Annotated in this window: 205 protein-coding genes, 2 tRNA genes, 18 pseudogenes and 2 CRISPR repeat arrays (2 of these 227 only partly in view); of the genes and pseudogenes, 124 read left to right on the plus strand and 101 right to left on the minus strand. The window is 59.4% G+C overall.

What is annotated here, in order from left to right:
- Positions 1–1,058 carry the end of a photosystem I core protein PsaB gene (gene psaB / locus CYA_RS11850; protein WP_011431315.1) on the plus strand. 1,180 nt of this gene lie to the left of the window's left edge, so 1,058 of the gene's 2,238 nt are visible here — the last part of the coding sequence; its start codon lies off the left edge, out of view; it ends in the stop codon at positions 1,056–1,058.
- A 440-nt stretch (positions 1,059–1,498) separates the two neighbouring features.
- Here psaB and CYA_RS11855 read toward each other — a convergent pair whose 3' ends face one another.
- A complete protein-coding gene (locus CYA_RS11855) occupies positions 1,499–2,890 on the minus strand; it encodes a hypothetical protein (RefSeq protein ID WP_228375338.1) in 1,392 nt (463 codons plus the stop codon).
- Positions 2,891–4,145: 1,255 nt separating this feature from the next.
- Between CYA_RS11855 and CYA_RS15115 the strand changes: the two genes are divergently transcribed.
- Together CYA_RS15115 and CYA_RS14865 are read left to right on the plus strand one after the other, a co-directional pair.
- Complete coding sequence (locus CYA_RS15115; RefSeq protein WP_187147180.1) at positions 4,146–4,547, plus strand: hypothetical protein; 402 nt, start codon at positions 4,146–4,148, stop codon at positions 4,545–4,547.
- A 60-nt stretch (positions 4,548–4,607) separates the two neighbouring features.
- Complete coding sequence (locus CYA_RS14865; RefSeq protein ID WP_011431318.1) at positions 4,608–5,993, plus strand: hypothetical protein; 1,386 nt, start codon at positions 4,608–4,610, stop codon at positions 5,991–5,993.
- Between the two features lie 424 nt (positions 5,994–6,417).
- Here CYA_RS14865 and CYA_RS11860 read toward each other — a convergent pair whose 3' ends face one another.
- Entirely contained in the window at positions 6,418–7,950 is a 1,533-nt protein-coding gene (locus CYA_RS11860) for a leucyl aminopeptidase (protein WP_011431320.1), read from the minus strand.
- A 141-nt stretch (positions 7,951–8,091) separates the two neighbouring features.
- On the opposite strand from CYA_RS11860, the gene CYA_RS11865 reads away from it, so the two are divergent.
- On the plus strand, positions 8,092–8,865 hold the full coding sequence (locus CYA_RS11865) for a hypothetical protein (protein ID WP_011431322.1): 774 nt from the start codon (positions 8,092–8,094) through the stop codon (positions 8,863–8,865).
- Here the strand turns inward: CYA_RS11865 and CYA_RS11870 are convergent.
- The 5 genes from CYA_RS11870 to cfa all read right to left on the minus strand — a co-directional run bounded on the left by CYA_RS11870 (position 8,862) and on the right by cfa (position 13,309).
- Positions 8,862–9,698 (minus strand): metal ABC transporter permease, encoded by an 837-nt coding sequence (locus CYA_RS11870; protein WP_011431323.1) that lies wholly within the window; start codon positions 9,696–9,698, stop codon positions 8,862–8,864. The genes CYA_RS11865 and CYA_RS11870 overlap by 4 nt on opposite strands.
- 9 nt (positions 9,699–9,707) lie before the next feature.
- Positions 9,708–10,478 carry a metal ABC transporter ATP-binding protein gene (locus tag CYA_RS11875; protein WP_011431324.1) on the minus strand — a complete coding sequence of 257 codons (771 nt, stop codon included), beginning with the start codon at positions 10,476–10,478 and terminating at the stop codon, positions 9,708–9,710.
- A complete protein-coding gene (locus CYA_RS11880; RefSeq protein WP_011431325.1) occupies positions 10,475–11,566 on the minus strand; it encodes a metal ABC transporter solute-binding protein, Zn/Mn family in 1,092 nt (363 codons plus the stop codon). Before CYA_RS11880 ends, CYA_RS11875 begins: the two co-directional genes overlap by 4 nt.
- Before the next feature lie 13 nt (positions 11,567–11,579).
- A complete protein-coding gene (locus tag CYA_RS11885; protein WP_228375339.1) occupies positions 11,580–12,056 on the minus strand; it encodes a SufE family protein in 477 nt (158 codons plus the stop codon).
- Positions 12,057–12,133: 77 nt separating this feature from the next.
- Complete coding sequence (gene cfa, locus CYA_RS11890) at positions 12,134–13,309, minus strand: cyclopropane fatty acyl phospholipid synthase (RefSeq protein ID WP_049749789.1); 1,176 nt, start codon at positions 13,307–13,309, stop codon at positions 12,134–12,136.
- A gap of 189 nt (positions 13,310–13,498) precedes the next feature.
- Here cfa and CYA_RS15435 point away from each other — a divergent pair.
- The 4 genes and pseudogenes from CYA_RS15435 to CYA_RS11915 all read left to right on the plus strand — a co-directional run bounded on the left by CYA_RS15435 (position 13,499) and on the right by CYA_RS11915 (position 17,056).
- Positions 13,499–13,995: pseudogene (locus tag CYA_RS15435) on the plus strand (ARPP-1 family domain-containing protein).
- Positions 13,996–14,417: 422 nt separating this feature from the next.
- Positions 14,418–14,549, plus strand: a pseudogene (locus CYA_RS14870) (IS200/IS605 family transposase); the annotation flags it as partial.
- Positions 14,550–15,190: 641 nt separating this feature from the next.
- Positions 15,191–15,613, plus strand: a complete 423-nt coding sequence (locus CYA_RS11910) for an archease (RefSeq protein ID WP_011431329.1) — start codon at positions 15,191–15,193, stop codon at positions 15,611–15,613.
- 75 nt (positions 15,614–15,688) lie between these two features.
- Positions 15,689–17,056, plus strand: a complete 1,368-nt coding sequence (locus CYA_RS11915; protein WP_276307419.1) for an RtcB family protein — start codon at positions 15,689–15,691, stop codon at positions 17,054–17,056.
- A gap of 81 nt (positions 17,057–17,137) precedes the next feature.
- Positions 17,138–17,711: a CRISPR direct-repeat array (repeat unit 36 nt; unit sequence GTTTCCAATTTCTAGGGATCCCCCCGAAGGGGGAAC).
- 199 nt (positions 17,712–17,910) lie between these two features.
- Here CYA_RS11915 and CYA_RS11920 read toward each other — a convergent pair.
- The 11 genes and pseudogenes from CYA_RS11920 to csx2 all read right to left on the minus strand — a co-directional run bounded on the left by CYA_RS11920 (position 17,911) and on the right by csx2 (position 30,422).
- Positions 17,911–18,777 (minus strand): 2OG-Fe(II) oxygenase, encoded by an 867-nt coding sequence (locus CYA_RS11920; RefSeq protein WP_083759175.1) that lies wholly within the window; start codon positions 18,775–18,777, stop codon positions 17,911–17,913.
- Positions 18,778–18,854: 77 nt separating this feature from the next.
- Positions 18,855–19,043: direct repeats of the CRISPR family, unit length 36 nt; unit sequence GTTTCCAATTTCTAGGGATCCCCCCGAAGGGGGAAC.
- 248 nt (positions 19,044–19,291) lie between these two features.
- On the minus strand, positions 19,292–19,570 hold the full coding sequence (gene cas2 / locus CYA_RS11925) for a CRISPR-associated endonuclease Cas2 (RefSeq protein WP_011431332.1): 279 nt from the start codon (positions 19,568–19,570) through the stop codon (positions 19,292–19,294).
- Positions 19,570–20,559: pseudogene (gene cas1 / locus CYA_RS11930) on the minus strand (CRISPR-associated endonuclease Cas1). Before cas1 ends, cas2 begins: the two are co-directional and overlap by 1 nt.
- The gene (gene csx18 / locus CYA_RS11935) at positions 20,559–20,858 is read right to left on the minus strand and encodes a CRISPR-associated protein Csx18 (protein WP_011431333.1); all 300 of its coding nucleotides are present in this window, start codon (positions 20,856–20,858) and stop codon (positions 20,559–20,561) included. The pseudogene cas1 and the gene csx18 overlap by 1 nt, the downstream one beginning before the upstream one ends.
- 32 nt (positions 20,859–20,890) lie before the next feature.
- Positions 20,891–22,651, minus strand: a complete 1,761-nt coding sequence (locus CYA_RS11940) for an RAMP superfamily CRISPR-associated protein (RefSeq protein WP_228375343.1) — start codon at positions 22,649–22,651, stop codon at positions 20,891–20,893.
- Between the two features lie 227 nt (positions 22,652–22,878).
- The gene (locus tag CYA_RS11945) at positions 22,879–23,520 is read right to left on the minus strand and encodes a Uma2 family endonuclease (protein ID WP_011431335.1); all 642 of its coding nucleotides are present in this window, start codon (positions 23,518–23,520) and stop codon (positions 22,879–22,881) included.
- A complete protein-coding gene (locus tag CYA_RS11950) occupies positions 23,520–23,912 on the minus strand; it encodes a hypothetical protein (RefSeq protein WP_011431336.1) in 393 nt (130 codons plus the stop codon). The genes CYA_RS11945 and CYA_RS11950 overlap by 1 nt, the downstream gene beginning before the upstream one ends.
- Before the next feature lie 13 nt (positions 23,913–23,925).
- Entirely contained in the window at positions 23,926–24,696 is a 771-nt protein-coding gene (gene cmr4, locus CYA_RS11955; protein ID WP_011431337.1) for a type III-B CRISPR module RAMP protein Cmr4, read from the minus strand.
- A 45-nt stretch (positions 24,697–24,741) separates the two neighbouring features.
- Complete coding sequence (locus CYA_RS11960) at positions 24,742–25,866, minus strand: type III-B CRISPR module-associated protein Cmr3 (protein ID WP_011431338.1); 1,125 nt, start codon at positions 25,864–25,866, stop codon at positions 24,742–24,744.
- The gene (gene cas10 / locus CYA_RS11965) at positions 25,863–28,856 is read right to left on the minus strand and encodes a type III-B CRISPR-associated protein Cas10/Cmr2 (RefSeq protein WP_041438604.1); all 2,994 of its coding nucleotides are present in this window, start codon (positions 28,854–28,856) and stop codon (positions 25,863–25,865) included. Before cas10 ends, CYA_RS11960 begins: the two co-directional genes overlap by 4 nt.
- A gap of 246 nt (positions 28,857–29,102) precedes the next feature.
- Positions 29,103–30,422: a TIGR02221 family CRISPR-associated protein gene (gene csx2, locus CYA_RS11970; RefSeq protein ID WP_011431340.1), complete on the minus strand. Its 1,320-nt coding sequence runs from the start codon at positions 30,420–30,422 to the stop codon at positions 29,103–29,105.
- 178 nt (positions 30,423–30,600) lie between these two features.
- Between csx2 and CYA_RS11975 the strand changes: the two genes are divergently transcribed.
- From CYA_RS11975 to CYA_RS11995, 5 genes are all read left to right on the plus strand, one after another.
- On the plus strand, positions 30,601–31,185 hold the full coding sequence (locus CYA_RS11975; RefSeq protein WP_011431342.1) for a Uma2 family endonuclease: 585 nt from the start codon (positions 30,601–30,603) through the stop codon (positions 31,183–31,185).
- Positions 31,186–31,212: 27 nt separating this feature from the next.
- A complete protein-coding gene (locus tag CYA_RS11980) occupies positions 31,213–31,821 on the plus strand; it encodes a Uma2 family endonuclease (RefSeq protein WP_011431343.1) in 609 nt (202 codons plus the stop codon).
- Positions 31,822–31,897: 76 nt separating this feature from the next.
- A complete protein-coding gene (locus CYA_RS11985; RefSeq protein WP_099812771.1) occupies positions 31,898–32,464 on the plus strand; it encodes a hypothetical protein in 567 nt (188 codons plus the stop codon).
- Between the two features lie 153 nt (positions 32,465–32,617).
- A complete protein-coding gene (locus CYA_RS13850) occupies positions 32,618–36,334 on the plus strand; it encodes a PAS domain S-box protein (RefSeq protein WP_083759176.1) in 3,717 nt (1,238 codons plus the stop codon).
- Between the two features lie 320 nt (positions 36,335–36,654).
- Positions 36,655–38,706 carry a prolyl oligopeptidase family serine peptidase gene (locus CYA_RS11995; RefSeq protein WP_011431346.1) on the plus strand — a complete coding sequence of 684 codons (2,052 nt, stop codon included), beginning with the start codon at positions 36,655–36,657 and terminating at the stop codon, positions 38,704–38,706.
- On the opposite strand, the gene eno is transcribed toward CYA_RS11995, so the two are convergent.
- Positions 38,703–40,001 (minus strand): phosphopyruvate hydratase, encoded by a 1,299-nt coding sequence (gene eno / locus CYA_RS12000; protein ID WP_011431347.1) that lies wholly within the window; start codon positions 39,999–40,001, stop codon positions 38,703–38,705. The two genes, CYA_RS11995 and eno, sit on opposite strands and share 4 nt — an antisense overlap.
- A 182-nt stretch (positions 40,002–40,183) precedes the next feature.
- Between eno and CYA_RS12005 the strand changes: the two genes are divergently transcribed.
- The 5 genes from CYA_RS12005 to pxcA all read left to right on the plus strand — a co-directional run bounded on the left by CYA_RS12005 (position 40,184) and on the right by pxcA (position 44,352).
- Entirely contained in the window at positions 40,184–40,588 is a 405-nt protein-coding gene (locus tag CYA_RS12005; RefSeq protein WP_011431348.1) for a universal stress protein, read from the plus strand.
- A gap of 156 nt (positions 40,589–40,744) precedes the next feature.
- Positions 40,745–41,104: a ferredoxin-thioredoxin reductase catalytic domain-containing protein gene (locus CYA_RS12010; protein ID WP_011431349.1), complete on the plus strand. Its 360-nt coding sequence runs from the start codon at positions 40,745–40,747 to the stop codon at positions 41,102–41,104.
- Positions 41,105–41,221: 117 nt separating this feature from the next.
- Entirely contained in the window at positions 41,222–41,338 is a 117-nt protein-coding gene (locus CYA_RS14235) for a photosystem II reaction center X protein (protein ID WP_011431350.1), read from the plus strand.
- Positions 41,339–41,420: 82 nt separating this feature from the next.
- Positions 41,421–42,824 (plus strand): glycosyltransferase, encoded by a 1,404-nt coding sequence (locus tag CYA_RS12015; RefSeq protein WP_011431351.1) that lies wholly within the window; start codon positions 41,421–41,423, stop codon positions 42,822–42,824.
- A gap of 157 nt (positions 42,825–42,981) precedes the next feature.
- Positions 42,982–44,352 carry a proton extrusion protein PcxA gene (gene pxcA / locus CYA_RS12020; protein WP_228375344.1) on the plus strand — a complete coding sequence of 457 codons (1,371 nt, stop codon included), beginning with the start codon at positions 42,982–42,984 and terminating at the stop codon, positions 44,350–44,352.
- 172 nt (positions 44,353–44,524) lie between these two features.
- Here pxcA and CYA_RS12025 read toward each other — a convergent pair whose 3' ends face one another.
- The 5 genes from CYA_RS12025 to CYA_RS12045 form a co-directional block, all read right to left on the minus strand.
- Positions 44,525–45,043: a DciA family protein gene (locus CYA_RS12025; RefSeq protein ID WP_240527320.1), complete on the minus strand. Its 519-nt coding sequence runs from the start codon at positions 45,041–45,043 to the stop codon at positions 44,525–44,527.
- Positions 45,044–45,120: 77 nt separating this feature from the next.
- Complete coding sequence (locus tag CYA_RS13855; protein ID WP_011431355.1) at positions 45,121–46,977, minus strand: mechanosensitive ion channel family protein; 1,857 nt, start codon at positions 46,975–46,977, stop codon at positions 45,121–45,123.
- An 82-nt stretch (positions 46,978–47,059) separates the two neighbouring features.
- Positions 47,060–49,147, minus strand: a complete 2,088-nt coding sequence (gene uvrB / locus CYA_RS12035) for an excinuclease ABC subunit UvrB (protein WP_011431356.1) — start codon at positions 49,145–49,147, stop codon at positions 47,060–47,062.
- 201 nt (positions 49,148–49,348) lie between these two features.
- On the minus strand, positions 49,349–50,209 hold the full coding sequence (locus CYA_RS12040; protein ID WP_011431357.1) for a hypothetical protein: 861 nt from the start codon (positions 50,207–50,209) through the stop codon (positions 49,349–49,351).
- Positions 50,210–50,237: 28 nt separating this feature from the next.
- The gene (locus CYA_RS12045; RefSeq protein WP_011431358.1) at positions 50,238–51,215 is read right to left on the minus strand and encodes a CobW family GTP-binding protein; all 978 of its coding nucleotides are present in this window, start codon (positions 51,213–51,215) and stop codon (positions 50,238–50,240) included.
- 122 nt (positions 51,216–51,337) lie between these two features.
- On the opposite strand from CYA_RS12045, the gene CYA_RS15120 reads away from it, so the two are divergent.
- Together CYA_RS15120 and CYA_RS14880 are read left to right on the plus strand one after the other, a co-directional pair.
- Positions 51,338–51,508 carry a hypothetical protein gene (locus CYA_RS15120; protein WP_011431359.1) on the plus strand — a complete coding sequence of 57 codons (171 nt, stop codon included), beginning with the start codon at positions 51,338–51,340 and terminating at the stop codon, positions 51,506–51,508.
- A 364-nt stretch (positions 51,509–51,872) separates the two neighbouring features.
- A pseudogene (locus CYA_RS14880) lies at positions 51,873–52,004 on the plus strand (IS200/IS605 family transposase); the annotation flags it as partial.
- A gap of 215 nt (positions 52,005–52,219) precedes the next feature.
- Here the strand turns inward: CYA_RS14880 and CYA_RS12050 are convergent.
- Positions 52,220–52,816, minus strand: a complete 597-nt coding sequence (locus CYA_RS12050) for a chromophore lyase CpcT/CpeT (RefSeq protein ID WP_011431360.1) — start codon at positions 52,814–52,816, stop codon at positions 52,220–52,222.
- Positions 52,817–53,283: 467 nt separating this feature from the next.
- Between CYA_RS12050 and rlmN the strand changes: the two genes are divergently transcribed.
- Entirely contained in the window at positions 53,284–54,354 is a 1,071-nt protein-coding gene (gene rlmN / locus CYA_RS12055) for a 23S rRNA (adenine(2503)-C(2))-methyltransferase RlmN (RefSeq protein ID WP_011431361.1), read from the plus strand.
- On the opposite strand, the gene CYA_RS12060 is transcribed toward rlmN, so the two are convergent.
- Together CYA_RS12060 and CYA_RS12065 are read right to left on the minus strand one after the other, a co-directional pair.
- Positions 54,351–57,281 carry a sensor histidine kinase gene (locus CYA_RS12060; protein ID WP_011431362.1) on the minus strand — a complete coding sequence of 977 codons (2,931 nt, stop codon included), beginning with the start codon at positions 57,279–57,281 and terminating at the stop codon, positions 54,351–54,353. The genes rlmN and CYA_RS12060 overlap by 4 nt on opposite strands.
- Before the next feature lie 7 nt (positions 57,282–57,288).
- Positions 57,289–57,930 carry an ABC transporter permease gene (locus tag CYA_RS12065; protein ID WP_011431363.1) on the minus strand — a complete coding sequence of 214 codons (642 nt, stop codon included), beginning with the start codon at positions 57,928–57,930 and terminating at the stop codon, positions 57,289–57,291.
- Positions 57,931–58,008: 78 nt separating this feature from the next.
- On the opposite strand from CYA_RS12065, the gene CYA_RS14240 reads away from it, so the two are divergent.
- From CYA_RS14240 to CYA_RS12080, 4 genes are all read left to right on the plus strand, one after another.
- Positions 58,009–58,626 (plus strand): IS607 family transposase, encoded by a 618-nt coding sequence (locus CYA_RS14240; protein WP_011431364.1) that lies wholly within the window; start codon positions 58,009–58,011, stop codon positions 58,624–58,626.
- Positions 58,514–59,761, plus strand: a complete 1,248-nt coding sequence (locus CYA_RS12070) for an RNA-guided endonuclease InsQ/TnpB family protein (RefSeq protein ID WP_148203214.1) — start codon at positions 58,514–58,516, stop codon at positions 59,759–59,761. Before CYA_RS14240 ends, CYA_RS12070 begins: the two co-directional genes overlap by 113 nt.
- A 257-nt stretch (positions 59,762–60,018) precedes the next feature.
- Positions 60,019–60,525: an SAM-dependent methyltransferase gene (locus tag CYA_RS12075; RefSeq protein WP_011431366.1), complete on the plus strand. Its 507-nt coding sequence runs from the start codon at positions 60,019–60,021 to the stop codon at positions 60,523–60,525.
- A 79-nt stretch (positions 60,526–60,604) separates the two neighbouring features.
- Positions 60,605–61,657: a sensor histidine kinase gene (locus CYA_RS12080; protein WP_228375346.1), complete on the plus strand. Its 1,053-nt coding sequence runs from the start codon at positions 60,605–60,607 to the stop codon at positions 61,655–61,657.
- A gap of 77 nt (positions 61,658–61,734) precedes the next feature.
- On the opposite strand, the gene CYA_RS12085 is transcribed toward CYA_RS12080, so the two are convergent.
- The 5 genes from CYA_RS12085 to tnpA (CYA_RS12105) all read right to left on the minus strand — a co-directional run bounded on the left by CYA_RS12085 (position 61,735) and on the right by tnpA (CYA_RS12105) (position 64,317).
- The gene (locus CYA_RS12085; RefSeq protein ID WP_041438612.1) at positions 61,735–62,289 is read right to left on the minus strand and encodes a response regulator; all 555 of its coding nucleotides are present in this window, start codon (positions 62,287–62,289) and stop codon (positions 61,735–61,737) included.
- Positions 62,290–62,578: 289 nt separating this feature from the next.
- The gene (locus CYA_RS12090; protein WP_011431369.1) at positions 62,579–62,920 is read right to left on the minus strand and encodes a DUF3007 family protein; all 342 of its coding nucleotides are present in this window, start codon (positions 62,918–62,920) and stop codon (positions 62,579–62,581) included.
- 27 nt (positions 62,921–62,947) lie between these two features.
- Complete coding sequence (ndhL, locus tag CYA_RS12095; protein WP_011431370.1) at positions 62,948–63,169, minus strand: NAD(P)H-quinone oxidoreductase subunit L; 222 nt, start codon at positions 63,167–63,169, stop codon at positions 62,948–62,950.
- A gap of 108 nt (positions 63,170–63,277) precedes the next feature.
- On the minus strand, positions 63,278–63,682 hold the full coding sequence (locus tag CYA_RS12100) for an NIL domain-containing protein (RefSeq protein ID WP_011431371.1): 405 nt from the start codon (positions 63,680–63,682) through the stop codon (positions 63,278–63,280).
- 158 nt (positions 63,683–63,840) lie between these two features.
- Positions 63,841–64,317 carry an IS200/IS605 family transposase gene (gene tnpA, locus CYA_RS12105; RefSeq protein WP_011431372.1) on the minus strand — a complete coding sequence of 159 codons (477 nt, stop codon included), beginning with the start codon at positions 64,315–64,317 and terminating at the stop codon, positions 63,841–63,843.
- Between tnpA (CYA_RS12105) and CYA_RS12110 the strand changes: the two genes are divergently transcribed.
- The 3 genes from CYA_RS12110 (at position 64,273) to CYA_RS12115 (ending at position 68,263) form a co-directional block, all read left to right on the plus strand.
- Positions 64,273–65,544 carry an RNA-guided endonuclease InsQ/TnpB family protein gene (locus CYA_RS12110; protein WP_011431373.1) on the plus strand — a complete coding sequence of 424 codons (1,272 nt, stop codon included), beginning with the start codon at positions 64,273–64,275 and terminating at the stop codon, positions 65,542–65,544. The two genes, tnpA (CYA_RS12105) and CYA_RS12110, sit on opposite strands and share 45 nt — an antisense overlap.
- A gap of 143 nt (positions 65,545–65,687) precedes the next feature.
- Positions 65,688–65,852, plus strand: a complete 165-nt coding sequence (locus tag CYA_RS15125; protein ID WP_168173329.1) for a hypothetical protein — start codon at positions 65,688–65,690, stop codon at positions 65,850–65,852.
- A gap of 44 nt (positions 65,853–65,896) precedes the next feature.
- The gene (locus CYA_RS12115; RefSeq protein WP_041439234.1) at positions 65,897–68,263 is read left to right on the plus strand and encodes an endonuclease MutS2; all 2,367 of its coding nucleotides are present in this window, start codon (positions 65,897–65,899) and stop codon (positions 68,261–68,263) included.
- Positions 68,264–68,398: 135 nt separating this feature from the next.
- Here the strand turns inward: CYA_RS12115 and CYA_RS12120 are convergent, their stop codons facing one another.
- From CYA_RS12120 to CYA_RS15450, 4 genes and pseudogenes are all read right to left on the minus strand, one after another.
- On the minus strand, positions 68,399–68,650 hold the full coding sequence (locus tag CYA_RS12120) for a hypothetical protein (protein ID WP_099834751.1): 252 nt from the start codon (positions 68,648–68,650) through the stop codon (positions 68,399–68,401).
- A gap of 136 nt (positions 68,651–68,786) precedes the next feature.
- Positions 68,787–69,038 (minus strand): annotated as a pseudogene (locus CYA_RS15650) (urease subunit beta); the annotation flags it as partial.
- Between the two features lie 66 nt (positions 69,039–69,104).
- A complete protein-coding gene (locus tag CYA_RS15445; RefSeq protein WP_255322498.1) occupies positions 69,105–69,872 on the minus strand; it encodes an RNA-guided endonuclease InsQ/TnpB family protein in 768 nt (255 codons plus the stop codon).
- A 14-nt stretch (positions 69,873–69,886) separates the two neighbouring features.
- Complete coding sequence (locus CYA_RS15450) at positions 69,887–70,384, minus strand: helix-turn-helix domain-containing protein (RefSeq protein ID WP_228375348.1); 498 nt, start codon at positions 70,382–70,384, stop codon at positions 69,887–69,889.
- On the opposite strand from CYA_RS15450, the gene tnpA (CYA_RS12135) reads away from it, so the two are divergent.
- Positions 70,340–70,816 carry an IS200/IS605-like element ISSoc3 family transposase gene (gene tnpA, locus CYA_RS12135; protein ID WP_011431378.1) on the plus strand — a complete coding sequence of 159 codons (477 nt, stop codon included), beginning with the start codon at positions 70,340–70,342 and terminating at the stop codon, positions 70,814–70,816. The genes CYA_RS15450 and tnpA (CYA_RS12135) overlap by 45 nt on opposite strands.
- A gap of 138 nt (positions 70,817–70,954) precedes the next feature.
- On the opposite strand, the pseudogene ureA reads toward tnpA (CYA_RS12135), so the two are convergent.
- A pseudogene (gene ureA / locus CYA_RS12140) lies at positions 70,955–71,199 on the minus strand (urease subunit gamma).
- 358 nt (positions 71,200–71,557) lie between these two features.
- Between ureA and CYA_RS12145 the strand changes: the two are divergent.
- Both CYA_RS12145 and tilS read left to right on the plus strand, forming a co-directional pair.
- The gene (locus CYA_RS12145; RefSeq protein WP_011431380.1) at positions 71,558–72,736 is read left to right on the plus strand and encodes an HrcA family transcriptional regulator; all 1,179 of its coding nucleotides are present in this window, start codon (positions 71,558–71,560) and stop codon (positions 72,734–72,736) included.
- Positions 72,737–72,776: 40 nt separating this feature from the next.
- Positions 72,777–73,787, plus strand: a complete 1,011-nt coding sequence (tilS, locus tag CYA_RS12150; protein WP_011431381.1) for a tRNA lysidine(34) synthetase TilS — start codon at positions 72,777–72,779, stop codon at positions 73,785–73,787.
- A gap of 173 nt (positions 73,788–73,960) precedes the next feature.
- On the opposite strand, the gene CYA_RS12155 is transcribed toward tilS, so the two are convergent.
- Together CYA_RS12155 and CYA_RS12160 are read right to left on the minus strand one after the other, a co-directional pair.
- Positions 73,961–74,797 (minus strand): SpoIID/LytB domain-containing protein, encoded by an 837-nt coding sequence (locus CYA_RS12155; protein WP_011431382.1) that lies wholly within the window; start codon positions 74,795–74,797, stop codon positions 73,961–73,963.
- A gap of 78 nt (positions 74,798–74,875) precedes the next feature.
- Positions 74,876–76,219: an MFS transporter gene (locus CYA_RS12160; RefSeq protein ID WP_228375349.1), complete on the minus strand. Its 1,344-nt coding sequence runs from the start codon at positions 76,217–76,219 to the stop codon at positions 74,876–74,878.
- A 128-nt stretch (positions 76,220–76,347) separates the two neighbouring features.
- Here CYA_RS12160 and yidD point away from each other — a divergent pair, with 128 nt between their 5' ends.
- Entirely contained in the window at positions 76,348–76,650 is a 303-nt protein-coding gene (yidD, locus tag CYA_RS12165; protein WP_011431384.1) for a membrane protein insertion efficiency factor YidD, read from the plus strand.
- A 23-nt stretch (positions 76,651–76,673) separates the two neighbouring features.
- Here yidD and CYA_RS12170 read toward each other — a convergent pair whose 3' ends face one another.
- The gene (locus CYA_RS12170) at positions 76,674–77,048 is read right to left on the minus strand and encodes a RidA family protein (protein WP_011431385.1); all 375 of its coding nucleotides are present in this window, start codon (positions 77,046–77,048) and stop codon (positions 76,674–76,676) included.
- A gap of 168 nt (positions 77,049–77,216) precedes the next feature.
- Here CYA_RS12170 and CYA_RS12175 point away from each other — a divergent pair, with 168 nt between their 5' ends.
- Positions 77,217–77,429, plus strand: coding sequence for a phenylpyruvate tautomerase MIF-related protein (locus tag CYA_RS12175; RefSeq protein WP_011431387.1), 213 nt, complete (start codon positions 77,217–77,219; stop codon positions 77,427–77,429).
- A 388-nt stretch (positions 77,430–77,817) separates the two neighbouring features.
- Here CYA_RS12175 and CYA_RS15455 read toward each other — a convergent pair whose 3' ends face one another.
- Positions 77,818–78,096 carry a transposase gene (locus CYA_RS15455; RefSeq protein WP_228375527.1) on the minus strand — a complete coding sequence of 93 codons (279 nt, stop codon included), beginning with the start codon at positions 78,094–78,096 and terminating at the stop codon, positions 77,818–77,820.
- A gap of 286 nt (positions 78,097–78,382) precedes the next feature.
- On the opposite strand from CYA_RS15455, the pseudogene CYA_RS14885 reads away from it, so the two are divergent.
- A pseudogene (locus tag CYA_RS14885) lies at positions 78,383–78,514 on the plus strand (IS200/IS605 family transposase); the annotation flags it as partial.
- A gap of 282 nt (positions 78,515–78,796) precedes the next feature.
- Here the strand turns inward: CYA_RS14885 and CYA_RS14255 are convergent.
- The 7 genes and pseudogenes from CYA_RS14255 to CYA_RS12205 all read right to left on the minus strand — a co-directional run bounded on the left by CYA_RS14255 (position 78,797) and on the right by CYA_RS12205 (position 84,425).
- Positions 78,797–78,913: a photosystem II reaction center X protein gene (locus CYA_RS14255; protein WP_011431389.1), complete on the minus strand. Its 117-nt coding sequence runs from the start codon at positions 78,911–78,913 to the stop codon at positions 78,797–78,799.
- A 96-nt stretch (positions 78,914–79,009) separates the two neighbouring features.
- Positions 79,010–79,363, minus strand: coding sequence for a ferredoxin-thioredoxin reductase catalytic domain-containing protein (locus tag CYA_RS12180; protein ID WP_011431390.1), 354 nt, complete (start codon positions 79,361–79,363; stop codon positions 79,010–79,012).
- A gap of 289 nt (positions 79,364–79,652) precedes the next feature.
- Positions 79,653–80,099, minus strand: a pseudogene (locus tag CYA_RS15765) (universal stress protein).
- A 181-nt stretch (positions 80,100–80,280) separates the two neighbouring features.
- Positions 80,281–80,853 carry an alpha/beta fold hydrolase gene (locus CYA_RS12190; protein ID WP_228375351.1) on the minus strand — a complete coding sequence of 191 codons (573 nt, stop codon included), beginning with the start codon at positions 80,851–80,853 and terminating at the stop codon, positions 80,281–80,283.
- 342 nt (positions 80,854–81,195) lie between these two features.
- Positions 81,196–82,776: a chlorophyll a/b binding light-harvesting protein gene (locus CYA_RS15770; protein ID WP_011431392.1), complete on the minus strand. Its 1,581-nt coding sequence runs from the start codon at positions 82,774–82,776 to the stop codon at positions 81,196–81,198.
- A 48-nt stretch (positions 82,777–82,824) separates the two neighbouring features.
- On the minus strand, positions 82,825–83,334 hold the full coding sequence (fldA, locus tag CYA_RS12200; RefSeq protein WP_011431393.1) for a flavodoxin FldA: 510 nt from the start codon (positions 83,332–83,334) through the stop codon (positions 82,825–82,827).
- Between the two features lie 56 nt (positions 83,335–83,390).
- Positions 83,391–84,425 (minus strand): chlorophyll a/b binding light-harvesting protein, encoded by a 1,035-nt coding sequence (locus CYA_RS12205; protein ID WP_011431394.1) that lies wholly within the window; start codon positions 84,423–84,425, stop codon positions 83,391–83,393.
- 390 nt (positions 84,426–84,815) lie between these two features.
- On the opposite strand from CYA_RS12205, the gene CYA_RS12215 reads away from it, so the two are divergent.
- The 3 genes and pseudogenes from CYA_RS12215 to CYA_RS12225 all read left to right on the plus strand — a co-directional run.
- Positions 84,816–86,048, plus strand: a complete 1,233-nt coding sequence (locus CYA_RS12215) for an imelysin family protein (RefSeq protein WP_011431396.1) — start codon at positions 84,816–84,818, stop codon at positions 86,046–86,048.
- Positions 86,049–86,093: 45 nt separating this feature from the next.
- A complete protein-coding gene (locus tag CYA_RS12220; protein ID WP_041438617.1) occupies positions 86,094–86,585 on the plus strand; it encodes a di-heme oxidoredictase family protein in 492 nt (163 codons plus the stop codon).
- Between the two features lie 211 nt (positions 86,586–86,796).
- Positions 86,797–87,741, plus strand: a pseudogene (locus CYA_RS12225) (di-heme oxidoredictase family protein); the annotation flags it as partial.
- Here the strand turns inward: CYA_RS12225 and CYA_RS12230 are convergent.
- The gene (locus CYA_RS12230; RefSeq protein ID WP_011431398.1) at positions 87,738–88,412 is read right to left on the minus strand and encodes a Fe2+-dependent dioxygenase; all 675 of its coding nucleotides are present in this window, start codon (positions 88,410–88,412) and stop codon (positions 87,738–87,740) included. The pseudogene CYA_RS12225 and the gene CYA_RS12230 overlap by 4 nt on opposite strands.
- 133 nt (positions 88,413–88,545) lie before the next feature.
- Here CYA_RS12230 and CYA_RS12235 point away from each other — a divergent pair, with 133 nt between their 5' ends.
- Complete coding sequence (locus tag CYA_RS12235) at positions 88,546–89,433, plus strand: TVP38/TMEM64 family protein (RefSeq protein WP_228375352.1); 888 nt, start codon at positions 88,546–88,548, stop codon at positions 89,431–89,433.
- Here the strand turns inward: CYA_RS12235 and CYA_RS14260 are convergent.
- Together CYA_RS14260 and CYA_RS12240 are read right to left on the minus strand one after the other, a co-directional pair.
- A complete protein-coding gene (locus CYA_RS14260) occupies positions 89,430–89,762 on the minus strand; it encodes a cupin domain-containing protein (protein ID WP_011433845.1) in 333 nt (110 codons plus the stop codon). The genes CYA_RS12235 and CYA_RS14260 overlap by 4 nt on opposite strands.
- A complete protein-coding gene (locus tag CYA_RS12240) occupies positions 89,762–90,538 on the minus strand; it encodes an SAM-dependent methyltransferase (protein ID WP_011431400.1) in 777 nt (258 codons plus the stop codon). The genes CYA_RS14260 and CYA_RS12240 overlap by 1 nt, the downstream gene beginning before the upstream one ends.
- A gap of 11 nt (positions 90,539–90,549) precedes the next feature.
- Between CYA_RS12240 and CYA_RS14890 the strand changes: the two are divergent.
- A pseudogene (locus tag CYA_RS14890) lies at positions 90,550–90,666 on the plus strand (IS630 family transposase); the annotation flags it as partial.
- A 114-nt stretch (positions 90,667–90,780) separates the two neighbouring features.
- Here the strand turns inward: CYA_RS14890 and CYA_RS12245 are convergent.
- Positions 90,781–91,443, minus strand: a complete 663-nt coding sequence (locus tag CYA_RS12245) for a DUF3386 domain-containing protein (protein WP_011431401.1) — start codon at positions 91,441–91,443, stop codon at positions 90,781–90,783.
- Between the two features lie 326 nt (positions 91,444–91,769).
- Here CYA_RS12245 and mutL point away from each other — a divergent pair, with 326 nt between their 5' ends.
- Both mutL and CYA_RS12255 read left to right on the plus strand, forming a co-directional pair.
- Complete coding sequence (mutL, locus tag CYA_RS12250) at positions 91,770–93,521, plus strand: DNA mismatch repair endonuclease MutL (RefSeq protein WP_011431402.1); 1,752 nt, start codon at positions 91,770–91,772, stop codon at positions 93,519–93,521.
- A 28-nt stretch (positions 93,522–93,549) separates the two neighbouring features.
- Positions 93,550–94,407 carry a vitamin K epoxide reductase family protein gene (locus tag CYA_RS12255; RefSeq protein WP_011431403.1) on the plus strand — a complete coding sequence of 286 codons (858 nt, stop codon included), beginning with the start codon at positions 93,550–93,552 and terminating at the stop codon, positions 94,405–94,407.
- Positions 94,408–94,694: 287 nt separating this feature from the next.
- Here CYA_RS12255 and CYA_RS12260 read toward each other — a convergent pair whose 3' ends face one another.
- The 4 genes from CYA_RS12260 to CYA_RS12275 form a co-directional block, all read right to left on the minus strand.
- Positions 94,695–95,717, minus strand: coding sequence for a diguanylate cyclase (locus CYA_RS12260; RefSeq protein ID WP_228375353.1), 1,023 nt, complete (start codon positions 95,715–95,717; stop codon positions 94,695–94,697).
- 138 nt (positions 95,718–95,855) lie between these two features.
- Positions 95,856–96,743, minus strand: coding sequence for a photosystem I biogenesis protein BtpA (btpA, locus tag CYA_RS12265; RefSeq protein WP_011431405.1), 888 nt, complete (start codon positions 96,741–96,743; stop codon positions 95,856–95,858).
- Positions 96,744–96,755: 12 nt separating this feature from the next.
- Positions 96,756–97,886 (minus strand): quinone-dependent dihydroorotate dehydrogenase, encoded by a 1,131-nt coding sequence (locus tag CYA_RS12270; RefSeq protein WP_011431406.1) that lies wholly within the window; start codon positions 97,884–97,886, stop codon positions 96,756–96,758.
- Between the two features lie 147 nt (positions 97,887–98,033).
- Entirely contained in the window at positions 98,034–99,287 is a 1,254-nt protein-coding gene (locus tag CYA_RS12275; RefSeq protein ID WP_011431407.1) for an ABC transporter substrate-binding protein, read from the minus strand.
- 203 nt (positions 99,288–99,490) lie between these two features.
- Between CYA_RS12275 and CYA_RS12280 the strand changes: the two genes are divergently transcribed.
- Together CYA_RS12280 and CYA_RS12285 are read left to right on the plus strand one after the other, a co-directional pair.
- The gene (locus CYA_RS12280) at positions 99,491–100,333 is read left to right on the plus strand and encodes an ABC transporter ATP-binding protein (RefSeq protein WP_228375354.1); all 843 of its coding nucleotides are present in this window, start codon (positions 99,491–99,493) and stop codon (positions 100,331–100,333) included.
- Positions 100,330–101,037, plus strand: coding sequence for an ABC transporter ATP-binding protein (locus CYA_RS12285; RefSeq protein ID WP_011431409.1), 708 nt, complete (start codon positions 100,330–100,332; stop codon positions 101,035–101,037). Before CYA_RS12280 ends, CYA_RS12285 begins: the two co-directional genes overlap by 4 nt.
- Before the next feature lie 26 nt (positions 101,038–101,063).
- Here CYA_RS12285 and recN read toward each other — a convergent pair whose 3' ends face one another.
- Positions 101,064–102,770: a DNA repair protein RecN gene (recN, locus tag CYA_RS12290; RefSeq protein WP_011431410.1), complete on the minus strand. Its 1,707-nt coding sequence runs from the start codon at positions 102,768–102,770 to the stop codon at positions 101,064–101,066.
- A gap of 72 nt (positions 102,771–102,842) precedes the next feature.
- Entirely contained in the window at positions 102,843–103,157 is a 315-nt protein-coding gene (locus tag CYA_RS12295) for a hypothetical protein (RefSeq protein ID WP_011431411.1), read from the minus strand.
- 111 nt (positions 103,158–103,268) lie between these two features.
- Between CYA_RS12295 and CYA_RS12300 the strand changes: the two genes are divergently transcribed.
- Complete coding sequence (locus CYA_RS12300; protein WP_011431412.1) at positions 103,269–103,895, plus strand: pseudouridine synthase; 627 nt, start codon at positions 103,269–103,271, stop codon at positions 103,893–103,895.
- Here the strand turns inward: CYA_RS12300 and hisB are convergent.
- The gene (hisB, locus tag CYA_RS12305) at positions 103,878–104,498 is read right to left on the minus strand and encodes an imidazoleglycerol-phosphate dehydratase HisB (RefSeq protein ID WP_011431413.1); all 621 of its coding nucleotides are present in this window, start codon (positions 104,496–104,498) and stop codon (positions 103,878–103,880) included. The genes CYA_RS12300 and hisB overlap by 18 nt on opposite strands.
- Before the next feature lie 236 nt (positions 104,499–104,734).
- On the opposite strand from hisB, the gene CYA_RS12310 reads away from it, so the two are divergent.
- From CYA_RS12310 to CYA_RS12325, 4 genes are all read left to right on the plus strand, one after another.
- Positions 104,735–106,144 carry a RecQ family ATP-dependent DNA helicase gene (locus CYA_RS12310; protein ID WP_148203232.1) on the plus strand — a complete coding sequence of 470 codons (1,410 nt, stop codon included), beginning with the start codon at positions 104,735–104,737 and terminating at the stop codon, positions 106,142–106,144.
- 89 nt (positions 106,145–106,233) lie between these two features.
- Positions 106,234–108,057: a glycoside hydrolase family 3 N-terminal domain-containing protein gene (locus CYA_RS12315; RefSeq protein ID WP_228375355.1), complete on the plus strand. Its 1,824-nt coding sequence runs from the start codon at positions 106,234–106,236 to the stop codon at positions 108,055–108,057.
- Positions 108,058–108,321: 264 nt separating this feature from the next.
- Entirely contained in the window at positions 108,322–108,639 is a 318-nt protein-coding gene (locus CYA_RS12320; RefSeq protein ID WP_011431416.1) for a c-type cytochrome, read from the plus strand.
- Positions 108,640–108,648: 9 nt separating this feature from the next.
- Complete coding sequence (locus CYA_RS12325; RefSeq protein WP_011431417.1) at positions 108,649–109,326, plus strand: diacylglycerol/polyprenol kinase family protein; 678 nt, start codon at positions 108,649–108,651, stop codon at positions 109,324–109,326.
- A 43-nt stretch (positions 109,327–109,369) separates the two neighbouring features.
- Here the strand turns inward: CYA_RS12325 and CYA_RS12330 are convergent, their stop codons facing one another.
- Entirely contained in the window at positions 109,370–109,729 is a 360-nt protein-coding gene (locus tag CYA_RS12330; RefSeq protein ID WP_011431418.1) for a hypothetical protein, read from the minus strand.
- Positions 109,730–110,061: 332 nt separating this feature from the next.
- On the minus strand, positions 110,062–110,322 hold the full coding sequence (locus CYA_RS12335) for a helix-turn-helix domain-containing protein (protein WP_041438621.1): 261 nt from the start codon (positions 110,320–110,322) through the stop codon (positions 110,062–110,064).
- 346 nt (positions 110,323–110,668) lie between these two features.
- Between CYA_RS12335 and CYA_RS12340 the strand changes: the two genes are divergently transcribed.
- Positions 110,669–111,778, plus strand: a complete 1,110-nt coding sequence (locus CYA_RS12340; protein WP_228375356.1) for an RpoD/SigA family RNA polymerase sigma factor — start codon at positions 110,669–110,671, stop codon at positions 111,776–111,778.
- A gap of 104 nt (positions 111,779–111,882) precedes the next feature.
- On the opposite strand, the gene CYA_RS12345 is transcribed toward CYA_RS12340, so the two are convergent.
- Positions 111,883–113,154: an RNA-guided endonuclease InsQ/TnpB family protein gene (locus CYA_RS12345; protein ID WP_011431422.1), complete on the minus strand. Its 1,272-nt coding sequence runs from the start codon at positions 113,152–113,154 to the stop codon at positions 111,883–111,885.
- On the opposite strand from CYA_RS12345, the pseudogene CYA_RS14900 reads away from it, so the two are divergent.
- A pseudogene (locus CYA_RS14900) lies at positions 113,110–113,262 on the plus strand (IS200/IS605 family transposase); the annotation flags it as partial. The gene CYA_RS12345 and the pseudogene CYA_RS14900 overlap by 45 nt on opposite strands.
- A 15-nt stretch (positions 113,263–113,277) precedes the next feature.
- Here the strand turns inward: CYA_RS14900 and CYA_RS14470 are convergent.
- A protein-coding gene (locus CYA_RS14470; RefSeq protein WP_148203215.1) for an IS630-like element ISSoc15 family transposase occupies positions 113,278–114,224 on the minus strand; the annotation gives its coding sequence in 2 pieces (ribosomal slippage) (positions 113,278–113,888 and positions 113,888–114,224; 948 coding nt in all).
- A 47-nt stretch (positions 114,225–114,271) separates the two neighbouring features.
- Between CYA_RS14470 and tnpA (CYA_RS12360) the strand changes: the two are divergent.
- Together tnpA (CYA_RS12360) and CYA_RS14270 are read left to right on the plus strand one after the other, a co-directional pair.
- A pseudogene (gene tnpA / locus CYA_RS12360) lies at positions 114,272–114,604 on the plus strand (IS200/IS605 family transposase); the annotation flags it as partial.
- A gap of 247 nt (positions 114,605–114,851) precedes the next feature.
- Positions 114,852–115,282 (plus strand): annotated as a pseudogene (locus CYA_RS14270) (Mo-dependent nitrogenase C-terminal domain-containing protein).
- A 57-nt stretch (positions 115,283–115,339) separates the two neighbouring features.
- On the opposite strand, the pseudogene CYA_RS14275 reads toward CYA_RS14270, so the two are convergent.
- A pseudogene (locus CYA_RS14275) lies at positions 115,340–115,498 on the minus strand (transposase); the annotation flags it as partial.
- Positions 115,499–115,673: 175 nt separating this feature from the next.
- Here CYA_RS14275 and CYA_RS15775 point away from each other — a divergent pair.
- The gene (locus CYA_RS15775) at positions 115,674–115,889 is read left to right on the plus strand and encodes a hypothetical protein (protein ID WP_346426100.1); all 216 of its coding nucleotides are present in this window, start codon (positions 115,674–115,676) and stop codon (positions 115,887–115,889) included.
- A gap of 594 nt (positions 115,890–116,483) precedes the next feature.
- Here the strand turns inward: CYA_RS15775 and CYA_RS12370 are convergent.
- Positions 116,484–117,896, minus strand: coding sequence for a folate/biopterin family MFS transporter (locus tag CYA_RS12370; protein WP_011431426.1), 1,413 nt, complete (start codon positions 117,894–117,896; stop codon positions 116,484–116,486).
- 281 nt (positions 117,897–118,177) lie between these two features.
- On the opposite strand from CYA_RS12370, the gene rph reads away from it, so the two are divergent.
- From rph to CYA_RS12390, 4 genes are all read left to right on the plus strand, one after another.
- The gene (gene rph / locus CYA_RS12375; protein ID WP_011431427.1) at positions 118,178–118,906 is read left to right on the plus strand and encodes a ribonuclease PH; all 729 of its coding nucleotides are present in this window, start codon (positions 118,178–118,180) and stop codon (positions 118,904–118,906) included.
- A 502-nt stretch (positions 118,907–119,408) separates the two neighbouring features.
- The gene (locus CYA_RS12380) at positions 119,409–120,647 is read left to right on the plus strand and encodes a response regulator (RefSeq protein ID WP_011431428.1); all 1,239 of its coding nucleotides are present in this window, start codon (positions 119,409–119,411) and stop codon (positions 120,645–120,647) included.
- A gap of 25 nt (positions 120,648–120,672) precedes the next feature.
- Entirely contained in the window at positions 120,673–121,308 is a 636-nt protein-coding gene (locus tag CYA_RS12385) for a riboflavin synthase (RefSeq protein WP_011431429.1), read from the plus strand.
- A gap of 26 nt (positions 121,309–121,334) precedes the next feature.
- On the plus strand, positions 121,335–121,904 hold the full coding sequence (locus CYA_RS12390; RefSeq protein ID WP_011431430.1) for a shikimate kinase: 570 nt from the start codon (positions 121,335–121,337) through the stop codon (positions 121,902–121,904).
- Positions 121,905–121,981: 77 nt separating this feature from the next.
- Here the strand turns inward: CYA_RS12390 and psbD are convergent, their stop codons facing one another.
- Complete coding sequence (gene psbD / locus CYA_RS12395; RefSeq protein WP_011431157.1) at positions 121,982–123,040, minus strand: photosystem II D2 protein (photosystem q(a) protein); 1,059 nt, start codon at positions 123,038–123,040, stop codon at positions 121,982–121,984.
- A gap of 304 nt (positions 123,041–123,344) precedes the next feature.
- On the opposite strand from psbD, the gene glgA reads away from it, so the two are divergent.
- Positions 123,345–124,739 carry a glycogen synthase GlgA gene (gene glgA, locus CYA_RS12400; RefSeq protein ID WP_049749844.1) on the plus strand — a complete coding sequence of 465 codons (1,395 nt, stop codon included), beginning with the start codon at positions 123,345–123,347 and terminating at the stop codon, positions 124,737–124,739.
- 126 nt (positions 124,740–124,865) lie between these two features.
- Entirely contained in the window at positions 124,866–125,483 is a 618-nt protein-coding gene (locus CYA_RS12405; RefSeq protein ID WP_011431432.1) for a hypothetical protein, read from the plus strand.
- On the opposite strand, the gene rsmD is transcribed toward CYA_RS12405, so the two are convergent.
- From rsmD to CYA_RS12425, 4 genes are all read right to left on the minus strand, one after another.
- A complete protein-coding gene (rsmD, locus tag CYA_RS12410; protein WP_011431433.1) occupies positions 125,480–126,031 on the minus strand; it encodes a 16S rRNA (guanine(966)-N(2))-methyltransferase RsmD in 552 nt (183 codons plus the stop codon). The genes CYA_RS12405 and rsmD overlap by 4 nt on opposite strands.
- A 5-nt stretch (positions 126,032–126,036) precedes the next feature.
- A complete protein-coding gene (locus CYA_RS12415) occupies positions 126,037–126,927 on the minus strand; it encodes a Sll0314/Alr1548 family TPR repeat-containing protein (protein ID WP_011431434.1) in 891 nt (296 codons plus the stop codon).
- A gap of 60 nt (positions 126,928–126,987) precedes the next feature.
- Positions 126,988–127,752 (minus strand): HEAT repeat domain-containing protein, encoded by a 765-nt coding sequence (locus CYA_RS12420; protein WP_228375357.1) that lies wholly within the window; start codon positions 127,750–127,752, stop codon positions 126,988–126,990.
- Between the two features lie 515 nt (positions 127,753–128,267).
- Positions 128,268–130,679 (minus strand): DEAD/DEAH box helicase, encoded by a 2,412-nt coding sequence (locus tag CYA_RS12425; protein WP_011431436.1) that lies wholly within the window; start codon positions 130,677–130,679, stop codon positions 128,268–128,270.
- Between the two features lie 179 nt (positions 130,680–130,858).
- Between CYA_RS12425 and CYA_RS12430 the strand changes: the two genes are divergently transcribed.
- From CYA_RS12430 to CYA_RS12440, 3 genes are read left to right on the plus strand one after another with little or no spacing between them, the layout of a single operon-like run.
- Positions 130,859–131,494, plus strand: coding sequence for an anthranilate synthase component II (locus CYA_RS12430; RefSeq protein WP_011431437.1), 636 nt, complete (start codon positions 130,859–130,861; stop codon positions 131,492–131,494).
- Positions 131,491–132,255 (plus strand): MBL fold metallo-hydrolase, encoded by a 765-nt coding sequence (locus CYA_RS12435; RefSeq protein WP_041438624.1) that lies wholly within the window; start codon positions 131,491–131,493, stop codon positions 132,253–132,255. Before CYA_RS12430 ends, CYA_RS12435 begins: the two co-directional genes overlap by 4 nt.
- Before the next feature lie 4 nt (positions 132,256–132,259).
- Positions 132,260–132,820, plus strand: coding sequence for an ankyrin repeat domain-containing protein (locus CYA_RS12440; protein ID WP_011431439.1), 561 nt, complete (start codon positions 132,260–132,262; stop codon positions 132,818–132,820).
- 7 nt (positions 132,821–132,827) lie between these two features.
- Here the strand turns inward: CYA_RS12440 and CYA_RS12445 are convergent, their stop codons facing one another.
- Positions 132,828–133,805, minus strand: coding sequence for a deoxyhypusine synthase family protein (locus CYA_RS12445; RefSeq protein WP_099834974.1), 978 nt, complete (start codon positions 133,803–133,805; stop codon positions 132,828–132,830).
- A gap of 142 nt (positions 133,806–133,947) precedes the next feature.
- Here CYA_RS12445 and bioB point away from each other — a divergent pair, with 142 nt between their 5' ends.
- From bioB to CYA_RS12460, 4 genes are all read left to right on the plus strand, one after another.
- A complete protein-coding gene (gene bioB, locus CYA_RS12450; RefSeq protein ID WP_011431441.1) occupies positions 133,948–134,880 on the plus strand; it encodes a biotin synthase BioB in 933 nt (310 codons plus the stop codon).
- A gap of 132 nt (positions 134,881–135,012) precedes the next feature.
- Entirely contained in the window at positions 135,013–137,094 is a 2,082-nt protein-coding gene (locus CYA_RS12455) for a HAMP domain-containing sensor histidine kinase (RefSeq protein ID WP_071813535.1), read from the plus strand.
- A gap of 32 nt (positions 137,095–137,126) precedes the next feature.
- Positions 137,127–137,621 (plus strand): DUF4126 domain-containing protein, encoded by a 495-nt coding sequence (locus tag CYA_RS15480; RefSeq protein ID WP_011431443.1) that lies wholly within the window; start codon positions 137,127–137,129, stop codon positions 137,619–137,621.
- The gene (locus CYA_RS12460; RefSeq protein WP_369781493.1) at positions 137,549–137,731 is read left to right on the plus strand and encodes a hypothetical protein; all 183 of its coding nucleotides are present in this window, start codon (positions 137,549–137,551) and stop codon (positions 137,729–137,731) included. Before CYA_RS15480 ends, CYA_RS12460 begins: the two co-directional genes overlap by 73 nt.
- 9 nt (positions 137,732–137,740) lie before the next feature.
- On the opposite strand, the gene CYA_RS12465 is transcribed toward CYA_RS12460, so the two are convergent.
- The 3 genes from CYA_RS12465 to petG all read right to left on the minus strand — a co-directional run bounded on the left by CYA_RS12465 (position 137,741) and on the right by petG (position 140,782).
- Positions 137,741–138,778, minus strand: a complete 1,038-nt coding sequence (locus CYA_RS12465) for a hemolysin family protein (protein WP_011431445.1) — start codon at positions 138,776–138,778, stop codon at positions 137,741–137,743.
- Between the two features lie 196 nt (positions 138,779–138,974).
- Positions 138,975–140,597, minus strand: a complete 1,623-nt coding sequence (locus CYA_RS12470) for a bifunctional pantoate--beta-alanine ligase/(d)CMP kinase (protein ID WP_011431446.1) — start codon at positions 140,595–140,597, stop codon at positions 138,975–138,977.
- Positions 140,598–140,668: 71 nt separating this feature from the next.
- Positions 140,669–140,782, minus strand: coding sequence for a cytochrome b6-f complex subunit V (petG, locus tag CYA_RS12475; RefSeq protein ID WP_011431447.1), 114 nt, complete (start codon positions 140,780–140,782; stop codon positions 140,669–140,671).
- 222 nt (positions 140,783–141,004) lie between these two features.
- Between petG and CYA_RS12480 the strand changes: the two genes are divergently transcribed.
- On the plus strand, positions 141,005–142,411 hold the full coding sequence (locus CYA_RS12480; RefSeq protein ID WP_011431448.1) for a 2-succinylbenzoate--CoA ligase: 1,407 nt from the start codon (positions 141,005–141,007) through the stop codon (positions 142,409–142,411).
- On the opposite strand, the gene CYA_RS12485 is transcribed toward CYA_RS12480, so the two are convergent.
- A complete protein-coding gene (locus tag CYA_RS12485; protein ID WP_011431449.1) occupies positions 142,408–142,989 on the minus strand; it encodes a DnaJ domain-containing protein in 582 nt (193 codons plus the stop codon). The genes CYA_RS12480 and CYA_RS12485 overlap by 4 nt on opposite strands.
- A 350-nt stretch (positions 142,990–143,339) precedes the next feature.
- Here CYA_RS12485 and CYA_RS12490 point away from each other — a divergent pair, with 350 nt between their 5' ends.
- The 5 genes from CYA_RS12490 (at position 143,340) to CYA_RS12510 (ending at position 148,851) form a co-directional block, all read left to right on the plus strand.
- Positions 143,340–144,095, plus strand: coding sequence for an ankyrin repeat domain-containing protein (locus CYA_RS12490; protein WP_011431450.1), 756 nt, complete (start codon positions 143,340–143,342; stop codon positions 144,093–144,095).
- Positions 144,096–144,826: 731 nt separating this feature from the next.
- Complete coding sequence (locus CYA_RS12495) at positions 144,827–145,177, plus strand: hypothetical protein (protein WP_011431451.1); 351 nt, start codon at positions 144,827–144,829, stop codon at positions 145,175–145,177.
- Positions 145,178–145,459: 282 nt separating this feature from the next.
- Positions 145,460–146,380, plus strand: a complete 921-nt coding sequence (locus CYA_RS12500) for an L-lactate dehydrogenase (RefSeq protein ID WP_011431453.1) — start codon at positions 145,460–145,462, stop codon at positions 146,378–146,380.
- 157 nt (positions 146,381–146,537) lie between these two features.
- Complete coding sequence (gene trmB / locus CYA_RS12505; protein WP_041439245.1) at positions 146,538–147,170, plus strand: tRNA (guanosine(46)-N7)-methyltransferase TrmB; 633 nt, start codon at positions 146,538–146,540, stop codon at positions 147,168–147,170.
- 67 nt (positions 147,171–147,237) lie between these two features.
- Positions 147,238–148,851, plus strand: a complete 1,614-nt coding sequence (locus CYA_RS12510) for a CPBP family intramembrane glutamic endopeptidase (RefSeq protein ID WP_011431455.1) — start codon at positions 147,238–147,240, stop codon at positions 148,849–148,851.
- A gap of 12 nt (positions 148,852–148,863) precedes the next feature.
- On the opposite strand, the gene CYA_RS12515 is transcribed toward CYA_RS12510, so the two are convergent.
- From CYA_RS12515 to CYA_RS12525, 3 genes are read right to left on the minus strand one after another with little or no spacing between them, the layout of a single operon-like run.
- Entirely contained in the window at positions 148,864–149,889 is a 1,026-nt protein-coding gene (locus tag CYA_RS12515; protein ID WP_011431456.1) for a J domain-containing protein, read from the minus strand.
- Complete coding sequence (locus tag CYA_RS12520; protein WP_228375358.1) at positions 149,847–150,773, minus strand: ABC transporter substrate-binding protein; 927 nt, start codon at positions 150,771–150,773, stop codon at positions 149,847–149,849. The genes CYA_RS12515 and CYA_RS12520 overlap by 43 nt, the downstream gene beginning before the upstream one ends.
- 41 nt (positions 150,774–150,814) lie before the next feature.
- Positions 150,815–151,687 carry an inositol monophosphatase family protein gene (locus tag CYA_RS12525; RefSeq protein WP_369781427.1) on the minus strand — a complete coding sequence of 291 codons (873 nt, stop codon included), beginning with the start codon at positions 151,685–151,687 and terminating at the stop codon, positions 150,815–150,817.
- 297 nt (positions 151,688–151,984) lie between these two features.
- Here CYA_RS12525 and CYA_RS12530 point away from each other — a divergent pair, with 297 nt between their 5' ends.
- From CYA_RS12530 to coaD, 6 genes are all read left to right on the plus strand, one after another.
- Positions 151,985–152,587, plus strand: a complete 603-nt coding sequence (locus CYA_RS12530; RefSeq protein ID WP_228375359.1) for an FHA domain-containing protein — start codon at positions 151,985–151,987, stop codon at positions 152,585–152,587.
- Positions 152,588–152,607: 20 nt separating this feature from the next.
- Positions 152,608–152,679, plus strand: a tRNA-Gln gene (locus tag CYA_RS12535).
- 211 nt (positions 152,680–152,890) lie between these two features.
- Positions 152,891–154,378 carry a cobyric acid synthase gene (locus tag CYA_RS12540; protein ID WP_011431460.1) on the plus strand — a complete coding sequence of 496 codons (1,488 nt, stop codon included), beginning with the start codon at positions 152,891–152,893 and terminating at the stop codon, positions 154,376–154,378.
- A gap of 68 nt (positions 154,379–154,446) precedes the next feature.
- Positions 154,447–155,457, plus strand: coding sequence for a UDP-glucose 4-epimerase GalE (galE, locus tag CYA_RS12545; protein WP_011431461.1), 1,011 nt, complete (start codon positions 154,447–154,449; stop codon positions 155,455–155,457).
- A 71-nt stretch (positions 155,458–155,528) separates the two neighbouring features.
- Complete coding sequence (gene cutA, locus CYA_RS12550; protein ID WP_011431462.1) at positions 155,529–155,864, plus strand: divalent-cation tolerance protein CutA; 336 nt, start codon at positions 155,529–155,531, stop codon at positions 155,862–155,864.
- 22 nt (positions 155,865–155,886) lie between these two features.
- Positions 155,887–156,366, plus strand: coding sequence for a pantetheine-phosphate adenylyltransferase (coaD, locus tag CYA_RS12555; protein ID WP_011431463.1), 480 nt, complete (start codon positions 155,887–155,889; stop codon positions 156,364–156,366).
- Between the two features lie 16 nt (positions 156,367–156,382).
- Here coaD and psbQ read toward each other — a convergent pair whose 3' ends face one another.
- Positions 156,383–156,781, minus strand: coding sequence for a photosystem II protein PsbQ (gene psbQ, locus CYA_RS12560; protein WP_011431464.1), 399 nt, complete (start codon positions 156,779–156,781; stop codon positions 156,383–156,385).
- 163 nt (positions 156,782–156,944) lie between these two features.
- Between psbQ and CYA_RS12565 the strand changes: the two genes are divergently transcribed.
- The 4 genes from CYA_RS12565 to trmFO all read left to right on the plus strand — a co-directional run bounded on the left by CYA_RS12565 (position 156,945) and on the right by trmFO (position 161,572).
- Complete coding sequence (locus CYA_RS12565) at positions 156,945–158,123, plus strand: TRC40/GET3/ArsA family transport-energizing ATPase (protein WP_011431465.1); 1,179 nt, start codon at positions 156,945–156,947, stop codon at positions 158,121–158,123.
- A gap of 267 nt (positions 158,124–158,390) precedes the next feature.
- Complete coding sequence (locus CYA_RS14290) at positions 158,391–159,008, plus strand: IS607-like element ISSoc2 family transposase (protein WP_011431466.1); 618 nt, start codon at positions 158,391–158,393, stop codon at positions 159,006–159,008.
- The gene (locus CYA_RS12570) at positions 158,896–160,143 is read left to right on the plus strand and encodes an RNA-guided endonuclease InsQ/TnpB family protein (RefSeq protein ID WP_148203216.1); all 1,248 of its coding nucleotides are present in this window, start codon (positions 158,896–158,898) and stop codon (positions 160,141–160,143) included. Before CYA_RS14290 ends, CYA_RS12570 begins: the two co-directional genes overlap by 113 nt.
- Positions 160,144–160,216: 73 nt before the next feature.
- Positions 160,217–161,572, plus strand: coding sequence for an FADH(2)-oxidizing methylenetetrahydrofolate--tRNA-(uracil(54)-C(5))-methyltransferase TrmFO (gene trmFO / locus CYA_RS12575; protein ID WP_011431468.1), 1,356 nt, complete (start codon positions 160,217–160,219; stop codon positions 161,570–161,572).
- 57 nt (positions 161,573–161,629) lie between these two features.
- Here the strand turns inward: trmFO and CYA_RS15485 are convergent, their stop codons facing one another.
- The 4 genes from CYA_RS15485 to CYA_RS15500 all read right to left on the minus strand — a co-directional run bounded on the left by CYA_RS15485 (position 161,630) and on the right by CYA_RS15500 (position 163,081).
- Positions 161,630–161,995 carry a transposase gene (locus CYA_RS15485; protein ID WP_228375360.1) on the minus strand — a complete coding sequence of 122 codons (366 nt, stop codon included), beginning with the start codon at positions 161,993–161,995 and terminating at the stop codon, positions 161,630–161,632.
- Positions 161,996–162,025: 30 nt separating this feature from the next.
- Positions 162,026–162,184: a hypothetical protein gene (locus CYA_RS15490; RefSeq protein WP_228375361.1), complete on the minus strand. Its 159-nt coding sequence runs from the start codon at positions 162,182–162,184 to the stop codon at positions 162,026–162,028.
- Positions 162,159–162,551 (minus strand): transposase, encoded by a 393-nt coding sequence (locus CYA_RS15495; protein WP_228375362.1) that lies wholly within the window; start codon positions 162,549–162,551, stop codon positions 162,159–162,161. The genes CYA_RS15490 and CYA_RS15495 overlap by 26 nt, the downstream gene beginning before the upstream one ends.
- 206 nt (positions 162,552–162,757) lie before the next feature.
- Positions 162,758–163,081 (minus strand): hypothetical protein, encoded by a 324-nt coding sequence (locus CYA_RS15500; protein WP_228375363.1) that lies wholly within the window; start codon positions 163,079–163,081, stop codon positions 162,758–162,760.
- Between the two features lie 102 nt (positions 163,082–163,183).
- Here CYA_RS15500 and CYA_RS12585 point away from each other — a divergent pair, with 102 nt between their 5' ends.
- The 7 genes from CYA_RS12585 (at position 163,184) to CYA_RS12610 (ending at position 170,868) form a co-directional block, all read left to right on the plus strand.
- Entirely contained in the window at positions 163,184–164,395 is a 1,212-nt protein-coding gene (locus CYA_RS12585; RefSeq protein ID WP_011431469.1) for an acetate kinase, read from the plus strand.
- 174 nt (positions 164,396–164,569) lie between these two features.
- On the plus strand, positions 164,570–165,040 hold the full coding sequence (locus CYA_RS12590; RefSeq protein ID WP_011431470.1) for a hypothetical protein: 471 nt from the start codon (positions 164,570–164,572) through the stop codon (positions 165,038–165,040).
- Positions 165,041–165,580: 540 nt separating this feature from the next.
- A complete protein-coding gene (locus CYA_RS14295) occupies positions 165,581–166,123 on the plus strand; it encodes an FHA domain-containing protein (RefSeq protein ID WP_011431471.1) in 543 nt (180 codons plus the stop codon).
- A gap of 178 nt (positions 166,124–166,301) precedes the next feature.
- Complete coding sequence (locus CYA_RS12600) at positions 166,302–168,323, plus strand: FHA domain-containing protein (RefSeq protein WP_011431473.1); 2,022 nt, start codon at positions 166,302–166,304, stop codon at positions 168,321–168,323.
- A gap of 246 nt (positions 168,324–168,569) precedes the next feature.
- The gene (locus CYA_RS12605) at positions 168,570–169,022 is read left to right on the plus strand and encodes a hypothetical protein (RefSeq protein ID WP_011431474.1); all 453 of its coding nucleotides are present in this window, start codon (positions 168,570–168,572) and stop codon (positions 169,020–169,022) included.
- Between the two features lie 108 nt (positions 169,023–169,130).
- Positions 169,131–169,748, plus strand: a complete 618-nt coding sequence (locus CYA_RS14300) for an IS607 family transposase (RefSeq protein WP_011431475.1) — start codon at positions 169,131–169,133, stop codon at positions 169,746–169,748.
- Entirely contained in the window at positions 169,636–170,868 is a 1,233-nt protein-coding gene (locus CYA_RS12610; RefSeq protein WP_148203217.1) for an RNA-guided endonuclease InsQ/TnpB family protein, read from the plus strand. Before CYA_RS14300 ends, CYA_RS12610 begins: the two co-directional genes overlap by 113 nt.
- Positions 170,869–171,005: 137 nt before the next feature.
- Here the strand turns inward: CYA_RS12610 and CYA_RS15505 are convergent.
- A pseudogene (locus CYA_RS15505) lies at positions 171,006–171,222 on the minus strand (RNA-guided endonuclease TnpB family protein); the annotation flags it as partial.
- A gap of 107 nt (positions 171,223–171,329) precedes the next feature.
- On the opposite strand from CYA_RS15505, the gene remA reads away from it, so the two are divergent.
- Together remA and gmk are read left to right on the plus strand one after the other, a co-directional pair.
- Positions 171,330–171,599: an extracellular matrix/biofilm regulator RemA gene (remA, locus tag CYA_RS12615; RefSeq protein WP_011431477.1), complete on the plus strand. Its 270-nt coding sequence runs from the start codon at positions 171,330–171,332 to the stop codon at positions 171,597–171,599.
- Between the two features lie 94 nt (positions 171,600–171,693).
- Complete coding sequence (gene gmk / locus CYA_RS12620; protein WP_011431478.1) at positions 171,694–172,347, plus strand: guanylate kinase; 654 nt, start codon at positions 171,694–171,696, stop codon at positions 172,345–172,347.
- Between the two features lie 283 nt (positions 172,348–172,630).
- Here the strand turns inward: gmk and CYA_RS14915 are convergent.
- Positions 172,631–172,762, minus strand: a pseudogene (locus CYA_RS14915) (IS200/IS605 family transposase); the annotation flags it as partial.
- A gap of 354 nt (positions 172,763–173,116) precedes the next feature.
- On the opposite strand from CYA_RS14915, the gene CYA_RS15510 reads away from it, so the two are divergent.
- The 3 genes from CYA_RS15510 to lgt all read left to right on the plus strand — a co-directional run bounded on the left by CYA_RS15510 (position 173,117) and on the right by lgt (position 176,009).
- The gene (locus CYA_RS15510) at positions 173,117–173,332 is read left to right on the plus strand and encodes a transposase (protein ID WP_240527396.1); all 216 of its coding nucleotides are present in this window, start codon (positions 173,117–173,119) and stop codon (positions 173,330–173,332) included.
- A gap of 672 nt (positions 173,333–174,004) precedes the next feature.
- Complete coding sequence (locus CYA_RS12625; RefSeq protein WP_011431479.1) at positions 174,005–174,697, plus strand: response regulator transcription factor; 693 nt, start codon at positions 174,005–174,007, stop codon at positions 174,695–174,697.
- A 172-nt stretch (positions 174,698–174,869) separates the two neighbouring features.
- A complete protein-coding gene (gene lgt, locus CYA_RS12630) occupies positions 174,870–176,009 on the plus strand; it encodes a prolipoprotein diacylglyceryl transferase (protein WP_011431480.1) in 1,140 nt (379 codons plus the stop codon).
- A gap of 42 nt (positions 176,010–176,051) precedes the next feature.
- On the opposite strand, the gene CYA_RS12635 is transcribed toward lgt, so the two are convergent.
- The 6 genes and pseudogenes from CYA_RS12635 to CYA_RS12660 form a co-directional block, all read right to left on the minus strand.
- Positions 176,052–177,638 carry a tetratricopeptide repeat protein gene (locus CYA_RS12635; protein WP_228375532.1) on the minus strand — a complete coding sequence of 529 codons (1,587 nt, stop codon included), beginning with the start codon at positions 177,636–177,638 and terminating at the stop codon, positions 176,052–176,054.
- A gap of 82 nt (positions 177,639–177,720) precedes the next feature.
- Positions 177,721–178,008 (minus strand): annotated as a pseudogene (locus tag CYA_RS15780) (tetratricopeptide repeat protein); the annotation flags it as partial.
- A 2-nt stretch (positions 178,009–178,010) separates the two neighbouring features.
- The gene (locus CYA_RS12645; RefSeq protein WP_011431481.1) at positions 178,011–179,492 is read right to left on the minus strand and encodes a site-2 protease family protein; all 1,482 of its coding nucleotides are present in this window, start codon (positions 179,490–179,492) and stop codon (positions 178,011–178,013) included.
- Positions 179,493–179,538: 46 nt separating this feature from the next.
- Entirely contained in the window at positions 179,539–180,630 is a 1,092-nt protein-coding gene (acsF, locus tag CYA_RS12650) for a magnesium-protoporphyrin IX monomethyl ester (oxidative) cyclase (RefSeq protein ID WP_011431482.1), read from the minus strand.
- A gap of 99 nt (positions 180,631–180,729) precedes the next feature.
- A complete protein-coding gene (gltB, locus tag CYA_RS12655; protein ID WP_011431483.1) occupies positions 180,730–185,337 on the minus strand; it encodes a glutamate synthase large subunit in 4,608 nt (1,535 codons plus the stop codon).
- Positions 185,338–185,625: 288 nt separating this feature from the next.
- Complete coding sequence (locus tag CYA_RS12660; RefSeq protein WP_228375364.1) at positions 185,626–186,612, minus strand: hypothetical protein; 987 nt, start codon at positions 186,610–186,612, stop codon at positions 185,626–185,628.
- An 85-nt stretch (positions 186,613–186,697) separates the two neighbouring features.
- Here CYA_RS12660 and CYA_RS15135 point away from each other — a divergent pair, with 85 nt between their 5' ends.
- The 4 genes from CYA_RS15135 to CYA_RS12685 all read left to right on the plus strand — a co-directional run bounded on the left by CYA_RS15135 (position 186,698) and on the right by CYA_RS12685 (position 190,025).
- Positions 186,698–186,895, plus strand: coding sequence for a hypothetical protein (locus tag CYA_RS15135; RefSeq protein ID WP_011431486.1), 198 nt, complete (start codon positions 186,698–186,700; stop codon positions 186,893–186,895).
- 74 nt (positions 186,896–186,969) lie between these two features.
- Positions 186,970–187,989, plus strand: coding sequence for a daunorubicin resistance protein DrrA family ABC transporter ATP-binding protein (locus CYA_RS12670; RefSeq protein ID WP_011431487.1), 1,020 nt, complete (start codon positions 186,970–186,972; stop codon positions 187,987–187,989).
- A 125-nt stretch (positions 187,990–188,114) separates the two neighbouring features.
- Positions 188,115–189,061 (plus strand): IS630-like element ISSoc15 family transposase gene (locus tag CYA_RS14485; protein ID WP_148203219.1). Its coding sequence is split into 2 segments (ribosomal slippage): positions 188,115–188,451 and positions 188,451–189,061, totalling 948 coding nucleotides; the frame shifts between segments, so codons are not numbered across the junction.
- Positions 189,062–189,170: 109 nt separating this feature from the next.
- The gene (locus CYA_RS12685) at positions 189,171–190,025 is read left to right on the plus strand and encodes an ABC transporter permease (RefSeq protein WP_011431489.1); all 855 of its coding nucleotides are present in this window, start codon (positions 189,171–189,173) and stop codon (positions 190,023–190,025) included.
- Positions 190,026–190,048: 23 nt separating this feature from the next.
- On the opposite strand, the gene CYA_RS12690 is transcribed toward CYA_RS12685, so the two are convergent.
- Positions 190,049–190,264 carry a hypothetical protein gene (locus CYA_RS12690; protein ID WP_011431490.1) on the minus strand — a complete coding sequence of 72 codons (216 nt, stop codon included), beginning with the start codon at positions 190,262–190,264 and terminating at the stop codon, positions 190,049–190,051.
- A gap of 118 nt (positions 190,265–190,382) precedes the next feature.
- Between CYA_RS12690 and CYA_RS12695 the strand changes: the two genes are divergently transcribed.
- On the plus strand, positions 190,383–191,027 hold the full coding sequence (locus tag CYA_RS12695; protein WP_011431491.1) for a class I SAM-dependent methyltransferase: 645 nt from the start codon (positions 190,383–190,385) through the stop codon (positions 191,025–191,027).
- 182 nt (positions 191,028–191,209) lie between these two features.
- On the opposite strand, the gene CYA_RS13870 is transcribed toward CYA_RS12695, so the two are convergent.
- Both CYA_RS13870 and gltX read right to left on the minus strand, forming a co-directional pair.
- Positions 191,210–194,347 carry a GAF domain-containing sensor histidine kinase gene (locus tag CYA_RS13870; RefSeq protein WP_143596985.1) on the minus strand — a complete coding sequence of 1,046 codons (3,138 nt, stop codon included), beginning with the start codon at positions 194,345–194,347 and terminating at the stop codon, positions 191,210–191,212.
- A 40-nt stretch (positions 194,348–194,387) separates the two neighbouring features.
- Entirely contained in the window at positions 194,388–195,827 is a 1,440-nt protein-coding gene (gltX, locus tag CYA_RS12705) for a glutamate--tRNA ligase (protein WP_011431493.1), read from the minus strand.
- A 226-nt stretch (positions 195,828–196,053) separates the two neighbouring features.
- Between gltX and CYA_RS12710 the strand changes: the two genes are divergently transcribed.
- On the plus strand, positions 196,054–196,404 hold the full coding sequence (locus CYA_RS12710; RefSeq protein ID WP_011431494.1) for a hypothetical protein: 351 nt from the start codon (positions 196,054–196,056) through the stop codon (positions 196,402–196,404).
- Positions 196,405–196,516: 112 nt separating this feature from the next.
- Positions 196,517–196,741 carry a DUF2555 domain-containing protein gene (locus CYA_RS12715; protein ID WP_083759181.1) on the plus strand — a complete coding sequence of 75 codons (225 nt, stop codon included), beginning with the start codon at positions 196,517–196,519 and terminating at the stop codon, positions 196,739–196,741.
- A gap of 46 nt (positions 196,742–196,787) precedes the next feature.
- On the opposite strand, the gene CYA_RS12720 is transcribed toward CYA_RS12715, so the two are convergent.
- The 3 genes from CYA_RS12720 to CYA_RS12730 all read right to left on the minus strand — a co-directional run bounded on the left by CYA_RS12720 (position 196,788) and on the right by CYA_RS12730 (position 199,465).
- Positions 196,788–197,780 (minus strand): hypothetical protein, encoded by a 993-nt coding sequence (locus CYA_RS12720; RefSeq protein ID WP_011431496.1) that lies wholly within the window; start codon positions 197,778–197,780, stop codon positions 196,788–196,790.
- Positions 197,781–197,810: 30 nt separating this feature from the next.
- Entirely contained in the window at positions 197,811–198,086 is a 276-nt protein-coding gene (locus tag CYA_RS12725; protein ID WP_041438641.1) for a DUF4404 family protein, read from the minus strand.
- A 137-nt stretch (positions 198,087–198,223) separates the two neighbouring features.
- Positions 198,224–199,465, minus strand: coding sequence for an RNA-guided endonuclease InsQ/TnpB family protein (locus CYA_RS12730; RefSeq protein ID WP_228375365.1), 1,242 nt, complete (start codon positions 199,463–199,465; stop codon positions 198,224–198,226).
- 162 nt (positions 199,466–199,627) lie between these two features.
- Between CYA_RS12730 and CYA_RS14490 the strand changes: the two genes are divergently transcribed.
- The 9 genes and pseudogenes from CYA_RS14490 (at position 199,628) to CYA_RS15515 (ending at position 207,291) form a co-directional block, all read left to right on the plus strand.
- Positions 199,628–200,573, plus strand: a protein-coding gene (locus tag CYA_RS14490) for an IS630-like element ISSoc15 family transposase (RefSeq protein ID WP_148203201.1) whose coding sequence is annotated in 2 segments (ribosomal slippage) — positions 199,628–199,968 and positions 199,967–200,573 — 948 coding nt in all. Because the reading frame shifts where the segments join, the coding sequence is not laid out codon by codon here.
- A gap of 8 nt (positions 200,574–200,581) precedes the next feature.
- Positions 200,582–200,914: pseudogene (gene tnpA / locus CYA_RS12745) on the plus strand (IS200/IS605 family transposase); the annotation flags it as partial.
- Positions 200,915–201,127: 213 nt separating this feature from the next.
- A complete protein-coding gene (locus CYA_RS12750) occupies positions 201,128–201,313 on the plus strand; it encodes a hypothetical protein (protein WP_041438644.1) in 186 nt (61 codons plus the stop codon).
- A 3-nt stretch (positions 201,314–201,316) separates the two neighbouring features.
- Complete coding sequence (locus tag CYA_RS12755) at positions 201,317–202,084, plus strand: SIMPL domain-containing protein (protein WP_148203220.1); 768 nt, start codon at positions 201,317–201,319, stop codon at positions 202,082–202,084.
- Between the two features lie 320 nt (positions 202,085–202,404).
- Entirely contained in the window at positions 202,405–203,637 is a 1,233-nt protein-coding gene (locus tag CYA_RS12760; protein WP_228375366.1) for a response regulator, read from the plus strand.
- 67 nt (positions 203,638–203,704) lie between these two features.
- Entirely contained in the window at positions 203,705–204,208 is a 504-nt protein-coding gene (locus CYA_RS12765) for a hypothetical protein (RefSeq protein ID WP_011431503.1), read from the plus strand.
- 35 nt (positions 204,209–204,243) lie between these two features.
- Positions 204,244–205,119, plus strand: coding sequence for a shikimate dehydrogenase (locus CYA_RS12770; protein ID WP_011431504.1), 876 nt, complete (start codon positions 204,244–204,246; stop codon positions 205,117–205,119).
- 276 nt (positions 205,120–205,395) lie between these two features.
- Positions 205,396–207,060, plus strand: a complete 1,665-nt coding sequence (locus tag CYA_RS12775) for a hypothetical protein (RefSeq protein ID WP_011431505.1) — start codon at positions 205,396–205,398, stop codon at positions 207,058–207,060.
- 15 nt (positions 207,061–207,075) lie between these two features.
- On the plus strand, positions 207,076–207,291 hold the full coding sequence (locus CYA_RS15515; protein WP_011431506.1) for a hypothetical protein: 216 nt from the start codon (positions 207,076–207,078) through the stop codon (positions 207,289–207,291).
- A gap of 206 nt (positions 207,292–207,497) precedes the next feature.
- Here the strand turns inward: CYA_RS15515 and argS are convergent, their stop codons facing one another.
- Positions 207,498–209,294 (minus strand): arginine--tRNA ligase, encoded by a 1,797-nt coding sequence (gene argS / locus CYA_RS12780; RefSeq protein WP_011431507.1) that lies wholly within the window; start codon positions 209,292–209,294, stop codon positions 207,498–207,500.
- Between the two features lie 345 nt (positions 209,295–209,639).
- Between argS and CYA_RS12785 the strand changes: the two genes are divergently transcribed.
- Positions 209,640–210,491, plus strand: coding sequence for an electron transfer flavoprotein subunit beta/FixA family protein (locus CYA_RS12785; protein WP_011431509.1), 852 nt, complete (start codon positions 209,640–209,642; stop codon positions 210,489–210,491).
- Between the two features lie 137 nt (positions 210,492–210,628).
- On the plus strand, positions 210,629–211,747 hold the full coding sequence (locus tag CYA_RS12790; RefSeq protein ID WP_011431510.1) for an electron transfer flavoprotein subunit alpha/FixB family protein: 1,119 nt from the start codon (positions 210,629–210,631) through the stop codon (positions 211,745–211,747).
- An 18-nt stretch (positions 211,748–211,765) separates the two neighbouring features.
- Here the strand turns inward: CYA_RS12790 and CYA_RS12795 are convergent, their stop codons facing one another.
- Entirely contained in the window at positions 211,766–212,050 is a 285-nt protein-coding gene (locus tag CYA_RS12795; RefSeq protein WP_011431511.1) for a YggT family protein, read from the minus strand.
- Positions 212,051–212,339: 289 nt separating this feature from the next.
- On the opposite strand from CYA_RS12795, the gene CYA_RS12800 reads away from it, so the two are divergent.
- The 11 genes from CYA_RS12800 to CYA_RS12850 all read left to right on the plus strand — a co-directional run bounded on the left by CYA_RS12800 (position 212,340) and on the right by CYA_RS12850 (position 227,125).
- A complete protein-coding gene (locus CYA_RS12800; RefSeq protein ID WP_011431512.1) occupies positions 212,340–213,482 on the plus strand; it encodes a response regulator in 1,143 nt (380 codons plus the stop codon).
- 227 nt (positions 213,483–213,709) lie between these two features.
- Positions 213,710–214,096: a response regulator gene (locus CYA_RS12805; RefSeq protein ID WP_011431513.1), complete on the plus strand. Its 387-nt coding sequence runs from the start codon at positions 213,710–213,712 to the stop codon at positions 214,094–214,096.
- Complete coding sequence (locus CYA_RS12810; protein WP_011431514.1) at positions 214,093–214,458, plus strand: response regulator transcription factor; 366 nt, start codon at positions 214,093–214,095, stop codon at positions 214,456–214,458. The genes CYA_RS12805 and CYA_RS12810 overlap by 4 nt, the downstream gene beginning before the upstream one ends.
- A 111-nt stretch (positions 214,459–214,569) precedes the next feature.
- Positions 214,570–215,088, plus strand: a complete 519-nt coding sequence (locus CYA_RS12815) for a chemotaxis protein CheW (protein WP_041438647.1) — start codon at positions 214,570–214,572, stop codon at positions 215,086–215,088.
- A gap of 308 nt (positions 215,089–215,396) precedes the next feature.
- Positions 215,397–217,847 carry a methyl-accepting chemotaxis protein gene (locus CYA_RS12820; protein ID WP_011431516.1) on the plus strand — a complete coding sequence of 817 codons (2,451 nt, stop codon included), beginning with the start codon at positions 215,397–215,399 and terminating at the stop codon, positions 217,845–217,847.
- Positions 217,848–218,034: 187 nt separating this feature from the next.
- Positions 218,035–223,296 (plus strand): response regulator, encoded by a 5,262-nt coding sequence (locus CYA_RS12825; RefSeq protein WP_011431517.1) that lies wholly within the window; start codon positions 218,035–218,037, stop codon positions 223,294–223,296.
- 140 nt (positions 223,297–223,436) lie between these two features.
- Complete coding sequence (locus CYA_RS12830; protein WP_148203221.1) at positions 223,437–224,075, plus strand: DUF305 domain-containing protein; 639 nt, start codon at positions 223,437–223,439, stop codon at positions 224,073–224,075.
- Positions 224,076–224,187: 112 nt separating this feature from the next.
- Positions 224,188–225,804: an apolipoprotein N-acyltransferase gene (locus tag CYA_RS12835; RefSeq protein WP_011431519.1), complete on the plus strand. Its 1,617-nt coding sequence runs from the start codon at positions 224,188–224,190 to the stop codon at positions 225,802–225,804.
- Positions 225,805–225,886: 82 nt separating this feature from the next.
- Positions 225,887–225,959: transfer RNA gene (locus tag CYA_RS12840), tRNA-Thr, on the plus strand.
- 158 nt (positions 225,960–226,117) lie between these two features.
- Positions 226,118–226,723, plus strand: a complete 606-nt coding sequence (gene cbiT / locus CYA_RS12845) for a precorrin-6Y C5,15-methyltransferase subunit CbiT (RefSeq protein ID WP_011431520.1) — start codon at positions 226,118–226,120, stop codon at positions 226,721–226,723.
- Positions 226,724–226,912: 189 nt separating this feature from the next.
- Positions 226,913–227,125 (plus strand): hypothetical protein, encoded by a 213-nt coding sequence (locus tag CYA_RS12850; RefSeq protein WP_049749797.1) that lies wholly within the window; start codon positions 226,913–226,915, stop codon positions 227,123–227,125.
- A 59-nt stretch (positions 227,126–227,184) separates the two neighbouring features.
- Here CYA_RS12850 and CYA_RS14925 read toward each other — a convergent pair whose 3' ends face one another.
- Entirely contained in the window at positions 227,185–227,388 is a 204-nt protein-coding gene (locus CYA_RS14925) for an RlpA-like double-psi beta-barrel domain-containing protein (protein WP_143597342.1), read from the minus strand.
- 778 nt (positions 227,389–228,166) lie between these two features.
- Between CYA_RS14925 and CYA_RS12860 the strand changes: the two genes are divergently transcribed.
- A complete protein-coding gene (locus tag CYA_RS12860; protein ID WP_011431523.1) occupies positions 228,167–228,418 on the plus strand; it encodes a ferredoxin-thioredoxin reductase variable chain in 252 nt (83 codons plus the stop codon).
- Here the strand turns inward: CYA_RS12860 and CYA_RS12865 are convergent.
- Positions 228,415–228,545, minus strand: the final stretch of a protein-coding gene (locus tag CYA_RS12865) for a hypothetical protein (protein WP_011431524.1). Its footprint extends 343 nt past the window's final position; the window shows 131 of its 474 coding nt (coding positions 344–474); its start codon lies off the right edge, out of view — the gene reads right to left on this strand; it ends in the stop codon at positions 228,415–228,417. The two genes, CYA_RS12860 and CYA_RS12865, sit on opposite strands and share 4 nt — an antisense overlap.

Genomic DNA, 228,545 nt, shown 5'->3' on the forward strand with positions numbered 1-228,545 from the left:
CCTTTGCCCACGGGGCCATCTTCCTGGTGCGGGACTACGATCCGGAGGCCAACAAGAACAACGTGCTGGCGCGGGTGCTGGATCACAAAGAAGCGATTATCTCCCACCTCAGCTGGGTATCGCTGTTCCTGGGCTTCCACACGCTGGGGCTGTACGTCCACAACGACGTCATGCAGGCCTTCGGCACGCCGGAGAAGCAGATCCTGATTGAGCCGGTGTTTGCCCAGTTCATACAAGCCTCCCACGGCAAGATGATCTACGGCATGGACGTGTTGTTGTCCAACCCGGATAGCATCGCCTCTACGGCTTGGCCCAACTACGGCAACGTGTGGCTGCCTGGCTGGCTGCAAGCCATCAACGATCCCAATGGGTTCCTCTTCCTGCCCATTGGCCCCGGCGACTTCCTGGTGCACCACGCCATTGCCCTGGGCCTGCACACCACCACGTTGATCCTGGTCAAAGGGGCGTTGGATGCCCGTGGCTCCAAGCTGATGCCGGACAAAAAAGACTTCGGCTACAGCTTCCCCTGCGACGGGCCGGGGCGGGGCGGCACCTGCGACATCTCCGCCTGGGATGCCTTCTACCTGGCCATGTTCTGGATGCTGAACACCATCGGCTGGGTGACCTTCTACTGGCACTGGAAGCACCTGGGGATCTGGAGCGGCAACACCGCCCAGTTCAACGAGAACTCCACCTACCTGATGGGCTGGCTGCGGGACTACCTCTGGGCCAACTCTGCCCAGTTGATCAACGGCTACAACCCTTACGGGATGAATAACCTGGCGGTTTGGGCCTGGATGTTCCTGTTTGGCCACCTGGTCTGGGCGACAGGGTTCATGTTCCTCATCTCCTGGCGCGGCTACTGGCAAGAGCTGATCGAGACGCTGGTGTGGGCGCACGAGCGCACCCCCTTGGCCAACTTGATCCGCTGGAAGGACAAGCCGGTAGCTCTGTCGATTGTTCAAGGTCGTCTGGTGGGCCTGGCTCACTTCACGGTGGGGTATGTGCTGACCTATGCGGCCTTTGTGATCGCCTCGACAGCTTCCCTATCTGGCTAGCGAAATCGAGTGGCTAAGCAACTAAGGGATCCCGCGGGGGGATCCCTTTTTTTGCTCCTCGGTCAAGCGAGAAGGGCGCTGTCGCTAAGTCCATGACTTGGCTGCACGAGGAGTTTCACCGGCTGGTTGAGTCTCTGTCTCAGGTGGATTAAGGGGCTGCCCGACTAGAGCTAAAGGACAGGGTTTCAGTTCAGAAAACGGGGAGCCGCCTGTATCGACTGTTGATGGGCCTTGTGCAAGAGCAGGCCCCTGTGCACGACCAGGATCCCCAACCATGAGCCGGAGCCCGATTTTGCGATTGCGCGCTTCCAGGAGGATGAGTAGCCAAGAATAGAGTTTGGCTCAAGTTTTTTGAGCAGATAGACGAAGGGCTCCCTAATCCGGCAAAAAAGCCCAGCTCTGAGGGCTGGGCTTGGATATTTCAAGACAGGCTGCTGAGGCTACAGCCGCACCTGCGTGCCCTCAAAGAATCCACGAATAATGAGAATAACTCCCCCTGCATCAGGAGTACCCGTATTTCCGTCGCCAGTTGGTGAGTTCGGGCCTATAACTTGGTTGTCAGTGGGGAACTCTTGCTCAATAAAGAATTGCCCAGAGATATTCGAGCCAGAGGTGGTTGGATCGAAAACCAAATTCAAGTTGCCTCGCAGCAGAGAACCGCCAATATCTGCCCTATTAAACGGCCCGGCCAGTTGTGCCCCAGCTAAGGTGCGGAAGACAAAATCTCCCGTGGTGGGGACAATGCCCTGAAGGATAACAGGACTGAGATTAGTTCCCTCCACAGGGGATCCAGGCAACGTACCTGTGGAGCGCTCGGTGCGCAAGGAGAAGAAGTAGTCAAACGCGGTAGGGGCACCGGGACGCTCAGGGACGGGCAACTGCGGGATCGGGGTGGGGAAAGGTCGCGGCGGCGGGCTAACCTGGACGAAGTTGAGGACTGTGCTGACATTGGCCGGGTCAAACTCTGCCTGCACCCGACCGTTCAACAGGCGCCGGATGCGCACCAACTGATTGGGCAAGATATTGGGCCGCGTCGGATCCGGGGCAAACAACACCGACTGGGTGCCCACCTGGGCGGGACGATAGACGATCTCCGCCTGGTTGGGCCGGAAGTTCAGGCGAGCAAAGAGAGCCAGGGCATCTTCAGGAGTGCCATCGCCGGCCACGCCCCGCTGCCGCACCACAAAGCTGGCGGAAAAGCTTCCGGTTTGCAGAATGGCAGTGACAGGCCCTTGAGGTGGGGGAGGATTGACAAAAGAGCCTGGCGCCAGAATCTCACCCCCAGGACCAGGACCACCATCTTCAAACAACACACCCACGGTGGGGACAATGAGAGAAGAATCTCCCTCTAAGACGACTTGGTTGCCATTGCGGCTAACCAAGATGCGGCGCACGGTCAAAGTTAAAACAGTTTTCGTATCCGGAACGGCAGCTCTAAAGGTTGTATTGACTCGAATGCGCTGGTCGTTGGGGTTGGTGGAAAGAGCAACCAGCCCGGCAATACTGAACTGGGTCGATAGCTTGCCGTCGTTGGGGCCGAAGGCGATGAGATTCACCAGCGGCGTGGTTCGGGCAATTTGGATGGCCAGCGTGCTGGAGCGAAGGGTCGAGTCAACTGTCAGTTCATTCGCTGGGATCTCGTTCACAGGCAAGATGCGGGCTTCAACATTGGCGATGCGAGCTTCACCGCTGCCTTGGAGGGGGTTGGTGCGCACAGGGATCCCGTTGTCAAACCTCGGATTGACATAGTCCAAGCGGAGGCTGGTGGTCTCCAGCACCGAGCCGGGGGTAAAGCGATACTCCTGGGCCGAGACAAAGGCAGCCGGATCCACCTGGACAGGCCCAGGTAGGGTTGGCGCCTCATTAACCTCGCCGCAGCCCCCTAAGAGCAAAACCCCACACAACACTGCCAATGATCGACCTTTGAAGTTCATACGGCACTGCCTCACACACCCTAATCTGGGGAAATTCACACACAAAATGGAGGGGAAGGCACCCAACCCCCAACGCTACAGGTAGGCTGGTTGCCCCTGCTCGAGGCTATGATACCCCATATCTAGGGGATGGGCCATTTCCAGGAAAATTTCCTGGATTTGCTTTGCCGCTGGCTTGACAACGCTCTGAGATGCAGTAGAACTAACGGCAGACATTTCCCCTTGAAACGGGATCCCTCATAATCTTGCCAATGCACAGGGGCAGATTCAGTGGATCCCGGCTGGACGCTGTCGCAAGGATTTGCTGTGGTGTGAGTGAGTGGAGAATTTCTCAATGAAACGACGTTCTGGCTCAGCCCTTGGCCGTGGTGGCCTTTCCCTTCTGGCAACTTGGGCTTCGCTGGCCTTGGTTACTGGTTGCAGCAGCGAGACTACTGGCGGGCTGCCGCCCCTCCTGGCCGCCGATGGATCCACGCCTCCTCCCGTGGCCGTGGCTCCCACCATCTCGCCCAATCTCACGCCCATCACCTTCCGCCCCGGGCCGGACTTTGCTCCCATCACGCCGCCGCCAGTTCAACCCGATCTGCCGGATCCGCCTCAATTTGGGCCAGGGGGCGGCTTCAACGTCGACCAGCCGTTTGCATCGCTCTCTTACAGGGTGGATTTAACCAACCTAATTGTTCGAGGAGGGATAGCAAGCGTAGACATCCAGGTTCTGAACATCACTTGTGGAACAGATGTTACTGGCGTGATCCGGCCTGAGGCCATAAGTCAGTTCAGAAACTTGCTAGTTGGGAGAGGCAACACATTTGCCGACGCTAACGGATTCAACTTTAGCTATACGTTTCCAACAGATCCCAGGTTTTTTGATGACTTGAGGATTTTGTCGAAAGGAATTAGGAATATCGATGGCCGGGAGATACTGACAGGAGATGACATTGTTTTCGTTCTAACTATCCGGGACGGATTTGGGCAAGTTTTGCGGGTTGACGACTCAGTTTTCAACGAGGGGGAAACTCGAAACGAGGTGCGCGGCTTTGCAATTCCACCCTGTGGCAACCTTCCTCAGCCAACTCCCACTCCAACTCCTACTCCTCTGCCGCCTGTACCTACGCCTACCTCAGGCCCCACTCCTGTGCCAACGCCGGTTCCTGTGGGACCCTCGCCCCTGTTTGCTCGCTTCCTACGGCCCAATCCAGCGCCGGTCAATACACCTGTTACCCTCACCTTTGTAGTCGATAACCGAGTGGCTGGCGCTATTCCCTTGAGTGGTCTCAGCTTCCAGGCAGTCTTGCCAGAGGGGCTGGTCGTGGCCAATCCTCCCATACCTGCCGGCATTGCCAATCCAAATACCTGCGGGGGCACTTTGGGCGCAATACCGGGAACAAGGATCATCAACCTTTCGGGCGGAGTTCTGGCAGCAGGTGCTACTTGCGAGGTGAACGTCTCCATTCAAGCAACGGCTCCTGGGATCTACACATTGCCGCTGCTATTTGTGTCGAACAATCAGACTCTACCCAGTGCAGCTCCTCCCATCACTCTAGTAGCTAACTAGCAGCCAATGGTGATGCGGCTTTGGAGAGGACTTCCGTTTTGTAAGCGAAGGTGGCAGGAAATGAAGGTGCAAAAGTTCAAGACTGAAAGAAGTTGGTTGCGGGCTTTAGGCAGCGCGGGGGCTGTTTTCTTCACTACGGCAAGCTTGATCGGCTGTCAGCAATCCAACGACAAAAGCGCCACTAGCTTTGTTCCTGGGCCGATCATTCCGCCGCAAACGCCCAGCGTACCTACCGGAGGCACTGAGGTGGGTTTACCTCCTATAGCCCCAGGGATCCCTTTACCAACTCCTACCATTGCTATCCAACCTCCTCTCCCAGCCCCAACCATTCCTCCGATTCCCTCTCCTGCTCCTGTTCCCACCATTAAGGCGGAGATCCCTGTTCCTTTTACTCCTTTCCCTCCTCCTCCCCCCCCTCCGTTCCCTGTTGAGAAAGTTAGCGTCACGCCAGAAAAAGTTACGTTTGACTCAGGGACAACTGTTGGCTCCATAGAAACTCTCACGCTTACGCCTTCTGCTCCTCCGGCCAACGGCAGTTTGGTGTTGAAAGTGGAAAGCAGCAACCCACAGGTGGTGGGTGTTTCTACAACAGCTGCCTCTTTCGTAACTGTTGTCATTCCACCGGGATCCGAGGATAAGCCCACAGTTACATTAACCCGTTTGATCCCGGCCACTCAGGAAGGCAATGCCACCATAATAGTTACCCGCGACCCTGCCACAACAGCTGTCAATTACCCGGTGGGCAGTGTGAATGTTCTTGTGCCGGTTAAGGTATTGCAGAAAGCGCCGCCTACCATTACGGTTACCCCTTCGACGATAGAGTTTCTCGATAATGACATAGTTGGGGCTACCAAGGTTGTCAGGGTCGAACTCGCAGCCCCTCCGATTGGTGGGCAGGTTGTTTTGGATGTCAGCGGAACTCCTAACCCCTTTGGGGCGGGCGCTCCGTTCACTGTTTCGACCTCTACTCTCCTCTTTAAGGAAGGTAGCAAAGGGCCTCAAGAATTCGGAGTTATTCGACTAACGGACGGGGTATTCACTGGCTCCATCACTATTAAGCTTAACCCATCCTTAACTACTGCCAGCAACTTCCTGACCAGTGATATTAACTTTGTGATTCCTGTGAAATCAGCTGTAGGTTCTATCCAGCTTGAATATGGGGATTCAGTAGATTGCACCAACAACCTTCGTAATCCAGTCATCGTAAATCCAAAAATTACCATCCAAGGTAGAGTCCTTAGACCCCTAACTTTCAAGGCAGAGCCTGAACCTCCACCGCCAGATGGCTTTTCGTTTGACAGGCTAACGGGGGCAATCAGGGTGCAGTGTCCAGCCACCAAAGACACTCCTCCCATTGGCTCTACTCTCTTGACATTGGTGACTGTTACGGACTCTTCTAGTCCTCCTATCTCGGCGCAGGCACGTGTGAACATTACAGTTAAGTAGACGATACATGCCTGGCTTGTATGAATGTCCAAGACCATCTTGGGTGAGACTGTTGAGCTACACCCAATCGGCTTTTCTTTTGCTGCACTGGTAACGGTTACTAACTCTTCGACTCCCCCAATTGCAGCTCAGAAGTTTGCAGCGGTCAAAGTCGAGTAGCACATATCGTGTCAGTTCCTTTGCAGAGCCAACTTTCTGGGTTGGCTCCCACTCCATCAATCGTCGGAGGGCAGGTCTGTAGCAGCCTCTCTTGCAGCGGACCTAGCATAGCAGCGCCTTACCTCAAGAGGAAGAAAGTCCGCGGCTGGTGACCCTGCAAGCCCTCCAGCAGAGCCCTCCTTTTCTGGAGAGACAAAGCCTTACTCTGGGGATCGTTCAAGACCCGCCTACGCAACAGGCAGAGCTTCGGGAGTGGTGAACCATGCTAGGAGGAGGCGGCTGCCATCTCCCGTGCCAAGACCCATTCCACGAGGGTGCGCACGCCGTAGCCAGTGGCGCCTTTGTTGGTGTAGCCCGAGTCTTTTTCGGCCCAGACGGGACCAGCTATGTCTAAGTGGGCCCAGGGAGTTTTCTCCACAAATTGCTTAAGGAAGAGGGCGGCAGTGATGGAGCCGCCAGAGCGGGGGCCAGTGTTTTTCATGTCGGCTACGGTGGAGCTGAGGCCCTCGAAATAGCTCTCTTCCAGGGGTAAGCGCCAAATCTTCTCGCCAGAGAGGTTGGCTGCCTGCTGCAGCTCCTGGGCCAGCTTCTCGTCGGGGGTGAAGAGGCCAGCAATCTCTTCTCCTAGGGCAATGACGCAGGCGCCGGTCAAGGTCGCTAGGTCAACAATGGCGTCCACCCCCAGCTTTTCAGCAAACACCAGGGCATCGGCCAGGGTAAGACGGCCCTCGGCATCGGTGTTGTTGACCTCGATGGTCTTGCCGTTGGAAGCGGTGAGGATGTCACCGGGGTGGAGGGCCCGGCCGCTGATCATGTTTTCGGTGGCAGCGACGATAAAGTGCACCTCTACCTGCGGCTTGAGGGCGGCCAGGGCTCGCGCAGCTCCCAAGACGGCTGCCGCTCCCCCCATGTCGGTTTTCATCATGGCGATGCTGCGGGAGTCGGTTTTGATGTTGAGGCCGCCGGAGTCGAAGGTGAGGCCCTTGCCCACCAGGGCCAACTTGGCAACGGGATCCCCTTCCTTGGGCTTGTAGGTGAGGTGGATGAACTGAGGCGGCAGATCCGAGGCTTGGGCCACGCCGAGGAAGGCCCCCATCCCCAGGGCTTGGCACTCTTCCCGCCCCAGGATCTCCACCTCTAGGCCGTAGTCTTGGGCCAGTTGCCGGGCAGTTTCGGCCAGGGCAGGAGGCGTGACGACGTTGGCCGGGGCGGCCACCAGCTCGCGGGCCAGGATCGTCCCGGCAGCCATCTCGGTGGCCCGTTGCAGGGCATTCTCATAGTCCTGGCGGGCCTGGGCCAGCCCCGGCACCAGGAGGGTAACTTCTTCAACGGAGAAGCCGCGCTCTTCCTCGGGCTTAGGGGGAGATTTGAAGCGGTTGTCCTGGTGGGCCACCAGGAGGCTGGCTTCGGCCACCGCCTGCACCGCCCGCACCTGATCCAGCCCAGTGTCTGGCAAGGACAGCACCACCTGCTTGGCCTTGAGGCTGTGGGCCTGGCGCAGGCCGTTGGCAGTAGCCCGTCGCAGCGCTTCCAGGGTCAGCGCGGCGGGATCCCCCAGCCCCACCAGCACCAGCTTGCGGATAGGCCCTGGCAGGCGCAGGGCGAGGCTGCTGTTGGGCTTGCCCTGGAACTTCTGTTCTTGAGCTGCTTCCGCCACCAACCCCGACCACACTTTCTCGTCCAAGGAAGCAATTTCGGCAGGCAGCGAGAAGGTGGCGTTTTCGCCGCTGGGGGCAAAGCAGTAGACCAGGGCACATTCTGCCTGCGTTAGAGGGGGCTCGCCAAGACGAAGCTGCATGGGAAACCTTTGGCCAAGCTAGGGACAGCAGACTCTCAGTGTAGCCAATTTGCCGCTTCTAGGACAGGGGATCCCTCGCCTGCCCTCGACGTTGGCTTCCCCAGCCAATAGCCTTTAATCAGGAAGGGAGAAAACCAAGGTATGGCCTGGCGGCGGCGTCACGTCCTTCAGCTTGGGGTTATTGCCTGCGCAATGCTCCTGGCTCTGGCGGTAGGAGGGGTGGGATCCCTGGCCCAGGCGCAGAGGTCGCTGGAAGAGCTGCCGCAGCCGGTTCGCCTCAAGTTGCCCCCCGGCCTAGCCCGCTACACCTACGACAAATCGGCGGGAGACTACTTCGAAGAAATCGAGCCGCTGCTGCCGGGCGGAGCTTATGCCCAGTGGGCCTTCTATCCCGTCCCCGTCTACATCCAGGGGGATCACCCCCAGTGGAAAACCTTTGTGGAGCAGGCGGTGAAGGAGTGGTCTGCTTATATCCCGATGCGGGTGGTGGCCAAAGAGGAAGAGGCCCTCTACGGGATGAGCATTTATCGCGTTCCTGGCATTGGCGACGGGATAGCGGGGGCAGCGCGCCCAGAGTTTTTCTTTGCCGCCGATGGCTCGCTGCAGCAGCGGGTGCGCATTGTTATCGTCGAAGGCCAGGGGCTGGCAGAAGTTACGGCAGTGGCTCGGCACGAGATTGGCCATGGGCTGGGGCTGTGGGGCCATAGTCCCAACCCGCGGGATCTGATGTACGGCGGCCACCACGCCGAGGCTACTGGCAATCGCCGCCTGCTGCGGGTGCCCACCATCACCAAACGGGATCTCAACACCCTCAAGCGGGTCTACGAGCAGCCCACCCTGATGGGCCAGGTCTTTCCAGAGAGCTACCGCCGCCTGTTTGGCCAGGTTCGTGAGGAGATCCCCGCACCTGGCTAAAGCCGCAGCAGTTGCGACGCCCCCTTGGCCGCCATAGCCAGGAGAAAAAACAGCAACTGGGTGGCCACGATGCTGGGGCCGGAGGGCAGGTTGAAGGCGGCCGAGAGGAGGATCCCCAGCACCGCGCTCAAGCCCCCGAAACCCATGGCCAGCAACACATAGGTTGTAAAGCGGGATCCCAAAAGCCGCGCCGTCGAAGCGGGGATGACCACAAAGGCGCTTACCAGCAGCACCCCCACCGAGCGGATCGACAGGGCCACCACCAGGGCCAGCAACACCACAAAGGCCAGCCGCTGCCAGCCCACTTCCACCCCCCGCGCCCGCGCCAACGACTCATCCAGGGTCAGCAACATCTGGGCAGTCAAAGTCAGCCCAATGTACCCCAGGGCCAGCAGCAGGAGCAGGCCGCTCATCCAGAGGGCCGGCGGGCTGATGCCCAGGATGTCCCCGAGGAGCAGTTGGTTGAGGTTGCCGCGGTAGCCGGGGATCAGGCTGAGGCCGATGATGGCCAGGGCCAAGGAGGAAGAGTAGATGATGTTCAGCACCGCATCTGCCGAAAGCTGGGTGCGTTCCAGAATAAAAGTCACCCCCAGGGCAAACACCACCCCAAACACCATCAGCACCGCCGTAGGATTCAGTCCCAGAACCACTCCCAGGACAATACCCAAGAGCGCCGAATGCCCCAGGGCATCGCTAAAAAACGCCAACTGCCGAAAGATGGCAAAACTGCCCAGCAGCCCCCCCGTTACCCCTGTCAGGATCCCGCCCAGCAGGGCCCGCTGCATGAAGGGCAACTGCAGCAATTCCACCACCCGCGCCCAGGTCTCCGGCATTTCCCCTCCTCAGTGATGGTGGATGTAGCGGGCAAACTCGGGGCCGTAGACGCGGCTCAGCATCTCTGGGGCCAAGGCCACCTCGGGGGATCCCTGGCAGATCAGGGAGCGATTGAGACATAACACGCGGTCGCAATGGCGGGACACCATTTCCAGGTCGTGGGAGACTTGTAGGATGGTCCAGCCCAGGGATCGGCGCAGCTCTTCCAACAGCCGATAGAACTCCCCTTCACTGGGGCTATCCAGGCCAGCGGGGGCCTCGTCCAGCACTAGGAGCCGCCGCGGCCAAACTAGACAATAGGCCAGCAACACCCGTTTCAGCTCGCCGCCGCTCAGTTGACCCAAAGGCTTAGGGGCCAGGTGCAGGGCCTCGGCCCGTTGCAAGGCCTTCCGAACAGCTTCTTGCCGAGCAGCTTGCTGCTGCCAGGGCCAGCGGGGTCTGAGGGATCCCCAGCCCAGGGCGACAAACTCCGCCACCGTCACGGGAATGGCGGGGTTGAACTGCAACCGCTGGGGCACGTAGGCAATCTGCTGCCGCACCGCCTGGGGCAAATACCCCGACAGGCGCAGCCGCTCTCCCAGGATCCAAACCGAGCCGCACTGGCGGGGCAGGATCCCCAAGATGGCCTGCACGAGGGTGCTCTTGCCGGCGCCGTTGGGACCGACAATCGCCATATGGGATCCCGCCTCCAGCGCAAACGACACATTCTGCACAGCCAGCTGGGATCCCCGATAGACCGTCAACCCCTCTACGTGTAGGACAACCTCGCCAGAGGTCACCGTCCCCTCGCCAGCAGGTGTTCGAGAGTTGCCTGGCCCACCAAGGGCAACTGCAGGGGAAGCCAGGCCTTTTCCTTCTCAAAGGCGGAGACCAGGTTCTCCACGTTTTGCCGCATGATGGCTAGGTAGTATTCCGGCTCGATCCCCTCCGGGCCGGCGGTTTCGATGGGATCGAACACGCGAACCTGTACCCCCAGATCTCTGGCCAAAACCTCAAAGGGGTTGTCACTCCCCACCTGAGGTTCCACTAGGATCGTCTTCAGGCCCGATTGCCGTACCGTATCCATCACCCGCCGCACATCCTCAGGGGAGGGGCTGGCTTCCGGGATCTCCACCAAGAACTCGGCCTTGAGGTTGTAACGCTCGGCAAAGTAGGGGGCAAAGTTGTGGAAGACCACAAACTTTTTCCCTGCAAAGGGGGCTAGGCGCCGCTCAATTTCCTCGTCCAAAGCCTTGAGCTTCTCGATAAAGGCAGCCGCGTTGGTGCGGTAAATCTCTGCCCCCTCGGGATCCGCAGCCATGAGGCCGTCGCGGATGTTTTCCACCTGCCGGATGGCCCGCCGCGGATCCAGCCAGATGTGGGGGTTTAACTCGCCGTGGCTGTGCTCATGAGCGTGACTGTGGGAGTGTCCATGGCTGTGGCCGTGGGAATGCCCGTGGCCGTGCTTTGGCTCCTCCGTCTGCAGAGTCGGGATCCCTTGGCTGCTGTCGATAAGGCGCAGCTTGGGGTTTCCAGCGTTGGCGAGCAATCCCTCCAAAAAGGTCTCCATTCCCAACCCATTGATCACCAGCACATCTGCCTGGGCTAGCAGACGCGCGTCTTCGGGCCGAGCCTGAAAGCTGTGGGGCTCCATCTGGGGAGGGATGAGAGGCCTCACCTCCGCCCGATCCCCCGCCACGGCGCGGGTAAATTGCGTCATCGGCAGGATCGTGGTCACCACCTTCGGGGGGGTGGATCCCTGCTGGGCCTGGGGCTCTTCCCGGCGTGTCTGCGAGCAGCCCAGGATCCCGACTGAGAGAGCGGCCACCAGCAAGACCAGCGACCGCACAGGTCGAGCCGAACGCAGAGAGTTAGCTTTATCAGCCATGAGCCTTAGTACCTCACAAGACGACAGAGACAGCAGAGCCGGAAGCGCCTGACTTCTGAAAAGCCAAGGCCCGCTGCTGCAGCAGCGAAAACATGCTCACCAGGCCATTGCTGCGGGAAGGGCTAAGGCTAAAGTTGAGGCCCATCTCCCGCACAAACTCTAGGGAAACCTCCAGGATCTCCTCTGGGCGCAGACCGCTCAACCCCTCCGCCAAAACAGCCACCAAGCCCTTGACCAACTGGGCATCGGCATCCCCTTGGATGTAGACCTTGCCGTCTTTTAGCTCGGTGGCCAGCCACACCCGCGAGGCACAACCCCGCACCAGATTCTCCTCTGTTCGCTGCGACTCGGGGAAAGGGGGCAGGCGCTTGGCATAGGCCAGAAGCAATTCGTACTTCTGACGGGAGGTTCTGGCCTTTTGAAAGCGACCTACAATCTGCCGCAGAGCTTCGGGCATCAACCCACTGGCCTGAATGAGAATGATAATCAATCATAACACCCTCGCCGAGAGCGCCTACTGCGCGCGGGGGTGGGTCGGAAAAGCCAAAGAGGGAAGGGTTGTCTTCGCTACCGCACCGAGCGATAGCCGCCTTCTACTCCCCTCGGGGAGAGGACCAGTTGCCAGAGCTGGCTAGCCCGGGCCTTGAAGCTGCCGGCGCTCATTAGCAGGTAAAGCCGCCACATGCGGCGGAAGCGCTCGTCGTAGCGCCTAGCCAGTTGGGGCCATGCCCGCTCAAAATTGGCGTGCCAAGCTTTTAGGGTGGCCACGTAGTTGATCCCAAAGTTGTGCCAGTCTTCCAGTACAAACAGACCCTCAAAAGCCGCTGTTATCAGACGAGGCGAGGGCAGCATCGAGTTGGGGAAAATGTAGCGTTCAATCCACGGATCCCGACCTTGGTAGGCCACGTTGCTGCCGATGGTGTGCAGAAGAAACAAGCCATTGTCGTTCAACAAGCGGCGGGCTACCTGCATAAACGTTCGGTAGTTGCGGTAGCCCACATGCTCGAACATGCCCACAGAAATGATCCGATCAAACTTTCCCTGCGTCTGGCGATAGTCTTCCAGCCGAATCTCCACCGGCAGGCCCTGGCAGCGTTCGCTAGCCAGCTTGGCCTGTTCTTGGGAGACGGTAATGCCCACCACCTGCACGCCGTAGCGTTCGGCTAGGTACTGGGCCGTGCCGCCCCAACCGCAGCCAATGTCGAGCACGCGCATGCCGGGCTGCAGATCCAGCTTGCGGGCAATGAGATCCAGCTTGGCTTCCTGGGCCTCGTCCAGGGTCTGCGCCCCCCCATCCCAGTAGGCACAGCTATAGATCAGGCGGCGATCCAGCATGGCTTCGTAGAGGTCGTTGCCAAGGTCGTAGTGGCGCTGGCCAACCACAAACGCTCCCTTACCCCGCTGGCGATTAACTAGGCGACTGTCCAACGCCAGCAGGAGCCGAACTGGCCAGCCCACTTGCTCCGCTGCCTGACTGGTGAGAAGACGGTAAACCAACTCGTCAATAGCCTCGCAATCCCACCAGCCCTCCATGTAGGCCTCGCCAAAGCCCAGGGATCCATAGAGCAGGCAGCGCAGGTAGAGCCGCTCGTCGTGGATTTGCAGATCCCAGGGCCGCGAGCCATTGACGGCTATATCGGCAGCACTCAAGAGCCTAAGCCCATATCGGCGGGCCAGCCGATGCCAGATGCTAAGGCTTTTTTCCACTTCCAGGAACCCCCTGCTGAGGGCTAATCGCAACATGTATTGTAAAATGCGGTCTCTCCAGTTTGTTACTCGGCAGCGGCTCAAGCCATTGCTTCTTCTCGGCTCCCCAGCTTCTGTTGTTAATGCCAACCACTGCAGCTCTGGAGGAAGTTGAAGAGATAGTGCTAGCAAGCCCAAAGGAGAAATCGATGCTCAAACTGAACCTGCCAACACTGCAAGTTGGTGGTGCTATTCAGTAGGGCGGCTTTCAGATTTTCCCGCTGTTTTCTCCAGAGGATACAGAGAGAGGCTGCCTATCGCCTTCCAGATCATGGAGCTCAGGAAGCAACGATTAGTGAAATCAATCAGAACGGCGTTGTGCCGTATCTAGTTGTGGAAAACTACAGCGGTTTTCTCTTGCTTTTGGTGGAAGGGCAGGAGCTAGTCGGGGCTAAACAGAACCGCATCTTGAACACCGCTGTTTTGAACAAGCCAAAAAGCAAGATCACGATTCTGGCTTCTTGTGTGGAAGCTTTCAGGCGCCACTTCCGCTCCCACCAAATGGAGGATGCCAATGCCTTGTTCCCAGCAGCTTGTGCTACGAGCTAAAAAGAGGAGTTTATCAGTCGCTCAAAAATAAAGCTGGTTACCGCTCAGACCAGGGAAGAGTGTGGCAAGCCGTTGCTGCTATCCAAAACTTTCTCAGGGTCAGCTCCCCCACCAACCCGTTCTCTGAAGTTTGACACTCCCACCGTCTAAAGGCGGGGGATTCTTACACGGTCGTCGCAAAGGCTTTGTCAAAGCGCCTCTAGACAGTTCCTGAAGGCAAAGCCCCAAGGTTCTGCTGACTTTCTTAAGCAGGTTGGCGGCAGCATTTGCCTCAGCGTTGACCAACCACCCCTTTGCCGTTTGGTACAGGCCCCGCTTGACACGCTTTCCAGCGGGTCTCCACCCGTCGGGTTTTTCACCATAACTAGGTAGCTCATCTCTATCTAGGAAGCTTGCCTGCGAGCTGTACGCCTCCTCTACCTCAATAAACTCCATGCCATAATGCCGACATAATTGCGCAATACGCTCCTTGAACCGACCTGTTGGAATGAAAACAAAGTTTTGGTTAAAACCGCATTCTTGTTTTTGTTCTTTGTTCCAACCTAAGTAAGCGATAGTGCGAGAGGAAAGTCAACGGTACAATCACTACAACCATGGTGTGGGGCTAGCGGTTGTTTATCTTATTTTTTGGCCAAAGAGAAGGAAAGAGGTCTTGGTAGGAGAAGTCAGGGACAGGTTGTTTGAGCTATGAAACTATATCAACGACCCCCATCATGGGTAAGCAACTAAAGTGGCTAGCGGGCTTTTCCGCCCCGCACTCAAGTGCGGGGCTACCAAGCTATCCTTTTGTGTGGTATGAGTCTTACGAGGATGAGATTGAGGAGTTTCGCAAAAACTTTTGGTAGTCGGCTTTGCGTTGGAGTCCATCCGCCACAAAGATTCTCCACAGGCTGAGGCTACTCCTCAGGATGTTCTCCACTACTGCCTGAACCAATGGCCTTGGGAGGCGGTACAAACGGTAGTGGAAGGCCGGGCATACCACGCCAAATCTCAAAGCGGTGACCAAGGTGCCGCTTTGTTCTATAACGATAAACTGGTCTACCCGTTAGTCGTCACACCAGCAGCTTCTCTCTTCTGGGAAGCTCCCCTAGACAAGGAGGGCCTGATGGCGAAACCATTGGGCCTTTTCACTCTTTCTTTATCTTGTGGGAGGATCCCCCCAGCCTAAGGAACTTTCGGCAGGATAAGAGACGAATACAATGGTAGTATCATGGCTGCTTTTATTCCCAATCTGCAGGGATCCCGCGGTAAGCTGCAGTGCCGCGCCTTAGCCTGGGCGGTATTTGTCTTTGGCCTGCACTGAGGACTGCACAAAACAAGGAGACGACCGTGGCGCGGGCAAGATGGGATCATTTCGAACACATGGCCGATGTCGGCGTCCGCGGCTATGGGGCGACCCCGGAGGAAGCTTTTGCCCAGGCAGCTTTGGCCCTGACTGCGGTGATCACCAGCGTGGATGAAGTAGCTCCCAGGGAGCGGCTAGAGATTGAGCTAGAAAATTCAGGCGATCTGGAACTGTTGTTGGTGGATTTCCTGAACGCAGTGATCTACGAGATGGCAGTCAGAGGAATGCTCTTTGGGAAAGTTGAAGTGCATCTTGCAAAAGACCATCTCAAGGCCAGCCTGTGGGGGGAAAGAGTTGACCGCGCCAAGCACCGACCGGCAGTAGAAGTTAAAGGGGCAACTTACACCCAACTCAAGGTAGCCCAAGAGAGTGAGCTTTGGGTGGCACAGTGTGTGGTGGATGTGTAAAGGAGGCAGTCTATGGATATCAAGAAACTTGAGCGTGTAGATGAGACTGTCTGGCGCATTCCTCCTAAAGGCAAAATGCGTGCCCCAGTCTTGATCTTTGCCGATGAGGAGTTAATCCGGGAGATGGACGACAAAGTGGCCGAGCAGGCCAGCAACGTGACCACCTTGCCAGGGATCGTGGGAGCCTGCTACGTGATGCCAGATGCCCACTGGGGCTATGGTTTTCCCATCGGTGGGGTGGCTGCTTTCGATGCGGAAGAAGGGGGGGTGATTTCCGCCGGCGGCGTGGGCTTTGACATCTCCTGCGGCGTGAGAACCTTGCGGACGGGGCTGACGCGCGAAGAAGTGGAGGAAGCGGCAGAACCCTTAGCCAATGCCTTGTATGCGAGCGTACCGGTAGGGCTTGGCAGCCGCAGCAAGATCTCCTTGAGCGACAAAGAGATGGAAGCCATGCTGGAAGGCGGAGCAGAATGGGCTGTGGCTCAAGGCTACGGCAAGAAAGAGGATCTGGAGCGCATCGAAGAACATGGCCGCATGCGGGGAGCAATGCCGAGCGAAGTCTCCGCCTATGCGCGTGAGCGCCAGCGGCGGGAGATGGGGACTCTAGGCTCAGGTAACCACTACCTCGAAGTCCAGGTTGTTGACGAGATCTACGATCCCAAGGCTGCCGAGAGCTTCGGCCTCAAGCAGGGGGAAGTGGTCATTACTATTCACTGCGGCTCCCGGGGCTTGGGTCACCAGATTGGCACGGAGTATTTGAAGAAGATGCAACAGGCGGCTAAAGAGCACGGCATAGAGCTGCCTGACCGCGAGCTGGCGTGTGCGCCCTTGAAGTCCAAAGTGGGGCAAAGCTACCTGGGAGCAATGCGGGCAGCTATCAACTGCGCCTTGGCCAACCGCCAGATCATCACCCACTGGGTGCGCCAGGTATTCGCCGAGCTTTTTCCCAAGGCTGAACTCGACCTTATCTACGACGTCTCCCACAACACCTGTAAGGAGGAGACGCACGTGATAGAGGGGAAAAAACGTCGCCTGTTCGTCCACCGCAAGGGGGCAACGCGCGCTTTTGGGCCTGGCCACCCAGAGATCCCTCAGGCTTTCCGCTCTATCGGTCAGCCGGTCATCATCGGCGGCTCCATGGGCACGGCCTCCTACATTCTGGTCGGCACGGAGCAAAGTGAGGCCCTTTCCCTCTCCTCGGCCTGCCACGGCGCCGGAAGGGCGATGAGTCGCAACCAAGCTCTCAAAGCCTGGACAGGGCAGGAGATCGTCGAACAACTGAGGCGGCGCGGCGTCATCGTCCGCAGCCCTTCTTTGCGGGGGGTAGCCGAAGAAGCGCCCCAGGCCTACAAAAACGTAGATAAAGTTGTGCGCGCTGCCGACCAAGCCAAGATCGCGAAACTCGTAGCGCGCCTAAGACCCATTCTGTGTATCAAGGGCTAGTTTTTTCTTTCTGACTTCTCAAGATCCCCCCGAAGGGAAAACACTGCTAAAACCTTTGCCGCTCTCGGAATGCCGGGAGCGGTTTCCAATTTCTAGGGATCCCTCTAAGGGATAACTTCAGGGGATCCAGATCATCCCTGGAACACAGCAGGGGGAGTTTCCAAAGTTTCCAATTCCTAGGGATCCCCCCGAAGGGGGAACAATATTGCTCACCGTAGGTGGCATGGAAGATCCAAGGACGTTTCCAATTTCTAGGGATCCCCCCGAAGGGGGAACCCGATCTTCTTGGATCGGATTCCGGCTGGGAGTCTCAAAGGGGTTTCCAATTTCTAGGGATCCCCCCGAAGGGGGAACTTGCAGTGATGCGCAAGGCGCGCCAAGCTGCCAAAGATGTTTCCAATTTCTAGGGATCCCCCCGAAGGGGGAACGTGTAAAATGAATCGCGCTTTCCTCCGTCTGTTGGTCAAGCGTGTTTCCAATTTCTAGGGATCCCCCCGAAGGGGGAACCTGAGAATACTCCAGGGGGAGCAACCCCTAGCCTAATCGTTTCCAATTTCTAGGGATCCCCCCGAAGGGGGAACTTCGTACCTCGTTTAAGGGAGTTTGTGCCCATGAACGTTTCCAATTTCTAGGGATCCCCCCGAAGGGGGAACTACTACAACGACGATGGCAGTGTCAAAGTTGAGGGGGGGGAATGTGATCAGTGGTAATCACTTTGTGCAGACCACCAGCAGTCAAGGGACGACCATCGGGCGGGATCGCAGGGGCAACCACTGGCTACACCATTTTGTCCAATGGCATCGTTTGCACTGGCAGGGGCAGAACCCGCACTTGTATCATTTCGCCCAATGTGCCTATTTACGCCGTACCCAGCCGTTGACCGTAAACCTACTATCGGCAAACTGCCGTGAGGGACAAGTCACGGGTAAAACTTCGTGCATCAGATAGCTGGGAAAGAAAATGATAGTGTTGTTGGCAGGAACATAGGTTTTATAGGTGTCGGCTTTGACATACATATTGTTTCGCACTTCAGAGTCGTAGATCAGCAGTTCCCCCCCAGAAAACTGCTTGGGTTCTCGGTAGAAGTAATAGACATAGGTCAGTTCCCTTTCTTTGGCATCAGGACTGCCGTTGTCATTGTGCACTTTGTAATAATTGCCGTGGTTGTGCGCTGTCATTTGACATTCGATGTAGGCGATGGGAAATGGCTCCATTTTTAGGCTTTTGAGCACTTGGGGGATTAGCATTTGCACATAGTGGAGAATCACCCCTGAAAACTCAGGGAAGTCATACAGCACCCATGAACGGCGGTATTCACTGTCATCCGCTGAGTTTCGGGAAGGGACAAACCGCCCTTCGTTGGCGATCGCATATTCTAGTAACTGTTGGTTTTTGTCCCGCGGCAAAAAGTTATCCACCCGTGCATAGACCGCAGGCTGTTTTTGGGGCGCGGTGGTGGGGGTGTGGACATTGATAGCCTTGTTAGGAGTGATAGACCAAAGCCTGATCCCCTCTTGCTCGTCAACTACACAACAGCGGAAGTTGCGCCACGGAAATTCATAGGCGAGGGGTTGTTCCCGCAGAATTGCCAAGCGGGACTCTGGTAAACCTAAAACCTGCCCCAGTTCCTCCGTGGTGAGCCAATACCCCCTCTCGGCAATCTCTTGTACTGCCTGCAGTTGGCGCATTAAATCTGTAACTTTTTCCCAACCTTCTGGCATAGCTACCCCCCTGCTCTCTGCCATGCTGACCAAAATCTCGCCATCTGCTCAGCTGTGCCCACAGTGATCCTAAGTCCTGTTTCCAATTTCTAGGGATCCCCCCGAAGGGGGAACCAAATGGGCGGTGATTTCGACGGTGACCGCGTAAGCGTGTTTCCAATTTCTAGGGATCCCCCCGAAGGGGGAACGCTTTGGTTGGATGACAGAAATGATTCCGGGGCCTTATCGTTTCCAATTTCTAGGGATCCCCCCGAAGGGGGAACTCTACCCCTATTAAACCCAAGCAGGGCAAGGAATGCAAGACCCATTTGCGAGGGGGTCGGTCGAAGAGGGCAAAAAAGAGCTTGGGAGAGGGGGGTGAGAGGCCTGAAAGCCTTGTGGCGCAAGGCATCGAGCGGGTCAACGAAAGAATCGGCCTTTGCGGGTTTTGGCGAGGCGCTCGCAAAAGCGTTGATACCGTTTTTGTGTGCTTTTGAGAACATCAAGTACTGAAGTGGGTGGAGAGTTGCTTGAGCTAGACAACGATCGAGTGGGGGGGTGCAGTTAAGGGGGGCCCACCCCAGATTTCCACTTGGTCAAGGGCGTGGCTGGTGAGGGGATAGAAGCGGACGCTGTCCTCATCGGGCTTGACCCTTTTCCGGAGCCGTAGCTTGAGCTCCTCGAACTTGTCCTTGTCGAGGACACACTCGAACACGCTGTATTGCACGCGCTTGCCGTAGCCTTCTAGCAGGTCGGCAATTTTCTTGCGGCGCTTATCACAAGGGGTGTCGTAGGTAACGACATAAAGAAACATCAGCGAATCCGGTAAGGCTGATACAGGTCTTGAGGATTATAGACAGAATGCTTAAATTTCTTAACCTGCTGCGTCAGCAAATCCCAGCGGGGTTGATCCCCATCGGGGGTTTGGATGGATCCCTCCATTCTCTGGAGAAAAGCTTTGAGATACTTCTTTCTGCCAGCATCGCTGAGAAAACAGCCCCCATCTCGATACTCGAAGTCTTCTTGGATATCCATAACACCGCTGTTGACCAGCCACAGTACCAGTGAGTCCACAATAGGCGCTCGGAACTCTTCCAGCAAATCGGAAACCAAAGCAGCGTGGCGTTCGCTGCTGGCATGTAGGCAACCTTGATAGGGATCCAAATCTTGCAGCTCAATTAAGGTTAATAGGTGGTTCCAGAGCACCATGTAGCCAAAGCTGAGCATGGCATTCACTGGATTGGTGGGCGGCTGTCGGGTGCGCTTGATCAAAACAAATCCTTTTTGTTGTAAGCAATTGCCCAATTCGGGAAAATACAAAGCTGCGCCGATCCCTTCAATGCCTCGCAATTGATCCAGCGAAGTAGCCTGCAGAGCTTGAGCGGCCAAGTGTTCCAGGCTGCGCAGGGTTAGATCCCTGGTTTCGCTGGGGCGCTGCCTAAGTTGTCGCATCAACAGCACGCGGCCATTGAGGAGCTTAGCTCGCACTATTTAGGCTGCTGTTTGCAGTCTCCATGCTTCAGGGAGCGCCTGTTGCCAATGGGCCAGGCGGCGGTAGCCCCTTTCAATGGGAATGAGGCGACCGTAGCAATAGCCGAGCCGGGAGAGGTAGGCAATGGGGATATTGCGCTTCAAGCACTCCCTCACAACATCGGTAGTCACCTGAGAGCGGCCAAAGATTAAAATTTGCTCCAGCAAGGGCAGAGGCATCTCTTGCAAGAGCGACTCGCCCAAATGAACCAGCACAAACTCTTGCCTGAGGCTTAGCCTGCACCCTTGCTGGGAAACATACAAGGTTCGCATTATTGATCATCTCGACGCAGACTCTCTGAGCCTCGCCTTGGCTCTATGGAAGTGCTGGTCTTGGATTGGCGCTCTTCTGGCAAAACCTCCACGTCAATTTCAGGGCTTGACAAAAGATCCATAACCATCTCTGTTAAGCTTCCAGAAAAGAAGCTGGCAATGGCAACCAAAATAGTGTTGGTAATCACGGCTGCCAGGTCCAAGGGAGCAATGAGCAAAATGGCCAGTGTAATCGAGCCATTGATTACGGCTGTAACAAGGTTTCTGAGAACTTTGGCATTGATCTTCTTTTTGGGCATTTTGTTTCTCCAAAAATTCTTCGAGATTTCTTCTATCTCAAGGGCCAGATTACTTGAAAATCATCAGCATCTTTCTTGAGCTCCTCAAGATACTTTTTCCTAGGATCTGCCGTTGCCCCAAAAACGGTAACCACTTGGTAATCACCCAAATCGGCAATCCAAACCGGAGAGGGCAGAGCACCTCCCTGTACACCCCCGCACAAGAATTTGTCGTACCGGCCTTCATCTTGTCGGCCTAAGCGATGCAAAGTTGCCAGGGCATAGGGTTTGTTGAAATCTTCCTCGCCGCTGCAGACTACGATCCTGCAGTTGGCATCCACCGCTTGCGGCCATTTATCCCTCTGAACCTGGCCAGCACTTCTTGGGCTATCGGGGTTAATGGCCTGCTTGGTTAGAGTCTTGAGAGCGTCAAAGAAGTTGCCCAGGCGCTTTTGGAAAAGCTTCTGAAACCCGGCCACCGACTCCGCCAGCTTCCAAAAGGCATCCTCCGACCTGGGAATTAGGGTAGAGCCGCGCCACCAGGGAGCCCGCTCCCGGTTCTGGCGGGAGTAGCAGGGTCTTCTAGCTCCTTGACCCACACCTCCCAGATGGAACATCATCCAGGTGAGGTTAGTAAAGAGCTTTTCCACCGCCTCTTGATCTTCCTGGGAAGCATAGTTTTGACACTCGCCAGAAAGACTTAAGATGAGGATCCCTTCCTGTTGGCCTGCGGCTTCTCCTCGCTGATTGGGCTCCGGCCGAGAGACTTTGCCGTTCAGCAAATCCACATGGATCCAGCCGTGTTTTTGCTGGGGAGTGATGGCCCCAAAAAGTTGCCCTTCCCACTCCTGCACCTGATCGACCGGCAAAACTCCCAGGGCAAAGGTGCGGAACCAATAGCGCAGCATATTCTTAAAGGCTACGGGCCGCACTTCGGCGATGGATCGGTTGTCGTAGCGATTCTTATCGGGCCTCCAGTTGACTACCTGCCGCCCGTGAATGAGTTGGCCTTTTAGCTCAAAGGGCAGGCGCAAGAATTCTCCTTGGCTCTTGTCCAGTGATTTCCCTAAGGGGATCAGCCGACCGTAGCCGGTATTCACCTGGGATCCCACCCCTTGCTCCAGCCCTTGGATCAGCCACTCTTTGACTTGATCCAGCATCTCATCGGTGCAGCCGGGGCCTTTGCGCAGGCCAATTAAAAAAGTGGCTTGCTTGAGAGAAAAGAACAAGTTAGGGTTAGGCGAGTAGTCAAGATTTTTTCCATTCCATTTCCAGATACTATTGGCAATATCTACAGCTAGACCCCCCGTTTTAGAATTATCGGGATCCTCTCGCCGTTGGGGCCGAGTGGGTACCGGGTAGGCATCCAAAAAGATAACCTTGCCGGCCCTGTCTTTTTCGTCAGCTTGTAGGTGCCCAAACCAAGGAGCTACGGCTTTGTCTGCTTGCTCCCAAGATAAATTGCGCTCCTGCATCAGCTCTCGAATGGCCTGGGAGCGGGCCACGCCGCACAGGGTGGAGCTGGGAATGTAAGGGATCCCTAAGGGATCGAAAGCGGGGAGCAACATGCTCTCTGGACCCTTGGCCCCACCGACTCGAATTCGCCAGGGACAAGTAACCTGAAAGGTGTCGCTGGCAATGCGTTGGGTGCGCTCATTCAAAACTTTCAGGCGGGCTCCAAGGTTGATCGTTGTTTCCACTTGGTGCGCCAGCTCCGCTTTGGTGCCGTCTTTAGAAGCATCAAGCGGCGCTCGCATCCAGCGCAGATATTCAATAAAGCCAGCGGTGGGATCCGGCCTGGGCGTGGGATCCAAGGGGTGACCCAGCCAAGGCGAGGGCGGAGGATTGTTGCCTCCTCCACCGCGCGGCTGGTTTCCCCCTCCATTGCCTCCTCTAGGAGAATTAGGGCCCCGATTTTCCTGAGGCGGCCGGCGGCTGGGATCCCCTGGCCTGGGGGGACGAGGAAGCGGCTGAGGAGCGTTGCCAGGACGAGTAGGGCGATTGCCAGTCATGGGATCTTCTCCAAAAGTGGGAAACAGCGTTAGGAATTGCCAAGGGTTTGCCGAAATTTGCGCAACATAGCGCTGGTGCCAATCTCTAAGGCCCGTTGAATGAGCTGAGGCACAAGCTTGGGGATGTCGAAGTCTGGAAAAAGCCAGCTGCAGCTTGATTCTACGTAGTCTTCTCCCTGCAGAATAAAGATCCGCAAACTTCGCTCACCCAAGATCCAAACTTCCGGCACGCCGATGGCTCTATAGGCCTCGATAAAAGTTCGGGAAGTAACGTCGGACTCGATGGCCAGATCAGGTGGGGGCAACTGATCGACATCGATCCTGCCCTCGCAACCTCGCACCAACTCCAGGTGATTGACATAGAAGCAGGTGTCGGGCTCCACGCCAGCTCTGCCTGGCTTTTTGAGGGTTGTTGAGCCAAAGTCTTCCCAATCTCTCCCCTGAGCATCTAAGAGAGCCTTTACAATGTCACTGGCAATGCGATGAAGGCGCTCGTGTTTGGATAAAGGAGACATGATCTCAAAAGTGCCATCGTAGTAGGCAATGCGAGTGTGGCGATCTTCGCCCAGCTCCTCCAGAATGCTCTCGCAGTCTTGCCAGGTAAGAGAATGAATAACCACTCGGCTGCCTTCTTGCAGGGAAATCGCTTGCAGGGGGATCGCGACGCCCATTACTCTCCTCCTTTAATGTCGTGGTAGATGGCCATAGCCCAAAAGCCGAATTCCTGAGCCAAAGCCAGACCTAGCCCTGTTAAACCTAGATACTCTTCAACTCCCAATTGCATAAGACGATCCAGGCCGTTGGAGTTAGCAATTCCCTTTTGGCCAGAGATCTCTTCTAGGCAATCAAAAAACTCCTTGACTACTTGTTTTTTCCCTTCCTGGTTGAGGGCATCTTCTTCTGCCTTAAGGCGCAGCAGGCCCCAGGTGGAAAGGTAGGTGTAGAGCTCCACAGCCTGGTTTTTCTGCTCCTTAAGCTTTTCTTGGTCTTTGGTTTGAGCCCTTAACTGGCGAAGGGATTCGTAAACGGGCTTGGCCAACGTGCGGGGATCAAAAGTTTCCATAAAGCCTCCTCAACTAGTTCCAAGACAACTCGACAAAGCCCCGGCCTAGGCTCTCTTGGCCGCCAATTTGTAGAAGTTGGTTCTTCTGGAGAAGCTTCTGAAATTGCTCCACTGCTTCTTGGGAACTGCCGTTGGCCTGGGCTGTTACCCCCCAGGTAAAGTACATCAGGCTATCGGGGGGGATGGCCTCTTCGTAGCGAAAGCCGCCTTCTACAACTTTGTGCTCGCTGAGCTTAACTTTTACCTGCCGCCACAGGCTCATTTGAATAAGGGTGGCACAGTGCTGATCCGGCAAGACAAGGACGCGGCTGATGCTGGAAGATTTGACAAAGCTTTGCCAGTTTTCCCACTTCTTTAGACCGTTCTTTAGGATGGCATCCTTGAGATAGATGGGTCGGTTTGCCTCCAAGTTGGTGCTATAGGGCTCCGGCACCTGCAACTTCTGGCCACTTAGCCGCAGCCAGCGCTTGAGCAAGAGGGGGCAGCTAATCCAGACTACCCCGTGGCTGAGGGAAGCCACCGGCACCCACAAGAGGGATCCATCTCCAATCCAAATGGAGCCTTGGGTAAGCTGATCCCCCTCCCCAATTTCGTTGCCAAAAAGCTCAAACTTTAACTCTTTCTCGGCCACGCTGGCCCGCAATTTGCCGCGGATGGTGCTGGAAGGGATGTAGGGCAAGTTGGTGTGGGCCTCGCGGGCAATGCCCAAGAGGTTGCCTTCTTGGGTGGTGCCGCCGGTGTGCAGGGGAGTCAGCAAGGTGAGATAGACCAGGTGAAAGGCCATAGAAAAACACTCCTTATCCGTTAAAACAGGACTTCAAAAGCAAGCTCAATGGGCCCAAGGCAGCCAGAGCAACTCGCTGTAGCCTAGAAGCCGCCAGCGGTGGAAGACGTTGAGCCGGCCATCTTCCAGCTCCGGCTCGTCCTGGGCAAGGGGAGCTGGATGCTCCAGGTAGTAGATGCTGCCAGGCGGGGCGGCAAAGACTTGCGGAGCCGGTAGGCTGGTCTTGCGCGGCTCTGTTAGGGAGTCCACCCGCAGGCGACCGCTGATGGGAACTGGCTTGCCGGTGGCCACGCTCACCAGAGGACCGGTGAGGGAGTGGGCAGGATGAGGGGTGGCCAAGCGCCACTCCCAGGGCCAGGCGCGGCAGAGGGAGCGCCCCTCCACCTTTTTGATGAACACGCCGGGGGTCACCAGGTAGGCCAGAGCTCGGCGGGCTTGCCGGAAGGTCTGCTGGGAGAGCTCCTGCAGCACTTGCCACTGCTTGCCCAGCTTTGGGCAGGGGCTGAGGAGAGCAGCGTGGCCTTCTCCCCCTAGCCGCACCACTACTTCTTGCGCTAGGGGCAAGGGATCCCAGCTTTCGCGCTCTGGATCCCAGCACTCGATGGAAAGAGCCAGGCTCCAGCCGGGCTGCAGGCGGATGCAGGTTTCCACAAAGTAGCCCTCGGCCTCCCGCACCTGGCGTTTGCCTGCCTGCAGGGTGTTGTGGGGCCGCACTTCCGCCACCCAGGGGGACTTTACTGCCTGCTCCAGATCCCAGCCCTTGCCCTGCAGTGCAGTTTGCACCGCCTGAAAGGGCAGGTAGCCGGCGGCCTTTTGCTTGGAGCTTGGCCGTTCCTCCTCCGGAGCTGCTGCCACCAAAGGGGCGGGCCGGGTGGGATCCCAACGGTAGCCGTCATAGGAATGGCCCTCTTCCAGCCAGGGGATGGGCACCAGCGGGGATCCCTGGTAGAGGTGCAGAGGGCCGGGGAAGTAAAGCTGCTCATCCCAGCAAAGGAAAGGGCCGCATAGGCGCAGGGTTGCCGGCTGGCCCAGGTGAGCCAGAATGGCGCCGGCCAAGGTGTGGCCGCTGGGGGGAAAGCCGCTATTGGCCCAGGCCCGCTCCCCCGGCGCAAAGGGCTTGGCATCGCGAAACATCCACACATCTAGAGGCGATAGCGTGAACCAACTCATCGACCGTTCCTCCCCAAAGTGACGGTGCGGTTGCGCAGCACAAAGGCCGCCAGCTTGAACCAGTTTTTGATGGCCAGATCCCAGGCCCCCGGCTGGGCGGGCAGGCTGTGCTGCCAAAAGTGCTGAATAAACTCGACCAGCTTGGTCTGGAAACGATCCGTCTGCTCGCTTTCGCCGTGGAAGAGATCCCGGCGGCTGCAGAACAGGCGGGCCCAAGCAGGCACCGCTTCCAGGCTGGGGGCTGGGTGCTGCTCCCAGAGCTGGGCGGCGTGTTCAAATAGGGAGCTTTGATCCTGCTTTTGGCCCAACAGCTTCCAGTCAAAATCCAGCAGGTCTTTCCACTTGTCGAAGGTGTCGAACTTGCAGGTGCTCACCAGTTGGTTGCCGTTGGCAAACAGTACCCGCACCTGGGCGCTGTCTTTGGAGCTGCCCTGGGCATAGGCCTGCTCTTTGGCGCCTTGTTCTGCCTCCCAGAGATTCTCCAGGGCAATGGCCAGGGGCACCGAGTGGTGGGCAATCACCACCCCAAAGCTAATGCTGGCCAGGGATCCCAGAGTAAAAAGAGGGCGACGGCTGAGGCCAGCCGGCAACTGCGCCTTTTGCCACTGCCAGTAGTCCCCTTCGTTGGCAAACTCGCGCCAGTCGTCTTCGCCGCCGCGGAAACATTGGCGGATGTCCCAGAGCCAGCCATCCCACTCCCAGAGGTTGGTGTAGGCCAAAACGTCGTCTCCGCCGGCGTAGATAAGCCTGCCGGCATAGCGCTGCTCGGTGAGGTAGGGCACCAACTGGCCGGAAAAATCCAACAGAGCCCGGCTGAGGGCGCTGTGGGTGGCCGGGCCCATGCGCTTGCGGCTGGCTTTAACAAACTCGCTGAAGGCGTCCTTGACTTGCTTGAGCTCTTCAGAGTCGAGGACGCGGCCAATAGCGTCCCTCTGGCCATCCGCTAGGCGCTGCAGCGGCTGGGGCAGGTAGTCGTAGTAGGGCTTCATCTTCCCCCCGCTCAGCCACTGGCCCATGTCGTCGCCATCGCCGGCGGCCACCACGTACCAACTGGCGGGGTTGATGCTGGGGTAGTAGCGGCTGAGGGTGGCTTCTATCTCCTGGCGGCAGCGCTTCTGGGTTGCCTCGTCTGCTTCCAGGTCCTCCACCAGCCAGCCGGCGTTGAGCAGGCGGGGGTGGTAGCGCAGGTTTTGCTGGTCGGCCCACGGGATCCCCCACTTGCCACGCATCTCCCGGATCACCTCCCGCATGCCGGGGTGAATGGCCTCAACGGCGCGGCAGGCCTGCTCGAAGTGCTCCAGCTCGCGTCGCCCGTGGGTTTTCAGGTAACCGGCCACGCCAGCAGTGAGATCTGGGTAGGAAGCGGCGACCTCGTCTTCGTCGAGGGTGGGGAAGAGCTCCGGCAACACCTTGTCTAGGGCCCGCTTAACCGTTTCGGTGGCGTTGAGCTGCTCGCGGCCATCGAAAAGCCCTGCCTGGCGCTGCCAAAGCCGCCGGCTCTCCCCTTCGCTAATCCAGCGATTCCTGGGGGAAGGGTGAACCACCGGCCCTAGGCCAGAGACGGTGCTGCGCGGCCCAAAGGTCACCGGCAACTGCCAATCGCGGGCCTGTTTGCAGGCTGCCTGCAGCCGGCGCGTCGCCTCCACTGCCGCTGCCCACCAGGAGCCTACGTTTAGCCCTGGCTTGTGCTGGCGGCACTGCTGCCTTTCGGGATCCCAGAAGCTGATCCGCAGGAACTTCAGCTCCGGATCGGCAAAAAGCTGCCGCTTTCCTTTGAGATGGTAGGTGCGGTTTTGGGCGCTGACCCAGGGATCCCGCTCAATGGACTCCTGGGACCTGAGGATGGCGGTGTCTTTGAGCCTTTGCTGGGGGGATCCCAGGGGCGCTGCCGCCCAGTAGAACTGCCACTGGTGCTCCAGCCATCCCCCCCAGGTGGGATCTTCTGGGCGCAACTGCACCAGCCAGCGGCGCTCCAGTTGCAGGTGCTCCAGCGCTCTTTCCGCCAGGTGGCGCCATTCTTCTTTGAGGGTCTGCTGGGCAAACTGCATGGCCGCCTGCAGCCGCTCTTCGGGCAACAGCAAGAGGATCACGTTGGGGAAGCCGGCGGTGAGCAGAGTGTTGGCAGAAGGCTGCGGGATCCACTCGGCAAAGGGGGGGTACTTCTCCAGCAGCCAAGCGTCGATCAAAGGCTGGCCGTAGAGGCTGGGGTAGAGCAGGCAGTCGGGGCCGTATTTCTCCGCCAGGCGCCAGCAAAGCCGCGCCGAGAGGTAGTGCAACAGCCAGGATCCGGCCCAAAAGTCCCGCATCTTGCGGCTGGCTTTGATCAGCTCCTGGATGGGGTTGAAGGTCAAGCTGGCCAAAAAGGGCCGCGTGAACTTGGGCTCGTCGTAGCCGGCCAAACAGCCCGCCAGAGCGGCCACGACGCTAGTGTGGCTCCACAGGGATCCATCGGGCAGCCGCGTTTCTGCCGGCAAAAGCAGGAGGCTTTCATCGCCAAACTCCCGCGCCAGCGCCTGGGGAAAACAGCGCCAGAACCACCAGAACACCTTCTGGATATCCTCCTGTTCTTGCCAAATCCAGTCGGGAACTACCCTTGCTTCCTGCGCCAGCAAGTACTCGGCGCGGGAGCTGGCCTGCCGCAGGGCGCGGTGTTCTTCTTCGGGCAGTTGCCAAAAGCGCTTGCGCCCCGAAAGGAGATGGCTCATCTCTAAGCCCGGCCCCAGGCTCTGGCTGCAATCAGCTACCTGGTAGTCGATGGCAACCGGCAGGTGGCCGATAGCAGCCCGATCGCTGGCGGAGGCGACCAGATCCGCATCTCCCACCTGTGCCAGAGGGGATCCCTCTGCCTTGGGCGAGATCCACCCCTGCATCGCTGCTAGGTTTGGCCACAGCCCTTCCTTAGCGCGGCCAGAGGCGTCGTGGAGGGCTTTGAGGGCAGGATCATGCAGCAGGCCCCAGAGCTTTGCTTGCCAGTAGTAGTGATAAGACATGGTGTTTTCGCAGGAAAGATAGGAAAGTTAAGAACTGAACGTGCAAGGAAACAAAGTAGACAAAACCCCAGCAGCCACCCGATAGCCGGCTGTAGAAGCTACAAAACAAAGTCCACCGATCCCGACCGGCCCTCAGGTTTTTTCAGTATTTCTCCAGGTCAATAGGACTTGTTCAAGCTCAGCCCCTGCCAACCGCTGGACCGAAATTGAAAACCCAGAACCTGAGGGTGGGCCGACGTTGGTAGCCTACCGAGAATTGGAAGGATCCCCTTCCAATTCCCCCTCTGTTCGAGTCAATTCAGGAAACAGCGCTTCCAGTTTCGGCAGCAGATCCTGCAGCACAAAGCTCTCCAGAACTTCGCTGCGTAGAGATTTGGGTTTCATCTGCACATGGGCCACGTCGTTGCGGTATTCGCTCAGCCGAGACCAGAGCTTAGCTAGCTGCTGCACATCTGGGACATGGGCGGCAATGGGAGGCAGGGACTGAAGCTGCTCTTGGTGTTGGATAAGGGATCCAGTCGCAGGGAGATCTCCCAAGAGCTGCTCTTCCCGCGGGATAAGGGATCCCAACTGGTGTTCAATTCCCTGCCGCGCTTCTCGTTCGAGGTAGTTTTGGATCCCCTCACAGAGGCAAAGGGCAGAAACCACCCACTCGCGGGCCAAGAGAAGGGCTTGGGTGGTGAAGCGCTTTTCAACATACCAGCGCAGCAGTTGAAAGTGCTTTTGAACTTGCGCTTGGGGATCCGCCGCCTTTTCTGCCGGCAGCGCCAGTTGGCTGTAGCTATTTTGAATGCTTTGCAGCAGCAGGCCGAAGGGCTTGGCAAATTGGCCCACCTCTTCTGCCAACTCCTGGGTAGAGTGTCTTTGTAACTTGCGCAAGTCCTCCTGCAGGCTGACCGGCCTCACCAGCTCCAGAGAACGGGAGATGTCGCGGATGGCTTGTCCAAAGCTCTGCAGCCGGGTGGGCCTGGGATCCCCTTTGCCGGGCCTTTGCTGTCGGTAGAAGTCCCGTTGAACGGTGTCCAAAAGCTGGCCCAGCTCTACTGCCGAGCCGGTGCTGATGAACTTGTCGCTGGCCGTCAGCCAGTCCAGAAGCCGAATGGCCGGCGTGAGATCGATAATGGGGGTCTCCGCCTGGCCAGGGCGGTAGAGGCCGTAGTAGAGCCCCTGGATCTCGACATTTTTGGCCTTGCGCAAAAGGGCGGCTCCCAAGAGCACCAGCAGCGGGATGGAGCGAAAGGCGTGGGTGATATCAAAAAGCAGCCGGCTGTTGGGCTCGATGCCATCGACCAGCACGTCGAAAATCTCCCAGGTCTCCGCTTCCGTTTTGCCCTCAGGAATGGCTTTGGCCACCTTCTCCACCTGGGGTGGCAAGGACTCCTGCAAGCGGCCCCAGTGCTTGGCGCGGGCCTCCTCCGTCAGCAGGAGGATGATTCTATCAATTTCAAAGAGCTGGCAGAGGGCCTTGGCGACGTAGCAGGTTTTGTCTGCCCTTTGCTCCCCAAAGAAATACGTCGTCTCGGTGTAGTCGCCAGTGCCCAGGGTGGTCAAAAGGGTTTTAGCCATAGGGATCCTCCAGGTGGGTCTGCAACGCATCAAAGCACAACCGCTGGCAAGCTACCGCAACCTGGAAGCCCCCCCTTCCCAAAAACAAGAGGCCTTTTCCCGCGCAGTGAAGGCGAAAAACCCAAAGTTAGCCTAGAACTAGAAAGCAGTTGGCCTCTAGAACGAGAGGGATCCTGGCATGCTATCGACCGAAGAGCTGTCGATTGCTCATCCAAAACTTACTCCCGAACAGTTTCTCGCCTTGCCAGAGGAAGATACTACCTATGAGCTGGTCAATGGACAAGCTGTTCCCAAAGATTTGCCGATGTCTCCTCAGAGATTTCATGCCTCTTTGCAGAAGCGGCTGCTTTTCATTCTGGATGCCTGGTGTCAAGGCAAGGGGGATGTGTACACAGAGCTGGCAGTTGTTTTGCAAAGGCAGGATCAAGATTGGCTTCCTGTTCCCGATTTGCTCTATGTTTCCTTTGAACGCTGGCCAGCGCAGCTTGAGGAAGACGGCCCTTGTCCCGTCGCTCCCGAACTGGTAGTGGAGATTCTTTCTCCCGGCCAGAGTTTTGGGGCTGTACTTCAAAAAGCAGCGGACTATCTGGAAGCTGGGATCCCTCGCGTTTGGGTTGTGGATCCCCAAGCCAAGAGCATCACCGTTTTCTACCCCGATGCCCCGCCGCGGACTTTTACGGGATCCCAAGCCATCCAAGATGAGTTTCTGCCCGGCTTGAAGGTTGTCCCCCAGGATGTGTTTGCCCAAGCGAGGATCCCTTAGTTGTTTTAGCTATCTGAGAGGGCTACCATGATTGAAGCTCTGGAAAGGCTAGCAAAGGAACCTGCCGAAAGCTCTGCAACAGCTTCTCGGAAGATTTGGACTGATGAAGAGTTTATGGCTCTGCCCGATGATGGCAATTGCTATGAAGTTGTCGATGGGAAGCTGATTGCTTTGGGTTCGGCAAGTGCAAGGCATGGATACTATGTAAGTTTGATTCACATCCTCCTAGGTGCCTATGTTCGCAGCCAAAAGATTGGCTTTACTTTTGACTCCGATACTTCGTTTAAGATGAAATCTGGCAATCGCCGCTCCCCAGATTGTTCTTTCTTCTCCAAGGAGCGGCTGCGATCTCTCGGCGGGATCCCCAAGGGCTATATCGAGGGAGCTCCAGACCTGGCTATAGAGGTTCTCTCTGAGGCCAATACTGTAGGAGAGATCCACGACAAAATTGTCGAGTATTTTGAGAACGGATCCCGGCTTGTTTGGGTCATTCATCCCGAAGAAAAGTATGTTTTAGTCTACCGCCAGCCTGAGCCCGCAGCATTGAAGCGGCCAGGAGATATCCTGGAAGGCGAAGAGGTGATCCCTGGGTTTGCCTTGGATTTGTCAGAGTTTTTTGCCGAACCTGAGTTTTAGCTGTTTGCCAAGCTCGCAAGTCTTCCAGGGTTCCGCGGCACCTGGTAAACTGGCGCCAAAAACGGGATCCAATTTCATGAGGCCGGTTTACCTGCAAGTTCTGGAGCGCAACCCCAGACGGCTGCGAATTGCCCTGCAAAGGTTTACCCCTGAGCAACTGGCCTGGCGGGTGGTGGCGGGTTTGGGGCTGTTGGCGCTGGGATCCCAGCTCTGGGGCCGCTCGCCGCTGGTGGGGTTGCTGGCCGTAGCAGCGGGCCTGGGGATTGGGATCCCTTGGGGGCTGGGGCAGATCCTGAGCTTGGATCGGGAGCGGCAGCGAGCGACCCTGACCCGGCTGGGTGGCCCCTGGGGGCTTTGGCGGCAGCAGGTATTCTCTTATCCCCTCGCCCAATTGCAAGGGGTGCGGCTGCAGCGGCTGGGACAGGAGATCTTAGATGAGGAGGCGCGGGAGAGCTTTCAGATCCAAGCTCAGGTGCGGTTGCAGTTTCGCCGCGGCGCTTTTGAACAAAAGCTTGAAGAAAAATTTCAAGAAGAGGTTATTGCTTGCTTCAGCAGCCAATCGGCGATCAAAGAAGGCGAGCCGGAAGCGCTTACCCTGGCACAGCGGCTGGTGGGCTGGATCCAGGACTATCTTAACCTGTGAGGTTCCCTTCTGGGCAATTGCCGAGGTTATATAGAAGTTCGTGAGTTGTTAATTGTGATACTTGGCAATCCTTGGCAAACTGCCGAGAATTGGTGTGGGTTTGAATAGGCACTCTCGCCTATCTTAACAGAATTTTGGCAATGCTAAGCTGTCATGATCATTCCTTGGGAGACCATTGTTGAGGAAGCTTTGGGCAACTGGCCGTGGCTGCTTTTGTGGGCAGCCTGGCTCCTGGCGCTTGTCTTCTGGCAGAGGCGGCGGCCGCATCAGGCCCAGGTTGGTTTTCCCGATGTCATCATGCTGGCGCGGGCGGATACAACGGTGGTGGAGTGTAACGAGGCCTGCCAGAAGGTTTTCGGCAATTGGCAGGGCCGGCGCTGGATCGAGGCCTTGCCGCCAGAGGAGCAAGAGCAGGTGCGGCAGAAGATATCCCAGCTTACTCCTCAGCAGCCTACCTTTGCTTGGGCTCACCCCTTGTTCGATGCGGAAGGAAAGGTGCGGTGGTTTGAGTGGATCAACCAGGGCCTTTTCGACCGGCGGGGCCGCTTGCAGTTTATTCGCGGGGTGGGCCGAGACATTACCGAGAAGAAGCAACTGGAAGAAAATCTGCGCCTGCGGGAAGCCCAACTGAGGGCTCTTCTGGACGCCCTGCCGGCAGCCATATGGGCCAGGGATCCCCAGGGAGTGCTGATTTTGCAAAATGCCACCGACCGCGCCTGGTATGGCGACCTGCTGGGCACTTCTCTGCAAGAGGCAGCGCAGCAACATCCCCACTGGCTGGAGTACACTGGGCAAGCCTTGTCTGACCTGGAGCGGCAAGGGTTTTCCCGATTGGAGAGCAAGGAAATCATCCAAGGCCAAGAGCGCTACACCTATCGCCTGGCTGTCAAGCTGCAGGATGAGTCCAAAGGTTTGGGATGGCTCGGCATTGTCTTCGATATTACCGAGCAAAAGCGGCTGGAACAACAACTGCGAGAACAACAGGAGCGCTTTCGCGCCTTCCTCGACAACAGCCACGACATTTTGTGTTGGATCGATGCCCAAGGCTTGGTTCATACTCTCAATCGCCCGGTTACCGAGAAAGTCTTGGGTCGTTGTCCTGAGGAGGGAGAACCTATACCTCTGGATTGGGTTCACCCGGAAGATCGCCAGATCGTTGCCGACGCCCTTGAACAACTGAAGGCTCGGCCTGGCGAGACGCTCAGCTTTGTCTATCGGGCCCAGCATGCCGATGGCCACTGGGTGTGGCTGGAGAGCCGCTGCACCAACCTTTTACAGGATCCTTTAGTGCAGGGGATTGTGTGCAGCAGCCGCGACATTACCCAACAAAAGCAGGTGGAACTAGCTTTGCGGGAAAGCGAAGCCCGCTTTCGGGAAATGGCCGAGGCTGTGCCGGTGAATTTCTTCGTCTGTTCCGCAGATCTCAGCCAAGTTCTCTACAAAAGCCACCGGTGTCAAAGCATCTGGGGATACACACCGGAGGAGTTTTATCAAAAACCGGATCTATGGAAAGAAAGGCTTCACCCTGAAGATCTGCCCCGTGTTCTTCGATCTCTTCCTCGAGCTATTCGAGGGGAGCAGCCAATCACCTACCGCATCTTCCATCGAGATGGCAGCCTGCGCTGGTTACGCACTTCCTGTCAGCCTATTTTTAATGAGCGGCAAGAAATCATCCGCTTTGTAGGTGTTACGGAAGACATCACCGAGCAAAAAGAGGTGGAGCTGGCTCTACAAGAAAGTGAGGCTCGCCTTAGAGCTATTCTGGACAGGATCCCCTTTTCCATCTTCCTCAAAGACCTGGAGGGGCGCTATCTTCACGCCAACAGGTTTTATCTACAACAGAGAGGTTCTGAGCTAGGAGAACTTATTGGCAAGCTGGATGATGAGCTTTTCACTCCCGAAGAGGCCCGCGAGTTCCGAGAGCAGGATCAGAGAGCTCTCCAATCTCCGGATCCTGTCAGCTACGAGCGGATTTTTTCCCGCAATGGCAAGCAATTGAGCCAGTGGGTTACCAAATTTGCCCTGCGAGATTGCCAGGGGGATCCCTATGCCGTCTGTGGCGTTGTTGTGGACATAACTCCTCTTAAGCAGGCTCAGGATCTGTTGATGCAAGAAGCAGAGCGGGAGCGACTACTAGGGGCTTTGCTGCGGCGGATCCGACAAGCTCTAGACCTGCCAGTTATTTTGCAAACAACCACTGCCGAGGTGCGGGAGTTTCTCCAGGTGGATCGGGTAATGATCTACCAGTTGCAGGAGGGGGCAGGGGGGTTTGTGGCCGCTGAGTCAGTGGTGGATCCCTGGCCTAGTCACTTGGGCCGCTACGTGTGGGATGAGTATTTCCACAGGGATCCCTGCCATCGCAAGTACCAGCAGGGCTTTGTGCAAGCCATCGAAAATGCGGCGACCGCCAGTTTGGATCCTTGCTATCGGCAGCTCTTGGAATCTTTCCAGGCCCAGGCCAACTTGGTGATCCCAATCCGACGGGGTGAAGACCTTTGGGGCCTCTTGGTGGCGCAGCACTGCCAATCCAGCCACCCGTGGCAGGAGTGGGAAATTGAGCTTTTGCAGAAGCTGACCGACCAGTTGGCTATCGCGTTGCAACAGGCTCAGTTGTACGAGCAGGTAAAAGCTCTAAAGCAAACGCTAGAAGAAAAAGTGCGGCAGCGCACTGCGGAGCTAGAGCGGGCTTTGCAATTTGAGGCTCTCCTAAGAAGCATTGCCAACCGCGTGCGCGATTCTCTCGACGAAGCTGAGATCCTCAGCGCCGCCGTGCGCGAGCTGGGAGAAAGTCTAGATGCCGATGGCTGCGATATCGGCCTTTACAACGCCGATTTCACCCTTGCCACCATCCGCTACGAGTATTGCCCCCGCTCCGATTCTTATCTGAACCTCTCCATCCCTTTGCAGGGAGGGCCTTACGAAACCGTGTATCGACAATTAACTGCAGGGCAGCCTTGTCTATTTTGCTTCTTAGGGCGAGCCTCGGAAAACCGCCAGGTAGTAATGGCTTGTCCCTTGCTAGATAAAGGCCAAGTGCTGGGGGATCTGTGGATCTTTCGCTCGGCGGCGCGTCCTTTCGACGACCAGGAGATCCAACTTATCCAGCAGGTGGCCAACCAATGTGCCATTGGGCTGCGGCAGGCGCGCCTGTTCCAGGCTGCCCAAGAGCAGGTGCAAGCCCTGGAGCGCCTCAACCGTCTCAAAGACGACTTCATCAGCACCGTCAGCCACGAGCTGCGCACTCCCCTGGCCAGCCTGAAAATGGCCCTGAAAATGCTGCAGATAGCTCGCTCAGAGGAGAAACGAGCGCAATACTTCCTCATTGCCGAGCGGGAGTGCCAGCGGGAGATCGAGCTCATCAACGACCTGCTGGATCTGCAGCGGCTGCAGGCGGAGGCCTATGCGCTGGAGGTGCAAGCCCTCACCTGGCGAGATCTGCTGGGGGATCTGCTGACGGTTACCCAAGAGCGGGCCCGCGCCAAGGGGCAGAGCTTTCAAGCCAGCGTCCCCCTAGAAAGCACCATCACAACGGATCCCTTGCTGTTGCAACGTATCCTGCGGGAGCTGCTGCACAATGCTGTGAAATACACCCCGGCCCAGGGATCCATCCGCCTACGGGTAGAAACCGAAAACCGCCGCAGCATCGTCGAGGTCAGCAATAGCCAGCCGATCCCCGCCGAGGAGTTGACCCGCATCTTTGAGCGCTTTTACCGCATTCCCAGCAACGATCCTTGGAAGGAAGGGGGCACGGGTCTGGGCTTGGCCTTGGTGAAACAGATGGTGGATCAGTTGCGCGGATCCATCGAGGTGAGCAGCGCCGCCGGCTGGACAACCTTTACGCTTCACCTACCTCATCTGCCCCAACTTTGACACAAAAGGATAGCTTGGTAGCCCCGTACTTGAGTGCGGGGCGGAAAAGCCCTTGAGCCACTTTAGTTGCTTCTTTGTTATAGTTAGTACAGAGCTTCTCCAGGAAAACAACCTACTGCGGTGCAAAACCCGCGCGGCAATAACTAACCTAGAGGAACCTAAGTCCGAAGTAAGCAGAACTTTGAGGTTATGCCTCAAAGGACTGTCTAGGGGCGTCTTGACAGCGCCTTCGCGAGTCTATTTGGGTGGGAGTGTCAAATCCCACGCTGAGGTCTCAGGCTTCTGCCATAGTGGAATTGGTCTTTTGTTGCTCCGTCTCTATGCTCAACTACCCGCCCAGCCATCCGGATCCCACTGTTGTCGACTTCTACCATGGGCAAGCGGTGCCGGATCCCTATCGCTGGCTGGAGGATCTGGATTCTGAGCAGACGCGAGCTTGGATCGAGGCGCAAAACCGCCTAACTTTTGACTACTTGCAGCGGATCCCGGCCCGGCAGCGGCTTCTGGAGCGCCTGAGGCAACTGTGGAACTACGAAAAATACAGCCAGCCCTTCAAAGAGGGCAACCGCTACTTCTACTTCAAAAACGACGGCCTGCAAAACCAGAGCGTTCTCTATACCCAAGAAAGCCTGGAGGGAGAGGCGCGGGTTTTGCTAGATCCCAACACCCTCTCGGAAGACGGCACGGTGGCCCTCTCAGGGATTGCCATCAGCCGCGACGGGCGCTACCTGGCCTATGGTCTCTCCCGCTCCGGCTCCGACTGGCAGGAGTGGAAGGTGCGGGATATCGAAACGGGAGAAGACCTGCCGGATCACCTGCGCTGGATTAAATTCTCCGGGGCCAGCTGGACGCTGGACGGGCAGGGATTTTTCTACAGCCGCTACGACGAGCCGGCCCCTGGCAGCGAGTACGAAAGCGCCAACTACTTCCAAAAACTCTACTACCACCGCCTGGGCACCCCCCAGTCGGAAGATCTCTTGGTCTACCACCGCCCTGACCAAAAAGAGTGGGGCTTTGCCGGCGGGGTTACCGAAGATGGAGACTACCTAATCATCTCCGTCTGGCGGGGCACGGATCCCAAAAACCTCCTCTTCTACAAAGACCTGCGGGATCCCAGCTCGCCGGTGGTGGAGCTTATCCGCGAGTTCCAGGCCGAGTACGCCTTTGTCGGCAACGACGGCTCCCGCTTTTGGCTGTTGACGGACCTCCAGGCTCCCCGGCGGCGACTGGTGGCCATTGATCTCGACAACCCAGGTCAGTTGCAAGAGGTGATCCCCGAAGCCGAGGAGACCCTGCAGGGAGTTAGCCTAATCCACAACCAGTTCGTTGCCTTCTACCTCAAAGACGCCCACACCCAGATCCGGACCTTTGCTTTAGACGGCACCTACCTGGGGGAAATCCCCCTGCCGGGGCTGGGATCCGCCAGCGGCTTTGGCGGCAAGCGCCACGACACCGAGACCTTCTACACCTTCACCAGCTTTACCACTCCCCCCACCATCTACCGCTACGACTTCACCAGCGGCCGCAGCACCCTCTTCCGTCAGCCCCAGGTGGATTTCGATCCCCAGGCCTATGAGGTGCAGCAGGTGTTCTACGCCAGCCAAGACGGCACCCGCATCCCCATGTTCCTTGTCCACCGCCGCGGCCTAGCGCGGACAGGGGATCACCCCACCCTGCTGTACGGCTACGGCGGCTTTGGCATCTCTCTGACCCCCAGCTTTTCGGTGGGCCTGGTGGCCTGGCTGGAGATGGGAGGGGTTTACGCCCAGCCCAGTTTGCGCGGCGGCGGCGAATACGGGGAAGCCTGGCACCAAGCGGGCACCAAGCTCAACAAGCAAAAGGTCTTCGACGACTTCATTGCCGCGGCTGAGTGGCTCATGGCCAACGGCTACACCAACCCCTCCAAGTTGGCCATCGCCGGCGGCAGCAACGGCGGCCTCTTGGTGGGGGCCTGCCTGACCCAAAGGCCGGATCTCTTTGCAGCAGCCCTCCCCGCCGTGGGGGTGTTCGACATGCTGCGCTTTCATAAGTTCACCATCGGCTGGGCCTGGATCTCCGAGTACGGATCCCCGGAAGACCCGGAGGAATTCAAGGCCCTCTACGCCTACTCCCCCCTGCACAACCTCAAGCCCGGCACCGCCTACCCCGCCACCCTGATCACCACGGCAGATCACGACGACCGGGTGGTGCCCGCCCACAGCTTCAAGTTTGCCGCCGCCCTGCAGGCGGCCCAGGGGGGATCCCAGCCCATCCTCATTCGCATCGACACCAAAGCCGGCCACGGGGCCGGCAAGCCCACTGCCAAGCTCATCGAAGAGACCGCCGACCGCTGGGCCTTCTTGGTGCAGGTGCTGGGGATCCAAGCGGGCTAGCGACTCCGCGCCGGCAACCCCCTAGGCCCCAGGCCCACCCGACCGGCATAGACGGCCGCTTCCCCCAGCTCGTCTTCGATGCGCAGCAGTTGGTTGTACTTGGCGATGCGCTCGCTGCGACAAAGGGATCCAGTTTTGATCTGGCCGGCGCGGGTGGCCACCGCCAGGTCGGCGATGGTGGTGTCTTCTGTCTCACCGGAGCGGTGGCTGATGAGGGTGCGAAAGCCCGCCTGAACGGCCAGTTGAATGGTCGAGACCGTCTCTGTCAGGGTGCCGATCTGGTTGAGCTTGATCAAAATGGCGTTGGCAGCGCCGCTGTCGATGCCTTTCTGCAGCCGGGCCGGGTTGGTTACAAACAGGTCGTCCCCCACCAGTTGCACCCGGGATCCCAAGCGGGCGGTCATGGCCTGCCAGCCGGCCCAATCTTCTTCCGCCAGCCCGTCTTCCAGGGAGAGGATGGGATAGTTGGCCAGCAGTTGCTCGTAGTAGTTCACCATCTGCTCGGCGCTGCGGGCTTTGCCCTCGAAGTGGTACTGCCCATCCTGCAGCAGCTCGTTGGCCGCCACGTCCAAGGCCAAGGCGATATCCTCCCCTGGCCTGTAGCCCGCCTGTTCAATAGCCGTCATCAATAGATCCAAAGCTGCGGCGTTGGAGTCGAGGTTGGGGGCAAATCCGCCTTCATCCCCCACCCCCGTGGACAGTCCCCTCTGCCGCAGCACTTGTTTTAGGGCTGCAAACACCTCGGCTCCGTAGCGCAGCGCCTCGCGAAAGCTGGGTGCTCCGATGGGCACGATCATAAATTCTTGAATATCGAGGTTGTTGTCGGCGTGGGCGCCGCCGTTAAGCACATTCATCAGCGGCGCCGGCAGCAGGTTGGCAAAGGGTCCACCCAGGTACCTGTACAAAGGCAGGCCCACTGCACTGGCAGCCGCCTTAGCTGTAGCCAAAGAAACTGCCAAGATGGCATTGGCTCCCAGTTGCGACTTGTTGGGGGTGCCGTCCAGATCGATCAGCAACTGGTCGATGCGGGCCTGGTTAAGGGCATCTTCCCCTCGCAGCTCCGACTGGATGGGGCCGAGGATGTTTTCCACTGCCCTCAGCACACCCTTGCCCCCGTAGCGCTTGGGATCCCCGTCCCGCAGCTCGTGGGCCTCAAAAGTGCCGGTCGAAGCGCCACTGGGCACCTGGGCCAAGCCGGTTGCCCCATTGGCTAGGCCCACCAAAGCTTCTAAGGTCGGCTGCCCCCGGGAGTCGAGGATCTCATGGGCGGTAATCCACTCGATGGCCGTTTCCACAGTTGCACCTCAGCAATTGGCTAGACAGTTCTGGCCGAAGCCAGATTGCCAATAGACTAGTGGATTTTCGCCCCTAGATCCCTTTGCTTCCGGAAAACTTTAACGGCTTGCCCCTGTTTCAAGAGAAGCGGAAGTAGAATAGGCAGAGTAGTCCGGGTGGGGTGGAGGGGGAATCTGCGACTATGTTCGAAAGACTGCTCTTTCCCATCGACAACTCGCGCGAAACTAGCCACGCCCTGCCCTTGGTGGCGGACATAGCGCAGCGCTACAAGAGCCAGGTCTATCTGCTCTCCGTCCTAGACAGCACGGACCTGAGCCCAGAGCAAGCCGAGCAAGCCCGCCAAAGTATCCACAACTTGCTCAAACAGGCTGAGGCTGGCCTCCAGCAGATTGGCATCCAAAATGTCAAGAGCGAGTATCGCGAGGGGAAGGTTCCTTTTGTCATCTGCGACGTGGCCGACGAGCTGGAGATTAGCCTAATCGTGATGGGATCCCGCGGCATCAGCCTAGCCGAAGGCCGGAAAAACGAATCCGTTAGCCACCGGGTCATCGACCTCTCCCCTTGCCCAGTGCTGGTAGTACCCTGAAGAGCAGGCCTTCTCTTTCCGGGGAGTGTGTTGAAGTTGTCTCAAAATGTTGCCCTGTGTAACAGCAAGGCCGTTTTTGTTCGTGTTGAACAGGAGTCTGCTGTACAACGAAGAGCGAGGTAGCCCGGATTACTGGTTACACCCCTGGGAATCGGTATGGAAAATCAAAGTCGTGGTCACAACAAGGCCTCGCAGAGAACCTTCGAGGTGATGCGGCATTTCGCAGAAACCTACGCCAAACGCACCGGCACTTTTTTCTGCTCCGACCCCGCAATTACGACAGCGGTGATTGAGGGTCTAGCTCTGCACAAAGAGCAACTGGGCGCCCCGCTCTGTCCTTGCCGCTTCTACGAAGACAAAGAGGCGGAAGTGAAAGCCGGCTATTGGAACTGCCCCTGCGTGCCAATGCGCGAGCGCAAAGAATGTCACTGTATGCTCTTCTTAACCCCAGACAACCCCTTTGCCGGCACCAGCCAAACCCTAGAGGAGGTGCCCCTGGAATACCAAACGAAATAATCGGCCAAGTGCCTGTCATTGGAGGGGACGATCGGGCGGGGAGGGGTGACAAAGATCGGTATAGTCAGTCAGAGAATAGCTGGGTAGTTGCTATTCGCAGGAGGAGGAAACTCTTTTATGACTCCCTCACTGGCTAACTTTCTCTGGAGCTTGCTGTACGGCGCAGTGGTGCTGGGGCTTCTCTTCGGCGCCATCGTCTTCGTCAGCCAAAGAGATAGGGTGCGTCGTCGCTGAGTCTCCTGCTCGCCAGGGCTTGTCTGCGGATTGCCCACCGCCCTTTATGATCTAAAGCTGATCTGGCGACATCCCGGGAGCGTTGACCCACCCCCTGCACTACTGGCGGCAAAAAAACCGCTACTACCACGAGGATCTGGAGCGGCTGCACCGCTTCTTCGTTCCCCCAGGCCTGCGCATTCTGGAAATCGGCTCCGGCACCGGATCCCTGCTCAACGCTTTGCAGCCCAGTTTTGGGGTGGGGATTGACTGGGACGCAGAGATTGTTGCCCAGGCGCAGAGGCAGTTTCCCCATCTTCACTTTCGGGTGCAGGATGCCCACACGCTGGACAAGCAGGATCCCATCTTAGCGGAGCCTTTTGACGTTATTTTGCTCGTCAACACCTTGGGCTACCTGGCAGACGTTCAGCAGGTTTTTGAGCGGCTGCGCCGTTTTTGTACCCCGCGCACTCGCCTGATCCTCTCGTACCACAACCCCCTCTGGGAGCCGCTGCTAAGCCTGGCGACCGTCCTCAAGCAGCGCATGCCCCTGCCGGCAGCCAACTGGCTCTCGGCAGGCGATGTGGCCAATTTGCTGCACCTAGCAGGGTACGAGGTCATTCAGCAGGGCAAGCGGCTGTTGTTGCCGCGGCGGATCCCACTGCTTTCGACGCTGATTAACCGCTTCATTGCCCCCTTGCCCGGGATCAACGCCCTTTGTCTAACGGAATACACGATCGCCCGCCCCCAGCCCGATCCCGCCTGGGATCCCCCCCTTGAGGAGCAACCTTCTTGCACAGTGGTGATCCCAGCCCGCAACGAGGCGGGCAACATCCGCCGCTGTGTGCAGCAGTTGCCAGAGATGGGATCCCGCACCGAGATCATTTTTGTAGAGGGGCATTCCAGCGACGACACCTGGGCTGAGATCCAGCGGGTTCAGGACGAATACCAGGGGATCCGCACCATCCAGGCTCTCCGGCAAGAGGGCAAAGGCAAGGGAGATGCGGTGCGCAAGGGGTTTGCCGCGGCCAGCGGCGATGTGCTGATCATTCTCGACGCCGACTTGACTGTCCAGGCGGAAGAGCTCCCCAAGTTTTTCCGCGCGGTGGCCTCCGGGCGGTGCGACTTTGCCAACGGCTGCCGCCTCGTCTATCCCCTGAAACCAGAAGCGATGCCGCGCCTCAACCAGTGGGCCAATCGTTTTTTTGCCGCTCTCCTCTCCCACATTCTCGGCATCCGCATCAAAGATTCCCTCTGCGGCACCAAGGCCCTGTGGCGGGAGGACTATTGGCAGATTGCCAAGCTGCGGCAAGAATGGGGGGATTTTGACCCGTTTGGGGATTTCGACCTGTTGTTGGGGGCGGCCAAGCGCACCCTCAAGATCCTGGACATCCCGGTGCGCTACTTCCCCAGAACCTATGGGCGCTCCAACATCCAACATGTGCGGGACGGGCTGCGGCTGCTGCAGATCTGCGCTTTTGCCCTCAGCCGCTTCAAGGGATCCTGAGCCCTAACCCCTTCAACACGGTTTTGATCCAGACGGGCCGCTTCCCCATCCGGATCCCTGCCCAGCCTCCCAGAAGTTGTTACAATAGTTAGCCATTGAAAAATGCATGGATCAGCCCTGAGAAAAACCGCCACAGGAAAAAGCAATGGGGGAATCCGTGTTGAGCAGGCTCGGCCAATGGATCTCAAGTACTCCCCTACGCTCCCTCGATCGAGCCTATGAAGCTGCCCTGCGCATCAAAGCCATCGAAGACCGCTACTTTCAGGGGGGATCCATCGGCAGCAACGGAAACCACGGCCAAAACACCAGCCGCTACTTTCAGATCCAATTGCGCCAGGAATTGCGTCAAATTGATCTTAGTTTAGCGGAGTTCAGGGCCAGTAGCGTTTTTTCTCGCCTGCCGGATCCCGAGCAAAATGGCAGCGGCCCTCCCTTCTCTTCCGACAAAGATCAGGCCAAAGAGGCCCCCGTCGGCCCTTCTGAAAACGACGGTAAAGACGCTGAAAATGGCCGGCAAAGTCGGGATCCCTCGATTTTGGAAAAGCTGGAGTTTATCGATCAGGTGACCTCGCGCTACAAGCGCCCCGCTGCTCAACCCAGGTCCACCTCCCCTCCGCCCAAGTCTCAAGAGCAACCAGAGCCACTGACCTCAAGCCAGCCGGAGCCCTCCGATCCCTCCATCAAGACCAATCTTGCTAAGACAAACCTCGACAACAGCAATGCCCCGGTTGCCTCTAAAACGGCCCTCCTGCCTCGCTCCATCCTGCGTACGGCCAACCAGATCCGCCGTGAGCTGAGTTCGCAGGCAGAAGAAGAGCTGCTCCAGGAGTATCGCAGCCAACGCACGCGCACACTGGTGGCAGTTCGGTTTTTGTTGCTGCTGGCCATTTTGCCGCTGCTTGTCCAGATTTTCTCGAAACACTTCCTGTTCGGGCCGTTGGTGGATCGCTTTCAGCCGCGGGAGCCCACCATCCTGGCTCTGAGCTACGAATTTCAAGAAAAGGCTCTCTCCGAGTTTGAGTTTTTCAAGGAAAAAATAGAGTTTGAGCGGGCTTTACACCACCAATCTCCAGAGCTCGACCTGGAATCCGAAGACCAACTGTCCAAGAAGGCAGAGGAGTTGCTGCAAAAATACAGCCGTAAGAATTTGGAAGGCCTCAAGAACGTCCTTGCCGACGTGCTATCGCTGCTGGTGTTTGGCTGGCTGATCCTCATCGGGCGCGAGGAAATTGAAGTTCTCAAGTCTTTTTTGGATCGCCTGATCTATGGCCTCAGCGACAGTGCCAAGGCTTTCATTATTATTCTCTTCACAGATGTGTTCGTCGGCTACCACTCTCCCCATGGCTGGGAGGTGCTGCTGAGCAGCTTAGCTGCCCACCTGGGTCTGCCAGAAAACCGCAATTTTATCTACGGCTTTATTGCCACTTTTCCGGTTTTCCTCGATACACTCTTTAAGTACTGGATCTTCCGCTACTTGAACCGCGTATCGCCGTCGGCGGTGGCCACCTACCACGCCATGAACGATTGAGGGTTTGCAGTTGCCTTCATCGAGAATCCAGGCCGCTGCCGCCACCATCCACAACCTCAGGGGGAGTTCCCCTCACCCCCGGCCCCTCTCCCTCTGGGAGAAGGGAGCTGGGGATCGACCTAACGAGTTGTTTCGTTGCCCCTGGAAACAGCCCTAATTTGAGTTCCCTGAGTTAGCTGCGCACGCGCAAGGACTGGCGATGGCAAAACCCGCAGACCAACCAACGCTCCAGTTCGGCGGCAGGGGCGGGGCAGCCACAGGCAGGGCAAGGGAACAGGTTTTGCTGAGTTTGTCTCTGTTTCACCAGTCGGGCCCAACGTTCGAAAGCGGCTTTAGCATCGGCGGGAGACGGCCGTGAGCCGGAGCGGCGAGCGGTTGCAGGCTGCTTTTGGGCTGGGGTTGCAGATGAGATGGGGTAAAACTTGCCTACCAACTCCGCATCAGGGTGGGGAGCGGACGGGCTGGATCCCTCGTGCCAAGCGCCGGGGCTGAAGCGAATGTCGCTGAGAGGAGGGTGCAGGCGGCTGTTGAGTTTCCTGAGAATGAGCTGGCGCTGCAGAGTTAAGTTTTGCGCCCAGGACGGGGTAGAGGTGGCCACCTGTAGCACCTGGCGGCGCAGGTTGAGGGGATAGGTTTGCGCTGCTACCGCCTCTCCCACCACTTCCGGCCAGAGCTGTCTTAGGAGCTGCATTTGCTTCAGTTCAGCCCAACACGGATGGCTGCCAAAGCTACCCAGTGCCTCATCTAACCGTTGCAGCATGGTGTCGCTCAGGAAACGCCATTTTGGTCTTCCAACGATTTTGCCGCTTCGCTGAGGGCGGACTGAATGGAAGCGGCATCGGGCAGGGAACGGGATCCGCCGTTTTGACTGGGGGGAGCAAATCCTTCGAGGCTGCGAATGTGAATATCTTGCTGGGGGAAGGGGATGCGGATCCCACGCCGGCGAAACTCTGCTTCGATGGCAAAGTTCAGCTCGCTGATCAAGACAAATTGATCCTGGGGCCGGTTGATCCACACCAGCAGCTCAAAGTTGAGGGAAGAGGGGCCAAAAGACTTGAGCCACACCTGCGGGGCGGGGCTGCTCAGTACCCGCGGATTTTCCTTGGCGGCGCTGAGCAGGGCTTCGGTGACCAAGGTGGTATCGGAGCCGTAGGCCACGCCCACGGGAATGTGGATGCGACAGCGGGGATCCCGGTAGCTCCAGTTCACCACCTTCGACTCGGTGAAGCGGGAGTTGGGCACGATTACAAAGATGCGATCCAAAGTGCGCAGGACGGTGGCCCGCGGGCCAATGCGCTCCACGATGCCGAGCAGGTTGTCCACTTCCACCAGATCCCCGACTTGGATGGGGCGCTCCAGCAGGATGGCGATGTAGCTGATGTAGTTGTTGGAGAGGTTTTGCAGACCAAAACCGATCCCCAAACCCACCGCCCCGGCAATCACCGCCAGGGATCCCAAATTGAGGCCACTGAAGGGCAAGACCAAGAGGATCCCGAACAGGGTGAGGATGTACTTGAAGATGGCCGTTGTAGACTCCTGGGTGCCCAGATCCAGTCCCAGCCGGCTCAGAAACCGCTGCTTAAAGCCAACGCTGACGTAGTGGGCAACGGTGAAGACCAAAGCGGCCAGCACAAAAAAGACCAGCAAGCTGGCGATGGAGAGGCTGGAATTGGGCAGCGGTTGGGTGAGGACGCCCAGCGCCGTGGCCACCACGCGCCCCAAGCCCAGGTAAAAAGCGCGCTGAAAAGGCCGCAGGGCAGGTATAAAGCTGATGCCGCGATCCAGAGAGATGCCGGCAATGAGAATTGCCCCCAGGCCTCGCAGCAGCAGCCCTGCGATGTCGATCCAGCTCCCCCAGGCCGGGTCGGCCTTGAGCTCCAACCAACTTTGCAGGCGGACGAGACTGCGGTCGAACAGCCGCCAGAGAAAGAACCCCACTGCCACGGTGGCCAGCCCGGCCAGGATGGTGAGCATCAGCACGCGCGGATCCTGCGCCCGCTGCAGATCCAGCCGATCCTGCCGGTACTCGGCAATGGCTTGCTCCAGCCGCCGCGCCCAAGTGTTGGCCACCAGACGCACGTCGTTGAGGCTCACCTGGCCCAGCGGCACCCTGCGCTCGGCGGCGGCGTCGGCATAGGTGACGGTAAACAGATACCGCTGGGTGGCCTCAAAGCGACCTCTTTCTCCCAGGCGGAGGACGTACTGGCCGTTGGCATCCTGGGCCACCCGTACCTCCGGCTCTGGCAACTGGCCTTCTTCCAAGAAGCGCTCAATGATTGCCCGCACGTTGTCGGCCCGCACATCGCTGGGGTATTCTGCCGTCTGCAGGCGAAACACCGGAATGTTCCCCACCAAGACTTCTGTGCCCTCTTGGCCGGTCAAGGGGATCCGCAGTGGGCTAGAGGTCGGGGAAGGGGATCCCTCAAGAGTTGGCGCTTCGGCAGGAGTGGGGTGGGAAAAGCCGGGATCCCGCAACTCGAGGGCTTGGGCCACCGGGATCCCAGCAGCCTTGGAGACCGGAGCGGGCAGGAGCCAGAGGCCAATCCCGGCTATCAGCCCCACCGCCAGGGCCGCTCCCTTCAGCAGGACAGAGTCTCGAATGGCTCGTTGGACCCGAACGCCCATTGTCTCGGGAATCCCTAGGATGCTGCTGTAAGCCTATGGTGGCATAAGCAAATCCCGATTTTGGCCGATCCAAGCGAGGACCTTAAGTGCTCTGATGGTGGCCCAAAAGGCGTTGGCGCAGCTTTTTAATTTGGTCTCGCAGTTGCGCAGCTTCTTCAAATTCCAGGTTTTTGGCCGCTGCTTTCATCTTCAGTTCCAGTTGGCCGATCAGCTCTGGAATCTCCGAAAGAGGGATTTCGTCTGCAACTGGAAAGGCTTTTTCCAGGTCTTGGCTGTTGAGTTTGCGGGAGATGGCCAAAAAAGACAGAATGGCGTTGCTGTTTTTCTTAATAATGGGCTTAGGAGTGATGTTGTGTTGGCGGTTGTATTGCAATTGAATCTCCCGGCGGCGCTGGGTTTCGGCGATGGCCCGGGCCATGCTGCCGGTCAGGGTGTCGGCGTACATCACCACCGTGCCACGGACATTGCGCGCTGCTCGCCCGATCATCTGAATCAGGGATCGCTCCGCCCGCAAAAATCCCTCTTTATCCGCGTCCAAAATGGCCACCAAGGAGACTTCCGGCAAATCCAACCCTTCCCGCAACAAATTGACCCCTACCAGTACGTCAAAAGCTCCTTCGCGAAAATCTTGTAAAATTTCGATCCGCTCAATTGAGCTGATCTCGGAATGCAAATAGCGAACCCGGATCCCGCGTTCTTGCAAGTATTCTGTGAGATCTTCGGCCATGCGTTTGGTGAGGGTGGTCACAATGACCCGTTCCGGGAGGCCCTGCTGCGAACGTTCCAATCGCAGGTAGATCTCTCCCAACAAATCCTCCACCTGCCCGGCTGTGGGGCGGACATGCACTTCCGGATCCACCACCCCGGTGGGCCGAATGACCTGTTCTATAACCCGACCGGTGCCCGGCACATAGAACTTCAGGGTTTTGCCGTTTTCCACCACCGTTTCAAATTGGGCTCCGCTTTGCTCCAGTTCCCAGTTGCCGGGCGTGGCGGAAACAAAGACGCATTGGTGGACTTTGGCCCAGAACTCCTCGGCTTTGAGAGGGCGGTTGTCGAGGGCGCTGGGCAGGCGAAACCCGTGATCCACCAGCACCTGCTTGCGGGCGCGATCCCCATTGTACATGCCGCGGATTTGCGGCACGGTGACGTGGGATTCGTCCACCACCAAGAGCCAATCGTTGGCCTTGAAATAATCCACTAAACAAGCAGGCGGCTCCCCTTCCTTGCGCCCCGTCAGGTGCCGAGAGTAGTTTTCGATGCCGTTGCAATAGCCCACCTCCCGCAGCATTTCCAGGTCGTAGCGGGTGCGCTGTTCTAGCCGTTGGGCTTCCAGTAGCTTGCCTTGTTTGCGAAAGAAAGCCAGTTGCTCCTCCAGCTCCTGCTCAATGTTGAGGATCGCCTGCTGCAACTGGGCTTCTGGCGTTACAAAGTGGCGAGCCGGGTAGACTCTGAGGGCGCTGAGGCTGGTCAAAATCTCACCTGTAACCGGATCAATCAGGCGAATGGCCTCGATCTCATCGCCAAAAAATTCAATGCGGATCACCCGATCTTCATACGCCGGCACAATTTCCAGCACATCGCCCTTGACGCGAAATCGCCCCCGCGCCAGCTCCAGGTCGTTGCGCTCGTACTGAATGCCGGCCAGATCCCGCAAGACCTCCCGCTGGTTGATCTCCTGGCCGACTTGGAAGGGGATGGAAGCCTTCAGGTATTCCTCCGGCATGCCCAAGCCGTAGATGCAGCTTACCGAGGCCACCACGATGACATCTCGCCGTTCAAATAGAGAGCGGGTAGCGGAGTGCCGCAACATGTCGATCTCATCGTTGATGGAAGAAGACTTGGCGATGTAAGTATCGGTGCTGGGCACATAGGCTTCCGGTTGATAATAGTCGTAATAGCTGATGAAATATTCGACGGCATTGTAGGGAAAAAGCTCTCGCAGCTCGTTACACAGTTGGGCGGCCAAGGTTTTGTTGGGAGCCATCACCAAGGTGGGCCTGCCGACTTGCTGGATAGTATGGGCAATGGTAAACGTTTTGCCGGTTCCGGTTGCCCCCAGCAGGGTTTGAAAGCGATGGCCCTCTAAAATCGACTTCACCAAGCCGGCAATCGCCTTGGGTTGATCCCCCGTGGGCTGATAGGAAGAAACCAGTTGAAACTCCGACATAAGTCTATCCGTTGATCTTTTGAGGATCCATGGTTGAGTGTTCTGGTTAAGACTTTTAATTTAGACAACTGGGCAGTTACAGCCTGCTTGGCCAGAACCTATATCGTCCCATAAGCTAAAACCTTTGTCAGTGGAGTTTCCGTCGGTGCGCTGGATCTCCTGACGAAAGAGCAAGCTGTAGTTGAATTCGGCGGCTACACCTCACAGGCTGTAAATTTGTCCATCGATTAGCAGATGGGTAATGCCTTTCTTCTGCAATTGTGGGCGTACAATCTCCAGAATGTATCCGGGAAATTGGATGACCCGGTAGGGCGGATAGGTGTTGCTGCCACGACGGCTCATCTCGGAAAAGCGCCGAGCCACCTTGTGGTTGTCGAAAATGGGCAGCGTATTGGCGTTTTCGATCCCCTCTACGGGCAGGGATCCCAGCCCCAGAAATTCCTTGAGGGGGCGGGTGGTCAGCTCTTGGTAGCGATCCACCACAACATAACAGGTCTCAGGCAGGTCGAGCTTCTCTAGGGGGAGTACTTGGATGTGATGGACGGGATCCGCCAAGGGATCTTCTGAGGGCACCGCTGCCGCGTCGTCTAAAAAATCGTCGGCATCCTCTTCTTCGTCGTCATCGTCTTCTTCGTCTTCCAGGTCGTTGTCCTCGTCGTCTTCTAGGTCTTCTTGAAGCTCGGCTACGAGCTGGGCCGGCAATTCTTCGGGGGCCAGTTCTGCCACCGTGGCCGTCCTGTCCTCAGGGATCCGCTCCCCTTCGCTGACATCGCTGAGATCGGAGGCGTCGGCAGCCCCCTGTGGGGGCAAGACCTGTTGCCCCTCCATGCCGTCCAGGGGAAGGGTGGGTTCCTCGCCCGTGTCTTTGCGGCGAGCTGCTGAGCGTTTGAGCTGGATCAGCCGCTGGTACTCGTCGGCAGCGATGTTTTCCTTGAGGACACGGGTGATGGTGGTAACGCTTACCCGAAATTGCTCGGCCAATTCGGCGGCAGTGGCTGCCGAGCCGCGGTAGGTGCTAACAATTTGCTGTTGTTCTTGTTCTGAAAGTTTGCTGCGGGCCATCGCGGTTATCCCATCCCAAAACTTGGACTCATGGGCAGGCGGCGGTTGCCCGACACAGCCGGTTGAGGCCGGCGGCCAGCGCTTCCCGCTCTAGTTCCTTGCCGATGAAGACAATTTTTGACCAACGCGGCTCATCGGGATCCCACTCCCGCTCCAAGAAGAGGGTCTGTCGTCGGCCCACCTGATGAAAGATAACCCGCTGCGGCTCGTCCGCAACCCACAGCACCCCCTTGGCGCGAAAAATCGTCTCCGGCAGATCCTGCAGCCAATCGCGGAAGGCCGCCAGATCCAGCGGTTGCTGCAGTTGAAAGCTCAGAGATTGGATCCCGTCTTCTTCCAGATGGTGACTGGGGTGAGCGTGACCTTCAGCCTCGGCAGCGGAGAGCTTGGGATCCCACAGCTCTGGGCGAAAGGCGTGCACATCCAAAATGCGGGCCAGGGGCACCTGGGCGTGGGTGGTGGGCAGACAGGGAGCGTCGGGGTTGTAGCGACGCAGATCTAACAGGATCTTCTCTTGTTCGGCTGGGGTGATCAAATCTACCTTGTTCAGGAGCAAGATGTCGGCGCTGCTGATCTGGTGGGCGGTAGTTTGGGACCGCTGGAAGTTGCGCCAGTACTCGGCCCCATCTACCAGGGTCACCATCCCATCCAGGCGCAGCTCCTCGTGGAAGGTTCTCTGTACAAACAGCTCGGCCACCTGCCTGGGATCCGCCACGCCGCTGGTCTCCACCACCAGGTAGTCCAACGCCTGGGCATGCTGAAGCAGCTCGCGAGCCGCCCGTTCGAGATCCTCCCGCACCGTGCAGCAGAGACAGCCGTTGCTGAGCTGCATCAGCCCTCCTTGGGGCATGTTGACCAGTTCGCCATCGATGGAGATCTCGCCAAACTCGTTGAGGATAACCCCGATGCGCAGCCCGTGTTCCTCCTGCAAGATGCGCTTGAGCAGGGTGGTTTTACCACTGCCCAAAAAGCCCGTCAAAATTGTAACCGGAAGCTGAGCTTTCATACATTCATTACATATCAATCACTCAAGACTCAATCGACAAGCGGCCAACAAACCCTTTTCTCAGGTTCTCTGGAGGCTCTACTAGCTTAGCTCCAGGGCCAGTTTTCCAGGATCTGGACTGAATGGCGGCGCTGCTGGGATCCCTAAGCCAGCAGGTTCGGGTGGACGAGGTGGGCATGCAATCCACCTACCCCGTCTGGGTGGGCTGCGCCGGCAGATCCGCTGGGCCGATGTCGAGCGCCTTGACCTCGCTCCACCAGCCAGGGGGGCCTGTTGACACTCCCACCGTCTAAAGGCGGGGGATTCTTACGCAGTCCACAAAAGAACCCGCAACGGCGTTGTCAAAGCGCCTCTAGACAGTTCCTTAACGCAAAGCCCCAAGGTTCTGCTGACTTTCTTAAGCAGGTTGGCGGCAGCATTTGCCTCAGCCCAGAGGGTCTCCACCCGTCGGGTTTTTCACCATAACTAGGTAGCTCATCTCCATCTAGGAAGCTTGCCTGCGAGCTGTACGCCTCCTCTACCTCAATAAACTCCATGCCATAATGCTGACATAATTGCACGATACGCTCCTTGAACCGACCTGTTGGGACGAAAACAAAGTTTTGGTTAAAACCGCATTCTTGTTTTTGTTCTTTGTTCCAACCTAAATAAGCGATAGTGCGAGAGGAAAGTCAACGGTACAATCACTACAACCATGGTGTGGGGCTAGCGGTTGTTTATCTTATTTTTTGGCCAAAGAGAAAGAAAGAGGTCTTGGTGGGAGAAGTCAGGAAGAGGTTGTTTGAGCTATGAAACTATATCAACGACCCCCATCATGGGTAAGCGACTAAAGTGGCTAGCGGGCTTTTCCGCCCCGCACTCAAGTGCGGGGCTACCAAGCTATCCTTTTGTGTACTACCTGGTCAGCGGCCCTATGTCCAGCCTTGGATGGACAGGCTGCTGGGGGTTTGCCCTGTTGCTCTTGCTCTGGATGGGATCCTGGCCTTCTGGGTTTGGATGGGGAGCTAGCTCCAGCGGGGCAAGTAGCAGGAAAAATCCTGTTTTTTAACAAACCGAAAGGGCCCGGAAAGGGATCCCCAGACCACCTGATCTGTTTCGGGATCGCGCCCCTGATCCAGGCTGTGGAAGTAGTCGGCCCCGATTTCAAACTCGCTATAGAGGTAGGTGGTTCTGCCCTTGCGCTCGACGATACAGCCCTTGCCGGGTACGCTGCGGCCCCGGTAGCAGGATCCCGTCCATTCCACCTGAACCGCGCAGCCGGGCAAAAGCTCCAGCTCTGCCGCCGCTAGGCTGGCCAGTTTTCCCAGATCTCGGCCAGCACATTTGTAGGCCTCCGGGGATCCCAGGGCGTAGTTTTGAATGCGGATCCCGTCTGGCGTCTCGAAAAGGTGGATGACCCGCTGCCGGTAGGGCTGGTCGGGGTAGATATCGTACAGTTGCTCCACGTAAAACCCTATCCCCTGAAACACCGACCACGGCAGAGGGCATTGGTAGACGTGAATGTTGGCGAACCAGACCGGCTCGGCTATAGCCTGGTGCAGATTGTTGAAATGTCCGGCCATCCAGGTGGCCAGTTGGGCCAGTTGCGGCGAAACCGACATAGCGCAAGTGACATACTCCCGTCTCTCACCCTAAAGCGCTCTGCGCCGCTGACGCGAACGGGTAGAGAGCAGGCTTCTCGCTTCGAAGGACTCCGTTCCGCTAGCGCGAACGGGGAGCTATTGCAAGAACCCTCTGCAAGCAGCCACGGAATGCCCTATCGCAGGGCTGTACCAGATTCCGGCAACGCCGTTTTGTACAGCCAATCTGATTTTACGATATTTTTTGCGGGGGTGGCTGTATCCCGACCCTGACTGCCCCCCAGTCGGATATAGGGGGGTACAGGGCGGGGCTTATCCACCCCCGCACCCCCAGAAGCGTAAGCGTGCAAGCCTATTATCCGGGACGGCAGGCCCGCTTGCCAAAACCAGCTCTAGGGATCCAGTTTGGCCGACAGGCTAGAGTAGAGAAGCTCGATCCCCTCCGCTTGGGATCCGATTTGCCTTTCAATGGATTTGCGAACGGCGCTATGTCTGCCCCACCCCTTCCCCTGCTTGGGCAATCCCTAGCTGCCTTGAAAGACTGGGCGGTTGAGCAAGGGCAGCCGGCCTACCGCGGCCAACAACTGCACACCTGGCTCTACCACAAAGGGATCCGCTCCCTGCAGGAGGTGACGGTCTTTCCCAAGGCCTGGCGCGAGGCGCTGCAAGAGTATCCCGTGGGGCGCTCCCAGGTGGTGCAGCGGATAGAATCCCGCGATGGCACGGTCAAGTTTTTGCTGCAGTTGGCGGATGGGGAGTTGATCGAGACGGTGGGGATCCCGACCGCCAGGCGGCTGACCGTCTGCGTCTCCTCCCAGGTGGGCTGCCCCATGGCCTGCAACTTCTGCGCCACCGGCAAGATGGGCTACCGGCGCAACCTCAAGCTGCACGAAATTCTGGATCAGGTGTTAACGGTGCAGGAGGACTTTGGCCGCCGCGTCAGCCATGTGGTCTTCATGGGCATGGGCGAGCCCCTGCTCAACCGCGACACGGTGGTGCAGGCCATCCGCAGCCTGAACCAAGATATCGGCATCGGCCAGCGGCACATCACCCTCTCCACCGTGGGCGTGCCCCGCCAAATCCCCTGGCTGGCCCAGCAGGATCTGCAAATTACCCTAGCCGTCAGCCTGCACGCCCCCAACCAGGAGCTGCGGCAGCAGTTGATCCCTTCCGCAGCCCACTACCCCCTGGACGCCCTTATTCAAGATTGCCGCGACTACATGCTCTGCAGCGGGCGGCGGATTAGCTTTGAGTATACGCTGCTGGCCGGGGTCAACGACCTGCCCATCCATGCCCGTCAATTGGCCCACCTGCTGCGCCAGGCCAGCCAGGCGGGGGCACGCCTGCACGTCAACCTAATCCCATACAACCCCATTGCCGAGGCCGACTATCAGCGCCCCCACCCGACGCGGGTGGCGGAGTTCGTCCGCCTGCTTGAAGAACACCACGTGCAGGTCAGCGTGCGCCAAACCCGCGGTCTGGATAGCAACGCTGCCTGTGGCCAGTTGCGGGGATCCTTTTTGCGCGCTTCCCCTGAGCCGGCCCCTGGCCGTTCCTAGGCGGCGCCCGCAGGTTCAAGGCTTTTTGCAGTTGCTGCCGGCGGGGCAGAAGGGAGCCAAACGCGGAAATGGGTCCATCCTTCCAGGCTGCTGACGGAGATCCGGCCCCCCATGTGCTCCACCAGTTGCTTGACCAGGGACAGCCCCAGGCCGGTGCCGCCGTGCTTCCAGCGATCCGACTGCGGGATGCGGTAGAACTTCTCAAAGATGCGGGGCAGCTCCGCCTCTGGGATCTCGCTGCTGTTGCTGCAGACGAAGAGGATCCCTTCTCCTTCCTGGGCCACCCGCAGGTGGATGGATCCCTCGGGGGCGGTGTACTTGATGGCATTGTGCAGCAGCTCGCGCAAAATGCGGCCCAGAGCCGTGGGATCCGCCTCAAGGGGTGGGATCCCCTCTTCCAGGTGCAGTTGCAGGTTTTGCTGTTTGCTCTGTGCCAGGGGCTGAGCTGCCGCCACCAGATCCCGCAAATAGCGCGGCAGGAAGATCTCTTCCGGCTGGAGCAGATACTTCTCGGCTGCCAGCCGCTGCATGTCCAGCAGGTCGTTGATCAGCTCAATTTGTCGGTTACACTCCTTGAGGGCAATGGCGAAATAGTGCTGCTGTTTCTCGGAGTTATTGTGGGCTATTTGCAACATTTGCAGGGCCATGCGCACATTGGCCATGGGGGTGCGCAGCTCGTGGGAGACGGTGCTCAAAAAATCGTCCTTGAGCAGGTTGAGCCGCTCCAATTCCTTCACCTGGGCCTGGGCCGCCTCATACAGACGGGCCTGCCGCAGGGCCAGAGCACACAAGTTGGCCACCTGGTAGGCCAGTTGCCTTTCGGCTTCCGAAAACTCCTGCTGTCGCTCCACCAGCAACACCCCCAGCCGCTCTTGCTTGTCCCAAAGGGAGCAGGCCAAAAGCTGCACCCAGTGCCCGCCTTTTTCCTTTTGACAACAGCGGTGGACTTCCCAGGGCTGCTCGAGAAAAGCATGGGAGTGCAGCAGGTGCACCAGCTCAGGGTCGTTGAGATAGACGGGATCCGCCTCCTCCGGAAACGAGCAAGCCGGGATCCAGCCTGACCCCCCGGCGCCGGTCAAGAGAATGTGGCAGCCGCTTAGGTGGAGGGCTTCGGCCAGGCTCTTGACCACCTCTTCCAGGATCTCCCCCTCGTTGAGGCTGGCCACCATCTGGCCGCTGAGGGAGCGCAGCACCGCCTCAAAGCACAAAGCCTGCTGCAGCTTAGCGGTGCGCAGCGCCACTTGCGCTTCCAGCTCGCGGTTGAGGGCTTCTAGCTGCTGTTGGGCCCGCTTTTGCTCGGTGATCTCCCGCCCCACCGCCAGGATCTCCACCAATTGGCCTTGGCTGTCGAAAATGCCCTGATCCACCCAGCTCACCCAGCGGGACTGGCCACTTTCGCCGGGGTACTCCCGCTCGCTGCGGTAGAAAGGACGTTCAGGCGTAAGAGCCGCAAGAGACTGCAGCACCGCCTCCCGTTCTTGCGGCGGCAGAGAGTCCACCCAGCGCCTGCCTATTGTTTCTTCTGCCGAACAACCAAAAAAGCGCAGGTAGGCAGGGTTGACATAGGTAATGCGGCTATCGGGCAAAGAGCGACAGATCAGCTCCGTCTGCTGCTCCACCACAGCGCGGTACTGCTGCTGCTGTTGCCAGAGGCGATCCAACAGCGCCTGTTGGCTGGCCGCCGCCTGTTGCCAAGCCTTGGCCAGGGTCTGCACCTCCCAGATGGGGCCGGGATCCACAGGGGGCCAGGCCGGGATCCCAGTTTGCACAAATTGCTCCGCTATTTGGGTCAGGCGGCGCAGCGGGCGAGAGAGGGCTTCACTGAGGAGGATCCCAGCTCCCAGAAAGCCCAGCAGCAGCCCCCCGCCCAAGAGGGCCGCCTGCTGAGTGCTGCGATAGACAGGGGCGAGAAGGATCTCCTCCGGGATCCCCTGTACGAAATAGAAACTCAGCCCCCCTTCATCCTGAATGGCCGTCACCTGTGCCAGATAACGGATCCTGTCCACCCTAAGGCGCAGCAGATCTTGCGAGGCCGCCGTCTCCCAGGATCCCACCTGCGCTTGCACAGCCAGCAGCAGCGGGTGGGGGGAGAGCTCCTCCGTGCCGGCCACCACCTGGCCCTCTTCATCCAGCAACCAGCTCACCCCCGGATACCCCAAGCTGACCTGCAGATCTTCCAGAAAAGCCTGCAGTTGCTGAGCCGAGAGAGCAGCCACCAGGCTGCCGTAAACCCCGCCCTCCCCATCCGCCAAGGGCAGCGCCCTCAGGACCAGCCGCTCCGGCCTTTGATGGGGAGACTCGACAAAAAAGTTGCTCACCACCCAGGTACGGCGGGCCCCTTCCTGTTGCAGGACTGCGGGAAACCAAGACAGCCGCCGCAGATCCACAAAGCCCAATTGCCGCGTCAAGCCGGTGGGATCCCCGCTTTCCGGATCCCGTTGGCGGCCTTGGACGGATCCCGGCTTCAGGCCCGGCGTGTGGTAAGTCCAGATCGAGCCATCGGCGTGGCGGCGGGCCGTGATAAACCCCCCCTGCTCAGAGACAAAGCCGACATAGCTCAGCTCGGGAAACTGCTGCAACTGGCGGGCAAAATACGCTTCCAAGACTTCCAGATCGGGAGGCTGAGGAGCGGCCAGATTGGGCAACAGCCCCCAGCGCACCGCTCCCTCAGTGAGGGCATTGACCTGCAGGGGGGCCTGCAGATACCGGTGTAGGTTCTCCTCGGCTCGGTGGTTAACCTCACGCTTCAGGTGCTCGGCCAACTGCAGCGCCATCTGCCGCCCGGCTCGCCAGGAGAGGTAGCTCACCCCGCCCGCCCCCCCGGCCACCGCCAACAGCAGCGGCAACAGCAGCGCCACCTGCAAAGGGATCGACCGAGAAGCCAGGGAGGGCAAGCGCATCCGGGAAGCAATCGAGGAAAATAGCATGGGATCCCTAGGCTTGAGGAGGTTCTAGCGCTCGCTGCACAGCGCCGAGGACAACTTCGGCACCCATGGCCAACAGCGCCACCGGGATCGCCCCCACCAGCAGGATGGCGGTGTCGTAGAGGGCAAACCCCAGCGTGATAAAGCTGCCCAGCCCGCCCGCCCCGATAAAGGCCGCCAACGTGGCGCTGGCAACCACCTCAATAGTAGCGGTTTTAACGCCGGCCAAGATTACCGGCAACGCCAAAGGGATCTCCACATAGCGCAGCACCTGGGCAGGGGTCATGCCCATGCCCAAGGCGGCTTCGCGTAGGGCCGGATCCAGGCTGCGGAAGGCCACGTCGGTGCTGATTAAAATGGGGGGCAAGGCCAAGATCGTCAGGGCAATGGCCGCCGAGCGGAAGCCAAGGCCAAAGTAGGGAATGGCCAAAAACAAAATCGCCAAGCTGGGGATCACCCGCAAGCTGCTAAAAGCATTGATCACCACCAGAGAAACCACCTGCGAGCGGGAGCTGCCAAAACCCAGCGGCAGACCCACCAGCAACGCGATCCCCAGCGGCACCGCCACCAGTTGCAGGTGTTGGAGGAAAGCTTGAAGTAGCAGGTCGCTGTTGCTTTGAGCATAGTCCAAGGAGCGGGCCAGGAGGCTCATCGAGAGCATGACTTTAGTCAATGATATGCTGGACTATACTGAAAATAATGTACAATATGTTCAGTATGGCTGCTTGGTATGGCTAGGTATGTAAAACCGAGAGAAGCGGCGGATTATTTTGGGGTGTGTCTCCACACCTTGAGGCGATGGGAACAGAAAGGCTGGATCAAAGCAATACGTACTCCATCTGGTAGGGCAAGAAGGTATGACCTCGACAGCTACATTGGCCTCCGGCCCGCTGACGCGAACAGAACGCCAAAGAAAGCCAAACGAGTCGTTTTGTACGCCCGAGTCAGCAGTCGAGGGCAGAAACCAGACTTGGAGAGACAGATTGCAAGACTGGTTAACCTCTATCCTGGAGCCGAAGTGGTCGGAGAGATTGGCGGCGGTCTCAACTTCAAAAGACCAAAGTTCCTTGCCTTATTGGAACGAGTTCGTGCAGGAGATATCGGAACAATTGTGGTCGCTCACCGGGATCGACTCTGCCGGTTTGGATTTGAGTTCGTTGAGTGGTACTGCCGTCAATACGGATGCGAAATCTTGGTTCTCGATGACGATCACCTCTCTCCCCAGCAGGAACTGGTTGAGGATATCCTCACCATCCTGCACTGCTTCAGCAGTCGGCTCTACGGACTCAGGAAATATCGGGCTGCAATCGAGAAAGATACGGATTTATCCGGAGCCAGCGCTGGCTAAAGTTTGGAAGCGGTGGCAAGCGGCGTGCCGGTACTGCTACAACCAAGCGATTGCCTATCAGCGTCAGCATGGTGCTCCAAAAACGGCCAGAAAGCTGCGGGACATCATCCTGCACTCCGACCTGCCCGGGTGGGTGAAGGACGCCCCTTGCCACATCAAGCAGAACGCGGTCGTCGAGGCGTGGTTGGCGTTTCGCCGAAGCAAAGACGCGAGGTTTCGCAGTGTGCGGGACAGGTCGCATACGCTGCAATTCAACGCCGGCAACTTTCGCAATGGGACGTGGTATCCGAAACTCACCCGAGGTTTGGCGTTCCGCGCATCCGAGGAGATGCCCAGAGAATGGGCACGTGGAACTGAGCTAATGCGGGTGAAAGACAGATGGTATGCCATCTTTCCTGAGCCCGTGAACGAGCAGTGTTCGTTAGCAAAGGGGGTGATCGCACTTGATCCTGGAGTAAGAAGCTTCCTTACAGGGTTTGATGGGGCGGGCTTTGTAGATATCGCCAAGGGGGACTTTGGCAGGATCGTTCGGCTGTGCTACCACCTAGACGATCTGCAATCTAGGCTGAGTAAAGCACCGCGACCCAAGCGTAGGCGAATGCGGCAAGCGGCGTTTCGTCTGCGGGAGAGAATCAGGAACTTGGTGGACGAGTGCCATCGCAAGGTAGCGGCGTTCCTAACGGATAACTACCGATTGATATTCCTCCCCACTTTCGAGTCAGCCAAGATGGTTGCCAAGGCAGGGAGGAAGTTTGGTAGCAAGACAGCAAGGGCGATGCTCACCTGGGCGCACTACCGGTTCAAGCAGCTCCTGAAGTTTCAAGCCAAGAAGAAAAACGTGGTTGTCGTGGAAGTATCGGAAGCGTACACCAGCAAAACCTGTACCAAGTGCGGGCACATCCACACCAAGTTGGGTGGCGCAAAGGTGTTTCGATGCCCAAAGTGCAACCATAGGCTACCACGAGATTGGCAAGGCGCTCTGGGTGTTATGCTCAGGGCTTTGCGGGATACCGCCTTTCTGTTTGGACTCCGTCCGAGTAGCGCGGTCGCGTCAGCGTCGCGTAGTGACAACGGAAACGGACAGAATGCTATCGCTTCACCGCTGAGCAGTAATGCTCAGCAGTGTTCAGCGTAAATGTATCAGTTTGCAGCTAGGAAACCCCAAAAATCCTCAGCAAGACTCCGGCACGGACGGAAAACTGCGCTCCCAGCCATAGCGGTCTGGAAGAGCCTCCCCAGCACCTCAAGGTGCCAACTGCGCGATAACAACAGAACCGCAAAATCTAAGATTGAGAACCCCAATCCCTGCCACCGTGCTTTCTGCTCTCTCCGCAAAAGAGGCGGCAGCCAAGGGATCCTAAAATAGGGGAAAAGCTCTCTCCCGGCTCCACCGTGGCACCTCGTGGTTTCAAACCCATTCAGAACCGCTCCGGTAGGGAGAGCCTGGCTCCCTACGTGCGCACCTTGCCCCTGGTGATCGACGCCATGCTGGATCTGGCGCAGGTGCGGGGCGACGATCTCCTCTACGACTTGGGCTGTGGGGATGGCCGCATTCCTATCCGGGCAGCCCAGCGCTGCGGCACGCGGGGCCTGGGGGTGGATATCGACCCAGAGCGCATCCTAGAGGCACAGCAGGCGGCCCAAGCCGCTCAGGTTCAGGATCGGGTCAGTTTTCGGCAGCAGGACTTGCTCACCCTGGATCTCTCGCCAGCGACGGTGGTGACCTGTTATTTGCTGCCCCGCTCCCACCTGCTGATTCGAGACAAGCTGCGCAGCGAGCTCCGGCCTGGCGCCCGCCTGGTCACCCACACTTTCGATATGGGGGATTGGCCGCCCACCGCCACCACCACCGTGTCAGATGTTATCAACACCTACACCATCTATCTCTGGCGGATTTAGCCCCCACTTTTTGCCAGCCCTCTTGACTTGCCTGTTCGCTCCTGGCCTAATTCAACTCAGCCCTCTCTCCCGTTCCCCCTTGAGACGCCGTCTACTTGAGTTCTGGCGCCGCCGCTTCCCCCACAGCCTGCGCACTCAGGTGGCGCTGGTGATTGCCAGCCTTTCCTTTGTCCCCAACTTGGTTTTCATCCTGTCGGTGCAGTGGATCCTCCCCGGCACAGAGCTCAGCCCCGAGGGATCTGTCCTGCTGCTGCTGTGGATCCCTTTGCTAGCAGGGCTATCGGCAGTGGTGGGCTATGTCCTGTCTTCCCTAATCTTGCGGCCCCTCACCTTGCTGGCCCGCGAGCTGGGCCATCTGGAAACCTTAATTAGCCAGCCGGCCCGTTGGAATTTGCTGCTCCGCCCCGGGGATCCCCAAGAGGCTTTGATCCTGCGCCAGGCCTTTGCCCATCTGCTGCGCCAGATCCAGATTGACCAATTGCGGCGGGAAGCCTTTACCGCCACCTTGGTGCATGACCTGAAAACCCCTCTCATTGCCTTTGGGCATTTGCTAAGTGCCCTCAAGCAGGAGCAGCAGTTGCAGCCGGAAGAGCGGCTTGCCCTGCTGGATCGCATCTTGCAGGAGAACCAACGCAATCTGTCCCTGGTGCAGCGGATGGTGGAGGCCCACCGCCTAGAGCGGGGCGAGATCGAGCTACATCCTCGTCTTTGCGATCTGGGATCCCTGGCCCGACGGGTGGCCGAACGCATGGGATCCCTGGCCCGAGAACGGGGGATCGACCTGCGAGTGGAGGGAGAAGGGTGGGCCAATGCCGATGAGGCCGAGCTGGAACGGGCGCTGGTGAACCTGGTGGACAATGCCTTGCGCTACGCCCGCCAGGTGGTGGTGCTGACCATCAGCCCTCGCCAGATCCAGGTGCGGGATGACGGGCCCGGCCTGCCGGCTCCCCTGGAAGAGCTGGCCCAGCCCTACATCGCCCAACCCATTCACATCGCCGGCCAGCACTACCCGACCGGCTCAGGAGGTCTGGGGCTGTACATCGCCAAACGTATCCTGCAAGCCCACGGAGGAGACTTGTGTTTGGTGGAGACGGGATCCCAGGGCACGACCCTAGCGCTGGTGCTGCCCTGATCCCCAACCCCGCCAGGGGAGAAAAGCGCCCAAGGGATCCCCTCTGCTTCGCGTTAGTGGTGTGGAGCGCTTGCAGCTCACTCGACAGGGCGGCCCCGATACATCAATCGATACTTTGCCGGCGGGAGCGCAGCCGTTTGCTCTTGGCGTTCTTCTGTTGCAACGGACGGGGAAGGAGGGGGGCTGTCTTTTTCAGACCACAAACCCAGCTGCTCGAGAACCGCGTGAAGAGCTTCCGTGTCGATGGGAAAAGACCACCTGGCTGCCTTGTAAATTTGCTCGAGGGAGTGGAGAATGTCGTCGGCTTCGGCCAAACCGGGGATCACCTCGGCTGCCCCCTGGTAAATGGCCCAGCGCCGCTCTGCCGGCTCGATGGGGCGACGAGGGTAATGAGTGAGAATCACAGGGATATCCGGAAGCCGGCTCCGACACTCTCGACAAAAGGCATAGGGGTTAAACAGCCCCGTCGTCATATCCACCACCATCAGATCCGGAGAATGAGTTGCCGCCACCTCCACCAGATCTGCCTGAGGAGAAACCAGCACCACTGTATGGCGCTGAGACTCCAGCACCAGCTTCCAGAGCTGGGCTTGCAAAAGCTGACCCTGAGCCACCAGAACGGTCTTGGTCACGGTGAGCAGAGAAACGACTTGCCTTAGTTCACAACTTTGCCTACGGCGCAAGGTAGCATTTCCAATAGAGAAGAAACAGTAACTAGCTATACCGGTAGTGCTGGGCTGACCCAGCCGCTTGGATACGTAAACTACCCGACTCCGACCGCCCCCCCTTCCCCCCCAACCCCCCGTATATGGGGGCAGGGGGGCGGGGGGATTGAGGGGGTACAGTGCGGGGCTCCTGCAGTTTCTAGCTGAAACTCCACCGATCTGCGACAGGTTTTTGGGTACAGCTTGCCCGGCGGCCTCAGCACTTGCCTTGCTCGGTCAAACCACCCTCAGCTTCCTCTTCGGTTTCGGAGGCCAGCTCGGCCTGCAAGGCCTGCCACTCCTCCGGGGAGAGGGAGTGAAGTTTTTCTTGGATTTGCTGCCTCTCGAAAGTGGCCCACTGGGCCTTCAGAGTCATTTCCCTGCTCAACACCCGCTTCAGGTAGCCCACCGTCCAGCCCAGGCATCCCAGCAGAAACACCACACTCGACACCTGCTGCGCCGCGCCCGTATCTAAGCCGGCCCAAAGCAGCAGCCCGTAGAGAAGTCCTCCCCCCAAGAGCAGGGCTAGGCCAATGCCGAGAACATCCCGTCTGCGCATGGCTGGTAGGTTGCAGAAGGGCGAGCTCTAGAGCGAACGCGGCTTGGGCCGAAACGTCATGAAGGGAGCCACGAGCACCATACCGGGGAAGAAAAACAAAACTAGGAAAAACATCAACACCTTTTCCCAGGCACCGCTGTAGTTCCAGCGCTTGTCCACGTACACCAAAAACAAGAACGGCAGCACCAGCAGGTAGAGAACTGCTAGCGCAGCATAGGTCAAGCCAATGAGTGTCGAGGTAGAGAGCATATCCAGTTGCCTCGAATTAACCTGGGCAAATCCAGTCCAATCGGGGTCATATTACAGCATTGTAATAGTGAATGAACTTGTCGGCTTAGCCGGCTCTTCGCCTCATCGCTATAAACTCGTGCTGATGGCCCCGACAGGGCAGGTGGGGATGCATTGTTCGCACATAACACAGCGATTACGCAGAAACTCCAGTTTCCAGTCGGGAGCGGAAATCTTCAGTGCCTCGGTGGGGCAAACGCCCGTACACAAGCCGCAATCCACGCACAAATCTGGGTCGATCTGAATTTCTTTAGCCCGCTCGGCCACCTCAATGCCCAAAGACTGCACCCACTCCAGCCCCGCCTCCACCTGGTCGATATCTCCCGAGAGCTCCACCACCAGGGTGCCCACTTCGTTAGGGGTTACTCTGGCACGGACGATGTTGGCGGCTACATCGAAGTCTTTCGCCAGACGATAGGTGAGGGGCACATTCACCAAGTGGCGAGGAAAAATCAGGGTCACTCGTTTGCGCACGGATTTGACTTGCGTAGCTGAGGTACGACGACTCTTCCAGTATGCCAAGGCCGACTGCCAAGTTCGGCCATCAGAACCTCCGGGGTACTCCCGCCACAGCGCAGCTTGGCGGGATGGGGGATAGGCGGTGAGACGAAGGGGTTCAATGCCCCTGAGTCTCACAATCTGGGCGTTGCCTGCTGCTCGACATACTTCTTCAACTCCTCAACGGTGACCCCACCACAAGAGGCAACAAAATAGGCCCCTGTCCAAAATACAGGCTTGCTGTAGAACCGTGCCACCTCTGTGGCGAACTCTTTGCGAATCAACCGGCTGGAGACTGTTTTCAGGTTGTTCACCAGCTTCGAGACCTGAACATCCGGCGGAAAACTCACCAACAGATGCACATAATCCGCCTCACCGTTGAACTCCACCAAGGAACAGCGCCACTTTTGGCAGGTCGCTCGAAATATATCTTCCAGCCTCTGCAACATTGGAGCAGTTATCACCCGACGACGGTACTTTGTCACCAGCACCAAGTGGATTTGTAGGCTGTAAACAGAACGATGGCCTATGTTGTAGCTCGTTGCGCTAAATGCTAGAACCGTCTCATGATTATCACCTACGAGTACCGGATCCTGCCCAGCGACGACCAAGCCGCTCTGATGACCGAGTGGCTGGAATTGTTGCGGCGGCAGTGGAACGACGCTCTGGGGCAGAGACTGGACTGGCTGACCGCAACCCGTTGCCCAATTGACCGCTGCAGTCTTGTCTCGTGCCCGTTGCCTGTGTCAGAAGCTCCGCTGGAGCCGAATTATTATCGGCAGGCGGGATCCCTCAAACAAATCAAGCAACTGTTCCCGGCCTACCGGGGCATTTACGCCGAGGTGCTGCAGCAAAACTTGATGCGGCTGGACAAGGCGTGGAAAGCGTGGCAGGTGCCGGATAGCACAGGCAAGCGGCGGGGGCGGCCTCGCTTCAAAAAAGCGGGGGAGTTGAGATCCTTCACATTCCCCCGCATCAATTGCCCCAAGGCGGGAGCGCATCTGGAAGGGGAGACTCTGCGGCTGAGCAAGATTGGCTCGATGCCTGTGGTGCTGCACCGCCCCTTGCCGGAGGGGTTCGCGCCCAAAACCTGCACAGTGGTGCGCAAGGCCGATGGGTGGTATGTCTGCATCAGCTTGGAAGACAAAAGCGTTCCTCTCCCAGAGCCTGTGCCGATCAAAAAGGCGGTGGGCATTGATGTGGGATTGGATAGGTTTCTCACCACCAGCGATGGGGAGGTGGTGCCTATCCCGCGGCACTACCGCCGAGCCCAAAAACACTTGGCTCGACAGCAGCGGCAACTGAGCCGCAAGGTGAAGGGGTCCGCCAACTGGAAGAGACAAGCCACGAAAGTTGCTTGTTTGCAGTTGCACGTTGCCCGACAACGCAAAGCGTTCCACTACCAAGTGGCGCACTGGCTGGTGGGGCAATACGACCTGTTGGTGGTGGAGGATCTCAACGTCCGAGGGCTGGCACGGACTCGGTTGGCTAAATCGATTTTGGATGCGGCTTGGGGACAATTTCTTGACATTCTGACAGCAGTGGCGGTCAAACGCGGCAAACAGGTGTTGAGAGTGGATCCCCGTGGTACGTCCCAAAATTGTTGTGTTTGTGAGGAGCGTGTTCCCAAGGCCTTGTCGGAACGGGTGCATGATTGCCCTCGTTGCGGGTCGTGGGACAGAGACTTGAACGCTGCTATCGAGATTTTGAAGCGAGGACTCAGGGCGGTGGGACTGCCGCTCTCTGGCTGTGGAGGATCCTGGTTTACCAGTCCGTTGAAGCAGCAACTCCGAGAAGTGATTCTCGGAAGCTCCCGTCTACAGCCCGTCAGGGCTTAGCGGGAGAGGATGTCACACTGCAAGCAAAAAATCTCCCCTCACCGGCAGAACAGATGGGGTGCTTTCTCGCCTGCCCGCAGGTTGGAAGCTATGAAAGGCGCCCCGCGGCCTGCCACAATAGGGGCAGAGCGTCTTCGATCCCCATGAACTCGGCCCGGCCCCGTCTCAACTCCGAGCACTACCGACAGATGTTGGTGCGCGATGGTGAGCGTCGCTTCCGCGAGTGGCACACTGCCTTTCTCAACTACCAGCGGCAGTTTTTGCAAGAGATGAAGCGGCTGCAGCTCCGTTCTTCCTCGAATGGCTAATTTCTTCAGGAATGCCTACGCCCACTACTTTCAACCTGCTGCCGATCTGTTCTGAGCCCGATCCTTCCCTCCGCCAAGAAACTTTGGAATTGTTGGAGTGGCCCCGCCTCTGCCAACACTTGGCCAGCTTTGCCGCCACACCCCTAGGCCGCCGCGCCTGCCTAGAGCTGGATCCCTGGCGGAGCCGCGCCGAGAGCGAGGTCTGTCTTGATCAAACGGAGGAGGCCATCCGGCTGGATTGCAGCCAGCCAGGGGGGATTTCTCTGGACGGGATCCACAACTTGCTGCCGGCCCTGGAACGGGCCGAACGGGGGGGCATTCTGAGCGGGGAAGAGCTGGTGCAGATTGCCACCACCTTGGGGGCTGCTCGCCGCCTTCGCCGACTCATCGATGCTGACGAGCGCCTGCCCCGCCTGCAGGAGTGGGTGAGCAATCTGCGCACCTATCCTGAGCTAGAGCAGGAGATCTTCCGCTGCCTGGACGAACACGGCGAGGTGAGAGATAGCGCCAGCGCCGCCCTGGCAGACCTGCGCCGTCAGCACCGCCAGTACCGCAGCCAGATCCAAGAACGCCTACAACAGGTGATGAGCCAGCACCCCCAGGCGCTGCAGGACACGTTGATTGGCCAGCGGCAGGGGCGCTTTGTGCTGATGGTAAAGGCCACCCATCGGGATCTCATCCGCGGCATTGTGCACGACAGCTCTGCCAGCGGGGCCACCCTCTATGTAGAGCCCTACGCTGTGGTGGAGCTAGGCAACCGGCTGCGGGAAACCCAGGCCCAGATCCAGGCGGAGGAAGAGCGGATCTTGGCCGCCCTCTCGGCCCAGGTGGGATCTGTTGCCGAGGATTTGGAGCATCTGCAGGCGGTGATGGTGGGGCTGGAGGTGGCGTTGGCTCGCGCTCGCTACAGCCTTTGGTTGGGGGGCAATCGCCCCCAGTTTGTCCCGGCAGGATTGCGCCTGCGCCAAGCTAGGCACCCCTTGCTTCTGTGGCAGTCTCGCGAGGAAGGCAAGGGCCCGGAGGTGATCCCGATCGATTTCACCCTCTCGGAGTCCATCCGCGCCGTGGTCATCACCGGCCCCAACACTGGCGGCAAGACGGTTGCCCTGAAGACCTTGGGGCTATTGGTGCTTATGGCCAAGGCGGGGATCTTCCTGCCCGCCCAGGATCCGCCCCAACTGCCCTGGTTCGACGGGGTCTATGCCGACATCGGCGACGAGCAATCGCTGCAGCAAAGCCTCTCCACTTTTTCCGGGCATATTCGCCGCATCAGCCGCATCGTGCAAGCTTTGCAGTCGGAGCCGGCGCCGGCCCTTGTTCTGCTGGACGAGGTGGGGGCAGGCACGGATCCCAGCGAGGGCGCGGCCCTGGCTGCCGGGCTATTGGAGTATCTCGCCGAAAAGGCCCTGCTGACCTTGGCCACCACCCACTACGGCGAGCTGAAGGCTCTGAAATACCAGCATCCCGGCTTTGAGAATGCCTCGGTGGAGTTTGACGAGGCCACCCTGGCCCCCACCTACCGCCTGCTGTGGGGGATCCCTGGTCGCTCCAATGCCTTGGCCATCGCCCGGCGGCTGCACCTGGAGCCGGAGATTCTGCGGCGGGCGCAGCAGCATCTGCAGGGGGAAAGCCAGGTGGATAAGGTGATCGCGGGGCTGGAGGCGCAACGGGCCCAGTTGGAAGAGCGGGCCGCCCAGGTGGGATCCCTGCACCAAGAGCTGGAAACCCTGTACCGCCAAATGCAGCAGCGCAGTCGGCAAATGGCTGAGCGAGAGGCGCAACTGGAGTACCGGCAGCAACAGGGGCTGCAAGCCCTCTTGGCCGCCGCCCGCCGGGAGGTGGCCGCCGCCGTCCGCAAGCTGCAACAGGGGGACGATCCCCAGCAGGTCGCTGCTGAGCTGGAGCAGATTCGCAGGCGCTACTCGCCGCCGCCGCCGCCCGTTGAGACTGAGTTCGTGCCAGAGGTGGGGGATCGGGTGCGGCTGCGGGGCCTGGGACAGACGGGAGAGGTCATTGCCGTCGAAGGAGAGGTGTATGTGGTGCGCAGCGGCATTCTCAAGTTCACGGTGCCGCGGGGCCAGTTGGATCCCATCGATGAACATCAGGCCAAACAGCGCCAGCGCCCCAAAGCTCCTCCTTCCCCACCGCCCACCACTGCTCCCCTGAACCTGCGCACCAGCCGCAACACCCTTGACCTAAGGGGGAAAACTGTAGCCGATGCCGAGGCGATTCTGGAACAGCACTTTGCCCAAGCCCCTCCTGGCCCGGTTTGGATCATCCACGGCCACGGCACGGGACGCCTGCGGGCCGGCGTCCAGGCCTACCTCCAAAATCACCCGCGTGTCCAGAGGTTTGCCCCAGCGGATCCCCAGGACGGCGGTACGGGTGTGACTGTGGCCCACCTGCGGTGAGGGTCAGGCTGTTTCAAACTCCCTGACAGTCGTTTCAAACAAGGTTAAGGCACTTTGCCGCTGGCCTTCACCCGCCCCTCTTCCTCAGGGGGAGAGGGAAGCTGAAGCTCCACGAACAGGCTGTTTGGTAACTGTTCAAACTTGACTTTGGAGCGCCGCTGCCAAGCTGACGGGCTGGGATCCCGCTTGGCGGTGCCGACTTTGCCAAAGCCAGTAGGCGCGCAGCAGTTGGCTATCTCCAATTAACTTGAGCATCACCGCCACCGTCGCGCCGGTCCAGCAGAGGGGGCCGAAAGTGGCACCTGCTGCTGCCAACAGGGCCAACCCGGAAAGATTCAGCCCCAAGCCCTGTACCCACATCCACCAAACAGTCTCACGCTCTAACATTGGCCAGATCCCAGAGGAAGAATTGGATAGCCCTACTCTCTTGAATCTGAGGTGGGATGGGGATGTGGCCAAGCCTCAGCCCAGATGCCCAAAGCTGCATACTTCGAGGGGCGTTATGTCCATAGCGCTTAACCACCTAGCCCATCCACTCCTGCAATCGGGCCAGGGCCCGCCGCTTTTGCGTTGCAGAGCGGACGCTGCTCTTCGTCAGCCGGTTGCAGCCATGCACCAGACCCTTGCCTCCCAGCGCCACCAGAGTGACCCGCTGGGTTTGCCCCGGCTCAAAACGCACCGCTTGGCCGGAAGGGATGTTGAGGCGCCTGCCAAAGCTGGCGGCGCGATCCAACACCAGGGCTCGGTTGACCTCAAAAAAGTGAAAGTGACATCCTCTCCCGCTAAGCCCTGACGGGCTGTAGACGGGAGCTTCCGAGAATCACTTCTCGGAGTTGCTGCTTCAACGGACTGGTAAACCAGGATCCTCCACAGCCAGAGAGCGGCAGTCCCACCGCCCCCCTATATCCCCCCGTATACGGGGGGACCTGAGTCCTCGCTTCAAAATCTCGATAGCAGCGTTCAAGTCTCTGTCCCACGACCCGCAACGAGGGCAATCATGCACCCGTTCCGACAAGGCCTTGGGAACACGCTCCTCACAAACACAACAATTTTGGGACGTACCACGGGGATCCACTCTCAACACCTGTTTGCCGCGTTTGACCGCCACTGCTGTCAGAATGTCAAGAAATTGTCCCCAAGCCGCATCCAAAATCGATTTAGCCAACCGAGTCCGTGCCAGCCCTCGGACGTTGAGATCCTCCACCACCAACAGGTCGTATTGCCCCACCAGCCAGTGCGCCACTTGGTAGTGGAACGCTTTGCGTTGTCGGGCAACGTGCAACTGCAAACAAGCAACTTTCGTGGCTTGTCTCTTCCAGTTGGCGGATCCCTTCACCTTGCGGCTCAGTTGCCGCTGCTGTCGGGCCAAGTGCTTTTGAGCTCGGCGGTAGTACCGCGGGATAGGCACCACCTCCCCATCGCTGGTGGTGAGAAACCTATCCAATCCCACATCAATGCCCACCGCCTTTTTGATCGGCACAGGCTCTGGGAGAGGAACGCTTTTGTCTTCCAAGCTGATGCAGACATACCACCCATCGGCCTTGCGCACCACTGTGCAGGTTTTGGGCACAAACCCCTCTGGTAAGGGGCGGTGCAGCACCACAGGCATCGAGCCAATCTTGCTCAGCCGCAGAGTCTCCCCTTCCAGATGCGCTCCCGCCCCCCTGCTGGCCCCCCAACCCCCCGTATACGGGGGGCAGGGGGGCAATTGATGCGGGGGAATGTGAAGGATCTCAACTCCCCCGCTTTTTTGAAGCGAGGCCGCCCCCGCCGCTTGCCTGTGCTATCCGGCACCTGCCACGCTTTCCACGCCTTGTCCAGCCGCATCAAGTTTTGCTGCAGCACCTCGGCGTAAATGCCCCGGTAGGCCGGGAACAGTTGCTTGATTTGTTTGAGGGATCCCGCCTGCCGATAATAATTCGGCTCCAGCGGAGCTTCTGACACAGGCAACGGGCACGAGACAAGACTGCAGCGGTCAATTGGGCAACGGGTTGCGGTCAGCCAGTCCAGTCTCTGCCCCAGAGCGTCGTTCCACTGCCGCCGCAACAATTCCAGCCACTCGGTCATCAGAGCGGCTTGGTCGTCGCTGGGCAGGATCCGGTACTCGTGGGTGATAATCATGAGACGGTTCTAGCATTTAGCGCAATGAGCTACAACATAGGCCATCGTTCTGTTTACAGCCTACAAATCCACTTGGTGCTGGTGACAAAGTACCGTCGTCGGGTGATAACTGCTCCAATGTTGCAGAGGCTGGAAGATATATTTCGAGCGACCTGCCAAAAGTGGCGCTGTTCCTTGGTGGAGTTCAACGGTGAGGCGGATTATGTGCATCTGTTGGTGAGTTTTCCGCCGGATGTTCAGGTCTCGAAGCTGGTGAACAACCTGAAAACAGTCTCCAGCCGGTTGATTCGCAAAGAGTTCGCCACAGAGGTGGCACGGTTCTACAGCAAGCCTGTATTTTGGACAGGGGCCTATTTTGTTGCCTCTTGTGGTGGGGTCACCGTTGAGGAGTTGAAGAAGTATGTCGAGCAGCAGGCAACGCCCAGATTGTGAGACTCAGGGGCATTGAACCCCTTCGTCTCACCGCCTATCCCCCATCCCGCCAAGCTGCGCTGTGGCGGGAGTACCCCGGAGGTTCTGATGGACAACCTCCTAAAGTCTCTGGGTCTTTGGGGGATCCTTAGAAAGCAGCTAGCGGATGGTTAACAGCTTGGTTTCGTCGGGAAAGGTGGCCTCTACTTGAATTTCCGGGATCCCTGGCATCACGTCCTCTCGGCTCAGCCACGTCAGACCTTCGCTCATCACCTGAGCAACGGTTTTCCCTTCCCGCGCCCCTCCAAGATAGCTGCGCTCAGGTAGGTCACCGTCTTGGGGTAATTGAGTTGGAGGCCCCACTGCCGCCGATCCCGAGCTAGCTGGACGGCCAGGTAGAGCAACCTCCTGGGGGGACAAGTACATGGAGCGACCTCGAAAGATACAAAACGATACAGAACAGGCAGCAGCAGGCTCACTTAGCCTAGAGTTGACTTAACACTTTAGTACCCCCTTTGGGCAAAAATAAGGATGCAGAGGCTACAGGGAGCTCCGCTTTTCTCGCCAAACCAAGAGCCTCCACCTCTTTCCACCTCTGCTGTTGCAATTTTCCGCGCCTGCAACCCAAGATGAAAGGGTAACAATAAAGTTAAAGAGAGAAGTAAAAGTTTATCTGATCCTCATTTAGCCCTAGCTTGGTTGACCTGAGATCCATTGGCTAATTCCCCTTAGCAGGTGTTGATTGGGTTCTTTTGAGCAGCCATGAAACTCGAACTGACTCCTAGACAACGGAAGATCCTGTGGGCAACGGTGCGCAGGTATATTGCCACGGCAGAACCTGTCGGCTCCAAAACCTTGGCCCAGTCCTACAACCTCGGAGTCAGCACGGCTACCATTCGCAACGACTTGGCCACGCTGGAGCAGGTTGGGTTGCTGTTCCAGCCTCACACCTCTGCCGGTCGGATCCCTTCTGACTTTGGCTATCGGGTCTATGTGAACGATCTGTTGAGCTCCGCCAACATGGATGGGATCCCGAACGATGCTCCCCAGCCGGAGCCCCATCCTGCGCTGCAGCAGTTGCTGGATCAGCTCAACCGTGAGCTGGGGGACGACCTCGATAGCTTCCTACAGAGGGTGGCACAGCTTTTGGCCCACTTGAGCGGTTGCATCGCCCTCATCACCCCTCCCCAGGGGCCGGTGGTAGCCGTTCACCACGTGCAGTTGTTGTCGGTGGGGCCGGGGCGGGTAATGGTGCTGGTGGTTACGGATTCCTATCAAACCCACTCGGCCTTGGTCAGCCCACCGGATTGGCCTGACGATCGGCGCGAGGATCTGGAAGATGAACTGCAGCTACTGAGCAACTTCCTCACCCTGAAATTGCGGGGCAAGACTTTTGCCGAGCTGCAGGATCTGAGCTGGTTGAAGCTGGATGAGGAGTTTCGCGCTTACAGCCATTGGCTGCAGCAACTGCTGCGCTCGGTAGTCCAACGCTACCTGCGGCCCTCTCTAGGACAGGTGTTCAGCGCGGGCATGACGGAGCTGATGCGGCAGCCGGAGTTTTCCCAGGCTCAGCGGATGCAGGCGGTGGCCCAGTTGCTCGAAGAGGGATCCGAGCAGCTGCAGGGGATGATCGGGCTCTATTCCACGCCAGGTTGCCTGTTCACGAGCGAAGCGGCTCTCTCGGCCCCGTCGGCCAGGGAGAAGGCATCCTCCAGCACCGCAGATCAGGATCCATCCCACAACGTTCCCGTGATCATCTACATTGGCAGCGAGAACCCGCTGGAATCGCTGCACCACTGCACGGTCATCGCCTCAGTTTATCGCCGCCGCTCGGCGCCGCTGGGGACGGTCACCTTGCTGGGGCCGACTCGCATGGCCTACGAGCGGAGCATTGCGGCTGTGCAGACGGTGGCCTCGCATCTCACTCGGGCCCTTGCCTGAGGGATCCCAGGTCTGGGTTGCCCCCGAGCAATAGCCAACTGTGGCCAGGCTTTCTCCTCTTCACTTGCGGGTTCAGTGTGCCATTCGCGAGCGGCAACTGCTTCGCCCCGGCCAGCGGCTGCTGGTAGCTTTTTCCGGCGGACAAGATTCTTTTTCCCTGCTCCAGATCTTGCGGGATTTGCAGCCGCGCTGGCGGTGGCAGATCTTTGTTTTGCACTGCGATCACCGTTGGTCAGCCGATGAGACGGCGTGTGCCCAGTTTTTGCAGGGATGGCTGCAACAGCAGGGCCTGCCCCACGCCGTTGAGACTGCCGATCCCATCCGCTGGGATGAGGCGGGGGCCAGGGCTTGGCGCTACCAGCAACTGGACAAATGGGCGCGCACCTGGAGCTGCGAGGCGGTGGCCACGGGGCACACGGCCAGCGACCGGGCGGAGACGTTTTTGTGGAACCTGCTGCGGGGCACGGGGGCTGCCGGCCTGGTCAGCCTAGATTGGCAACGGCGTTTGGACGAGCGGGATCCCACCTCCGCTTGGTTGGTGCGTCCCCTGCTGGGCCTTTCCCGCTGGGAAACGGAAGAGTTCTGCCGACAATACCAGTTGCCGGTCTGGCCGGATCGCAGCAACCAGGATTTGGCTCATGGCCGCAACCGCCTTCGCCTAGAGGTGATGCCCTATCTCAAGCAGCACTTTAACCCGCAACTGGAAGCGGCTTTGAATCGGGCGGCCACGCTGTTGCAGGCAGAGCATGAGCTGGTGGTGGCGCAAGCCGCCCAACTATGGTTGCAGGTGTACGAGCCGGCTTTGCCGGGGCTGCGACGGGATCCCTTGCGGGCTGCGCCCCTGGCTCTGCAGCGGCAGGTGATGTTCCAATTCTTGTCGCTGCTGCTGCCCCATCACCCGACTTTTGAGCAGGTGGAAGCCGGGATCCGGCTCCTGAAAGCAGGCCGCCGCAGCCGCAGCCCCGACTACCCAGGGGGTGGCTGGTTGGAGGTGAGGGGAGATTGCGTGGTCTGGGTTGCTGCTTCTCAGCCCGCCAGTTTTGTCCCCTAGGCCGGGATCGGCATGCCCACAAAAGCTCTTGGGCAAAGTTGTGGCTGCCCTATTTAGGTCCACTCCGGTCTTAACCAGAAGAAGCCGGCCAAGGGTGAACCCGGCCCGTTTGCGGCTGAAGGGCAACCTGGGGAGATGGGCACCCCTGGCAACCCAGAGCAAGGGGGAGTAGGTCAATCCGGCAACCGGCCAAACCTGACGCCGGGGTAGTAGTAGGCCAAGATTTGGCGGTAAGTCCAGCCCCGGCGGGCCAATTCTTGGGCGCCCCACTGGCTCATGCCGATGCCATGCCCGTACTTGGGATAGGGGCTAAAATCCGGCAGGCTTTTTAGGTAAGGGATCCCGCTCACCCCGACGGTTTGGCTGCCGGCGCTGGCGCTATACATGGCATTCACGAATTGCCCCCCATACACCATGACGATGCCGCGGGTGGCGTGTGTTGCTGCTAGGGCGGCTGCCGAGCGCTGCGACAGACCCCGATACACCTGGGAGCGGGTGTCGCTAAACACGTCAAACCAGCCGCGGGAATTGCGGTGGTGAAGAACATAGGTGCGGGCTGCCACCGCCTGGGCCTTGAGGGCCTCGGGCAGAAAGCGGGATCCCATCTCGGCTTCCACCACGCCGGCCACGTAGTCTTCCAGATCCACGTAATTGATGGCCAGCAAGCGGTTGTAGCCGGTCAGGAGCACTTTGCCAGAATACCAGCGGCCATCCACCGCCACCAGGCCACCCGCTTGCGGCTCGATGAACAACACCGGGCTGACCACCCCCTGCAGGCGCACCCCCTGAGGGCCGGGCTGGGCCAGAAACCCTTGCATGGGGGGCAACTCGGCCAGCACCTCTTGGCGGCTATTGGTCAGTTGGGCAGGGAGAGAAACCCCCACCACCAAAGGGGCGGTGGCATCGGCCAAGGCCACCCGCACCGTTACCCCCCAAGCGCTCTCGATCCATCCCCCTAAGGCGCCCACCAGCAGGGATCCCAGGAGGGCAAGCCAACCCCGTGCTCCCATCTGCCCAGAGTTCTTTTTTGTACAGCAACCCCAGCCTAGGATAGGGCAAATCGGACTTGGGGACAAAAATCAGGGTGCCTAGAGGGCAGGACGGGATCCCGTTGGCAGGGGAGGGGACGGCTGGGGCTGTTCCGAAGGGACAGGATCTGGCTGTCGAAACCGATCGGTTTCCAGGCCCAAGGCAAAGCGCAGGGAGGATCCCGGTCGCCCGTTGGAGAAGCAGAGAAAAGAGCCCAAGGAAGCCAACGCCAGAAGGGCGGCGTAGCCAAACATGGCCCGATACCCGAACCCCCCCGCCAGCGTGCCCAGGATCGGCCCCGCCAGCCCAATGCCCAAGTCAAAGCCACACATCACCAAGCTAAACAGGCGACCGCGCTCCGCCGGCTCAGAGCGATCCGCCACCAGGGCGGAGATCAGCGGGATCAAGGTGCCAAAACCCGACCCCACCACGATCCCGGCGGCGAGAAAAGCCGCAGCGCTGTCGGCAACCCTCAGGATCCCCATCGCCAGAGCATAGGTGGCCAGGCTGAGCGAGATGAACGGCCCCCGCCCGTAGCGGTCGGAAGCGCGACCAGCCAGCAGGCGCACGCCGAAGCTGGACAGGGCCACCGCCGTATAAAAAAGACCTGGATTCAGGGGAACTCCGGCCTCTTGGATCAACAGAGCCACAAACGTGGTCTGGGTGCCAAAGGCCAGGCCAACCAACAACATGACCCCGGCGAGAGAGCACACCTTCGGGCTGAGCACAAGGCCCCAAAACGCCCCATCCGAGGGCAGGGATCCCCAATCCCCACGGCGCTGCTCTCGAACCAATTGGGTACAGAAAAAGCCCACCAACCCCAGCAAAGCGGCGAAGAGAAACAGAGGGCCATAACCGGCCAGCTCCTGCAAAAAACCGCCCAAAGCAGGGCCGATGGCTACACCCATGGGATTGACCAAGCTCATGTAGCCCAAGATCTCGCCGCGTTTTTCTTCCGGGGCAAAATCCGCCACCAAAGTAACGTAGGCGGTGGCAAAAGCGGCGATGCTGATCCCATGAAAGGCCCGTACCAGCGCTATCCACGGGATCCAATCCCAAAGCCAGTACCCCAAAGGCGCCATCCCCGCCGCGCCCATGCCGATGAGCAACACAATGCGCCGACTGTGGCCATCCGCCAGCCGCCCCAGCCAAGGACGAAAAGCCAGCAGCCCAATCGAGAAGGCCCCCATCACCAAGCCCACCTCTTGGCTGGTGCCGCCCACATCCCGGACGTAGAGCGGCAGCGTGGGCAACAGCGCAGACAGACTGGCCCAAAAGAGCAGCCCGGCCACGAACAAAATGCCCAAGTTGCGCCGCTGTGCTGGCTGTAGCCGCCCAAATGCCCTCACGCCCACTCCTGATGAAACTCTTACAACCATGCCGAGGAGCAAAGCCGTCTCCACGGCATCCCCGAACAGAAGTATTACGAAATGTATATTTGGGTGGTGACTTTTTGGATCTTAACCTCTTGTCTGGAGCTGCGCAGGAGGGCAGACGTTAGCCTGGAAATGGCCTTTTTGTACGCTGGCCTATGGCGGAACGGTCGGATCCCTTGACTCGCGGTTTAGTTGCCCTGATTCGAGGCTACCAGGTGGCCATCTCCCCTCTGCTACCGCCTGCCTGCCGCTACTACCCCACCTGCTCCCAGTACACCCTGGAAGCCGTGCGGCGCTACGGTGCCATCCGAGGCAGTTGGCTGGGGATCCGCCGCCTCTGCCGCTGCCACCCTTGGCACCCGGGAGGCTACGACCCGGTGCCCGACTTGCCGGGATCCGCACCCGAGGAAAACGGTCGCCCCAGCCCAGATGGCCAACATTCTGGATCTGGGGGTTGAAGAGTTGCAGCTTTTAACCGCCGCTATCGGTAGCAGGCCACCGCCTCGATTTCCACCAAGGCATTCAAGGGCAGGCCAGCCACCTGCACGCAAGAGCGGGCCGGTGCCGGATCGGCGGCAAAAAACTCTCGATAAACCGCGTTCATGGCGGCAAAGTCTTTCATATCCGCCAAAAAAACGGTGGTCTTCACCACATTGGCCAAGCTTGTTCCCCCTGCTTCCAGCACGGCTTTCAGGTTCAGCAGCGCCTGCCGAGTTTGCGAGGCAACATCTTCCCCCGCCAGCTTGCCGGTTTTGGGATCCAGGCCCACCTGTCCGGCGGCGAATAGAAATGGCCCCGCAGCGGCAATGCCCTGGCTGTAAGGGCCGACAGGGGCAGGAGCAGCCTCGGTTCGCACCTCCTGCGGCCCTGCCTCAGCTCGAGTGGGGTGGTTAGGCTCAGAACTGACCGGCTTCCTCTGCTCCATGGGGATCGGCGGAACTCTGCAGCTAAGCTACCACAGGGGGATCCCGCAAAAAACAAGCCGGCAACGGCAAGATCAACTTGTCGACAAAAAGCAGTGCCTATGCCCTTGATCAAGTTGCAAACGCCTCTAAAGCCGGAACCTGCCGCTGTAGAGGCGCTGCTCAAGTCGCTCTCTGCTGCTCTGGCCAAACAGGTGGGCAAGCTGGAAGCCTACGTGATGACCGCCTTTGAAGGAGGGATCCCGATGACCTTTGCCGGCAGTGGGGATCCCTGCTGCTATGTGGAGATCAAGATTGACACTCCCACCGCCTAAAGGCGGGGGATTCTTACGCAGTCCACAAAAGAACCCGTAACGGCGTTGTCAAAGCGCCTCTAGACAGTTCCTGAAGGCAAAGCCCCAAGGTTCTGCTGACTTTCTTAAGCAGGTTGGCGGCAGCATTCGCCTCAGCCCAGAGGGTCTCCACCCGTCGGGTTTTTCACCATAATTAGGTAGCTCATCTCCATCTAGGAAGCTTGCCTGCGAGCTGTACGCCTCCTCTACCTCAATAAACTCCATGCCATAATGCTGACATAATTGCGCAATACGCTCCTTGAACCGACCTGTTGGAATGAAAACAAAGTTTTGGTTATTGACCTTCCCTAAACCGCATTCTTTGTTCCAACCAAAGACTATTCTCCCAATTGAGTGGTGCAAACAGAAGTCAATGACCTTGCCCGCAGCTTTGTGGATTGCATTCTCCGGTTTCCGTAATTCGACGAAGCTTTTGCAACCAAAACCCCCGCAGCTTGTGAGTCTTGAGCCTAGCCAGCTCCTTGTTGTACCCCTGGTTAAAGGACTTGACTTTGCGGCCACCAATGATGAAGCTATGTCCTAAGTTGCTAACGCACGTAAGCCAGTTGTTGACTCCGTGGTCAATTGCTAGAGCTTTTCTCGGATCCAGCGATTGGGGCTGAGCAGGCTTGGCATAGACCCACTCCAGCTACAGACTTACAGGTCTGTTGTGCGGCGGAAACATACATCGCGATGAAGTGCTTGTTTTGGGTTCTCACCATCTCAGCGCAAAGCTCACCATAGCTTGCCCATCGCTTCGTTTTGAAATAGACTTGTCTCGCATAGTACAGAGCACAGTTGCTTATTAGACTGTTGACACAAGTATTCTAATAGGGGGACTAGCTCCCTGTCCGTGACTCGAACCTGCTGACAGCCGTACTCCATCATTGTTGGCAAGCGGCATGACAACCGCAGTCTGACATGGGCAAGCGATAGTGCGAGAGGAAAGTCAACGGTACAATCACTACAACCATGGTGTGGGGCTAGCGGTTGTTCATCTCATTTTTTGGCCAAAGAGAAGGAAAAAGGTCTTGGTAGGAGAAGTCAGGAAGAGGTTGTTTGAGCTATGAAACTATATCAACGACCCCCATCATGGGTAAGCGACTAAAGTGGCTAGCGGGCTTTTCCGCCCCGCACTCAAGTGCGGGGCTACCAAGCTATCCTTTTTTGTGAGCGTTAGCAACAACGGCGCCAAGCACGTCGATCCGGTTGTCACTCAACCCGGCTGGATCCCTGACAGGTGGACAAAGCACCCTGGCAGTTGCCTACCAGAGCAAACCTTAGCACCCGAGTCTCTTTCCACTCAGCAACAACAGCAAAGAAGTAGAGCATCAGCGCGAGCAGAGGGATCAGCGACGACGCACCCTATCTCTTTGGCTGACGAAGACGATGGCGCCGAAGAGAAGCCCCAGCACCACTGCGCCGTACACCAAGCTCCAGAGAAAATTAGCCAGTGAGGGAGTCATAAAAAGAGTTTCCTCCTCGTGCGACTATCAACCACTCAACTATTTCCCGATTATACTGGTCTTTGTCGCTCAACCCAGAGACAGACGCATTGCCGACTATTTCGCCTGGTACTCTAGGGGCACCTCCTCTAGGGTTTGGCTGGTGCCGGCGAAGGGGTTATCTGGAGTTAAAAAGAGCATACAGTGGCATTCCTTTCGCTCCCGCATGGGTACACAGGGGCAGTTCCAATAGCCGGCTTTCACTTCCGCCTCTTTGTCTTCATAAAAACGACAGGGGCAGAGCGGAGCGCCCAATTGCTCTTTGTGCAGAGCCAAGCCCTCGATCACCGCTGTCGTAATCGTAGGATCAGAGCAGAAAAAAGTGTCGGTACGTTTGGCGTAGGTTTCTGCGAAATGCCGCATCACCTCAAAAGTCTTCTGGGAGGCCTTGTTGTAACCACGACTTTCCATGACGATTCTCGGAAGGGAACTGACCGGCTGTTGCTGGTAATGAGGCTCACAGCTTCTTCCGGCCACACTTTCTGAAGTTAATACAGATGTGCGTATGCCGGGATCCTGCTGATTCTACAGACCTCCCCCGAAGTCGGACAAAGCTGTATCTTGCTCTTCGTTGTACTGCAGACTTTTAGAGAAGACAAACAGTGACAGCCGTGCTGTTACACAAGGCAACATTGTTTGGACTTGGCAAGACCCCGCCCTAGGGTACTCTACAGGATCACGCTGACCGGGATCCCTTTTCTCAGGGCACGACCAGCACCGGGCAGGGAGCAAGGTCGATGAGGCGGTGGCTGACGGAGTTGTTCTGCCCCTCGGCAGACAGGCTGAGGCTGCGGGATCCCATCACGATCAGGCTGATCTCCAGCTCGTCCGCCACGTCGCAGATGACGAAGGGTACTTTTCCCTCGCGATACTCGCTCTTGACGCTGTTGATGCCGATTTACTGCAGGCCCAGCTCCGTCTGTTTGGGCAGGTTCTGAATGTTCTGCCGGGCTTGTTCTGCTCGCTCCGCGTCAAGCTCCATGTTGTCCAGTACCGAGAGCAAGTACACCCGACTTTTGCAGCGCTGCGCTAGGTCTGCCACCAAGGGCAAGGCGTGGCTGGTCTCGCGCGAGTTGTCGATGGGAAAGAGCAGCTTGTCGAACCTAGTCGCGGATCCCCCGCTTAAGCCCGGCTCGACCCCTCCCATTTTACTTCTAGCGGGGAGCCGGGTGGACGCCGTCTCTCTGGGGGCGCTGTGGGCGGCGATGAGATCCCTATGGCATGAGAGCTCTTTCTGTCTGTTTGGAGGGTTAGAGCCACCAGCAATCTGCGGGGGTTGGGGGTTGCTGACAAAACTCGCAGTTGAGCTAAGGACAAAGGCCAGTCTTTCAGGCAAGGCTGGTCTGCAATTGCTGCAGCTTTTGCCAGAAATCCATGATTTTCAAGTTGACCAAACTTGGAAAAGAATAGTGAAAAAAGTGTCGCCCCCCAGGACAAAACCACATTTGATCCCCTGGCTTTAAGTAGTTTCCCCACTGCTCCAGCGAAGCAGGATCCACAATGGGATCATCCTCGCTGGCGCAAACCAACATCGGCACCGGCACTTTCTGGGCTGGAATCGCTACCACCTGAAATAGGGAATGAGGTATGGGGGAAGTGTCTAAATCTTTAGCCAGGGCGCGGGAGAGTGAGCGCGCTCGCCACTGTTCTGAAGCTGGCAGAAGGCTCTGAGCTATACGCACCAGGAGCTGTTCTCGGCTACAGCAAAACATTTTTCGTTGCACGTAGAAATGGGCATGCCAGGTGGCGGCAGGCTGACTGCCTACAGCCAGCAGGGTTAGAGACCGTATCCGCTGGGGGTAATAGTAGGCAAAAAGATAGGCAACCACCCCGCTCAAGCCGTGGCCGATGAGATGTACCGGTCGATCCCAAGCTTTTAGGTATTCGTATAGCAGCGTCACGACTGTCTCCAAACTACAGGGCTCATCCTGGGTTTGGTGATACTCCCAGTAGGCTACACGGAAACATTTTCCCAGGGATCCCAACAGAGGCCGATCGAAAAGCTTTAGACTGGGAGAAACGCCCAAATAAAGTGCTTCAAAAGAAGGCGCAGAAGCGGAACCTAAGCTCATTTTAGCCATCTCATTTCGACGGTCGAAAGATTAAAGTTGCTGGCTGACAAAAGCTTCATAAAAAAGGGTTATCGGATCCAGAAGCCGGCAGGCAAAAGGTAGAGCCAGATCTCGACAGAGAGGAGGGGATGAGGATCTCCCCTCCCTGCTTTGAGAAGCCTCAACCCTCCTTTACAGCCCCGGCAAAATCTGGGCTACCACATCGCCGCTGCCCAGGAGCATGTAGGCAAACAGGGCACCGCCAACGCCGCCCACCAGAAACCCTCCGGCCAACTGGCTCCAACCGGCGCGGGTGCGCAAGTTTTCCGGCAAATCCTCAGAGCCTGCCGGCACGCGCACCGGCTGAGGGGATCCCTGCGATTCGGCCATCAGTTGCACGCCCGGCGTCGGATAGGCCACCTCGCCGTAGGGGGTATTGACCACTGCCACCAGCCGCGAGCGAGGAAAGGACACCCGTCCGTAAATGGAGAGACAAACCGTCAGGATCAGCACCAGGCCGATGGTCGCCAGCGTCCCTGCCGTCAGGGCCTGCTCCGAATTCCGCAGCGGACTCAACTTGTAAAACGGCCCCACCAGGAAGTACCCATGAGCCATGCCGATCTCCAAGCCGCGCAAAAAAGGAGAGAGGCCCTCCCGGTAGATGGGCAGGTTTTGCAGCAGCAGCAGGGTGAGATCGCCCCGGTTTACCGGCGTGTCCAAGTTGCCCACCTGCGGATCTGTGGCTCGCACCCAGCCCCCGTGCTGGAAGTCAAAGCCGCTGGCTGCCGCCCGCGCCCGGATGGCATGCCAGATGTGCCCCGCCAAAAACAGGATCCCCAAGACAAAGTGGGCTGTGGCCAACCAGGTGCGGCTGCTCACCACACCCATCTCGTCGGCAGCCAGCCCCAGCGGCCCGTAGAAAGCCACCGGATAGGCGATCTCGTTGACGCTGACAAAATAGGCCGCCAAGATGCCCATGTAGGCCAGGGCCCCCAGGCTGTAGGAGAGGTAGGCTTCGCCCGAGTAGATCAGCACCTGCTTGGCCCAGGCAAAGGGCCGTGTGGCTATGTGCCACCATCCCCCCAGCACACAGAGCAGGCCGACATAGATGTGCCCTCCCACCAGATCTTCCAGATTGTTCACGGCGGCCATGCCCTGCTGGCCCATGAGCGGCGTCAGGTAGGCAAAGATCCGCAGCGGATTGAGGGTGGGATCCGTAACTACGCGCACGCGGCCCAGTTGAGCATCGTACAGCCCTCCCCAGAAGAGCGCTTTGGCCACCAGCAACCAGGCCCCCAGCCCCAGCAGCAGCAGGTGGATCCCCAGGATGGTGGTCATCTTGTCGTCGTCTTCCCAGTCGTAGCCGAAAAACTCGGCAAAGGTTTCTCCCTTGGCCAGCACCTCCGGCCCCAAAAGGGCGTGGAAGATCCCTCCTGCCCCCAGCACCGCCGAGGCAATCAGGTGCAGAACGCCCACCACAAAAAAGGGATAGGGATCCGTGGCCACCCCCTCTGCATTCACGCCGATGCCCAACGTGGCCAAATGGGGCAGCAAGATCAGCCCCTGGCTGCCCATGGGCTGAGCCGGATCCCAGTGGGCCACCTCAAACAAAGTCATGCCGCCGGCCCACAGCATGATCAACCCCGCATGGGCCACGTGGGCCCCCAGCAGCTTTCCGGACAGATTCACCAAGCGAGCATTGCCCGCCAGCCAGCTCACCTGAGGGGATCCCTCAGCAGAGGTAGGCGATGAAGATAGAACTGCGCCAGTCATGACAAACTCCCACAGTATCCACAACAAGCTAAGAAGCCGAGTTTGAGATTACAGATTGAAGAGTGTTTTGAGTTTGGCCGTCCACTCTTTAATTCGTTTTTCCGTCAGCTCCGGCTGATTGTCTTCATCCAGAGCAAGGCCGACAAACTCGCCGTTAACCACTCCCTTGGACTCATTGAACTCGTAGCCTTCTGTAGGCCAGAAGCCGACGTTTTTTCCGCCGCGCTCGGCAATTTTTTGGGCCAGGATCCCCATGGCATCTTGAAAGTTGTCGGGATAGCCCAACTGATCCCCAACTCCAAAATAGGCTACCGTCTTACCGGAAAAATCGATTTCATCCAAATAGGGGAAAAACCCATTCCAATCGGCCTGCAGCTCCCCGATATTCCAAGTTGGACAGCCGATGATTAAGTAGTCGTACCTATCAAAGTCCTCAACCGTGGCCTCGGCAATGTTGATCAAATCTACATTGTCTTCGCCCAGCTCTTTTTGGATCATCTCAGCGGCTCTCTCGGTATTTCCGGTTTGAGTGCCGAAAAATAGACCTACTTTTGCCATTGCTCCTACCTCGAAACTGCAAGTGCAAAGCTCAAAATCAGATGGCTAGATTGCCGTTAGGCCTGCTGCGCTGCAAGTTCTACTCTGCCGGTACGGAAATTGAACCCTCGCGCTTTCAGGGCATGGAACAGGTGGCCCTGAAGGAAGAAAAAGGCCAGCCAAAAATGGGCATTGGCCAGCCAAACCCTAGATGTGAGAGCTCCCCCTTGCTCAAAGAAGGGATAGCGATCCAAGCCCACCTGCAGCAGCGGCCCATAGAAAACTTCGGGATAGACCACTGGGTTAACGGCAACGAAATAGGCGGCAATAAATCCCATCAAGGCCAAAGCTCCCAAGCTGTAGGAAAGATAAGCTTCCCCAGACCAGATAAAAATCCGTTCTGCCCAGGCAAAAGGCTTGGTCGCGATATGCCAAACCCCACCTGCCACCAGGAGCAAGCCCAGCCAGAGGTGGCCGCCCACCACGTCTTCTAAAGTGTCCACCCCGGCGATCCAGTGGCGCCCTTCTATGCCCAACAGGTGGCCAAAGGGGTTCCAGTTGGGAGACACCAGGCGCACCTCTCCTGCCACCGGGTCGAACAAGCCGCCAAACACCACTGCCTTGAGCACCAAAAGCCAGGCTCCCAATCCCAGCAGCACCAGGTGGATCCCTAGGATGGTGGTCATCTTGTTTTTGTCTTGCCAGTCGTAGCTAAACAGGGGAAAGGCTTTGGGATCCAGCACCGCCGGCCCGCGCAGGGCATGAAAAATGCCGCCAAACCCCAAAAAGGCAGAGCTGATGAGGTGGATTGCTCCCACCGCAAAGTAGATATCCGTATCCAGGACTTCCCCGCCGGATCCCACCCCCAGCCCCAAGCTGGCCAGGTGGGGCAAGAGAATCAGCCCCTGCTCATACATCGGTCGGCTGGGGTCAAACTTGGCCAACTCGATCAGGGTCATCGCCCCTGCCCAGAGAACGATCAGCCCGGCATGGGCCACATGCGCCCCCAGCAGCCGGCCAGAAAGATCGGTCAAACGGGCGTTGCCCGCCCACCACGGGATCTGTTGTTGCGAGCTAGATCCCCCTTCTTGCTTGAGTGTCGTCGCTGTCATCTCCGCTCCTTTTGCGTTTCTAAACAAGCTTTTCTAGGAAAAGGCCAGAGACCTTGCCCCAGGCCCGCCTCTGGCCGCACGGACACATCCTTTCGAGACACGTAACCAACTGTTGAGAGTAAATCTCAACAGCGAGCTGTGACCTACTCTAGGCTTCTTGCAAACAAATATCAATGTCTTTAGAGTTAAGTTTTGTTAAGAGTCGGACTTGTATCCGCCCATAGCCCCACCTGGGGAAGCTGCAGATGGAAGCTGGCCCGCAGAGGGACGAGCCGGGCGATCCGGTGGCAGCCGGTGATAAAAATCTCTCCCTTCTTAAGATTGAGTCGCAATAGCTGGATTACAATCAAGCCAAAGTTGGCCAAGTCGAGGGCAAAGGAGTCGGAGGAGATGTCGAGGTATCTGAAGCTGTGGACGGGGATAGGGCTTTATGTTCTGGTCAGCGGGGCCGCTTGCGGGGAAACCCAAAAGGATCCCTCGGCTGCGGGCGGCGGGGATCCACCGGCCCTGAGCCAGGCTTCGCCTCAGCAGGCAGCTCAAATGAACCCGGAGTGTCGGCCTATCCCGGTGGATGGCGGCGGCGAGGGTGGGGAAGAAGGGGCAGGCTCTGGCCGGCCAGCCGTTGTGCTCTCTCCTGAGCAGCGGTTTCAGGATCGGCAGATTTTGCTCGACTTTGCCGATCAGGTGGTGATCCCTGCCTATGAGCAGTTGGTCGCCGATACCCAGGCCCTGTCTCAGGCCATCCAGGCCTTCGTGCAAGATCCCAATGCCCAGACTTTGCAAGCGGCTCGCCAGGCTTGGTCTGTTGCCCGCATCACTTGGGAGGAGAGCGAGGCTTTTGCCTTTGGGCCGGCGGCTTATTTGGGGCTGGATGCGGATTTGGACGAATGGCCCCTGAACGAGGTGGAGGTGCTGGAAGTTCTCAACAGCGGCGATCCCCTCACTCCAGAGACCGTGGCCGAGTTGGAAAGCGGGCAAAAGGGATTTCATGCCGTGGCCTTCTTGCTCTTTGGCGTGGATAACAACAAGTCTTTGCAAGACTTTACCGAGCGGGATCGGGAGTACTTGGCTGCCCTTGGCCCAGTTTTGGCGGATACGGCGGCAAAGCTGCTCAAAAGCTGGACAGAGGGAGTGCAAGGGCTGCCTGCTTTTCGCGAAGAATGGGTAAAAGCCGGCGAGGGCAGCAAGAGTTATCTCACGCTGCAAGCTGCTGCTGAAGAAATAGCCCAAGGTATTCTCGGCATGTTGGACGAGCTGGGCAAGGTCAAAATTGGCGAAGCCTTCGCCCAGCAAAATCCTTTTCTGCTGGAAAGTCGCTTTGCCCACCATTCGCTGCCGGAGTTCCAGGCCAATGTGCGCAGCGTTCAGTATGCTTACTTGGGCGGATTTAGAGATAGAAAAGGTCGTGGCCTGAGCCAATTTGTCCGGGACATCAATCCCAATTTGGATAGTCAAATTCAGTCGGAGTTACAAGCAGCGGCGGCGGCTCTCCAGGGGATCCCTGCCCCTATCGAAAAAAGCCTTTGCGATGCCAATGCCCGTGGATCTATTACTGCCGCTATGGAAAAAATTGAAGACGCTTTCGACAGCTTTGCTCAGGAAGTTGTGCCGCTCCTGCAGTAGTAAGAAAGTCCCAAAAGAGCTGAGTTGCCGATATTTTGATAGCCGATGCGTCGTCTTCTCCAGATTTTCATGCTGGGATTGGCCTCTCTTTGGGCGGCGAGCTTTCTGGCTTTCCCCGCTGCCCCAGAGGGATCCCAGCCATTGCCCCCTCGAGCGGGTGGCGAAACAACCCTTTGGAACCGCACCTCAACAGCCTACGAGCAGCCGGCTCCCAACTTGGATCCCCGCTGGGCCAGGCTGCATGCTCTGGGGGACATTGCCTTTGAGGCCAGCTTCGTAACGGCTCCAGCACCCGTTAACCCCGGCTTGGGGCCTTTGTTCAACAACAACTCTTGTGCCGGCTGCCATGTCAAAAATGGCCGTGGTCAATCTGAGAAAGGACAGCGGGTGGTTAGGGTCAGCCAAGCTAGCCTCTCTCAGGTGGATACGGTTGCTGCTCCCAAACCCTCTGGATGGGAAGCCATTGCTGATACATTCACGCTGAACTCTCCTGAACATGGTTCAGGAAAGAAGCGATCGCATCCTGCCTATCTCTGAGCAGGAAGGCGGTATCCCGCAAAGCCCTGAGGAATACCCCCCGAGCGCTTTCCCCCTTCACTTCCCGGCAACCGTTGCGGTGGACTCAAGGATCAGGGGGAAACTTGGTCTACTATATCCCTCTCAATGACTTTTGCCAAACCGCCTAAAGCTCAGTAAATTCAGCAAAGTTCAGGGTTTTGGGGGTTAGAGGCATGCTCCTTACAGCAATACCCTTCCTGTGCCCGGCATCGGCACGCAAGTTCAAGAAAAGGCCGTTCGGGGCTATCGGCCAGAGGCCAAGGTGGAGTTGCAGTGGGTGGAACAGGCCGGACAGTACGCCGATGGAATCCCCTACAGGCTTCGTTCCCCTGTTGTGAAGCTGCTAACTCTGGAGGGATCGCCCATCGATCCTGTCCTCATCTCCCTGCGGATCCCCCAGCCGGTGTTTGGAGCGGGCCTACTGGAGGCCGTTCCCGCTTCTAGGATCCTGGCAGCAGCCGATCCTGACGACGCCGATGGGGATGGCATCTCTGGCCGCCCCAACTTGGTTTGGGATCAAGAGCAGCAGCGTCTGGTGCTGGGACGGTTTGGTTGGAAAGCCAATACCCCCAACCTCAGGCAACAAACTGCGGCCGCCTACGCCAACGACATGGGTGTCACGAATCCTCTTTTTCCGGCCGCGGATGGCAGCCAAGATATCGACGAGGCCACTCTCCAAGCGACAACCGTTTACGTGCAAACCCTGGCCGTGCCTGGCCGCGCCCTTTGGCAGGATCCCCAAGTTCAGCGAGGGGAAAAGCTCTTCGTCCAAGCCCAATGCGCCAAGTGTCACCGACCAGAGCTACAAACCGGCATTCATGAGATCCCTGCCCTGGCCAACCAAGTCATCCACCCCTACACCGATTTGCTGTTGCATGACATGGGCGAAGGACTAGCAGATGGCCGCGCTGACTTCGAGGCCACGGGCCGAGAATGGCGCACCCCCCCTTTGTGGGGCATCGGCTTGTCGCAGACAGTTCTGCCCTCCTCCGGCTATTTGCACGATGGCCGCGCCCGCAGCCTCGAGGAGGCCATTCTCTGGCATGGGGGAGAAGCTGAACGCTCCCGCGAGATCTTTAAAAATATGGCTGCTGAAGACAGAGAAGCCCTGCTCTATTTTCTTCGATCCCTCTAGAGCTCTGCCCATTTCCGCAGCAGGTTCGCGTAAACTTTGGAGATCAAATCAAAGTGGCGTGTCTTGCCCGATTCCTGAAACATCTGCTGCCGCACAGTCTGTAAATCAAAGAGGATCTCGCGTTCTTGCGGATCCCTAATTAGGCTTTGAACCCAACTGACGGCAGCATAGCGGATCCCACGGGTTACAGGCTCAACTCGGTGCAAGGTGGAAGCAGGATAGAGGATCAAAGCACCCGCCGGCAGCTTGTAGGCTTGCTCCCCCTCGCTACTCTCGATCTTCAGCTCACCGCCATCATAGTCTTCAGGGGCACTTAGAAATAGCGTAAAGGAAATATCCGTGCGCATCAGCTGATGCCGATCGAGCATCAGCGCATCGTCGGTATGAGTGCCATAGGACATTCCCGCTTCGTAGCAGCTAATTAAAATGGAATGAATGAGCTTGGGCCGGGCAGCCATCTGGAACAACAAATTACGCTCTAGAGCTGCCAAGATAATCTCCTCTATCTTCCGTTGCTGAAGGGATCCCTTTGGCATTTGCCTATTGTTTTTGACAAGCCTGGCATTCCAGCCTGCCGTCAGAGCACCATCCACAAATTCAGCATCGGCTATGAGGGACAGAATCTGTTGCAATTCTGCTAAACTAAGAACATCGCCAATACACAAGATCATTATCAACCTCTAAAAAGCAAAATACATGACACCTTCTACACTAGCAAAACAAGCCTTATGAAAATCATGCCTACTTCGAGCATCCCTCGGAAACCTTAAGCATCTAGCAGAGAAAGTAGAGATCTTTTGCCCTATGCAGCCACCTTCTGGTATTCGACAAAAAGAGCTCTGCGAGCTATTGGGCTTAGACTACAAGGCTGTTGCCACCGAGGCAAAGCGTCTGGGCTTGAGCACACATGCCTATCTGCAACAGAAAACAGGTTGGATCCTGAAGGATGAACTCTATTATCCGCCCGGCACTACCTTTGACAAGTCAGCAGATGGCGAGTCAGTAGGATCGTCCCCTACCCCCTCAGAGGATTTGTCCTCTAGCAGCAAAATCAATTCCAGAAAAAGGAAAGACATCCTCTCACTGCTGTTGTTGCTTGTTGTCCTGTTAGCTGCCATCTTGCTGGCCCGTCGCTTAGATCCAGAGGCAACTCGAGAATTTATAGCAAAACTAGGCCCCTGGGCACCCCTTGCCCTGATTGGATTACGCTCCCTGAGTATTATTATTCCTGCCATACCCAGCACCCTTTACTCCATCTTGGCAGGAGCCCTCTTTGGATTTGGATCGGGAATCCTTTACATTGCAATTGCTGATTTTATCTCTTGTACACTTAACTTCTACCTAGCCAGAAAGTTTGGTAGAGACCTAGTACAGCGAGTAGTTGGGCGACAATGGATGTACAAAGTCGATGCCCTTTCAGCTAACTATCTGGAAAACAATATTTTTCTTACAGCTGGTTTTTTAATGACGGGCCTATTCGACTTTGTCGCCTACGCCGCCGGCCTAACCCAAATAAAATGGCAGAACTTTCTTCTCGCCCTAGCTTTGGGCATTGCCGTCTCTACACCCCCAGTAGTGGCTCTGGGGGCAGGGATCCTAGAGCAGGGAAGGTGGCTGCTGGGCTTTGCTTTGCTGGGAATGTTTGCTTTGGCGATGTTAAGCGGCTGGCTGAGTAAAAGGCGGCGTTCTTAACTTGCCTTTGATAAAGTCAGAACAAAAGCAAGGTCAGCAGTGGCTTCTAACTCATGGGGAACATTTGCCGAAATTAAGACAAATATGCCCGGAGATAGAGAGATCTTCTCACCTGCAAGGGTTAAGACTCCAGTTCCTTCAATGACGTGGAGAGTAGCGTCCCTTGTGGAGGTATGCTCGGAAATACTTGTGCCTCCCGCCATACAGAAAAGAGTATGTTGGCAGACTTCACTTTTCCAAATGATCTTGCTGAGAACTCCTTCCACAGAATAAGCAATGTGATCTTTGAGCTGCAAAAAAGGTGACTCAGGGGAGACAAGAGACATCATTAAGCCTCCTTCTTGGCAATCAGTATGATGTAGCCTAGGTTATTTCGATATCGGCTAAAGATTTGCTTCATAGATAAGATCCGCTGCCGGATTACAGGACGTGTAAGCACATTCCACACCATAGTTAAGAGCGTCGGCAATCCTTCCTCTGTAGCAATAGCAACGGGATTGAGCAAAGTTAAGGGGCCGGTGGCATACTGGACAACCGTAAGATTTGCTTGCTGAACAGTTGCAAGCCAGCTGTCAGTAGATAAAGGATTGGCATTGACATGGATTACGGAGGATAACTCCTTGCGGATAGCGTCGCTGTTGGATCCCTCAACTCGCAGCTCATGGCTGAGGAACTTACCCCCTGGCTTGAGGCAATTGTAAATCCCTGACAAAATCTTAGATTTTCCTGCATCGGACTGCATTGTTAAAATAGCTTCCGCCAAGACATAGTCAAATTTCTGATCGATTTGATCTAGGTGAAAGATATCGCCCTCGAGGATCTCAACTTGGCCGGCTAGCCCTGCTGCAGAAACATTAGCGCGAGTGCGAGCAATGTTATCTGGATTTTTCTCAATGCCGGTAACATGTATGCCATAGCGCTTTGCCAATCGAATAGCCGTGTAGCCAAGGCCTGAGGCAAGTTCCAGCACAGTTTCTCCTCGACGGAACTCGGCAAACTTGAAGAGCCGTTCGGTAGCGCCAAAGCCCCCCGGTCGAAGTGCCTTTTTACCTGCCGCAGCCAGTACCTGGTGTCCAGGTGCATTTTTTAAGTCCAGCTTAGACATAGGTAACTCCAAAGCTTTGCAAAATTGGGAAATATAGCATGGAGCAGATAGTGAAGACTTCTTTACTACTGATCAATCCATCCTCCTTCCGAAGTTGGTTTGCTAAGTGCTGCTATTGTACCCCTTGAGCCCTTAACAGGCTGTACCCTGTGGCCATCTGTTTTGAGCTTGGCTGTGAGCACCTCATCACCTTCTATAATGAGAGATGCCCACAGCCGCAAAGAAAAACTTATTTTTCTCAGCTATTCGAAAAATCGAATATTAGAGAAGAGGAAAAGTTGAGGGGATGAACTTTTTTGGCCATCCTGCTCTTCCCAAATTCTTCTCTCAACCAGAATCCAATACCGACCTATTTTTTGATAACGATCTTCGTAGATCATCTTTGCTTGAGTTTTTTCTCCAGTTCCTGGGCTACAATACTCAGCAGTGTAGTGAGTGGGTAGGTAGCCCTCACCTGTATCGTAAAACTCTTGAACTGAGACTGTAATTGTCCGATTGGCAAGATGGCGATGTACCATTTGAATGTGCTTGCCCTGAACCCAGTACCTATCGGTAGAAGATAAGCCCGAAACAAGAACTTCAGTGATGTCTGAATTTTGTGGCTCTCCATAGGCAAAGGTGTGGCCACCGTGTTCCTCGTCGAAGGAATGACGAACGCGATGCACCATGACTTCCCACATCTGTTCCCGTATTTTCTGGCGGATCTCCTCGTCCTCGACGCCGGCAACATCGATCTTCATGTTGCGGTCAATACTCACAACTCCTGAGAAGGAGAGGCTGCTGTCACCTTCTTTGGGAAAGTAGGTTATCTCAGCTCGGTAGCCAGGAAAGTCTTTGTCCCAGGTGTAGCGATTCTCAAAAGCCTCCTTGAATAGCTCTCGGGCCGGAGCTTGCTGTGCTGCCATAATCTCCTCCTTAATGAGAAGTTTTACTATTTAAATCCTAGTAGAGGCTGATGGCTGGCCTTGGGATTTTAAGGTTTCCTTATGACTGGCCACCCGCTCAGCTCTCTTGTTCTCGAAGTTTCTCGAAGTTCTTGGCGGTTACCGATGGGCAGGAAGGCGGAACCTCAATCCTTCACTTGGCCTGAGGGGAGCCTTGAAGTTAATGAAAACCATTGGCAAGGCGCTGTCCACTGGCAACAGAGGGAGAGAGCTAAGCTAAAGCTCGGCGCTGTTGGCCTTTTGGCGACAAGCTGGCAGGAAGAGAGTCTGCTTTCTCAACTCACTCCATGTCCAAAATCCAACCCCTGAACCCAGAGCGGATCGCCCAGATGGCCGCGGGAGAGGTGATCGACTCGCTGGGGGCTGCTCTGCGAGAATTGCTGGAAAATGCCCTCGATGCTCAGGCCACCCGCATTCAGGTGGAGATCTGGCCCAGCCGCTGGCAGGTGCGGGTGGCCGATAACGGCCAAGGGATCCCCGCTTCGGAGCTGGAGCAGGTGGCCCGTCGCCACACCACCAGCAAGTTGGACGGTTGCAGCCTGGGGTTTCGGGGCGAAGCCTTGCACAGCCTGGCCCGGCTGGGATCCCTGACCATTCAGACCCGCCACGCTGACGATGCCCACGGCTGGCTGGCCACCTACGACCGCCAAGGGGAGCTGGCCCACCAGCAGCCGGCAGCCACTGCCTTGGGAACGGTGGTGACGGTGGCGGATTTGTTTGCCGATTGGCCCTTGCGCCGCTGCTCCCTGCCCCAGACTCGCCCGCTCTTGACGCTGGTGCAGAATGCGGCCTTGGCCCATCCTTGGGTCAGTTGGCAGGTGCGCCAGGAGGGGCAACTGTTGCTCAGCCTGTGGCCAGGCCAGTCTCTGCAAGATCTGCTGCTACAAGTGTTGCCGCAGGTGGATCTTTCGGATCTGCGCTATCAGCGGATCCAGGAGGGGGATAGCGATTGGGAAGTGGTGCTGGGCCTGCCGGATCGCCTGCATCGCCCCCGCCCCGATTGGATCCGCGTGGCCGTCAACGGGCGCTTTGTGCAGATGCCGGAGTGGCAACGGCTGATCCAGTCAGTCTTTCAGCACACCTTGCCTCGCCACCGCTACCCGCTGGTGGTGGTGCATCTGCGCTTGCCACCTGAGCAGGTGGACTGGAATCGCCATCCTGCTAAGAGTGAGCTCTATCTACAGGATCCGGAGATCCGACAGGAGCAATTGCGCCAGCACTTGCACGCTCTTCTGCAATCGGGATCGGAGCAAGCCAGCCGCCGCTCGCTGCATCTCATCCGGGCTAGCGAGGCCAAGTCGGTCTACAGGGTTACCTCAAGTCCCAAAAGCCCAGATCCAGCTCCCTCTGGCCAGCCGTCTACCCCCCTACCTCCTCTAAAGGCCCTAGCCCAGCTCTACCGCACCTACATCCTGGCGGAGCACCCTCAGGGGCTGTGGCTGGTGGAACAGCACCTGGCCCACGAGCGGGTGCGCTACGAGTACATCCAACGGCATTGGCAGCCGGTGGAGCTGCAGATGCCGGTCATGCTGGAGGGATTATCCTCCCAAGCGGTGGAGCAGTTGGAGCAGTTGGGCCTGGAGCCGGAGCCTTTTGGCCCCAACACCTATCTGATGCGCCGCCTGCCGCTGGCCTTGTGGTCGGAAGATCCGGAGGAGGTGCAGGGATCCCTCCGAGAATTGAGCCGCTGCGCTGACCTGGAAGCGGCCCAGGTGGCGGTGGCCTGTCGTGGCGCCCTGCGCAACGGGATCCCCCTGACCCTGGAGCAGATGCAACAGTTGCTGGAAGCCTGGCAGCGCACCGCCAATCCCCACACCTGTCCCCATGGCCGGCCAGTGTATCTGGCTCTGGCCGAAAAAGATCTGGCCCGCTACTTTCGTCGCCGCTGGGGGATCTGCGACCGGCCCATCTCTGACCCCAAGCTGGGATCCTGGTGGGAGCTGGAGCCGCTGGGGGATAGGTTTGCTGCCCAAGTGCGGCGCTCGAGCAGCGCTTCTGCGCCGGATCCCAAGGACGAGACCCGCTCCGCCCCACTATAATCGGGGGTGTCCAACTGCTGAACCCCCCATGGCCTCTTATCTCAAACTCAAAGCCCAAGAAGAGACCTGGCTACAGCGCCATGCTCGCCCGATCTTGGCAACCTTGGCGGGCTTGGGATCCCTGTTGACGGCCTACCTTACCTACACCAAGCTGACCGATCAACCTGCCGCTTTCTGCACAGGAGATGGGGGGTGTGACCTGGTGCTCTCCAGCCGTTGGGCAGAGTTTTTGGGGATCCCGACGGCAACAGTTGGCCTACTGGGGTTTCTGGCCGTTTTGGCCTTGGCGGTTTTGCCGGATGGCATCCCGCTGGTGAAGCGGTGGCGCTGGCCGGCCCTGTTTGGCCTGGTTTCCGCCATGACCGCCTTCGAGATGTACATGCTTTACCTGATGGTGGCGGTGCTGCGGCAGTTTTGTCTGTATTGCACCACCGCCATAGTCTTGGTGGCGGGGCTGTGGGCGGTAACCCTGCTGGGCCACCGCTGGCTGGATTGGGGCAAGCTGGCCTTCAGCTATATTCTCGTAAGCTTTCTCACCTTGGTGGCCACCATTGGGGTGTATGCCAACCAAGTTCCCCCACCCAGCCCCCTGGCGGCAGGGTTGGCGGCCCACCTGCGGCAGATCGGCGGCACCATGTACGGGGCCTATTGGTGCCCCCATTGTCAGGAGCAGAAGGAGCTGTTTGGGTCGGCTTTTGAACAGGTGCCCTACGTGGAATGCTCCCCCAACGGCCCCGGTACGCCCCAAGCCCAAGAATGCACAGAAGCGGGGATCACCAGCTATCCCACCTGGATTATCAACGGCCGCACCTACGTGGGGCTGCGCTCGCTGGAAGCCTTGGCGGCAGCTTCTGGCTACTCCTTTGAGCCCGGCGAAGGACAGTAGTTCTGATACATTTACGCTGAACACTGCTGAACATCACTGTTCAACTATGCAGCGATAGCATTCTGCTTGTTTCCATTCGCGTTAGCGGGACGGAGTCCAAACAGAATGGCGGTATCCCGCAGAGCTTTGAGTAGAATACCCAAAGCGCAGTTTCCGTGTCGTCTTACTACCAATTTTCTGCTTTGCTTTGGCTACCATGTTGGCAGACTCGAAAGTAAACAGAAAGATCAACTGGTAGTAATCCGTACTGAACATATTATACATTATTTTCAGTATAGTTGAGCTTATTATTGACTAGAGTCATGCTCCGGCGGCGGTGGCAAGAAAAGATGTACGCGGTTGCGCCCCGCCTGCTTGGCCTGGTAGAGGGCCTCATCTGCCTTCTGGAGAGCGGCCTCAGGTGCTAGGGGGCCATCTTCGCTGAGGACGATCCCGCCAATGCTGATGGTGACAGGCAGGCTGCGCTGGGGCGCAACCTCAATTGGCCGGCTGGCGATGGCCCGGCGCAGAGACTCGGCGTAGCGGTGGCAGCGGGCGGGGTTGAGCCCAGGGGTGACGCAGACAAATTCTTCGCCGCCGTAGCGGTAGAGCAGGCTGGAGGGGCGCAGTTGATTGTGCAGCCGCCCAACGATGGCCTGCAACACGCAGTCGCCGATATAGTGGCCGTAGGTGTCGTTAACCTGCTTGAAGTAATCCACATCCATCATCAGCAGGCAGAGATAGCGATAGCGGGCTTGCTCACGCGGCCCCACCTGTTTGAGCAAATGTGGCAACGCCTGGTCGAGGGCGCGGCGGTTCAAGGCACCGGTCAAGGGATCCGTCAAAGACAGAGACTCCAACAGCTCGTTGCGGGCCCGCAGTTGCCGGTTGGCCTGAGCCAAAGCTTGGGTAAGCCGCTGCAGGCGCAGCCCCGCCCGCACCCGTGCCCGCAGCTCCTCAGGATCGATCGGCTTGGCGATAAACTCATCTGCCCCTGCATCCAGTCCCTGCACCCGATCCTCAACTTCGGAGCGGGCGGTGAGCAAGATGAAATAGATGAACTGTCCGGCGGGCAAGTTTTTTAGACGGCGACACAACTCCACTCCAGACAAACCCGGCATGACCCAGTCGCAGATGATCAAATCCGGCCATTCGCTTTCATCCAGGGTCTGCAGGTGCTCCCAGGCCAACTGGCCGCTTTCCCAGCTTTCCACCCGGTAGTTGGAGCTTTTGAGGACTTCGCCGATGTAACGACGGTTCACCGGGTCATCGTCGATGACCCAAATGCAGGGAACCTGAGCCGGCACCTGGCTCCACGAAACTTCCTCCAAGGGCAAGGACTCCGCCCCGCCAACGCGAGCAGAAGGCAGGCTGGAGGAAGACCCCCAGCCTTCGAGTTCAGCTGACAACATCAAAAGAAAGCTAGAAAGCTCTGATACGGTGAATAATGCCGATCCTATCCCCAAAGGCTAGCTGCAGCTAGAGCTGGGAGTGGCCAGGCAAGCCGGATTGGTGGGCCGTTCGCCCAGGCCAAGGTGCAACGCTTCCACAAACTGTCGCACCCGGATTGGGTCGATGAGGGGAAAGGGATCCGCATAGCCCGCTGGCATGCCGGCGGAACGGGCCGGCCGTTTCAAAGAACTGGCCACAATCACGCCATCCGCGTGGCGGATGAGGTTGCCGATGTTTTCGGCGGTGGCTCCTGAGCCAATCAACAGAGGTACCTGAGGGGCGACTTGGCGGGCCAGCTTCAGATCTTTCAGAAGAGGCGGCTTTCCGGTGGCCCAGCCAGAGAGAACGATGGCATCGGCCAGGCCGCGCTCCACCGTGTCGGCGATGGCCGCCTCCAGGCTGATGGGACTCAGGGGCTGGGCGTGCTTCACCAGCACATCGGCAAAGATCTTGATGTCGGCCCCCAGCTCGCGGCGGTAGCGCAGCAGGCGGTGGGCATTTCCCTCGATGATGCCCTGGTCGGTCACCATCGCCCCGCAGAGGACATTGACCCGGATAAACTGGGCCCCCACACAGGCGGCAATGGCTAGGGCGCTGTAGCCATCGTTGCGCAAGACGTTGATCCCGATGGGCAGGGAAACCAGCATCTTGATCCGCTGCACCACCACGGTCATGGCGCTCACCACCGCCGCATCCACCCGCTCCTTGGCAAAGGGGGCATCGTAAAAGTTCTCGACGAGGATCCCGTCCACGCCTCCTGCCGCCAGGGCGGTAGCGGCCTGTTCTGCCTGCGCGATCACCCACTCCAAGTCCCCTCCCCAACGGGGCGAGGTGGGCAGCGGCAACAGATGAACCACCCCAATAACCGGATGGGGGGTTTTGAAAAGATGTTGCAGCAGAGTCACCGGCAAGTTCCCTCAGGGATCCATAACAATCTTACGCCCGGATTGGATCCCTGTCGGCATTCTCTCCGGGGAGGAAGGGGCGGGATTCCTGGCAGCGGCCAGGCCGCGCAACAGGCGGGGAACTAGGCTTGGCCCTTCATAGACCCAGCCTGTATAGACCTGGAGCAGGCTGGCCCCGGCCTCCAGTTTCTCCATGGCATCGGCCAGGGTGAAGATGCCCCCCACTCCAATAATCGGCAATTGCCCCTGAGTGGCCTGGTGAATGTAGCGGATCACCTGGGTGGAGCGCTGCCGCAGGGGGGCGCCGCTGATGCCGCCGGCTGCCGCGGCGAGGGGCCCCAGCCCTGGCAGGAAGCGGGTTTTCAGGTTGTCGCGGCGCAGGGTAGTGTTGGTGGCTACAAGCCCCGCCAGTCTGTAGGCTTGGGCCAGCTCCAGGATGGCGTCAATTTCTGGCCAATCTAGGTCAGGGGCAATCTTCACCAAAAGGGGCTTCTGTCCGCGATTTTCCCCCTGCAACGTCGCCAGGATGGGCGCCAACTGCTCGGCAGCCTGCAGGGATCGCAATCCCGCTGTGTTGGGGGAGCTGACGTTGACCACAAAATAGTCTCCCAGCTCCCGCAACAGACGAAAGCTGGCCAGGTAGTCAGCCGCCGCCTCCTCCAGGGGGGTGGCCTTCCCTTTGCCCAGGTTGATGCCGATGGGAATGGGACGTTGGCGCAGCCGGCGCAGCCGTTCGGCCAGAGCTGCCGCCCCCTGGTTGTTGAAGCCCATGTGGTTGAGAGCAGCCCGATCCTGGGGCAACTGGAACAGGCGCGGCTTGGGGTTGCCCGGCTGAGGCCCAGGAGTGACGGTGCCCACCTCCACAAAGCCAAAGCCCAAACTGGGCCAGACGCCCACAGCTAGGCCATCCTTGTCAAAGCCTGCGGCCAGGCCAATGGGATTGGGGAAGGTGAGGCCCCAGAGCCGTACTTCCAGCCGCGGATCCCGATAGCAGAACAGGCGCTCCAAAAGAGCCAGGATCCCGGTGGCCTGGGTGGCGTCCAGCCACTCCAAGGCGCGCAAGAGCCCCACCTTAACCGTTTCCGGGTCAGCCCTCAGGCCCGAAAAAATCAAGGGCCGCAGCACATCTCGGTACAGGTTCACAGCAAAGACTCGCTCCCAAGCTGTCACCCCTCTTGTTGATCTTCCCCAAAAAACAGGGGCCTGCAAAAGTCTCCTCTGCAGGCCCCCGCTTTTGAGCTTAGGCGGGAACTGGCCCGGCCAAGCCGAGCACCACCGGCCTAAAGACTCTTAGCCTTCCGGCTCAAACACTTTCAAGTCGACGATCTGCCCGCCCTTGAAGGTCCAGTGGGCAAAGGTTCCGGCCACGTCTCCGTTCTCGTCGAAGTTCAGCGAGCCGGAAGCGCCAGTGTAGTCAATGTCCTCCCCTTTCTTGAGTAGCTCCACTGCCTTGGCCCACTCTCCTGGCAGGATCTCGGTGCCGGGGGGATTGGCCACTTGCCGCAGAGCATCGCGGATGGCGGTGCCGTCGGCGCTGCCGGCCTTTTGAATGGCCAGAGCCAAGACAAAAGCGGCATCGTAGGCCGTGTCGATGTAGGGGGTGGGGGGCAGCTCCCCGTAGGCAGCTTTGTAGGCTTCAGCAAAGATTTGGTAGGCTTTGCTGTCGGTCAGAGCCTGGGGCGAGGTGCCGATGGATCCCTCTAGCTTGTCCGCCCCCACCTGGGTGGCCAGATCGGGAGAGCGCATGCCATCTGTGAAGACAAAGCGGTCAAATAGCCCCCCTTCCAAAGCCTGCCGCAGGATGATCGCGCCGTTTTCGGGATACCCGATCAGCACCAGCGCCTGGGGATCCCCTTCCTTGAGCTGATCCAGCTCGCCGCGGTAGGAGGCTTGGCCGGGTTCGTAGGGAACCGACTTGGTAATGGTGCCGCCCCGCTTTTCAAAGGCGGCCTTGAAGCTGTCGGCCAGCCCCTTGCCGTAGTCGTTATTGATGTAGATGATGGCCAGGCGCTCCAGGTTTTCTTCGCGGGTAATTTGCGCCAGGGCTACCCCTTGGAAGGCATCGGAGGGAACGGTGCGGAACAAGAAACCATTGTCGTCCAGGGTGGTGATGGTGGGAGCGGTGGAAGCTGGCGAAATTTGCGGAATCTTGCTGGGAACCGTTACTGTCGTGGCCACCGGGATGGTGATGCCGCTGCCCAGGGCGCCAACAATGGCGGCCACCTTCTCCACGTTCACCAGCCGCTGGGCAGCATCGATAGCCGGCTGGGCTGAGGTTTGGTCATCCGCCTCCACCACTTGGATTGGGGATCCGAGGACGCCGCCAGCGGCGTTAATCTGATCCAGAGCCAGCTTGATGCCCTTGAGGCAGTTTTCCCCATAGGCCTGCAGGTCGCCCGTCAAGGACAGCAGCGCTCCTATTTTGATCGGGGTTTGGGCTGCTTGCTGAGCTGTGCTCGGCAGCAGGGTGGTGACCAGTGCCGCCGCCGTCAGGGCCGCCGCCGTTGCGAAGGCCCGCCGAGTCAGTTTGTGCATGGGAGACATAGCCAAGAACCTCCAATGAGAGAATAAAACTGCGATTCCCAAAAGTTGTATAGAAGCGGACGTTGGCTCACCTCGGAGAGTTCCCCTCTAGAGTTGGCCCAACCCCCGGGGAGCAGCTTCCTGGCAAACCTATTCTCGAGTTTGGTTAAGTAAGGCTCATTATCCTACGATGAAAGTTCATAGAATGGCAAAGTCATCAGGTAATGGAGTTTTCCCAGAGCAGCAGCGTGATCGTTATCGACAACATCTCCAAACAGTTTGGCGGCGTCAATGCCCTGGATCGCTGTTCCTTCCGCATCGAAGCTGGCCGGATCACGGGCTTGATTGGCCCCAACGGGGCGGGGAAGACAACTCTTTTCAACATCATTGCCGGGTTTATTCGACCCAGCAGCGGCCGCATCTGGCTAGATGGAGAAGATGTCACCGGCTTGCCTCCCCACCAGTTGTTTCAACGTGGGCTGGTGCGCACCTTCCAGATCCCGCGGGAGTTTGGCCGCATGACCGTTCTAGAAAACTTGATGGTCGTTCCTCCTAAGCAGGCGGGGGAAAACCTGTTCAACGCCTGGTTTCGCTGGCGGCGGGTGCAGCGGCAGGAGCGCCAGCTTCAGGCTCGGGCTGGAGAAGTTTTGGAACGGCTCAACCTCATCCACCTGCGGGATCAACTGGCAGTCAACCTTTCGGGCGGGCAAAAGAAGCTGCTGGAACTGGGACGCACCCTAATGGCGGACGCGCGGGTCATCCTCTTGGACGAGCCGGGGGCTGGGGTCAACCGCACTTTGCTGGCAGACCTAATCCGCTTTATCGAGTACCTTAACCGCGAGCGCGGCTGCACCTTCTGCATCATTGAACACGACCTGGATCTGGTGACCCGCCTTTGCCACCACGTGGTGGTCATGGCGGGGGGAAGGGTGTTAACCCAAGGATCCATGCAGGAAATTCGGCAAAACCCTGCCGTGCGGGAGGCCTATTTGGGATCCATCGCTTTAGCAGATGCCCTCAGCTCGGAACCGGCCTCCACCCTCTCGCCGGAGGGATCCCCGCCATGACCCCCTTGCTCGAGATTCAAGATCTCTACAGTGGCTACCGCGGCGTGGACATCCTCAAAGGGATCCGCCTCAAGGTCACTCCAGGCCAAATTGTAGTGATCATCGGCCCCAACGGGGCGGGCAAATCGACAGTGCTCAAGTCTCTTTTTGGATTGGCCACCGTCCGCTCGGGCCGAGTGCTGTTCCAAGGTTCTGACATCACGCATCTTGCTGCCGAGCAACTGGTGCGGCGGGGGATCGGCTTTGTGCCTCAGACCAACAATGTCTTTCCCTCCCTCACCGTCGAGGAAAACCTGGAGATGGGAGCCTTTATCCGGCGCGACGACTACACTGCCCAACTGGAGCGGGTTTACGAGCTGTTTCCGCCCCTGAAGGAGAAGCGAAAGCAAGCGGCGGGATCCCTCTCCGGCGGGCAACGGCAGATGCTGGCCATGGGGCGGGCGCTGATGGCGGAGCCGCAGCTGTTGGTGTTGGACGAGCCGACAGCCGGCCTGTCGCCGCTGTATGTCGAGCAGACCTTTGCCCTCCTGCAGGAGATCAACCGCCGCGGCGTCAGCATCCTAATGGTCGAGCAAAATGCCAAGCAGGCCTTGGCTATAGCGGACTGGGGCTACGTCCTCTCCATGGGAGAAAACCGCTTTGAGGATACCGGCCCCAACCTATTGCACAACCCCGAGGTGTTGGAGCTATTTTTGGGCGGCTGAGGCCCTCACCCTCGGGGAGAGGGGAGCTAAGCAGAGCCGGCCAGTTGCAGTTGGCGCAGTTGGGCTGCCTGCTTGAGAAGGGCTTCCACAAAGCCCATTGCCTCCTGGGCGGAGTGGCCGGCAGCCAGTTGGGCCAATTCTTCCCGGCGCTCCCCTTCTCTCAGCGAATCCACCCGCACGCAGGTTCGCCCTTCTTGCACCACTTTGTAAACCCGCAGGTGGTGATCGGCTAGGGCGGCAACCAGGGGCTGGTGGGTAACGCAGAGAACTTGGTGGCTACGGGCAATCTGGTGCAGTTTGGCGGCGATGGCCTGCGCTACCTTGCCGGATACGCCAACGTCGATCTCGTCGAAGACCAGAGTAGCCACCGGATCGACGCGGCTGAACACCGCTTTTAAGGCCAGCAGAAAACGGCTCATCTCGCCGCCGGAGGCAATGTCGGCCAGCGGCTGCAGGGGCTCGCCGGGGTTGGGGCTAAACCAAAAGCTCACCTGATCCACCCCTTCGGCGGTGGGGGATCCGGCTTGGATCTGCACCTGGAACTGCACACCGCTCATCCCCAGGGGCCCAAGCTCCTCCACGAGAGCCTTTTCCAGTTGGTGGGCCACCTGCTGCCGCAGATGCGAGAGCATCTGGCAGTGGCGCTCCAGCTCCTGGGCTGCCTGGTCTAGCCGCGCCTCTAGTTCCTCCAAGTCGGTGCTCTCGTCCCGCAGTTGGGCCAGCTCTGCCTTGAGCCGCTCCGCGTGGGCCATCACCTCGGCCAGGGTGGGGCCGTATTTGCGGCAGGCCTGTCGCAGTTGGGCTAGGCGCCGTTCAATTTTGCTTAGCCGACTGGGATCCGCCTCCAGGGTCTCGCCGTAGCGCAGCAGCTCCCGCCCCGCCTCCTCCACCTGAACGAGGGCGCTGCTGACCATCTCGACTAGGGGAGTTAGGTCGGGATCCCGCTGGGCCATGCTCTGCAGCAGACGCTCGGCTTGGGCCAGGAGATCGGCAATGGCCGGCGAGCCGCTGTCATTTTGGTAGAGCAGTTGGTGAGCGGCATAACTCTGCTGCTGCAGTTCCACGCGGTGGGCCAGGCGCTCCCGCTCCCGCTCCAATTTGGTCAGCTCGTCAGGATCCTCCAGGCGCAGGGCAGCCAGTTCTTGGGCTTGCAACTCTAGGAGATCTAGCCGCTGCAGCCGCAGGTGTTGGTTTTGCTGGCGGGAGGCTATCTCTGCTTTGAGCTGGCTCCAGGTTTGGTAGCAAGCTGCCACCTCTGAACGCAGGCGCAGCAGCTTTTCGCCGCCAAAGGCATCCAGCCAGCGGCGCTGGGTTTGGGGAGACTGGAGTTGGCTTGTCTGGCCCTGGGCGGTGATCTCCACCAGTTGGGAGCGCAGGCTGAGCATCTGAGCCTTGTTCACGAGCACCCCATTGACTCGCAGGCGGCTGCTGAGCTTGCCGTTGCGCATCACCAGCTCGCGGCTGCAGACCAGGCCTTCTTCCAAAGGTTCAATTTGCTCTTGCTCTAGCCAGGCCTCCAGCGCGGCCGTAGGCTGGAAAATGGCTTCCACCAAGCCCCGATCGCTGCCGCTGCGCAGAGCGCGAGCCGGTCCCCCGAGCGCGGCATCGAGGGCATCGAGAATGATAGATTTGCCCGCCCCTGTTTCTCCGGTGAGCACGTTCAGCCCCGCCCGAAAGGGAATCTCCAAGTACTCGATCAGGGCGAAGTTCTCGATCCGCAACAGGCGCAACATAGGGATCCCGTTGGCCTTCCTGTCTTAGGTTAGCCCACCTGCCGACTTAGGCGGAACGGGGGAAGAGCAGCTTCAAGGGGTGGCCTCCGGCGTCTCCTCTGTTCTAGCAGCGGTATCGGCAAGCGGCTCGGAGGTAGCGGCTGAGGCATTGGGTGTATTAGGCGCTACCTCTGCCTCCTGGAGAGAGGCGGAGGGTTCGAGCTCGGCTTTTGGCTCTGTGGCGGTGGGCTCGGGGGCAGCGGCAGCGGCTTGGGCAGCCTCTTTTTGCTGTTGCCGCTCGTAACGGCGTCGTTTGATCCCCTCATCCACCCACACGTACACCAGACTGAGAAGGGAGAGCCCCGCCGTTCCAATTAAAACCCAGAGTAGAGTGTTGTCTATCGTCATGAGTGAGATCCGTCAAACTCTGCTGCCAACGGAAAACGCCGCGCCCAAGGCTTGATCTTACCGTTGAAGCTGCTCTGCCCAATCTTAAAAGACGGGATCCACACTTTTGCCATGCGCTACCTCAAGTTTTACAAACCCTACGGCGTGCTCACCCAATTTACCGACCGGCAGGGGCGGCCAACCCTCAAGTCTTTCATCCCGGTGCCCAAGGTCTATCCGGTGGGGCGGTTGGATCGCGATAGCGAAGGTCTGCTTCTGCTCACCGACGATGGCCGCCTCAACGCCCGCCTGATCGATCCCAAGTTCGGCCACGAGCGCACCTACTGGGTGCAGGTGGAAGGGATCCCCACGCCCCAGGCCCTGCAGCAGTTGCAAGAGGGAGTGGTCATTCAGGGGCGAAAGACCCGGCCGGCTGAGGTTAGAGTGCTAGCCGAGGAGCCGGAGCTGCCGCCGCGGGATCCGCCCATCCGCTTTCGCCGCTCCATCCCCACCACCTGGCTGGAGCTGATGCTGCGGGAGGGTCGCAACCGCCAGGTGCGCCGCATGACCGCCGCTGTCGGCATTCCAACCTTGAGATTGGTGCGAGTGGGGCTGGGGCCCCTCTCGCTGCAGGGGCTGGCCCCTGGCCAGTGGCAGGAGCTCAGCGAGGCGGAGTTGGCCCGCTTGCGGCACTACTGTTTTGGCCAGTCGCGCTGTCCCTTGCTCGGGCGGAGGTTAAGTCTACAGAACACCTTTTGAGCTGGGGATCCCATCCTGTCGGCGCGGATCCCGTTCTACGGCCATGCGCAGGGCGCGGGCAAAGGCCTTGAAACTGGCTTCGACAATGTGGTGGGCATTGAGGCCAGCCGCCTGGCGAATGTGCAAGGTCATCTGGGCGTGGTTGGCCACTGCCTGGTAGAACTCCCGCACCAACTGGGTTTCGTAGCGGCCAATGCGCTCGACGGTCAGCTCCAGGCCGTAGCTGAGGTGGGGGCGCCCGGAAAAGTCCAGCACCACCTGCACCAAGGCCTCATCCAAAGGCGCCCAAAAGTGGCCAAAGCGGTAAATGCCGCGCCGATCCTGCAGCGCCTGGGCTAGGGCTTGTCCCAGCGCGATGCCCACATCTTCGTTGGTGTGGTGGTCGTCGATGTGCAGATCCCCCACCGCTTTGATCTGGAGGTCGATCAGCCCATGGGTGCTGAGCTGGGCCAGCATGTGGTCCAAGAAGGGGATCCCGGTGTCGATCTCATGCTGCCCTTTGCCGTCCAGGCTAAGGCGAACCTGCACATCCGTCTCTGCTGTGCGACGCTGAACAAAAGCCGTTCTGGGCTGGAGCGAGCACGTGGAGTTTAGGGCAGTCATGGGAAGGGTATCGAGGCAGCCAGGAAGTCCCAACTCTAGAATCGCACAAGCCTGTCGCTCTCGACAGCTTCCCAGCCGCGGCGGAGATGGCCGCTTCCCTGCTGGCAAGGGGATCCCGGAAGCAAAAAGGTTGGCGGCAGCTCCTCACCCCCGACCTCCCTGGCCGGGCCTCTGCTGCAGGGCTCCCAATAGATGCTGTAGATTGCCCAGAGAGGTTGTTGAACAAGGGGGTGGCTTTGCAGGATTGGCAGCAGGTTCAATCTGCCCTCAAGCAGTACTGGGGCTACGAGGCGCTGCGCCCCCCTCAGGATCAGGTGATCCGCGCCTTGCTGGAGAAGCGGGATGCCCTAGTAGTGCTGCCAACGGGCTTCGGCAAGTCCCTGTGTTTTCAACTGCCGGCCTTGCTGCAGACAGGTCTGACCCTGGTGGTCTCGCCCCTGATTGCTTTGATGGAAGACCAAGTGCAGGATCTCTGGAGGCGCCGTCTGCCGGCAGCCTGTCTGCACAGCGAGCTGGATCCGGCTTTGCGCAAGCGGGTGTTGCGGGCTTTGGAAGGGAACCGGCTGCGCCTCCTGTATCTAGGGCCGGAAACCCTCTTTAGCCCGCCGGTCTGGAAGCGGCTGCAGCAGGTGTCCCTCAACGGCCTCATCGTCGACGAGGCGCATACCTTGGTGCACTGGGGGGGATCCTTCCGGCCCGACTACCCCCGTCTGGGATTGGTGCGCCCTGCCCTGGGCCAGCCTGCTTTTCCCATCGCCGCTTTTACTGCCACCGCCGATCCCGAAACCCTCAGCCGCCTGCGCCACATCCTCAAGCTGCGGGATCCGGAGTGCATTCGCGCCGATCCCCTGCGGGCCAATATCTCCCTCAATGTGGAGGTGGCCTGGAGCCCGGCGGATCGCCGTCGGCGTCTGCTGCGTTTTCTAGTCGAAAACCCCGGCTCGGGCCTGGTGTACGTGCGCACGCGGCGGGATGGGGAGGAGCTGGCCGAGTGGCTGGGCCGCCACCACCAAAAAACCGCTGCCTACCACGGCGGCCTAGAAGCAGGATCCCGCCGGCGCTTGGAACGGGCCTGGCTGGAGGGCGAGCTGCGCTTTTTGGTCTGTACCAACGCCTTCGGCATGGGCGTCAACAAGCCGGACGTGCGCTGGGTGCTGCACTTTCACCCGCCCCCCAATTTGATGGACTACCTGCAGGAGGTGGGGCGGGGTGGGCGGGATGGCGGCCCCTGCCGGGCCCTGATGTTGGTCTCGGAGCCGACGGGCCTGCTGGATCCCACCGATCGCCAGCGCCAAGCCTATTTCTATTCCCAGCAGGAGCGCCTGCTGGCCCAGGCGCGGCGTTTGCTGACAACTCTGCCCCCCCAGGGATCCTATGCCGACTTGCCCCCCGGGGAGACGCGGGTGGCCCTGGGCCTGCTGCAGGAGATGGGCTGTCTGCACTGGCCAGATCCCTTTCACTTCCAGGTGCTGCACCGCCACTGGCAGCCGCCGCCGCGGCAGGATCCCTGGCGGGGGATGGACGACCTCATCCACAGCCGCAGCTGTCGCTGGCAGGTGATCCTGCGGCATTTTGGCTACCCTGAGAACCAGCCCGGCCTGCCCTGCGGCACCTGCGATCGCTGCCGGGCTGCCCAAAGGCGTTGATGGTTTCGGCAGCCGGCAGAGGGGTTAGGATCTTTGCGCTTGCCCGGCGTTTTCGCAAAGGATAGGATCCCCTCGCTTTCCCCTTGCTGATGGTGTCCATGAGTGGTTCGGGATCCCCGGTCGCTGCCCTTGAGCAGCCCTTGTCCTTAGCACGGCAGGTGGCGCAACTGCTGGTGGTGCCGGTCTCGGCCCGTTTGGGATCCCAGTCTCCTCCCCGCGAGATCCTCAAGCGACTGATCCAAGAGGTGGGGATCGGGGGCCTCTGGATTACTGAGGGCCATGTAGCAGAGGCCCTGCTGCTGATCGAGGAGGCGCAGTCTTGGGCTGCCCTGCCCCTTTTGGTGGCAGCCGAGGCCAGTCGCGGCCTGGCCCTACAGGGGGCCACTTCTTTCCCCCACCCCCTGGGCCTGAGCCGCCTGGGATCCGAAGCCGAGCGCTGGGCGGAACAGTGGGGAAGGATCACGGCGCGGGAGGCGGCGGCCATCGGCATTAACTGGCTGCTGGGCCCGGTGGCGGAGCCCCTGGGGCAAGGCCCAGCAGAGCTGGCGCTGGCGGAGGAGCCACAGCTGGCGTTGCAACTGGCGCGGGCCTTTGTGCGCGGCTGCGAGCAAGCGGTTCCGGAGGGGATTCTAACCACCGCCAGAGCCTTCCCCGGCCAGGGCTGGGCAGAGGGGCGGGCCAACCCTCTGCTGTTGCTAAAGCCAACTGCTGACCCCTGGTGTCCTCGCCTGAGCCTCAGCTTGGACAAGCTGCAAGCAGGACTCTGGCTGCCGTTCCGCAGCTTGGTGGAGCAGGTGGGAGCCATCTCGGTTGCGCCAGTGGTGCTTCCCGAGTGGGACGAGCGCTGGCCGATCTCTTTTTTGCCGGGGCGGCTGACCCAACTGCTGCGCCAAGAGTGGGGGTTTAGTGGACTAATTGTGGCAGAGGGCCTCGATCAGGGCTTCTTGGACGAGCTGGCCGTTGGCGTCGGCTCCTCTCCCCACCTGCTGGCGGTGCGGGCCCTCCAGGCCGGCGCCGACCTCCTTTTGGCCCCTCCCGACCCAGTGGCGGCCGTCACAGCCATTGTGGAAGCTGTGCGGCAGGGATCCCTGGACGCCCAGGCCATTGCCCAATCGGTGACGCGGGTGCTGCGGGCCAAGCAGCGGCTTTTCCCCTCCGCCTCCGCCCTGCTCAAGCAAGTGTGGCCGGCCCTGGCGGAAACGGATTTCAGCCTGGTTCCCGGCTGGATGGGGGCTAAAGACCCCACCGACCCCGCCCTCTGCCGCGGCTTTTCCGACGAGCAACTGAAACCCCTGCTGTTGGGAGATCCCCTCGCCAAGGACTCACCTCTAGCCAAGCTGTTCGGCACACGTCCGCCTCTGCCCAGAGTCGCCCGGTTGGGATCCCTCTTGGCCGAGCAGGATATTGCTCCCTGTCAAGCTGCCATGGCCCGCGGCGGCGTGACAGGCGGCCAGGCTTTGCCCCTGCCCGCTCCCCCCGGCAGTTGGAACTGGATCTGGCAAGATCTCGCCCCTGGCGCTGAGACAGCAGGGCTATCGGCGGCCTCTCCCGCCCTCAGCATTCCCGCCGGCCTCGGCTTCTCTCCTTTGCTCAGCCATCCTCTCACCCCTTTGAGCTTGCTGGAGACGGCCCTGGGCAGCGCCGGCCAACTGATCTTCCAGGCCTTTGTCGAGGAGCCTTTGCCCAACTATGTGCTGGATTGGCTGCAACAACAACGAGAGCGGGTGGCAGCCGTCGTCGTTTATGGTAACTTATCCTTCTACCGACGCCTGCAGGCGCACTTTCAGTGGGCCAACGCCATCCACAGCCTCAATCCTGATCCCTGGGCCCAGGCAGAAGCTATGCAGCGTCTGTTTCCCCACCGGCTCATCCCGGAGAAACCCGAGCCTCAGCCAGCATCGACAAATAATTAAGAAAAAGTAAATACCATTGCAGATTGTTGGCAGAAAGGGGCCCCTGAGCTATCGTATTGATGGAAATGTAAACTATTGAAACGGTTTCTCTCAGGGTTGTCTGTGCCTTCCTTCCTCTCAGACATCGCTGGATCGGGCAGTTCTCGCCCCTCTGGTGACGGTGAGTGTGAGCTTGAGCGAACCTCCCCGCAGCGTCCGCAACCGTTCCTCCACTCTTTGCAAGCGCTGCTGTCAGGGCGCTGGGCGACAAAGCTTGGACTGGGCTTGGCTGTTGTGGGTCTGGCAATCCTCACCTGGATTTGGCTGGCTGCAGGAGCTGGGCTGGATCCTTACACTAAAGCCGTCCTCAGCCTAGAGGGTCAGCCCAGCCATGGTGCTTCGTTGTTTGCCCTCAACTGTGCCGCCTGTCATGGAGAAGAAGCCGATGGCCGAGTTGGCCCCAGCCTGCGGGGAGTTAGCAACCGCCGCTCCGACCGGTTTATCATTCATCAGGTAACCAGTGGCAAAACTCCGCCTATGCCCCAGTTTCAGCCGGATCCCCAGGAGATGGCAGATTTGCTCAGCTACTTGAAAACCCTCTGAGGCCAGCTCATGGGCCTGACCCAGCAGCTTGCTTGCTACGCTCTCTGGCTGGCCTCCGTATTTGCCTTTGCGGAATGGCTGCGCTCCCGACAGGTGGATGGGGAATGGGTGCGCAAAGTCGTCCATATCGGTGTGGGCAATATCATTCTGCTGGCCTGGGCCTTGCAGGTGCCCCGCTGGCTTGGGGTGGGGTTTTCCTTGGTGTTTGCCGGCCTGGCGCTGCTCTCCTACCGGGTGGCTATTTTGCCTAGCTTGAATGGGGTCGGGCGGCGTAGCTTCGGCACTTTCTTCTATGCTGTCAGCATTGGCCTGTTGCTGTATTGGTTTTGGCTGCCGCAGCGACAGGTATTCGCGGTGATTGGCATTTTGGTGATGACCTGGGCCGATGCGCTGGCGGGCTTGGTGGGCAAAACTTGGGGCAAGCACCTCTATCAACTGGGATCCCTTCAAAAAAGTTGGGAGGGATCCCTGACCATGTGGGCAGTGAGCAGCTTGGTGATTGCGGCGCTGCTGCTGGGGTACTTCGGCTTTTCTCCCTCCTTGCTCGCCATCAGCCTCTTGGTGGGAGGCCTGGCCATGGGCCTAGAGGTCTTCTCTTGGTGGGGGCTGGATAACCTGACCGTGCCTTTGGCCAGCGCCGGGCTCTGCTTTGCCCTGCTGCAGCTTCTGGACGAACTGTACCTGTAGCGGAGTTGCTACTACTGTGACGGGTTTGGCGCGGAAGCGACTTCTAGGCCCCGCGGCGTTCTTGTTCTCGCTCTTCTTGTTGCTGCCACTGCCTGATCAGCTCTTTCGCTGCCTGGGGGGTAAAGTAGTCCAGCTCCATCAGCTTGCGATAGGTGAGGAGCTGCCGCATCTCCAGGGGCATGTCTGCCTTCCGGTAAAAGTAATGGATGCGGCTGATGTTTTGCTCCATCTCGGCGAACTCCTGCTCCCGCTGCATTTGCCTTTCCTGCTTGAGCACCTTGTGGGGAGCAGACATGCGATTCGGGATCCGCTGCGCGCTGGTGGCTTTGCTGGCGAGAACCCGATGGGCTCCGCTTTGCCGACTGTTGGCGCCGTTGAAACGGCTGAAAAAGAAAGAGAGCATCCGTCAACCTCACACAGGCAGAGAAAAGAGGGTCGTCTTACACTAACTTTACAATATCAAGCTTAGATAAAGCTGTGAAGCCGCCAGTGATCTGGATCCCTTTTGGGAAAGCCCGTACCTTTCACAGGGCAAGGAGTGTATCTCTCCTGTCCCTTAGGAGAGTTGAGGCAGAGACAAGGCTTGGCTTGGGCAGGCAGACTTATGGAGGATGTTATCAGTATTTACACGTATGCTTGGACGAAGATAGGGTCAAAGCGCAAAATTATTTGCGGGCTTTCACGCACAATGACAGGGATCTTGAATAACTGTTACATGGTGCTTGCCCGGAGGCGCTACAGGTGAGATTCGTCGCCGCTCAGCAGCCAGGTAACCGAGACACCCAGCGCCTTGGCAAAAGCCACCAGCTCTTTGTCGATGACGCGCCGTTTGCCCTTTTCCACCTGGCCGATCTTGACGTAGTCCAACTGCACGCCGTACTTAGCCAGGCGACCCGCCAGTTGATCTTGGGTCAGTTGCAGCTTCTCCCTTACCCAGCGCACCCGCTCTCCGATCAAGTTGGCCGATGGAGGGTGCTGGTTGAGGTTAGACTCCATAGGAGCAAGAGATTGTGAATATTCTTTTCCAGACTGAGGAAGCCGATGGCTCCCGCGGCGCCCCATGGTAGCCTATGCTGGCAAGGCTACCCCTCCTCTTCCACTTTATAGAACCTGTGGGAGCCTGCTCGACAGCAGGCGAGCTAGCTGTCTCCTGAATATCTTACACAAGGTCTAGATCGAAAATCGCTTATGGATGTTTTCGCGCAGGATGCGCTGCCGGCGAGAACTTGGCAGATGGGATCCCTGCCACTCCCGCACCCAGCCGGAAAAATTTCCGGGCAAAAAAGAGGGCCATGATCGATTTTCGCTCGCGCCAGGGGGAGAAACTTTTCTAGACTAGGAGGTGACGTTTTCTCCTCACTTGGCCGTGGTTTTCTCTCGTCCTCATCCTGAAAACATTGCCTCGTCCCGCCAGGAGCTCGACGATCTCTGGCTTGAGGCCGAGTCTGCCTCTCAGGATCCGGCTGCAGAGGCCGACCTAGAGCCGGGCGCCAGCGGGTTGCGGCTGAATGAAGACGCCGTCGATCACTACTTGAATACAATTGGTCGGGTGCCCCGCATCGATCACGCGGAGGAGATCGAGCTGTCGCGCAAAATTCAGCAGAAGCTGCTCATCGATCAGGCCCGCAGGGAATGGCGGCAACAGTGGGGGCAGGATCCCAGCGATGAGGAACTGGCAGCAGCCCTGCAGATTCCTGTGTCTACCCTGCGCTCCCGCATCCGCCAAGGGGAACAGGCTCAGCGCAAGCTAATCAACGCCAACCTGCGCCTGGTGGTCAGTGTGGCCAAGAAGTACCTCAACCGGGGGGTGCCCTTTTTGGACTTGATCCAAGAGGGCAACATGGGTCTTATTCGGGCCACTGAGAAATTCAATGCCGAACGAGGTTTTCGCTTCAGCACCTATGCCCACTGGTGGATTCGCCAGGGCATTACCCGCTGCATTGCCAACCAAGCCCGGACGATTCGCCTGCCGGTGCATATGGTGGACAAAGTGCGTCTGCTCAAGCGCACCAACCGCGAGCTGATGAAAGCCCGAGGGCGACGGCCCACAGAAGCCGAACTGGCGGAGGCGCTGGGCATCAAGGTTAAGAAGTTGCGCATGATCCAGCAGGCTGCCGCTTTGCCCCTGTCGTTGGATGTGCCGGTTGGCCAGGAAGGGGAAAGCCGCCTGGGGGATTTGCTGCCGGATGAGCGGCAGGAGCAACCCTTTGAAGAGATCCTCGTGCAATCTCTGCGGCAAGATGTGCGTTCTGCCATGCAGGCCCTGAAGCCCATCGAGAGGCAGGTGCTGGAGCTGCGCTATGGGCTGGATGGGCAAAGGGCGAGAACTCTGCGAGAAGTCGGGGATCACTTTAACTTAACGCGGGAGCGGATTCGCCAGATCGAGCGGGATGCTCTGCGCAAGCTGCGCCTAGGCCATCCTTCGCGGGCTTTGGCCCAGTACATTCGCTAGCTTTTGCCGCAGCCTCCCGGGGTTCGGGCGGGGATCCCCGCGCGAGACGGGTTTTCAGCCCTTGGGATCTGCCTTGCAGCCCCCTAAAGTGACATCCTCTCCCGCTAAGCCCTGACGGGCTGTAGACGGGAGCTTCCGAGAATCACTTCCCGGAGTTGCTGCTTCAACGGACTGGTAAACCAGGATCCTCCACAGCCAGAGAGCGGCAGTCCCACCGCCCTGAGTCCTCGCTTCAAAATCTCGATAGCAGCGTTCAAGTCTCTGTCCCACGACCCGCAACGGGGGCAATCATGCACCCGTTCCGACAAGGTCTTGGGAACACGCTCCTCACAAACACAACAATTTTGGGACGTACCACGGGGATCCACTCTCAACACCTGTTTGCCGCGTTTGACCGCCACTGCTGTCAGAATGTCAAGAAATCGTCCCCAGGCCGCATCCAAAATCGATTTAGCCAACCGAGTCCGTGCCAGCCCTCGGACGTTGAGATCCTCCACCACCAACAGGTCGTATTGCCCCACCAGCCAGTGCGCCACTTGGTAGTGGAACGCTTTGCGTTGTCGGGCAACGTGCAACTGCAAACAAGCAACTTTCGTGGCCTGTTTCTTCCAGTTGGCGGACCCCTTCACCTTGCGGCTCAGTTGCCGCTGCTGTCGGGCCAAGTGCTTTTGAGCTTGGCGGTAGTACCGCGGGATAGGCACCACCTCCCCATCGCTGGTGGTGAGAAACCTATCCAATCCCACATCAATGCCCACCGCCTTTTTGATCGGCACAGGCTCTGGGGAAGGGACGCTTTTGTCCTCCAAGGTGATGCAGACATACCACCCATCGGCCTTGCGCACCACTGTGCAGGTTTTGGGCACGAACCCCTCTGGTAAGGGGCGGTGCAGCACCACAGGCATCGAGCCAATCTTGCTCAGCCGCAGAGTCTCCCCTTCCAGATGCGCTCCCGCCTTGGGGCAATTGATGCGGGGGAATGTGAAGGATCTCAACTCCCCCGCTTTTTTGAAGCGGGGCCGCCCCCGCCGCTTGCCTGTGCTATCCGGCACCTGCCACGCTTTCCACGCCTTGTCCAGCCGCATCAAGTTTTGCTGCAGCACCTCGGCGTAAATGCCCCGGTAGGCCGGGAACAGTTGCTTGATTTGTTTGAGGGATCCGGCCTGCCGATAATAATTCGGCTCCAGCGGAGCTTCTGACACAGGCAACGGACAAGAGACAAGACTGCAACGGTCAATTGGGCAACAGGTTGCGGTCAGCCAGTCTAGTCTCTGCCCCAGAGCGTCGTTCCACTGCCGCCGCAACAATTCCAGCCACTCGGTCATCAGAGCGGCTTGGTCGTCGCTGGGCAGGATCCGGTACTCGTAGGTGATAATCATGAGACGGTTCTAGCATTTAGCGCAACGAGCTACAACATAGGCCATCGTTCTGTTTACAGCCTACAAATCCACTTGGTGCTGGTGACAAAGTACCGTCGTCGGGTGATACAGCCTGTTAAGGGCTCAAGGGGTACAATAGCAGCACTTAGCAAACCAACTTCGGAAGGAGGATGGATTGATCAGTAGTAAAGAAGTCTTCACTATCTGCTCCATGCTATATTTCCCAATTCTGCAAAGCTGCCGAATAAAATGCTTCAACACCGACCACATCATCTCAATGGGATTCAACTCCGGCGCATACACAGGCAGGTATAGGATTCGTGCTCCTGTACCCCTAATCAATTCCTCAACTTCCCGACTCTTGTGGATATTTAAATTGTCCATAATCACAACCTTCCTCGCATCTAGCTTCGGACATAGCTCGCTTCTCAAAAACTCCAAAAAGTCTCCTTTCTTCATCCCACCCTTGATGACACGACAGCCAACTACACCTCTCAAGGAAATAGCTCCAATAACCGTATACTTTTCACCCTTGTATCTCTGACGATAATGATAAGCCCTTTGACCACGTAAACTCCGAGATACTCTCCGCTCCATTCCCTCCCAGACTGCCGTCTGGTCGATGGCAATCAAATCCTCCGCTGGAATATTCCTGACTTCTTGACTATAAGCTAGTCGTTCCCTTTGCACCTCCTCTTCTTTGACTTTTGCACTGCGGTAGGTCTTTTTTTTAGAGTCATTCCTTGCTTTTTCAAGAAATTATGTATCGTGACGATGCTTACATTGATTCCTAAGCGCTCGCGCAACAGTTCTTGATACTGCCACAGGTAGAAGTCTGGGTGTTCTGTAATAATTGCCATCACTTCCTGCCGATGTTGTTCCAAAATGCCCACTCGCTTGGTGCCTGCTTTCTTAGGAGCTAAATCTTGAGTTTGTTGGTACTGTCGCACCCAGCGGTGTACTGTTCTTTTGGTAACCATGAAGCGTTTAGCTACCTGGCGGATGGAGGTGTTACCTGCCTGGTAGGCTGCTACAACTCTTTGCCGCAAATCCAAAGAATGAGTCGGCATTCCTTTCTCTCCTTCCTCTTGAATACCTGTACCCTATTTTAAATTGAAAGGCTGTAACTGCTCCAATGTTGCAGAGGCTGGAAGATATATTTCGAGCGACCTGCCAAAAGTGGCGCTGTTCCTTGGTGGAGTTCAACGGTGAGGCGGATTATGTGCATCTGTTGGTGAGTTTTCCGCCGGATGTCCAGGTCTCAAAGCTGGTGAACAACCTGAAAACAGTCTCCAGCCGGTTGATTCGCAAAGAGTTCGTCACAGAGGTGGCACGGTTCTACAGCAAGCCTGTATTTTGGGCAGGGACCTATTTTGTTGCCTCTTGTGGTGGGGTCACCGTTGAGGAGTTGAAGAAGTATGTCGAGCAGCAGGCAACGCCCAGATTGTGAGACTCAGGAGCATTGAACCCCTTCGTCTCACCGCCTATCCTCCAGCCCGCCAAGCTGCGCTGTGGCGGGAGTACCCCGGAGGTTCTGATGGAGAATATAGCCTCGAGGAGCAGCGACTTATCGAAGATCTCATCCGCTTCGACTGGCCGGAAGACCAGGGGAAAGATCTCGCTCCCCTCTCCCCTGAGAGGAGCTGGCGGCCCAGCTGCAGCGGGAGTTGCGGGAAGATTTCCTGCGCACGGCGGTGATGACAGCCGTTGCCGACGGGGTATATTCCGAGCCGGAGGACCGTCTGTTGCACCAATTGGCCGCTGCCTTCGGACTGGAGCTTCCCCAGCTCCACCTGCTCGGGGCCACGCTGGTCAATAAGGGCGCCACCTCGCCATTGCCGGCAGAGGCTCAGGCCGAGAGCGGCTATACCGACCTTTTGGCTCCCTTGCAGAAGTGGCTGGACGGCATCCAAGTCTGCGACGCGAAGGTAGCCCGCTTCTTGTGCCGTATGATCCCCGGCCAGTGCCCCTTTGAGCGGGAGGTGGTGCTGTTTGGCCGCAAGGTGATGCACATCCCCCCATGTGCAAGCTCAACCCTCTCTACGACCAGGTGGTGGCCTTGCGCTGCCGTGCCCTCTCCTTCCTGGCAGAAGCCGGGGAAGACATCAGCCAGTACACAAAAGGATAGCTTGGTAGCCCCGCACTTTAGTGCAGGGCGGAAAAGCCCGCTAGCCACTTTAGTCGCTTACCCATGATGTGGGCCGTTGATATAGTTTTGAATTACCTCAGCCCTAGCATTCCCCGCGGTACAGAAACAATAACTTCTGCTCCAAACGCTAGGCAGTTTTCGCAGGTTAGCAAACTCCTGCCTTAAATATTTAGAAGCTCTACTTTTGAATGCTTTACGAAGCGATGGGCAAGCTATGGTGAGCTTTGCGCTGAGATGGCGAGAACCCAAAACAAGCACTTTATCGCAATGTATGTTTCCGCCGCACAACAGACCTGTAAGTCTGTAGCTAGAGTGGAGCTATGCTAAGCCTGCCCAGCCCCAATCGCTGGATCCGGGAAAAGCTCTAGCAATTGACCACGGAGTCAACAACTGGCTTACGTGCGTTAGCAACTTAGGACATAGCTTCATCATTGGTGGCCGCAAAGTCAAGTCCTTCAACCAGTGGCACAACAAGGAGCTGGCTAGGCTCAAGACTCACAAGCTGCGAGGGTTTTGGTTGCAAAAGCTTCGTCGAATTACGGAAACCGGAGAATGCGGTCCACAAAGCTGCGGGCAAGGTCATTGACTTCTGTTTACACCACTCAATTGGGAGAATCCTCTTCGGTTGGAACAAAGAACAAAAATAAGAATGCGGTTTTAACCAAAACTTTGTTTTCATCCCAACAGGTCGGTTCAAGGAGCGTATCGCGCAATTATGTTGGCATTATGGCATGGAGTTTATTGAGGTAGAGGAAGCGTACAGCTCGCAGGCAAGCTTCCTAGATCCTAGATGGAGATGAGCTACCTAATTATGGTGAAAAACCCGACGGGTGGAGACCCTCTGGAAAGCGTATCAAGCGGGGCCTGTACCAAACGGCAAAGGGGTGGTTGGTCAACGCTGAGGCAAATGCTGCCGCCAACCTGCTTAAGAAAGTCAGCAGAACCTTGGGGCTTTGCCTTCAGGAACTGTCTAGAGGCGCTTTGACAACGCCGTTGCGAGTTCTTTTGTGGACTGCGTAAGCATCCCCCGCCTTTAGGCGGTGGGAGTCTCAATTGATAGTTCGCACTCAAGCATGGCGAAGCCGAACGCCGTCTCCACCTCTAGCTCCTCTCTCCCTTTGGGAGAAGAGCTGGGGGTGAGGGGTGCCTCTAGGAGTGCGTCTGATTGGCAGCCAGCCCCTCAAGAATAGGTGATGTCCGTCTGTCCCAAAGGGATTGCCTCCATCCCTGCCTCGGCCTCTTCCGCGCGCACCTCCTGCAAAAAGGCTTCGAGAGAAGCGTGGGCTTCCGCCTCCAGATCTGCTCCCCCTTCCGGCACCCAGCCCAAAAGCGGCAGGGGCAAGAGGGTGGACAGGTTGGTCAATAGCAGCAGCAGCCCCAGATGGCTGAAATCGCTCTCGGTTACCCCCAGCGCGTGCATGAGCAGGGATCCCAACTCTTGAGAGAGAAACCCCGCCAGGTTAAAAGCCGACATCAGCAAGGCGAAGAGGGTAGCTTCGATTCCCGGCGGGCAGAGGCGGGCAGCCAAGACCAACACCGGCATAAAGGCAATCTGCCCTGCCACCGTCAGCACCAGGCTATCCCCCAGACTAAACCAGTGATCGTCGATGCCCCAGGCCCGGTTGAGGTGATAGACCAAAATGAGGCTGGTTAGGCCCAGCCCTGCCGAGAGAACCGTCATCCAGCCAAATAGAGGCCGCAGCGGGATCCGCCGCAGATACACCTGAAAGATCGCCACCCCCACCAAGCTGGCGACGCTGGTAACCAGCCGCACCTGGCCTAAAAACCCCGGCCCAAAGCCGAGATCGCTGGTAAAAAAATAAAACAGGGCCACGTCGGCGCTGGGGGTTGCCTGCCAGATAAAGACAAACAACACCGGCAAGAGAATGCTGGGTTGCCGCAGCGCCCGCCACACCTGTCCCACCTGCTGCCGCAAGGGATCCCAGCCAAAGGAGCAGGCCACCGGCTGATCCACAATCACCCAAGCCGCCAGGGCGATCAGCAGCGGCAACAAGGCCGTCAGCCCAAACACCACCTGGGGGGGATAGTGGGCTAGGAGTGCCCCTCCGGCATAGGCCGTGAGCAGAGATCCCAGCGCCGTCGCCCCCCAGGACAAAGACTGCAGCGTGCCCGTCCCCGCCCAGTCGCTGCCGTGAACCCGCTCCACCACCAGCGAATCCACAATGACATCCCCCACCGCCACCGCCAGGGATCCCAAAACCATCCACAGCATCGCCAACTCAGCCGTTGGCGCCCACAGGGCCATCCCTAGCCAAGCCCCACACCCCAGCAGCCCGGAGAGCAAGAGGTAGGGACGGCGGCGGTAGCCTGCCAGCGGCAGCGTATCGGAGAGGAGGCCGTAAAGAGGCTTGAGGGTCCAGGGAATGACGGCAAAGCCCATCAGCGCCGCCGTCTGCGCCGGCCCCAGGCCCAGGCTATCCTTCAAGTAAAAACTGGTGGCCAGCCGCGCCAGCCCCACCGCCCCCTGCACAAAGTACACCAGCAGGATCCCGATCAGTTCCGGCGTCCAGCAGATCTCTTGCAGGGGATCCAAAGTGGATCGGCGCAGCTGTTGCAGCAGGAGGTGAAGCATGGGCAATCTTGTCCTTGTCGCTTCCTGTCTTGGCCGTTGTCCCGTAGGACTGCTCTTGCAGCATTGTCTTGCCGCAACAATAGCAACAGCAGGAAATGAGAGTTAAGAACTTCTTTACAGTGTAACCTGCTCAACTGTAACCTGCCCAACCGGCCCACGGCTGCGATCCTCCAGACCCCCGCCTGTCAAGGCGCCGGCGGCACTTCTGTAGAGATTCCAAGCCGTGAGCTGCCTCGGGCGAACATGACTGACAATGCGAGGGATCCTTTTTTGAACTGCTCATGAGCTGGCAACGCCCCGATGGTCGCACGGCTGCCCAATTGCGCCCGATTTCCTTTCAGCGCCACTTCACCCGCTACGCTCCGGGCTCAGTGCTGGTGAAGTTTGGCGATACCCATGTCCTCTGCACCGCCAGTGTGGCCGAAGAAGTCCCCCCCTTTTTGCAGAACACCGGCCAAGGCTGGCTGACAGCGGAGTACCGCATGCTGCCCACCGCCACCCAACAGCGCCAGCCGCGAGAGACGCTAAAAGTCTCAGGCCGCACCGCCGAGATCCAACGGCTCATCGGGCGTAGCCTGCGCGCCGCCTTGGATTTCCACAAGCTGGGATCCCGCACCATCACTGTCGATGCCGACGTCCTGCAGGCCGATGGCAGCACGCGCACCGCCGCCATCACCGGTGGCTATGTGGCCCTGCACGACGCCATCACTTGGCTTTACAAACAGGGGCTGCTGGATCCGGCGCAGGGATCCCCCTTGCGGCAGCAGGTGGCAGCCCTTTCGGTGGGGATCGTGCGAGGCGAGGTGCTGGTGGATTTGTGCTACGAGGAGGACAGCCAAGCGGAAGTGGACATGAACATTGTCATGAACGAGCAGGGAGCCTTGATCGAGATTCAGGGCACCGCCGAAGCCGGCTGCTTCGACCGCTCGCAACTGTTGCAAATGTTGGATATGGCCCAGGCCGGCATCCAAGAATTGCTCCGGGCCCAGCGAGAGACTCTAAACTTGTAGCCGACGGGATTGTTGCAGCCGCGAGCCCAGCCTGAGCCTTGCAGCGGTTCCGGTCGGGCGGCTGCTGGTAGGGTTCCCAGAGTTCTGCCTTTGACACTCCCACCCAGGGGATTCTTACGCAGCCCAAAATGGACTCGCGAAGGCGCTGTCAAGACACCCCTAGACAGTCCTTTGAGGCATAACCTCAAAGTTCTGCTTACTTCGGACTGAAGTTCCTCCAGGTTAGTTATTGCCGCGCCGGTTTTGCACCGCAGTAGGTTGTTTTCCTGGAGAAGCTCTATATAACCTATATAACAAAGAAGCAACTAAAGTGGCTCAAGGGCTTTTTCGCCCCGCACTCAAGTACGGGGCTACCAAGCTATCCTCTTGTGTTTCTTTTTGGTAAAGAGACGATAATGAGATGAAGCAGCCGTGAATCACGGCTGCCTCTGCAAGCTTGGGTGTGTGGCCGAGGTGAATCCCTGCGCATTTGGACTGCAGAGGCTGGCCGGGAGGATGTCCCATGTCCCATTTTGTGTTTGCAGCGGGGGAACTGGCGCCCCTGCTCCGGCAGCAAGGTCGGCAGTTTAGCACCGGCTATCTGCACCTCCACCTCAAAGGGGGGGATCCCGCCGAGGGCACGGAGCCTTGGGTGCTGACCTACTACTACGGCAGACTGCTCTTTTCCGCCGATCAGCCCCTCAACCCTCAGATCCTGCTAAAGCGCCTATCCCGCTTTATTCCCCGCCTCAACTTGGAATGGTCGCAGCGGGCTATCCGAGTGCTGCAGGAGCGGCTGATAAAAGACAACTCCCTGCCGGAACTGCTAGAGGCCATCGCCCAGTTGGGCCTGATCAAGCCAGGTGAGCTGGAAGACGCGCTCTGGCTCAACCTGCTCACCGATTTCGATCGCTATCTCTTTGAGCGGGCAGGCACCTGTTCCTTTGAAGTGCAGGAACGGGTTGCCCAAGAGGCCCCCATTGGCGGGTTTGAGTTGGAGCCGCTGCTACAAGAAGCGGCTCGCCGCCACGATCGCTGGGCGGAGTTGCGGGTGGCCGTTCCCACCATGCTGGCGGTGCCGGTGGTCAACTGGGATCGGGTCAACCGCTATCGCCTTACCGACGAACAGCGGCAAAAGCTACACGCCCTCACCAAAGATGGCCAGTCGCTAGAGGCCATTGCCAAGAAGCTGTGTCGGGATCGGCTGGAGGTGGCCGGCCTTTTCGCTGCCTGGGCCAAAAAAGGTCTGGTGAGCCTGCAAACGCCCCCAGAACTGCTGCAGGCTAAGCGCCACGCTCCCACAACCCTCTTGGCGGTGGACGACAGTGTCGTGATGCAAGAAATCCTGCGGCAGTACCTATCCAAATATCACGTGATCACAACGGGCAACCCCGCCGAGGTGCTCCCCCTTTTGTTTCAGCACCGGCCTCACCTGTTGTTGATGGACATCGCCATGCCCGGGATCGACGGCATAGAACTCTGCCGCATTGTGCGTAGCCTGGAAGAGTTCAAGTCTCTCCCTATCCTGATGGTTACCTCGCGGGATAGTTTGCTGGATCGCATCCGCGGCAAGTGGTCGGGAGCAACCGGCTACCTGACCAAGCCTTTTAGCGAAAGCCAGCTCGTCGCCGAGGTGGAGCGGCTTTTGGCCCAGGCCCAGCAGCAAGAGCACACCCCCTACTCTCCCCGAGGAGCCAAAACCAACCCGCCCAGCCCATGGCGGGGATCCCCTGCCCCCCTTGGGGATCAGGCCAAAGCTTAGAAAGCGGGCCAAGGAGGCCGAAACTATGTTTACGGGTCTGGTGCGCAGTTTGGGTACAGCTCAGTTGATCTCCTCTTCCCAAATACGGGTTATCTGTCCAGAGCTACAGCCGCAGTTGGCTTATGGCGACAGCGTGGCAGTGGACGGCCTCTGCCTGACGGTGGTGGAGATCCTGCCCGATGGCTTTTTGGCCGATGTCTCGCCGGAAACGCTGCGGCGCTCGGTCTGGGGCCAGGGATCCGGCCCGCGCACCGTTAACCTCGAGCCGTCCCTGCGGGTGGGAGACAAGCTGGGGGGGCATTTCGTCAGCGGCCATATCGATGGGGTGGGACAACTGTGGGAGCAAGCGGCCACCGGCAACGCCTGGGAGCTGAGCTTCAAGGTGCCGGCGGAGATCGGTCGCTACATCGTGCCCAAAGGCAGCGTGGCCGTCAACGGGGTCAGCCTGACCGTTGCCGAGGTGCGCCAGGGGGGCTGCTGGTTCAAGGTGGCGGTGATCCCGCAGACCTACCGCGAGACCAACCTCTCCTTGCTGCAGGTGGGGGATCCGGTGAACGTGGAGGCGGACATGCTGGGCAAGTATGTGGAAAAATTGTTGGGCCTGGCTCCGCCGGAGAGCGGCCTTTCTCTGGAGTTTCTGGCCGAGCACGGATACGTTTAAGTCCCTAGCGGATCTTTGCCCATCTCATGATTCAGCCGGAAGAAGCCGAACGCCTGCGTGGCGTGACCGTCTATTTGATTGGCATGATGGCCAGCGGCAAGTCCACCCTGGGAGCTGAGCTGGCCGCCCAGTTGCGCCGCCCCTTCTTCGATACCGATGCCCTGGTGGAGCAGGTGGCGGGCTGCTCGATTGCCCAGATCTTTGCCGAGCAGGGGGAGGCCCACTTCCGGGAGCTGGAAACCCAGGTGCTGGCTCAGCTCAGCGGCTACACCCGCCTGGTGGTTGCTACGGGGGGCGGCATCGTGCTGCGGCCCAAAAATTGGAGCTACCTGCACCACGGCCTCACCGTTTGGCTGGATGCGGCCCCTGAGCTCATTTGGCAACGCCTAAAGCGGGATCCTGGCCAACGGCCCCTCTTGCAAACCCCCGATCCCCAAGCTGCCCTGCAGAGGCTGATGCAGGAGCGAGAACCCTTCTACGCCCAGGCCGACGTGCGGGTGCCCATCCATTCAGAAGCCAGCCCGTCCCAGTTGGCGGAACAGGTTTGGCAGGCCATTTGCGCCCGCCTGCGAGCCCAGCCGCCTTGCAACCGATAAAAAAAGGGATCCGCAAACCTCTGGGATCCCTAGACTTGCCAGGAGCGGATCCCTGGCAAGGGGCAGGCAACGATTCCTTAGAGCGCGTTGCCGCGGGGCAGGACTTCCTCGGGGAACTCAAAGCGCTCGTGCGGCTGGTCCTGCGGCGCCATCCAGGCCCGAATCCCCTCGTTGAGCAAAATGTTCTTCGTGTAGAACGTCTCAAACTCAGGGTCTTCCGCCGCCCGCGTCTCCTGACTGATAAAGTCATACGCCCGCAGGTTCAGCGCCAACCCCACCACACCAATGCTCGACATCCACAATCCCGTTACCGGCACAAACAACATGAAAAAGTGCAGCCACCGCTTGTTGGAAAACGCTATCCCAAAAATCTGGCTCCAGTAGCGGTTCGCCGTCACCATCGAGTACGTCTCTTCCGCCTGCGTCGGCTCAAATGCCCGGAACGTGCTCGCCGCTTCCCCATCCTTGTAGAGCGTGTTCTCCACCGTCGCCCCATGGATGGCACACAGCAGCGCTCCACCCAACACGCCGGCCACCCCCATCATGTGGAACGGGTTCAGCGTCCAGTTGTGGAACCCCTGGAAAAACAGCAAAAACCGAAAAATCGCCGCCACTCCAAAGCTGGGCGCAAAAAACCAACTGCTCTGCCCCAGCGGGTAAATCAAAAACACGCTCACAAACACGGCAATCGGCGCGCTGAAGGCAATGGCGTTGTAGGGCCGCACCCCCACCAGCCGGGCAATCTCAAACTGCCGCAGCATAAAGCCAATCAGGCCCAGCGCCCCATGGAAGGCCACAAAGGTCCACAGCCCGCCAATCTGGCACCAGCGGGTAAAGTCCCCCTGGGCTTCCGGGCCCCACAGCAGCAGCAGGCTGTGCCCCATGCTGTCGGCGGGGGTGGACACGGCCACCGTCAAAAAGTTGCACCCCTCCAGGTAGGAGCTGGCCAACCCGTGGGTGTACCAAGAGGTTACAAACGTGGTGCCGGTCAGCCAGCCGCCCAGGGCCAAATAGGCGCAAGGAAACAGCAGCAGCCCCGACCAGCCGATAAACACGAATCTGTCGCGCTTGAGCCAGTCGTCGACGATGTCGAACCATCCTCGCTCCTGGCGCGCGCGCCCTACTGCGATGGTCATAGGACAATTTTCTCCAGAAAAAGACAACCAACCAAAAATGCAGTGCAGCACCGCCCCCAGCATTTCTGAGCGGCACCGCCCTTCTATCTTACGAAAAATTAATAAATTGCAACACTTCTCAGGATGAGGCTCTGCCCCAGCTTGGCCGGCACAGGGATCCCTTGTGTTTTAGGATGGGAAGGGTTTTGCCGGGATCCGCTTGCCTCAGCAGGACGAGGGTCATCGCAACACGGAGGGCATTGTGGTGCAAGCCAGGATTTTGTTTGCAGCGGCGGAGGCTGCCCCCATTGCCAAGGTGGGGGGTATGGCGGATGTGGTGGGATCCCTGCCCGTCGTTTTGCGCAAGCTGGGGCAGGATGTGCGCATCATCATGCCCCTGTACGGGTTTCTCTGGGACAAGTTCGGCCCGGAACCGGGGCAATACCCCCGCTCCAAGGATCCCATCTGGTCTAAACAGGTCATGGGGCAGGTGGCCGATATTTACGAAAGCGTTTTGCCCGGCACCGATGTGCCCCTCTACTTGGTCAGCCACTATTGTTTTGCTCCCCACCGCATCTACTACGGCGAGGACGAGTTCTGGCGCTTTACTTTTTTTGCCAACGCCGTGGCTGAATTTGCCTGGACCTACTACCCTTGGAAACCCAACATCATCCACTGCCACGACTGGCACACCGGCATGATCCCGGCCTGGATGCACCAGGCTCCCGACATCGGCACCGTCTTTACCATCCACAACCTGGCCTATCAGGGGCCTTGGCGTTGGCAACTGGAACGCATGACCTGGCTGCCCTGGTATTTTTCCGCCCACAACACCATGGCTGCCGGGATCCTCTACGCCGACCAAGTGAATACGGTTTCGCCCACCTACGCCATGGAGATCCGCACCAGCCTCCATGGAGAGGGCCTCCAGGATCTGCTGGCCTGGAAAGGGGAGCGCCTGCGGGGGATCCTGAACGGCATCGACACCGAGAAGTTCGATCCCCGCACCGATCCCGCTCTCGAGGCCAACTTCAGCATCGACGACCTCAGCGGCCGGGCGGTGAACAAGGCGGCGCTCCAGTCTCGCTTGGGTTTGACCGTTAACCCCGACGTGTTCTTGATGGGCATGGTAGCGCGTTTGGTGGAACAAAAGGGGATCGATCTGCTTATCCAAACCCTGGATCGCTTTTTGGCCTATAGCGATTCACAATTTGTCTTGCTGGGCAGCGGGGAAGCCTACTACGAGGGGCGGATCCGGGAGATGGCCGAGCGGCACCCGGGCAGAATGGCCTATCAACAGGGTTACCAGCCGCAACTGGCTCAGTTGATCTATGGAGGAGCAGACGTCTTTTTGATGCCCAGCCGCTTTGAGCCCTGTGGCATCAGCCAGATGATCGCCATGCGCTACGGCTGTGTGCCCATTGCCCGCCGCACGGGAGGGCTGGTGGATACGGTCAGCCATCACATTCCCAGCAAGGGGATCGGTACGGGCTACTGCTTTGATCGCTACGAAGCCCTGGACTTCTACACCTGCTTGGCGCGGGCTTGGGAGGCCTTTCAGCACAAAGACACTTGGCAGGCGCTGCAAAAGCGGGGCATGGCCACCGACTTCAGTTGGCAGCGCTCGGCGCTGGAATACCTGCGCCTGTACGAGCTGATTATGAACTTGCCGCTGAGGCCGGAAAAGACCTCCTCTGAGAATCAGCCCGCCCCCACTTAGCTCTACTCCGTCCAAACAGCCAGCCTCCCAGCAACTTCTGGCTGAGGGGATCCCTGAGCTGCGGCGGAGGCACCCAGAGTGAGATAAAGTAGAACGGGTTAACGAGGTTTTGAGGACTGCCTGCCAATGTTCGGACGACGTCCCGCTGTTATTGGCCAAGGTCGGCGCCAAGACGCCACTGTCCAAGGGCTCAACTTTCTGCGCCGTTCTTGGGCGCGGTTGGCTTTCGGCTTGTTGCTTGGCCTTGTCCTGGGCGTCGGCTCGACTCTCTGGGCCACGGCTCAAGAGCTGCCCCCTGGCCAGCAGCTCATTCCCAACCCGCAGCAGTTTCGGGCCCTAGAACAGCCCAACAATGCCCTCAGCGTGTTGCGGGCTGAACAACTGGCCGCCGAAGCCGATGCCGCCATCCAAGCGCAAAACTACGACCGGGCCATCGAGCTGCTGCAACAGGTGTTCAACGCCTACAACCAGCGCTCCAACTACCACCAAGATCTCTCCCGGGCTTTTGCCGGGATCCAAAACCGCATCTCCGAAGAGCAGCGGGAGCTGGCCCGCGTTGCCGCCCAGGCCCGAGATGAGGCTGCCTACGATCTGGCCGTGGTCTATCGGGCTGCCGGGCGCCCCGAGGAGGCCGTAGCCTGGCTGATTCAGGTCATCAAGAGCCAGACCCCAACCCGGGAGCTAGGCACCCAGGCCTACCAGCAGCTTCTGGAGATCGGCTTCGTCAGCACCCCCTTCCCCTAGCGCTCCTCTCCCAGATGCCGGTAGAAAGCCAGCGCTGTTTGCCCGTAGGCCCGCTGGTCAAAGCGCAGCAGGGATCCCACCTGGTCGGGCAGCTCGTGGCTGCTGCGGTGCTCGACGATCAAAGTTCCGCCTGGCTTGAGGAGGGGCGGGATCAGCGGCAGCAGGGGGGCATACAGACCCGCCTCGTAGGGGGGAGCAAAGTAGACGTAATCAAAGGGATCCAAACCCAAGCCTCGGCTGAGCAGCTTGCGGGCATCTCCCTGGATGACCTGGAAAGATTGCCCCGGCTGCGCCACCTTGGCCCAGTTGGCTCGGATGATGCGACAGGCAGGGGCGGCGATCTCGATCCCGGCCACGAAGGCCGCCCCATGGCACAGGGCCTCTGCCCCCACTGTGCCGGCTCCACAGCAGAGATCCAGCCAGCGACAGCCCTCCACCTGCCCCCGCAAGATGTTGAACAGGGCCTGCCTCACCCGCCCAGGGGTGGGTCGAGTGCCCAGGCCGGCAGGGGTCTGCAGCGCTCGTTTGCCGCTGATACGCAGGCCCATTAGTGTTAGGGGGAGGGAGTCGGTGTAGGCAACTGGCCGGTTAACCCGCTGCGCTGGGCGGCACGATCCCGTTCCATCTGGATCTGCTCCACCAAAGCTTCAGGCAACTGGGCAGCAGCCTGCAGGGCTTGGTCGAAAAGGGGAACTGCCTCCCGGTCTTGGCCCTTGGCAACCAAAATTTGCGCCTTGAGGTAGTAGAGCTCAGGGTTGTTGCAGGAAGCAGCAATGGCCCGCTCCACCGCCTCCAGCGCCTCGTCAAAGCGTTTCATATCCCGATAGGCCAGGGCTTGGCCGCGGTAGGACAAATAGTCAGGCGCTGCCAGGCGAAATTGATTCAACGCTTTCTCCCGATAGGTCAGCAGCAAATCCATATAGCCGTTGAGGAGATTCAGCTCTGGGTCGCTGCTGTCCACGGCCTGGGCGGCCCGGATGGACGCAAACAATTGATTGAGGGTGGGCAATGCCTTGGGCAGCCCGATCACCACCCCCTCCCGCACCACAGTGTTGGCCGCCTCCAGCCCATAGCCCACGCCCTCATACAGGTTGCCGCGCAAGGGATCCGTCTTTTTCAGCTCGGCAGCCACTTGTCGGGTTTGGGTGGCCAACTGGGCAAAAGCATCCAGATCCCCCTCCTGGTAGGCCAGCGCCGCCAACAGGGCATAGACCATTGGCTCGTCGGGGGAAGCTTTCTTGGCTATTTCCAGCTTCTCTCGGCTCTGGGTGTAGCGGCCTGCGCAGAAAAACTCCTCAAACGCCGCAGCCACCTCAGGGCTGATGGGGCGGGCATTGGCCCCGCTGCGAAAAGGATCCTGCGCCCAAACCGGCAAGGCGGATCCCCACACCCAACACAGGATCCCTGCGAGCTTGGCCCCTCTGCCGAACTTGTCGCTTCTCATCCCCTGGCCTCAGCACCCACTACGAACTTTTAGCGAATCGACGCGTCCTTGACCTGCTCTTCAGCGCAGCATTTGCGCAATCGCAGCAATGGCTGCGTCCTGAACCAACTCATTGGTCTCGTGGGCCAGGAGAGCGTGCAAGGGATCCAGGGCGCGCGGATCCCCGATTTGGCCGAGGGCGCGGGCTGCCGCCTCCCGCACCGCCGGTTCGCCGTCAGAAAGCTTGGTCAGCAAAGCCGGCACCGCCTCAACTGCACGCATTTGACCCAACTGATAGATGGTTTGCAGTTGGGCCTCAAGAGGGGTTGTCGCAGCTGTAGGAACAGAGCCGTACACAGAGATGCCAGGAGAGTAGCCGTAGGAGCCCCGGCCCGCCATGGCGATGGCCGAAAGGGCCTGCAACGCCTCTAGGGCATGATACCGCTCTGCCTCGTTCATATGCGGCAATTGGGCCACCAGGTTGTCAAAGGCTTGCTGTACAGGGTCAGCAGCCGCAGCCTGTTGGACAATGCGAGCAAGGTTTTGGTCGGCCCGCATCTGTTGCCAAGACTGGAGCATCGCCAAGCCGGCAACCACCAAAGCAGCATCGGCCAAAACAGCCAGCAGTGCCATCCCGCCCCAAATCTTGCTGCGACGGCTGAGCTTTCGCATCTGCTTATCCAGGTAGACGAAAGCCTGGTGCTGCCGCTCCCAAAAGTCAGGGGCCACCTGCAGAGTTTGGGCGCTCAGATCAGGAGACAGAAGGTTTTCCTCGCGGGCCACCTCCAAGCTTTGCAGCCTCTGGTTTAGGCGAGAAAAGTGTTTCGTCCAGAGCCAAGTAAACATCAGATCCCATCCTCTCTCCGAGCCTGCCAATGGAGCCAAATCTCCCTGACACAGCAATCTAGGGACTCGTGCTTGCATCCGTTAAGCGACAGGATAACAAAAGCCTCGGCCCCCCACCACCCGCTCTCGAGCGAAAAAGCGCAGCGCGGAAGCAAGCCATGGCTGCGGTGAAGCGCTCGGTGGTGACCCCCCCATAGACAGCCGCCCGCACCTTAGGCAGGCGGGAGCATAATCCGCTCCGAAAGACCTAGGAACACCGGGTACTGAGCACAGCCGAGCACCGTTCAGCGCTGCATCGAGATCGTCATCCTTCTCTAAGCGATCTTTCTGGCAACGAAGCAATTTTCGGCCCGGCGGCATTTCCCGCCGGAGCAGCATCGCGTTTGCGCCAGCAGACTGTGGGCCCTACGCAGTTGGCTGGACGGACAAAACAACCTGTCTTGTCCACTTCCAGTTCCCCAAACAGAGGATTCCCAGGGGCAACCGAATCCTGGCAGATTCCTTACAATCTACGCTCAGATCAGCTCGCTTACCGGGAAGCGATCCAGCAGTTTTTGGGCTTTGCGAGCGTTTTCCCGCAACTCGGCTGGCAGATGGGGTATGTAGGGAATCTGGGAGAGCAAATCCAGCGTGCGGCGAATCAGGCGCACAATATCCCCAGCATCCAGGTTGGTGCTGGCCTCTAGCTGTTCCCAAGGGATCCCTTGCGCCCAGTGTTCCACGATCCCGGCCAAGCCAGGCTCAAACCCAATCGGCACGTGAAACACCTGGTGTTGCCGCTGGCTGCGGAACAGTTGCCGCCGCAAGCCTCGTAAGCCATGCAGCACATCCTCGACTAGCCCGGAAGTACGCAGCCGGCTGTAGGTACCCGAACGGGGAGGCTCGGCCACCAGGGCAGCGATCACCCCAGCGAAGTGATGGGGAGCACAGCCTAGACATTCGCCAGATAGCAAAGCCAGCGCCAGCCAGAGCTCGTTATCTCCCCGCAGAGCGGCTACCACCTCTCCGCTGGCGGTAGGTTGATACTCCCGCAAACAGTCGAACTCCTGCAACACCCCCACCAAGGCCATAAATTGCTGCCAGCGCAACTCCTGTACCGAGTCGCTTTGCCGCTCCAGGTGCTGCAGACGCTTGCGCAGGCGCTGGCGCTTTTCCTGTAAACCCAGCAGCTTTTTCCCAACCCTGTGGGCAGGGTTGGCGCGGATGCGGGCTTCCAGGGCGCGGATCTTTTCCTCTTGGGCTTGGATGTGGGGAAAGGCCAATAGGCGCAGGGTGGGATCCGGCTCGGCTTCTCGCTGTTTGAGCAGGTAGCGCAAGATGCGCCGCTCTTCCCGCCGTTGCGCCTGCATTTTCTCGTAGCGGGCGATATCTTCGTCGGAAATCCCCTCCAGGAGGCGGTCAATTTCCTCCAGCTCGGCGCGGGTGTGCTGGAGCTCCTGTTGTTCGGGCAGCTTTTGCAGCGAGAGCAAATACTGGCCAAAGCTGCGGTTAATGAGATCCCGCGCCGCCTCCAGAGAATGCTTTTGCAGCAGGTTCAGCACCATGCCATAGGTGGGAGTAAACTGGCTCACCAGGGGATCTGCTCCCGCAGTGGCCAGCCGCGCCGCCTCTTGCGCCCCTTCAAAGGGAGATTGCAAGGTCACCACATGCCCGATCACATCTTTGCCCCGTCGTCCGGCCCGGCCCGACATTTGCATAAACTCAGAGGCAGTCAGGAGGCGATGGCCGTTGTCGGTGCGCTTGGAGAGGGAGGAAATCACGGTCGTGCGGGCGGGCATGTTGATCCCGGCGGCCAAGGTCTCGGTGGCGAAGACCAGCTTCACCAACCCCTGCTGAAAGAGGTGCTCCACCAGGCCCTTCCAGGCGGGCAACATGCCGGCATGGTGGGCGGCAATCCCCCGGTAGAGGGCATCCAGTTGATCCCGACGCACGGCTTCCGGCGTTTCCCGGCAAAAGCGGTCGATCTGCTCGGCCAACTGCTGCCGTTCTGCCTCGCTGGCGATCAAGTCCAAGTTCCCCACGCTGGCCACCGCCAGGTCGCAGCCTTTGCGGCTGAAGATGAAATAGATGGCCGGCAACATGTCCCGCTGGCGCAGGTTTTCCACCACCTGCACCATATCCGGCACCCCCCCATAGGAGGACTGGCCGGACTTGGGGAGTTTGCTTTTTAGGCGGCGATTGCAAACCCACTGGCCCGACTCCGTTTGTTCCAGCAGGGGGAACAGCCCTTTGCGATTGGCAAAGTGAAATTGCAGCGGCACCGGGCGATGGCTGGAGTCGATCAGTCGCGTGGGGCCATGCACCTGGTTCATCCAGTCGGTGAGCTGGTCGCTGTTGGCCAGCGTGGCCGAGAGGGCAACAAGCTGGATGTGGGCAGGGCAGTAGATGATCGCCTCTTCCCAGACGGTGCCTCGCTGCTGGTCGTTCATGTAGTGGCATTCGTCCAGGATCACCGCCTGCACGTCTTGCAAGGGATCCCGGCTCAGGGCCTCCGCCTGCTCCCACGCATCCATCTCGCTGGCGTAAGCCCCCTGTTGGACAGCCAGAGAAAGCGGCGTGCCGTAGAGCATGTTGCGGAAGATCTCGGTGGTCATCACCAAGATGGGCGCCTCCCGGTTGATGGAGATGTCGCCGGTGAGCAGGCCAACCCGCTCTGGGCCAAATTGCTGGCCGAAATCGCGAAACTTCTGGTTGGAAAGAGCCTTCAGAGGAGTTGTATAAAAAACCCGCTTGCCTTGGGACAAGGCCCGATAAATAGCATATTCTCCGATCAGCGTCTTGCCGGATCCCGTAGGTGCACAGACTACCACCGATTCCCCAGCTGCTAGAGCTTGAATCGCTCGGATTTGAAACTCATCCAGCTCAAAAGGGAAAAGCCTGCGCAACTCGTCCAGCAAGTCGGTTGCCGGGGAGAGAAGCGGGTTCATGGGATCCGAAAAGTCATCAGAAAACAACCTAAAAGCTAGCCACCTCGCTGCCGCTTGTGTGTTATATCTCCCAGGATACAAGCTTAATCCGGGTGTTGGCTCGGGGCTGCGAGTCTTGCCGCTGGGGGAGACCCAAGCCTGGGCAATGCTAAAATGAGGTGCCGTCGCCGGGTGCCATCGTGCTGGTTGTAATCGACAACTACGACAGCTTTACCTATAACCTGGTGCAATACCTGGGGGAACTGGGGGCACCGATGCAGGTTTTTCGCAATGACGAGATCTCAGTGGCCGAGCTGCGCCAGATGCAGCCGGAGGCTGTAGTCATCTCGCCGGGGCCGGGACGACCAGAGGATGCCGGCATCTCGCTGGAGCTAATTCGGGAGCTGGGGCCAGAGTTGCCCATTTTGGGTGTCTGTCTGGGGCACCAGTGCATCGGCCAGGTCTACGGTGGCCAGATCGTGCGCGCCCCTGAGTTGATGCACGGCAAAACTTCGCTGATCTACCACCAAGGGGTGGGGGTATTTGAGGGGCTAAGCCGGCCTTTTGCGGCCACCCGCTACCACAGCTTGGCCATCGAGCCCTCCACCTGTCCTGAAGAGCTGGAGGTGACGGCTCAAACGGACAGTGGGATCATCATGGGGATCCGCCACCGCCGCTACCCTCACGTGCAGGGGGTGCAGTTCCACCCAGAAAGCATTTTGACCACAGAGGGCAAGCGCCTGCTAGGCAACTTTCTGCGCCTGGCTCGGCACCATGGTTCGGGATCGCCCCAGCCGGCGGCTGCCGTCGTCGCGTCAGGGATCCCGTGCCCATGAAGCGTCGCCAACTTTTGCAAGCCAGCGCCGGCCTGCTGGGATCCCTTGCCGTAGGGGGTCAGCGGGCGGGTGCTCAAACAGGGGGATCCCTGGAGTTCACCCCCCAGAGCCTGCAACTGACCTGGCTGCACCACAGTTGCGTTTTGTTCGAGGGGGAGGGCAAGCGCTTTCTGGTCAACCCCTTCCGCCCGGCGGGCTGTACAGCCGGCTACCCTGCTCCCAGCGTTGCTGCCGATCTGGTGCTGCTCAGCAGCCGTCTCCTGGACGAAGGGGCTTTGGACGTGGTGCCGGGCAACCCCAGGGTGCTGTTTCAGCCGGGGGACTACTTCATCGACGGGATCCGCGTGCAGGGGGTGCGCATGCCGCGGGGCCCCCGCTTTGGCCTCAACGTGGGCTGGCGCTGGCGCATGGCCGGGATCGACATTGTCCATTTGGGAGGGGCACTGCAGCCCATTGGCCGGGAACAGTCCATCCTGCTGGCTCGCCCTGACCTGTTGCTGGTGCCGGTGGGGGGTGGGCCGAAAAACTACGATCCCGCCGCAGCCAAGGCGGCCATCGAAGCGCTGCAGCCCAAGTTGGTCATCCCGACTATGTACCGCACCGCCGCCGCCGAGGAGTCCCAGTGCGAGCTGCAGCCTCTAGAAGCGTTTTTGCGCCTCTTTCCCGCCGCTGCCGCGCAACCTGCCCTCAGCAACCCCTTGCTGCTCTCGGCCCAGGCCCTGCCCAGCCAAGGGATCGCCATCCTGTTCTTTGAGGAGTAGGGCCATGAGGCGCAGGCGGTGGGCTGTAGGTGTCGGGTTGGGATCCCTGCTGCTAGGCGGTCTGGGGCTCTATGGGTACAGCTTGCCGGCAGATCCCCAGGCTCTGGCCACTGCCAACCCGCTGCGGCTGCAGTTGGCCCTCTGGCTGGGGAAAGACGCCAACGCCGTTGAGGAGCGGGGCAAGACGGCTCTGTTCTTCGTAGAAAGCGGCCTCAACACCCGCCTTTTGCTGGCTGCCGGGGCGGATCCCAACCGGTTGGATCGCGGCGGGGCCAGCCCCCTGCACCAGGCTGCCCGCCTGGGCAACGCTGAGGTCACCCAAGCCTTGCTGGAGGGAGGGGCTGACGTCAACGCCTGCTTCGGGGCCGGCGGCTTGGCCCTGCATTTTGCCGCTTGGTCGGGCAACCCTGAAGTGGTGCGGCTGCTGCTGGAACATGGCTCTGAGATCGACGAGCCGGACGGCTACGGCCTCACCCCTTTGCAAATTGCCCAGGACATGCGCCGCTGGGAAGCGGCGATTCTGCTTTCCCAATGGCCCCGCCCCAACCATAAGGACAATCCCTGAGCCAGCCCTACCACCCCAGCACCCAGGCGAAGATCAAAGGCGCCACGATGGTGGCATCCGACTCGATGACGAACTTGGGCGTGTCGACCCCTAACTTGCCCCAGGTGATCTTCTCGTTGGGCACCGCCCCCGAGTAGGAGCCGTAGCTGGTGGTGGAGTCGCTGATCTGGCAGAAATAGCCCCACAGAGGGATCCCCTTGCGGCCCAGGTCTTGGTGCAGCATGGGCACTACGCAGATGGGAAAATCCCCGGCAATGCCGCCGCCAATTTGGAAGAAGCCGATGGAGCACTCTGCCGAGGTGCGCGTGTACCAGTCCGCCAGGTGGATCATGTACTCGATGCCCGTGCGGACGGTATGGACATGGCGGATCTCGCCGCTGATGCAGTGGGCAGCGTACATGTTGCCGGTGGTGGAGTCCTCCCAGCCCGGTACGTAGATGGGCAAGTCGGCCTCCATGGCCGCATAGACCCAAGAATCCCGCGGATTGATCTGGTAGTAGGGCTCCAGCCGGCCGCTGCGCAGGATGCGGTAGATGAACTCGTGCGGGAAGTAGCGCTCCCCCGCCTGATCGGCAGCCGTCCACTCTTCCAGCAGAGCTTTTTCCAGGCGCCGCATCGCCTCTTCTTCGGGAATGCAGGTATCGGTTACCCGGTTCAGGTGCCGCTCCAGCAGCTCCTGCTCCTGCTGCGGGCTGAGATCGCGGTAGTGGGGCACCCGCTCGTAGAAGTCGTGGGCGATGAGGTTAAAGATGTCTTCCTCCAGGTTGGCGCCGGTGCAGGAGATGGCGTGCACCTTGTTCTGCCGAATCATCTCGGCCAGAGAAAGGCCCAGCTCTGCCGTGCTCATGGCGCCGGCCAGGGTCACCATCATCTTGCCGCCTTTCTCCAGGTGAGCAGCGTAGCCCTTGGCGGCATCCACCAGGGCGGCGGCGTTGAAGTGGCGAAAGTGATGCTTAAGAAATTGGCTGATAGGACCTTTGGCCACTGCTTCTGCGGTTATCATGGTTGAGTTTCTAAGCAAGGCGGGTTCGCCTTCCCAAGGCACAGACTTCGTATCATAGCCAAACCTAAGAGCGCTGGCAAGCTTTTAGGGATCCCTTCAACCTTTTGTTTTGGACATTGCCGGCATGGCCATTGCTCTAGAGTACGTTCGCGAGATCTACTATCGGCCGCTGCTGCAGTTGGTGTACGAGGCGCAAACGGTGCATCGGCAGCACCATCCGCCTGGCCGGGTTCAACTCTGCGCCCTGGTCAACATCAAGTCGGGCCGCTGCCCGGAAGACTGCGCCTATTGCCCCCAAAGCGCCCGCTACTCGACAGGGATCGAGACCTACCCCTTGATCTCGCTGGAGTCGCTGCGTCAGCAGGCCATGGCCGCCCAAAGGGCCGGCGCCACCCGGCTGTGTATGGGCGCTGCCTGGCGGTCGGCCCCGGCAGGGGAGGCGTTTGAGCGGGTGTTGGAGATGGTGCGCCTGGTGCGCAAGCTGGGGATGGAAGCCTGTGTCACCCTGGGGATGGTGTCGGCTGCCCAGGCGCAGCAATTGGCGGCGGCGGGTCTGACGGCCTACAACCACAATCTGGACACCTCGCCGGCGTTCTACCCCCGCATCATCACGACGCGCACCTATCGGGATCGCCTGGAGACACTGGCCCATGTGGCGGCAGCCGGCCTGCAGATCTGCTGTGGCGGCATTGTCGGCCTTGGGGAAAGCGACGAAGACCGCATCGGCCTGCTGCACGTTCTGGCCAACCTGACGCCGCCCCCCACTTCAGTGCCCATCAACGCTTTGGTTCCCGTGGCCGGCACGCCCCTAGGCCAGCTTCCCCCGCCCGATCCGCTGCTGCTGGTGCGCACCATCGCCACGGCCCGCCTGCTGCTGCCCACCGCCCAGATCCGGCTCTCGGCAGGGCGAAAAAACCTGTCCGAGAGCGAGCAGGCGTTGTGCTTCTTGGCGGGGGCCAACTCCATCTTCACCGGGGAAAGGTTGCTGACCACGCCCAATCCGGGCCAGGCTGCCGATGCGGCTTTGCTCGAGAAGCTGGGCCTGCAACCTCTGTAGAGGCATCTCCCCTTGCCCTTTCGGGATCCCTGCTTGTAACAATCTTTGCAGAAAATCGAACCCTCTTAACCCTGTCGGCAGCCATGCCAGAATGGTGGCGACAGTGTTCTTCAGGGTTGTCACGTCGGGTTCATGTCTCCTGTCAGCACTGCCGAGCCCCTTGCCGAAGTCCAATCCCCTGAGGCGGCTGCTGCTTCTCCTCCCCAGCCCTTGCCGGGGGAGACTGGGGAGCCGTCAAGGGGGGGGTTCTTTTGGGGATCCCTGCGGCGCTGGTGGTCTCGCTGGAAACAAAAGCTGCGCCTGGAGACCCAGTTGCTCTTTGTGGCCACGCTGGTGGTCTCGCTGGTGGTGAGCAGCTTCACCTTCTGGGCCGTCAGCACCGTGCAGCAGGATGCGCGCTTTAACGAAGCCCGCTTTGGCCGGGATCTGGGGCTGCTGTTGGCGGCCAATGTCGCCCCCCTGATCGCAGAAGATCGCATTGGCGAAGTGGCCCAGCTGTCGCGGCAATATTTTGAGAGCACCAGCAGCATTCGCTATTTGCTCTATGCCGACCCGGAGGGGAACATCTACTACGGGATCCCGTTTTCCAACCAGGAGGTGAAAACCTCCCTCAGCCTTACCCGTCGCATCCAACTGCCGGACAACCGCCCGCCTGCCGAGGGTCAGCCGCTGGTGCGCACCCACCTCACCCCTGCCGGGCGGGTGACGGACATTTTTGTCGGCATCTATCATCAGGGCCGCTTTTTGGGCACCCTCGGCCTTGGCATCAACCCCAACCCCGCCCTCGTGCGCTCGACGCAACTGGCGCGGGAGGTCGCGATTGGAGTGTTCTTGGCGGTGTGGGTTCTGGCCATCCTGGGAGCCGTGGTCAACGCCCTCACCATTACTTACCCCATCAAAGCACTGGTCAAGGGCGTCCAGGAGATCACCAAGGGCAACTTCAAGCAGCGCATCGACCTGCCCTTTGGGGGAGAGCTGGCCCAGCTCATCGACAGCTTTAACGAGATGGCGGAGCGGCTGCAGAGCTACGAGGAGCAGAACATCGAAGAACTGGCCGCCGCCAAGGCCAAGCTGGAGACTTTGGTTTTCTCCATCGTCGATGCCGCCATTTTGCTGGACGCTGAGTTTCGCGTACTCTTGCTCAACCCGGCGGCTTCCCGCATGTTCGGCTGGGAGGGCGAGCCTGTTTTGGGCAAGCCCTTGCCGGAGCTGTTGCCCGAGGATCTGCGGCAGCAGTTGGCCCGCCCCCTGATGCAAATTGCCCGCGGGGATCAAGAGGCAGAGGAAATTCGCGTCAACCTCAGCGGCCCCACCAAGCGCGTCATCCGCATCCTGCTGTCGCCGGTGTCGGATCCGCGGCGGCAAAACCTCAAGGGGATCGTGATGACGGTGCAGGACATCACCCGCGAGGTGGAGCTCAACGAGGCCAAGGCCCAGTTCATCAGCAACATCAGCCACGAGCTGCGCACCCCACTCTTTAGCATCAAGTCCTTCATCGAGACCCTCTACGAGTACGGCGAGCAGATGTCGCCAGAGGAGCGGCTGGACTATCTGGAAATTGCCAACCGCGAAACCGATCGCCTCACCCGCCTGGTCAACGATGTGTTGGATTTGTCCCGTCTGGAGTCGGGGAAACAGTACCACTTCGAGGCTGTCGATATTGCAGCGGTGATCGAGCAAACCCTGCGCACCCACCACCTGCAAGCCCGCGACAAAGGGATCCAGTTGCGCAAGTTCGTCGATCCGGATCTGCCCCTGGTGTGGGGCAACTACGATCTGCTGCTGCAAGTGATGACCAATCTCTTGGGCAATGCCCTCAAGTTCACGCCCTCGGGAGGGCTGGTGACGGTGCATGCCCACCCGGTCGTGCAGGCGGATGGATCCCCGCAGGCGGTGCGGGTGGCGGTGGCCGATACGGGCATCGGCATTGCCCCGGAGGATCAGGAGCGGATCTTCGACCGCTTTTTCCGGGTGGAGAACCGCGTCCACACCCTGGAGGGCACCGGCCTGGGCCTGGCCATCGTGCGCAACATCCTGGAGAAACACCACACCCGCATCTGCCTGGAAAGCAAGCTGGAACAGGGATCCACCTTCTGGTTCGACCTGCACCTCTACACCGAAAACGGGCCGCTGGAGTTTGCCGCCCAGCCAGGCGAAACGGATCCCCCCAGTTGCCGCTGGCGGGAGGACTCCCGTCACACCCATCAATCTTGAGGAGCAGAAATGGACAGCCTACCGGCAATTTTTTGGGATTGGGCCTCAGCGCTGCCTGCGGCTTTCGCATTTTTGTGCCGCTGTTGGTGATGAACCTGGCAGCTCGCTCCGGGCATCTGCCGTTGGCTCCCGATCTGCAGTGGATTGGGTCGGAAGAGGTGCTGTCGGTTTTTGCGGTGGCTACCTTTTTCGAGGTTGCTGCCTACTGTGTACCCTGGGTGGATAACCTGCTGGACGTGGTGGCAACGCCGGTGGCGGTAGCGGCCGGGATCCTGGTGATGTCGGCGGCAAGGGATCCCTCTACACTGGAGAAGGTTTTGAGTTGTGAGGGGTTGCTGCCATGCCGCCTCGCTGGCCCCGGAAGCCCTCCCGTCGGGATCCTGAGTTTCGCAAGCTGGATGACCGCTACACCTACGCGGCGCATCTGGCTGTTTTTCTCTGCAGCGCGTCGGGGCTGGTGTTTTTCCAGCAGCTGTATCGGGCGGATTGGCCGTGGCTGCTGCCGCTGTTGGGCGGGTGGGGCCTAGGCCTGGGGATCCACAGCTTCTGGATCTTTTTTGTGGCCCGCTATCCTGCCGATCCGGATTTGGTGGAGCTCCCCCCCGAAGCCAACGAAGACTCTGCAGAAGCCGGCTAGCGGCCTCCTTCAAGGGGAGCCAGAAGAGAAGAGGCGCTGTCGTCGTTGCCGCTGCAGCAGCAGGGGGGAAAGGTCGCTCTCGTCGTAGATATCCCCCACCAGCTCTTCCAAAATGTCCTCCAGCGTAATGAGGCCGGTGGTGCCGCCAAACTCATCCACCACGATCCCCAGGTGTTGGCGGGAGCGCAGCATCTCTTTGAGCAGCAGGCTGACGCGCTTGGTCTCGGGCACAAAAAAAGGCGGGGACATGGCCTTGGTCACCTCGGCATTGCCCTTTTGCTCCAGGTAGCGCAGGGCCTGCTTGAGGTGGATGACGCCGACGATCTCGTCCTTGGATTCCCCCTGCACGGGGATGCGGGAGTAGCCCGTCTCCAGGCAGAGCTTCACCACATCCTGCAGCGTTTTGTCGTGGGAAATGGTCTCCATTTTTACCCTTGGCTTGGCCACATCCCCAGCCTGGAGCAAATCCAACGCCATCGCCCCGCGAAACAGGCGCCGTTTTTGCCAATCCAGTAGCCCTCGCTGCCCCAGCACATCGATCAACAGCTCCAAATCCTTGAGGGAAGCGGTGGCTGTCAGCGGCGAGAGCTCCAACAGGTTGAACAGTCTCCTGACAACCCACTCAGAGGCAGCGGTAAAAGGGCGCAGCAGCACCGAGAGGACATGGACAGGCCGCACCACCCAGCGGAACACTGCCAGCGGATGGCTCACCGCCAAAGACTTGGGCGCCACTTCCCCCACCAGGAGCACCAGGATCGTGGTGGGCACGGTGGCGGCCAAAGCTCCAAACTGGGATCCCAGCAGCTCAATAGAGATGGTGGTGGCCAGGGCGGCAATGCCGATGTTGACAAAGTTGTTCACCAACAACAGGGTGGTGATCATCCGCGAGCGCTGTTGTTGAGCCAGTCGATAGAGGCCTTGCGGATCCCCTTGTTCTTCGATCAGGGACTCCAAGCGCAGGTTGTCCATAGCCGTGATGGCGGTTTCCGCTCCGGAGCAGGCCCCTGAGAGGAGAAGCAGAAAAGCCAGGAGGAGGAAATTACCCATAGTGCTCGCGGCTACCCAGAGCCGGATACGAGTGATTTGGGCCGAGGGGGAGCAGGGCAGGCCAGTATCTCTTCGTCAACAGGATTCCTACCTTAGCGGTTCTGGCCAAGCGCATCGCCCCCCCAAGGCTCAACACCTCAGAATTGAATTGGCCCCATCTCGCAAGCTTGAGAAAATCTTCAGGGTTCAGATAACTTCAGATAATATCGAAATGGGCTGCCCCGGATCGCTCCAAAAGCTGCCGGTACAGCCTCACAATTTTGTCTTCCACCTCAGCTTGGCTCAGGTGGTCCGTGTCGATCAGAATGGCATCGGGGGCAGGCCGCAAGGGAGAGATAAGCCGCTCGCTGTCGCGGCGATCCCGCTGCTCGATCTGAGCTTTTAACTCTTCGAGGGACACCACTTGTCCTTGGGCTTGCAGTTGGTGTTGCCGGCGCTGGGCCCGCTCCCCCACCGAGGCGGTCAAAAAGACTTTCAGCTCGGCATCAGGAAAAACATGGGTGCCGATATCTCGCCCCTCCAGGACGGCCCCCCCATCCCGTCCAATGAGGCGTTGCCGCTTCACCAGCTCCTGCCGTACCCCCGGCACTGCCGCCACCTGAGAAACCCAGCGGGTCACCTCTGGGGAACGAATGGCCTGGGTAACTTCCTCACCGTCGGCCCAGATGCGGGTGGGTTCGTCGGCCGAGGGGCCACTTTGTAGGGTTAGTTGGGTTTGGGCAGCCAGTTGGGTCAGTTGCTCGGCGTCGTCCAACGGGATCCCCCGCTGCAGCGCCAGCCAGGTGATGGCCCGGTACATCGCCCCCGTATCCAGGTACAAGAGCTGCAGTTGAGCGGCCACTGCCCGCGCTACGCTGGACTTCCCGGCCCCTGCCGGGCCGTCGATGGCAATCAGCGGGCGACGCCCCCTTTTCGGGGAAGGAGGCACTGCACTCTGCTGTTCTTGGGGCAAGGGATCCACCCCTTCCGGGGAAAGGAGCAGGTTGTCGATGAGGCGAGTTTGCCCTACATAGGCGGCGATGGCCAGTAGCCCCTTATCTTTCACCTCCGATAGGGGCTGGAGGGTTTGCGGATCCACCAATTCCAGATATTGCACGCGCAGCTCGGGGGTGCGCTCCAGCTCAGCACGGGCGGCGGCCAGGATCCCTTCGGCGGAGGGATCCCCGGCTTGCCAGTGGTCGTAACCTCGGCGCAGGGCGCGGTACAGGCTGGCGGCCACCTGCCGCTCCACTGCCGAAAGGTAGCGGTTGCGGGAGCTGTAGGCAAGGCCGTCGGCTTCTCGCACGGTGGGGCAAGGGACAATGGTGGTGGGAATTTGCAGATCTTGAACCAGCCGCTGGATAATTGCCAGTTGCTGGGCATCCTTTTGGCCAAAATAGGCCCGCTGCGGCTGCACCAGGTTTAGCAGTTGCAGCACAATGGTGGCCACGCCGCGAAAATGCCCCGGTCGGTGGGGGGCGCAGAGGGTCTGCAAAAGGGACTCAGGAGGCATGACCCAGGTGCGATCGCCGGCAGTGGCCGGGTCGGCCCCCATCTCCTGCGGGTCGGGGGCAAACACCACATCCACGCCCGCGGCTTCACACAGAGCCCGATCCCCTTCCTCGTCGCGGGGGTAGCGATCCCAGTCTTCGTTGGGGCCAAATTGGAGGGGGTTGACAAAGATGCTGACCACCGTGTGGTCACACTCTTGGCGGCAGCGGCGAATTAGGCTGAGATGTCCTTCGTGCAGGGATCCCATCGTTGGCACCAGGCCTATGGTAGATCCCCGCCAGCTCGCTACCTGCTCCCGCAAAGCCGCCACCGTGCGCAGCCACTGCATTGCCATGCCACCTCACCTGCTGAGCCACTCTCTTGCCGACGGTTTGGTGCCAGCTTTTTCCTCCCTGGCTTTCACAGACCCATCTTATTGCCGCGCTGATACTGTCTGTAGGCGGCCACAAACAGGCCTGCCAAGGTAACCAGCACCATCCCCAAAACGATCCCCAGCAAAATTGGCTCGATCACAACCTAGGCCTCCTACTTCAAACCTAGATCATGATAAGCCAAGCCCAAACTCTTCCTCACCTTGCCCGGGGGGATCCCTGCCAAAAGTCAAAACAACGAAGGTACAGGGGACGCCCCCAATTGCCTCGGTGGAGGGTCAAGTCTCCACGGCTATGGCTTGCTCTTTGATCGCTTTGATCGCTTCGTTGAACCTGCAACTGTCCCGCCCGAACTTGCCGAAAGATGTTTCCCAACCACAACTGCTCTCCCGCTTTGAAGGAGTGTCTGGCTGGGCTGGAAGAGCAACTGCGCCCTCTGGCAGACAAGGCCGTTCCCCTGTTGGTGGCAGACTCGGATCCGCTGCAAGTGTGGGCTGCCGTTTTGGCCTGCCAACACCTGGGGATCCCCCTCTTCTTGGCCAATCCCCACTGGGGAGGACGAGAGTGGGGGCAGGCTCTGGCCAGCCTGGGATCCGCTTGGCGCTGGCGGCGAGGGCAGTTGCAGGAGGGTTCTGCCTCCTCCCACCCCCCTCTGCAGCATTGGCAACAGATCCTACCCAGCGCCGATTGGCCAGTAATCGGGATCCCTACCGGTGGCTCCGGCGGCCAGGTGAAATGGGCAGTGCACTCCTGGCGTACCCTCAGCGCCTCTGCCAGAGCCCACCAGCAGCACTTCAGCGTGGATTGCGTCCATAGCTATTGTGTCCTGCCCCTGTACCACGTCAGCGGCCTGATGCAAGCTGTTCGTTCCTGGCTGAGCGGCGGCCAGTGGATTGTCTGGGATTGGAAACGACAGCAGCAGGCCGAGGCCTGGGATCCGCCTTTGCCGGGCAGCTTTCTGTCGCTGGTGCCCACCCAGTTGCAGCGGCTGTTGCTCAACGCCCAGCCGGGAGTCTTGGAGAGCCTGCGCCAGTTTCGAGCCATTCTGGTTGGCGGCGGCCCCACCTGGCCCAGTTTGCGGCAACAGGCCCGGCAACTGCACCTGCCCTTGGCCCTCACCTATGGCATGACCGAAAGCGCCTCCCAGGTGTGTACGCTCCTGCCGGAAGCCTTTTTGCAGGGGAGCGATAGCCTGGGGCGGCCCCTGCCCCACGCCACCCTGGAGATCCGCGGCGAAGCAGGGGATCCCTTGCCCGCCCAGACGGCGGGCCACATCCACGTGTGGGCGGAATCCCTGGCGCTGGGCTACTACCCTTTGGCGAGGGAGGCTGATGGCCTGGGCAAGTGGCAACAGCGGGGCTTCACCCCTGGAGATTGGGGCTATCTGGACTCAGACGGCTATCTCTACTGGCTGGGCCGCGCCGACGACCTGATCCTGACCGGCGGGGAAAAGGTGATGGCGGCCGAGGTAGAAGGGGAGATCCGGGCCAGCGGCTGGGTGGAGGATGTGTGCGTGCTCGGCCTGCCCGACGGCGAGTGGGGCCAGCAGGTGGTGGCGGTGGCCGTGCCCAAGGCTGGGATCCCTGCCCTCCCCGTAGAGCTGGAGAGGCACCTAAAGCAACACCTGAGCCAACAACTGAGCCCCTTCAAGCACCCTAAGCAATGGCTATGGTGTGCCGGGATCCCGCGCAACGCCCAGGGCAAAGTCAGCCGCCAACAGCTGCGGCAGTGGGCGGCCCAGCAGTTGAGACTGGCAACGCCAGGCAGCTAGCCGGATCCCTCCCGGATGCCCAGACGGGCCAAGTCTCGCCAGATTTCAAAGGCCAACTCGCGGTTGTGTGGCTCTGTGGCCAAAGCTTTTCTCAAGTAAGCCTCTGCCTGCTGGTAGCGACCCTCGCAGATTAAATGATTGCCGAAGCGCTGATAGGCCAAAGCCAAGATGTGGATGGCTTCCTTGGAGTTGGGAAACCGCTTCAGCAGCGCCTCCGCCAGAGCCACTGCCGTGGGCAACTTACGCTCGCGCCAAGCCGCCTTGACGCGGGCAATCCCTGCCTCAAGGGATTCCCGAGCCGGTGGTTCTGCTGAGATGGAGCCTGACCCAGTGGTGCGTACAACCACGCGCCTTTCCCCCCTCACAGAACTGGGTGGAGAGTGTCGTTGGGCGTCGTAGCGCCGCCGCTCTTCAGGGTTGCTCAGCACTTGGTAGGCCTGGTAGATCTGCTCAAATCGTTCTCGGGATCCCTCTCCTGCCACATCGGGGTGAAACTGCCGCGCCAACCGGCGAAAGGCTCGCTTGATATCTTCGCTGTTCGCTTGGGGAGAGAGGTTCAGGATTGCATAGTAGTCCATGAGCGGCAGCAGAAGAGAGGGTGAGGGGCTGCTGAACCTGGGCGAAGAGTCAGCTCTGGCTCGGAGCTACGCCGATCATGCCATGCCAACCTGGGCTGAACCAAGGGATCCCCTCGGCGCTCATGCAATTTAGATCCAATCTAGTAGAGAATCATTCTCATGTTGAGGCATGGTGCTGCATTGACCATTCTGACTGAGCGCTAAGAGGCATCTCTTCGCACAGCTACCTCAGAGGCAGGGATCCAGTGCTAGACTTTGCCCAAGTTGTAAATTCCAGACTTTGCCTAACTCTACTCCTAACTGTTCTCAAAGTACTTTTAGCTGTCTCTAAGTCCTATTTCTGAGTGACTATGAGCGAAGCACTGCACCGCGCCCTTGCCAATGAAGACCCGCAAGGATTGCTGGCTTACTTGCAGCAAGGGGGACATGTGAATGCTCCCGATTCGCAGGGGTTCACCCCGCTTCACAAAGCAGTACTCATCGGCAATCTGGAGCTGTTGGACTTGCTTTTGGCTTATGGCGCTTCCGTCGACTCGATGGATTCCACAGGGGCTACGCCGCTCCATTTGGCTGCTGCCAGCGGCCAGGTGGAAGTGGTGGAGCGGCTTCTCAAGGCAGGCAGCGATATCGATCTGCTAGATCGCTATGGATACACTCCTCTCCATCGGGCTGCCCTAACCGATCAGGCAGAAGTTATTGGTCTGCTGATCCAAAAAGGGGCAAAAACCTGTGGCGTTCTCCACTGGGCTACAGCTACGGGTAGGAAAAGCGTTCTCGCCCGCTTGCTCTCCAAGGGGGCACCGGTGGATGCCGTTGATGAGACGGGGCGAACTCCTCTGCACGAGGCGGCCACACAAGGACACTTGGGCATCGCTCGCTTTCTCATTTTGTACGGGGCCGATGTCAACGCGCGCAACCGCTTCGGGGCGACACCCATGCACTGGGCTGCCTGGGAAGGGCATATCCAGATCCTAGAGCTGCTGTTGGAAAATGGGGCCGAATTAAACCCCCGCAATCACGATGGACACACTCCCCTCGCCTATGCCCAGAAACGTCAGCACAGGCTAGCTGCCCAATGGCTGCAAGACCGAGGCGCAACCCTTTAGTTTGGCTTAAGGGATCCCTACTTCTTGGGAGACGGGAGATAGAGTTGGAAGGAATTCCACAGAAAAAGGAGAGAGGATGTTAGATTTCCCCTCTCCGATCTCTTCGTCGCGGTTAGCGTTAACGCCATCTAGATTCTAATCGATAACTCGCATCTGGTTCAATTCCTTTCTCCAGATTTTAATCTTCTTCCAACATCATTTTTTAGAGAACAAAACAAAGACGGAACAGCTAGCTTGTTCCGAAAACATCCGTTTATCTCCTTACTTTCTAGAGGATTGGTAGCCATTCCAAATAGCTCAAGATACTTCCCCAGCGCTTCACGCCGCTTTCGCTTGCTGGCCCGCCGACGCAAGCGCGATCACCCTCGACTGCTACCTCCTACTTCAACACGATGTTGGCGGAAAACCTCCCCCTCTCCCATTAATTGATATTTAGTCTCATTAACTTTGTGGAGAAAAAGGGATCCCTGCCAAGCGCAGGATGGCCAGTTCCGCCGGCGCGGGATCCCTGCTGCGTCCAAGACAAGAGAGGAAGACTGATGGATATGACTCCACCACTCAACCGGGTGACAGTATAGCACTATTGAGATTAAGTTGCAATATATCCCCAGGGCACATCGGTTCCTCTTTGATAAAGACTTGCATCAAACCGAGTGAGTCTGGTAGAGTACCTAGCTAAAGTAGTTGGAAAAATTTGCAGCTAGGTCTTCGCAGGTTGCGGAGTGGTGAGCATGACATGGCAACAGGTTCAGGCGGGCGTGTGGTGTCGGCAGTTGGGGCAATTGGCGCCCCAGTGGTGGCTGGGGTGGAGTCCTGAGCAGGGCTTCCGGCTCTATCGCCAAGAGTCCCTACCTTCTCTCTCTGCTTTGCGGATTCGCTGCCAAGAGCGAGATGGCTGGCTGGATGTGTTTTTGGGAGAAGCGGAGCAACATCTCCAGCGGCGGCGCAGTCTCTTAGACGCAACGGCGCGGGTGGCTTTGCACTACTTGCCGGAAGAGCTGGTTCAGATTCGGTCTCTTCCACGTCCTCATGAGCGCATTCCTCTGGAGCTTTGGCAGCGGCTAACCCAGCAACGGAGTTGAGGTCTACCCAAGAATTCTTAAAAAACCATTAAAACCCTTACTGAGCTGCATTCAAAGTCACTTCACCCCGCGGGGATCCGAGGCGACCGGGAAGGCGGAAGTTCTCTTCCCTTCCAGCCTTTCTTGCTCTGGGGAGCGATAGCCCCTCTGCTCTTTTTCTCTCCGCCTGGCCAGGCTTAAGCTGGGAAGGGAAGTGCAGCGGCTGAAGCCATGACCGTTTCTGAGCACCAACCCAAGCCACGCTTTGAGCAGCAAGCCGGTGGGCTGACTGCTCGCCGCCTTTTGAAGGGATCCATCATCGGCGCCGGGCAGGTGGGCATGGCCTGCGCCTACGCGATGCTTATCCAGAACACCCTCGATGAGCTGGTGATCCACGACATCGACCGCGCCAAGCTGGAAGGGGAAGTGATGGATCTGGTGCATGGGATCCCTTTTGTGGAGCCGACGCGGATCTGGGCAGGGGAGCTGGCCGATTGTGCCGGGTCAGACGTGGTGATTGTGACGGCGGGGGCCAAGCAGCGGCCTGGAGAAACCCGTTTGGATTTGGTTCACCGCAACGTCGAGATCTTCAAAAGCTTGATCCCGGCCCTGATGGAGCATTGCCCCAGCGCCATTTTCCTGGTGGTGAGCAACCCCGTTGACGTCATGACCTATGTTTCCCTGAAGTTAGCGGGGCTGCCGGCGGGGCAGGTGCTGGGGTCGGGAACGGTTTTGGATACGGCTCGCTTTCGCTATCTGTTGGCCCAGAGGCTGGGGGTGGATCCGCGCAGCCTGCACGCCTACATCATCGGCGAACATGGGGATAGCGAGGTGGCCGTCTGGAGCAAGGTGAACATCGCCGGCACGCCGATTGGCCAGCTCTCGCCGGAATGGGATCCCGCCCATTTGGGCGATATCTTCGAGCAGGTGCGCAATGCCGCCTATGAGATCATCCGCCGCAAAGGGGCCACCAGCTATGCCATTGGTCTGGGGGTGGCACAAATTGTCCAGGCCCTGGTACGGGATCAGCGGCGCGTTTTAACCGTGAGCAGCCTCACCCAGGGAGAATATGACCTGCCGGAGGTCTGCCTTAGTTTGCCGAGAGTGGTCGGTCGGCAAGGGGTGGAGCGCACGCTGGCCATGTCCCTCACCGAGAGCGAGCGGCAGCAACTGCACCGCTCTGCCCACATCTTGCGGCAAGTCATCGACAGCATCCGGTGGTAGAGCTGGGCTGCCGGATCCCGTTTGTTTTGGATCCACCGTTGGGTTCGCTACGGCTGTGGCTGACGGCAGGAGGTGGTCTGTGGAAGCGGACGTGCAGCGAGCACAGCAGGCCCAACTTGAGAAAGGCTCCTCTGTTCCCCCCTGGACAGGGATCCCGCTGCAGAAGGGTCTCGGCCAGCGACTGCGGCAACACGTCAACCCCCTGCAGGCTCAGTACCAACAACCCACCCCCCCACCCCACTGGGAACGGGTGTATCGGCGACTGGGGCAGCCCTTGCATTTGGATATCGGCTCAGGGAGCGGACGCTTTTTGCTGCGCATGGCCCAGGAGCAGCCCGACTGGAACTTTTTGGGGGTAGAGATTCGACAGCCGCTGGTGGAGCGGGCCAATGCTTGGCGGGACGAGCTGGGGCTGGATAACGTCCATTTTCTGTTTGCCAACATCAATGTCTCCCTGCGGCATCTGTTTGCGCCGGGAGATCTCAGCCGGGTCACCATCCAATTTCCGGATCCCTGGTTTAAAAAGCGCCATCACAAGCGGCGGATCGTCCAACCGCGACTGGTGGCGGATCTGGCCCTGCTGCTGCAACCGGGCAGCCCCGTCTTCCTGCAGTCGGACGTGCGGGAAGTGGCCGAGGAGATGGTCGATCGTTTCCTAGAGCATCCGCAGTTTTGGAATCCCTACCAGGGGCCCATCGATGACAACCCCTTCGGCATTCCCACCGAGCGGGAGTGGCAGTGCCTGCAGTTGGGTCTGCCCATCTACCGTTATTGGCTAGAGCGACGCTGACCCCTTTATCCGGCTGAAGCCAATAGAAGCTAGGATATAACCCGCTGGAGTTGCCTCGGTTGCTGCCATGTCTCCCTCTGAAGCCACGGCCTCTGTCGATCCCTTTTCCGCTTGGCTTTCTGTTCGCCGAGGGATCCTCAACCTGCTGAGCCTATTGGCCCTTTTGATTGTCGGGCTTTCGCTTTCCAGCAGTTGGTTTCAGCCGCCGCCGCAAACGCAGTTGGATCTGTTGCAAACCAATCTCGCCCTGCAGGCTGCCCGCACCCTCGACGATCCCCGCTATCAGGACCTGGCGCGGGCTCTCCTGGGGCAGAACGTTTTCGAGCTGGCCCACAATCGCTACCAGCAGGTGGCCGACAACTACGCCGAACGCCTGCAGCGCCTCAAACGGATGGCACGGCTGGAAAGGGCGACTTCCTCGGCAGGGGGCAAACCCGAATTGGCCAGGGTATCAGATGCGGTGGGGCCGGCCTCAACCCCAGAAGAAGTGGATCCCGTCCTCCTGGCTTCTGTCCAGGATCTGCAGGCGGAGCTGGACGCCCTGCGGCTGCGCCTGGGTCTGCTCTACGTCTACCAGGAGGATCTGGAGGCAGCCCAGCAGCAGTGGCAAGAGGTAGTCGATCCAGAACGTCCCTTGGAGCTGGAATCCGGCCAGAAGAGGGTGGCACAGGTTTTACAAGGGCTGTGGGGAACGCCACGGCGCATCTTGCCAGAGGCCGAGGTGCAAATCCGCAACCACCTGGACGGTTGGTTTGAGGCGGTGGCCCTGCAGCAGCTCTACCGGCTGCAACAGCGCAGCGACAGCCTCAATGCCCTCAACCAGCAGCAGGAAAAATTGGCCTTGGCAGCCCTGTTCCGGCTGGCGGTGGTGGGCGGGATCCCGCTGCTGGGGGCGCTGCTGGGGCTGGTGCTCTTGTTGGGCTGGCTGGGCTGGAGCTTCTGGCGCCAACGTCCTCTTGTGGGCCCGCCGTGGGAGGTGCCTTGGCCGGGGATCGGGGCGCAGGCGGTCCTGACCGGTTGGTTTTTGGGTTTCATTCTCCTCAATGCGCTGGTGCCTCGCCTTTACACGGTCGGGCTCGGCCTGGGGACGCAGCAGCTCAGCCCTTGGCATCAGGCGGTGGCCCTGTTTCTCACCTACAATGCGGGCGCTCTGCTGGGGGCGGCGCTGTTGTACCGGCTTCTTCGGCTCTATCCCGGTTGGCAGAAGGTGCTGCAGGTGCGGCTGTGGGGCCCTTGGATCCTCTGGGGCCTGGGCGGCTACTGGGCGGCCCTGCCTTTGGTGGTGCTGGCAGCGGCGCTGTCGCAGTTGCTGCTGCCCCAGGCAGGGGGCGGGAACCCCATCTTGCCTCTGCTGCTGGAGAGCCATGGCTGGGGGGCGCGCTTGGTGTTTTTGGCCGTGGTGTCTGTCTGTGCCCCTGTTTTTGAGGAGGTGCTGTTCCGGGGCTTTTGGCTGCCGACGCTGAGCCGCTACTTGCCGATGGGGGCTGCCATCTTGCTCAGCGCCTTCACCTTTGCCCTTGCCCACCTCAACCTTTCCGATCTGTTGCCTTTGACCATGCTGGGGGTGGTGCTGGGGGTGGTGTACAGCCACAGCCGCAACCTGCTGGCCCCCATCCTGTTGCACAGCCTCTGGAATACGGGATCCCTGGTCACGCTGCTGGTGTTGGGGGGCGCTTCCTGAGGGGAGTTTGGCCTACTTTTTCTTGCCGAAGAGGCGGCTCCAGAAGCCGCCGCTATCCTCTTTGCGCGGCGGTGGCACGATTTTCTGGGCCTGGGAGGTCTGACGGCTGGCCGAGGGAACGGGAACCGGCTGTTGGGTGGTGACCTGCTGCAGCCAGCGGCGCACCTCGGCCATCAACTCGGCGTTGGCCGGCTCGAGGCGGCTCGCCTGCAGGAAGTCGGCCTTGGCCATGCCAGCGTTGCCCTGCTTGAGGTGGGCGATACCTCGGTGCAGATAGTAACGGGCCACGTTGGGCTGGGCGCTGATGGCGAAGTTTAAATACTGGATGGCAACCCGGTACTGCTTGCGCTCGATCATGTCCAGCGCCTGCAGGAAGCGGGTCTCAGCGGGGCTAAGTTGCGGGGTTGGGGGCGAAGGAGGGGCGGGCTGGACAGGGGGAGCGGTGGGTGGAGCAGCCGGGATCCCGCCCAAGGTGGTGCGGCTGGGGGAAGGGGTTGGGATCCCCGTCGGGGTGGTGGTTTTGGCAGCAGGGGCGGGGATCCCTTTGTAGCCGGCCTTGAGCAGCAGGTAGGCTAGGTTGAGCTCGCTCAACTGCTCGGTTTTCTCCAGCAGGGTGGCCATAGAGCTGTATTGCTCTTTGGCCAGCTTCTCCACCCGCCGGACATATTCTTCCTGCCAATCGGCGCGCTCGGCCAGGTCTTTGACAGCTTCTCCAGTGGGCCACAGATCGGGGGGTGGCGACTCCAGCAGGCGTTGAACGCGCAGCTTGAGCACAGTCTCATATTCTGACCGCTCTCGCTCCTTGGCCAGCACCTCGTTGGCCGGGCTGACCAGCTTGGCGAAGAGGACGTTGGCCCGCTCTGCCCCTTCCGGATCCCCGACAAAGCGATCCGGGTGCAGAGCCTTGGCCGCCTGCAGGTAGCCGCGTCGGATCCCTTTGGCATCGGCGGTGAGGGGCACGCCCAAGATGGCGAAATGGTCGGTCTCGTAGCGGGCTAGCCCTCGGGTGAGGCGGGGGACATCAGAGTTGGATCCCATAGTTGCCACTTCTCCAAGATGCGTTGCAAAGTTCCGTTTTCGGTCAGGACTGCGATCGCCCCATCCACGGCTTCCTTCAGGGAAGGATGCTGTGAGGATACCACGCCCACCAAAGGAATCGGGAACAGAGGCGGCCCCGCCAGGCGCAGCCGGGATCCCGCCTGGCGCAGGCTCAGGGCGGCAACGGGCTGATCGACGAGCACCGCATCCAACTGGCCAGCCTGGAGCTGGGCAAACAAGCGATCCGGGTTGCTGGTGGCAAAAAGACGAATGGCGTTGCCCCGCCTCTCGTTGTACGCCTCCAACAGAGCGGCTCCCGTACTGTTAACTACAATGCCCACTTTGCGGCCAAAGAGTTGCGACAGCGCCTCAATGGGAGCTTCCTCTGGCCCGGGATCCCGTACCACCAAGCGCTGCGGGCTGAGGTAGTAGGGTCGGGTGGCGAGAAACTGCTGCGGATCCAAGCCCAAAGCTTCCCGCGCCCCCCAGATGAGATCCACCTCATCCGCTTGCAAAGCCGCCAACTGCTCGCTCCAAGCCACATAGACGGGCTCCACTCGCACCTGCAGCGTCTGGGCAAGCGCCTCCAGGATATCCCACTCGAAGCCGGCGTAGGTTTGCCGCTCCAGGTCGGTGTAGAGGTAAGCCGGGCCCAGGCTGGGATCCAGGCCAACCCGGATGCGCCCCCGCGCCTGAATCTCGGCCCAACGGGAATCGGGAACCTGTGCTCGCTCGCTGGCAGGAGCGGGCAGGGTCGGCTTTGGGGCAGGCTGAGGGTAGGCCGGGATCCCCAAGAGCAGCGCCAGGCCAAACCCTGCCGCCCAACAACGACGCCGGAGCTTTTTCCCGGCCAAGTTATCTCCCTTGCCTTGCGAAAGAGCCATGAGGGCCTTTGCGTAAACCTTACCCAATTTTCGCCTGATCTTTACCTGATCTTTAAACTTTGGCCGTTTTGCTCCCCAGACCGGCGATCCCGCCGCATGGGGAAGGAGACCGGCAGAGGGCTGACCTGGGCCAGTTCTTCCTGAAGAGCAGCGTGTAGCCAGCCGTTGCTGGCCAGCAGGCGGCCACTGTACACATCCACCGGGCTGCCATCGTAGGCGGTGACCTTGCCGCCCGCCTCTCGCACCAAGACAATCCCGGCGGCAATGTCCCAGGGGGAGAGGCCCCGCTCCCAATAGCCGTCCAACTGGCCGGTGGCCACGTAGGCCAAGTCCAGGGCAGCCGATCCACCTCGCCGCACTCCCTGGGTGAGGTGGGTGAAGTGGCAGAACTCGGCGTAGTTGTTGTCGGGGGTTTCGCGGCGGTCGTAGGCAAAGCCGGTAACTAAGAGGCTGTGGGAGAGTTCAGTTGTGGAAGAGACGCGGATGGGCTGGCGGTTGCGGGTGGCGCCCATCCCTTGTACGGCGCGAAAGAGATCCCCGCGAAAGATGTCGTAGATCACCCCCAGCACCGGCTCCCGCCCCTCCAGCAGACCAATAGAGACGGCAGCAAAGGGATAGCCATGGGCAAAGTTGGTGGTGCCATCGAGGGGATCGATCATCCAGGCGTAGGTGCCCTGCGGGGATCCCTGCTGGCCGGATTCTTCCGTCAAGATCACATCTTCGGGGAAGTGCCGCCTTAAGATTTTCAAGATAAGCTCCTCGGAAGCGCGATCCGCTGCTGTTACCAAGTCGCCCGGACGTTTCTCCTCAATGGCAAGGGTGCCCCCCACATAACTGCGCAGCAAAGCCCCTGCCTCCAGGGCCGCCTCTGTGGCCACATCTAACCGACGCAACAGGGCCTCCGTCACACCCACACCTCAAGGCTACAAACCTGCTACCCAGAATAGCCCGCCCGCGGCCAAGGCTGTGGCTCCCAAGGGATCCCTTAAAACGGGAATAGCTCCGACCTGAACCCAAACCCAATTTTTCCAATTTTTTTTAGGAAAAGGGAGTATCTCCAAGGCTGCCTGTGGTGTATAGTAGTGTACATTAAGGCCTATGAGTTTTCCACCAGCCCGCCAACGCCGGGGGGATGTTGGGTGTCTCCTAGTTTCTGGGAACTCTAGGGTTCAGGGAGTTGGACTGGAAGAGCCAGGCTGCCGGGCAGGTAGTTGAGCGTCGAGGAGGAAACGCTGTTGCCCCAGAGCTACGACGATTTTTTTACCTCTACTACGGCAGTGGGCAGAGGCCATCTGTCCGGCAGTCAGGACTTCGATCTGCCGTTGGATCTGTTCGACCAAGTCCCGCAGCAGCCGGTGTCTCACCCGGAGTTCACCCTGTCCGTCTGCCATCCTGTGCGGCCCTGCAGCTACATCCTGCGGGAGAGCATTTACACGATCGGACGGGATCCCTCCAATGCCATCCAGATTGTCAACCGCTTCGTCTCCCGCCGCCACGCCTATTTGGTGCGAGTGCCCACCAAGTCCAATCGCACAGGATTTACGTATTGTCTAGTCGACGGCAACCGCAAGGGGCAGTCCAGCACCAATGGGGTGTTCGTCAACGGCACGCGGGTAGCTACCCACTACTTGAGGAGTGGCGATGTTATCTACTTTGGGCCGGAGATCCGCGCCTACTTCTTCGAGGTGGCCCGCATTCCCCCTCTGCCCAACCCTTTTGAGGTCAACCCTGACCTCGGCAAAGGATCCAACTTGGTTCCTGAGGAGATGAGAGGTGGCCGCAGCCCGTTGACAGATCCAAGGTTGCATCGCTAAAGTAGTCAAGCAGTGTAAATTGGGGCATCGCCAAGCGGTAAGGCAGCGGGTTTTGGTCCCGCCATTCGGTGGTTCGAATCCATCTGCCCCAGTCTTAAGCTGGGCTAGGTCTGCTTGAGACAGCAGAAGGCTTTTTTGGGCAGTTCCCCTTCGCTGATTCGGGAACTTCCCGCTAGGCGCAAGGGTACGCTTTTTGCATTGCTGGCGCGAAGACTTTGGCCAGCAGAGGGCCAATCCGTCAACCTAGCGCAGTCGGCTTAGGGGAGAGGGTGGACAATCGGCCTGGGAGGGAAAGGGAGCCGAATGAGCAGTGCTTGCCGATCCTTGATGGTCGTGGGGACTTCTTCCCACGTGGGCAAAACCCTTTTGGTAGCTGCCCTCTGTCGCCTTCTCAAAAAGGCGGGGAAGAAGGTTGCCCCTTTCAAGGCCCAGAACATGTCGCTGAATGCCTACGTCACCCCGGAGGGCCATGAGATTGCCTATGCGCAGGCTCTGCAGGCTTGGGCCGCCGGGATCCCGCCCGCGGTGGAGATGAACCCGATTTTGCTCAAGCCGCAGGGCAACCTGACTTCCCAGGTCGTCCTCAACGGCGTGGCAGTAGATACCTGTCGCGCCGGCGAGTACTACGAGCGCTGGTTTGCGCCGGCCTGGGAGGCGGTGAAAACGGCCCTGGCCCGCTTGCAACAGCAGTACGAGTGGATTATCTGCGAGGGGGCAGGCAGCCCGGCGGAGGTAAACCTCAAACACCGGGATCTGGCCAACACGCGGGTGGCTTTGCATCTGGGATCTCCCACCTGGCTGGTGGCGGACATCGACCGGGGTGGGGCGCTGGCCCATGTGGTGGGCACCCTGCAGTTGCTGGAGCCGGCCGAGCGGGCCCTGATTCGCGGCATTGTTATCAACAAGTTTCGCGGCGCACGGGAGCTGCTGCAGCCCGGCCTGGATTGGCTGGAGAACTACACCGGGATCCCAGTGGTCGGAGTTCTGCCCTGGCTGGATTGGGTGCTGCCGCAAGAGGATTCGATGGGCCTTGAGGCGGGCCCTCAACTCTGGGAAAATCGCCGCGAACGTGCCGGGCGGGGGAGCTGCCTGGAGATTGCCGTGATCCGCCTGCCCCAGGTGGCCAATTTTTCCGATTTCGACCCCTTGCTGGCCGAGCCCAGCGTCCATCTGCGCTGGGTTCACCCCGGCCAGAGCCTGGGATCCCCCGATGTGGTCATCCTGCCCGGCAGCAAAACCACCCTCAAGGATCTGTTGGCATTGCAAAAGACCGGCCTGGCCGACCAACTGCGCCTCTATTCCGGCCACATCGTCGGCATCTGCGGCGGGCTGCAGATGTTGGGGCAAACCATCGCCGATCCCGCCGGCCTAGAGGGAGTTGCCGGCACCTACCCCGGGCTGGGCTTCCTGCCGCTGACTACTGTCTTGCAACCCACCAAGGTTACCCAGCAGGTGCAGACGCAAAGCCGCTGGCCCGCCCCCGCTCCCGTCCAGGGGTACGAAATCCATCAGGGATCCACCCAGGCCGATCCCGCTGGCTGCCTGCCGATCTTCGAGCAAGAAGGCCTGGGCTGGCGGGATCCCACAGGCCGGGTCTGGGGCAGCTATCTGCACGGCCTCTTCGACAACCACCGCTGGCGGCGCCACTGGCTAAACGAGCTGCGCCGCCAAAAAGGCTGGGATCCCTTGCCAGAGCTGGAGGGCCACTACGCCCAGCAGCGGGAAGAACTGCTGGATTGCCTGGCAGAAGCTTGGCGGCCTCATCTCGAGTGGCAGCAGCTTTTGGAATAGGGCGGGGCCATTGCCAAGGTCTGCAAGAGTAGCTGTATTCTAGACAGGAATTTCCTTCCCCCTGACCTATGCGGCTTCTGGTTACCGGCGGCGCGGGCTATATCGGCAGCCACACCTGTAAGGCCCTGGCAGCCCACGGCCACCTGCCAATTGCCTACGACAACCTGGTTTACGGCCACCCTTGGGCCGTTCGCTGGGGGCCTTTGGAAATCGGCGACATTGCCGACCGCCAGCGGCTGGATCAGGTCATTCGGCAGTATCGGCCCGAAGGGGTGATTCACTTTGCCGCCTATGCCTACGTGGGCGAGTCGGTCAAGGATCCGGGCAAATACTACCGCAACAACGTGGCCGGATCCCTGACCTTGCTGGAGGCCATGCGGGATCACGGGATCCCCTACCTTGTCTTCTCCAGCACCTGTGCCACCTACGGCGTGCCGGAGCAGATCCCGATCCCGGAAACCCACCCCCAGCGCCCCATCAACCCCTACGGCCAGAGCAAGCTGGTGGTGGAGCAGATGCTGCGGGACTTCCAGACCGCCCACGGGATCCGGTTTATCAGCCTGCGCTACTTCAACGCCGCCGGCGCCGATCCCGACGGAGAAATCGGCGAAGCCCACGACCCCGAAACCCACCTCATCCCCCTGGTGCTGGAAGTCGCCGCCGGCCAACGCCCCCACATCACTGTTTTTGGCGACGACTACGACACCCTCGATGGCACCTGTATCCGCGACTACATCCATGTCGCCGACCTGGCGCAGGCCCATGTGTTGGCCTTAGAAGCGCTGGCGTCTGGCCAGCCTGTGCAGGCAGCCTACAACCTGGGCAATGGCCAGGGCTTCTCTGTTCAGGAGGTGATCGCCACGGCAGCAGCGGTAACTGGAAGACAGATCCCGGTGCAAGTTGGAGCCCGTCGACCGGGGGATCCCCCCTGCTTGGTGGGCGATGCCACGGCCATCCAGCGGGATCTCAACTGGCAGCCCCGCTATGCCGACTTGGCCGAGATCCTGCAGACAGCTTGGCGCTGGCACCAAAGGCGGCCCTATTTTGCCAAGGCCACACCGCCGCTCCGGGGGGCTTGACCCAACTGGGATGGCGATCCGAGGATCCAGCGGTACGATCAGGGGAGGTCGACGCCTAGAGCTTGCTTCCGATGGAGGAAAAGACCGCCCCCGATACCCTGGCGGTTGTCATGACCACCGTGGGATCCGAAGCCGACGCCCATCGTTTGGCACACACTCTGGTGGCCGAGCGCTATGTGGCCTGTGCCCAGGTGCTGCCGCCGATCACCTCCTACTACCGCTGGCAGGGATCCCTGCAGACAGAGAAAGAATACTTGCTGCTGCTTAAGTTGCCCAGCAGGGCTTATCCCCGCCTGGAACCGCGGCTGCGGGAGCTCCACCCCTACCAGGAGCCGGAGATCCTGGCTCTGCCGGCTGCTCAGGTAAGCGCTACCTATCTGGCGTGGGCCCGAGAGCAGGTAGGCTAAGAAGAGCGGTACCCTCTCTAGCATGATTGCCCTCTACCCCGGCAGCTTCGACCCCATCACCTTTGGGCACCTCGACATCATCGAGCGGGCCAGCCGTCTGTTTTCCAAAGTCATCGTTGCAGTCCTGAAAAACCCCAACAAAACGCCTCTGTTTACTCCTGAGCAGCGGCAAGCCCAGATCCTCCTCTCTGTTGCCCACCTAAAAAACGTTGAGGTCGACACCTTTTCCGGCCTGACGGTGGCCTACGCCCGCCAGCGAGGGGCAAGAGTCATTGTGCGCGGCTTGCGGGTGCTATCTGACTTTGATGTCGAGCTGCAGATGGCCCACACCAACAAGCTCCTGGCTCCTGAGTTGGAAACCCTTTTCCTTGCGACTGCCAGCGAGCACAGCTTTGTCAGTAGCAGCTTAGTTAAGGAAGTGGCCAAGCTAGGCGGCCCCATTGACCACCTGGTACCCCCGCCGGTGGCTCAAGATCTGCGGGAGCGTTTCCCCTTAACTTGATCCGCTCTGTCCCCAACTACGAAAACAGGGCCCTGAGCTCTTGCAACGTCTTTCTCACCTTGGCCTGGGCAGCTTCCACCTCTGGTTGGTCGTAGGCTTTGGCGGCAAAGTCCAGTTCTTCCAAGCTGCGGCCCATTTCCTTGGCCAAGCGCAGCATCTCCCGCTTTTGCTGCTGGGGCAAGGTGTTTGCCAGGCTGGTTAGGGTCTTGCGGGTCAGGCCCATCGGCCCGTGAATGTAGGAGCGGATCTCCAGCCAATCCTCAGCGTCCACCAGGCTCTGCAGCCGCTCTACGTGTTGCTCTAGCTGCTGTAGCTCTCGGGGCAAGGCGGCAGCCGCCTGGACAGGAAGGGATCCCAGCCACAGACCCAATGTGAGGATGGCAATCAGCAGCAGATTGGGCCAACGACGCATCATCTTACACCTCCCATCCGCCTTCACAGGCTTGCTTTCTGGCCGTTACTTCCTTGGCCAGCCATAGGCAATCAATAGTGTACCTGGTAACTGCCCTCCAGGCCGCTGTGGGCAGAGGGGCAAATCGGTTAGCCTAGAGCTGTAAAAGAACGTAAAGAGCGCTCCCATGCAACGCATCATCCTCATGACCGGCAAAGGTGGGGTCGGCAAGACCTCGATGGCGGCAGCAACCGGCTGGCGTTGTGCCGAGCTCGGCCTGAAGACCCTGGTGTTGAGCACGGATCCGGCCCACTCCTTGGCCGACAGTTTCGACCGGCCCCTGGGCCACGAGCCGGTGGAGGTCAAGCCCAACCTCTGGGGAGCAGAGCTAGACGCCCTGCAGGAGCTGGAACTGAACTGGGGATCCGTCAAGGCCTACATCACGCAGGTGTTGCAGGCCCGCGGGCTGGATGGCGTGCAGGCCCAGGAGCTGGCGGTGCTGCCGGGGATGGACGAGATCTTCGCCCTGGTGCGGGTCAACCGCCACTACGACGAGGGCAAGTTTGATGTGCTGATTATCGACTCGGCTCCCACCGGTACGGCCTTGCGCCTTTTGAGCCTGCCCGATGTTTCCGGCTGGTACATGCGCAAGTTCTACAAACCTTTGCAGGGGTTGGCGCGGGTGCTGCGCCCCATTGCCGAGCCGATTGTAAAAGGGCTAACCGGGATCCCCCTGCCGGATGACCAGGTGCTGGATGCCCCCTACGAGTTCTACCAGAAGATCGAGCGGCTGGAGCGCATCCTCACCGACAACCGCATCACCTCGGTGCGCCTAGTCACCAACCCCGAAAAGATGGTGATCAAGGAGTCGCTGCGGGCCCATGCCTACCTCAGCCTCTACGGCGTCGCCACCGATTTGGTGATTGCCAACCGCATTTTGCCGGAAGGGGTGGTGGATCCCTACTTTGCCGCCTGGAAGGCCGCCCAGCAGAAATATCGCCAGGAGATCCACGAGAACTTTGCCCCCCTGCCGGTGGTGGAGATCCCGCTTTACCCAGAGGAGCTGGTGGGGTGGGACGCCCTGGCCCGCCTGAAAAAGGATCTCTGGGGGGATCGCAACCCGGCGGAGGTGTTCTACGCCGAGCAGACGATGAACGTGGCTAGCGACAACGGCCAGTACCGCCTGGATCTGTACTTGCCCGGGATCCCAAAAGAGCAGGTGGAGCTGAGCAAAACTGGCGACGAGCTCAACATCCGCATTGGCAACCACCGCCGCAACCTGGTGTTGCCCCAGACCCTGGCCGCCATGAAGCCGGCCCGTGCCAAGATGGAGGAAGATTACCTGCGCATCCATTTTGCCGCCTGAAGCCGCAGGGCAGTGTCCTGCTTGCCGTTTGCCAAAAAGTAGGCTTGTTGGAGTTGTTCCTGGTCGAGAGTGGGCATATTTGCAGGACGGGAGGAACTCTGGCTGGAAGAGAGCCCACGGAGGGGTGGGGAAGCGCCTTCATCTAGCTGTAGCCCTCTTCGGGCAAGGAGTTGGGCAGCAGCCTGGTTGGCCTCCATCGGTGGGGCCTATTCTCCAACCGCTTGCCCTACACCGTCCAGCTTGAGCCATGCTGAATGGCTGCTTGGTATGGCTAGATATGTAAAACCGAGAGAAGCGGCGGATTATTTTGGGGTGTGTCTCCACACCTTGAGGCGATGGGAACAGAAGGGCTGGATCCATGCAGTACGTACACCATCCGGTAGGGCGAGAAGGTATGACCTTGACAGCTACATTGGCCTCCGGCCCGCTGACGCGAACAGAGCGCCCAAGAAGGACAAACGAGTCGTTTTGTACGCCCGAGTCAGCAGTCGAGGGCAGAAACCAGACTTGGAGAGACAGATTGCAAGACTGGTTGACCTCTATCCTGGAGCCGAAGTGGTCGGAGAGGTTGGCGGCGGTCTCAACTTCAAAAGGCCAAAGTTCCTTGCCTTATTGGAACGAGTTCGTGCGGGAGATGTCGGAACAATTGTGGTCGCTCACCGGGATCGACTCTGCCGGTTTGGATTTGAGTTCGTTGAGTGGTACTGCCGTCAATACGGGTGCGAAATCTTGGTTCTCGATGACGATCACCTTTCTCCCCAGCAGGAACTGGTTGAGGATATCCTCACCATCCTGCACTGCTTCAGCAGTCGGCTCTACGGACTCAGAAAATACCGGGCTGCAATCGAGAAAGATACGGATTTATCCGGAGCCAGCGCTGGCTAAAGTCTGGAAGCGGTGGCAAGCGGCGTGCCGGTACTGCTACAACCAAGCGATTGCCTATCAGCGTCAGCATGGTGCCCCAAAAACGGCCAGAAAGCTGCGGGACATCATCCTGCGCTCCGATTTACCTCAGTGGGTGAAGGACGTCCCTTGTCACATCAAGCAGAACGCGGTCGTCGAGGCGTGGTTGGCGTTTCGCCGAAGCAAAGACGCGAGGTTTCGCAGTGTGCGGGACAGGTCGCATACGCTGCAATTCAACGCCGGCAACTTTCGCAATGGGACGTGGTATCCGAAACTCACCCGAGGTTTGGCGTTCCGTGCATCCGAGGAGATGCCCAGAGAATGGGCACGTGGAACTGAGCTAATGCGGGTGAAAGACAGATGGTATGCCATCTTCCCTGAGCCCGTGAACGAGCAGTGTTCGTTAGCAAAGGGGGTGATCGCACTTGATCCTGGAGTAAGAAGCTTCCTTACAGGGTTTGATGGGGCGGGCTTTGTAGATATCGCCAAGGGAGACTTTGGCAGGATCGTTCGGCTGTGCTACCACCTAGACGATCTGCAATCTAGGCTGAGTAAAGCACCGCGACCCAAGCGTAGGCGAATGCGGCAAGCGGCGTTTCGTCTGCGGGAGAGAATCAGGAACTTGGTGGACGAGTGCCATCGCAAGGTAGCGGCGTTCCTAACGGATAACTACCGATTGATATTCCTCCCCACTTTCGAGTCAGCCAAGATGGTTGCCAAGGCAGGGAGGAAGTTTGGTAGCAAGACAGCAAGGGCGATGCTCACCTGGGCGCACTATCGGTTCAAGCAGCTCCTGAAGTTTCAAGCCAAGAAGAAAAACGTGGTTGTCGTGGAAGTATCGGAAGCGTACACCAGCAAAACCTGTACCAAGTGCGGGCACATCCACACTAAGTTGGGTGGCGCAAAGGTGTTTCGATGCCCAAAGTGCAACCATAGGCTACCACGAGATTGGCAAGGCGCTCTGGGTGTTATGCTCAGGGCTTTGCGGGATACCGCCTTTCTGTTTGGACTCCGTCCCGCTAACGCGGTCGCGTCAGCATCGCGTAGTGACAACGGAAACGGACAGAATGCTATCGCTTCACCGCTGAGCAGTAATGCTCAGCAGTGTTCAGCGTAAATGTATCAGGTTGCTCTTCTGGCCCAGCGAGGGCCCCTTTTTCGCTTCCTGAGGACTGTTGCGGGAGGTCATGATGCCCCATTCCATGAGCCGAGCAGAGACCCTAGCTCCCATCCATGTGGTGGGTGGGGGGCTGGCGGGGACAGAAGCCGCCTGGCAGATTGCCCAGTTGGGGGTGCCCGTCATCCTGTCGGAGATGCGCCCTGTGCGGCAGAGCCCGGCCCACCACACGGATCAACTGGGAGAGCTGGTGTGCAGCAATTCCTTCGGGGCCCTAGCCAGCGACCGGGCGGCAGGCCTGCTCAAGGAAGAGCTGCGCCAACTGGGATCCCTGGTCATCGCCACCGCCGATCGCCACGCCGTGCCGGCAGGGGGAGCCCTGGCCGTGGATCGGGCCCGCTTTAGCCAGGCCCTAACGGAAGCCATCGCCAACCATCCCCTCATCACCCTGCGCCGGGAGGAGGTGACCGGGATCCCGGAAGGGATAGCCGTCCTCTGCACGGGCCCGCTGACCAGCGAGCCCTTAGCTAAGGCGCTGCAAGCTTTTACGGGCCTGGAATACCTGAGCTTTTTTGACGCTTCCAGCCCCATTGTTACCGGGGATTCCCTCAACCGGGCGGTGGTGTTTCAGGCTTCCCGCTACGACAAGGGGGAAGCGGCCTACCTCAACTGCCCCATGACCGAGGCGGAGTACGAGCGCTTCTGCCAGGCGCTGGTGGAGGCCGAGCAGGTGCCCCTCAAAGACTTTGAAAAGGAGGAGCGCAAGTTTTTCGAGGGCTGCCTGCCCATTGAAGAAATGGCCCGCCGCGGCAAAGATACTCTCCGCTTTGGGCCCCTGAAGCCGGTGGGGCTGGTGGATCCGCGCACGGGATCCCGGCCCTATGCGGTGGTGCAGCTACGCCAGGAGGACCGAGCAGGCAAGCTGTGGAACCTGGTGGGCTTTCAGACCAATCTGAAGTGGGGAGAACAGCAGCGGGTCTTTCGCCTCATCCCTGGCCTGGAGGCGGCGGAGTTTGTCCGCTTTGGCGTGATGCACCGCAACACCTTTTTGAATTCGCCGCAGCTTCTGTTGCCTACGTTGCAATTTCGCCGCCGGCCAACGCTGTTGGCTGCCGGCCAGTTGGTGGGCACCGAAGGCTACGCCTGTGCCGTGGCAGGAGGGTGGCTGGCCGGACAGAACGCCGCCCGCCTGGCCCTGGGGCTGCCTTTGATCACGCTGCCGCCGGAGACGATGATGGGATCCCTATTCCAGTTCATCAGCAGCGCCGATCCCAAGCACTTCCAGCCCATGCCGGCCAATTTTGGCCTCCTGCCGGAGCTGGAGGGGCAAAAAGTTCGCAGCAAACAAGAGCGCTACGCCCGCTACCGGGATCGCGCCTTGGCTGCTCTGGCGGCCACAGGCCTGGTGCGCCAGGCGCAAACTGCCTGAGTTCCTTACCCTCCAAGCGCAAACGGCTGGCTAGCCTGGATTGACATACTCCCCGCCCTAAAGGGCATTCGCGACAGCGGGCCGTAGGCCGAGGATTCTCGTTCTTGGTTCCACGAGCGCACTTACCATGTCAGGTTGCCCCTTCATGGCAGCGGTGCCACCCTCCCCAAGCGTTCCCCCTTGCGGGGCGGTTCCCTCCTCGCGCCAGCGGCGGGGAGCGCTTTGCCCTGAGGTACCGTTCCACACCATGCCTAAGAGTTCTAGACCTCGGCGCAAGATGTTGAGAGCGGCGTTGTGGTCGCGACACAGCACCAGACCGCAACGCGGGCATCGGTGTGTGCGAGTGGATAAAGTCTTCTTCACCAGGTAGCCGCACCTTGAACACTCCTGGGTGGTGTACTCCGGCGGCACGGCAATCGCCACCTTGCCAATCGCGTAAGCGGGACGTAGTCCTTACACCTTGCCGTAGTAGTCCAGCCACCCGGTGAAAATGCTCCCTGCGGCATCCTGGAAAGTGCTCCGCACCGCTAACGCGAACGACTTGGCCAGATGATGGTTCTTGACCAAGTTCTGCACCTGCAAGTCCTCATACACCACGATGTCGTGAGACAAAGCGCTCCGCGCCGCCGAAGGCGAACACCACGCACCGGGCAAATTTGATTGCCCAGTCTCTACGCTGGCGTTGAACCTTGAGGTGCAGCTTGCCAAGACGTTGTTTCTGCTTGAGATAGTTCTTGGACTGTTTCTGAATGCCCTTTCTAAACCGGCGACTCAACCTCCTTTGGTGTTTTTTGAGTCTACGTTCAGCACGGCGCAGAAACTTAGGGCAACTGACCTTGTTGCCGTGTTGGTCGGTGTAGAAGTGCTCCAGCCCTAAGTCAAGGCCGATCACGTTGCCGGTGTACTGGCTCTTTTCCCTGCGCTCAAGGTCAAGGCAGAACTGGGCGTAGTACCCATCTGCTCGTCGGATAACCCGCACCCGGTTGATTTTGGAGCTGAGGATGAGTTTCCTGGCCTCCCCGTTGCAGTACAGGGCAAAGGTGCCAGCCTGGTTGCCATCGGTGTTCGCGTTAGCAGGCCGTAGGCCTTAGGTGATGGACATTCCATCTGCCGACAACTTCCACCCAGATTGCTTGTACTCCACCGGGCGGCAGTTCTTTTTGCTCGCGAAGCGGCGCGGAGCGCTCACTGGGGGTAGCCCTTCTTCTTCTCACCATCACGACAACGGCGGTAGAAGTTGGAGATGGCTGCCCAAGCTCCCTCTGCACTGGCTTGCCTGGCTGTTGAGTTGAGCTTGGCAGCAAACTCAAACTCCTGGGCCAGATGCTTGCAAAGAGCGTACAGCTCCTTCTTGCCCACGCTTTGATTGTCCATCCAATAGTGCAGGCATTTGTTGCGCACACACTGCGCTGTGCGGATGGCTTCATCCAAAGCTTGGTACTGGGCTGGCACTCCATGAAGGAGCTTGGCTTCCCTCGCTTTAGCGGCGCGGAGCGCTTTGACGCGCATGATGCTAGTTTATCAGGGGAAACCTTGGATAAAATGCTGCGCCTTACATCCCCACCTTCAAAGGCGGGGCCTTACGGCACTTTTTGGTAGAAGGAGGGTCCCGTGCCCATCCTGGTCCTCAACGCTGGCTCCAGCAGCCTTAAATCCTCTCTCTTTGCAACCGTTGAGAGTACGGTGGAGACCACCCCCCTTTGGCAGGCGCAGGTGGACTTTGCCTACCAGCCCGACCAGGCCCTGATTCAAGTCCGGCGGCAGGGCGGTCCCTGGGAGCCTTTTCCCGCCCTTTCCTCTCCCTCCGGCATTAGCGGTTTGGCTTCTCTCTTTCAAAGCCTCTGGCAGGGGGAGGGATCCCCGTTGGCCACAGCGGCTGAGATCAAGGCCATTGGCCACCGGGTGGTGCATGGGGGATCCCTCTATCGCCAGCCCACCTTGATTACGCCCGAGGTGGAACAGGCCATCGAGCAACTAAGCCCCCTGGCACCGGCTCACAATCCCCCTGCTCTTGAGGGCATTCGCCTCCTGCGCCAACTGTTGCCTGGGATCCCGCAGGTGGCTGTCTTCGACACCGCTTTTCACCAGCAGATGCCTGCGGCAGCCGCCCTCTATCCTCTTCCCTACGCCTGGGCCGAGCAAGGGATCCGCCGCTACGGCTTCCACGGCATCAACCACGAGCACTGCGCCCGCCGCGCCGCTGAGATCCTGGGGCGGCCCCTGGAAGAGCTGCAGCTCATCACCTGCCACCTGGGCAATGGCTGTTCTCTGGCGGCCATTCGCGGGGGCCACAGCGTCGACACCACCATGGGCTACACCCCCCTGGAGGGCCTGATGATGGGATCCCGCTCCGGCTCGGTGGATCCGGGGATCCTCATCCACCAGTTGCGCCGGGGCATGGACGTGGAGGAGCTGGATCGGATCTTGAACCGGGAATCGGGCTTGCAGGGCGTGTCCGGCCTCAGCAGCGACATGCGAGTGATCCTGGAAGCCATGCAGGCAGGCCATGCCCGCGCCGAGCTGGCCTTTAACCTCTTCATCCACCGCCTGCGCAGCCAGATTGGGGCCATGCTCATGAGCCTGGATCGGCTGGATGCTTTGGTCTTCTCCGGCGGCATCGGGGAAAACGCGGCGCCGGTACGGGCCGCAGCCTGTGCCAACCTAGGCTTTTTGGGGATCCAGATCGACCCAGTTCTCAACGCCGGATCCCCGCGCAACTGCGACATCAGCACCTCTGATGCTCCGGTGCGGGTGTTGGTCATCTCAGCCCAGGAAGACTGGGCCATTGCCAATGCCTGCCAAAAGCTCCTGCAAGAGGAATAGGCGAAGGAGCTCAGGCTGCTTCTAGCCAGGTTTTCTCCTTTCCAAGGACTGGCTCCGTCGAGACCCTCCCGCCACAATGGAGCCAAAGCCCTGGGCAGGGGAGGATAGGAGGAACCCTCCCTTTCTGCCAAGAGAAGACTTGCAACCCAGCTCATTTGAAGGTAACGGAAACCTATGCAGCCTGCCCAACTCCTGAACAGACGGATCCCCCTGCTGTGGCTCCTGGGCGTCGTTTTGGCGGGATGCGGGGAGACGACCAGCAGCAGCCCCCTGCCCCTGCCGACGCCCCTCCCTCCTCCTTCTCTCACCATCACCGATCTCTCGCCCCGCACCGTCCCCGTAGGGCAAACCCCCACCTTTGTCGTCTCCTTCCGCGTCGAGGCTCCTGCCGGGATCCGCGGATCCAACGCTTTCTTGGCTGCCGTCACCACTCCCCTGGGCAACTTTGTAACCCTAGGGGCTTTCGACGCTTCCCAATTGCCCGGCTGCTTCGTTGGAGCCACCGCCTGTACCGTAACAGGGCTTACCCTGCCCCAGAGCCGCTTTACCGTCACCCAGACGGGATCCCATCAGCTCACCATCAGTGTGTTCGATCGGCAGGAGCGGCTGGGCAGCGGCAGTTTCCCATTTACCGGAGTGCTTTGAAAACGGTTTGGATAAAGACACAGAGGATACTAGTCTTGCAGGATCCCCAGAAACTCAAAACTCACTCTAGGCCCTATCTCTCAGGTGGATTTCTGAGGCTTCCGGCCAAGGGATCAGGCCACCTCGGTCAAACTTGAACGGCCTCGCCGTTCCTGAGGAGATCGAGTTTTGTTGCTTCAAATCGGGTGGGGATAAAGTCGAGTATGTAGTCACTCTAAACATCATGGTCTAAACATCATGAATGAAACCTTTCCGTCTGGCTCCCCTCTCCCTCTGGAAGAGGAGCTGAGGGTGGTCGCGGAAGCGGCGCGGAGCGTTTGGGCACGGTCTCCAGCAGGAATGTAACTCGGAGATCCCAACTCAGGTGATCCGGATCAGCGCAAGCCTTTGGTCGGGGGAATAGGCTACAGTTATCCAAAAAGATAACAAAAGATAACAATTTTGACGAAAAAGACATCTTCTGCTTTTCCCAAGCTGACCTTTCGATATGCTGAAGCCGATCACAGGGAATGGAGGCACTGAACTGTGGAGAATGGGATCGTGTGTCAACTCACTTTAGAATGGACCGAGGCCGACCGGCGCCGATCGCAAACGGTTTCGCCTGTTCCCTCCAAGCTGGTTACCATTGGACGGGATCCGAGCTGTGATGTGGTGCTCAATGACCCAACTCGCTCGGTCTCAGGAGTTCACGCCGGGCTTTATTTTGATCCCAAAACCTTAAACTTTCACATTCGCAACTTAACTCGGGATCGTTTGCCTCCTAAGCAGCCCAACCCCGTCTGGGTGAATGGCCGAAAAATAATTCAGGAAGAGCTTGCGCTTGAGGCCAATAGCCAAATTCAGTTGGGGCACATTGTGCTGAGGGTGAAGTCTATAGAAGTGGCCAGGAAGAATCAGGGGGTTCCCCTCAGCCGCGGCACTTTGGACGCCCTCAAGGTTAAGTGCAGCCGCCTGGAAAACCCTCACTACCTGCCCCCAGAATATCAGGGTCAGAATTGTCCCTACTGTGGACATTTGGTCTTGAGCGCTACCTTGGTGATCCCTCCTCCAGAAGCTGGCAAAGCCCCACAACCTCCTCTCTAGAGGACCAACCCTTTCTATTCTTCTTACAGATCCCAGTGGCTGATCCAAGTCCGTGGGGGATAGAAAAAAGGGATCCCGGGCAAACCAAAAGTGACCTGTGAGGTCGCGCTGTTCTGTGTTTTCTCAATGGCCTCTTCATGATCTTTGTACATGATCTTTGTAAAGGTGAGCAGAAGCTATGCAAATTCAACTGAGCTGGGAAGATCCCATCACCGAAGAACAGCAGGAGCTGATTTTTCCATTGCCTCTTGCCTTGGGCAGGGAGCTGGCCCAATTGCCACAGGAATGGCAAGGTCGAGAAGTGGCGCGGGCTGTGTTTGCCAGCCAGGAGATCTCCCGTTATCACGCCCTCGTCTATCTCGGTGAGGATGGCCAGGTCATCTATGAAGATCGCAGTGCCAACGGCAGCCGCATCAATGGGGAAAAAATCCGTCAGGCACGCCGGGTGCTCCAGGGGGGAGAAGTGGTGGAGCTTGGCCCCTACAGCATCACCGTGGGTTTGGTGTCCCCCAGGGATCCCAATGCCACCCTTTTGACCGGCACCCCTACTCTTTTGCTGGAGCCGCGCACCGAACTGATTCGCCCGGCCACCCAACCCGACACCGCATTTGAGGTTCCCCCGGCTTCCACGGTGGTTTTTACCCCAGAGCAGCTTCCTGAAGTGCGGGCTGGCTCGGATTTTCCGCCGCCGGATTTGTTTCGAGCTGAGCAAATTGCCCTGAGCGCCCTCAAAGCCACCGGACTACCTGTGGAAGAGACCCTCTATTTGGCCTTGGGCGGCGGTATCGGCAGCTTTGTCTGGGTGGATACCCTGCGCATCTACGGGGTCAGACCGGAACACATCCGCGTCATCAGCATTGCCCGCAAACCCTACGAACGGTATGAACGGCTTTTGACCAACTGCCAGATCCCCCGCTGGAAGCGAATTCGCTCTGGCTCCGATTCTTGTCCAGACAACATTTGGGGCTGGCCCGGCTATGCCCTGCGAGATGCTTGGCGTTCCTTTTTCTCCGGCCGATTGTTGGAAGCATTCGGCTTTTTGTGGCAGGTATTTAGTGAGCCCTTGTTGGCAGATACCTATACGCCGCGGGCGGGGGATGTATTTGCCTCAATGGATCGGGAGGCAGCCCGAATTGGTTGGGAGCAAATGTTGTGTTACGGCCATATTCGCGCCATTCGCAAAACGGAGGATGGGCGATATGTGGTGGCCTATTCGGCAACGCGGCCCGGCCATACAGATCACCGTTTTATGGTGGCCAAGTATCTCCATTTGGCAACTGGATATCCGGCCATCAAGTTGCTCAACGACCTGCAGGAGTTTCGCGAAAAAACAGGAGATTTGAGATCGGTGGTACACGGCTATGAGCCTCATGATCACGTTTATGAGCAGTTGGAGAAACAAGGTGGCACCGTCCTAATTCGGGGATTTGGGATCGTCGCCTCTCAGGTGATGGAACGCCTTTACGAAGCCCGCAAAGTCAACCCCCGCATCTCGGTGGTGCATCTGAGCCGTGCGCCCAAAAGCGGTAATCGCTTCGGACGAGCCAAACGGGCAGTGGAGAACCATTGGGAGTTTCAGCCCTTCAACTGGCCCAAGGCCACTTGGGGAGGAGTTCTGCGTGCCAAATTGGAAGCGGCGACCCCCCTGGAACGGCGCGAACTGCTGGAAGCTTGGGGCGGCACCACGACAGCAAGTCGGCGGAAATGGCGGCGGATCGTGCGGCAAGGGTTGCGAGAGGGCTGGTACTCGATTGTGTTCGGCAAGGTGGAGTCGGTGGTTCCCGGCGACAAGGGTAAGCCGGTAACCTACATTCGAGGTACCCACAACAACACGCAATTAAAGGTGGAGGCCGATTTCGTTATCGACTGTACGGGTTTGGTTTCGGATCCCATGACCAATCCTCTCCTCAACGATCTAATTACCCACTACAACCTGCCCCTCAATCCTCACGGGCGCTTGCATGTCTCCAACGACTTTGAGCTGGTGGAGATGCGCAACCGGGATGGGCGAATGTACGCTGCCGGGATCATCACCTTGGGCGGGCCCTATGCGCCGGTGGATACGTTTTTAGGTTTACAGTACTGTGCCCATCGCTCGGTGGAACACCTGGCTCGACTGCGGGCACCGGGGGTCAAAGGCTTAGAAGGGATCCGATCCCTGTGGCAATGGTGCAAGTGGGCCCTAAACATCAGCCCCTAGCTTGCCGACATTGGGCAACGCTCCTGGATTTTGCCGGATGTTTATGGTTATCAACGCTATTGTTGGCGACACATCATGGCTATTCCCCATCCCGTTGAACCTGGTGAAAGGGGTGTTGCGTTGATCCCCAACTCTTCCATACCAAAGGGGGAAGGGTTGGGGGTGAGGGCCAGAAGATTCTCTCAAACAGACCGGGAGCGAAATAGATCCTGATGATCTCGATAGGCAAAACTGCTGGAGGAAAAGATGACTCCGACCTTGATTGGCCGCTGGCAAACTCGCATTTTCTTATTGGCCACCGTTGGTGTTTTGGCAAGTTTACCCTTTTATTTTGGGATCACTGGACATGGCGGCAGCCTCACCTATTTTTGGGTGCTGTTCTACGTAGGTCTGTTTGGCTGTGTTTGGGATGTTGTTTATAACTACCTGATGGGGTGGATGTGGGATCACGATTGGCCTGGGATCCTTCAGCTTTTGGCCGGCATTTGGGAAGGGCTTTTTTTGGGTACAGTCTTGAAGGTGGTGGGTCTTCCTTATATCCCAACCCAACGGTTTGACTTGGGAGATTTTATTCTCCACTACAGTGTGGTCTGGGTTTGCCTTTACCTCAGCGCTTGGGTGGTAATGCGCATTTTGTTTCCCCGCTGGCGCTTTCGCGGTGGAGAGTGGCTGGGGCCATGGCCGCGCTCCGGCAGCTAGAAAGGGGATCCATTGCCGTTAGAATCGGGCTGGGAGCATGACTTTAGTCAATGATACGCTGGACTATACTGAAAATAATGTACAGTATGTTCAGTATGGCTGCTTGGTATGGCTAGGTATGTAAAACCGAGAGAAGCGGCGGATTATTTTGGGGTGTGTCTCCACACCTTGAGGCGATGGGAACAGAAAGGCTGGATCCATGCAATACGTACACCATCCGGTAGGGCGAGAAGGTATGACCTCGACAGCTACATTGGCCTCCGGCCCGCTGACGCGAACAAAGCGCCCAGAAAGGCCAAACGAGTCGTTTTGTACGCCCGAGTCAGCAGTCGAGGGCAGAAACCAGACTTGGAGAGACAGATTGCAAGACTGGTTAACCTCTATCCTGGAGCCGAAGTGGTCGGAGAGGTTGGCGGCGGTCTCGACTTCAAAAGACCAAAGTTCCTTGCCTTATTGGAACGAGTTCGTGCGGGAGATATCGGAACGATTGTGGTCGCTCACCGGGATCGACTCTGCCGGTTTGGATTTGAGTTCGTTGAGTGGTACTGCCGTCAATACGGATGCGAAATCTTGGTTCTCGATGACGATCACCTTTCTCCCCAGCAGGAACTGGTTGAGGATATCCTCACCATCCTGCACTGCTTCAGCAGTCGGCTCTACGGACTCAGAAAATACCGGGCTGCAATCGAGAAAGATACGGATTTATCCGGAGCCAGCGCTGGCTAAAGTTTGGAAGCGGTGGCAAGCGGCGTGCCGGTACTGCTACAACCAAGCGATTGCCTATCAGCGCCAGCATGGTGCCCCAAAAACGGCCAGAAAGCTGCGGGACATCATCCTGCGCTCCGACCTACCCGAGTGGGTGAAGGACGCCCCCTGCCACATCAAGCAGAACGCGGTCGTCGAGGCGTGGTTGGCGTTTCGCCGAAGCAAAGACGCGAGGTTTCGCAGTGTGCGGGACAGGTCGCATACGCTGCAATTCAACGCCGGCAACTTTCGCAATGGGACGTGGTATCCGAAACTCACCCGAGGTTTGGCGTTCCGTGCATCCGAGGAGATGCCCAGAGAGTGGGCACGCGGAACTGAGCTAATGCGGGTGAAAGACAGATGGTATGCCATCTTTCCTGAGCCCGTGAACGAGCAGTGTTCGTTAGCAAAGGGGGTTGTTGCGCTTGACCCTGGGGTAAGAAGTTTCCTTACAGGGTTTGATGGGGCGGGCTTTGTAGATATCGCCAAGGGGGACTTTGGCAGGATCGTTCGGCTGTGCTACCACCTAGACGATCTGCAATCTAGGCTGAGTAAAGCACCGAGACCCAAGCGTAGGCGAATGCGGCAAGCGGCGTTTCGTCTGCGGGAGAGAATCAGGAACTTGGTGGACGAGTGCCATCGCAAGGTAGCGGCGTTCCTAACGGATAACTACCGATTGATATTCCTCCCCACTTTCGAGTCAGCCAAGATGGTTGCCAAGGCAGGGAGGAAGTTTGGTAGCAAGACAGCAAGGGCGATGCTCACCTGGGCGCACTACCGGTTCAAGCAGCTCCTGAAGTTTCAAGCCAAGAAGAAAAACGTGGTTGTCGTGGAAGTATCGGAAGCGTACACCAGCAAAACCTGTACCAAGTGCGGGCACATCCACACTAAGTTGGGTGGCGCAAAGGTGTTTCGATGCCCAAAGTGCAACCATAGGCTACCACGAGATTGGCAAGGCGCTCTGGGTGTTATGCTCAGGGCTTTGCGGGATACCGCCTTTCTGTTTGGACTCCGTCCGAGTAGCGCGGTCGCGTCAGCATCGCGTAGTGACAACGGAAACGGACAGAATGCTATCGCTTCACCGCTGAGCAGTAATGCTTAGCAGTGTTCAGCGTAAATGTATCAGAAAGCCATTTCCAGTAGCCATAGAACGGCTTGCTGCCTAATACCTGCACTTTCTTGGGAAAAAGGGTAAACTACCCGGCTCCAACCGCCCTCCACACCCCCCGTATACGGGGGGATGGACCTACATACCTGCACAGCCAAGTTGCTGGAGAGCCCAAACCGTGCATGGATTTCGCGGTCGCTCAGAGACTGAAGCTGAAGAGCGTTGGTTATCTTCTCTGGCGTGTTTTGGTTGGCAGGCCTGGGCAAAGGCATCCAAAGTTGCATCCAGCTTTGTGGCTTGCGAGGCAGATACCTTGAGCTTGCAGAAGATAGTCAGGACTTGGGTCATGCTGGTTATATTAGGCGCTATCGCTCCCCACCGTATAGACGGTGGGGTGTCCCGCGCATTCAGATGAAGGCTGCTGGCCGGACAGGCGCTAGATTGGCTGATTAACCATGGATACTCGCCTAATCAACATCGGCTTTGGCAATATCGTCGCCGCCGGGCGCGTTATCGCCATTGTCAGTCCTGAGTCAGCTCCCATCAAACGCATCATTAGCGACGCCCGCGAAAGAGGCCAGTTGGTGGACGCGACCTACGGTCGCCGCACCCGCGCCGTAATCATCACCGATTCCGGGCACGTCATCCTCTCGGCCATTCAGCCGGAAACCGTTGCCAACCGCTTCCTTACTGCCAAAGTCGGTGCGCCGGAGGAACCTGAGTAAGGGCCTCACAAGCAGCCTGCGAGGCCGAGAGTGAGATATCCTAAAACAAACCAAACCAGCCAACTGTCCAGCCGTCCTTTGTCGCTCTCCGCCTATGGCAGTTTCTTCCACTACGCTCTCCTCGCCAACTCCCCCTGAGTGCCTGCAGCAACAGGAAGCCCCTCGGCCTCCTGCCACTCGCGGTCGCCTGGTGGTTTTGACAGGGCCCAGTGGGGTGGGCAAAGGCACTCTGGTCAGCCAATTGCGCCAGCGCCACCCTGAGCTGTACTTTTCTGTCTCGGTAACCACCCGCCCCCCCCGCCCTGGGGAACAGGAAGGCGTCAACTACTACTTCCGCACTCGCGAGGAGTTCCTCAACCTGATTGAAGCCGATGAGTTGTTGGAATGGGCCCAGTACGCAGGTAACTTTTACGGCACTCCCCGCGAGATCGTGTTCCAAAAACTCAGCCAGGGTCAGGATGTGCTTCTGGAAATTGAACTGGCCGGGGCCCGCCAGGTGAGACAACAGTGTCCCGATGCCATTCGCATCTTCCTGTCTCCTCCCTCGCTAGAAGAGCTCGAACGCCGCATTCGCGAACGCGGACAAGACTCTGAAGCCAGCATCCAACGCCGTCTGCAACAGGCTCGCAAAGAATTGGATGCCAAAGACGAATTCGACTACGTGATCGTCAACGACAATCTAGAGCAGGCTCTACAGGAGCTGGAAGCCTTGCTTTATCCTCCCTCTCCAGGGAAGGGGCAATCCTAGGAGCTCTGCGACTCTACGCGCTTTTTTCCGAGAGCTCGCGTCTTTTTCTTAACTAAAAAACGGCGACACAAGCCTCGGCATCCACGCCAAGTGCTTTTTGACACTCCCCCGACTCAAGTCGGGGAATTCTCACGCAGTCCACAACCGGAATCGCGAAGGCGCTGTCAAGACGCCCCTACACACAAAGGGATAGCTTAGTAGCCCCGCACTTGAGTGCGGGGCGGAAAAGCCCGCTAGCCACTTTAGTCGCTTACCCATGATGGGGGTCGTTGATATAGTTTCATAGCTCAAACAACCTCTTCCTGACTTCTCCTACCAAGACCTTTTTCCTTCTCTTTGGCCAAAAAATGAGATGAACAACCGCTAGCCCCACACCATGGTTGTAGTGATTGTACCGTTGACTTTCCTCTCGCACTATCGCTTGCCCATGTCAGACTGCGGTTGTCATGCCGCTTGCCAACAATGATGGAGTGCGGCTGTCAGCAGGTTCGAGTCAGGAACAGGGAGCTAGTCCCCCTATCAGAGTACTTGTGTCAACAGTCTAATAAGGTGTACAACTGTGCTTTGTACTATGCGAGACAAGTCTATTTCAAAACGAAGCGATGGGCAAGCTATGGTGCGCTTTGCGCTGAGATGGTGAGAACCCAAAACAAGCACTTCATCGCAATGTATGTCTCCGCCGCACAACAGACCTGTAAGTCTGTAGCTGGAGTGGGTCTATGCCAAGCCTGCTCAGCCCAAATCACTGGATCCGAGAAAAGCTCTAGCAATTGACCACGGAGTCAACAACTGGCTTACGTGCGTTAGCAACTTAGGACATAGCTTCATCATTGGTGGCCGCAAAGTCAAGTCCTTTAACCAGGGGTACAACAAGGAGCTGGCTAGGCTCAAGACTCACAAGCTGCGGGGGTTTTGGTTGCAAAAGCTTCGTCGAATTACGGAAACCGGAGAATGCAATCCACAAAGCTGTGGGCAAGGTCATTGACTTCTGTTTGCACCACTCAATTGGGAGAATAGTCTTTGGTTGGAACAAAGAATGCGGTTTAGGGAAGGTCAATAACCAAAACTTTGTTTTCATTCCAACAGGTCGGTTCAAGGAGCGTATTGCGCAATTATGTCAGCATTATGGCATGGAGTTTATTGAGGTAGAGGAGGCGTACAGCTCGCAGGCAAGCTTCCTAGATGGAGATGAGCTACCTAATTATGGTGAAAAACCCGACGGGTGGAGACCCTCTGGGCTGAGGCGAATGCTGCCGCCAACCTGCTTAAGAAAGTCAGCAGAACCTTGGGGCTTTGCCTTCAGGAACTGTCTAGAGGCGCTTTGACAACGCCGTTACGGGTTCTTTTGTGGACTGCGTAAGAATCCCCCGCCTTTAGGCGGTGGGAGTGTCAAATATACCTACTTTTCGAGGCAAGGCAGCAATCTCTCTGGACGCTTTCCAGGTCTAAGTAGGGGAGTATCTTTAGTCATTTAGACAGGCCAAAACCCTTATAGGAACTCAGGTACGGCCTGTTAAAGAATTAAAGGGCACAGTAGCAACACCTAGCAAACCAACTTCGGAAGCAGGATGGATTGATTAGTACCGCCAGTTCCCACGGCTAGGGTATGCTGGTGAGCAGTGAGCAAGTTTCCTGCCTTTTCTTTTGAGGAGAGAATATGCCAGAACCGGAATCCTCCTCAGCCCACATTCTGGTGATCGAAGATGAGGCCAAACTGGCCCGTTTCCTGGAAACCGAGCTGGCCTATAGGGGATATCGGGTGAGTGTGGTCGGCGATGGCACGGTGGCCTTGGCGGCAGCCCGCGACCAGAACCCCGATTTGGTGCTGCTGGACTGGATGTTGCCCGGGATCTCGGGGTTGGAAGTTTGTCGGCAGTTGCGCTTGACGGGCAACCGCGTGCCCGTGGTGCTGATGACTGCCAGCGACGAGGTGGCAGATCGGGTGGCAGGTCTGGATGCTGGGGCAGATGACTATGTGGTCAAACCCTTTAGCCTTCAGGAGTTGCTGGCGCGGATACGGATCTATCTGCAGCCCCCCAAGGGATCTGGCGACAGCCGGTTGGTGTTTATGGATCTGACGCTGGATCCGGTGACACGCCAGGCAAGCCGGGGAGAGCGACAGGTGGAGCTGACGGCCAAGGAATACGACTTGTTGCGCTACCTGATGGAACACCCCCGCCAGGTGCTCACACGCCAACAAATTTTGGAGCATGTGTGGGGCTATGACTTTACAGGCGATTCCAACATCATCGAGGTCTATATTCGCTACTTGCGTCTTAAGATCGAAGGCCCAGGGGAGAAGCGCCTGATCCAGACGGTGCGCGGGGTAGGCTACGTGTTGCGCGAATAGGAGGCCGACATCCCCCAGAAGAATGGCCTGGGCAGCCTGGGGGGATCGCTGCTGCGGCAAGATTGGGGAGAAAAGAACCCGGAGAGGATTTCGTCCTGCTAGCAGGTGAGGTTGATGGAAGCCGACTGCTGGAAATGAATGGGGGGATTTTGGGGTGCAGAGGGTGTTGTCGATGAATCTAGGGAGTGCAGGGCTGCTGGGCCTTACCTTCAGCTCACCGGGAGAATTTGTCTTCCGCTTTCCCCCCGAAACCCCTCTCGTAGGTGGGCTGGGGCTGCGCTGGTACGGCCTGCTGATGGCCATTGCCGTGTTGCTGGGGCTGCTCTTGACCAAAGCCTTGGCGGAGGCCCGCCACCTGGAGAAGGAGCCAGGCGAGGCCAGCGAACGGGTCGAGATCCTGGCCCTGTGGCTAGTGGTATCGGGATTTCTGGGCGCCCGCCTCTACTACGTCCTCACCCACTGGTCAGAGTTCCAAGACAACCCCCTCCTGGCCTTTGCCATCTGGCGGGGAGGCATCATCATCCACGGTGGGATCTTGGCTGGTGCACTTGCCCTCTACCTTTACTGCCGCGCCACCGGGATCAACGGCTGGAAGTACGCCGATGTGATCACGCCGGGGCTAATCTTGGGCCAGGCCATTGGGCGCTGGGGCAATTTTTTCAACTCTGAGGCCTATGGAGCCCCCATTCCCCCAGACAGCAGTTGGCCCTTGCGGGTATATATCCCCCCCCAAGCCCGCGAGCCTGACTACAGCCAGTTTGAGTTTTTCCACCCCATCTTTTTCTACGAAAGCCTGCTCAACCTGCTTCTGTTTGCTCTCTTGATGGGGATGTTCTGGCGCTTCCCCAAGCTCAAAGATGGCACCTGGGTCTGGACCTATGTGGTCGGCTATAGCTTGATCCGCATCCCTTACGAAATTTTGCGCGTCTCGGCGGTGGCCTATCTGCCGGGAACTTCCATCAAGGCCGCCTACGTGGCCAGCGCCGTAGGCCTGGTGCTGGGGATCGGCATGCTGGTCTATATGTACCGGCTGCGCTTCGACCCCGATTTGGAGCAGTTGACAGCTTGGCTGGCCCAACAGGCAGGGCTAGAACAGGAGACGGCTGCTGAGCTGGTGCAGCGGGCCTGGGCCATCCAGCAAAAGCACCGCCGCGCTGACTTGCTGGATCGCGTCACCCTGGCCATGCCCCACTTTCCCAGCGCCCTTGCCCCCCATCTCTCTTTGGGCCAACGGGAGCTGCTGCTGCGGCAATTGTTCTGCCGCTTGGAAGGTCGGGATCCCGCTGGAGAAGGGCTTCCCCAGCCAAGTTAGCGCCAGAGCTATCGGGCCGGACTAGGCCACCCAAACTAACCTTCAGGTCTTCAGACTTTGCAGCCACGCTTCTAGGGCGCGGATGGGAGCGGGATCCCGGTAGAGGCGCTCTTGGCGGGCTTTTACCCGCTGCCCTATTTCCTCACGCCAGCGGTCATCCAGGCCCAGCCGCACGGCAATCTGGATGTACTCCTCTAGGCTAGAGGCGATGGTCTCGTAGATCCCCATCTGCCGCAGGATGGCGTAGGTGTGGCGGCCCCGCATCAGGGATCCCGGCAGCGTGACGATGGGCAGGCCATGGGGCAGGGCTTCCAGGGTGGTGTTGCCGCCGGACCAGCCGATGCTATCCAGGTAAACATCCCCCAGGGCGTTGTAGGCGGCATATTGGGCAGGCGAGAGCTCCGGCAACAGCAGCACATGGTCTTCAGCGGCCAGGCCGTAGGCTTGAAAGGCCCGCTGCAGCCGTTGCCAAAAGCGCTGGCGGATCCCTTGGGAGAGGCGGCCTCGCAAAAACAGGAATTGACACCGCCCCACTTCCCGAGCAATGCGGGGGAACACCTCGTCGTACTGCGGCAAGTACTTGAACAGAGATTGGGCGCAGAGGTAGAGCACCCTGTCGGGATCCACCCCCCAGGCTAGCCAGTCCACAGGGGCGGGGTCAATGTCCAGAGGGATGTAGTAGGTGCCGATGCCGGGCAGGGGCAGGAGCTGCTCGGTGTAGTGGCCGGCCCCGTCCGGCGGCTCCATCAGCTCGCTGCTGAGGAAAACATCCATTGTTGGCAGGCCAGAGGTTTGCGGATGTCCCCAGGCCATGGCCTGCACAGGGGCCAAACGCAGGGCGGCCAACTGGGCACAGACCGGGTCGATGCCCACCTCCGGGTAGAGGAGCACGTCCAGTTGCGCCTCCCGAAGGGTTGCCTGCCACTCCGCCAGGCTGCGGGATCCGGCCACAGACTGCTCAAAACGAGGGGGCAGGGAGCGCGTGATCTCGTCTTGGACGGCCGAGGTGTGGAAGCCGTAGAGGGCCACTTGGGAGCGATCCAGAGCTTCTACCCAGCCGCCGGTCAAGATCTTCCACACCGAATGATCCCGGAACAGGCCGGAGACGATGCCCACCCGCAGCCGGCCAGGACCTCGCCGCAGGACAACAGGGGGCTGGGGGTAGCGGGCCGCCATCACCTCCCCCACCAGGGATCCGTACAGGTGCTGCAGCTCGCGGTCGTTCTGGCCCTGGTAGGGCACAAAGAAGGGTTGGACGGAGCCGACGCCGGCGGCAGCGCGCTCTAAAGCAGCGGGATCCCGCGGCAGTTGGGCCCAGCGGGCCTTGACCTGTTCCAGCGCTTGGCGGTGGCGCTGGCGGGCGCTTGCAATTTGCTCAGGGGTGTCGTAGAGCAAAGGCAACTGGCTGACGCACCAGCCCAGGGCCGCGGCCAAATCGGCGGGATCGGCCTGCCAGAGGCGGTAGAACAGCTCCGCTGCTTCCGCCTCCCGGCCACAATCGCGCAGCAGGATGGCCAGCGTGTAGGCGGCATCGGCAAAGTCCGGCTGCAACTCCAGAGCCTGCTTCAGGGGTACCAGGGCCGCCTCCAACTCCCCCTGTTGCCGCAGCACCAGCCCCAACTGGTACAGAACTTCCGGATCCGGCCCCCCCCTGCTCCAGAGCCTGTTGGAGGTGAGCTTTTGCCTCCTCCAGGCAGCCTACCTGCTTGAGGACAATTGCCAGATTGTAGTGGGCGTCGGGAAACCACGGCTGCTGGGCCAAGGCCTGCTGCATCAGGGCAATGGCTTCTTCCAGGGATCCCTGCTGCTGCCGGCAGATCCCCAAGAGGTGCAGCGCCTCCGGGTGGGCGGGCTGGGCTTGCAACACCTGTTGGTAGAGGGAGATGGCCTCCGGCAGTTGCCCCGCCTGGTGATGGTGGACAGCCTGAACCAGCAGGCGCTGCAGGTGCTGTTCCTGGTTCTCTCGGCTGGGGCCAAAGCCCTTTCCCGGCGGCGACATCTTTAGCCGTTGGGAAAATTCAAAAAGCCTGCCAAGGCCGGGGCAATCGGCAGCAGGGTCATCACCATCAAAAAGAGGGCCAGCAACGCCAAGGCATCCCGTTGGCCGTCGGTCTCGGTAATCTCATCCTGCGGGGGACGCTCCGGCTCGCGGGCAATAAAGAGAATCAGCAGCGCCCAGTAGAGGGCCAAGACGTTGCTGATGGCCGCCACCGCCAGGGCAATCAGGGTAATCACCGTGGCGCGGGCCGCCGTCTTCCGCCCGTACACCGCCTGCACAATGCGACCCCCGTCCAACTGCCCCGCCGGCAGCAAGCTCAAGGCGGTGATGGCCAGGCCAATCCAGCCCACCGCCACGAAGGGGTGAATGGGCACCAGCTCCGCCTGCAACTGGGATCCCAGCACCAGCCGCGCCAGCGTGCCCACCAGGATGGAGCTGCGAAAGATCTCCGTGGGCACGTACAGCCCCCCGGAGCCAGACAGCCTTAGGCCGACCAGCAGCACCACCAAGGAAAGGAGGCCGCCCGCCGCCGGGCCGGCAAAGGCGATGTCGAACAGGGCCTTGCGGTTGGGCACCGGCGACTGGATGCGGTTTAGGGATCCCAGCGTGCCGATCCCCAAGCTGGGGATAACAAAAGCCGGGCTGAGGCGCACCCCATACCTGCCGGCCATCCAGCGGTGGCCCGTCTCGTGCACCAGCAAAATGGCGAAGATCCCCGCCGCCACGGGCAGGGCCTCCACCCAACGCCCCGGCGCCTCCAACAGCCGGAAGCCGAACAGGTTGGCCCCCACCTCCAAAGTGGCCAGAAAGCTAGCCAGCATTAGGCCTGCTGCCAGAATCTGGGCTCCCCTCGAGGTGCGGTAGTTAACAATCTCATCTGGCAAGACCACCACCGCCGGCTTTTCTGAGGCATCTTCCACCAAAAACAGTTGGTAGCGGCTGCCCAGCCGCTCCCTTAGCCTTTCCTGCAGCAGCGGCACCACCCCCTCCGCCTCCCGCCGTAGGTTGCCCTTGAAGATCGCCCCCTCCCCATAGGGGATGGTCTCAGTCACAAAAAAGGTGTCCAGGCTGAAGATGGACTGAATGGCCTGCAAATCTTCCGCAGAGATGCCCCGCAAGACCAAAGGCTGCTCGGCAGGCGTCTCCCCAGCCCCTTCCGAGGGGATTTCCTGCCACTCCTCCATCTGGGCCAACTGCTGCCGCCGCGCCTGCAGCTCCTGCTGGGCCAACTGACGGGTTTTGCGCCCCACGGCAATGTAGAGCCCCGTGAACACCAGCAACAGCAGCAGGAAGCCGGCGAAGTTGAGGTAGATCCCCAGCAACAGCAGCCCCAGAAAGACCACCCACGGCAAAAGGAGCAGGGATCCCTGTAACCACACCCAGACGGCCAGGGATCCCCGCCGGCGGGCTCGCCAGAAGCCCCAACCCAAAAACGCCAGCGTTCCCAACAAAAAGAGGGGCGTAATCTCGGCGGCGATGTTCATGGCTAACCCACGAGGCTTACCAATAGGGAGCTGGAGTCAAAACGGCTCAAGCGGAAACAGCCGTTCCTTCAAACCGAGGCTCCGGCTGCTCCCACAAGTAAAAGCCAGCTTTGCGCGGTTTGAGCAGGAACAGCCGCAGGAACTGGTAGGCGTTGTTGAGGTAAAGAGGCAGCTTGCGCAGGCTCTTGAAGGGCCCAGCTCCGCGGGCAATCTCCCTCAACTTGGCGTTGTTGGCCACGCACTTCTGCAGCCGGCGCACAAACTCGGGGTTCTCCACATCCAGCACCACCGGGAAGACCTTGGCCGCCTCGCGGTTGGTCTTGTAGATCACCTCCATGTCGTAGGTGTGCGGATCCAGGCCCAGGAGGCGGTAGAAACCTGGGCGCTCGCCCACGTCGTTGAGGTACATGGTGGCAAACACCGACAGCAGGAAGAAGCGACACCACAGCTCCGCCACCCACCCCTCGAGCAGCCGCGGCTGGCTCAGGAGCATGAGGGCAAAGAAATCGCCGTGGCGGTTCTCGTCCTGGCACCAGTTCTTGAAGAAGTTGAAGATTGGGTAAACGCGGTTTTCGGGGTGAGCCTCCAGGTGGCGGTAGATGAGAATGTAGCGCCAGTAGCCGATCTTTTCGGAGAGATAGGTGGCGTAGAAGATAAAGCGGGGCGCAAAGTAAGTGTAGGACTTGTGCTTGGTCAAAAAGCCCAAGTCAAAGGCCATGTTGAAATCGCCCATGGCGCGGTTGAGGAAGCCGGCATGGCGAGCTTCATCGCGGCTCATCAGGGCAAAGCACTCAGCCAAGACCGGGTTGGTCTCCTTCAGCCTGCGGGATAGCTCCTTGTAGAGGAGGAAGCCGGAGAACTCCGCCGTGCAGGAGCGCTCCAAAAACTCCACAAACAGCCGCCGCGCCTCCGGATCGAGCCGGCTTTCCCAATCTTGGTTGAACTCCTCGCCGCGGACGAAGTGGTGGCGGTTGTAGTCGGCGCGAAACTCCTCCAAGATGGCCCGGAAGTCGGCCTCTCGATCGCCTAACCCCATCTTGCCGATGGCCTCGAAGTCGGTAGTGTAGAAGCGCGGCGTCAGGATGGTCTCGGTGGGCACTCGCGCCTGGGTTTGGGCAGCTCGCAAAGTGGAACTCATAGGGGTTACAGGATGAAAAGGCCAGTATACTCTCGCAGTTTACCAGCCCTTGTGGCCGGCGGGGGGATAAGAAGTGTTACCGACAGGCCCCACAACCCCCTACGACTGCACCGCCGCCGGCTGGGATCGCGCCGGATCCGTCAGCTCACTCCCCTCCTCCGAAGGAGGGATCACCTGCCAAAACAGAGGCAGGTAGCGCTCCCAGTTCTGCAGGATGCGCTCGGCTTTGGGGGAATGGGTGCGGCGGTAGTGCTCTTGGATCAGGCCCTTCAGTTGCGCTTCCGCCGCCGCCGTCTGTATCCGCTGGATGCGCACGATCTCGCCGTTGACCTTGGCGGGGAAGTTGCCCTCTTCATCGAGCACGTAGGCCAGGCCGCCGGTCATGCCCGCCCCCAGGTTGCGGCCCACCCGCCCCAGCACCACCACCACACCGCCGGTCATGTACTCGCAGCAGTGGTCGCCGGATCCCTCGATCACCGCCTGGGCGCCGGAGTTGCGCACGGCAAAGCGCTCCCCCGCCTGGCCGTTGGCAAACAGGGATCCGCCCGTGGCCCCGTACAGACAGGTGTTGCCCAGGATTACATTTTCCGCCGGATCCCGCGGGGCTTCTGGGGGAGCCAGAATGACAATTTCACCGCCGCACATGCTCTTGCCCACGTAGTCGTTGGCTTCTCCCGTCAGGGTCAGGCGCATGCCCGCCAGGGTAAAGGCCCCAAAGCTCTGGCCGGCTGTGCCCACAAAGCGCAGATCCAACAGCCCCCCTTGTCGGACAAAGCCGGTATCCCCATACAGCCGAGCCAGGGTGCCGGCAATGCGCCCGCCCACGCAGCGGTCGGTGTTGGCGATGGGCAGCTCCAGCATGGCCGCGCCGCAGGTCTCGATGGCCTTTTGCACCTCGGGCCGGGCCAAGATGGCGTCATCCAGCACCGGGCCATTGGAGTGCACCGGCTCGTGCTCCAGCCACTCTGGGCGCTTGTGGGGATCAAAGCCCGGCGGAGTTCGCAGCAGACACTCCAAATTCAAGGACTGGGTTTTCGCCAAAGCCACATCGGCGCGGGGGCAGAGCAGATCCACCCGCCCAATGACCTCCTCCAGGGAGCGGTAGCCCAGCCGGGCCAGGATCTGGCGCACTTCCTCGGCCACAAAGGCGAAGAAGGTCACCACCTGGTCCGGAGTGCCAGGGAAGCGCTTGCGCAGCTCTTCCTTTTGGCTGGTCACCCCCACCGGGCAGTTGTTGGTGTGGCACACCCGCGCCATGATGCACCCCTCGGCAATCATGGCTACTGTCCCGAAGCCGAACTCCTCTGCCCCCAGCATGGCCGCCATCACCACTTCCCAGCCGGTGCGAATGCCGCCGTCCACCCGCAGAATTACCCGCTGCCGCAGGCCGTTTTCCAAGAGAGCATGATGCACCTCCACCAGGCCCAGCTCCCAGGGTGCCCCCGCATGTTTGATGGAGCTCAGGGGAGAGGCCCCTGTGCCCCCCTCGTGGCCGGAGATCTGGATGATGTCGGCATTGGCCTTGGCCACTCCCGCCGCCACGGTGCCGATGCCCACCTCCGCCACCAGCTTCACCGACACCTGCGCCTGCGGGTTAACCTGGTGCAAATCGAAGATCAACTGCGCCAGATCCTCAATCGAGTAGATGTCGTGGTGGGGCGGCGGCGAGATCAGGGTCACCCCCGGCTTGGAGCGGCGCAGCTTGGCGATGTAGGGGCTGACCTTTTTGCCGGGCAGTTGTCCGCCTTCGCCCGGCTTGGCCCCCTGGGCAATTTTGATCTCGATTTGCCGCGCGTTGAGCAGGTACTCCGGCGTCACGCCAAAGCGGCCCGAAGCCACCTGCTTCACCGCCGAGCTGGCGTTGTCCCCCATGCGCAGGCCCTTAAGGTGAGGAAAGCGCGCCGAGGTCCCCTCGGGTGTTACATCGGTGATGGGGATGTAGCGCTCCGGATCTTCCCCGCCTTCGCCGGAGTTGGACTTGCCGCCGATGCGGTTCATGGCAATGGCCAGGGTCTCGTGGGCCTCGCGGCTGAGGGCCCCCAGCGACATTCCCCCCGTGGCAAAGCGCTTGAAGATCTCGGTGGCCGGCTCCACCTCCTCCAGGGGAATGGGATCCCGGTCGCTGCGAAAGTCCAGCAGATCCCGCAAGGCTGTGGGGGTGCGGCCCCGCAGATAGGTCCGGTAGATCTCGTAGTGGTCGGGCTGGCCTGAGGCAATGGCCTTGTGGAGCAGCTTGGCCATCTCCGGGCTGTTGATGTGGTATTCCCCCTTGGGCCGCGCTTGGATGAAGCCAAAGTTCTCCAGCTTTTTCGAGGTGAGCTGGGGGAAGGCTCGCTGGTGATTGGCCATGCCCTCGCGGGCCAGATCCGCCAGCGTCATCCCCCCCACCCGCGACACCGTGCCGCGGAAGGCCAGATCGATCACCTCTTGGCTGAGGCCGATGGCCTCGAAGATCTGGGCCCCGTGGTAGCTGGAGAGGAGGGAAATGCCCATCTTGGAGAGGATCTTGAGCAAGCCCGCCTCGATAGCTGCCCGGTACTTCAGTTGAGCTTCGGCCAGAGAGAGCTGGGGCAGCTTGCCGGCGGCCATTTGGGTTTGCGTCTTGGGCTTGTGCCACCACTGGCGCACCGCCTCATAGGCCAGGTAGGGACAGACGGCGCTGGCCCCGTAGCCAATTAGACAGGCAAAGTGGTGGGTACTCCAGCACTGGGCTGTCTCCACCACCAGGGAAGCGCGCAGGCGCAGCCCCTCCTGGATGAGGTGATGGTGGATGGCCCCCACGGCCAGCAGAGGCGGGATCAAGGCCTGCTCGGCGCTCAGGCCGCGATCCGAGAGGATTAAGATCTCTGCTCCCTCCCGCACCGCTTGCGCCGCCTCTTGACAGAGGGCTTGCACCTGGGCGGCCAGCCCTGCTGGCCCAGCGGCCACCGGGTAGAGGATCGGCAGCGTGCGGCAGGGAAAAGGCGTCTGCTGCAGGGCGGCCAGCTCCGCCTCGTTGAGCACCGGGCTGCGCAAGTGCAGCAGACGGGCATGCTCTGGGCGAATCTCCAGCAGGTTGCCTTTGGATCCCAGGTACACCTCCAAAGACATCACCAGGCTCTCCCGCAGGGGATCAATAGCCGGGTTGGTTACCTGGGCAAAGCGCTGCTTGAAGTAGTCGTAAAGGGGGTGGGGCTGGGTGGAGAGCACTGCCAGCGGCGCGTCGTCCCCCATGCTGAAAACCGGCTCTTTGCCTGTGGCGGCCATTTCCTCGATGATCATCTCCACATCTTCCGAGGAGTAGCCGCAGGCAGTTTGCAGTTGGAGCAGCTGCTCTTCGGTAAGCTGCGGGGCGTTCTCAAAGTCTTGGCTAGCCAGCTGAACGCGGTGAGCCCTTAACCACTCCCCATAGGGGTGCTGAGCTGCCACCTGGGTCTTGATCTCCCAGTTTTTGTAAAGCTGGCCACTTTGCAGATCCACCGTCAGCATCTGCCCCGGCCCCAGCCGCCCCTTTTCCAGGATCTCGGCTTCCGGCAGCGGAACCACCCCGGCCTCTGAAGCCACCACCAGCAACCCATCGCGGCTGAGGGCATAGCGGGCCGGGCGCAAGCCGTTGCGATCCAGGGTGGCGCCAATGGTTTTGCCGTCGCAGAAGACCACCATAGCCGGCCCGTCCCACGCTTCCTGCAGGCCGGCGAAGAACTCGTAGAAGTCCACCACTTCCGGGCGATCTTGCAGCTCCGGCTGGTGGCGGTAGGCCTCCGGGATCAGCGCCATCATCGCCTGCTGGCTGGAGTAGCCCGACGCGATCAAGAGCTCAAAGACCGCGTCCAGGCCCGCTGAGTCGCTGCTGCCGGGATCGATGACGGGTTTGAGCTCCTCGATGGCCTCGCCCCAGAGGGGATGGGCCAGGGTGGGCTCGCGGGCAGCCATCCAGTTGACGTTGCCGAGATACGTGTTGATCTCGCCGTTGTGGCAGAGGTAGCGGAAGGGCTGGGCCAGCGACCAGCGGGGCAAGGTGTTGGTGCTGAAGCGGCGGTGATAGGTGGCGTAGGCGGTGGTGTAGAGGGGGTTGTGCAGATCGCGGTAAAACTGGCCCAGCACCGCCGATTGCACCATGCCTTTGTAGACAATCAGCCGGCAGGAGAGAGAAGCAAAATAGATGGAATAAAAGCCAAACCGGCTTTCCACCTGCCGCCGCAGACGCCGCCGCAGCAGATAGAGCTGCCGCTCCAGCTCATCTCCCGCCAGCCTGGGATGGGTGAGAAGCATCTGCCAGATAGAAGGCAGGGTTTGCCGCGCCATCGGCCCCAGGCACTCCGGATTGACCGGCACCTGGCGCCAGAGGGGCCGCCCCCACTCGCTGGTGGCCAAGTAGTCGTCGATAAGCTGGCGTACCGCCTGGCACTCGGCGGGAGCCTGAGGCAAAAACACCATGCCCACCGCGCTGCGGCCGGGATCCCAAGCCCGGATCTCGTCCCTCTCTGCCTGCAGCAGTTGCCAGGGAATGGCTGTGGCAATGCCGGCCCCATCGCCGCTTTGGTTGTCGCCGCCGCAGCCGCCGCGGTGCTCCATGCAGGCGAGAGCTTGGAGGGTTTTTTGCAGCAGCTCGTGGCTGGCTCTCCCCTGGCGATCCACCAAAAACCCAACGCCACAGGCATCCCGCTCTTGAAAGTGCCAGCTTTCCTGCAGGATGGGAACCGAGACCTGGGAGCGATGGGGATTCATGGGGAAAAACGGCTTGGAATGAATCACGCTTTAGAGTTGGGAAACTAGCATATCGCAATCCAATCCGGCAGGAAAAGGGGTCAGCCCCAAGTCAAGCTGGATTTTGCCGATAGGACAATCGGATAAGCGAAGAAAGCCAAAAAAGGCTCGCTACGAACAGATTTTTCCAGTTTTTCTGCCAGCTTCTTCGGCAGACTTTGGACGATCTGGGACAACCAGAGGGTATGCCTCAGCTGGCGCTGGCTTCGCTTGCCGCCAACCGGCCATGTGGAGAACTGCCATTAACTGTTATCTGAAGAAGTCGGAAAATGTATTTCGCAGATCGGAGAGCCGGTCGTTGAAGCAGGTGAGCCGGTCATCGGTGGAGCTCACCAGGGTTAAATCTGCCCTGCCGGTTGCGCCCTCGGATCCCAAGAGGGGGACGCTCATGCGGCTGGGATCCGCAGGATTCTGGGAGACGCGGATGACAGCTTGCTGGCGGTTGAACTGATAGGCCTCGGCCACGTAGCGGATGGGCTCGCTCAAATTGGGATCCACCGGCAAGCTGGGGGCCGGCAAAAGATCCACCAGCTCGGTAAAGGTGCCGCTCCGCAGGCCCACCACGGCAGCAGCCCCCAACTGGTTGCAGATGGCGATGAGCACCGGCTCTTGGGCGCTGGCGCTGACGTTGGCCAAGGTGACGGTGACGGTGGCCCGGCTGGGCGCTGGGGGATAGGTGATCTCAAAGGTGCGGGCAGAGGCGTTGCCCAGCTCGTCGCGGGCGCGGAAGCGGAGCTGCCCTCTGTAGGGCAGGATGGAGGAGAAGTAGAGGCCAAAGCGATCGCTAGGGCCCCGTCCAGGGATGTTGGCCTGGCCGGGGACGTAGGCGAGGACGGCCCGCGTCTGCCAATTGTTGGGCGGCGCATAGGGCAGCAGCGGGCCGCTATTGAGGCTGGGGGGTTCTCTGGGAGGCGGATCCGGCTGGCCATCTCTGTTCAAGTCCAGGCCGTTGCCCAAAAAAGCCACCGAGCGTTGGAGCAGGATGGGGCGGTTTTGGGTATCGACCAGAGGAGACCGCCCTTCCGCCAGCCCCGCATTCTCCACATAGACGTTGAAGGGGCGATTCAAGATCTGGTTGTCCCGCTGCCGCCGCACGTTGAACTGCAAGTAGGGCCCCACCGCGCCCGCTGTCGGGGATCCCCCTGTAATTTCAAAGTCGTCGGCCCGCAGAAAGGCATTTTCCAGCGGGCTAAGCGGCGTTGTCGCCTCGCCACAGCCGACCAGGCCGAGCGCCAAGATCGCCCCAGCTGCCAAAGATCCCAGTCTAGGTTTGACGAGATTTGGGATAAGAGATTGAACAGGGGAAGTCGGGCCCGCACAGGTGGGATGCGCAGGCCGGCAGGCAAGCTTTGGCTTCACCATTCATCTTCTCCCCACAACAGAGATTGGCGACCGGGCTGAGCGGGAAATCGGCGAAAATCCACCTGCAGCCCCCCAGCGTCGCCTGAACCACTATATCCTGAGCTTCGGTTTGGATCCCACCATCCCTATGGGGTTGGGAGCCATGAGTCGGCGATAGGGAGGGAGGAATTGAGGGAATCGCTACTCCTTTCTCCTGAGCCGGCTTGATAGCTTAGAGGGAGCGAAAGGTGGATGCCCATGTCAGATACCCCTGCAGTCTTGGTAGAACAACTCCAGAAGCGCTACGGCTCCACAGTGGCCGTGGCCGATGTCTCCTTCCAAGTAGAGCCCGGCCAGATCTACGGCATTCTCGGCCCCAACGGCGCCGGCAAAACCACCACCCTGCACTGCCTGTGCACCCTGCTGCGCCCCGACGCAGGCCGGATCGAGGTGTGCGGGATCCCCGTCAACGAAAATCCCAAGGCAGTACGCGAAAAGCTGGGCTTTGTTGCCCAGGAGGTGGCTTTGGATAAGGTGCTGACGGGGCGAGAATTGTTGCAGTTGCAGGCCGATCTCTACCACCTGCCGCGGCCCTTGGCCCAAGAGCGGATTGCCACCGTCCTCGAATTACTGGGGCTGGCCGACCGGGCCGACCAACGCATCGGCACCTACTCCGGCGGCTTGCGCAAACGCCTCGATCTGGCGGCAGGACTGCTGCACCAGCCCCAGGTGTTGGTTTTGGACGAGCCCACGGTGGGCCTAGACGTTCCCAGCCGGCAGGCCATCTGGGACTTCCTGCGCCAGCTCAAGAACACCGGCGTTACAGTGGTGCTCAGCAGCCATTACCTGGAGGAGATCGACCTATTGGCCGACCGGGTGGCCATCATCGACCGCGGCAAGGTGATTGCCGAAGGCACCCCAGAAGAGCTAAAAGCCCGCGTCGGCGGCGAGCGCATCACCGTCAAGCTGCAGGAGTTTGCGCCGCCAGAACTGGCCCAACGGGGGGCCGAACTGCTGGGATCCCTGCCCTTTGTCCAAAAAGTGGTGATCAACAGCGCCCAGGGCAACGCCCTCAACCTGGTGGTGCAGCGCAACGGGGAGGATCCCCTCAGCCAGATCCGCGCCCACCTCGAGGCCCATGGGCTGGAGGTGTTTAGCAGCAGCCAATCTCGCCCCAGCTTGGATGACGTGTATTTGGCGGCAACCGGGCAAACCCTCCTGGATGCGGAGCTGGCTGCCGCCGAAGCCAACCTGGGCAAAAAGAAAAAGTAACTTCATTTTCAAGAGCAATGCAACGGTTCCCCACGTCGATCCCTAACTCCCCAATTGAGCCATACTGATTACAGCCTTTTAATTTAAAATAGGGTACAGGTATTCAAGAGGAAGGAGAGAAAGGAATGCCGACTCATTCTTTGGATTTGCGGCAAAGAGTTGTAGCAGCCTATCAGGCAGGTAACACCTCCATCCGCCAGGTAGCTAAACGCTTCATGGTGACCAAAAGAACAGTACACCGCTGGGTGCGTCAGTACCAACAAACTCAAGATTTAGCTCCTAAGAAAGCAGGCACCAAGCGAGTGGGCATTTTGGAACAACATCGGCAGGAAGTGATGGCAATTATTACAGAACACCCAGACTTCTACCTGTGGCAGTATCAAGAACTGTTGCGCGAGCGCTTAGGAATCAATGTAAGCATCGTCACGATACATAATTTCTTGAAAAAGCAAGGAATGACTCTAAAAAAAAGACCTACCGCAGTGCAAAAGTCAAAGAAGAGGAGGTGCAAAGGGAACGACTAGCTTATAGTCAAGAAGTCAGGAATATTCCAGCGGAGGATTTGATTGCCATCGACCAGACGGGAGTCTGGGAGGGAATGGAGCGGAGAGTATCTCGGAGTTTACGTGGTCAAAGGGCTTATCATTATCGTCAGAGATACAAGGGTGAAAAGTATACAGTTATTGGAGCTATTTCCTTGAGAGGTGTAGTTGGCTGTCGTGTCATCAAGGGTGGGATGAAGAAAGGAGACTTTTTGGAGTTTTTGAGAAGCGAGCTATGTCCGAAGCTAGATGCGAGGAAGGTTGTGATTATGGACAATTTAAATATCCACAAGAGTCGGGAAGTTGAGGAATTGATTAGGGGGACAGGAGCACGAATCCTATACCTGCCTGTGTATGCGCCGGAGTTGAATCCCATTGAGATGATGTGGTCGGTATTGAAGTATTTTATTCGGCAGCTTTGCAGAATTGGGAAATATAGCATGGAGCAGACAGTGAAGACTTCTTTACTACTGATCAATCCATCCTCCTTCCGAAGTTGGTTTGCTAAGTGCTGCTATTGTACCCCTTGAGCCCTTAACAGGCTGTACAAGCTGATATGTACAAAGTTCCATTGATATTGATTGATCGATTGAAGATTGCATTGATGATTATTGATCGCAACATTGCAGGAGCCTTGGTATGACCTCTGCCGCTTCCCCCATCCAATCCAACCCGATTCCTCTATTTACAGCCGACTTTTGGCAGGAGACCTTTGCCCTCGCCCGCCGCTTGTTTATCCAATTGCAGCGTCGCCCCGCCACCCTGCTGGTCGGCATCATCCAGCCGCTGCTCTGGCTGATTTTGTTCGGGGCCTTGTTCCAGAATGCCCCTGCCGGCATTTTCGGGGCCGGACAAAACTACACCCAGTTTTTGGGGGCAGGCGTGATCGTGTTTACGGCCTTTGGCGGGGCCTTGAACGCCGGTGTGCCGGTGATTTTCGACCGGGAGTTCGGATTTTTAAACCGATTGCTGGTGGCTCCCCTCACCTCTCGCTTTTCCATTGTGCTGGCCTCTAGCCTGTTCATCGTCAGCTTGGCGCTGCTGCAGACGGCGGTGATCGTGGGGGCAGACTACGTCCTCGGCGGCGGGATCCCGGACGGGCCGGGCTTGGCGGTGGTGGCGTTGATCGTGGGCCTGTTGGTCTTGGGTTTCACCGCCCTGAGCTTGGGCCTGGCCTTTGCCATGCCGGGGCACCAGCAGTTGCTGGCCTTTATCTTTTTGGTGAATCTGCCGCTGATCTTTTCCAGCACCGCTTTGGCTCCCCTCAGCTTTATGCCCACCTGGCTTCGCTGGGTGGCCAGCCTCAACCCGCTCACCTTTGCCATCGAGCCGATTCGCCACGTCTATCGCAGCAGCACCTGGAGCTTTGCCGATGTGGTGCTGCAGGCCCCCTGGGGCGAACTCACCCTGGCGGGATCCCTGGGGCTCTTGACAGGGTTTGTGGTGGTGTCAGTGCTGCTGGTGCAGGGGGTGCTGCGCAAGAGTTTGGCCTGAGCATTTTGCCCAGGCTGTGCCCCTCAAAGCCACTGGCGGGAGACGGACTTCTCTAGCTCTGCCTGCGCTTGCTGCACCAGGGCCAGAGGGCTGTCCTTTGCTGGCGAGAGATGTAGAGGAGGGGTGAGGCTGCGGGCCTGCAGGGCCATGTGGAGCTGCAGTTCGGTTACATAGTCGCGCAGGTCAAAGCCAGCGGCAGAAGAGGAGCGAGCTGTAGCGGAAGCGTAAGAGGCAGACATCACGGCAAGAAGTCCCTCGGAAAATGGCCACCGTCGCCCTGCTACGCTATCACGCCTGCTCCCCTCGAGGGAGTTCCAGAATGTTAGCTTTGATTAAGCTTTGCAACAGATTTTGGCCATGGCGGTTCTTGAAGATTGGCAGCGCTCCAAGTTGGATCCCAGCGACGATGCCCTCTTTTACGACTATCCCCGCTTCGTAACCCATGTGGATGCCGGCTTCATCGGCCAGCTCACGGATCTCTACCGCCGCTACTTGCAGCCCCAGACCCGCATTCTCGACCTAATGAGCAGTTGGGTTTCCCATTTGCCCCCGGAGATGGATTTTGCCCATGTGGAAGGGCATGGGATGAATGCTCAGGAACTGGCCGCCAACCCCCGGCTTGACCATTTCTTCGTCCAGAACCTCAACCAAAACCCGCTTCTGCCCTTCCCGGACTGCACTTTTGATGCAGCGCTGAACGCGGTTTCGGTGCAATACCTGCAGCAGCCGGAGCAGGTGTTTGCCGAGGTGCATCGCATCCTCAAGCCCCAGGGCCTTTTCATTGTCAGCTTCTCCAATCGCATGTTTTTCCAGAAGGCCATCCAGGCCTGGCGGGATGGCTCGGAAGCAGAGCGGGTGGAGCTGGTCAAGCGCTATTTTGAGTCGGTGCCGGGATTCGAGATCGTCGAGGTGATCCAGCGGCCTGCTCCCCTGGGTTGGCTTGCCCTTTTGGCTGGCGGGGATCCCTTTTACGCTGTGGTCGGTCGGCGAACCGAGGCATGAGGCCATCCATCTTGCGCGTGGCGCCCTTGCATTTCTGGACTCCAACCGGCATGCCGCTGCGGTTCCCCGGCCTTGAGGGGCGGGTTGCTCCCTGCCGAACGACGGGGGCAAAGGCGACGAGACTGGATCCCTGAGGCAAACTGCCATCCCGAGGAGGTTCTGCGGGGGTTCTCCGGGCAAGCTTAGGAAGGGGGGGGCAAAGGGATCTGCAGCTCCACCACTGTGCCGCTACCCAAGCGGCGGTTGCGCCAGGTGATGGTTGCCCCGATTAGCTCGGCTCGGTAGCGCATGTTGAGCAATCCATGGCCGTGGCCAGGTTTCTGATCGGGATCGATCCCACCGTTGAACTCCGGCATGCCACGGCCATCGTCGATGATCTTCAGCTCCAGGTGGGTGTAAGGGGCTTCGGGATTGACAGAAGGCTCCTCTGCGCCGCTACCGGCTTGAACCTTGGGCTGAATGGTGATGTCGATGCGCCGTGCCCCTGCGTGTTTGACGATGTTGTTCAGCGCCTCCTGCACGATCCGAAAGATGTTGCTTTGGCAGGCAGGGCTGAGACGGGAGAGCAGGCCATCGGCGCGGTTGTCGAAGCGGGTGAGAAGCGGGTGAGGAGAACGCTGGGCCGCCCGTTCCAGAAGGCTGCGCAGAGCCGGGCCCAGGTTAAAAGCCCGCATGGCCAGCGGCTGCAGATCCTCGACGATCCCCCGCAACTCGGCCATGGTCTCCTGCAGTTGGACGCTCATGACGCGTAGCTGAGCCTGGCCGGCAGGGCTGAGGGTCGGATCGCCGGCGAGCTCCTGAATCTGACGAGACAGAGCTCCCAGATCCGCTAGGGTCTGATCGTGCAGATCGGCGGCCAGGCGACGACTTTCCGCCTCTCGCCCCTCGGTCAGCCCTTGCAAGGCTGCTGCCGTCGCCTCTTGACGGCGAACCTGCTCGTAGAAGGAGGCCCGCTGCAGCGCCACTGCCGCAATGTCCGCCAGCGCTTCCACCAAGTCCCTATCTGCAGGGGCAAATCCGGCGGCTTCGGGGGCAGTATCGGCAGTTGGAGGCTTCCGGCCTGCCGTCGCCAGGGGCGGAATGGAGGCGCAGAGCACACCCGCAATCTGGTTGGCATCGGTAACCAGAGGTACACACAGTAGGGAGCGGATGCCCTTCTGCAACAGCGTCTGGCGGGTGGGAAGGGGCAGCGGAAAGGTTTGGACATCGGGGATCAGCAGCGTGTCCAGATGGGTGTAGCAACTTACCCAAATGAGCTGGCTCAGCTCAGGGGTCAACGTCTGCCCCACCTGGGAAGGGATCCCCGGCTGACGGCGGTATTCCTGAAGAATGGCGAGGGGTTCTGGAGCCGCTGCAGGCTGTTGGGCGCTCGGCCCATAGCCGCTCCGCGGCGCCACAAAAGTACAGCGATCGACCTGCAAAACTTCCGCCATGCCCTCGAGGGCAATCTCTACCACTTGGTGGGGATCATAGGTGCCGCTGAGGCGCTGGGCGACCTGGCGCAACAAGCTTTCCCGCTGGGCCGAGATGCGGGTTTGCTCGTAAAGTTGCGCCTGTTGGAGGGCGATCCCCGCCTGCTCGGCCACGGCTTCCGCCAACTCCAGATCCTCCGGCTGCCAGGGGGATCCGCCGTGAGGGTAGCGCAGCAGGGCAATACCCCCCAACACTTCCTGTTGTCGCTGCGGCTGGTCAGAGGCAAACAAAGGCACCCACAACAGCCCGCTTCCCTGCCGCTGCGGCTTCAAGTCATCCGGCACCACCACCGGCTCCTTCAAGGTGGTCAGCAGGCTGGCTGCCAAGCGCAACTTGGCCTGAACCGTTTCCGACAATTCCGGCGGGATCCCCGGCTCCGGCCAGGGCTTCTGGAGGGATCCCGTCAGCGGGGCATCCAGCAAGGGCTCCGTCCCGCTCACGCGCACGGCAGGGGTGAGCTCCGGCGCATAGATGCCCACAGGATGCAGCATCTCCTGTTCTGGCTGCCAAAGGGCCAAGATACACACATCCGCCTGAAAAGCCGCACCAATCTGCTGGGTAATCGCGTGGAAGAGAGTGGTGGGCTCCAGGCTGGAGCGAATTGCCGCTGTGATCGAGTGCAACAGCGCCAGCCGTTCCGCCTGCCGATGGGCCCGCTCAAACAGGCTGGAACGAGTTAGGGCAATCGCCAGTTGGTAGGCCACCGAGCGCAACAGGTCAATCTCCTCCGGCTGCCAGGGGTGGGGTGTAGTTAGGTATACCCCCAGCAGCCCGATCATCCCCCCTGGCGCAGCAGCCAAGTCGGATCGGCCCGTCTGCGGATCCCTGCCGCCGGCTTCCCCCAGCCCGGCTCCTGCTGAGCCCACCGCTTGCAACGGGATCAGCACCGCCGAGCGAGCCTGTAGCGCCTGGAAAGCGGCCAGTCCCTGCGGCGGCAACAGATGTTCCTGAGCCGGCTGCATATGCAGGGCTATTTGCACCACCTGCCCCTCCTGCAACCGCTCGCACAGCGAGCCAAAGTCTTGGATCCGGTACACCTGCCCCAGGGACGGGGCCAGCCCAGGGCTTAGGGCCTCGTGGGTGACCTGAACCGTCTCCTGATCCGGGTTGATACTGTAAAAACAACAGCGGCTCAGCCCCTTCACCCCTTTCGAGAGAAAGGCGTGCTGCAGCTCCTTCAGGGCAGTGCTGACGATTTGATCCCACTGCAGAAAGCGGTGGACAGTGCTGGTGATGCGGTTGAGCAACGCCTCCCGCACCGCCTGTCGGCGGCTGCGCTCCAGCAGCTTGGCATTGATAATGGCGCTGGCCGTATAGGAACAAAGAAACTTCACTACTTCTACAAAGCTGGCCTCCAAGGGTGTCCGGCTCAGCAGAGCCAAAGCGCCCAGCCGCTCCTCCCCGCGGTTAATTGGGTAGGCGACAAAGCCCCGCAGGCCATTGGCCCTCACCCACTCCGGGGCAGGCATCCAGACCTCTTGATCCGGGTTGTTGCTCAAGAGGGGCAACCCTTGCTGGACCACACGCCCCATAGGGCTGTCATCGGGGTAGATTCGCTCAATTTGGGCGTGGGCAGGGCTGAGCAGGCCAGCATGGGCCACCGACCGAAAGCAACCCTCTTGCGGGTCGAAAAACCAGAGGCGAGCGGAGGCCACGCCCAGGCGGCTCACCATCTGGTGCACTAGGGTTTGAGCCAACTTGAGCAGGCCTTGCTCCCACACCTCCGGCTCCGCCGCTTCTGAAGCCTCTTGCGAAGAGAGCAGCACCAGTTCCTGAACGATTTGGTTGGCAGCCTGAAGCTGGATCAAGAAAGTGGAATCCGGATCGACAAAAGCCTGCAAAGGCATAGCAGCAAGCAATAGAAAAGTCAACTCCAACAGCCTGAACTCAGGCAACCACCTTCTGCACCGCCTCCAGCCGCCCCAAAGCCCAGCCCCGCCGCTGCAACAGCGCAAAAGAGGCCATCAAATCCGGCCCCTGCAGATCCCCTGTCAGGGCGGCCCGCAAGCTTTTCAGCAGCAGGCCCTTTTTCATCCCCTGGCTTTTGGCCACCTCTTCCACCAGCGGTTTTAGGCTGTCCGCGGAAACTGGCTGGGGCAACTCAGCAGCAGCCAACGTGGTGGCCATGGCGGCCATCGCTTCCGCCACCCCCGGCAGGCGCAACTGTTCCAGAGCCGGCAACGAGTAGCTGAGGGGCTCTTGAAACAAAAAGCGGCTCAGGGGAGGAGCCTCCGTCAGGCGGTCGATGCCCTCGGCGATTAGGCAGGCCACCTCTTCCAGCCAAGTGGGATCCGGCACGGATCCCAGGTCAAACCCCGCCGCCTGCCAAAAGGGTGTCAGCCGCTCCACCAATTCTGCCGGGGAGAGCTGCTTGATGTACTGGCTGTTGATCCAGTTGAGCTTGTTCCAATCAAAACGAGCGGCAGCCCGGTTGACCCGGTCGAAGTCAAACATCGTAGCCGCCTTTTCCAACGAGAAGATCTCTTCCCCATCGGGAGGCGACCAACTGAGCAAAGCCAAGTAATTCTTGAGAGCTTCCGGCAAGAAGCCCATCTGCTGAAACTCCGCCACCGAGGTCGCCCCATCCCGCTTGGAGAGCTTCTTCCCTTCTGGATTCAGGATCAGGGGAGAATGGGCAAACTGCGGCGGTTCATGACCCAGAGCGCGGTAGAGCAAGATCTGCTTAGGCGTGTTGCCGATATGGTCTTCGCCACGGATGACATGGGTGATGCCCATGTCGATGTCGTCCACCACCACTGCCAGGTTGTAGAGAGGGTAGCCATCCGCCCGCGCGATCACCATGTCTCCCCCCAAATCCTGGGTGTTCCAGGTAATGGGGCCGCGGATAAGATCCACCCACGACACCTCCAGGGGCTCCTCGATCTTGAAACGGATCACCGGCTGCCGACCCTCGGCTTCATAGGCCCGTCGCTGCTCCTCAGTGAGAAAGCGGTGGCGGTTATCGTAGCGGGGAGCCTTGCCGGCGGCCTTCTGCGCAGCGCGCATTGCTTCTAGCTCCACCTCGCTGACATAGCAGCGGTAAGCCAGCCCCTGGTCCAAAAGCTGCTGCACCACCGCTTGGTAGCGCGCGATGCGGTTGGACTGGTAGATGGGCCCCTCATCCCAATCCAGTCCCAGCCAGGCTAGCCCTGCTAAGATGTTGCGGGTGTAGCGGGGGGAAGAGCGCTCGCGGTCGGTGTCTTCGATGCGCAAAATGAACTGGCCACCGTGGCGGCGAGCGTAGAGCCAGTTAAACACCGCCGTCCGGGCGGTGCCGATGTGCAAGTTGCCAGTTGGGCTAGGGGCAAGGCGAACGCGAACACTCACAGGCAACGGTTCTCAAACAGTGCATCCCGATCCTAGTCGGCAGGGGGATCCCGTGTCATGTTGGGGGCTGCAACCGTTGTCAACCGAAGTCTTTCGGGTAGAATCCGCCTTAGCTGCCGGTCAAGAGGTAGGCTCCCCGGGGGTCAAGGTTGGTGGGCAACGCCCAGCTTCTGCTTTTTCCGGTGTTGAGGAACGAACTACAGTAGCGTAGGAGGAACTACAGCACATGCGTCTAACCCTGGCGATTGTTCTGGGCTGTCTAGCCGCCGGGATCCCGGCGGGGGCTGTTTTTGCCCAAATTGCCTATCCTTCTTACCCGGTGGGGGATGCCCTGGATGCGATCCTGCTGGATAGGGGCAGAGATGCGGATCCGGTGGTTTTCCCTGAAGAGGTAGTGCGCTCCCAGGCCCGGCGAACCACCGCCTTCTTCACCACTTTGCTGAACCAGCGCACCAACATCCCGCCCTTGCGCTCGCTGGATTTGCCCAGCCCCTACCAAGCCTCGGTCCGCACCCAGGCTGGCTATTACCGCGTTACCCAGACAGAGCCTGTTTTGGACGCCGAGCTCCTCCGCTAGGCAAGGCAGATACCCAGCCTGCATTGTGTAGAACCTCTACAAATTCGTGGTTTCGGCCAGGGGGCGTCGGGCCGAGAGGCTAAGATCGGCTTGTAGCGTGTTCAGGCTGCCTATGTCTGCCCGATCCAAAGTAGAAGCCCTCCCCAAGGGCATGGATCCCCGCCAGTTCACTGCAGCCGATGTGGCGGCCATTGCGGAGCGTCTGGAGCGCAACGAGTACCCCAACGTGTTCGACTGCCTGGAGGATTGGCACACCCTGCGGGCCATTGCCTTTTACTCTCCCGAGCTGGTGGCTCCTTATGCCCATCTGTTGGAGTGGGAAGTGGATGAAGACTAGAGCTGTCCTTGTAGCTCTGAGCTTTGCTTAGAAGGGATCCCCCTCCTCAACCAGAAGGGGGAGAAGAGCTTCCATCTAGCCCCTGTCTGCGAATAAGATAGCGCACTTCTTCGAGGAGAACGTTAAACCTCTGGTCATTCTCGATCTGACGCTGGTTGATGGCCTGGATAGCGCGTTCGTGCTCTTGTTGCAATGCAGTGAGAGTGATGAGAGCTTGAGTTACTTCCTCGGCCCATTCGGCCAAGTGTGCTAAGTCCGAGCGGGTCTCACGGACAACTTCCTGTAAGTCTCTCAAGCCTTGCGCTTGAGCCACGTTTTGCTCATAGCTTTCCCGAATGGCCTGGCGCAGCTGCTCAATTTCCCGGCTGCGAGCGGCGTTTTGCTCGCTCAGCTCGGCGTGGCTTTCCCGAATGGCCTGGCGCAGCTGCTCAATTTCCCGGCTGCGAGCGGCGTTTTGCTCGCTCAGCTCGGCGTGGCTTTCCCGAATGGCCTGGCGCAGCTGCTCGATTTCCCGGCTGCGAGCGGCGTTTTGCTCGCTCAGCTCGGCGTGGCTTTCCCGAATGGCCTGGCGCAGCTGCTCGATTTCCCGGCTGCGAGCGGCGTTTTGCTCGCTCAGCTCGGCGTGGCTTTCCCGAATGGCCTGGCGCAGCTGCTCGATTTCCCGGCTGCGAGCGGCGTTTTGCTCGCTCAGCTCGGCGTGGCTTTCCCGAATGGCCTGGCGCAGCTGCTCGATTTCCCGGCTGCGAGCGGCGTTTTGCTCGCTCAGCTCGGCGTGGCTTTCCCGAATGGCCTGGCGCAGCTGCTCGATTTCCCGGCTGCGAGCGGCGTTTTGCTCGCTCAGCTCGGCGTGGCTTTCCCGAATGGCCTGGCGCAGCTGCTCGATTTCCCGGCTGCGAGCGGCGTTTTGCTCGCTCAGCTCGGCGTGGCTTTCCCGAATGGCCTGGCGCAGCTCTTGGATCTCGCGGCTGTTAGCAGCAGTTTGCTCGGCTGCCTGAGCTAGGAGTTGTTCTACTCGATCTAAGCGGTCTTGGCCGTTCATTCTGAAACCCTTGGATACCCACCGCGGGAACTACAAACCCATTCCTGCCAATGTGTCAATCACCTGCTCCAGGATCAGCGTGAGGTTGGGGTGAGAGGTTTCAAACAGTGCCAGCGCTTCCCCAATGCGAGCTTTGCGCCCTGGGTTTTGTTGGCCCTTGGTTGGGGATCCCAGCTCTGCCAGCACGGCTTCCACCTCCTGGCGGATGGCGGCAATGTGCTGCCGCTGCCTTTCATCCAAGCCGGAGGTTTTTTGCAGCTCAACATCCAGATCGTGCAGCAGTTGTCGCAGTTTTGATTCGGCCATTCTCAAAAAGACCTTAACAAATCAAATCAAGTTTTGACCACGCTGACTCGATCATACGTCCTGTGACATCCTCTCCCGCTAAGCCCTGACGGGCTGTAGACGGGAGCTTCCGAGAATCACTTCTCGGAGTTGCTGCTTCAACGGACTGGTAAACCAGGATCCTCCACAGCCAGAGAGCGGCAGTCCCACCGCCCCCCTATATCCCCCCGTATACGGGGGGACCTGAGTCCACGCTTCAAAATCTCGATAGCAGCGTTCAAGTCTCTGTCCCACGACCCGCAACGGGGGCAATCATGCACCCGTTCCGACAAGGCCTTGGGAACACGCTCCTCACAAACACAACAATTTTGGGACGTACCACGGGGATCCACTCTCAACACCTGTTTGCCGCGTTTGACCGCCACTGCTGTCAGAATGTCAAGAAATTGTCCCCAAGCCGCATCCAAAATCGATTTAGCCAACCGAGTCCGTGCCAGCCCTCGGACGTTGAGATCCTCCACCACCAACAGGTCGTATTGCCCCACCAGCCAGTGCGCCACTTGGTAGTGGAACGCTTTGCGTTGTCGGGCAACGTGCAACTGCAAACAAGCAACTTTCGTGGCTTGTCTCTTCCAGTTGGCGGATCCCTTCACCTTGCGGCTCAGTTGCCGCTGCTGTCGGGCCAAGTGCTTTTGAGCTCGGCGGTAGTACCGCGGGATAGGCACCACCTCCCCATCGCTGGTGGTGAGAAACCTATCCAATCCCACATCAATGCCCACCGCCTTTTTGATCGGCACAGGCTCTGGGAGAGGAACGCTTTTGTCTTCCAAGCTGATGCAGACATACCACCCATCGGCCTTGCGCACCACTGTGCAGGTTTTGGGCACAAACCCCTCCGGCAAGGGGCGGTGCAGCACCACAGGCATCGAGCCAATCTTGCTCAGCCGCAGAGTCTCCCCTTCCAGATGCGCTCCCGCCTTGGGGCAATTGATGCGGGGGAATGTGAAGGATCTCAACTCCCCCGCTTTTTTGAAGCGAGGCCGCCCCCGCCGCTTGCCTGTGCTATCCGGCACCTGCCACGCTTTCCACGCCTTGTCCAGCCGCATCAAGTTTTGCTGCAGCACCTCGGCGTAAATGCCCCGGTAGGCCGGGAACAGTTGCTTGATTTGTTTGAGGGATCCCGCCTGCCGATAATAATTCGGCTCCAGCGGAGCTTCTGACACAGGCAACGGGCACGAGACAAGACTGCAACGGTCAATTGGGCAACGGGTTGCGGTCAGCCAGTCCAGTCTCTGCCCCAGAGCGTCGTTCCACTGCCGCCGCAACAATTCCAGCCACTCGGTCATCAGAGCGGCTTGGTCGTCGCTGGGCAGGATCCGGTACTCGTGGGTGATAATCATGAGACGGTTCTAGCATTTAGCGCAACGAGCTACAACATAGGCCATCGTTCTGTTTACAGCCTACAAATCCACTTGGTGCTGGTGACAAAGTACCGTCGTCGGGTGATACAGCCTTTTAATTTAAAATAGGGTACAGGTATTCAAGAGGAAGGAGAGAAAGGAATGCCGACTCATTCTTTGGATTTGCGGCAAAGAGTTGTAGCAGCCTACCAGGCAGGTAACACCTCCATCCGCCAGGTAGCTAAACGCTTCATGGTGACCAAAAGAACAGTACACCGCTGGGTGCGTCAGTACCAACAAACTCAAGATTTAGCCCCTAAGAAAGCAGGCACCAAGCGAGTGGGCATTTTGGAACAACATCGGCAGGAAGTGATGGCAATTATTACAGAACACCCAGACTTCTACCTGTGGCAGTATCAAGAACTGTTGCGCGAGCGCTTAGGAATCAATGTAAGCATCGTCACGATACATAATTTCTTGAAAAAGCAAGGAATGACTCTAAAAAAAGACCTACTGCAGTGCAAAAGTCAAAGAAGAGGAGGTGCAAAGGGAACGACTAGCTTATAGTCAAGAAGTCAGGAATATTCCAGCCGAGGATTTGATTGCCATCGACCAGACGGGAGTCTGGGAGGGAATGGAGCGGGGAGTATCTCGGAGTTTACGTGGTCAACGGGCTTATCATTACCGTCAAAGATACAAGGGTGAAAAGTATACGGTTATTGGAGCTATTTCCTTGAGAGGTGTAGTTGGCTGTCGTGTCATCAAGGGTGGGATGAAGAAAGGAGATTTTTTGGAGTTTTTGAGAAGCGAGCTATGTCCGAAGCTAGATGCGAGGAAGGTTGTGATTATGGACAACTTAAATATCCACAAGAGTCGGGAAGTTGAGGAATTGATTAGGGGGACAGGAGCACGAATCCTATACCTGCCTGTGTATGCGCCGGAGTTGAATCCCATTGAGATGATGTGGTCGGTGTTGAAGCATTTTATTCGGCAGCTTTGCAGAATTGGGAAATATAGCATGGAGCAGATAGTGAAGACTTCTTTACTACTGATCAATCCATCCTCCTTCCGAAGTTGGTTTGCTAAGTGCTGCTATTGTACCCCTTGAGCCCTTAACAGGCTGTAACTGCTCCAATGTTGCAGAGGCTGGAAGATATATTTCGAGCGACCTGCCAAAAGTGGCGCTGTTCCTTGGTGGAGTTCGACGGTGAGGCGGATCATGTGCATCTGTTGGTGAGTTTTCCGCCGGATGTCCAGGTCTCGAAGCTGGTGAACAACCTGAAAACAGTCTCCAGCCGGTTGATTCGCAAAGAGTTCGTCACAGAGGTGGCACGGTTCTACAGCAAGCCTGTATTTTGGACAGGGGCCTATTTTGTTGCCTCTTGTGGTGGGGTCACCGTTGAGCAGTTGAAGAAGTATGTCGAGCAGCAGGCAACGCCCAGATTGTGAGACTCAGGGGCATTGAACCCCTTCGTCTCACCGCCTATCCTCCATCCCGCCAAGCTGCGCTGTGGCGGGAGTACCCCGGAGGTTCTGATGGGCAGGAGCGGAGATCGCTCTTTTGGGGGTGGCTGAGGCGGCAAAGGTTAACTTTTGCAGCCAGGGATCCCAACCTTGGAGCAACTCTCATTAGGATGGCCAGTAGCCTTGCTGTCTATCCCTATGTCTGAGCTGGCATTGGCCCTGCTGGGGGCAGCAGTTGCCGTTGCCCTGTTCCTAGGAATTAGACAGGGCCAGGGGCTGTTGCAGCGGTGGGCAGCAACGCAACGTCTGGGTGAGGCTAGGGCACTGGTGGCTGGGGCTTTTGTCCAGCCAGATGGAAGAGCGGTGGGAGTAAGTTGGGGATGAAGCATGGAAGGGAGCAAGGGCTGGAAAAAAGAGCAGTTGGGATTCTTGAAGGGAATGCCCTGGCTGGCTTTGGGACTGGCGCTGGTCTTATTGGTGTGGAATGGGCTTGGCAGCAATGGAGGAGCGATGGCCAGTCCCGGTGAAGGATCCCGAACTTTGACGGTAACCGGCCAGGGATCTGTTGCCGTGGAAACCTCAATTGCGATGATCCGGCTAGGGGTGGTGCTCCAAGGGGAGACGGCGCAATCGGTACAGCAACAGGTGGCCGAGCGCTCGGAGCGGCTGGTGAACCGCCTCAAAGAGCTGCAGGTGAGCGCCCTGCAGACCACCGGCATTTCCCTCTATCCCCAATACGACTACCAAGAGAGCCCGCCTCGCCTGGCAGGGATCCGGGGGCAAAACAGCTTCCAATTTGAGGTGCCCATAGCCCGAGCAGGACAAGTGCTGGATGAAGCCGTGGCTGCCGGAGCCAACCAAGTGGAGTCGGTCAGCTTCCGAGCCGATGAGGCCGCCCGGTTGCAGGCACGCAGCCGCGCCCTAACCCAAGCTATGGAAGATGCTCGACGCCAAGCCAGCGACGTGCTGGGGGCCTTGAACCTGAGCATCCGTTCCGTGGAACGCATCCGGATTCACAGCGACAGCTATGTCCAACCCCCGTCCCCAGGCATGGGTGGAGCGGAGGAGGATGCCCCTCTCCAGGCAGCCACCACGCCAGTGGAAGGGGGACAGCAAACGGTGCGCGCCCAAGTCACGCTCGAGATTCGTTTCTAGGTTCCTGTGGCGGCCATGAAATCGCGTCGAACCCTGCCTTCCCTCTCGCTGGGGCAGAGAAGGATTCCCCCTGGGAGAGGGAGGAACGCCTAGAAGCCTCTTCCTCGGGTTGGGAATGACTACGAAACTTCAAAAATCTCAAAAAAATAACCCGGCAAAGTTAGGTAGTGGCTGCCAATCCCTACGTCTAGAATGGCGATGGAAAACCATTGGAAAGTTTGCTTTCCCGGATTTCCTTCTCATCTGGCTTTGGCTTGCCCGTGGATCCCAATTTGGAGAGCGCTGCTGCCACTGGTACGTCTGAAGGCCCTCAGGCAAGCTTGGGCGCTAGCAAAGGCGAAGCCAGCAGCTTGCGGGCCCATGTGCTGATCGTGGATGACAGCTACATGGTGGCGGAAATGCTCTCTAATTTTCTCGGCAAGCAGGGCTGTAGTATTTCCTATGCCCTGGATGGCCTTTCTGCCCTAGAACAAATCCGCCGCCGAACTCCAGATCTCATCATTGCCGACTGGGTCATGCCCGCTCTCGACGGCCTAGAGCTGTGCCGGCAGTTGCGGCAAGCGCCCGAATATGCCTGGGTGTACTACATCCTCATGACCGCCCGCGAGGGCAACGACAACATGGAGCGGGCTTTAGAAGCCGGAGCCGACGAGTTTCTTTCTAAGCCTTTTCAGGCGGCGGAGCTGCTGACGCGGGTGCGGGCAGGGCTGCGCATTGTGGAGAGCCGCCGCCAGCAATATCTGCTCCAGACTGGACAAAAACAAGTCTCATCTCCTTCTGGCTCGGTTGCTTTGGGCAATCGGCAGGATCTGGTTACTCGCCTGCCGTTGCGGGTGGCCCAAGCCCGTGCCCAATCGGATCCCCTCAGTTTGTTTGTGCTGCGCTTGGCCAACCTCGCTGCTCTGGGGCAAGGACTGGAGGCCGGCGGTCGGGCTGCTCTTCTCAAGCTGTTTACGGATCGCTTGGCCCACAATTTGCGAGAGGGGGATGATCTCTTTTGCTACGACGAGGGCCAGTTTATCGTGGTGCTGCCGGGGAGCACTCTGGCCGCTGCCCAGATCGCTGCCGAGCGCTGCTGCCAGCGGTTGATCCAGGATCCCTTTGTGGTGAATGGGCAAGCGCTGCCGGTGCAGCTTCAATTTGGGGCGGCCACGCTCACAGATAAGGACGATCCCAAGGGGGTGGCCCTGTTGCGACGGGCTGCCCAAGCCCTGCGAGACAGCAAAAATGTCCACACCTCGGTGGTGACTGCTCCCCATCCCATCCTCGTTTCCGACCGTGTCAGGGGGACGGAGTCTTCAGAGCTGCTGAAATCTCTGCAACGTCTGGAACAAGAAAATGCCAACCTGCGCCAGGAGTTGGAAACTCACCTCCGGCAGCTCGAAGAGTTGCGGCAACAAAACCAAGAGCTAAGCCAAAGGGTTGGCAGGCTTGGATCTGAAACCTCTGCAGCGGGATCCCGCTCTCAGAGGCCCTTGTGGATCCGCCGGCGGAAACCGCGGCGTCGTCTAGAGCGTCAACTGGGCCGCGGAAAATGGCGACTGCGCCGGTAAGTCCGATCCCCAAAGTTTGCCATCAGGTTGGCTTGAGCAGAATGGGTGGGGGAGAGGTGTAACAGCGATGTTCAATTCTATTCAGGGCCGAGGAGCAGGATCCGCTACCTGGAAGTCAGCAAGAAGGTGGTTTCTCGACAACATCGAGCTGATCCTGACAGCGGTGGGGATAGGCGTAATCCTGCTCAGCGGTTGGGTGGCCAGCCGCAGCGCTCTTTCCGTAGCAATGGCAACGGCAGTCAGCGCCACCGTGGTGGGGGTTATCCACGGCATTCTGTTCTGGCTGTTGCGGCGGCGGCAGCGCCGAGTGCGGCAGGAGGCCATCGGTCAGATTCGGGAAATGCTGGAGGATCTGGGCAAAAACCGGCTGCAAACCATCAAGATGAGCCTGTACATGGTGCAGGCGCGCCAACCAGATCAAGAAGAGCGCACCCGCCAAAGCTTTGACCGCGCCTACCAAATTCTGGGAGAGATCAGCAACTTAATCGATCACATTTCCGAGGAATCCCTGGCCAGTTGGCGGCAGCGCTACCGGCAAACTCTAGATCGCGTGGAGTCGGAATCTCGATAGCCGAGACTCGCAGACAATTTGGAGTTGGGATTGGAGTGGACAGGCGGATTTCGGGAAGCACACAGTTGCTGGGCCTGATCGGGGATCCGGTGGCCCACAGCCTATCCCCGGCGATGCACAACGCCGCTCTGGCGGCCATGGGAGAAGACTACTGCTATGTGCCCTTTCCGGTGGCGGCAGAGCGCTTAGCGGTGGCGGTGGCCGGCCTGGCGGCCATCGGCGTGCGGGGGTTTAATGTCACCATTCCCCACAAGCAGGCGATTCTGCCTTTGCTCAGCCAGGTGGAAGCGCGGGCGGCAGCGGTGGGAGCGGTGAACACGGTCTACGCCCTGCCGGAGGGAGGCTGGGGCGGCACCAACACCGATATCGACGGCTTTGTCCAGCCTTTGCTGGGCCTGGAGAAAGGGATCCCCACCCTGATCCTGGGATCCGGCGGGGCGGCGCGGGCGGCCATCCAGGGCTGTTTGGAGCTGGGGCTGGGGCCAGTGCGGGTGGCCGGGCGATCCCCTGAGAAGTTACGTGCCTTGCAACAGACCTGGCCGCAGGTGGAGACGCTGAGCTGGGCAGAACTGGATCGCCACCTGGCTGAGACGCGGCTTTTGGTCAACACCACCCCCGTGGGCATGCATAAGCCGGGATCCCTTGCTGAGCTGTCTCCCCTCAGCTGGGAGCAACTGCGCCTTCTGCCCGCCGGCGCCACTGTCTATGACTTGGTCTATGTGCCGGATCCCACACCGCTGCTGCGCATGGCTGCTGAGCTGGGCCACACCCCTATTGGCGGCCTGGAAATGTTGATCCACCAGGGGGCCAAAGCCCTCTCCCTCTGGCTGGGGGGCAAGCTCGTGCCGGTAGAGGTGATGCGGCAGGCGGCCCGGCAGCAGTTGGCCCAGATCGGGGATCCCAACTCCTAGTTGTCCTCTTGGCTGAGTCTTGAATTCAAACAGAGCCGTATTTTTTGCTACAAAGATAGGCTCCTCACTCTGTTGAAATCGGTAAACGATCGAGCTTCCTGCAATGTTATTCTCCGCGCTGAGAAGCCCACAGTCGTGCGAGAAGTTTCAGGACAACGGGCTCGAAGTTAAATGAGCTTGATTGAGCTTGTTCGAGCGGGAACAATTGCTTTTGATTTGCCGATCTTTAGAGGAGAAAGAGGATAGGATTGAAGCCATTCTCAGTAGAGGTTGAGAGTGTCGGGAGTGCTGAGGCAACGGTGGAAAAAATACGGGATCCGTTGGCTGGGGGGCGTGCTCGGCGCGCTGATACTCCTGGGATCCGGGATCGCCGCCCAGGCCCAATTCCTCTGGCCCGGCCATTCCGGGTTGCAGGGTAGGGGGGAACAGAGGGGATCCCTCGACGCCTTCTGCCGGCAGCCGCCTGAGGAAGTGGCGCGCAAGGCCCAACTGCGCCAGCGGGCCGCCCAGTCAGATGCCGCCCGAGCTGAATACAACCAAGTTTTGGCAGAACATCGCGCTGCCTTGATCGCCTGCCGTAGCCGCCGTTGGCCGCAAATCCAAGCCATTTGGGTGCGCTTGCATCCCTGCGATGCCAATCCGGGCGTGTTGGATCAGGTGTTTGACCAGGTGGTGAACCTGGGCTACAACCGCGTCTTTATCGAGACGTTTTACGATGGCCGCTCCATTTTGCCAGATGGTGGGGGCGGGATCTGGCCCAGCCTACAGCCCAACGCCGATTTGTTGGATTTGGCCCTCAAGGCGGCGCGACGGCGAGGGCTTTCGGCTTATGCCTGGGTGTTTTCCCTCAATTTTGGCTACAGCTACGGACAGCGACCGGATCGTCAGGCAGTCTTGGCCCGCAACGGCCGTGGCCTCACCACCGTCTTGGATCCGGCAACGGCCCTTCTGGAAGATTTGGGCAGCCCGGATGAGGTGTTTGTGGATCCCTTCCATCCCGTGGCGCGCCGGGATTTTGCCGAGCTGATCCGCCGCATCCTGCAGCGGCAGCCGGATGGGATCCTCTTCGACTACATTCGCTATCCCCGCGGCTCTGGGGGATCCAGCCTGGCAGCCACCGTCCGGGATCTCTGGATCCATGGGGAGGCGGCCCGGCAAGCCTACCTGGATTTGGCAGAAAACGCGGCAGGCCGAGCCTTGCTGGAGCGTTACCTCAGCCAGGGCTACGTGACAGTGGCGGATGTGCTCCACCTGGACGCCACCTATGGCGAAGAGCCCAAGTGGCGTCAGCCAGGGGATCCCAGGCCCAGCGCAAGCGGGGAGCGGCCGCTTTCTCCAGAGCTATGGGACGGGATGGCCCAAGGCAGAGCAGGCGGGAACGAAGATCTACATTCAAGCCTTGCAAACGAGGATTCCCAGCCGTCGGCGAATCCCACCCCCTCTCCGACACCCAGCGCCGCTTTCCGACAGGAGCGCTGGCAGCAGCAGCTCTGGCAGCTCAGCGTCGAGTTTGCCCGCTACGGGATCCTCGATTACCTACGGCAAGCTGCCCAACCGGCCCAAAGCCTTGGGATCCCGAGCGGAGCCGTCTTTTTCCCCGATGGCAATCAGGCGGTGGGAGAAGGGTTTGACGCTCGTCTCCAGCCCTGGGATCGCTTCGATCCCGGCATGGAGTGGCACCCAATGGCCTATGCCAAGTGCGAGGATGGCTCCTGTGTGGCGCAGCAGGTGGAGCAGGTCTTGGCCGTGGCCTCTCCCCAGACCTTTGTCTGCCCGGCCATTGCCGGTCTATGGGGACAAGCCCAGCGGCAACGCCCCAGCCTGGAAACCCAAACAGCAGAGCTGGCCCGCCGCTTCCCGCAGTTGCCCTGTGTGAGTCACTTTGCCCTCTCTTGGATCGAGCCGGAGCTGGAACGCAGCCGTCGCACTTGTCAACTCTGATGCCCATCTCAATCTATGAGCGCCGAACAATTCGAGCTGATTAACCGCTTGTTTCAACTCACGTTTCAAATCGGGGATCGCTTGGGATGTGAGTCTTCGGATCCTGCTCAGTTATTGCTGACCAGCCAACCTAGCCTGGAAGCAAGCCATCTATATTTCCCTTCCGATTACGTTTATGAGGCTCTGGATCCCGAAGTGTGGGCCAATCATGTGCTGAGGTGCCAGCTTTAGCCCAGATGGCCGATATTTTGCAACCTTACCTTTTCACCGGTGGCATCTATCGCCAAGACGAGGTTTCGTGGTGGATTTGCGCTTTTTGGATGGCTCAAGAGAGGCTAGGAACCAACGTGCTCTTGCCCGCCCATAGAGTCGAAACTTAGGCAGTTGATCCCCAAGTTCCCTCTCGTATTGAGATGGGGATCGGTGTTACTTAAAATCTACATCGACTCCGGCGCGCTCAGGCCGAGAATGCCGGTAAGCACGTTAAACAAAACCTGTCGCGTGGCCTGCACCAATTGAATGCGGGCTTGAGCCAAGAGGGGATCCTCTTTCAAAAGGGGCAAAATGCGGCAGTTGTCATAAAACTTGTTGAAATCGGCGGCAATCGCCTCGGCATAGCGGATGATCTTGTGGGGGGCGCGCTCTTCGGCAGCGGCGATCAGCTCATCGGGCAGGGCCAACAGGCGCAGCAACAGGGCCCGCTCTTCGGGTTCTTGGTAGGGCAGTTTTTGTTGCTCTGTCAAGGTAACTTTGTTAGTTAGCTCCACTTTTTCTTCTTCCTGAAGCCGCCGCAGCAGGGTACAGCAGCGGGCATGGCTGTAGTGGACATAGACCACCGGGTTGTCGAAAGTTTGCTTGACGGCCAAATCCAAATCGAAGTTGATGGGGCTGTCCATGCTGCTGCTGAGCAAAAACCAGCGGGCCGCATCCACCCCAACGCCAATTTCGGGATCGTCGATGAGATCGTTTAAGGAGACAAAATTGCCGGTGCGCTTGGACATGCGCACTTCGGTTTTCTCGCCGGTTTCCGGGTCGGTTTTGAACAATTTGACAAATTGTCCAATCAGGATCTCCAGCTTGACATCCGGGCTGAAGGCGCCCACCGCCGCATGCAAGCGACCGATATAGCCGTGGTGATCCGAGCCGAGGATGTTGATGAGCCGTTGATAGCCCCGCCGCACTTTGTCGCGGTGGTAGGCAATGTCGGCGGCCAGGTAGGTAAAGGAGCCATCCGCCTTCTGCACCACCCGATCCTTGTCGTCGCCAAACTCTTGGGTTTTGAAATAGACGGCCTCTTCCGCTCCCGGCTTGGGATCCTCACCCCGCGGCGCCTTGGCCCTGTAGAGGAAGCCGCGCTCCTGCAGCTCCTGCAAAGCCTGTTGGATGGCGCTCAGGCCCGTCTGGGGATCCGGGGCGTGCAGGCGGCGCTCGCTAAACCAGTGGTCAAACTCGGTGCGCAACTGTTGCAAAGTCTGCTTTTGCCAAGCCAGCATCTCGGCGTAGGCAAAATCGGTGTACTCTTCCGGGGTGGTGGGCAGAGGGCGGATCCCGGCCTTAACTTGATCCAGCAGCCGCCGGGCGATATCGACCAAGTAGCTGCCGTGATAGGCGTCTTCCGGCAGAGCCACCTCTTCGCCCTGCAGTTGCCGCACCCGCACTTCTAGCGACTGGCCCAAGAGCCGCATCTGGTTGCCGGCATCGTTGATGTAGAACTCCCGCTCCACCTGGTGCCCCGTCCAGCGCAGCAGGTTGGCCAGCGTGGAGCCGACAGCAGCCCAGCGCCCGTGCCCCACGTGCAGGGGCCCCGTCGGGTTGGCGGAAACATACTCCAGCAGGATGCGCTCGGGATGGGGGGCAGCAGTTTTGCCGAAATCTTCCCCCAACCGCAACAGCTCTTGTAACCGCTCGGCCAAAAAGGAATCCCCCAGCCGGAAATTGAGGTACCCCCCCCCTGCTACCTCAGTTGCAATGCCCGGCAGATCCAGGTGTTTTTGCAGAGTCTGGGCGATCTGGGCCGGCGCCATGCGGCAGAGCTTGGCCATGCCCAGAGGAGTGGGACAGGCGTAGTCGCCGTAGCGGGGATCGCTGGGAATTTGGATCGTGGGAGCAACTCCTGCCGCCTGCTCCAGCGTCAGCGATCCCAGTTGCCCTGCCTCGGAGGCCCGTCGAATGCTCTCGGATACAGCGGCGGTGAGAAAGCGAACTAGCGAGGTGGAGAGGGGTTGGGTGGCCATGGCAGAGACCTTGCCGGAAAATTCAACCCAGAGAAGAGGCGTTTTTCGATTTTGACATACTTCCGCCTGGGCTAGGCCCCTCTACCAGAGCCACTCCTGCTGTAGCGCCAAGTTAGTATCAAGTTAGATGTCTAACAAAGTTACTGAAAAGCAGAGATCATTGCGCCTCATTAACCATAGTAAATTGTTCTTCAGTTCTTAGAGAGAAACCTTGAAAACGGCAGGTTCTGCGGCCATGGCTACGCTCAAGCCCAAAGCTGCTATCGATCCCAAAGAAAAGCTAAATAAGCCTGCGCAGGTTGGGGATCCCTTCTAACGTGGAGAAAATTGCTGGGGAGTTGCCTCTTGGAAACCTTTGTTTTGATCAAGCAAGTTCCCGATCCAAATGCCAAAGCCGGCATCAACAGCGATGGCACGATCGACCGGGCCAAGGCCAAGCGGATGCTCAACCCTTTCGATCGCTATGCGCTGGAAGCGGCCCTGCAAACCAAACGGCAACACGGGGCGAGGGTGACGGCAATTACCATGGGGCCGCCCCCGGCCATCGAGGTGCTCTACGAGGCCATTGCCCACGGCGTGGATCGGGGCATTTTGATGACCGACCGCCGCCTGGCCGCTTCGGATACCTTGGCCACCGCCTATACCCTGGCCCACACGGTTCGCTACGCCGGCCAGCCCGATGTCATCTTCTGCGGGCTCCAGACCACTGACGGCGACACGGCCCAGGTGGGGCCCCAGTTGGCCGAGCGGCTGGGGATCCCTCAGGTTACCTATTGCGAGGCCTTCGAGATCCGCGATGGGATGCTGGTGGCGCGGCGGGCCATCGAAGGGGGATCCCAAATCGTGATGGTGCCTCTGCCGGCCTTGGTCACGGTAGCCAATTCGGCGCGGCGTCTGGCCTATCCTACCCTGCGCGGTGTGCAGCGGGTGCAGCGGCTGATGCGGGATGAGGCGGCGCGGGCCGAGGCCATCCAGATCCTCAACCTGGACGATGTGGGGGCCGATCCAAAGCGCTGCGGCCTCCAGGGATCCCCGACCATCGTGGCCGCCACCGAAAAAGTAGGGGAAATCGGCGGCAACTGTCAGATCTTTCAAGGGCAGCCCGTGCCGCAACTGGTGAAGGAATTGGCTCAGGCACTTGACTTGAGCCTCTACCTGGCTACCCCAGAGGCTTTACCCTCTTTCCCCTTCCGCTAACTCCACCCTCTAAACCCATTCCTTAACTTCTCAGTTGCAGCCTGCCCAAAGGTGAGTTATCGCTAAGTTGCGGAAATCTGTATAGGAATTGACCAAACTTCCCAGCCTTTCTACTTTGATGAGGAGTCGTAAGCTCTATGGAGCACAAGCGGGTGTTGATCTTCGCCGAGCAGATCAAGGGTGAGTTGCAGCCCATCGGCCTGGAGCTGTTGGGAGCGGGGCGACGGCTGGCCGATAAGCTGGAAGCCACCCTGAGCGCCCTTGTCCTCGGGCACAACATCGCTCACCTGCCCCCAATCCTGATCGGCCATGGGGCGGATCAGGTCTTCGTTGCCGACCACCCCGAGCTGGCCGAATACCGCACCCTGCCCTACCGCCGCGTTATCCTGGACTTGATCAAAAGCTGGCCCCAGCCGCCCCACACCATCCTGCTGGGATCCACCACCACCGGTCGGGACTTGGCCCCCCGTCTGGCCGCCCACCTGGAAACCGGCCTGACCGCCGACTGCACCGAGCTCGACATCGGCCCCTTCGAGTACAGCAACAGCAAAGATCCCGGCAAGTCTGGCTTCTTCCCCGACTGCCTGTACGCCATTCGGCCCAGCTTTGGCGAGTCCCTCAAGGCCCGCATCCTCGGCCCCTGGAAAAACCCGCAGATGGCCACCGTGCGCCCCGGGGTGATGCAGCCGCTTCCCTGGGACGGATCCCGCCAAGGAGAAGTGATCCCGGTGCCGGTTAACTTGGAGCCGGAGGATCTCAAGCTGCAAATTGTGGAAACGGTGCGCAACCTCTCCCAGGCCGTCGATCTGACGCGGGCCAAAGTGATCGTTGCTGGCGGCTACGGGCTGGGATCGGCAGACGGCTTTGAGCTGATGCGCGAGCTGGCCGCCTGTTTCCCCAACAGCGCCGTCGGCTCCTCCCGCAAGGCTGTGGATGCCGGCTGGATCCCCTATGCCCACCAGGTGGGGCAAACTGGCAAGACCGTCCGCCCCCAGCTCTACATCGCCTGTGGTATCTCCGGGGCCATCCAACACCGCGTCGGCATGGACAAGTCCCAGACCATCATCGCCATCAACAAAGACAGCTCTGCCCCCATCTTCAAATTTGCCCACTACGGCATCGTGGGGGATCTCTACCAGGTGGTGCCCGAACTGATCCGGCAACTGCAGCAGATGCAGGAGAAAACCCAGGCGGACTCTCCTGCCCGGCCTTCGCCAACCCCCGCCCTGCAGATCCCTATCTTGCAGGGCCGCTAATCCTCCTGGGAAAGCACTTTAGTGCAGGGCCATGGTCAACAATCCCTGCTGTCCCAGCAACACCTCCCGCAACAGGGTAACCAGGCCCACCCACACTACAGGCGCCATGTCCACCCCCCCCAGGGGCGGGATCAGGCGGCGTGTCGGGCGCAGCAAAAACTCCGTCAGGCCGACCACTGGCGAATAGGGCAGCCGAGAGGTATCCAGTTGCGGATACCAGGATAAGAAGATGCGCAGCACAAACAGAACGGTGTAGAGCGCCAGCAGCGGGCCCAGCACCCAAGTGGTGAAAATCGGCAGCATTGCTTTTGCAACAATTGAGTTTCAGGGGAGGTTCTTCACCTATTCTGCTCCAAGGAAAGCCGCCTGTGCAGATCCATCGGCTTGCCTTCAAACCAGAAGTTAGTCCTTTGGTCGCTGAAAAGGGATCCCTGGATCCGCTTCTGGCCAGTTCCAACCTAAAAGCCCGAGGAACCCAGAAATCTTCAGGATTCAAAGTGGGTTATTTCCCCAAAAAGCTCCCCTTGTGGGATGGCAGCAAGAAGGCTAGCGTCATAATGGTCATATCTTGCTGACTGCAGGCAGGGATCCCATGCAGGGAAGATTACAAGAGATCGATATCCGAAGCATCCTTCAATTGATCGAGTTGGGCCAGCGCACCGGTGAGCTTTTCGTAGAGGCCAGACCCTCCATCTACTGGTTTGTCTTTTTCTTGAACGGGCGAATCATCTACGCCTCTGAAACCGAAGGCCACATCGCCCGCCTCAAAGACTACCTGCGCCGCTTCAAGCTGGAAGCCGCCCTAGACGAAGTTCAGATCCCTCCCAAAGCTGCGGTCAATGCCCCCGAATACAACCGCCTCTGGTCTTTGCTGGAAAACCACAAGCTCAACCCCAGCCAAGGCAAGCAAATCCTGCTGGGCATGGTGCGGGAAGTCCTCTTCGACCTGCTCAGCCTCCACCAGGGCTCCTTCATTTTCGAGGCTGGATCCCCCTTGGCCCCCCAACTGACCACCTTTCCTGTCACCCCTCTGCTCGCCGAGATGGTCACCCAGGTGCAGGAGTGGAAAAAGCTGCACCCCTACATCCAAGACCCCAACCAAGCCCCCACCATCGTCAACCCCCTGCCCCTCCAGCAAACCCTGCCCGCCCCCGTCTTCAAGGCGCTGAGCGAGTGGTCGGACGGCAAAACCAGCATTCGCCAAATGGGTCGCTACCTGGGCCGAGACACCCTGGTGGTAGCCAAAGCCATCTATCCCTATGTTCGTCAAGGGGCGATCCACCTCTCCGATCCCGTCCTGATCATCGAGCCCCAGCGCACTCGTCCCCTCAAACCCAGCGACAAGCCCGCCCACATCCTCTGCATCGACGACTCCATGGCCATCCAAAAAACCGTGGAGTTCATCTTGCAAAACGAGGGCTACCAGGTCACCACCATCGGCAACCCCCTCAAAGCCCTGGGACAGGTGTTTCTCCTCAACCCCGACATGATCCTCTGCGATGTGGCCATGCCCAAGTTGGATGGGTACGAGCTGTGCGCCATGTTGCGCAAATCCAGCCAGTTCCGCGAAACCCCCATGATCATGCTCACCGGCAAGGACGGCTTCACCGACCGGCTCAAGGCCCGCATGGCCGGGGCCAACGAGTTTCTGAGCAAGCCCTTTTCTGAGAGGGAATTGTTGACCGTCGTCGAATCTTATGTGGGCCCACCTCCCAAGCGGGGCGGTGGCGAATAAGCGGGGGGCCAGCCGAAATCCCTAAAAAATGTCGAGATTCGAGCCAAGCAAGCAGAGTACTGCAGAATACTGGACAGAAGAGGAACTTCACCAAACAATAGGAGGTAGCCCAACCAGCCTGGGGCTGCAAGGCCAGATGCAGCCAAAAGCGCTGAAAGACAGGATCCCACTTCAGGTAGCCGCCAGGGTTGACCGGACACGCGAAACACAGCAGGGGCGAGATGACCATGAGCAAAGTACTGGTGGTGGATGATAACCGTACCTATCTGGAGGCCATTTCCAGCCTGCTCTCCGAGAGCGGGTTGGAAGTCTCCACAGCCATGGACGGTGTGGAGGCGATGGACATCATTCGTCAGCAGAAGCCTGACGTGGTGGTGCTGGACATCGTCATGCCTGGCATGAACGGCTACGAAGTGTGCCGGGAAGTGAAGAAAGATGAAAGCACCAAGCACATCCGCATCGTCGTGTGTTCCACCAAAGATCAAGTCTTTGATATCGAGTGGGCCAAGCGCAATCAAGCCGATGCCTATGTAACCAAACCTTTCAAGCCTCAAGAGCTATTGGCTACTATCAAACAGCAGTTGCGGGAGATCAAGGAGACCAGCCAAAAATGAGTCGCGTTCTGGTGGTGGAAGACAGCCAATCCCAGCGGGAGATGATCGGCAAGTTGCTGCAGGAAAACGGCTTCGAGGTGATGACGGTGGAAGATGGCGTGGAAGCCGTAGAGGCGGTGAAGCAAAACAAGCCCGACCTGATCGTGCTGGACATCGTCATGCCGCGGATGAATGGCTACGAAGTGTGCCGTCTCCTCAAGGCCGATCCGCTCACCCAAAAAACCCCGATTGTCATGTGTTCTTCCAAAGGCGAAGAGTTCGACCGCTACTGGGGGCTCCGCCAGGGAGCAGATGCCTATATTGCCAAGCCTTTCCAGCCGCAGGAACTGGTGGGTACGATTAAGCAATTGCTGAGAGGCTAGGAACCGCCCATCCCGCCTCTATGCCTGCTGGCAGAGCCCAAAGGGGTTCCATGCCCTGGACAAGGGAGCGGCGGCCACCCCTCCACAAGACCATCGATACGGGGGAGCGTCATGCTAGGGGATCTGGATCTGTTGATGGGGGATGAGACCCAAGAATTGCAGGAAATGGAGGCTCCCGAAGGTGAGCTATTCCTGAAATTCAAGGTCGCCACCGGAGAAGAATTTGCCCTGCCGGCAGTATCGGTTGTAGAGGTGATGAGCATCGGCCCTGAGAAAATTACTCCCATGCCGAATGTCGCGCCAGTTCTGCTGGGCACTCTGAACTTGCGGGGCGAAATTATCTGGGTTGCGGATCTGGGGCAGTTTTTGGGGATCAGCCCGCCCCTCAACCTCGACCGCGCCGAGCTCCCTGTGGTGGCCGTGATGGATCAACCGGATTTGCTGATGGGCCTGGCTGTGGATTTAATTGTGGGCATGGAGTGGCTGAAGACGGAAGCGGTGCGGCCTGTTCTCGTGGCTCCTGAGTCGATAGCTCCCTTCTTGCGAGGGGAATGGGTGGTGCCCGCGACGGGAGCCCGCTTGCCGCTGCTGGATCAGTCAGCCATCCTGAGATCCGACCGTTGGGGTTGAGGAATGGCTAGCCGCAAGTTCGGCAGAAATGCGGAAATTCCAAAGCCATTCACAATGGAAAGAATGGAGCCGATCTTGTTCCCTAGAGATTGGCGCCCGGCCACCCGGCGAGTGTGGCCGTGCTGCCCCAATGGTCTGTGGAAAGAGGGCAAGAGCCCATTCTTTTTGGGAGCAAAGCAGCCAGTTGGGAGAGGTAACCTATCTGTAGCTTAACAATCTAAAGGGTTTAGGCGGGTTGGTGTTGGGGGAGTTCTGGGCATTTGGGTTGAAGTAGCAACAGAGGTAGCCAAGCAGGGAAGGGAGGATCCATGGTTTCGAGCGCAAACAATCAGAGAGACTTTACCGAGGCAATGGTCGCCTTTTGGCAGGGAGACTACGTCGAGGCAGTGCGGTTGTTCAACCAGGTAGCCGCTGCTCAGCCGCAGGATACTGCTGTCAAGTTGCTGCTGGCCTCGGCCCAGAAGCAAGCGGGGCAGTTGCTGGAAGCCCGCCATACCTACGATACCATCCTCAAGACGGCCAGCGATCCTGAGGAGCTGGAGTCGGCCCGCAGGGGCCTGGAGGAGCTGCTCCAGATGGCGCCGGAGCTGGCGGATGTTCCCTCTCCGGCGCAGGAAGACAAGCTCCAACCTCAAGGGGAGTTCCCACCTCAACCGGAGGAGGCGGATCCCTTTCCCCAGTTTGAGTTTGAGGCGATGAGGGAACAGGAGGCCGACCCCTTTGCTCAGGATCTCTTCTCGATGCGAAGCGACAGCTTTGCCGCCGATGAGATGACTTTTGGCGAGGAAGAAAGCTTTGCGGATCCTTTTGAGACAAGGCTAGAAATGGAGCCTGCGGATCCGTTTGCCTCCTCTCACCCGCTGCCCGCCAACCCTCAGGTAACGCCGCCAGCGGTTCCGGGAGAGACCGCTTTGCGAGCGGGCAGGGAGCAGCCTCAAACAGACCCAGTGGTCGATGACGATTTTGCCTTCCTTAGCGAGTTCGACCGGCAGCACCTGCAGGATCTAGACAGTGATTCTATTACGCAGTTGGCTGGCGACGCGGCTTTTCCCGAGGAGATGGGCTTCTCCCTACCCACTTTTGGGGAAGAGGAGGTGGGATCCCTGGATGAGGGCCTGCCGACGGAATTGGCCACCCCCATGAGCGAGCCGATCCCTGCCCCCGAAGAAGACACGGCCGGTCCTGGCCCTGCTCTTTTCGAGCTCAACGAGCTGGACAGTCTGGATCGCGAACTGGCCGGCATGGAGGGCGGCGAGGTGCCGGTCTTCTCTCCCGATGAGGGGGAGACGCAGGAGGCGGGCGGAACGGCTCGCAGCTCGCCTACAATCTCGATGCCCCTCCCAGGGGGCCAGGGAGCGGGGATGTTCGCTGGGATCGCCAACCGCCCGCTTGCCGATCGGCAGTTGGCCACAGCGCTGATCCAAGGAGCCGTGAGTTTGGCTGCCGGGTTGGCCATTGGCCTGGGGATCCCCGCCAATGGGGGAGCTCGCTTGCTTGCCGGGGTCATCGGGGGTGGAGTGATCGGCACGGGAGCCGGGGTTGTGCTGGGGGCCAGCAGTGCCAAACACATTCGCTCCACCGCTCAAGAGCTGGCCAGCCACTTTGCCGCCTTGGCCCAGGGGAATTACTCCGTCAGAGCAGAGGCGAGAGGGGATGACGAGTTGGGCCGCTTGGCCAACAGCTTTAACCAAATGGCTGCCGCCCTGGAGGCCCATTTTGCCGATCTGAGCCAGCGAGCTGCCGAGCAGGGACAGGCCAAGGAGGACTTACAACGCCAGGTCATTCGCCTGCTGGACGACGTCGAGGGGGCAGCCCGCGGGGACTTAACGGTGCGGGCGGAGGTCACTGCCGATGTGCTCGGCGCCGTCGCCGACTCTTTCAACCTGACCATTCGCAGCTTGCGGGACATCGTTGTCCAAGTGAAGCGGGCCGCCGCTGCCGTCAACGATGCGGCTTTGCAGAGCGAGAACTTTGCCCGCAGCCTCTCTGCCGATGCCTTGCGCCAGGCGGAGGAGATTTCCAACTCCCTCAACTCCATTCAGGAGATGACGGAATCAATTCAAGAGGTAGCCAGCAACGCCCGCGAGGCGGCCAACGTAACTGCTCAAGCCACGGAAGCAGCCGCCCGCGGCGGAGAAGCAGTGGATCGCACGGTGGCCAGCATCCTGGAAATTCGGGAAATGGCAGCAGAGACGACCCGCAAGGTGAAACGCTTGGCAGAATCCTCCCAAGAAATCTCCAAGATCGTGGCCTTGATTTCTCAAATTGCTTCGCGCACCAACCTGCTCGCCCTCAACGCCAGTATTGAGGCCGCCCGGGCGGGCGAGGCGGGACGGGGCTTTGCCATCGTGGCCGACGAGGTGCGACAACTGGCCGACCGGGCCGCCAAAGCCTCGAAGGAGATCGAGCAGATTGTGCTGCAGATCCAGTCGGAGACCAGCAACGTGATGACGGCCATGGAGGAGGGCACGCAGGTGGTGATCCAGGGGACGCGGCGGGCTGAGCAGGCCAAAAGCAGCCTAGACGAGATCATCGAGGTCAGCCGGCGGATCGATGGGCTGGTGCGGGCTATTTCTCAGGCTACCGTGCAGCAAACAGAAACCTCTCGCGCCGTGGCCCAGGTAATGCAATCAGTGGAGCTGACTGCCAACGAGACGTCCGAAGAGGCGCAGAAGGTAGCCAGCTCGCTGCAACAGTTGGTGAGCATCGCTCGCGAGCTGCAAGCTTCTGTCGGTCGCTTCCGGGTGGGGGATGAATGAGCAAATCTGCTCGGTTGGCGGGCATCCTAGGGACAAGCAAGGATCCCGATGGGAAGTTGCCGCACTTCAGGGACATCGGGATCCCTCTGTCCCAAGACAGAATCCGGGCATGGGAGAGCTTCCCCTGTCCGATCTGCTACTACTGATATGTATGAGTACCTGTGGGCTGTAGGAGGAACCTCCTGCCATGAATGAAGAAGCACAAAAGCGGATCCTCGGTTATTTTATCGAAGAAGCCCGCGACCACTTGGCAACGATCGAGCAAGGGCTCCTCAGCCTGCGGGACAGCGTGAGCGATCCTGAGCTGATCAACGAGTTGTTCCGAGCTGCCCACTCCATCAAAGGCGGAGCGGCCATGCTGGCCCTCGCCAGCATTCAGCGGACTGCCCACCGCCTAGAGGATTTCTTCAACGTGTTTCGCTCTCGCCCGGGCGAAGTGCCGGTGGATCAGCACTTGGAGACGCTGCTGCTGCGAGTTTTTGATGGGTTGGCGGCGTTGTTGGACGAGCTGCAGAGCCCTCGCGGTCTCACCCAGGAGTTCAGCAACGCAACGCTGGCGGAACTGGAGCCGGTTTTTCAGGAGACTGAAAACTACATTCAGAGCCTTCTCGGCGCTGGCCCTGTCGCTAGCTCTGCTCCGGCTGCCCCCCCGCCGCCGGCGGCCCGCACCCTACAACAAGAGATGGCGGAAGTGGTGCCGCAGCAATTGCGGCAGATGTTGGAGCTGTTCAAGCGAGGGGATCAGCCGGGCATTCGCGAGCAGTTGCGGGAGGCAAATGCCGTTCTCAAGCAGATCGGGCAAGCCCATCATCTGGCGGGCTGGCAGCAGCTCACAGAAACCTTCGAGCAAGCCCTGGGCAACCCCGACGCCGATCTGCGAACGTTGGCGTTGGTCGCCCTGCGAGACTTGAAGCAGGGGCAGCAGCTTATCTTGGCGGGCAGGGCCGAAGAGGTGACGGCCTCGGCGGAATTGCAGCAATTGGCTCGCCCGGCGGCTCCCGCTCCGCCGCCGGATCCTTTGGAGGTGGTGGTTCACCAGCAGATCCCGGCCCTGTTGCGCCAGATGCTGGAGCTGTTCAAGCGTCCTGACGACCCGGCAACGCGGCCTGCCCTGCAAAGCTTGGCCCAATCGCTCCAGCAGGTGGGACAGGCCGAAGGTGTGGATCTGGGCGGCTGGACGGCCCTAGCCCGCCTGATTGGCGAGATCCTGGCAGATCCTGCCCAGGATTTGCGGCAACTGGCTCTGCCGGTTCTGAGAGATTTGAAACAGGCTCACCAAGCTCTGGCCAGCGGAGCAGCGCAGACCATCCAGCCCTCCGCTGAGTTGTTGGCCTTCCGCCCTGTGCTGCCGGCCCTTGAGGAGCCAGAACCGCTCTTCCTCGAACCCGAGAGCACGCCTGCCCCAGCGGACTGGGCCGCTGCTGGGATCCCGGCAGAAGAATCCTCTGCCCCTGATGGGAGCCAAGAAGAACCTGAACCAGGAGAGGCGATCCCCGTCGAAGCAACCCTGCAAGCGGAGGAGGCGGCCTGGGATCTGCTGGCCGAACAGCCGCCGTCCACTTTGGAGATGGACAGCGTTCTGGCGGGCGAGGAGGGCCCAGGGCTGAGCTGGCCGGAGATGTCCACCGAGGCTTTGCCAGAGGAAGACTGGCAAGCAGCCGCCGACCTTGCCCAAGAGGGCGTCGCCGCGCCGGAAGAAGCCGCAGCAGCCCGCGGCTGGCTCCAGGATAGGCTGAGCTTTGGCTCAGGCGATTTCGACGCCCCTCCTTTGAGCCTGGAAGCAGAAGCCTCCGCCGCCTTTGACGAGCTGTTTGCCAACGCAGAGCAGCTATCCGATATTGAAGAGCCGCCGCCGGAGCTGATCCCTCCTTCCCCCGAGCCTTTTTCGCAGGCGCTTGAGGAGCTGAGCCCAGAAGAGGGGGGAGCGGAAACGGATTTGGCGGAGCTGTTTGCCGAAGTAATGGGCGAAGCGGCGGCAGAGCTGTCACCTGTCGAGCCTGCCGAGCTGACAGGAGCCGAGGAAACCAGCCAGGCCATCTGGGATGTCCCCGCCCAGGAGCGGGCGGCCCAAGTCGCTGCGGAAAGCCCCGAGGAAGCCTCGGCTGCAGACGAAGCTGCAAGTGTCGGAGTGGAAGCCTTGTTCGAGCTCGAGGAGCTGGCAGTAGAGAGCTCTCCTCTGCAGGAGCTGTCTCAGTTGCCTGACTTTGGGGCTGCTCCCGACAGCGGGCCGGAAGCGGATCTTTGGGCAGAGGAGCCGTCTCCGTCCCTCCAGCCTGGGGATGGGGAGGCGGCCGCAGACTTGTGGGCTGAGTTCCCCGCCGACATCTGGCCGGGGGACTTTTCTGTCCCCGATGAGACGGGATCCCTGACATCTTTGGACTCTGCGGCTGAAGGCGGCCTGGAGAGCCTTGTCTCGGCGGCGGATCAGGCCTGGTGGAGCCCAGAAGAAGCAGGCGAACCTTCCCCCTCTTTCGAGGTGGCTTCTCAACCCTCTTCTGACCTTGCCGACTCTGCCGCAGTCGAGCAACTGGAAGACCTTTTCGCCGAAGAATCTTCGCCCGGCGAACCTGCCGCTGCGGCGGAGAGCTTCTTGGCCCCTTCCGACGAGTCGACGGCGGCGGAAACCCCGGACTTGGGGGCCGAGCTGAGCCTAGCCGATCTCTTCGCCGGGGAGACGCTGGAGGATGCCCCGGGCACGGGGGATGCGGCACAGGCCCAGGACTGGGCTCTTTTGGAGAACCTCTTCCCGGTTCAGGAAGAAGCTCTCTATCCTGAGGGCCAGCCCGCGGAGGCCTTCGACCGCCTCGAGGCTCTATTTGCCGAGGAGCCCGCTACCGAAGCACTGAGCTTAGAAACCAGCGGATCCCTCTCGGCCATGGATGGCGAGGTGGATTTGGATGAGTTGAGCCGGTTCTTTGCAGAAGGGGAGGCCGCCCAGGAAGCGATCCCCTCAGATCTGGCCACTTTCCTGGGCGAGGCAGAGGCTTTGCAAGGGAGCAGTCTGGAGGGAGTGACTCTGCCTGAGCCAGAACCACTTGTAGCTGCAGCAGAGCAAGGCGGAGCTTCCCAGCCAGCAGAGGACGATCTGGCCAGCCAACTGGAAAGCCTGTTCGCGGAGGATGAGCTCTTGGCTGCCCAGAGCGCGACTGTTTCCCCAGATGAGACACAGCCTTTGGAGGAAGAAGCGCCGGAAGCCTCTCCTGCCCCAAGTTTGGACGATTTGGCCGCCCTTTTCGATGCCGCCGAACCAGCGGTGCCCCCTGAGCTAGAGGAGGTCATCGCTCCCATTGTGGGATCCCCTACAGCCGTGAGCGGCGAGGTCGCCGACGATTTCGCAGCCCAACTGGAATCCCTCCTAGGCGATCTCGAGGTCGCCCCCCAAGTCTCTGCAGCAGCGCCGGCGCCTTCTCCGCCCGCTGTCGCCGCCCCAGCAACAGCCGCCCCCACGGCACCGGCTACCCCAACAGCACCGACCACACGGCGATCTGCCCTCAGCAATCCTGTAATGCGGGTGGAGGTGCGCCACCTCGACTCCATCAACAACTTGGTGGGAGAGCTGGTGGTCATCCGCAACAGCATGGAGCAAAACCAAACTCGCCTGCGCCAGTTTCTGGATGGCCTATTGGGCCGGGTGCAACAGCTAGGGGAGCTGGGCCAGCGCATGCGGGATCAGTACGACCGCTCGTTGCTGGAAGCGGCGCTGTTCTCCAGCCGCAGCAGCGCGGCAACGGTGGGGTTTGGTCGGAACGGCGAGGAATCCCCTCGGGGACGGGTGGGTCATTCCATAGGCCAAGAGTTCGACAAGTTGGAGATGGATCAGTTTACGGCCTTCCACACGCTGGCCCAGGAGATCATTGAGCTCATCGTGCGGGTGCGCGAGTCTTCTTCCGACATCGAGTTTGCGGTGGACGAGGCAGAGCAGATCACCCGCCAATTCCGCCAGGTCACCACCCAACTGCAAGAAGGCCTGAACCGGGCGCGCATGGTGCCCTTCTCGCAAATTGCCGACCGGCTGCCCCGCGCCGTCCGTGACCTCTCCATCAAAACGGGCAAACAGGCCAGCCTGGTGGTGGAAGGCCGCGACACCCTCATCGACAAGGCCATCCTGGAAGAGCTTTCCGACCCGATGACCCACCTGGTGAACAATGCCCTGGTGCACGGGATCGAGCCCCCTGAGGAGCGGCGCCGCTTGGGCAAGCCCCCTGAAGGCAAGATCACCGTCAAAGCTTTCTACCAGGGCAACCAGACAATCATTGTCGTCGCCGACGACGGTGCCGGCATCCCGGTGGAGAAAATCAAGGCCAAGGCGCAAAGGCTGGGGCTGCTGTCAGAGCAGGCAACCGAAGAAGAAGTGTTCAACGTCCTCTTCCACCCCGGCTTTAGCGTTCGCGAGGCCAGCGAGGTGGACGATCTGGCCGGGCGGGGGGTTGGCTTGGACGTGGTGCGCCGCAACATCACCGATCTGCGCGGCAGCATCCAAGTGGATTCCGTGCGCGGCAAGGGCACCACCTTCACCATCCGCCTGCCGCTTACCCTGAGCATTTCCAAGGCAATGGTGTGTGTCAGCGACAAAGCCCTGATCGCCTTCCCCCTCGACGGTGTGGAGGAGATGCTGGATGTTCCCGTCGACGAGGTGCAGCCGGATGAACAGGGGCGGCCCTCCATTCCCTGGCGGGATCAACGCCTTCCCTTCCAGCCCCTCTCGAATCTGTTGTCCTACAGCCGCAGCCACAGCCGCAGCCGCTCAGAGGTCTACAGCATCGCCCAAGAGGAGGGCATCCTGCCCATCGTCGTCCTGCAAAGTGCCGGCCAGTACGTTGCCCTGCAGGTGGACAGCTTTGTGGAAGAGCAGGAAATCGTGATCAAGCAATTGCGCGGGCCTGTGCCCAAACCACCTGGCATTTCTGGGGCAACGGTGCTGGGCAATGGTCGCGTGCTGCCAATTGCTGACGTCCTTGAACTGGTAGATATGGCCCAAGGCCGCCGTCGCGATCTCAGCCGCCTCTGGGCGGAGCGTCGCGCTGCGGAGCCACGTGCCGAGGAAACCCATCAAACCACGGTGCTCATTGTGGACGACTCGATTGCAGTGCGGGAACTGCTCTCCATGTCCTTTCAAAAGGTGGGCTACCGGGTGGAGCAAGCCCGCGATGGCCAGGACGCCTGGGAAAAGCTTCGCGGTGGCTTGCGCTGCGATCTCATCTTTTGCGACATCGAGATGCCGCGCATGGACGGCTTGGAGTTGCTCTCCCGCATACGGGCAGACAGCAACCTCAGGCATATTCCAGTAGCTATGCTCACCTCACGGGGGGCAGAACGGCACCGGCAGACAGCCCGCGAGCTGGGAGCCACTGCCTACTTCACCAAGCCCTACTTGGAGGAAGAGCTGTTCAGCGCTGCCGCTCGCATGTTGCAAGGGGAGCAGTTGTTGGCACCCAACCCCACTTCCTGAACTGGCGACGCCAGGGGCGCCCAGATGGAGGCACCAAGCTGAGGGATCCCACTCTGGCGCCAGGATCGCCAAAGGGTTTGACTCCAGAGGGGGCTGGAAGGCGTAGGATATTGACCTGTTGTCCTCGGAGAGAAGTGGCGATGCGCCTGACTGTCTGTGCTCTCATCCTGGCTGGTGGGTTTGTCCTGGGGGCTTCCTGGGCTGGCAGGGAGCTGGAGGCAACTGCTCATGAGAGCAAGGGGAAGGGGGAGCTCTCGATCCATAGAGCTCATCAGATAAGCCTAGGCCCTGCCGACGAATCCTTCGACCTGCGGTTTCTAGATGCGATGATCCTCCACCACGAGGGAGCGGTGAGCATGGCCGCGGAGGCCCTGCAAAAATCCCGGCGGCGGGAAATTCGTCAGCTAGCCAAGGATATCCTGGCTGCCCAGAGCCAAGAAATCAAGCAGATGCAAGGCTGGCGGCTGAGCTGGTACCCGCTAGCTCCCCAGGAGCCCGTCATGTGGCATGAAGAGATGGGCCACCAGATGGCCATGACTCCAGAAATGATCTCGGCTATGCGCATGGATACCGACCTGGGAGCCGCTGACCCTGAGTTCGATCTGCGCTTCCTGCAAGCAATGATCCAGCACCACGAAGGAGCCCTGGTCATGGCTAGAGAGGCTCTGGAAAAATCCAAGTGCCCCGAGATTCGGCAACTGGCAACAGCCATTGTCACTACCCAGCAAGCGGAGATTGAGCAAATGCGGGCCTGGCAAAAGCGGTGGTATCTGCGCTAGGGCCGCTGGGATCGTTTGCAGGCCTCAGCAGGCTCTGTAAAGATGATGGGATGCGAGCAAGGCCGGCTCTTGCGGCTGCCCGCAGCACTCAGAGGATTCCCCTGCATTGCCAATGGCCCTAGAGCTGCCCTCCTTCCCTCAACACCCGGCTTTGCTCCCACCGCTTCGCCCAGAGTGGAGATCCCGCTGGCTGGCGGGGCTGGCCGTTTTGCTGCTGTGTTTGGGATCCCCCAACCGCTGGCTGCACTGGTTTCCGGGAGCGCTGCTGGGCCTAGCGCCTCTGTTTTACCTTTGCGAACAGCAACAGGGTTGGAGGCAGTGGCGTTTGGCCTATGGCCTCTGGTTTTGCGTGTGCCTGTACGCCTTCTGGGTGGATCCCTTCTCGCTTCAAGTGCTCAGCGCCTGGGAGATCCTGGGAGGAGCAGTGGTGGCTCCCCTGATCCCTCTGTTTTTCACAACAGCCACGGTCTTGAGCTTGGCGCTGAGCCGGCCCCTCCCCCCCTGGGCACGTCCCCTGGGCCTGGCCACGGTCTGGACAGGCCTGGATGGGCTGCTGGGCCTGCTCTGGTGGCCGATCCCCTTTCATTGGGGATCCCTGCTCTTTGACTGGCCCCTGGGGATCCAAATTGCCGATCTCACCGGGATCTGGGGAGTGACCTTTTTTGCCGTGTTCGTCAATGGCGTGGTTTGGCAGTTGGCCGAGCAGCTCCGCTGCCAATGGAGGGCAGAGGGATCCTGCTCGGGGGCCGAGAACCCGGATATCCGGCGCACGCTGGCCTGCGGCTTAGGTCTGGGGGGGCTGGTCTTGGCCTATGGCAGCCTGCGGCTGGCCTACTTTGATGTTTTAGCGGCGGCGGAAGGGGATCCCAGCTTTCGCGTGGGGACGGTGCAGCAGGTGGCCTGGTTGGAAGCCGATCGCAGTTGGGAGTACCGCAGCCAGCGCTACCGGGAGTTGCACCAGCTTTCGGCCCAAGCGGTGGCCGAGGGGGCGCAGTTGGTGATCTGGCCGGAAGGAGCCTTGCGGGCCCGGTTGCTGAACACCCCCCTGCAACCCCATGTGATCGAGCCAATGCGAGCCATCCTCCCCCCAGAAGGGGCTTTGATTACGGGGGCCACGGAGCCGGATCCCCGCACAGCCCACCTGCCGGAGGAGGAGCAGCGATTTTTCAACACCGCCCTCTTCTTCAACGCCCAAGGCCAAGTGCTGGATTGGTTTGGCAAGCAGTGGATCTTCCCCTATTTTGAGTCGGGGCGCTACGCGCCCTCCCCAGATGGCTATCGGCCGCTGGCGGGAGGGGAGCTGTTTGGGCCTTTGGGGGTGATGATCTGCTTGGAGAGTGTATTGCCCGCCCCCAGCCGAACTCTGACCCGCAATGGAGCAGAGTCGTTGATCGTGATCTCCGACGATAGCTGGTTTGGCAACAGCCACTGGCCCATGCTCCACGGCCGGCTTTCGGTTTTCCGGGCGGTCGAAAACCGGCGCAGCGTGGTCTTTGTCAACAACACCGGCGGCAACCTGGTGGTGGATCCCTCAGGTCGACTCCAGCAGGTGGGCCCGATTTTTCAGCGCGGAGTGGTGACTGGAGAGGTCAGGCGGCAATCCCAGGTAACCTTCTACACGCGCACAGGCGACTGGCTGGCCTGGTTAACCTTAGGTCTTTCTCTAGGATTGACGGCCTGGGGATCCCGAGCAGGGCAAGGATGCGCTAAGATTGGTGAGCATCAATAGTCTAAGTCAGCTTTCCCGTCCCGCGTTCCCAGTTTGCGCTGCTGAACTGGCTGAACAAAGGGATGCGGAATTGCTTACCCTTGCTGATGTAGCTCAGTCGGTAGAGCAGCTCACTCGTAATGAGCAGGTCATCGGTTCGAGTCCGATCATCAGCTTTGGAGCCTTGTCCGGCCCTCACGGGGCTACTGACCTAGGCTGGCCTAGCGCGGGGATCCCCTCTCCCAGGAGGGGGACATGAAGAGCGTAGCCAGTTGGTCGGGGCTTCGCCTTATGCTGAGAAGTATGGCCATTTCCCCGGCAGCGGTCTTTGGCAATGGCAACCCCCTTCTCTTGGCCCTATCGCACCCCAGGGATCCCGGACTCCGCCTTTGAGCGGATCCCGGGGATCCCGATGAGCCCCCGCGAGGTACGCGTGCTGGTGCTGAGCCAGTTGCGCCTGGGAGAAGACCACTGCCTATGGGATATCGGCGCCGGGACAGGCACCATCGCCATCGAAGCGGCCATTCTCTGCCCCCGCGCTCGCGTGATTGCCATCGAGCGCGATGCCGAGGTGGTCAGCTTGATCGAGAGCAACTGCGAGAAATTCGGCCTCAACAACGTGCAAGTAATCCAGGGCACCGCCCCCGATTGCTTGCATCAGCTCTCTCCGCCCCCCGATCGCATCTGTATCGAAGGTGGCCATCCCCTACGGGAGATCCTGGAGGCCTCCTGGAACCATCTCAAACCCAACGGCAGGATTGTGGCGACCACCAACTCTCTGGAGGGGCTCTACGGCCTCTCTGCCGGGCTGGCTGCCGTGCGAGCTCATCATGTGGAGGTGATCCAATCAGCCGTGAACCGCCTGGAACACCGCGGTCGCAGCCAACTGTTGCTGCCTCTGGATCCCACCTTTGTGTTAAGCGGGGAAAAATCCAGCTAAATCTTGTAAGAAATCCGTTTATATTTTTTGCAAATCCCTTCGCAAAGTAATGGGCTCAAGAAAATTGGGCTAGCCCAAGCCCTCTTTGGAGATCGGCAAAGCACAAACCTTAAGCTATGCCGATATTTCTAGATTGCAGACTTTCATTTGCCCTTATACCAGAGACAGAGAGCTGCGGATCCCAGGGCCATGGATGAATTGCAACACCCCTTTCCCGAATCACGAGAAGTGAGGCTGCGACAACTGCTAATTCGAGAGCGCTGGCCGGAAATGCTGAAGGGCTGCCGGGCCTGCATCCATTGGGACGACTTCAAGCGACCCGAATGCTGCGGCGACTGCGGCATTGGCGATCGCCGCAGACAAGAAGCAGAAAACCAGCCCAGCAAATCTTCAGGCATTTAGCCTGGGCAGATTCTCCCCATCGGGAGCCGATTCTAGTAGTTATTTTTGCCCAGCAATTTCTACCTTAGGCTCATCAAAACGCCGGAGAGAGGAACTTCTTGGGGAGGCAGCAGAGGCACCTCTACTTTCGCCACTTCCTGCTCGTAAATGCCCAGCTGGCGAGCGGCAGCCGTCGCAATATCCAGATCTCGACCGCGAACAAAAGGGCCCCGAGCCAGAACATCCACCACCACTCTAGGCCTGGGATCCTCAGAATTGGTCAAAGTCTCCCAAAAACGTGTCCGGGAATACACTGATGAGCCCCACGGATCCCAGGTTCCGCAGAGGGATCTTTCGGCTGAAGTCAGTGGGCTTGGGTTGGGGCAATGCTCCCAGAAGCCGGCGCGGCTCCTCAAGGGCGAGGGGATCCCGGAGAAATGCAAACCACTGTATCAATTTCTACATAGTTCTCTACATTCCGCAGTCTTCGTTAGGGGCTGAGCTAGAGTGTTTCCAGCAGGCTCCTGGGGTGGGCTGCCTTTTCAGGAGGCCAAGTGCCGCGACTGATCGCATCAGCGGGCTGGAGGCACTTGGTTAGCAATTGGCAGGAGTAGCGATGCCAGCATCGCAACGGCAAGCTAGGCGCGAGAACAGCCTGGCCAAGCTTCGCAAGGAACGCCGGAGGGTAAGCAGAGGATCTAGGCCCAGCGGCCCAAAACATGTTACAGGTTCTCCCCCAGCCTGAAACCTCCGTAGGGGCGAGGGGGCGTACACAGAAGAGCTTACAGCCGTGTTGGTACCTATGTTTGCCGTGGATGGGAAAACCCCCCTGATGTTAATCAAACCCAGCCCCGCCAGACGGTGGGTAGCAAGCGGCGAAGCCACACTCCCCTGGCAGCGAGGTGAGCGGGGCGTGCGGCTGAAAGCAACCAATCGAGTGAGTTTGCAGGAGGTCGCTCCTGGCAAGCAGCTATGGCAAAATGCCAACCTAGGGTATTGCAAGTTTTTAACGTTCAACGGTTGGAGGGCACGGCTCCTAACAGCGCCGTGTAATGGTGTGTGATGAAAGTCGGAGATCGAGTGCGGGTGCGTACCAGCGTGATCGTCTATCACCACCCGGAACATCGCAATCAACCTTTTGACCTCAAAGGTATGGAGGGAGAAGTGACGGCTGTGATCCAAGACTGGAACGGCCGCCCGATCAGCGCTAATTTTCCCTTTCAGGTGCAGTTTGGGAATAAGTTCCGCGCCCACCTCCAGGCCGACGAGCTGGAGGTGATCGAGGCGAGCCCTTCCTCCGAGCCTGCGGCCTAGGTGAGACCCAGCAGGGTACGGTTGGTTTCCAGAATCGGCTGGATCAAAGCAAACTCCGCGGGGGTGAGGTACTTGGCTATCACCTCTTGCAAGAAGCGGTAGGTAGCCTCACAACTGCGCTGGGTGC

It is taken from the genome of Synechococcus sp. JA-3-3Ab, from assembly GCF_000013205.1.
In the GTDB taxonomy this organism is placed as follows: Bacteria; Cyanobacteriota; Cyanobacteriia; order Thermostichales; family Thermostichaceae; genus Thermostichus.

Bases quoted from the DNA above. Each gene is read 5' to 3' on its own strand.
- cmr4 (WP_011431337.1), bottom strand. From the start codon at position 24,696: ATGGCCTTTCACCTGGTCTATCTCACCTTGCTGACTCCCCTGCACACC.
- cas2 (WP_011431332.1), bottom strand. From the start codon at position 19,570: ATGTTTCTTTATGTCGTTACCTACGACACCCCTTGTGATAAGCGCCGC.
- CYA_RS12625 (WP_011431479.1), top strand. From the start codon at position 174,005: ATGCCAGAACCGGAATCCTCCTCAGCCCACATTCTGGTGATCGAAGAT.
- CYA_RS15500 (WP_228375363.1), bottom strand. From the start codon at position 163,081: ATGCGCGTCAAAGCGCTCCGCGCCGCTAAAGCGAGGGAAGCCAAGCTC.
- CYA_RS11995 (WP_011431346.1), top strand. From the start codon at position 36,655: ATGCTCAACTACCCGCCCAGCCATCCGGATCCCACTGTTGTCGACTTC.
- gltB (WP_011431483.1), bottom strand. From the start codon at position 185,337: ATGAATCCCCATCGCTCCCAGGTCTCGGTTCCCATCCTGCAGGAAAGC.
- CYA_RS12835 (WP_011431519.1), top strand. From the start codon at position 224,188: ATGGCCCTAGAGCTGCCCTCCTTCCCTCAACACCCGGCTTTGCTCCCA.
- CYA_RS12180 (WP_011431390.1), bottom strand. From the start codon at position 79,363: ATGGAAAGTCGTGGTTACAACAAGGCCTCCCAGAAGACTTTTGAGGTG.
- CYA_RS12220 (WP_041438617.1), top strand. From the start codon at position 86,094: ATGCGTCGTCTTCTCCAGATTTTCATGCTGGGATTGGCCTCTCTTTGG.
- CYA_RS11960 (WP_011431338.1), bottom strand. From the start codon at position 25,866: ATGAGTTGGTTCACGCTATCGCCTCTAGATGTGTGGATGTTTCGCGAT.
- CYA_RS12040 (WP_011431357.1), bottom strand. From the start codon at position 50,209: ATGGCCCGCAGCAAACTTTCAGAACAAGAACAACAGCAAATTGTTAGC.
- CYA_RS12065 (WP_011431363.1), bottom strand. From the start codon at position 57,930: ATGAGCCTCCTGGCCCGCTCCTTGGACTATGCTCAAAGCAACAGCGAC.
- CYA_RS12810 (WP_011431514.1), top strand. From the start codon at position 214,093: ATGAGTCGCGTTCTGGTGGTGGAAGACAGCCAATCCCAGCGGGAGATG.
- CYA_RS12280 (WP_228375354.1), top strand. From the start codon at position 99,491: ATGGAGTTTTCCCAGAGCAGCAGCGTGATCGTTATCGACAACATCTCC.
- CYA_RS12420 (WP_228375357.1), bottom strand. From the start codon at position 127,752: ATGTTTACTTGGCTCTGGACGAAACACTTTTCTCGCCTAAACCAGAGG.
- CYA_RS11880 (WP_011431325.1), bottom strand. From the start codon at position 11,566: ATGGCTGATAAAGCTAACTCTCTGCGTTCGGCTCGACCTGTGCGGTCG.
- CYA_RS12495 (WP_011431451.1), top strand. From the start codon at position 144,827: ATGACATGGCAACAGGTTCAGGCGGGCGTGTGGTGTCGGCAGTTGGGG.
- CYA_RS12245 (WP_011431401.1), bottom strand. From the start codon at position 91,443: ATGGCAGCACAGCAAGCTCCGGCCCGAGAGCTATTCAAGGAGGCTTTT.
- CYA_RS12120 (WP_099834751.1), bottom strand. From the start codon at position 68,650: ATGTTAGAGCGTGAGACTGTTTGGTGGATGTGGGTACAGGGCTTGGGG.
- yidD (WP_011431384.1), top strand. From the start codon at position 76,348: ATGGCGGAACGGTCGGATCCCTTGACTCGCGGTTTAGTTGCCCTGATT.
- cfa (WP_049749789.1), bottom strand. From the start codon at position 13,309: ATGTTGCGATTAGCCCTCAGCAGGGGGTTCCTGGAAGTGGAAAAAAGC.
- CYA_RS12345 (WP_011431422.1), bottom strand. From the start codon at position 113,154: ATGATTATCACCTACGAGTACCGGATCCTGCCCAGCGACGACCAAGCC.
- CYA_RS12690 (WP_011431490.1), bottom strand. From the start codon at position 190,264: ATGTCTGCCTCTTACGCTTCCGCTACAGCTCGCTCCTCTTCTGCCGCT.
- cbiT (WP_011431520.1), top strand. From the start codon at position 226,118: ATGGCAACCCCCTTCTCTTGGCCCTATCGCACCCCAGGGATCCCGGAC.
- CYA_RS15450 (WP_228375348.1), bottom strand. From the start codon at position 70,384: ATGATTATCACCCACGAGTACCGGATCCTGCCCAGCGACGACCAAGCC.
- CYA_RS11915 (WP_276307419.1), top strand. From the start codon at position 15,689: ATGCGTGCCCCAGTCTTGATCTTTGCCGATGAGGAGTTAATCCGGGAG.
- CYA_RS11950 (WP_011431336.1), bottom strand. From the start codon at position 23,912: ATGGAAACTTTTGATCCCCGCACGTTGGCCAAGCCCGTTTACGAATCC.
- CYA_RS12590 (WP_011431470.1), top strand. From the start codon at position 164,570: ATGCAGCCTGCCCAACTCCTGAACAGACGGATCCCCCTGCTGTGGCTC.
- CYA_RS12155 (WP_011431382.1), bottom strand. From the start codon at position 74,797: ATGGGAGCACGGGGTTGGCTTGCCCTCCTGGGATCCCTGCTGGTGGGC.
- bioB (WP_011431441.1), top strand. From the start codon at position 133,948: ATGGCCATTGCTCTAGAGTACGTTCGCGAGATCTACTATCGGCCGCTG.
- CYA_RS12090 (WP_011431369.1), bottom strand. From the start codon at position 62,920: ATGCGCAGACGGGATGTTCTCGGCATTGGCCTAGCCCTGCTCTTGGGG.
- argS (WP_011431507.1), bottom strand. From the start codon at position 209,294: ATGGCCACCCAACCCCTCTCCACCTCGCTAGTTCGCTTTCTCACCGCC.
- CYA_RS12325 (WP_011431417.1), top strand. From the start codon at position 108,649: ATGGGCCTGACCCAGCAGCTTGCTTGCTACGCTCTCTGGCTGGCCTCC.
- CYA_RS11985 (WP_099812771.1), top strand. From the start codon at position 31,898: ATGAGGCCGGTTTACCTGCAAGTTCTGGAGCGCAACCCCAGACGGCTG.
- CYA_RS12255 (WP_011431403.1), top strand. From the start codon at position 93,550: ATGGCCTCTTATCTCAAACTCAAAGCCCAAGAAGAGACCTGGCTACAG.
- CYA_RS12790 (WP_011431510.1), top strand. From the start codon at position 210,629: ATGGAGCACAAGCGGGTGTTGATCTTCGCCGAGCAGATCAAGGGTGAG.
- CYA_RS12425 (WP_011431436.1), bottom strand. From the start codon at position 130,679: ATGAACCCGCTTCTCTCCCCGGCAACCGACTTGCTGGACGAGTTGCGC.
- CYA_RS11980 (WP_011431343.1), top strand. From the start codon at position 31,213: ATGATTGAAGCTCTGGAAAGGCTAGCAAAGGAACCTGCCGAAAGCTCT.
- CYA_RS15445 (WP_255322498.1), bottom strand. From the start codon at position 69,872: ATGCCTGTGGTGCTGCACCGCCCCTTACCAGAGGGGTTTGTGCCCAAA.
- CYA_RS14865 (WP_011431318.1), top strand. From the start codon at position 4,608: ATGAAGGTGCAAAAGTTCAAGACTGAAAGAAGTTGGTTGCGGGCTTTA.
- CYA_RS12470 (WP_011431446.1), bottom strand. From the start codon at position 140,597: ATGCAGTGGCTGCGCACGGTGGCGGCTTTGCGGGAGCAGGTAGCGAGC.
- glgA (WP_049749844.1), top strand. From the start codon at position 123,345: ATGGCGGATGTGGTGGGATCCCTGCCCGTCGTTTTGCGCAAGCTGGGG.
- rlmN (WP_011431361.1), top strand. From the start codon at position 53,284: ATGTCTGCCCCACCCCTTCCCCTGCTTGGGCAATCCCTAGCTGCCTTG.
- CYA_RS12335 (WP_041438621.1), bottom strand. From the start codon at position 110,322: ATGGAGTCTAACCTCAACCAGCACCCTCCATCGGCCAACTTGATCGGA.
- CYA_RS12145 (WP_011431380.1), top strand. From the start codon at position 71,558: ATGAAACTCGAACTGACTCCTAGACAACGGAAGATCCTGTGGGCAACG.
- CYA_RS12230 (WP_011431398.1), bottom strand. From the start codon at position 88,412: ATGATCTTGTGTATTGGCGATGTTCTTAGTTTAGCAGAATTGCAACAG.
- CYA_RS12670 (WP_011431487.1), top strand. From the start codon at position 186,970: ATGCCCATGTCAGATACCCCTGCAGTCTTGGTAGAACAACTCCAGAAG.
- CYA_RS12800 (WP_011431512.1), top strand. From the start codon at position 212,340: ATGCAGGGAAGATTACAAGAGATCGATATCCGAAGCATCCTTCAATTG.
- csx2 (WP_011431340.1), bottom strand. From the start codon at position 30,422: ATGGCTAAAACCCTTTTGACCACCCTGGGCACTGGCGACTACACCGAG.
- CYA_RS12050 (WP_011431360.1), bottom strand. From the start codon at position 52,816: ATGTCGGTTTCGCCGCAACTGGCCCAACTGGCCACCTGGATGGCCGGA.
- CYA_RS12520 (WP_228375358.1), bottom strand. From the start codon at position 150,773: ATGGCTCTTTCGCAAGGCAAGGGAGATAACTTGGCCGGGAAAAAGCTC.
- CYA_RS11975 (WP_011431342.1), top strand. From the start codon at position 30,601: ATGCTATCGACCGAAGAGCTGTCGATTGCTCATCCAAAACTTACTCCC.
- CYA_RS12600 (WP_011431473.1), top strand. From the start codon at position 166,302: ATGCAAATTCAACTGAGCTGGGAAGATCCCATCACCGAAGAACAGCAG.
- hisB (WP_011431413.1), bottom strand. From the start codon at position 104,498: ATGACTGCCCTAAACTCCACGTGCTCGCTCCAGCCCAGAACGGCTTTT.
- CYA_RS11920 (WP_083759175.1), bottom strand. From the start codon at position 18,777: ATGCCAGAAGGTTGGGAAAAAGTTACAGATTTAATGCGCCAACTGCAG.
- remA (WP_011431477.1), top strand. From the start codon at position 171,330: ATGGATACTCGCCTAATCAACATCGGCTTTGGCAATATCGTCGCCGCC.
- CYA_RS12715 (WP_083759181.1), top strand. From the start codon at position 196,517: ATGTCTGCCCGATCCAAAGTAGAAGCCCTCCCCAAGGGCATGGATCCC.
- CYA_RS12455 (WP_071813535.1), top strand. From the start codon at position 135,013: ATGTCTCCTGTCAGCACTGCCGAGCCCCTTGCCGAAGTCCAATCCCCT.
- CYA_RS12820 (WP_011431516.1), top strand. From the start codon at position 215,397: ATGGTTTCGAGCGCAAACAATCAGAGAGACTTTACCGAGGCAATGGTC.
- CYA_RS12750 (WP_041438644.1), top strand. From the start codon at position 201,128: ATGTCTGAGCTGGCATTGGCCCTGCTGGGGGCAGCAGTTGCCGTTGCC.
- acsF (WP_011431482.1), bottom strand. From the start codon at position 180,630: ATGAGTTCCACTTTGCGAGCTGCCCAAACCCAGGCGCGAGTGCCCACC.
- CYA_RS12380 (WP_011431428.1), top strand. From the start codon at position 119,409: ATGTCCCATTTTGTGTTTGCAGCGGGGGAACTGGCGCCCCTGCTCCGG.
- CYA_RS13850 (WP_083759176.1), top strand. From the start codon at position 32,618: ATGATCATTCCTTGGGAGACCATTGTTGAGGAAGCTTTGGGCAACTGG.
- CYA_RS12300 (WP_011431412.1), top strand. From the start codon at position 103,269: ATGCGCTACCTCAAGTTTTACAAACCCTACGGCGTGCTCACCCAATTT.
- CYA_RS12440 (WP_011431439.1), top strand. From the start codon at position 132,260: ATGAGGCGCAGGCGGTGGGCTGTAGGTGTCGGGTTGGGATCCCTGCTG.
- CYA_RS12385 (WP_011431429.1), top strand. From the start codon at position 120,673: ATGTTTACGGGTCTGGTGCGCAGTTTGGGTACAGCTCAGTTGATCTCC.
- csx18 (WP_011431333.1), bottom strand. From the start codon at position 20,858: ATGCCCAAAAAGAAGATCAATGCCAAAGTTCTCAGAAACCTTGTTACA.
- CYA_RS15515 (WP_011431506.1), top strand. From the start codon at position 207,076: ATGAGCGCCGAACAATTCGAGCTGATTAACCGCTTGTTTCAACTCACG.
- CYA_RS13855 (WP_011431355.1), bottom strand. From the start codon at position 46,977: ATGGGCGTTCGGGTCCAACGAGCCATTCGAGACTCTGTCCTGCTGAAG.
- CYA_RS12730 (WP_228375365.1), bottom strand. From the start codon at position 199,465: ATGATTATCACCCACGAGTACCGGATCCTGCCCAGCGACGACCAAGCC.
- CYA_RS12605 (WP_011431474.1), top strand. From the start codon at position 168,570: ATGACTCCGACCTTGATTGGCCGCTGGCAAACTCGCATTTTCTTATTG.
- CYA_RS12490 (WP_011431450.1), top strand. From the start codon at position 143,340: ATGAGCGAAGCACTGCACCGCGCCCTTGCCAATGAAGACCCGCAAGGA.
- CYA_RS12795 (WP_011431511.1), bottom strand. From the start codon at position 212,050: ATGCTGCCGATTTTCACCACTTGGGTGCTGGGCCCGCTGCTGGCGCTC.
- CYA_RS12830 (WP_148203221.1), top strand. From the start codon at position 223,437: ATGCGCCTGACTGTCTGTGCTCTCATCCTGGCTGGTGGGTTTGTCCTG.
- CYA_RS12805 (WP_011431513.1), top strand. From the start codon at position 213,710: ATGAGCAAAGTACTGGTGGTGGATGATAACCGTACCTATCTGGAGGCC.
- CYA_RS12720 (WP_011431496.1), bottom strand. From the start codon at position 197,780: ATGAACGGCCAAGACCGCTTAGATCGAGTAGAACAACTCCTAGCTCAG.
- CYA_RS12515 (WP_011431456.1), bottom strand. From the start codon at position 149,889: ATGGGATCCAACTCTGATGTCCCCCGCCTCACCCGAGGGCTAGCCCGC.
- CYA_RS12755 (WP_148203220.1), top strand. From the start codon at position 201,317: ATGGAAGGGAGCAAGGGCTGGAAAAAAGAGCAGTTGGGATTCTTGAAG.
- CYA_RS12825 (WP_011431517.1), top strand. From the start codon at position 218,035: ATGAATGAAGAAGCACAAAAGCGGATCCTCGGTTATTTTATCGAAGAA.
- CYA_RS12485 (WP_011431449.1), bottom strand. From the start codon at position 142,989: ATGGACTACTATGCAATCCTGAACCTCTCTCCCCAAGCGAACAGCGAA.
- CYA_RS15125 (WP_168173329.1), top strand. From the start codon at position 65,688: ATGAACTCGGCCCGGCCCCGTCTCAACTCCGAGCACTACCGACAGATG.
- CYA_RS12765 (WP_011431503.1), top strand. From the start codon at position 203,705: ATGTTCAATTCTATTCAGGGCCGAGGAGCAGGATCCGCTACCTGGAAG.
- cutA (WP_011431462.1), top strand. From the start codon at position 155,529: ATGGAGGAAAAGACCGCCCCCGATACCCTGGCGGTTGTCATGACCACC.
- CYA_RS12510 (WP_011431455.1), top strand. From the start codon at position 147,238: ATGTCTCCCTCTGAAGCCACGGCCTCTGTCGATCCCTTTTCCGCTTGG.
- CYA_RS12060 (WP_011431362.1), bottom strand. From the start codon at position 57,281: ATGCTATTTTCCTCGATTGCTTCCCGGATGCGCTTGCCCTCCCTGGCT.
- coaD (WP_011431463.1), top strand. From the start codon at position 155,887: ATGATTGCCCTCTACCCCGGCAGCTTCGACCCCATCACCTTTGGGCAC.
- cas10 (WP_041438604.1), bottom strand. From the start codon at position 28,856: ATGTCTTATCACTACTACTGGCAAGCAAAGCTCTGGGGCCTGCTGCAT.
- CYA_RS15120 (WP_011431359.1), top strand. From the start codon at position 51,338: ATGGCGGCGCTGCTGGGATCCCTAAGCCAGCAGGTTCGGGTGGACGAG.
- CYA_RS12415 (WP_011431434.1), bottom strand. From the start codon at position 126,927: ATGAGAAGCGACAAGTTCGGCAGAGGGGCCAAGCTCGCAGGGATCCTG.
- CYA_RS11945 (WP_011431335.1), bottom strand. From the start codon at position 23,520: ATGGGCGTCGCGATCCCCCTGCAAGCGATTTCCCTGCAAGAAGGCAGC.
- CYA_RS12465 (WP_011431445.1), bottom strand. From the start codon at position 138,778: ATGGGTAATTTCCTCCTCCTGGCTTTTCTGCTTCTCCTCTCAGGGGCC.
- CYA_RS12565 (WP_011431465.1), top strand. From the start codon at position 156,945: ATGCAACGCATCATCCTCATGACCGGCAAAGGTGGGGTCGGCAAGACC.
- CYA_RS12710 (WP_011431494.1), top strand. From the start codon at position 196,054: ATGCGTCTAACCCTGGCGATTGTTCTGGGCTGTCTAGCCGCCGGGATC.
- galE (WP_011431461.1), top strand. From the start codon at position 154,447: ATGCGGCTTCTGGTTACCGGCGGCGCGGGCTATATCGGCAGCCACACC.
- CYA_RS12645 (WP_011431481.1), bottom strand. From the start codon at position 179,492: ATGAACATCGCCGCCGAGATTACGCCCCTCTTTTTGTTGGGAACGCTG.
- CYA_RS14255 (WP_011431389.1), bottom strand. From the start codon at position 78,913: ATGACTCCCTCACTGGCTAATTTTCTCTGGAGCTTGGTGTACGGCGCA.
- trmFO (WP_011431468.1), top strand. From the start codon at position 160,217: ATGCCCCATTCCATGAGCCGAGCAGAGACCCTAGCTCCCATCCATGTG.
- psbD (WP_011431157.1), bottom strand. From the start codon at position 123,040: ATGACCATCGCAGTAGGGCGCGCGCGCCAGGAGCGAGGATGGTTCGAC.
- CYA_RS12315 (WP_228375355.1), top strand. From the start codon at position 106,234: ATGGTGTCCATGAGTGGTTCGGGATCCCCGGTCGCTGCCCTTGAGCAG.
- CYA_RS12370 (WP_011431426.1), bottom strand. From the start codon at position 117,896: ATGCTTCACCTCCTGCTGCAACAGCTGCGCCGATCCACTTTGGATCCC.
- CYA_RS12025 (WP_240527320.1), bottom strand. From the start codon at position 45,043: ATGCAGCTCCTAAGACAGCTCTGGCCGGAAGTGGTGGGAGAGGCGGTA.
- CYA_RS12275 (WP_011431407.1), bottom strand. From the start codon at position 99,287: ATGTCTCCCATGCACAAACTGACTCGGCGGGCCTTCGCAACGGCGGCG.
- CYA_RS14260 (WP_011433845.1), bottom strand. From the start codon at position 89,762: ATGATGTCTCTTGTCTCCCCTGAGTCACCTTTTTTGCAGCTCAAAGAT.
- CYA_RS12685 (WP_011431489.1), top strand. From the start codon at position 189,171: ATGACCTCTGCCGCTTCCCCCATCCAATCCAACCCGATTCCTCTATTT.
- CYA_RS12330 (WP_011431418.1), bottom strand. From the start codon at position 109,729: ATGCTCTCTTTCTTTTTCAGCCGTTTCAACGGCGCCAACAGTCGGCAA.
- CYA_RS12110 (WP_011431373.1), top strand. From the start codon at position 64,273: ATGATTATCACCTACGAGTACCGGATCCTGCCCAGCGACGACCAAGCC.
- CYA_RS15770 (WP_011431392.1), bottom strand. From the start codon at position 82,776: ATGACTGGCGCAGTTCTATCTTCATCGCCTACCTCTGCTGAGGGATCC.
- CYA_RS12850 (WP_049749797.1), top strand. From the start codon at position 226,913: ATGGATGAATTGCAACACCCCTTTCCCGAATCACGAGAAGTGAGGCTG.
- rsmD (WP_011431433.1), bottom strand. From the start codon at position 126,031: ATGGGCCTGCGTATCAGCGGCAAACGAGCGCTGCAGACCCCTGCCGGC.
- CYA_RS12240 (WP_011431400.1), bottom strand. From the start codon at position 90,538: ATGTCTAAGCTGGACTTAAAAAATGCACCTGGACACCAGGTACTGGCT.
- CYA_RS12005 (WP_011431348.1), top strand. From the start codon at position 40,184: ATGTTCGAAAGACTGCTCTTTCCCATCGACAACTCGCGCGAAACTAGC.
- CYA_RS12435 (WP_041438624.1), top strand. From the start codon at position 131,491: ATGAAGCGTCGCCAACTTTTGCAAGCCAGCGCCGGCCTGCTGGGATCC.
- CYA_RS14240 (WP_011431364.1), top strand. From the start codon at position 58,009: ATGGCTAGGTATGTAAAACCGAGAGAAGCGGCGGATTATTTTGGGGTG.
- CYA_RS14300 (WP_011431475.1), top strand. From the start codon at position 169,131: ATGGCTAGGTATGTAAAACCGAGAGAAGCGGCGGATTATTTTGGGGTG.
- CYA_RS12540 (WP_011431460.1), top strand. From the start codon at position 152,891: ATGAGCAGTGCTTGCCGATCCTTGATGGTCGTGGGGACTTCTTCCCAC.
- CYA_RS12295 (WP_011431411.1), bottom strand. From the start codon at position 103,157: ATGACGATAGACAACACTCTACTCTGGGTTTTAATTGGAACGGCGGGG.
- CYA_RS12010 (WP_011431349.1), top strand. From the start codon at position 40,745: ATGGAAAATCAAAGTCGTGGTCACAACAAGGCCTCGCAGAGAACCTTC.
- lgt (WP_011431480.1), top strand. From the start codon at position 174,870: ATGAATCTAGGGAGTGCAGGGCTGCTGGGCCTTACCTTCAGCTCACCG.
- CYA_RS12045 (WP_011431358.1), bottom strand. From the start codon at position 51,215: ATGAAAGCTCAGCTTCCGGTTACAATTTTGACGGGCTTTTTGGGCAGT.
- ndhL (WP_011431370.1), bottom strand. From the start codon at position 63,169: ATGCTCTCTACCTCGACACTCATTGGCTTGACCTATGCTGCGCTAGCA.
- uvrB (WP_011431356.1), bottom strand. From the start codon at position 49,147: ATGTCGGAGTTTCAACTGGTTTCTTCCTATCAGCCCACGGGGGATCAA.
- CYA_RS12215 (WP_011431396.1), top strand. From the start codon at position 84,816: ATGTCGAGGTATCTGAAGCTGTGGACGGGGATAGGGCTTTATGTTCTG.
- CYA_RS12815 (WP_041438647.1), top strand. From the start codon at position 214,570: ATGCTAGGGGATCTGGATCTGTTGATGGGGGATGAGACCCAAGAATTG.
- CYA_RS12205 (WP_011431394.1), bottom strand. From the start codon at position 84,425: ATGACAGCGACGACACTCAAGCAAGAAGGGGGATCTAGCTCGCAACAA.
- CYA_RS12235 (WP_228375352.1), top strand. From the start codon at position 88,546: ATGCAGCCACCTTCTGGTATTCGACAAAAAGAGCTCTGCGAGCTATTG.
- CYA_RS12175 (WP_011431387.1), top strand. From the start codon at position 77,217: ATGCCCTTGATCAAGTTGCAAACGCCTCTAAAGCCGGAACCTGCCGCT.
- psbQ (WP_011431464.1), bottom strand. From the start codon at position 156,781: ATGATGCGTCGTTGGCCCAATCTGCTGCTGATTGCCATCCTCACATTG.
- recN (WP_011431410.1), bottom strand. From the start codon at position 102,770: ATGTTGCGCCTGTTGCGGATCGAGAACTTCGCCCTGATCGAGTACTTG.
- CYA_RS12285 (WP_011431409.1), top strand. From the start codon at position 100,330: ATGACCCCCTTGCTCGAGATTCAAGATCTCTACAGTGGCTACCGCGGC.
- CYA_RS14290 (WP_011431466.1), top strand. From the start codon at position 158,391: ATGGCTAGATATGTAAAACCGAGAGAAGCGGCGGATTATTTTGGGGTG.
- CYA_RS12695 (WP_011431491.1), top strand. From the start codon at position 190,383: ATGGCGGTTCTTGAAGATTGGCAGCGCTCCAAGTTGGATCCCAGCGAC.
- mutL (WP_011431402.1), top strand. From the start codon at position 91,770: ATGTCCAAAATCCAACCCCTGAACCCAGAGCGGATCGCCCAGATGGCC.
- CYA_RS12390 (WP_011431430.1), top strand. From the start codon at position 121,335: ATGATTCAGCCGGAAGAAGCCGAACGCCTGCGTGGCGTGACCGTCTAT.
- CYA_RS13870 (WP_143596985.1), bottom strand. From the start codon at position 194,347: ATGCCTTTGCAGGCTTTTGTCGATCCGGATTCCACTTTCTTGATCCAG.
- CYA_RS11860 (WP_011431320.1), bottom strand. From the start codon at position 7,950: ATGCAGCTTCGTCTTGGCGAGCCCCCTCTAACGCAGGCAGAATGTGCC.
- CYA_RS12480 (WP_011431448.1), top strand. From the start codon at position 141,005: ATGTTTCCCAACCACAACTGCTCTCCCGCTTTGAAGGAGTGTCTGGCT.
- CYA_RS12405 (WP_011431432.1), top strand. From the start codon at position 124,866: ATGTTCGGACGACGTCCCGCTGTTATTGGCCAAGGTCGGCGCCAAGAC.
- CYA_RS14235 (WP_011431350.1), top strand. From the start codon at position 41,222: ATGACTCCCTCACTGGCTAACTTTCTCTGGAGCTTGCTGTACGGCGCA.
- CYA_RS12860 (WP_011431523.1), top strand. From the start codon at position 228,167: ATGAAAGTCGGAGATCGAGTGCGGGTGCGTACCAGCGTGATCGTCTAT.
- CYA_RS11870 (WP_011431323.1), bottom strand. From the start codon at position 9,698: ATGCCGGAGACCTGGGCGCGGGTGGTGGAATTGCTGCAGTTGCCCTTC.
- gmk (WP_011431478.1), top strand. From the start codon at position 171,694: ATGGCAGTTTCTTCCACTACGCTCTCCTCGCCAACTCCCCCTGAGTGC.
- CYA_RS12725 (WP_041438641.1), bottom strand. From the start codon at position 198,086: ATGGCCGAATCAAAACTGCGACAACTGCTGCACGATCTGGATGTTGAG.
- rph (WP_011431427.1), top strand. From the start codon at position 118,178: ATGAGCTGGCAACGCCCCGATGGTCGCACGGCTGCCCAATTGCGCCCG.
- CYA_RS11865 (WP_011431322.1), top strand. From the start codon at position 8,092: ATGGCCTGGCGGCGGCGTCACGTCCTTCAGCTTGGGGTTATTGCCTGC.
- fldA (WP_011431393.1), bottom strand. From the start codon at position 83,334: ATGGCAAAAGTAGGTCTATTTTTCGGCACTCAAACCGGAAATACCGAG.